The organism is Geothrix sp. 21YS21S-4, assembly GCF_030845995.1.
Taxonomy (GTDB): domain Bacteria; phylum Acidobacteriota; class Holophagae; order Holophagales; family Holophagaceae; genus Geothrix.
On record NZ_CP132719.1, the window covers coordinates 57,672 to 279,724 of the forward strand.

207 protein-coding genes, 5 tRNA genes, 3 rRNA genes, 1 pseudogene and 1 riboswitch (2 of these 217 cut by a window edge) are annotated in these 222,053 nt (G+C 68.5%); of the genes and pseudogenes, 124 read left to right on the plus strand and 92 right to left on the minus strand.

What is annotated here, in order from left to right; genetic code table 11:
- The 4 genes from RAH39_RS00280 to RAH39_RS00295 form a co-directional block, all read left to right on the plus strand.
- On the plus strand, positions 1-926 hold the 3' portion of the coding sequence (locus tag RAH39_RS00280) for an MMPL family transporter (protein ID WP_306590806.1). 1,639 nt of this gene lie to the left of the window's left edge; only the last 926 of its 2,565 coding nucleotides appear in the window; the start codon falls outside the window, past its left edge; its stop codon occupies positions 924-926.
- A 46-nt stretch (positions 927-972) separates the two neighbouring features.
- Positions 973-2,496 (plus strand): AAA family ATPase, encoded by a 1,524-nt coding sequence (locus RAH39_RS00285; RefSeq protein WP_306590807.1) that lies wholly within the window; start codon positions 973-975, stop codon positions 2,494-2,496.
- Positions 2,493-3,116: a hypothetical protein gene (locus RAH39_RS00290; RefSeq protein ID WP_306590808.1), complete on the plus strand. Its 624-nt coding sequence runs from the start codon at positions 2,493-2,495 to the stop codon at positions 3,114-3,116. The genes RAH39_RS00285 and RAH39_RS00290 overlap by 4 nt, the downstream gene beginning before the upstream one ends.
- Positions 3,117-3,177: 61 nt before the next feature.
- Positions 3,178-4,167 carry an SAM-dependent methyltransferase gene (locus RAH39_RS00295; RefSeq protein WP_306590809.1) on the plus strand — a complete coding sequence of 330 codons (990 nt, stop codon included), beginning with the start codon at positions 3,178-3,180 and terminating at the stop codon, positions 4,165-4,167.
- A 60-nt stretch (positions 4,168-4,227) separates the two neighbouring features.
- Here RAH39_RS00295 and RAH39_RS00300 read toward each other — a convergent pair whose 3' ends face one another.
- The gene (locus RAH39_RS00300) at positions 4,228-6,102 is read right to left on the minus strand and encodes a CocE/NonD family hydrolase (RefSeq protein ID WP_306590810.1); all 1,875 of its coding nucleotides are present in this window, start codon (positions 6,100-6,102) and stop codon (positions 4,228-4,230) included.
- 143 nt (positions 6,103-6,245) lie between these two features.
- Between RAH39_RS00300 and RAH39_RS00305 the strand changes: the two genes are divergently transcribed.
- From RAH39_RS00305 to RAH39_RS00315, 3 genes are all read left to right on the plus strand, one after another.
- A complete protein-coding gene (locus RAH39_RS00305; protein WP_306590811.1) occupies positions 6,246-7,271 on the plus strand; it encodes an agmatine deiminase family protein in 1,026 nt (341 codons plus the stop codon).
- The gene (gene aguB / locus RAH39_RS00310) at positions 7,268-8,122 is read left to right on the plus strand and encodes an N-carbamoylputrescine amidase (RefSeq protein WP_306590812.1); all 855 of its coding nucleotides are present in this window, start codon (positions 7,268-7,270) and stop codon (positions 8,120-8,122) included. The genes RAH39_RS00305 and aguB overlap by 4 nt, the downstream gene beginning before the upstream one ends.
- 69 nt (positions 8,123-8,191) lie before the next feature.
- Entirely contained in the window at positions 8,192-9,667 is a 1,476-nt protein-coding gene (locus RAH39_RS00315; RefSeq protein ID WP_306590813.1) for a PQQ-binding-like beta-propeller repeat protein, read from the plus strand.
- Positions 9,668-9,695: 28 nt separating this feature from the next.
- On the opposite strand, the gene RAH39_RS00320 is transcribed toward RAH39_RS00315, so the two are convergent.
- From RAH39_RS00320 to meaB, 3 genes are read right to left on the minus strand one after another with little or no spacing between them, the layout of a single operon-like run.
- Positions 9,696-10,880 (minus strand): methyl-accepting chemotaxis protein, encoded by a 1,185-nt coding sequence (locus RAH39_RS00320; protein ID WP_306590814.1) that lies wholly within the window; start codon positions 10,878-10,880, stop codon positions 9,696-9,698.
- Positions 10,881-10,935: 55 nt separating this feature from the next.
- Positions 10,936-12,126, minus strand: a complete 1,191-nt coding sequence (locus RAH39_RS00325) for a PleD family two-component system response regulator (RefSeq protein ID WP_306590815.1) — start codon at positions 12,124-12,126, stop codon at positions 10,936-10,938.
- A gap of 30 nt (positions 12,127-12,156) precedes the next feature.
- Complete coding sequence (gene meaB / locus RAH39_RS00330; protein ID WP_306590816.1) at positions 12,157-13,095, minus strand: methylmalonyl Co-A mutase-associated GTPase MeaB; 939 nt, start codon at positions 13,093-13,095, stop codon at positions 12,157-12,159.
- A 103-nt stretch (positions 13,096-13,198) separates the two neighbouring features.
- Between meaB and RAH39_RS00335 the strand changes: the two genes are divergently transcribed.
- From RAH39_RS00335 to RAH39_RS00345, 3 genes are all read left to right on the plus strand, one after another.
- Positions 13,199-13,603: a hypothetical protein gene (locus RAH39_RS00335; RefSeq protein ID WP_306590817.1), complete on the plus strand. Its 405-nt coding sequence runs from the start codon at positions 13,199-13,201 to the stop codon at positions 13,601-13,603.
- Between the two features lie 14 nt (positions 13,604-13,617).
- On the plus strand, positions 13,618-14,730 hold the full coding sequence (locus RAH39_RS00340; RefSeq protein ID WP_306590818.1) for a hypothetical protein: 1,113 nt from the start codon (positions 13,618-13,620) through the stop codon (positions 14,728-14,730).
- Positions 14,731-14,748: 18 nt separating this feature from the next.
- Positions 14,749-14,825 (plus strand) — tRNA-Pro (locus tag RAH39_RS00345).
- Positions 14,826-15,101: 276 nt separating this feature from the next.
- Here RAH39_RS00345 and RAH39_RS00350 read toward each other — a convergent pair.
- Both RAH39_RS00350 and RAH39_RS00355 read right to left on the minus strand, forming a co-directional pair.
- The gene (locus RAH39_RS00350) at positions 15,102-15,707 is read right to left on the minus strand and encodes a hypothetical protein (RefSeq protein WP_306590819.1); all 606 of its coding nucleotides are present in this window, start codon (positions 15,705-15,707) and stop codon (positions 15,102-15,104) included.
- A 24-nt stretch (positions 15,708-15,731) separates the two neighbouring features.
- Positions 15,732-16,478 (minus strand): hypothetical protein, encoded by a 747-nt coding sequence (locus tag RAH39_RS00355; RefSeq protein ID WP_306590820.1) that lies wholly within the window; start codon positions 16,476-16,478, stop codon positions 15,732-15,734.
- 379 nt (positions 16,479-16,857) lie between these two features.
- Here RAH39_RS00355 and RAH39_RS00360 point away from each other — a divergent pair, with 379 nt between their 5' ends.
- The 10 genes from RAH39_RS00360 to RAH39_RS00405 all read left to right on the plus strand — a co-directional run bounded on the left by RAH39_RS00360 (position 16,858) and on the right by RAH39_RS00405 (position 29,201).
- Positions 16,858-17,271: a bacteriohemerythrin gene (locus RAH39_RS00360; protein WP_306590821.1), complete on the plus strand. Its 414-nt coding sequence runs from the start codon at positions 16,858-16,860 to the stop codon at positions 17,269-17,271.
- A gap of 393 nt (positions 17,272-17,664) precedes the next feature.
- Positions 17,665-19,122 (plus strand): 4-hydroxyphenylacetate 3-hydroxylase family protein, encoded by a 1,458-nt coding sequence (locus tag RAH39_RS00365; protein WP_306590822.1) that lies wholly within the window; start codon positions 17,665-17,667, stop codon positions 19,120-19,122.
- A 71-nt stretch (positions 19,123-19,193) separates the two neighbouring features.
- Complete coding sequence (locus RAH39_RS00370; protein ID WP_306590823.1) at positions 19,194-20,507, plus strand: acetyl-CoA hydrolase/transferase family protein; 1,314 nt, start codon at positions 19,194-19,196, stop codon at positions 20,505-20,507.
- A gap of 1 nt (position 20,508) precedes the next feature.
- Complete coding sequence (locus RAH39_RS00375; protein ID WP_306590824.1) at positions 20,509-21,618, plus strand: 4-hydroxybutyrate dehydrogenase; 1,110 nt, start codon at positions 20,509-20,511, stop codon at positions 21,616-21,618.
- A gap of 3 nt (positions 21,619-21,621) precedes the next feature.
- Entirely contained in the window at positions 21,622-22,998 is a 1,377-nt protein-coding gene (locus RAH39_RS00380) for an aldehyde dehydrogenase family protein (RefSeq protein ID WP_306592120.1), read from the plus strand.
- 79 nt (positions 22,999-23,077) lie between these two features.
- A complete protein-coding gene (locus RAH39_RS00385) occupies positions 23,078-24,892 on the plus strand; it encodes an acyl-CoA dehydrogenase (protein ID WP_306590825.1) in 1,815 nt (604 codons plus the stop codon).
- A 24-nt stretch (positions 24,893-24,916) separates the two neighbouring features.
- Positions 24,917-26,953 (plus strand): (Fe-S)-binding protein, encoded by a 2,037-nt coding sequence (locus RAH39_RS00390; protein ID WP_306590826.1) that lies wholly within the window; start codon positions 24,917-24,919, stop codon positions 26,951-26,953.
- Positions 26,954-26,987: 34 nt separating this feature from the next.
- Positions 26,988-27,761 (plus strand): electron transfer flavoprotein subunit beta/FixA family protein, encoded by a 774-nt coding sequence (locus tag RAH39_RS00395; RefSeq protein WP_306590827.1) that lies wholly within the window; start codon positions 26,988-26,990, stop codon positions 27,759-27,761.
- Complete coding sequence (locus RAH39_RS00400) at positions 27,761-28,732, plus strand: electron transfer flavoprotein subunit alpha/FixB family protein (RefSeq protein WP_306590828.1); 972 nt, start codon at positions 27,761-27,763, stop codon at positions 28,730-28,732. The genes RAH39_RS00395 and RAH39_RS00400 overlap by 1 nt, the downstream gene beginning before the upstream one ends.
- A gap of 124 nt (positions 28,733-28,856) precedes the next feature.
- The gene (locus RAH39_RS00405) at positions 28,857-29,201 is read left to right on the plus strand and encodes a hypothetical protein (protein WP_306590829.1); all 345 of its coding nucleotides are present in this window, start codon (positions 28,857-28,859) and stop codon (positions 29,199-29,201) included.
- Between the two features lie 273 nt (positions 29,202-29,474).
- Here RAH39_RS00405 and RAH39_RS00410 read toward each other — a convergent pair.
- From RAH39_RS00410 to uraA, 4 genes are all read right to left on the minus strand, one after another.
- Positions 29,475-29,551: transfer RNA gene (locus RAH39_RS00410), tRNA-Arg, on the minus strand.
- Between the two features lie 22 nt (positions 29,552-29,573).
- On the minus strand, positions 29,574-30,407 hold the full coding sequence (locus RAH39_RS00415; RefSeq protein ID WP_306590830.1) for a hypothetical protein: 834 nt from the start codon (positions 30,405-30,407) through the stop codon (positions 29,574-29,576).
- Between the two features lie 296 nt (positions 30,408-30,703).
- Positions 30,704-32,122, minus strand: a complete 1,419-nt coding sequence (locus RAH39_RS00420) for an NCS2 family permease (RefSeq protein WP_306590831.1) — start codon at positions 32,120-32,122, stop codon at positions 30,704-30,706.
- Between the two features lie 28 nt (positions 32,123-32,150).
- Positions 32,151-33,434, minus strand: a complete 1,284-nt coding sequence (gene uraA / locus RAH39_RS00425; RefSeq protein WP_306590832.1) for a uracil permease — start codon at positions 33,432-33,434, stop codon at positions 32,151-32,153.
- A gap of 356 nt (positions 33,435-33,790) precedes the next feature.
- Between uraA and RAH39_RS00430 the strand changes: the two genes are divergently transcribed.
- From RAH39_RS00430 to RAH39_RS14015, 3 genes are all read left to right on the plus strand, one after another.
- On the plus strand, positions 33,791-34,645 hold the full coding sequence (locus RAH39_RS00430; RefSeq protein ID WP_306590833.1) for an NAD(P)H-binding protein: 855 nt from the start codon (positions 33,791-33,793) through the stop codon (positions 34,643-34,645).
- Between the two features lie 226 nt (positions 34,646-34,871).
- The gene (locus RAH39_RS00435) at positions 34,872-35,144 is read left to right on the plus strand and encodes a hypothetical protein (RefSeq protein ID WP_306590834.1); all 273 of its coding nucleotides are present in this window, start codon (positions 34,872-34,874) and stop codon (positions 35,142-35,144) included.
- Positions 35,145-35,206: 62 nt separating this feature from the next.
- On the plus strand, positions 35,207-35,455 hold the full coding sequence (locus RAH39_RS14015) for a helix-hairpin-helix domain-containing protein (RefSeq protein WP_373467369.1): 249 nt from the start codon (positions 35,207-35,209) through the stop codon (positions 35,453-35,455).
- Between the two features lie 92 nt (positions 35,456-35,547).
- On the opposite strand, the gene RAH39_RS00440 is transcribed toward RAH39_RS14015, so the two are convergent.
- A tRNA-His gene (locus tag RAH39_RS00440) sits at positions 35,548-35,624 on the minus strand.
- A gap of 108 nt (positions 35,625-35,732) precedes the next feature.
- Here RAH39_RS00440 and RAH39_RS00445 point away from each other — a divergent pair.
- From RAH39_RS00445 to RAH39_RS00460, 4 genes are all read left to right on the plus strand, one after another.
- Positions 35,733-37,238, plus strand: coding sequence for a trypsin-like peptidase domain-containing protein (locus tag RAH39_RS00445; RefSeq protein WP_306590835.1), 1,506 nt, complete (start codon positions 35,733-35,735; stop codon positions 37,236-37,238).
- Positions 37,239-37,328: 90 nt separating this feature from the next.
- Complete coding sequence (locus tag RAH39_RS00450) at positions 37,329-38,906, plus strand: response regulator (protein WP_306590836.1); 1,578 nt, start codon at positions 37,329-37,331, stop codon at positions 38,904-38,906.
- Positions 38,907-38,939: 33 nt separating this feature from the next.
- Positions 38,940-40,259, plus strand: a complete 1,320-nt coding sequence (locus RAH39_RS00455; protein WP_306590837.1) for a hemolysin family protein — start codon at positions 38,940-38,942, stop codon at positions 40,257-40,259.
- Complete coding sequence (locus RAH39_RS00460; RefSeq protein ID WP_306590838.1) at positions 40,252-41,082, plus strand: NTP transferase domain-containing protein; 831 nt, start codon at positions 40,252-40,254, stop codon at positions 41,080-41,082. The genes RAH39_RS00455 and RAH39_RS00460 overlap by 8 nt, the downstream gene beginning before the upstream one ends.
- A gap of 3 nt (positions 41,083-41,085) precedes the next feature.
- Here the strand turns inward: RAH39_RS00460 and RAH39_RS00465 are convergent, their stop codons facing one another.
- Positions 41,086-42,462, minus strand: coding sequence for a serine hydrolase domain-containing protein (locus tag RAH39_RS00465; protein WP_306590839.1), 1,377 nt, complete (start codon positions 42,460-42,462; stop codon positions 41,086-41,088).
- A gap of 122 nt (positions 42,463-42,584) precedes the next feature.
- On the opposite strand from RAH39_RS00465, the gene RAH39_RS00470 reads away from it, so the two are divergent.
- Together RAH39_RS00470 and RAH39_RS00475 are read left to right on the plus strand one after the other, a co-directional pair.
- Positions 42,585-43,568 (plus strand): phosphotransferase, encoded by a 984-nt coding sequence (locus RAH39_RS00470; RefSeq protein WP_306590840.1) that lies wholly within the window; start codon positions 42,585-42,587, stop codon positions 43,566-43,568.
- A gap of 370 nt (positions 43,569-43,938) precedes the next feature.
- Positions 43,939-44,310 (plus strand): hypothetical protein, encoded by a 372-nt coding sequence (locus RAH39_RS00475; protein WP_306590841.1) that lies wholly within the window; start codon positions 43,939-43,941, stop codon positions 44,308-44,310.
- A gap of 8 nt (positions 44,311-44,318) precedes the next feature.
- Here the strand turns inward: RAH39_RS00475 and cobB are convergent, their stop codons facing one another.
- From cobB to RAH39_RS00500, 5 genes are all read right to left on the minus strand, one after another.
- Entirely contained in the window at positions 44,319-45,011 is a 693-nt protein-coding gene (gene cobB / locus RAH39_RS00480; RefSeq protein ID WP_306590842.1) for a Sir2 family NAD+-dependent deacetylase, read from the minus strand.
- 5 nt (positions 45,012-45,016) lie between these two features.
- Positions 45,017-46,648: an alkaline phosphatase family protein gene (locus RAH39_RS00485; protein ID WP_306590843.1), complete on the minus strand. Its 1,632-nt coding sequence runs from the start codon at positions 46,646-46,648 to the stop codon at positions 45,017-45,019.
- Complete coding sequence (locus tag RAH39_RS00490; protein WP_306590844.1) at positions 46,648-47,289, minus strand: hypothetical protein; 642 nt, start codon at positions 47,287-47,289, stop codon at positions 46,648-46,650. The genes RAH39_RS00485 and RAH39_RS00490 overlap by 1 nt, the downstream gene beginning before the upstream one ends.
- A gap of 61 nt (positions 47,290-47,350) precedes the next feature.
- A complete protein-coding gene (locus RAH39_RS00495) occupies positions 47,351-47,941 on the minus strand; it encodes a thioredoxin family protein (protein WP_306590845.1) in 591 nt (196 codons plus the stop codon).
- A complete protein-coding gene (locus RAH39_RS00500) occupies positions 47,938-48,486 on the minus strand; it encodes a thioredoxin family protein (RefSeq protein WP_306590846.1) in 549 nt (182 codons plus the stop codon). Before RAH39_RS00500 ends, RAH39_RS00495 begins: the two co-directional genes overlap by 4 nt.
- Before the next feature lie 120 nt (positions 48,487-48,606).
- Here RAH39_RS00500 and RAH39_RS00505 point away from each other — a divergent pair, with 120 nt between their 5' ends.
- The 3 genes from RAH39_RS00505 to murI are packed head-to-tail and all read left to right on the plus strand — an operon-like array spanning position 48,607 to position 51,708.
- Positions 48,607-50,031, plus strand: coding sequence for a sigma-54 interaction domain-containing protein (locus tag RAH39_RS00505; protein WP_306590847.1), 1,425 nt, complete (start codon positions 48,607-48,609; stop codon positions 50,029-50,031).
- Positions 50,032-50,053: 22 nt separating this feature from the next.
- Positions 50,054-50,920 carry a 50S ribosomal protein L11 methyltransferase gene (locus tag RAH39_RS00510; protein ID WP_306590848.1) on the plus strand — a complete coding sequence of 289 codons (867 nt, stop codon included), beginning with the start codon at positions 50,054-50,056 and terminating at the stop codon, positions 50,918-50,920.
- Positions 50,917-51,708, plus strand: coding sequence for a glutamate racemase (gene murI, locus RAH39_RS00515; protein ID WP_306590849.1), 792 nt, complete (start codon positions 50,917-50,919; stop codon positions 51,706-51,708). Before RAH39_RS00510 ends, murI begins: the two co-directional genes overlap by 4 nt.
- Positions 51,709-51,713: 5 nt before the next feature.
- Here murI and RAH39_RS00520 read toward each other — a convergent pair whose 3' ends face one another.
- Positions 51,714-53,345, minus strand: a complete 1,632-nt coding sequence (locus tag RAH39_RS00520) for a sensor histidine kinase (protein WP_306590850.1) — start codon at positions 53,343-53,345, stop codon at positions 51,714-51,716.
- A complete protein-coding gene (locus tag RAH39_RS00525) occupies positions 53,342-54,253 on the minus strand; it encodes a CHAD domain-containing protein (RefSeq protein WP_306590851.1) in 912 nt (303 codons plus the stop codon). The genes RAH39_RS00520 and RAH39_RS00525 overlap by 4 nt, the downstream gene beginning before the upstream one ends.
- A 57-nt stretch (positions 54,254-54,310) precedes the next feature.
- On the opposite strand from RAH39_RS00525, the gene uvrA reads away from it, so the two are divergent.
- Positions 54,311-57,142, plus strand: coding sequence for an excinuclease ABC subunit UvrA (gene uvrA / locus RAH39_RS00530; RefSeq protein WP_306590852.1), 2,832 nt, complete (start codon positions 54,311-54,313; stop codon positions 57,140-57,142).
- A gap of 10 nt (positions 57,143-57,152) precedes the next feature.
- Here uvrA and RAH39_RS00535 read toward each other — a convergent pair whose 3' ends face one another.
- The 4 genes from RAH39_RS00535 to RAH39_RS00550 are packed head-to-tail and all read right to left on the minus strand — an operon-like array spanning position 57,153 to position 58,984.
- Positions 57,153-57,326, minus strand: a complete 174-nt coding sequence (locus tag RAH39_RS00535; RefSeq protein ID WP_306590853.1) for a YjfB family protein — start codon at positions 57,324-57,326, stop codon at positions 57,153-57,155.
- Positions 57,327-57,344: 18 nt separating this feature from the next.
- A complete protein-coding gene (csrA, locus tag RAH39_RS00540; protein WP_306590854.1) occupies positions 57,345-57,596 on the minus strand; it encodes a carbon storage regulator CsrA in 252 nt (83 codons plus the stop codon).
- Positions 57,597-57,608: 12 nt separating this feature from the next.
- A complete protein-coding gene (gene fliW / locus RAH39_RS00545; RefSeq protein ID WP_306590855.1) occupies positions 57,609-58,010 on the minus strand; it encodes a flagellar assembly protein FliW in 402 nt (133 codons plus the stop codon).
- Positions 58,007-58,984 (minus strand): ribonuclease D, encoded by a 978-nt coding sequence (locus tag RAH39_RS00550; RefSeq protein ID WP_306590856.1) that lies wholly within the window; start codon positions 58,982-58,984, stop codon positions 58,007-58,009. The genes fliW and RAH39_RS00550 overlap by 4 nt, the downstream gene beginning before the upstream one ends.
- A gap of 37 nt (positions 58,985-59,021) precedes the next feature.
- On the opposite strand from RAH39_RS00550, the gene RAH39_RS00555 reads away from it, so the two are divergent.
- Both RAH39_RS00555 and RAH39_RS00560 read left to right on the plus strand, forming a co-directional pair.
- Positions 59,022-59,291 (plus strand): TMEM165/GDT1 family protein, encoded by a 270-nt coding sequence (locus RAH39_RS00555; protein ID WP_306590857.1) that lies wholly within the window; start codon positions 59,022-59,024, stop codon positions 59,289-59,291.
- Positions 59,270-59,674: a thiol-disulfide oxidoreductase DCC family protein gene (locus tag RAH39_RS00560; protein WP_306590858.1), complete on the plus strand. Its 405-nt coding sequence runs from the start codon at positions 59,270-59,272 to the stop codon at positions 59,672-59,674. Before RAH39_RS00555 ends, RAH39_RS00560 begins: the two co-directional genes overlap by 22 nt.
- Here the strand turns inward: RAH39_RS00560 and RAH39_RS00565 are convergent.
- A complete protein-coding gene (locus tag RAH39_RS00565) occupies positions 59,671-60,855 on the minus strand; it encodes a metallophosphoesterase (RefSeq protein WP_306590859.1) in 1,185 nt (394 codons plus the stop codon). The two genes, RAH39_RS00560 and RAH39_RS00565, sit on opposite strands and share 4 nt — an antisense overlap.
- A gap of 20 nt (positions 60,856-60,875) precedes the next feature.
- The gene (locus RAH39_RS00570; RefSeq protein WP_306590860.1) at positions 60,876-63,437 is read right to left on the minus strand and encodes a TolB-like translocation protein; all 2,562 of its coding nucleotides are present in this window, start codon (positions 63,435-63,437) and stop codon (positions 60,876-60,878) included.
- 171 nt (positions 63,438-63,608) lie between these two features.
- Here RAH39_RS00570 and RAH39_RS00575 point away from each other — a divergent pair, with 171 nt between their 5' ends.
- The 3 genes from RAH39_RS00575 (at position 63,609) to mutL (ending at position 66,852) form a co-directional block, all read left to right on the plus strand.
- Positions 63,609-64,487 (plus strand): FAD:protein FMN transferase, encoded by an 879-nt coding sequence (locus RAH39_RS00575; protein WP_306590861.1) that lies wholly within the window; start codon positions 63,609-63,611, stop codon positions 64,485-64,487.
- A 154-nt stretch (positions 64,488-64,641) separates the two neighbouring features.
- A complete protein-coding gene (locus RAH39_RS00580) occupies positions 64,642-65,070 on the plus strand; it encodes a hypothetical protein (RefSeq protein ID WP_306590862.1) in 429 nt (142 codons plus the stop codon).
- Between the two features lie 3 nt (positions 65,071-65,073).
- Positions 65,074-66,852 (plus strand): DNA mismatch repair endonuclease MutL, encoded by a 1,779-nt coding sequence (mutL, locus tag RAH39_RS00585; RefSeq protein ID WP_306590863.1) that lies wholly within the window; start codon positions 65,074-65,076, stop codon positions 66,850-66,852.
- A 178-nt stretch (positions 66,853-67,030) separates the two neighbouring features.
- Here mutL and RAH39_RS00590 read toward each other — a convergent pair whose 3' ends face one another.
- Genes RAH39_RS00590 through RAH39_RS00615 form a run of 6 tightly spaced genes read right to left on the minus strand, consistent with a single transcriptional unit; the run spans position 67,031 to position 78,023 of the window.
- Positions 67,031-70,069: a sigma 54-interacting transcriptional regulator gene (locus tag RAH39_RS00590; RefSeq protein ID WP_306590864.1), complete on the minus strand. Its 3,039-nt coding sequence runs from the start codon at positions 70,067-70,069 to the stop codon at positions 67,031-67,033.
- A complete protein-coding gene (aroA, locus tag RAH39_RS00595; protein WP_306590865.1) occupies positions 70,063-71,334 on the minus strand; it encodes a 3-phosphoshikimate 1-carboxyvinyltransferase in 1,272 nt (423 codons plus the stop codon). The genes RAH39_RS00590 and aroA overlap by 7 nt, the downstream gene beginning before the upstream one ends.
- Positions 71,335-71,388: 54 nt before the next feature.
- Positions 71,389-71,778 (minus strand): hypothetical protein, encoded by a 390-nt coding sequence (locus tag RAH39_RS00600; protein WP_306590866.1) that lies wholly within the window; start codon positions 71,776-71,778, stop codon positions 71,389-71,391.
- Positions 71,779-71,788: 10 nt separating this feature from the next.
- Complete coding sequence (locus RAH39_RS00605) at positions 71,789-73,822, minus strand: peptidase associated/transthyretin-like domain-containing protein (protein WP_306590867.1); 2,034 nt, start codon at positions 73,820-73,822, stop codon at positions 71,789-71,791.
- Between the two features lies 1 nt (position 73,823).
- Entirely contained in the window at positions 73,824-75,293 is a 1,470-nt protein-coding gene (gene bamD, locus RAH39_RS00610; protein ID WP_306590868.1) for an outer membrane protein assembly factor BamD, read from the minus strand.
- A gap of 42 nt (positions 75,294-75,335) precedes the next feature.
- Positions 75,336-78,023, minus strand: a complete 2,688-nt coding sequence (locus tag RAH39_RS00615; RefSeq protein WP_306590869.1) for a HEAT repeat domain-containing protein — start codon at positions 78,021-78,023, stop codon at positions 75,336-75,338.
- 74 nt (positions 78,024-78,097) lie between these two features.
- On the opposite strand from RAH39_RS00615, the gene RAH39_RS00620 reads away from it, so the two are divergent.
- From RAH39_RS00620 to RAH39_RS00645, 6 genes are all read left to right on the plus strand, one after another.
- On the plus strand, positions 78,098-78,778 hold the full coding sequence (locus RAH39_RS00620) for a hypothetical protein (RefSeq protein WP_306590870.1): 681 nt from the start codon (positions 78,098-78,100) through the stop codon (positions 78,776-78,778).
- Entirely contained in the window at positions 78,778-79,461 is a 684-nt protein-coding gene (locus tag RAH39_RS00625) for a hypothetical protein (protein ID WP_306590871.1), read from the plus strand. The genes RAH39_RS00620 and RAH39_RS00625 overlap by 1 nt, the downstream gene beginning before the upstream one ends.
- Complete coding sequence (locus RAH39_RS00630) at positions 79,458-79,829, plus strand: DUF2752 domain-containing protein (protein ID WP_306590872.1); 372 nt, start codon at positions 79,458-79,460, stop codon at positions 79,827-79,829. Before RAH39_RS00625 ends, RAH39_RS00630 begins: the two co-directional genes overlap by 4 nt.
- A 39-nt stretch (positions 79,830-79,868) precedes the next feature.
- Positions 79,869-80,225 carry a roadblock/LC7 domain-containing protein gene (locus RAH39_RS00635; RefSeq protein ID WP_306590873.1) on the plus strand — a complete coding sequence of 119 codons (357 nt, stop codon included), beginning with the start codon at positions 79,869-79,871 and terminating at the stop codon, positions 80,223-80,225.
- A 22-nt stretch (positions 80,226-80,247) separates the two neighbouring features.
- Positions 80,248-81,609: a NupC/NupG family nucleoside CNT transporter gene (locus RAH39_RS00640; RefSeq protein ID WP_306590874.1), complete on the plus strand. Its 1,362-nt coding sequence runs from the start codon at positions 80,248-80,250 to the stop codon at positions 81,607-81,609.
- A 77-nt stretch (positions 81,610-81,686) separates the two neighbouring features.
- Positions 81,687-82,187 (plus strand): type 1 periplasmic-binding domain-containing protein, encoded by a 501-nt coding sequence (locus tag RAH39_RS00645; RefSeq protein ID WP_306590875.1) that lies wholly within the window; start codon positions 81,687-81,689, stop codon positions 82,185-82,187.
- Positions 82,188-82,206: 19 nt separating this feature from the next.
- Here RAH39_RS00645 and pssA read toward each other — a convergent pair whose 3' ends face one another.
- A complete protein-coding gene (gene pssA / locus RAH39_RS00650; RefSeq protein ID WP_306590876.1) occupies positions 82,207-83,046 on the minus strand; it encodes a CDP-diacylglycerol--serine O-phosphatidyltransferase in 840 nt (279 codons plus the stop codon).
- Between the two features lie 247 nt (positions 83,047-83,293).
- Between pssA and mnmG the strand changes: the two genes are divergently transcribed.
- From mnmG to RAH39_RS00670, 4 genes are all read left to right on the plus strand, one after another.
- Positions 83,294-85,177: a tRNA uridine-5-carboxymethylaminomethyl(34) synthesis enzyme MnmG gene (gene mnmG / locus RAH39_RS00655; protein ID WP_306590877.1), complete on the plus strand. Its 1,884-nt coding sequence runs from the start codon at positions 83,294-83,296 to the stop codon at positions 85,175-85,177.
- Positions 85,178-85,244: 67 nt separating this feature from the next.
- Positions 85,245-85,712, plus strand: a complete 468-nt coding sequence (locus RAH39_RS00660; RefSeq protein WP_306590878.1) for a MerR family transcriptional regulator — start codon at positions 85,245-85,247, stop codon at positions 85,710-85,712.
- Between the two features lie 128 nt (positions 85,713-85,840).
- On the plus strand, positions 85,841-86,047 hold the full coding sequence (locus RAH39_RS00665) for a heavy-metal-associated domain-containing protein (protein ID WP_306590879.1): 207 nt from the start codon (positions 85,841-85,843) through the stop codon (positions 86,045-86,047).
- A gap of 12 nt (positions 86,048-86,059) precedes the next feature.
- Complete coding sequence (locus RAH39_RS00670; protein ID WP_306590880.1) at positions 86,060-88,159, plus strand: heavy metal translocating P-type ATPase; 2,100 nt, start codon at positions 86,060-86,062, stop codon at positions 88,157-88,159.
- On the opposite strand, the gene galU is transcribed toward RAH39_RS00670, so the two are convergent.
- A complete protein-coding gene (gene galU / locus RAH39_RS00675; protein ID WP_306590881.1) occupies positions 88,156-89,028 on the minus strand; it encodes a UTP--glucose-1-phosphate uridylyltransferase GalU in 873 nt (290 codons plus the stop codon). The two genes, RAH39_RS00670 and galU, sit on opposite strands and share 4 nt — an antisense overlap.
- A gap of 81 nt (positions 89,029-89,109) precedes the next feature.
- Here galU and RAH39_RS00680 point away from each other — a divergent pair, with 81 nt between their 5' ends.
- The 17 genes from RAH39_RS00680 (at position 89,110) to RAH39_RS00760 (ending at position 108,208) form a co-directional block, all read left to right on the plus strand.
- Positions 89,110-90,219, plus strand: a complete 1,110-nt coding sequence (locus RAH39_RS00680) for a hypothetical protein (RefSeq protein WP_306590882.1) — start codon at positions 89,110-89,112, stop codon at positions 90,217-90,219.
- Positions 90,220-90,556: 337 nt separating this feature from the next.
- A 16S ribosomal RNA gene (locus tag RAH39_RS00685) occupies positions 90,557-92,094 on the plus strand.
- Positions 92,095-92,215: 121 nt separating this feature from the next.
- Positions 92,216-92,291, plus strand: a tRNA-Ala gene (locus tag RAH39_RS00690).
- Positions 92,292-92,359: 68 nt separating this feature from the next.
- Positions 92,360-92,437 (plus strand) — tRNA-Ile (locus RAH39_RS00695).
- Positions 92,438-92,676: 239 nt separating this feature from the next.
- Positions 92,677-95,614: ribosomal RNA gene (locus RAH39_RS00700) — 23S ribosomal RNA — on the plus strand.
- A gap of 115 nt (positions 95,615-95,729) precedes the next feature.
- Positions 95,730-95,845 (plus strand): 5S ribosomal RNA (gene rrf, locus RAH39_RS00705).
- Together the 16S, 23S and 5S rRNA genes with 2 tRNA genes alongside form the textbook arrangement of a ribosomal RNA operon.
- A gap of 80 nt (positions 95,846-95,925) precedes the next feature.
- Positions 95,926-97,839 (plus strand): threonine--tRNA ligase, encoded by a 1,914-nt coding sequence (gene thrS, locus RAH39_RS00710; protein WP_306590883.1) that lies wholly within the window; start codon positions 95,926-95,928, stop codon positions 97,837-97,839.
- Between the two features lie 95 nt (positions 97,840-97,934).
- On the plus strand, positions 97,935-98,495 hold the full coding sequence (gene infC / locus RAH39_RS00715) for a translation initiation factor IF-3 (protein ID WP_306592095.1): 561 nt from the start codon (positions 97,935-97,937) through the stop codon (positions 98,493-98,495).
- Between the two features lie 7 nt (positions 98,496-98,502).
- The gene (rpmI, locus tag RAH39_RS00720) at positions 98,503-98,703 is read left to right on the plus strand and encodes a 50S ribosomal protein L35 (protein WP_306590884.1); all 201 of its coding nucleotides are present in this window, start codon (positions 98,503-98,505) and stop codon (positions 98,701-98,703) included.
- A gap of 161 nt (positions 98,704-98,864) precedes the next feature.
- A complete protein-coding gene (gene rplT, locus RAH39_RS00725; protein ID WP_306590885.1) occupies positions 98,865-99,212 on the plus strand; it encodes a 50S ribosomal protein L20 in 348 nt (115 codons plus the stop codon).
- A gap of 84 nt (positions 99,213-99,296) precedes the next feature.
- The gene (gene pheS / locus RAH39_RS00730; protein WP_306590886.1) at positions 99,297-100,367 is read left to right on the plus strand and encodes a phenylalanine--tRNA ligase subunit alpha; all 1,071 of its coding nucleotides are present in this window, start codon (positions 99,297-99,299) and stop codon (positions 100,365-100,367) included.
- The gene (locus RAH39_RS00735; protein ID WP_306590887.1) at positions 100,367-102,289 is read left to right on the plus strand and encodes a phenylalanine--tRNA ligase subunit beta; all 1,923 of its coding nucleotides are present in this window, start codon (positions 100,367-100,369) and stop codon (positions 102,287-102,289) included. Before pheS ends, RAH39_RS00735 begins: the two co-directional genes overlap by 1 nt.
- A gap of 20 nt (positions 102,290-102,309) precedes the next feature.
- A complete protein-coding gene (gene zapB, locus RAH39_RS00740) occupies positions 102,310-102,546 on the plus strand; it encodes a cell division protein ZapB (RefSeq protein WP_306590888.1) in 237 nt (78 codons plus the stop codon).
- Positions 102,543-102,899, plus strand: a complete 357-nt coding sequence (locus tag RAH39_RS00745; RefSeq protein ID WP_306590889.1) for a cell division protein ZapA — start codon at positions 102,543-102,545, stop codon at positions 102,897-102,899. The genes zapB and RAH39_RS00745 overlap by 4 nt, the downstream gene beginning before the upstream one ends.
- A 217-nt stretch (positions 102,900-103,116) precedes the next feature.
- On the plus strand, positions 103,117-104,736 hold the full coding sequence (rny, locus tag RAH39_RS00750; RefSeq protein WP_306590890.1) for a ribonuclease Y: 1,620 nt from the start codon (positions 103,117-103,119) through the stop codon (positions 104,734-104,736).
- Between the two features lie 76 nt (positions 104,737-104,812).
- Positions 104,813-107,875: a hybrid sensor histidine kinase/response regulator gene (locus RAH39_RS00755; protein WP_306590891.1), complete on the plus strand. Its 3,063-nt coding sequence runs from the start codon at positions 104,813-104,815 to the stop codon at positions 107,873-107,875.
- A gap of 3 nt (positions 107,876-107,878) precedes the next feature.
- Complete coding sequence (locus RAH39_RS00760) at positions 107,879-108,208, plus strand: DMT family protein (protein ID WP_306590892.1); 330 nt, start codon at positions 107,879-107,881, stop codon at positions 108,206-108,208.
- Between the two features lie 3 nt (positions 108,209-108,211).
- On the opposite strand, the gene RAH39_RS00765 is transcribed toward RAH39_RS00760, so the two are convergent.
- From RAH39_RS00765 to purH, 5 genes are all read right to left on the minus strand, one after another.
- Positions 108,212-108,850 carry a response regulator gene (locus tag RAH39_RS00765; protein ID WP_306590893.1) on the minus strand — a complete coding sequence of 213 codons (639 nt, stop codon included), beginning with the start codon at positions 108,848-108,850 and terminating at the stop codon, positions 108,212-108,214.
- Entirely contained in the window at positions 108,847-111,798 is a 2,952-nt protein-coding gene (locus RAH39_RS00770; protein WP_306590894.1) for a sensor histidine kinase, read from the minus strand. The genes RAH39_RS00765 and RAH39_RS00770 overlap by 4 nt, the downstream gene beginning before the upstream one ends.
- 106 nt (positions 111,799-111,904) lie before the next feature.
- Positions 111,905-114,217: an ATP-binding protein gene (locus RAH39_RS00775; protein WP_306590895.1), complete on the minus strand. Its 2,313-nt coding sequence runs from the start codon at positions 114,215-114,217 to the stop codon at positions 111,905-111,907.
- A 72-nt stretch (positions 114,218-114,289) separates the two neighbouring features.
- Complete coding sequence (gene alaS / locus RAH39_RS00780) at positions 114,290-116,911, minus strand: alanine--tRNA ligase (protein ID WP_306590896.1); 2,622 nt, start codon at positions 116,909-116,911, stop codon at positions 114,290-114,292.
- Positions 116,912-117,009: 98 nt separating this feature from the next.
- Positions 117,010-118,554 (minus strand): bifunctional phosphoribosylaminoimidazolecarboxamide formyltransferase/IMP cyclohydrolase, encoded by a 1,545-nt coding sequence (gene purH, locus RAH39_RS00785; RefSeq protein ID WP_306590897.1) that lies wholly within the window; start codon positions 118,552-118,554, stop codon positions 117,010-117,012.
- A 385-nt stretch (positions 118,555-118,939) separates the two neighbouring features.
- Between purH and RAH39_RS00790 the strand changes: the two genes are divergently transcribed.
- Genes RAH39_RS00790 through RAH39_RS00800 form a run of 3 tightly spaced genes read left to right on the plus strand, consistent with a single transcriptional unit; the run spans position 118,940 to position 121,579 of the window.
- A complete protein-coding gene (locus RAH39_RS00790; RefSeq protein WP_306590898.1) occupies positions 118,940-119,278 on the plus strand; it encodes a hypothetical protein in 339 nt (112 codons plus the stop codon).
- 60 nt (positions 119,279-119,338) lie between these two features.
- Positions 119,339-120,787 carry an NADH-quinone oxidoreductase subunit G gene (locus tag RAH39_RS00795; protein WP_306590899.1) on the plus strand — a complete coding sequence of 483 codons (1,449 nt, stop codon included), beginning with the start codon at positions 119,339-119,341 and terminating at the stop codon, positions 120,785-120,787.
- Between the two features lie 15 nt (positions 120,788-120,802).
- Positions 120,803-121,579, plus strand: coding sequence for a C40 family peptidase (locus tag RAH39_RS00800; RefSeq protein WP_306590900.1), 777 nt, complete (start codon positions 120,803-120,805; stop codon positions 121,577-121,579).
- 10 nt (positions 121,580-121,589) lie between these two features.
- On the opposite strand, the gene RAH39_RS00805 is transcribed toward RAH39_RS00800, so the two are convergent.
- The 5 genes from RAH39_RS00805 to efp form a co-directional block, all read right to left on the minus strand.
- A complete protein-coding gene (locus RAH39_RS00805; RefSeq protein ID WP_306590901.1) occupies positions 121,590-122,372 on the minus strand; it encodes a hypothetical protein in 783 nt (260 codons plus the stop codon).
- A gap of 84 nt (positions 122,373-122,456) precedes the next feature.
- On the minus strand, positions 122,457-123,386 hold the full coding sequence (locus RAH39_RS00810; protein ID WP_306590902.1) for a lysophospholipid acyltransferase family protein: 930 nt from the start codon (positions 123,384-123,386) through the stop codon (positions 122,457-122,459).
- 14 nt (positions 123,387-123,400) lie between these two features.
- Positions 123,401-125,110 carry a sensor histidine kinase gene (locus RAH39_RS00815; RefSeq protein ID WP_306590903.1) on the minus strand — a complete coding sequence of 570 codons (1,710 nt, stop codon included), beginning with the start codon at positions 125,108-125,110 and terminating at the stop codon, positions 123,401-123,403.
- An 86-nt stretch (positions 125,111-125,196) separates the two neighbouring features.
- Complete coding sequence (gene rsgA / locus RAH39_RS00820; RefSeq protein WP_306590904.1) at positions 125,197-126,300, minus strand: ribosome small subunit-dependent GTPase A; 1,104 nt, start codon at positions 126,298-126,300, stop codon at positions 125,197-125,199.
- 10 nt (positions 126,301-126,310) lie between these two features.
- Positions 126,311-126,886 (minus strand): elongation factor P, encoded by a 576-nt coding sequence (gene efp, locus RAH39_RS00825; protein ID WP_306590905.1) that lies wholly within the window; start codon positions 126,884-126,886, stop codon positions 126,311-126,313.
- Between the two features lie 74 nt (positions 126,887-126,960).
- Here efp and RAH39_RS00830 point away from each other — a divergent pair, with 74 nt between their 5' ends.
- The gene (locus tag RAH39_RS00830) at positions 126,961-128,202 is read left to right on the plus strand and encodes a serine/threonine-protein kinase (RefSeq protein WP_306590906.1); all 1,242 of its coding nucleotides are present in this window, start codon (positions 126,961-126,963) and stop codon (positions 128,200-128,202) included.
- A gap of 146 nt (positions 128,203-128,348) precedes the next feature.
- On the opposite strand, the gene RAH39_RS00835 is transcribed toward RAH39_RS00830, so the two are convergent.
- On the minus strand, positions 128,349-129,671 hold the full coding sequence (locus RAH39_RS00835; protein ID WP_306590907.1) for a CPBP family intramembrane glutamic endopeptidase: 1,323 nt from the start codon (positions 129,669-129,671) through the stop codon (positions 128,349-128,351).
- A 65-nt stretch (positions 129,672-129,736) separates the two neighbouring features.
- Here RAH39_RS00835 and RAH39_RS00840 point away from each other — a divergent pair, with 65 nt between their 5' ends.
- The 3 genes from RAH39_RS00840 (at position 129,737) to RAH39_RS00850 (ending at position 131,309) form a co-directional block, all read left to right on the plus strand.
- The gene (locus RAH39_RS00840) at positions 129,737-130,132 is read left to right on the plus strand and encodes an acyl-CoA thioesterase (protein WP_306590908.1); all 396 of its coding nucleotides are present in this window, start codon (positions 129,737-129,739) and stop codon (positions 130,130-130,132) included.
- Positions 130,132-130,884 (plus strand): hypothetical protein, encoded by a 753-nt coding sequence (locus tag RAH39_RS00845; RefSeq protein ID WP_306590909.1) that lies wholly within the window; start codon positions 130,132-130,134, stop codon positions 130,882-130,884. Before RAH39_RS00840 ends, RAH39_RS00845 begins: the two co-directional genes overlap by 1 nt.
- A 194-nt stretch (positions 130,885-131,078) precedes the next feature.
- Positions 131,079-131,309: a hypothetical protein gene (locus RAH39_RS00850; protein ID WP_306590910.1), complete on the plus strand. Its 231-nt coding sequence runs from the start codon at positions 131,079-131,081 to the stop codon at positions 131,307-131,309.
- Between the two features lie 118 nt (positions 131,310-131,427).
- On the opposite strand, the gene RAH39_RS00855 is transcribed toward RAH39_RS00850, so the two are convergent.
- From RAH39_RS00855 to RAH39_RS00875, 5 genes are all read right to left on the minus strand, one after another.
- Complete coding sequence (locus RAH39_RS00855) at positions 131,428-132,831, minus strand: 3-deoxy-7-phosphoheptulonate synthase class II (protein ID WP_306590911.1); 1,404 nt, start codon at positions 132,829-132,831, stop codon at positions 131,428-131,430.
- A 17-nt stretch (positions 132,832-132,848) separates the two neighbouring features.
- On the minus strand, positions 132,849-133,544 hold the full coding sequence (locus RAH39_RS00860; protein ID WP_306590912.1) for a response regulator transcription factor: 696 nt from the start codon (positions 133,542-133,544) through the stop codon (positions 132,849-132,851).
- A 76-nt stretch (positions 133,545-133,620) separates the two neighbouring features.
- A complete protein-coding gene (locus tag RAH39_RS00865) occupies positions 133,621-135,192 on the minus strand; it encodes a sensor histidine kinase (protein WP_306590913.1) in 1,572 nt (523 codons plus the stop codon).
- Positions 135,193-135,245: 53 nt separating this feature from the next.
- The gene (nadA, locus tag RAH39_RS00870; protein WP_306590914.1) at positions 135,246-136,214 is read right to left on the minus strand and encodes a quinolinate synthase NadA; all 969 of its coding nucleotides are present in this window, start codon (positions 136,212-136,214) and stop codon (positions 135,246-135,248) included.
- A 12-nt stretch (positions 136,215-136,226) separates the two neighbouring features.
- On the minus strand, positions 136,227-136,403 hold the full coding sequence (locus tag RAH39_RS00875; RefSeq protein WP_306590915.1) for a hypothetical protein: 177 nt from the start codon (positions 136,401-136,403) through the stop codon (positions 136,227-136,229).
- Positions 136,404-136,538: 135 nt separating this feature from the next.
- Between RAH39_RS00875 and RAH39_RS00880 the strand changes: the two genes are divergently transcribed.
- The gene (locus tag RAH39_RS00880; protein WP_306590916.1) at positions 136,539-138,698 is read left to right on the plus strand and encodes a glutamine synthetase III family protein; all 2,160 of its coding nucleotides are present in this window, start codon (positions 136,539-136,541) and stop codon (positions 138,696-138,698) included.
- Between the two features lie 61 nt (positions 138,699-138,759).
- On the opposite strand, the gene RAH39_RS00885 is transcribed toward RAH39_RS00880, so the two are convergent.
- A complete protein-coding gene (locus RAH39_RS00885) occupies positions 138,760-139,350 on the minus strand; it encodes an outer membrane beta-barrel protein (protein ID WP_306590917.1) in 591 nt (196 codons plus the stop codon).
- Between the two features lie 82 nt (positions 139,351-139,432).
- Positions 139,433-139,864 (minus strand): annotated as a pseudogene (gene rfaE2 / locus RAH39_RS00890) (D-glycero-beta-D-manno-heptose 1-phosphate adenylyltransferase); the annotation flags it as partial.
- 114 nt (positions 139,865-139,978) lie between these two features.
- Here rfaE2 and RAH39_RS00895 point away from each other — a divergent pair.
- From RAH39_RS00895 to rplQ, 34 genes are all read left to right on the plus strand, one after another.
- Complete coding sequence (locus RAH39_RS00895) at positions 139,979-140,263, plus strand: FmdB family zinc ribbon protein (RefSeq protein ID WP_306590919.1); 285 nt, start codon at positions 139,979-139,981, stop codon at positions 140,261-140,263.
- Positions 140,264-140,448: 185 nt separating this feature from the next.
- Positions 140,449-140,847 carry a 30S ribosomal protein S12 gene (gene rpsL / locus RAH39_RS00900; protein ID WP_026852760.1) on the plus strand — a complete coding sequence of 133 codons (399 nt, stop codon included), beginning with the start codon at positions 140,449-140,451 and terminating at the stop codon, positions 140,845-140,847.
- A 12-nt stretch (positions 140,848-140,859) separates the two neighbouring features.
- Positions 140,860-141,330 carry a 30S ribosomal protein S7 gene (gene rpsG, locus RAH39_RS00905; RefSeq protein WP_306590920.1) on the plus strand — a complete coding sequence of 157 codons (471 nt, stop codon included), beginning with the start codon at positions 140,860-140,862 and terminating at the stop codon, positions 141,328-141,330.
- Positions 141,331-141,434: 104 nt separating this feature from the next.
- Complete coding sequence (fusA, locus tag RAH39_RS00910; RefSeq protein WP_306590921.1) at positions 141,435-143,543, plus strand: elongation factor G; 2,109 nt, start codon at positions 141,435-141,437, stop codon at positions 143,541-143,543.
- A 344-nt stretch (positions 143,544-143,887) separates the two neighbouring features.
- Positions 143,888-144,214 carry a 30S ribosomal protein S10 gene (rpsJ, locus tag RAH39_RS00915; protein WP_043483643.1) on the plus strand — a complete coding sequence of 109 codons (327 nt, stop codon included), beginning with the start codon at positions 143,888-143,890 and terminating at the stop codon, positions 144,212-144,214.
- 15 nt (positions 144,215-144,229) lie between these two features.
- Positions 144,230-144,856, plus strand: a complete 627-nt coding sequence (gene rplC / locus RAH39_RS00920; protein WP_306590922.1) for a 50S ribosomal protein L3 — start codon at positions 144,230-144,232, stop codon at positions 144,854-144,856.
- Between the two features lies 1 nt (position 144,857).
- On the plus strand, positions 144,858-145,493 hold the full coding sequence (gene rplD, locus RAH39_RS00925) for a 50S ribosomal protein L4 (protein ID WP_306590923.1): 636 nt from the start codon (positions 144,858-144,860) through the stop codon (positions 145,491-145,493).
- Positions 145,490-145,765 carry a 50S ribosomal protein L23 gene (locus RAH39_RS00930; RefSeq protein ID WP_306590924.1) on the plus strand — a complete coding sequence of 92 codons (276 nt, stop codon included), beginning with the start codon at positions 145,490-145,492 and terminating at the stop codon, positions 145,763-145,765. The genes rplD and RAH39_RS00930 overlap by 4 nt, the downstream gene beginning before the upstream one ends.
- Before the next feature lie 83 nt (positions 145,766-145,848).
- The gene (rplB, locus tag RAH39_RS00935) at positions 145,849-146,670 is read left to right on the plus strand and encodes a 50S ribosomal protein L2 (protein WP_306590925.1); all 822 of its coding nucleotides are present in this window, start codon (positions 145,849-145,851) and stop codon (positions 146,668-146,670) included.
- An 11-nt stretch (positions 146,671-146,681) separates the two neighbouring features.
- Positions 146,682-146,966 carry a 30S ribosomal protein S19 gene (gene rpsS, locus RAH39_RS00940; protein ID WP_026852752.1) on the plus strand — a complete coding sequence of 95 codons (285 nt, stop codon included), beginning with the start codon at positions 146,682-146,684 and terminating at the stop codon, positions 146,964-146,966.
- A gap of 2 nt (positions 146,967-146,968) precedes the next feature.
- Positions 146,969-147,322, plus strand: a complete 354-nt coding sequence (gene rplV, locus RAH39_RS00945) for a 50S ribosomal protein L22 (protein ID WP_306590926.1) — start codon at positions 146,969-146,971, stop codon at positions 147,320-147,322.
- A gap of 2 nt (positions 147,323-147,324) precedes the next feature.
- Entirely contained in the window at positions 147,325-147,972 is a 648-nt protein-coding gene (gene rpsC / locus RAH39_RS00950) for a 30S ribosomal protein S3 (protein WP_306590927.1), read from the plus strand.
- Between the two features lie 9 nt (positions 147,973-147,981).
- Complete coding sequence (gene rplP / locus RAH39_RS00955; RefSeq protein ID WP_285576787.1) at positions 147,982-148,401, plus strand: 50S ribosomal protein L16; 420 nt, start codon at positions 147,982-147,984, stop codon at positions 148,399-148,401.
- A gap of 5 nt (positions 148,402-148,406) precedes the next feature.
- Positions 148,407-148,607, plus strand: coding sequence for a 50S ribosomal protein L29 (gene rpmC / locus RAH39_RS00960; protein WP_306590928.1), 201 nt, complete (start codon positions 148,407-148,409; stop codon positions 148,605-148,607).
- An 8-nt stretch (positions 148,608-148,615) separates the two neighbouring features.
- Positions 148,616-148,873, plus strand: a complete 258-nt coding sequence (rpsQ, locus tag RAH39_RS00965; protein ID WP_306590929.1) for a 30S ribosomal protein S17 — start codon at positions 148,616-148,618, stop codon at positions 148,871-148,873.
- 9 nt (positions 148,874-148,882) lie between these two features.
- Positions 148,883-149,251, plus strand: coding sequence for a 50S ribosomal protein L14 (rplN, locus tag RAH39_RS00970; RefSeq protein ID WP_026852746.1), 369 nt, complete (start codon positions 148,883-148,885; stop codon positions 149,249-149,251).
- Positions 149,251-149,526 (plus strand): 50S ribosomal protein L24, encoded by a 276-nt coding sequence (gene rplX, locus RAH39_RS00975; RefSeq protein ID WP_306590930.1) that lies wholly within the window; start codon positions 149,251-149,253, stop codon positions 149,524-149,526. The genes rplN and rplX overlap by 1 nt, the downstream gene beginning before the upstream one ends.
- 281 nt (positions 149,527-149,807) lie before the next feature.
- A complete protein-coding gene (rplE, locus tag RAH39_RS00980; RefSeq protein ID WP_306590931.1) occupies positions 149,808-150,371 on the plus strand; it encodes a 50S ribosomal protein L5 in 564 nt (187 codons plus the stop codon).
- Positions 150,372-150,389: 18 nt separating this feature from the next.
- The gene (locus RAH39_RS00985; RefSeq protein ID WP_026852743.1) at positions 150,390-150,575 is read left to right on the plus strand and encodes a type Z 30S ribosomal protein S14; all 186 of its coding nucleotides are present in this window, start codon (positions 150,390-150,392) and stop codon (positions 150,573-150,575) included.
- 12 nt (positions 150,576-150,587) lie between these two features.
- Positions 150,588-150,983, plus strand: coding sequence for a 30S ribosomal protein S8 (rpsH, locus tag RAH39_RS00990; RefSeq protein WP_306590932.1), 396 nt, complete (start codon positions 150,588-150,590; stop codon positions 150,981-150,983).
- A gap of 49 nt (positions 150,984-151,032) precedes the next feature.
- Complete coding sequence (gene rplF, locus RAH39_RS00995; protein ID WP_306590933.1) at positions 151,033-151,569, plus strand: 50S ribosomal protein L6; 537 nt, start codon at positions 151,033-151,035, stop codon at positions 151,567-151,569.
- A 9-nt stretch (positions 151,570-151,578) separates the two neighbouring features.
- Positions 151,579-151,941, plus strand: coding sequence for a 50S ribosomal protein L18 (gene rplR / locus RAH39_RS01000; RefSeq protein ID WP_306590934.1), 363 nt, complete (start codon positions 151,579-151,581; stop codon positions 151,939-151,941).
- A 9-nt stretch (positions 151,942-151,950) separates the two neighbouring features.
- Positions 151,951-152,475, plus strand: a complete 525-nt coding sequence (gene rpsE, locus RAH39_RS01005) for a 30S ribosomal protein S5 (RefSeq protein WP_306590935.1) — start codon at positions 151,951-151,953, stop codon at positions 152,473-152,475.
- A 1-nt stretch (position 152,476) separates the two neighbouring features.
- Positions 152,477-152,674: a 50S ribosomal protein L30 gene (rpmD, locus tag RAH39_RS01010; RefSeq protein WP_306590936.1), complete on the plus strand. Its 198-nt coding sequence runs from the start codon at positions 152,477-152,479 to the stop codon at positions 152,672-152,674.
- Between the two features lie 3 nt (positions 152,675-152,677).
- Complete coding sequence (rplO, locus tag RAH39_RS01015; protein WP_306590937.1) at positions 152,678-153,154, plus strand: 50S ribosomal protein L15; 477 nt, start codon at positions 152,678-152,680, stop codon at positions 153,152-153,154.
- Positions 153,155-153,160: 6 nt separating this feature from the next.
- A complete protein-coding gene (gene secY, locus RAH39_RS01020) occupies positions 153,161-154,516 on the plus strand; it encodes a preprotein translocase subunit SecY (RefSeq protein ID WP_306590938.1) in 1,356 nt (451 codons plus the stop codon).
- Positions 154,513-155,172, plus strand: a complete 660-nt coding sequence (locus tag RAH39_RS01025; RefSeq protein ID WP_306590939.1) for an adenylate kinase — start codon at positions 154,513-154,515, stop codon at positions 155,170-155,172. The genes secY and RAH39_RS01025 overlap by 4 nt, the downstream gene beginning before the upstream one ends.
- Positions 155,169-155,387, plus strand: coding sequence for a translation initiation factor IF-1 (infA, locus tag RAH39_RS01030; protein ID WP_306590940.1), 219 nt, complete (start codon positions 155,169-155,171; stop codon positions 155,385-155,387). The genes RAH39_RS01025 and infA overlap by 4 nt, the downstream gene beginning before the upstream one ends.
- An 18-nt stretch (positions 155,388-155,405) precedes the next feature.
- Complete coding sequence (gene rpmJ / locus RAH39_RS01035; protein ID WP_243288424.1) at positions 155,406-155,522, plus strand: 50S ribosomal protein L36; 117 nt, start codon at positions 155,406-155,408, stop codon at positions 155,520-155,522.
- A 9-nt stretch (positions 155,523-155,531) separates the two neighbouring features.
- The gene (rpsM, locus tag RAH39_RS01040; protein ID WP_306590941.1) at positions 155,532-155,900 is read left to right on the plus strand and encodes a 30S ribosomal protein S13; all 369 of its coding nucleotides are present in this window, start codon (positions 155,532-155,534) and stop codon (positions 155,898-155,900) included.
- Positions 155,901-155,912: 12 nt separating this feature from the next.
- Positions 155,913-156,320, plus strand: coding sequence for a 30S ribosomal protein S11 (gene rpsK, locus RAH39_RS01045; protein WP_243303191.1), 408 nt, complete (start codon positions 155,913-155,915; stop codon positions 156,318-156,320).
- Between the two features lie 15 nt (positions 156,321-156,335).
- Positions 156,336-156,968, plus strand: a complete 633-nt coding sequence (gene rpsD / locus RAH39_RS01050; protein ID WP_306590942.1) for a 30S ribosomal protein S4 — start codon at positions 156,336-156,338, stop codon at positions 156,966-156,968.
- 9 nt (positions 156,969-156,977) lie between these two features.
- Positions 156,978-157,949 carry a DNA-directed RNA polymerase subunit alpha gene (locus tag RAH39_RS01055; protein ID WP_306590943.1) on the plus strand — a complete coding sequence of 324 codons (972 nt, stop codon included), beginning with the start codon at positions 156,978-156,980 and terminating at the stop codon, positions 157,947-157,949.
- Positions 157,950-157,958: 9 nt separating this feature from the next.
- The gene (gene rplQ, locus RAH39_RS01060; protein WP_306590944.1) at positions 157,959-158,351 is read left to right on the plus strand and encodes a 50S ribosomal protein L17; all 393 of its coding nucleotides are present in this window, start codon (positions 157,959-157,961) and stop codon (positions 158,349-158,351) included.
- Between the two features lie 54 nt (positions 158,352-158,405).
- Here rplQ and RAH39_RS01065 read toward each other — a convergent pair whose 3' ends face one another.
- On the minus strand, positions 158,406-159,860 hold the full coding sequence (locus RAH39_RS01065) for a serine/threonine protein kinase (protein WP_306590945.1): 1,455 nt from the start codon (positions 159,858-159,860) through the stop codon (positions 158,406-158,408).
- Between the two features lie 5 nt (positions 159,861-159,865).
- On the minus strand, positions 159,866-160,636 hold the full coding sequence (locus tag RAH39_RS01070) for a metallophosphoesterase family protein (RefSeq protein ID WP_306590946.1): 771 nt from the start codon (positions 160,634-160,636) through the stop codon (positions 159,866-159,868).
- A gap of 398 nt (positions 160,637-161,034) precedes the next feature.
- On the opposite strand from RAH39_RS01070, the gene RAH39_RS01075 reads away from it, so the two are divergent.
- Together RAH39_RS01075 and acs are read left to right on the plus strand one after the other, a co-directional pair.
- Positions 161,035-162,696 (plus strand): MFS transporter, encoded by a 1,662-nt coding sequence (locus tag RAH39_RS01075; RefSeq protein WP_306590947.1) that lies wholly within the window; start codon positions 161,035-161,037, stop codon positions 162,694-162,696.
- Positions 162,697-162,781: 85 nt separating this feature from the next.
- Entirely contained in the window at positions 162,782-164,734 is a 1,953-nt protein-coding gene (acs, locus tag RAH39_RS01080) for an acetate--CoA ligase (RefSeq protein WP_306590948.1), read from the plus strand.
- A gap of 69 nt (positions 164,735-164,803) precedes the next feature.
- Here acs and RAH39_RS01085 read toward each other — a convergent pair whose 3' ends face one another.
- The 8 genes from RAH39_RS01085 to RAH39_RS01120 all read right to left on the minus strand — a co-directional run bounded on the left by RAH39_RS01085 (position 164,804) and on the right by RAH39_RS01120 (position 173,593).
- A complete protein-coding gene (locus RAH39_RS01085) occupies positions 164,804-165,619 on the minus strand; it encodes a purine-nucleoside phosphorylase (RefSeq protein ID WP_306590949.1) in 816 nt (271 codons plus the stop codon).
- Between the two features lie 14 nt (positions 165,620-165,633).
- Positions 165,634-167,586 (minus strand): hypothetical protein, encoded by a 1,953-nt coding sequence (locus tag RAH39_RS01090; RefSeq protein WP_306590950.1) that lies wholly within the window; start codon positions 167,584-167,586, stop codon positions 165,634-165,636.
- A gap of 109 nt (positions 167,587-167,695) precedes the next feature.
- Positions 167,696-168,745 carry a LysM peptidoglycan-binding domain-containing M23 family metallopeptidase gene (locus RAH39_RS01095; RefSeq protein ID WP_306590951.1) on the minus strand — a complete coding sequence of 350 codons (1,050 nt, stop codon included), beginning with the start codon at positions 168,743-168,745 and terminating at the stop codon, positions 167,696-167,698.
- 157 nt (positions 168,746-168,902) lie between these two features.
- Positions 168,903-169,403, minus strand: a complete 501-nt coding sequence (gene moaC, locus RAH39_RS01100; protein ID WP_306590952.1) for a cyclic pyranopterin monophosphate synthase MoaC — start codon at positions 169,401-169,403, stop codon at positions 168,903-168,905.
- A gap of 1 nt (position 169,404) precedes the next feature.
- Complete coding sequence (locus tag RAH39_RS01105) at positions 169,405-170,055, minus strand: HAD family hydrolase (RefSeq protein WP_306590953.1); 651 nt, start codon at positions 170,053-170,055, stop codon at positions 169,405-169,407.
- Positions 170,056-170,102: 47 nt separating this feature from the next.
- A complete protein-coding gene (gene serA / locus RAH39_RS01110; protein ID WP_306590954.1) occupies positions 170,103-171,698 on the minus strand; it encodes a phosphoglycerate dehydrogenase in 1,596 nt (531 codons plus the stop codon).
- Positions 171,699-171,778: 80 nt separating this feature from the next.
- Positions 171,779-172,225 carry a cache domain-containing protein gene (locus RAH39_RS01115; protein WP_306590955.1) on the minus strand — a complete coding sequence of 149 codons (447 nt, stop codon included), beginning with the start codon at positions 172,223-172,225 and terminating at the stop codon, positions 171,779-171,781.
- A gap of 63 nt (positions 172,226-172,288) precedes the next feature.
- Positions 172,289-173,593 (minus strand): dicarboxylate/amino acid:cation symporter, encoded by a 1,305-nt coding sequence (locus tag RAH39_RS01120; RefSeq protein WP_306590956.1) that lies wholly within the window; start codon positions 173,591-173,593, stop codon positions 172,289-172,291.
- Between the two features lie 89 nt (positions 173,594-173,682).
- Between RAH39_RS01120 and RAH39_RS01125 the strand changes: the two genes are divergently transcribed.
- The 3 genes from RAH39_RS01125 to lpdA all read left to right on the plus strand — a co-directional run bounded on the left by RAH39_RS01125 (position 173,683) and on the right by lpdA (position 176,937).
- Positions 173,683-174,822, plus strand: coding sequence for an acyl-CoA desaturase (locus RAH39_RS01125; RefSeq protein WP_306590957.1), 1,140 nt, complete (start codon positions 173,683-173,685; stop codon positions 174,820-174,822).
- A 20-nt stretch (positions 174,823-174,842) separates the two neighbouring features.
- Positions 174,843-175,469, plus strand: a complete 627-nt coding sequence (locus RAH39_RS01130; protein WP_306590958.1) for a DinB family protein — start codon at positions 174,843-174,845, stop codon at positions 175,467-175,469.
- A gap of 64 nt (positions 175,470-175,533) precedes the next feature.
- Positions 175,534-176,937 carry a dihydrolipoyl dehydrogenase gene (gene lpdA / locus RAH39_RS01135; protein ID WP_306590959.1) on the plus strand — a complete coding sequence of 468 codons (1,404 nt, stop codon included), beginning with the start codon at positions 175,534-175,536 and terminating at the stop codon, positions 176,935-176,937.
- On the opposite strand, the gene RAH39_RS01140 is transcribed toward lpdA, so the two are convergent.
- Genes RAH39_RS01140 through RAH39_RS01155 form a run of 4 tightly spaced genes read right to left on the minus strand, consistent with a single transcriptional unit; the run spans position 176,927 to position 180,642 of the window.
- Entirely contained in the window at positions 176,927-178,039 is a 1,113-nt protein-coding gene (locus tag RAH39_RS01140) for an ROK family protein (protein ID WP_306590960.1), read from the minus strand. The two genes, lpdA and RAH39_RS01140, sit on opposite strands and share 11 nt — an antisense overlap.
- 1 nt (position 178,040) lies before the next feature.
- Positions 178,041-179,186: an MFS transporter gene (locus RAH39_RS01145; protein ID WP_306590961.1), complete on the minus strand. Its 1,146-nt coding sequence runs from the start codon at positions 179,184-179,186 to the stop codon at positions 178,041-178,043.
- Positions 179,187-179,227: 41 nt separating this feature from the next.
- Positions 179,228-180,028 (minus strand): hypothetical protein, encoded by an 801-nt coding sequence (locus tag RAH39_RS01150; RefSeq protein WP_306590962.1) that lies wholly within the window; start codon positions 180,026-180,028, stop codon positions 179,228-179,230.
- Positions 180,025-180,642 carry a DUF2238 domain-containing protein gene (locus RAH39_RS01155; RefSeq protein ID WP_306590963.1) on the minus strand — a complete coding sequence of 206 codons (618 nt, stop codon included), beginning with the start codon at positions 180,640-180,642 and terminating at the stop codon, positions 180,025-180,027. The genes RAH39_RS01150 and RAH39_RS01155 overlap by 4 nt, the downstream gene beginning before the upstream one ends.
- A gap of 73 nt (positions 180,643-180,715) precedes the next feature.
- Here RAH39_RS01155 and RAH39_RS01160 point away from each other — a divergent pair, with 73 nt between their 5' ends.
- Entirely contained in the window at positions 180,716-181,504 is a 789-nt protein-coding gene (locus RAH39_RS01160; RefSeq protein WP_306590964.1) for an SDR family oxidoreductase, read from the plus strand.
- On the opposite strand, the gene RAH39_RS01165 is transcribed toward RAH39_RS01160, so the two are convergent.
- The 10 genes from RAH39_RS01165 to RAH39_RS01210 all read right to left on the minus strand — a co-directional run bounded on the left by RAH39_RS01165 (position 181,501) and on the right by RAH39_RS01210 (position 193,517).
- Positions 181,501-182,853, minus strand: a complete 1,353-nt coding sequence (locus RAH39_RS01165) for a Fic family protein (RefSeq protein ID WP_306590966.1) — start codon at positions 182,851-182,853, stop codon at positions 181,501-181,503. The two genes, RAH39_RS01160 and RAH39_RS01165, sit on opposite strands and share 4 nt — an antisense overlap.
- Positions 182,854-183,041: 188 nt before the next feature.
- Positions 183,042-184,418, minus strand: a complete 1,377-nt coding sequence (locus RAH39_RS01170) for a M20/M25/M40 family metallo-hydrolase (RefSeq protein ID WP_306590967.1) — start codon at positions 184,416-184,418, stop codon at positions 183,042-183,044.
- Between the two features lie 80 nt (positions 184,419-184,498).
- Positions 184,499-185,494, minus strand: coding sequence for an N-acetyl-gamma-glutamyl-phosphate reductase (gene argC / locus RAH39_RS01175; RefSeq protein ID WP_306590968.1), 996 nt, complete (start codon positions 185,492-185,494; stop codon positions 184,499-184,501).
- A 120-nt stretch (positions 185,495-185,614) separates the two neighbouring features.
- Positions 185,615-186,667 (minus strand): P-loop NTPase family protein, encoded by a 1,053-nt coding sequence (locus RAH39_RS01180; protein ID WP_306590970.1) that lies wholly within the window; start codon positions 186,665-186,667, stop codon positions 185,615-185,617.
- Between the two features lie 89 nt (positions 186,668-186,756).
- Complete coding sequence (gene argG, locus RAH39_RS01185; protein ID WP_306590971.1) at positions 186,757-187,944, minus strand: argininosuccinate synthase; 1,188 nt, start codon at positions 187,942-187,944, stop codon at positions 186,757-186,759.
- Positions 187,945-187,990: 46 nt separating this feature from the next.
- Positions 187,991-189,349 (minus strand): argininosuccinate lyase, encoded by a 1,359-nt coding sequence (gene argH, locus RAH39_RS01190; protein ID WP_306590972.1) that lies wholly within the window; start codon positions 189,347-189,349, stop codon positions 187,991-187,993.
- Positions 189,346-190,416, minus strand: coding sequence for a M20/M25/M40 family metallo-hydrolase (locus RAH39_RS01195; RefSeq protein ID WP_306590973.1), 1,071 nt, complete (start codon positions 190,414-190,416; stop codon positions 189,346-189,348). The genes argH and RAH39_RS01195 overlap by 4 nt, the downstream gene beginning before the upstream one ends.
- Positions 190,413-191,348 carry an acetylglutamate kinase gene (gene argB, locus RAH39_RS01200; RefSeq protein ID WP_306590974.1) on the minus strand — a complete coding sequence of 312 codons (936 nt, stop codon included), beginning with the start codon at positions 191,346-191,348 and terminating at the stop codon, positions 190,413-190,415. The genes RAH39_RS01195 and argB overlap by 4 nt, the downstream gene beginning before the upstream one ends.
- Before the next feature lie 31 nt (positions 191,349-191,379).
- Positions 191,380-192,372: an N-acetylornithine carbamoyltransferase gene (locus tag RAH39_RS01205; protein ID WP_306590975.1), complete on the minus strand. Its 993-nt coding sequence runs from the start codon at positions 192,370-192,372 to the stop codon at positions 191,380-191,382.
- Positions 192,369-193,517 (minus strand): aspartate aminotransferase family protein, encoded by a 1,149-nt coding sequence (locus RAH39_RS01210; protein ID WP_306590977.1) that lies wholly within the window; start codon positions 193,515-193,517, stop codon positions 192,369-192,371. The genes RAH39_RS01205 and RAH39_RS01210 overlap by 4 nt, the downstream gene beginning before the upstream one ends.
- A gap of 159 nt (positions 193,518-193,676) precedes the next feature.
- Here RAH39_RS01210 and RAH39_RS01215 point away from each other — a divergent pair, with 159 nt between their 5' ends.
- From RAH39_RS01215 to RAH39_RS01235, 5 genes are all read left to right on the plus strand, one after another.
- Positions 193,677-194,078: an arginine repressor gene (locus tag RAH39_RS01215; protein ID WP_306590978.1), complete on the plus strand. Its 402-nt coding sequence runs from the start codon at positions 193,677-193,679 to the stop codon at positions 194,076-194,078.
- Between the two features lie 76 nt (positions 194,079-194,154).
- Complete coding sequence (locus RAH39_RS01220) at positions 194,155-194,385, plus strand: DUF433 domain-containing protein (RefSeq protein ID WP_306590979.1); 231 nt, start codon at positions 194,155-194,157, stop codon at positions 194,383-194,385.
- Complete coding sequence (locus tag RAH39_RS01225) at positions 194,382-194,714, plus strand: DUF5615 family PIN-like protein (protein WP_306590980.1); 333 nt, start codon at positions 194,382-194,384, stop codon at positions 194,712-194,714. Before RAH39_RS01220 ends, RAH39_RS01225 begins: the two co-directional genes overlap by 4 nt.
- Positions 194,715-194,771: 57 nt before the next feature.
- Entirely contained in the window at positions 194,772-195,515 is a 744-nt protein-coding gene (locus RAH39_RS01230; protein ID WP_306590981.1) for a hypothetical protein, read from the plus strand.
- A gap of 4 nt (positions 195,516-195,519) precedes the next feature.
- Positions 195,520-196,692, plus strand: a complete 1,173-nt coding sequence (locus RAH39_RS01235; protein ID WP_306590982.1) for a murein hydrolase activator EnvC family protein — start codon at positions 195,520-195,522, stop codon at positions 196,690-196,692.
- Between the two features lie 152 nt (positions 196,693-196,844).
- Here the strand turns inward: RAH39_RS01235 and RAH39_RS01240 are convergent, their stop codons facing one another.
- Complete coding sequence (locus RAH39_RS01240) at positions 196,845-198,032, minus strand: type II secretion system F family protein (protein ID WP_306590983.1); 1,188 nt, start codon at positions 198,030-198,032, stop codon at positions 196,845-196,847.
- Between the two features lie 80 nt (positions 198,033-198,112).
- Between RAH39_RS01240 and RAH39_RS01245 the strand changes: the two genes are divergently transcribed.
- From RAH39_RS01245 to RAH39_RS01260, 4 genes are all read left to right on the plus strand, one after another.
- The gene (locus RAH39_RS01245; protein ID WP_306590984.1) at positions 198,113-200,602 is read left to right on the plus strand and encodes a hypothetical protein; all 2,490 of its coding nucleotides are present in this window, start codon (positions 198,113-198,115) and stop codon (positions 200,600-200,602) included.
- A gap of 39 nt (positions 200,603-200,641) precedes the next feature.
- A riboswitch (cobalamin riboswitch) is annotated at positions 200,642-200,845 on the plus strand.
- A gap of 139 nt (positions 200,846-200,984) precedes the next feature.
- Positions 200,985-203,129: a ribonucleoside triphosphate reductase gene (locus tag RAH39_RS01250; protein ID WP_306590985.1), complete on the plus strand. Its 2,145-nt coding sequence runs from the start codon at positions 200,985-200,987 to the stop codon at positions 203,127-203,129.
- 270 nt (positions 203,130-203,399) lie between these two features.
- A complete protein-coding gene (locus RAH39_RS01255) occupies positions 203,400-204,008 on the plus strand; it encodes an anaerobic ribonucleoside-triphosphate reductase activating protein (protein ID WP_306590986.1) in 609 nt (202 codons plus the stop codon).
- A 9-nt stretch (positions 204,009-204,017) separates the two neighbouring features.
- The gene (locus tag RAH39_RS01260) at positions 204,018-205,760 is read left to right on the plus strand and encodes a glycosyltransferase family protein (protein ID WP_306590987.1); all 1,743 of its coding nucleotides are present in this window, start codon (positions 204,018-204,020) and stop codon (positions 205,758-205,760) included.
- A 64-nt stretch (positions 205,761-205,824) separates the two neighbouring features.
- Here RAH39_RS01260 and RAH39_RS01265 read toward each other — a convergent pair whose 3' ends face one another.
- The 12 genes from RAH39_RS01265 to RAH39_RS01320 all read right to left on the minus strand — a co-directional run bounded on the left by RAH39_RS01265 (position 205,825) and on the right by RAH39_RS01320 (position 217,800).
- Positions 205,825-207,399: a serine/threonine-protein kinase gene (locus tag RAH39_RS01265; RefSeq protein WP_306590988.1), complete on the minus strand. Its 1,575-nt coding sequence runs from the start codon at positions 207,397-207,399 to the stop codon at positions 205,825-205,827.
- Positions 207,399-208,796, minus strand: a complete 1,398-nt coding sequence (locus RAH39_RS01270) for an OmpP1/FadL family transporter (RefSeq protein WP_306590989.1) — start codon at positions 208,794-208,796, stop codon at positions 207,399-207,401. The genes RAH39_RS01265 and RAH39_RS01270 overlap by 1 nt, the downstream gene beginning before the upstream one ends.
- 30 nt (positions 208,797-208,826) lie before the next feature.
- Positions 208,827-210,080, minus strand: coding sequence for a Glu/Leu/Phe/Val family dehydrogenase (locus tag RAH39_RS01275; RefSeq protein WP_306590990.1), 1,254 nt, complete (start codon positions 210,078-210,080; stop codon positions 208,827-208,829).
- Between the two features lie 11 nt (positions 210,081-210,091).
- A complete protein-coding gene (rsfS, locus tag RAH39_RS01280; RefSeq protein ID WP_306590991.1) occupies positions 210,092-210,466 on the minus strand; it encodes a ribosome silencing factor in 375 nt (124 codons plus the stop codon).
- Positions 210,467-210,483: 17 nt separating this feature from the next.
- Positions 210,484-211,104 carry a nicotinate (nicotinamide) nucleotide adenylyltransferase gene (gene nadD, locus RAH39_RS01285; RefSeq protein WP_306590992.1) on the minus strand — a complete coding sequence of 207 codons (621 nt, stop codon included), beginning with the start codon at positions 211,102-211,104 and terminating at the stop codon, positions 210,484-210,486.
- The gene (obgE, locus tag RAH39_RS01290) at positions 211,101-212,141 is read right to left on the minus strand and encodes a GTPase ObgE (RefSeq protein ID WP_306590993.1); all 1,041 of its coding nucleotides are present in this window, start codon (positions 212,139-212,141) and stop codon (positions 211,101-211,103) included. The genes nadD and obgE overlap by 4 nt, the downstream gene beginning before the upstream one ends.
- A 131-nt stretch (positions 212,142-212,272) precedes the next feature.
- A complete protein-coding gene (rpmA, locus tag RAH39_RS01295; RefSeq protein WP_285576631.1) occupies positions 212,273-212,533 on the minus strand; it encodes a 50S ribosomal protein L27 in 261 nt (86 codons plus the stop codon).
- Positions 212,534-212,652: 119 nt separating this feature from the next.
- On the minus strand, positions 212,653-212,964 hold the full coding sequence (gene rplU / locus RAH39_RS01300; protein WP_306590994.1) for a 50S ribosomal protein L21: 312 nt from the start codon (positions 212,962-212,964) through the stop codon (positions 212,653-212,655).
- A gap of 146 nt (positions 212,965-213,110) precedes the next feature.
- Positions 213,111-215,249, minus strand: a complete 2,139-nt coding sequence (locus RAH39_RS01305; RefSeq protein WP_306590995.1) for a TonB-dependent receptor — start codon at positions 215,247-215,249, stop codon at positions 213,111-213,113.
- Positions 215,246-215,950, minus strand: coding sequence for a tetratricopeptide repeat protein (locus tag RAH39_RS01310; protein WP_306590996.1), 705 nt, complete (start codon positions 215,948-215,950; stop codon positions 215,246-215,248). Before RAH39_RS01310 ends, RAH39_RS01305 begins: the two co-directional genes overlap by 4 nt.
- Before the next feature lie 105 nt (positions 215,951-216,055).
- The gene (locus tag RAH39_RS01315; protein ID WP_306590997.1) at positions 216,056-216,811 is read right to left on the minus strand and encodes a LytR/AlgR family response regulator transcription factor; all 756 of its coding nucleotides are present in this window, start codon (positions 216,809-216,811) and stop codon (positions 216,056-216,058) included.
- Positions 216,811-217,800: a sensor histidine kinase gene (locus tag RAH39_RS01320; protein WP_306590998.1), complete on the minus strand. Its 990-nt coding sequence runs from the start codon at positions 217,798-217,800 to the stop codon at positions 216,811-216,813. Before RAH39_RS01320 ends, RAH39_RS01315 begins: the two co-directional genes overlap by 1 nt.
- A 144-nt stretch (positions 217,801-217,944) precedes the next feature.
- Between RAH39_RS01320 and RAH39_RS01325 the strand changes: the two genes are divergently transcribed.
- The gene (locus RAH39_RS01325) at positions 217,945-219,414 is read left to right on the plus strand and encodes a menaquinone biosynthesis decarboxylase (RefSeq protein WP_306591000.1); all 1,470 of its coding nucleotides are present in this window, start codon (positions 217,945-217,947) and stop codon (positions 219,412-219,414) included.
- On the opposite strand, the gene RAH39_RS01330 is transcribed toward RAH39_RS01325, so the two are convergent.
- Entirely contained in the window at positions 219,411-219,986 is a 576-nt protein-coding gene (locus RAH39_RS01330) for an outer membrane protein (RefSeq protein ID WP_306591001.1), read from the minus strand. The genes RAH39_RS01325 and RAH39_RS01330 overlap by 4 nt on opposite strands.
- A gap of 216 nt (positions 219,987-220,202) precedes the next feature.
- Here RAH39_RS01330 and RAH39_RS01335 point away from each other — a divergent pair, with 216 nt between their 5' ends.
- Positions 220,203-220,883, plus strand: a complete 681-nt coding sequence (locus tag RAH39_RS01335; RefSeq protein ID WP_306591002.1) for an acid phosphatase — start codon at positions 220,203-220,205, stop codon at positions 220,881-220,883.
- 18 nt (positions 220,884-220,901) lie between these two features.
- Here the strand turns inward: RAH39_RS01335 and RAH39_RS01340 are convergent, their stop codons facing one another.
- From RAH39_RS01340 to trmD, 3 genes are all read right to left on the minus strand, one after another.
- Positions 220,902-221,231, minus strand: coding sequence for a hypothetical protein (locus tag RAH39_RS01340; RefSeq protein WP_306591004.1), 330 nt, complete (start codon positions 221,229-221,231; stop codon positions 220,902-220,904).
- Between the two features lie 158 nt (positions 221,232-221,389).
- Positions 221,390-221,740 carry a 50S ribosomal protein L19 gene (rplS, locus tag RAH39_RS01345; protein ID WP_306591005.1) on the minus strand — a complete coding sequence of 117 codons (351 nt, stop codon included), beginning with the start codon at positions 221,738-221,740 and terminating at the stop codon, positions 221,390-221,392.
- A 106-nt stretch (positions 221,741-221,846) separates the two neighbouring features.
- Positions 221,847-222,053: the 3' end of a tRNA (guanosine(37)-N1)-methyltransferase TrmD gene (gene trmD / locus RAH39_RS01350; protein WP_306591006.1), read on the minus strand. Its footprint extends 585 nt past the window's final position; only the last 207 of its 792 coding nucleotides appear in the window; its start codon lies off the right edge, out of view — the gene reads right to left on this strand; the stop codon is at positions 221,847-221,849.

Below are 222,053 nucleotides of genomic sequence, written 5' to 3' on the forward strand. Positions count from 1 at the left end.
CGGATCGCCTGCCGGGGCGCTGGAACCGGCTGAGTCCCATCCTTCGCGAGGCGGGCCTGCCGGTGCCCGATTGGCAGACCCTGGATCCGGAGCTGCGCCACGCTCTGGGCTCCGAAACCTGGCGCCGCCAGGTACTGGAGGCGGCGGGCCGGGCGGGGCTGGATCCCGCGGGGCTCGAAGGACCCCTGTCGGCCCTGGCCGCGGCGGCCTCGGACCCCGCCCAGCCGGTCCACGCGCTCCAGGCCCTCCTTCCCCGAACCGGCGAGACCCGGGAACAGGCTCGGCCCTGGAACCTGTGGGACGGCCTGAGGCGGGGCCACCGCGCCCCGCCCCTGGCTCCCGCGCTGACGGTGCCCGTCCGGCTGGATGAAGCCGCCCTCGTCCGCCTCACGCCGGAGGTGGAAGCCGCCGGGGGCCGGTTCGTGGGCACCCAGCCCTTGTTCCGCGCCGTGAAGGCGATCGCCAAGGACGCGGTCCAGGAGGCCGTGCTCCTGGCGCTGGGCGGGATCTTCGCGGTGATCGCCCTGTTCGGCCGCAGCCTGCGTTTCGCCTGCTTCGCCATCGTCCCCCTCGCGGCCAGCCAAGTGGGCGCCCTGGGGGCCCTGGGCTGGGGCGGGGAACCCCTCACCTTCCTGTCCCTCATGGCCATTCCCATCGCGCTGGGCGTCAGCGTGGACACCGCCTTCAACCTGCTGCACCGCGCCCGGGGCGAAGCGGACGCCTCCCAGCGCGTGGCCCGGGTCAACGCCGTGTGCGCCGGGACCACCCTCGCCGGCTTCGGGGGGATGGTCTTCAGCGGCTACCGCGGGCTTCGGGGTCTCGGCCTCGCCTGCCTCGGGGGCGTCGCCCTCGCCCTGCTCCTCACCCAGTGGCTCCTGCCGGTGCTGCTGGAGAAATGGCCGCTGGAGAAAAAGGGAGTATCCTAGATCATTAAAGCGAAAGAGAATTTGCTCTTTATGAATCGAGGTGAAAATGTTAACACGATTAAAGGTCAATGGGTTTAAAAATTTAATCAATGTTGATGTGAGTTTTGGAGAATTTACGTGTATTGCAGGCCCGAATGGATCGGGCAAATCGAATTTATTTGATGCAATAATGTTTTTAAGCCACTTGGCGGACAAGTCATTACTGGAGGCTGCCCAGCTTGTAAGAGATCCCGACTGTAAAAATTCAGACATTCGATCCTTGTTTTTTAAAGCAGGTGATTCAATTCACGAAACAATGGAATTTGAAGTCGAAATGATTATTCCAAAATTTGGAATAGACGACCTTGGGCAAAAAGCAGAAGCAACTACAACTTTTCTCACATATAAAGTGGTCATTGGATTTAACAAAAGACCTTCTGCCTACGTGGCTCAACCCCTAATGATATTAGAGGAAAAATTAGATCATATTACTTTGGGGGCCGCTCGTCGTCATGTTTATTTTAAAAGGAACCCCGGTTTAATAAGCCTTTTAGGTGTCCAGAGAAGAACGAGTTCTTTTATTTCGACTGATCGAGAAAATAATATTATTAAAATTCATCAAGATACCAAATCAGATGTACATAAGGGTTCAGGGGGGCGGGCGCGGCAGGTTTCCTCTAGATTATTGCCTAGAACTGTAATTAGTACCGCTACAGCGGCTGAGGCCCCTACCGCTTTGCTTGCACGGCGAGAAATGCAATCGTGGCGGTTATTGCAATTAGAACCATCCGCAATGCGCGCTCCGGACCCTTATATTGCCCCGCAGGTAGTCGCTGAAAATGGAGCGCACTTACCGGCAACCATGGCAAGATTAACTGGAATAGCGAGGAGTAAGTTATATTCGGGAAGCACAAATGAACTATTTAGAACTGTAAGTGAGCAAAAGGCGAAATCTATTAAGCAAAAAATTGTAGAATCACTTTCTACTCTTATTGATGGAGTTGATGATGTATATGTGGATCAGGATGAAAAACGAGAATTATTTAGCCTTATAATTATTGATAACAATCAAACCAAGCATGAGGCTCGAAGCCTATCGGATGGCACACTGCGTTTTTTGGCACTCGCCTTAATTGCAAATGATCCGGATTCTTCTGGCCTCGTTTGCATGGAAGAACCGGAAAATGGGATTCATCCAACTCGCATCCCTTCTATTTTAACTTTACTAAAAGATGTTTCTAAAGCACAGAGAGCTTCGTCTAAATTAGGACCCATCTTAAGGCAAGTTATTATTAATACACATTCTCCAATTGTGGTGGCTCTTTTGAGTCCAGAAGATATCTTGTTTTCAAAACCTATCCAAGGAATATATAACAATAAAAGGATAGATCGAGCTGCATTTATTCCGTTAGAGAAAACTTGGCGCTCACGGCTTACTCCCGACAGCTTGGTTTCTTCTAAGGGAGAGGTTATAGAATATTTAAATGTTCTTGCAACTGCATTAAGCGAAGGGGGATTGTCTAATACGGCTACATATGTGGGATTGGTAGAATCTCTTCCGTTTGTGGAGCTCCAAGAGGAGCAAGAGTGATAAACTATCTTTTTCTTGCAGAAGGAACTTCCGACCAAGTTTTAATTCCAATTATTAATTCTCTTATATTTGAAACATTGAGGTTATCGGTTAATGTGGTGATCCCTAATTTTAATTCGGTGAGGCCACGGCCGACATCTTTAAATTCAAAGCTTAATGTTGTTAATAGGTTATATAAAAATATAGACTTTTTGGTTATTCATCGAGACGCCGATGCCGCAGGAGCTTCGTCTCGATTGATGGAAATGGAGCAGGCAACGGCTTGTTCCGTTCCTTCTATACCATGGGTTCCCGCTATCCCAGTGAAAATGACGGAAGCATGGTTGTTGACAGACCGTGCTGCTATATTTAAAGCAATAGGATGTAGAAGATCTGATAAAAAAATCACCTTTTGTCCGAATAAGCGTATCGAAGGGCTTGCGGATCCCAAGGATTACCTTTTTCAAAAAATATATGAAATTGCGGATTTACCTTATCGACGGCGAAAAGATTTAAATGTGAATTTGGTGAGAAGAAGGATTGGAGATTTTATTTCAGATTCACCTGAATTAAGACTCTTACCTTCATTCAGGGTTTTTGAAGGAAGGCTAAAAAAAGTTCTTCATGATCTTTATGATTAATAAACTTAAAGAGATTTTAGCAGAGCAACTTGGTGCCGGTTCTGTCCCCGCCGCCGAGGTCATGGCCCTAGGCCTCTACCATCCCGAGCACGGCTACTACCGCCGGGCGACGGGGCCCTGGGGGTTCGAGGGGAAGGACTACTACACCGCCCTCGACCTGGGGCCGCTCCTGGGGCAGACCCTGGCCCTGCGCCTGGAAGCCGCCTGGGAGCGCCTGGGCCGGCCGGCGCGGTTCACGGCGCTGGAGCCCGGCGCGGGGCGCGGCTGGCTGGGCCGGGACGTGCTCAACGCGGCCACGGGCGCCTTCGCCGAGGCCCTCGTCTACGTGCATCGCGACGACAATCCGGCGGCCAGGGCCGCGGCGGAAGCGGCCCTGGCCCCTTTCCTGGCATCCGGCCGGGCGCGGTTCGCCGCCGAGGGCGAGCCGCTGGAGCCCTTCGTCGGCGCCGTCTTCAGCAACGAACTGTTCGACGCCCTGCCGGCGCAGCCCTGGCGGTGGAGCGGGGCGCAGTGGACCCGCGAAGTCCTGACCGAGGCGGGCCCCCAGTGGCAGGCGGCGGAGCCCGGCGAGGCCGGAGCCTGGTTCGCCGCCCACACGGACGGGCTGGAGCCCCTCGACGGAAGCATCTGGTGTGAAGGGCTCCCCGCCGTGATCCGCGACCTCGCCGCGCCCCTGGAGGCCGGGCTGTTCCTGGCCGTGGACTACGGCGAACCCGCCGGCCGGCTGCTGGCCAAGGGCGCGGACCTGCGCCGGTTCAAGGCCCACACCGTGGACGGCAAGTGGCACGAGGACCTGGGCGAGTCGGATCTCACTGCGGACGTCGATTTCACCCGGCTGGCCCACCTGCTGGAAGAACAGGGGTTTGGAGAATTGTTCCACGTGGAATTGAGCAAGTGGATCCGGACCCACGCCCCCCTGGATCAATGGGGCGCCCAGTGGATGGCGCTTCCCCCCGCGGACCGGATGCAGCGGACGGAGAACCTCCTCCAGCTCACCCTCCCCAACATGATGGGGAGCCGCTTCCGGGTGCTCGAGGGATGGAAGGGTTAGCCACGGATGAACGCGGATGAAAGAGCATCTGGGTTCATCCGCGTTCATCTGGGGCTGGGTTCATTTCTCTGAATAAATCCCCACGCCCAGGCTGCTCGGCCGCGCGGCGTCGTGGAAGACCGTGTGGGTGGCTTTCCGGTAGTCCTCGGGCTGGGCTTCGTTGATGTTGGTGAAGACCTGGGGATTGCGGTCCATCAGGGGGAACCAGGTGCTCTGGAGCTGGACCATGACGCGGTGGCCCTTCCGGAAGGTGTGGAACACGTCGTTCATGCTCCAGGCGACGCGGGTCGGCTGCCCGGGGGTGAAGGGCGTGGGCTTTTCCAGGCTGTCGCGGTACTTGCCGCGCATGACCTCCCCGCGCACCAGCTGCTGGTAGCCGCCCATGGGGTTGGCCGTCCGGTACCAGGGGGAGCCAGGGTTGAAGCCCGGATTCGTGAATCCGTCGGGATAGACGTCGATCAGCTTCACCACCCAGTCCGCGTCGGTGCCCGTGACGGCTACGAACAGCTCGGGCCGGAGCGGCCCCGCCACGGTCAGGTCCGCCTCCAGGGGCACGGTCTGGAAGACGAGGACGTCGGGGCGGCGGCTCGCGAAGCGCTGGTCGGCGGTCATGTATTCGCGCGGCATCCCGATGGCCACCTCTTCGATGAAGGGCACGGGCTTGGCGGGATCCGACACGAAGGCGTCCGCGCCGCCGTCCTTCCCGGGCGGGGCGAAGCCGAGCCCGCCGCCGGGCTGAAAATAGAGCTTGGCTTCCTTCGCCTGGGGCGGCGGCCAGGCGTCGAACCGGCGCCAGCGGTTGGCGCCCGTCTCGAAGACCGTGGCTTTGGACAGGGCGGGATCCGGCGCGCCCTTGAGGTAGTGCATGAAGAAGGGGAACAGGATTTCCGCTTGGAACCAGTCGGAGGTGTCCGATCCGAATTGCACCAAGCCGAGGTGGTCGCCCTTGCTCCGCTCCCATCCGCCGTGGAACCAGGGGCCCATCACCAGCCGGCTGTCCGTGGCGGGGCTCTGGCGCCCCAGCGCCTGGAAGACCTGGAGGGAACCGAACAGGTTCTCGGCGTCGAACCAGCCGCCCACGGTGAGCACTGCGGGCTTCACGCCCTTCAGCCGGGGGCGCAGGTCCCGGGCCCGCCAGAAGGCGTCGTAGTCCGGGTGGTCCAGCATCTCGTTCCAGAAGGCGACGTCCTTCGCGTAGCCGCGGGTGGCGCCGGTGGAGCCCAGCCGCAGGAACCACGCGTAGCCGTCGGAGGTGCCGTGGTCCAGGGGCGTCGGCCACATCGGGGTGGGCGCGGGCCGGGGCTTGCCGAAGCTGATCATGAAATTGAAGGCGTGGGGCAGCCACAGCGCCCCGTTGCGGTGGAAGTCGTCCCCCTGGAACCAGTCCGCGACGGGCGCCTGGGGCGAGACGGCCTTGAGCGCCGGGTGGCCGGACAGGGCGCCCAGGGCGGTGTAGAAGCCGGGGTAGCTGATCCCCCATTGGCCCGCGCGGCCGTTGTGGCCGGGGACGTGGGCCAGCACCCACTCCAGGGTGTCGAAGGTGTCCGTGCCCTCGTCCGTCGCCGCGCCGCTGGCCGCGCGGTCGGGGCGCATGTTCTCGAAGCTCCCTTCGGACATCATCCGGCCCCGCACGTCCTGGTACACGAAGATGAAGCCCTCGTCCTCGAATCGGGACGACGGCCCCAGGTGGGAGGGAAACGCGTCGGGACCGTAGGGCCGCACGCCATAGGGCGTCCGCTCCATCAGGACGGGATAGGCGCGGGTCGCATCTTTGGGAGCGTAGATGGCGGTGAACAGCTTCACCCCGTCGCGCATGGGAATCAGGACCTCGCGCTTGGTGTAGTGGTCCTGGGGCGCGGCGCCCAGGTCCGTTCCCGCGGCGGCGAGCAGGCCCAGGGACAGGAACGCGACGCGCAGGGCGCGGCTCAACGTCATGACGAACTCCGGAGGAAGCCTCATGATACGCGGCATTCCTTCGAGGAGACCTCCGCCGGATTCGCGCTCGACGGGACGGAAGCCTTTTGATGAACTGGATGTTGGCTCGCTCCGGAGCCGCGCCTGCCTGGGGTTTCCGAACCATGTCCCGACCGTCTTTCCGCCAACCCGCCGAATGGGACCGCCACGCCGCCTGCTGGCTGGCCTGGCCCGGCCACGGCCACCTGTGGCAGGAGAACCTGGCGCCCGCCCAGGCGGAGTGGGCGGGCCTCGCCCGCGCCATCGCGGAGGACGGCGGGGAGACCCTGGAGATTCTCGTGGAGGGCGCCGGCGAGGAGGCCGCCGCCCGCGAGGCCCTGGGCGGGCTGGCCGGCGCGGCGCGGTTCCACCACGTTCCCGTCGGCGACATCTGGCTGCGGGACACGGCCCCGATCTTCGTTCGCGACGCGGCCGGGGCGCTGCACGCCGCCTGCTTCCTGTTCAACGGATGGGGCGGGAAGTACGTCCTCCCCAACGACGAGCACGTCGCGGATCGCGTGGCGACCCTCAGCGGCGCCCCGGCCGTGGATCGCGGGCTGATCCTCGAAGGCGGTTCCGTGGACGTGGACGGCGAAGGCACCGTCCTCACCACGCGGCAGTGCCTGCTGAATCCCAACCGCAATCCCGGCCTGGACCAGGCCCAGATCGAAACGGCCCTGCGCGAAGGACTGGGCGCGGAGAAGGTCCTGTGGCTCGACGAGGGCCTGCTCAACGACCACACGGACGGCCACATCGACACCCTGGCCCGGTTTGTGGCGCCCGGCGTGGTGGTGTGCATGGAGGCCCGCGATCCGGCGGATCCCAACGCCGCGGTCCTGGACCGCCTCGCGGCGGATCTGGCGGACTTTACCGACGCGCGCGGTCGGAAGCTCCAGGTGGTCCGCATCCCCTCTCCGGGCCTTGTGGCGGACGAGGATGGGAAGCCCATGCCCGCCAGCTACGTGAACTTCTACATCGGCAACTGGACCGTGGTCGTGCCCACCTACGGCACCCCCTGGGACGAGGCGGCTGTGGCCGCCCTGGCGCCGCTGTTTCCGGGCCGCCGCGTAGTGGGCCGCTCGGCCCGCGCCATCCTCAGCGGCGGCGGAGCCTTCCACTGCATCACCCAGCAGCAGCCGGAGGCCCGATGAGCGCAGCCCGAACCATCCGCATCGCCGCCACCCAGTGCGCCTTCACGGAAAACCTGGAGGAGAACGTCGCCCGCGTGGAGGCCCTCGTCCGCGACGCCGCGGCCCAGGGCGCGAATGTGATCCTGCCCTCCGAGCTGTTCGAAGGTCCCTACTTCTGCCGCGAGGAGAAGGACGAGTTCTTCGACTGGGCCAAGCCCGTCGACGGCCACCCCACGCTCGCGCGGTTCCAATCCCTGGCCAAGGAACTGGGCGTGGTGATCCCCGTCTCGTTCTTCGAGAAGGACGGTCCCCACCACTACAACAGCCTGGCGATGATGGATGCGGACGGCTCCCTGCTCGGCGTCTACCGCAAGAGCCACATCCCCGACGGGCCCGGCTACGAGGAGAAGTTCTACTTCCGGCCCGGCAACACCGGCTTCAAGGTGTGGGACACCCGGTTCGGAAAGATCGGCGTGGGCATCTGCTGGGACCAGTGGTACCCGGAATGCGCCCGGGCCATGATGCTGATGGGCGCCGAGATCCTGATGTATCCCACCGCCATCGGCAGCGAGCCCGAGAATCCCGGACTGGACACCAAGGACCTGTGGCAGCGCGCCATGATCGGACACGCCGTGTCCAACGTGGTCCCCGTGCTCGCGTCCAACCGGATCGGAACCGAAGGAGATCAGACCTTCTACGGCCACTCCTTCATCTCCGATCATCGCGGCGACAAGGTGGCCGAACTGGGACGGACCGACACCGGCGTGATCACCGCCGCCTTCGACCTGGAGGAGATCCGCCGCAACCGCGCCTCCTTCGGCTTCTTCCGCGATCGGCGGCCGGAGCTGTATTCGGAGTTGTGTTCGCGCTAGTGGACTCCGCAAGGGCAGAGATATGCTGAGGAGACCTCTGTCTCTTCGCCCGTTTCTTCGGAATCTGCCATGACGAATCTTTTGCGTTCTGCCTTCCTGTTGGCCGGGGGCCTTTGTCTGCTTCAGGCCCAGAATCCCGCCATGAACGGCAACATGGCGTGGCAAATGCAGCAACAGCAGATGCAGGCTCAGCAGATGTTCCAGATGCAGCAGCAGATGCAGCGAACCATGCAGCGACAACAGATGCAGATGCAACAGCAGCAACAGGCCAACCAGCAGATGGCCCAGATGGCTGCGCAGGCGAACGCCCAGCGCCTTAAGCGGGAAGCCCTGGCGGAATCCACCGCGCGCAAACAAGCGGGATCCCCGTCTTCTCTTCTGGAGCGGCCTTCCCGCGAAGCCTGGAAATTGGGGCTTGATGCTTCAAAGTCCTTCCCCGCCTTCGACGGCGTCCGACTGGCCTATTGCGTGAACGGCGGGCGGATTCTTCAAGTGTTGGAGGCCGCCACCGGCAAGGTTCTCTGCGAAGCGACCTTCCAGAAGCCCCCCGTCCTGGAGCCTCTATTCATCGGGGAAGACCTGGTCTATGGCACGCCGGAACGGGAACTGGTGGTGCTGGATCCGGCCTCCGGCAAGGAAAAGCACCGCTTGGCGCTGGATGCGCTGGGATCGTTCTTCCTCTCGGAGAAGAGCGCCCATCCCAAGATCCTGTATCCCGCCCAGGAGGGGAAAACGCTGGTGGTGGCGACCTACGGGAAGGAGCCGTCGAGCCCTCTGGGGGGAGCTACGGGATGGATCTATGCCATCGATCCTTCTTCCTGGACGATCCGCTGGAAACAGGCGTTCGAGGGTGGGCCGGACATGACTCCCCAGATTCAGGGGAATCGCGTTCTTGCGGGGGGCGCGGGTCGCATCGTCGCCTACGATCTGGCCACGGGCAAGCAGCTCTGGGAAAGCCGCGTGGCGAGAAGCGCGGAGATCAAGGATGGTCCCCTGCTTGGAGAACGGCTGGCCTTCGCGTGCGACGGCAAACTGGTTTCCGTGGATCTCGCGGATGGGAAGGTGTCGTGGACGCTCCCCTACAAGGGCTGGTTCATGCCGATGGGCGAGGGCGAAAGGATTCTGCTCGTCGAGGAGAGGGGATGGGTGATCCTCGATCAGTGGCTCGTCGCCGTGGATGCCGCCACCGGAAAGAAGGTGTGGGAGCAGAACCTGGGTGCCACGCGTCTGCCCTGGATCCAGAACGGCAAGGTGTTCTGCAATGGACGGGGAACGCTGTGGGCTCTCGACCTGTCCACGGGGAAGCAGCTCTGGTCCCATCCCTTCGGCGCCGCGCCCGCCATGCCAATCGTGGTATCGGGAGAAGGGCTCTATGCCGTTCACCGGGAGGGCGAGGGAAGCTGCTTGAGCGCCCTTCGCCTGAAGGACGGAACCACCGCCTGGGAATATGCCTATTCCCAGCGGCCGGAGGATGGCCTCCTCTTCTTCACGCCCGAGGGCTTTCTCGCTTTCGGGAGGCAGCCCGAGCTCCTCTTCCTTCGATAGCCCGCAAGGCTCTGGGCAAGGCTGTTCGCTAGACCTTGAACTGGCTCACCGCGTGGTGCTGGCTGTCGGCGATGCGGGCCAGTTCGCTGGCGGTGTTGGAGACTTCGGCGACGGTGCGGGCCATTTCACGGGTGGCGGTGGCGTTCTGGGCGATGCGGTCTAGGTTGGCGTCCACCTGCTCGGCGACCTCGGTGCTGGTGCGGGCCTGCTCGTCGGCGGCGGCGCCCACTTCCAGGATCACCGCGGCCAGGCCCTGGATGTTGGCTTCGATGGTGCCCAGGGCGCTGACGGTGGCGGCCACCATCTGCGCGCCCTGATCCACGGATGCATTGCTGCGCTCGATCAGCTCGCCGATCTCCCGGGCCGCGGCGCCGCTGCGCTCGGCCAGCTTGCGCACTTCCTCGGCGACCACGGCGAAGCCCTTGCCCATGGCGCCGGCCTTGGCGGCTTCGATGGCGGCGTTGAGGGACAGGAGGTTGGTCTGGCGGGCGATGTCCTGGATGAGGCGGACCGCGGCCACCATGCTGGAGGCGGCGCTGCGGATGTCCTCCATGGCGCTGGCGCTCTCCTGGCCCGCGTTCGCGCCCTGGTTCACGGCGGTCACCGCGGCTTCGGCTTCCCGCTGGGAGCGCCGGATGTTGCCCGAGACCTGCTCGATGGAGGCGGACAGCTGGGTGACGGCGGCGGCGACGCGCTCGAACGCGGCCCGCTGGCCTTCGGAATTCTCGGCGATGAGCCCGCTGCTGGAGGCCATCTGGACGCTGGAGGCGGAGAGCTGGGAAGCCCCGCTGGCCACGGATCCCGAGGTGCCCGCCAGCTGGGTGAAGATGGTCCGCAGGCGGCCGTTGTAGGTGTTGAAGGCCAGGGCGGCCTGGCCCACTTCATCCTGGCCGGTGATGGGCAACTGAAGCGTCAGGTCGCTCCGACGCAGGCCGTCGGCGAGTTCCTGGAGGGGCCGCGTGATGCTCACGCTGAGCCGGTAGACCACGACGAAGGTCACCATCCACACCACGAACGATACGGCGATGTTGAAGGTGAATGCGCGCCACAGCGGCTGGGAGAGGTCGAAGCCCTGGGCGGTGAGGCCCGCCGCGCGGATCTCCTGGAAGCTGCCCCAGGTGTCGCGGAGGTTGAAGAACGCGTAGCCCAGCATGGGCATCAGGACCATCAGCACCAGCTTGCCCCGCACGTTCAGGCGTTCAAACATCGACATGACGTCTCCGCAGACATATCCCTCCTTCTCGGGCAAAGCCCAAGCGGGCTCAAGTTCAAACGACGGGAGGGACGCTTGAGCTTCCGGCCCCCAGGGCCGCGTCGAGGGCGTGCAGAACGCCCAGGACATGGAAGGGTTCCACCGTCAGATGGTCCGTCGCGCCGGCGGCCAGGGCCCGGTTCCGTTTGTGATCTGCGTCCTCCCCGCTGCCGGCGAGGAGGACGGGCAGGGGACAGGCCTCGCGCTTGAGGAGCCGCCGGCACAGTTCCGCCGGCGTGCCGCCGCGGACCTGGGCGTAGATGATCACCAGTTTCACCCGTCCCCATCCGGTGTCGTCGGCGCCGAGGGACGTGAGGCAGGGCTTCACCAGCCCCGTGGGGCTGTCGAGCGCGGCCACGCCGTACTTGCGACCCACGCCTTCCGCCAGCCGCGCGGGGAAGGCTTCGCCTTCGGCCAGCACGAGGAGGAGAGGGTCCTTGTCCACCAGCACTCGCGGCGTCGCGGGGACCCGCGTCGGATCGGGCTTTCCCGGGATCCGGGAGGCCTCCAGCCCGCCGGGATTGAAGCGCGACCGGTCCTTCTGCTCCTGGTGGTGGCGGGCCTCCATCACCCATTGGCGGTAGCGCCCCACCAGCTTGGGATCGGCGTTGTCGAGGATCCGCAGGCCCCACACGCGCTCGCCGAAATAGGCCACGCGGACGGGCAGGGGAAGGGTCTCGCCGACGGCGGCGCGGAGATCCACGGTGGTGACGGCATTGAGCCGCAGCATGTCGCCGAGGATCCGCGTGCCCTCCGGCGGCGCCAGTTCGAGCCCATCCTCGCCGAAGGCCGTAGCCAGGCCGTCCCGCACGTTGTTCTGCTGGTCGCCGAAGGGGCAGGGGACGGGCCGATCCGGGGCGAAGTCCGCCAGGCGGTGGGTGTCCAGCGCCCTCAGCAGGCGCGGCATCGTGATGTGGCAGGCTTCGGCCCCGTGGATCCGGCCATGGCCCTGGAAATCCACCACCGCCTCGAAGGGAAGGCCGCGGTCCAGCAGGCGCAGGGTCAGGCGCGAGCCCATCTTCAGCCGCCACTGGCCCCGCTCCACCTCCGAGATGGCGAGGATGACCCGGTCGGCGGCCTCCGCCAGCACCCGGAACTCGCCGCGGAAGGCCCCGAACTGCAGCTCCACCTTGTCCTCGCCCTCGCACAGGCGCTGGAACACCATCCGGATGGCCTCGTGCGTGTCCTTGTTCAGACTGCGGCGCATGTCCGGCCTATCGGGCCGGGGGCGAAACACTCAAGAATGGTCGAGAATTTCCGCCACCGCCGAGTAGGGGTCAAGGGTTCGGGCGGCCACCGCCCCGATCGCGGCCTCGATCCGGGCCGCTCCGGCCGCCGCCCGCGCCCGCCGCAGGGCCTCCTCCGCCAGGAGGCTCTCCACCCGCAGTCGGGCGCGCTCCCGAGCCTTGAGGGCGAGGCCGTCCCCTTGGCGCAAGTATTGGCCGTGCTCGCGGATTCGCTCCAGGAGGGCGGACACGCCGGTGCCCTGCTGGGCCACCGTGCGGGCGACGGGAGGATCCCAGGCCCGCGGCGGGGACAGGGATTTCATGGCCTCGATCTCGCGCTCGACCTGGTCCGCGCCGTCCCGGTCGGCCTTGTTGATCACGAACAGGTCGGCCACTTCCATGATCCCGGCCTTGATGGCCTGGATCTCGTCGCCCATGCCCGGCACCAGCACCACGCAGCAGGTCTGGACGCAGGCCACCACGTCCACCTCGTCCTGGCCCACGCCCACGGTCTCCACGAGGATGGTGCCGAATCCGGCGGCGTCCAGCAGGTCGATGGCGTCCTGGGTGGCGCGGGCGAGGCCGCCCAGCGCCCCGCGGGTGGCCATGCTGCGAATGAAGATCCCCGGATCGCCGGCGACGCGGCCCATGCGGATGCGGTCGCCCAGGATCGCGCCCCCGGTGAAGGGGGACGTGGGATCCACCGCCAGGATGCCGACCTTCCGGCCCTCGGCCCGCAGCGCCCGGGCGAGCTGGTCCGTGAGCGTGCTCTTTCCCGCGCCGGGTGCGCCGGTGATGCCGATCACCTCGGCGCCTCCGAGAAACGGCCACAGTCCGGCCAGCAGTCCCCGCGCGGCGGGATGGCCGTTCTCCATCCAGGAGATGGCCCGGCCCAGGGCGCGGGGATCGCCGCGGCGGAGGGACGCCAGCAGGTCGGCGGGAGAGGGCATGGGCCCAGGATGCCAGCACCGCTTCGGGAGCGGAACTCGCGGATCGAGGCGGGATGCGGTACCCTGGATGTTCGGCCCCGGTGCCGCTGCTGGACCCAACGCGATGATCAAAGGGTTGAACCCCTCGAATGACCCCGATTCCGGGGAGGCGGCCGCCGAGGCCCCCCGGCCGAAGGTTCCGGTCCTGCTGACCAAGCGGGCGCCCGTGGCCCCGCCGGATCCCAAGGCTCCGCGGGAGAAGATCTGCTCCGAATGCGGCGTCCACTTCAAGGTGGAGACGGGGCAGAAGTTCTACCTCTGCCCGGACTGCTACCGCCGCTCCTTCGTCTACAAGCGGAAGGGCGGGAAGGAGGCCGCGCGGGTCCTGATCCACATCACCTGCTCCACCTGTGGGGCCCAGGAATACCTGCCCTTCGTGCCCGAGAATCCCGCCAAGGCCCTGTGCCGGACCTGCTTCGCCAAGGAGCGGCCGGAACCAAAGCCCGGCTCCGGGCATCCCCCTCGTTGATCTTGGAGTTCCCGATGCGCATCTCGATCCTGCCCCTTCTCTTCGCCGCCACCCTTCTTCCCGCGCAGGCCCCGGCCTCCGCGACGGCCAAGACGCCGCCGAAGGTCAACGCCGACGCCGAAGCGGCCCGCCAGGCCTTCCGCCAGGTGCTGGACGCGGTCGACGGCGGCTGGTTCGGGCAGCCCTACCAGGGCGTCACCTCCGTCCAGATGCAGGGCACCCTCGGCATCGCCCTCAGCGGCGCGGCCGTCAACCAGAAGGTGGATCAGCTCACCCAGGGCGCCGTGCAGGGCAACAGCACGGGCGGCCAGGCCAACCTCCGCGTCCGCGGGACCTACTTCGCCAACGGCGACTTCAAGACCGATCTGGCCGGCGACTTCGGGACGCTGCTCTACACCCGGCGCGGCAACCGCGGGTTCCTCTACAGCAAGGAGCAGAACGCCTACACCACCCGCGTGGACCTGCCTCCCTCCGACGCCCCCACCACCTATATGACCTGGTTCCGCCAGACCCTGAACGACATCCGCGCCGTCTACGTCGACGCGCCGACCTTCCGCGCCAGCCTCGGCGCCGAGGAGGCCAGCGGGGGCCGCACCCTGCAGCGGCTGGTGTTCCACGCCCCCACCCAGTCCTGGGACGCCAAGAAGCGCGAGCAGAGCGTGGCCCAGAGCCTGGGCTTCTGGAAGCGCGGCCGCCTGGAGGTGATGGTGGACAAGGCCACCAAGCTGCCCCAGCGCCTGGAGTTCCGCAACGACGAGCAGGGCGTCCAGACCCGCATGGATTTCAGCTACAACGCCGCCGGCAAGCTCCAGTCCGTCAACATCGGCAACAGCAGCCGCGGCTTCGAGGGCCCGGGCTGGCTGCGGCTCGGCTACGGCGGCGACGGCCTGATGTCCAACGTCGCGGGCGAGCTGTCCAGCCAGAGCAAGCGCGTGTCCTTCGCCATGGACCTGGCCTGGTCCAAGACCCGCACCGCCGCAGACATCACCGCCGTGCCTCCCGCCGGCGCCACCAAGCGCGGTCGTGAGGAGATGGAAACCCAGCTCCTGGTCGGCCTCGCCGGCCGGATCTTCGACCTCCAGCGCGCCGGCCTCAACCTCCGCAGCGTCGCGATCAGCGGCAAGTAGCGGTTACACTGGCCTCATCGGAGCGTGGCGCAGCCTGGTAGCGCATCTGCTTTGGGAGCAGAGGGTCGCGAGTTCGAATCTCGCCGCTCCGACCAATGGATTTCCCCTCGCCGACGAGGCGAGATTCGAACTCGCGAGTGGGATCGCGGAGACAGTGCGGGGCACTGCCGGGAGCGAGATCGGCGGTTTGTACAGTTAAGACACAGTTCAAACGCCCTCGCCCCGCCGACGAATGGGGTTCCATTTCGTCGACGGGTCGAATTTCGCAGCAGGGCGCATTACCTCGATCAAATCATCAACATCGACTACAACGCCCTGAGGAAGCGACCTGCCCGGGGGTACGACGCTTCCTCATTAGGTATTGAGGGTTGCTAGAACTCCCAAATGGGGATGGGGGTTCCATACATTGATATCAGCTCCTCAATGTAGCTCCCAGACTGGGGGCTTGGGTTCAATACTCCCGCACTGCCGGAAACATGCGGATCCCTGACCCGATAGGCCATAACGCAATGAGGGTTTCCATCATAAAGACGCAAAATGGTGCTGTTAGGATGGTCAACATTCCACGACCCATAGGAATTTGCTCCAAAGTCTGCCAAGGCATCCCGCACACAAAGGGGATACAATGTAGAATTGGCATCAAAAGTCCACAAATACATGAGATCTCGTTCGGATCCGGAGGGCTCATTAATGATTGGATTGCCGGCAATAAATGGGATTCCGTTTAAGGAAATTCCAATGCTCATGGGACCACTGCGAACTTTATCCACATGCAAGACGTGTTTCCATGTCATGCCACCGTTGGTGGAGCGCCACGCATTGAGATCCTGCTCGCGAGCAGTTCCTATTCCAGGTAATTGCTGGCCATCATCCCGCGCTGCAAATAGCAATGCACCATTGCCTTCCCTAACCAAACTGGGCTCATAGTAGTTGTGAGATCCCGCCTCGCTATAGGCAATTGGAATGAACGATGCCACTTGCCAGGAGCCGGAGGCATGACTCTAGCGACTGATTCCAGAGCATTCGTTCGCTCCATTCCATGCCCATACAGGGAGCAATAGATCCAATCCATCGGGAATTGCCATCGATATTCCTCCCGACAGGATGATCCATGGGCTATTCGGGACTCTTAAGGGATCTGTCTCGCTTTTTATGGAAGTGGATAGGACTCGAAAATCATCTCCTTGATAAGAAAACTGAAAAACCTGAACTTGCCGAGAAATAGGCGCAGAATCCCAAGAAAAGGTACCATCCGGGGCTACGGGAAAAATGAGTGCTTGTGATATCCCAAAGCCCGTTCCCGCATAAGGGTGGGTCACTGCGCTTCCCACTTTTGCGCCATAAGGAACAAAACCGCCAACGACAGGAAATTGGTTAAAATAATGAGAATTTCCGGCATCATCAGTGCTGGCTCCACTGCGATTCAAGTTAATTGTATTGATGGAATCAATTTCTTCAAGATTATCGAACAAAATTACATCATTGCCATCTTGGGAATCGTAATTCCAGTTGGCTGTGTACACTTCCCGATTGATGAATGCAGCTGCGGTGGTTGGACCAACCTGAAAAGGGAAAACCACGCCATAGCGAAGATTGTCATTATTCGGAGCTTTCTTTTCCGTAATGGGACCTAATCGCAAGGAGTTTGTTAACACACTGCTTAAGCGGGGAGATTCTTGCGCGCTCCCTGGGATGCTTAGCAAGATGGAGAATAGAGTGCTTATTAATCTGGAATGGGTTGAATTCATGAAAGGCCTCCTCCGGAACATGATTACAGAATCTAGACCTTGAAATCTATTTTCAAGTTTAACAGAGTTCTTGTGCCGAACTTCTACCATGGGTGGAATACAGTCTTTTCTCTCTCCTCGAAAGAAGACACAAAATGTAGTGCTTTCTGGAGGCGGGGCTTAGATCGAGGGGGCCTCGACCGGACACCTGATTGATCCTGCAAGGACGTTGGCGAGTGGCGTTGTCCCTTCAATGCACTCAAGTAGGAAATGGGAGGCTGTCCTCTGTCCCACCACTGGGATGAACTCCCATTCGGTGCTAATTGTCATGAGGAGATAATCAAATAGACAGAGGGATGCTCTGCGCCCATTAACTGACCCTGTGGTACGCTTCAAAATCATGGGAAATCCAAACACTTTTCTGCGTTGGCGCAGGCAGTTCGAGCTGGGGCTGGAGCCGATCGACGCTCAACACCGGGAGCTGGTCGATGCGTTGCAGCGGCTGGAAGGGCTGTTGGCGGGCGAGGGCGGCGCAGCGGTGGATGAGGAGCTGGCTTCCGTCGCGCGGCATCTGGTGCGGCATTGCCAGACGGAGGAGTCCCTGATGAAGGAGATGGGGTTCCCGGACCGCGTCGCCCATGCGGAAGAGCATCAGAGCCTGATCCGCGCGGTGCGCGACCTGCAGTACCGGCGATTGCGAGGTGCCGCGGTCGGGCGGGAGGAGATCGTCCTGCTCGGAGAGGCGCTGGACTGCCACATCTGCGAGTGGGACCGAGCCTACGCCGACCAACTGAAGGCGGTCCAGCACGTCTGAGTGCGAGGGTGTCCGGCCCGCGCCGTGACGAAACAATGATGATGCTGTGGTCATTTATGGTGATCTTCAGCACAACTACTGGAGGTCAAGGGGGAAGATATTCCCCCTTTATGGCCACGTAGACCCGCATGGATGCTTGATATCGATTTTAAAAAACATGCCATTCGTAATGCGATGTATCCCTCTGGGAGGGCAGAATCCCGGTTGACGCGTTGAGGGATGTGGCCTTTATTGTTTACCAGTCGGTAGAGATTTCCCGACCCCGACTTTTCGATCCATCAACGCCGGGTTGAAGAGGCATGGGAGGCAAGCCGCGGCACTGCGTCCGCGGTCAGGAGCGGTCTGCGTCGCCTTTCATTGAAAAACATCCGGCCCTTTCCGAACGGTGCTGACATGAACAAAGACCAGTACATCGAAAGCCTGCGGCGGCTGAACCTGAAGGTGTACCTCTTCGGGGAGCTGGTGGAGAATCCGGTGGATCACCCGATGATCCGGCCGTCCCTCAACTCCGTGGCGATGACGTACGAGCTGGCGGAGCAGGAGGAATACAAGGACCTGATGACGGCCACGTCGCAGCTGACCGGGAAGACGGTGAACCGGTTCTGCCACCTCCACGCGAGCACCGAGGACCTGGTGAAGAAGGTCAAGATGCAGCGCCTGCTGGGCCAGAAGACCGCGGCCTGCTTCCAGCGCTGCGTGGGGATGGACGCCTTCAATGCGATCTACTCGACCACGTTCGAGATCGACGCGAAGTGCGGCACGACCTATCACCAGCGCTTCGTCGAGTACATGAAGTTCGTCCAGGAGAACGACCTGACGGTGGACGGCGCCATGACCGATCCCAAGGGCGACCGCTCCCTGGCCCCCTCCAAGCAGGAGGACCCGGACCTCTACCTCCACATCGTCGAGGAGCGGCCCGACGGGATCGTGGTGCGCGGCGCCAAGGCGCACCAGACGGGGGCGCTGAACTCCCACGAGCACCTGATCATGCCCACCCAGGCCATGCGCGAAGAGGACAAGGACTACGCCGTGTCCTTCGCGGTGCCGTCGGATGCCGAGGGCGTCTTCATGATCTACGGCCGCCAGTCCTGCGACAGCCGCAAGCTGGAGCCGGGCGCGGACATCGACCTCGGCAATTCCGAGTTCGGCGGCCACGAGGCCCTGGTGGTCTTCGAGGACGTGTTCGTGCCCTGGGACCGGGTGTTCCTGTGCCGCGAGTGGGAGTTCGCCGGAATGATGGTGGAGCGCTTTGCGGGCTACCACCGGCAGTCCTACGGCGGGTGCAAGGTGGGTGTGGGCGACGTGCTGATCGGCGCCGCGGCCCTGGCCGCCGACTACAACGGCGCGGCCAAGGCGAACCACATCAAGGACAAGATCATTGAGATGACCCATCTCAACGAGACGCTGTACGCCTGCGGGATCGCCTGCTCGGCGGAGGGCTGCAAGACGAAGGCGGGCAACTACCAGATCGACCTGCTGCTGGCCAACGTCTGCAAGCAGAACGTCACGCGCTTCCCCTACGAGATCGCCCGCCTCGCCGAGGACATCGCCGGCGGCCTGATGGTGACCATGCCTTCCGAAGCGGACTACAAGCACCCCAAGGTCGGGCGCTACGTGAAGAAGTACCTCAAGGGCGCCGTGGGAATGGGTACCGAGAACCGGATGCGCATCCTCCGCCTCATCGAGAACCTCACCCTGGGCGCCGCGGCGGTGGGCTACCGCACGGAATCCATGCACGGCGCGGGGTCGCCCCAGGCCCAGCGGATCATGATCGCCCGCCAGGCCAACGTGGAAGCCAAGAAGGCCCTGGCTCGGAAGATCGCAAAGGTGAAAGACAGCGAGAACAAGTAGCGCGCGGCGCAACCAGGGGCCGGGCGCGAGCCCGGCGGAACGCGGCCGTCCTGGGGACGGGAGGAGAAGTCATGGATTGGCGAGACGACTACCGGCAGAAGCTGATGCCCGCGGACGCGGCCGTGACGGCCGTGCAGAGCGGCGACCGGGTGGTGGTGGGCCACGCGGCGGGCGTGCCCTCGGACCTGCTGAAGGCGATGGTCGCCCAGCGGGACCGGCTGCGGGACGTGGAGATGGTCCACATGCTGTGCCTGGGCGACGGCGGCTATCTGGACGAGGGGATGGAATCCCACTTCCGCTTCAACGGGATTTTCGTCGGGAGCAACGCCCGCAAGGCGGTGGAAGAGGGCCGCGGCGACTACACGCCCTGCTACTTCCACCAGTTCCCCGGGCTGTTCAAGGAGCAGCTCCCCGTGGACGTCGCGGTGATCCAGGTGACGCACCCCGATGCGGACGGCTTCTGCAGCTTCGGCGTCTCCTGCGACTACACCAAGCCCGCCGCCCACCTCGCCCGGACCGTCGTCGCCGAGGTCAACGATCGGATGCCGTGGGTCGGCGGCGACAACCTGATCCATGTGTCCGAACTGGACCGCGTGGTGGAGGTCTCCCATCCCCTCTTCGAGCTGCCTTTGCCGAAGATCGGCGAGACGGAGCGGCTGATCGGGGGCTACTGCGCGGACCTGGTGGAGGACGGCTCCACGCTCCAACTGGGCATCGGCGCCATCCCCGACGCCGTCCTCATGTTCCTCAAGGACAAGAAGGACCTGGGCATCCACTCGGAGATGTTCTCGGACGGCCTCATCGACCTGGTGAACCTGGGCGTGGTGAACGGCAGCCGCAAGTCCATCCACAAGGGCGAGCTGGTCTCCACGTTCCTCATGGGCAGCCAGCGGCTCTACGATTTCGTGGACCGCAACGCGCAGGTGAAGCTCTACCCGGTGGACTACGTGAACCATCCCACGGTCGTCATGCAGAACAGCCGGATGGTCTCCATCAACTCCTGCATCGAAGTGGACCTCATGGGCCAGGTGGGATCCGAATCCATCGGGCTCAAGCAGTTCAGCGGCGTGGGCGGCCAGGTGGACTTCGTGCGCGGGACGGCCATGGCGCAGGGCGGCCGGTCCATCATCGCCGTGCCCTCCACCGCCTCGGGCGGCAAGCTCTCCCGGATCGTCCCCTTCCTCGCGCAGGGCGCGGCGGTCTCCACGCCGCGCAACGATGTGGACTTCGTGGTCACTGAATTCGGGATCGCCCACCTGCGGGGCCGGACCCTCCGGCAGCGCGCCCAGAGCCTGATCGCCATCGCCCATCCCGCCTTCCGGGACGGCCTGGCGGAGGAATTCGACCGCCGCTTCGCTCCTTCCACCTGCGCCATCGGGGTCTGACATGCAGCTGTTCTCGCTCAAGACGCGCCTGAGCCGGTTCGATTCGTTCGCGGCCTTCGCCGAGGCCTTCCAGCTCTCCAGCCGGGACCTCGTCCTCACCCACGGCTTCCTCCATGAACCCTTCATGCGGGAGCTTCCCTGCCACTTCGTGATGCAGGAGCGCTACGGCGCCGGCGAGCCGTCCGACGTGATGATGAACCGCATCCTCCAGGACGTGAAAGGCCTCGCCTTCGACCGCGTGATCGCCGTGGGCGGAGGCACGGTCATCGATATCGCCAAGCTCTTCGTTCTGGAAGGCCTGGATGACGTGGTGGCGGCCTTCGAGCGGACCATCCCCATCGTCAAGGCCAAGCAGCTGGTCATCGTGCCCACCACCTGCGGGACCGGAAGCGAGGTCACCAACCTCTCCATCGCCGAGATCACGTCCAAGCACACCAAGATGGGCCTCGCGGACGACGCGATCCTCGCGGACGACGCGGTGATCATCCCCGAGCTGCTCCGCGGGCTGCCCTTCCAGTTCTACGCCACCAGCGCCATCGACGCGCTGATCCACGCGATGGAGTCCTACGTCTCCCCCAAGTCGAACCCCTACACGCGCCTCTACTGCAAAGCGGCCATCGAGCTGATCCTCGACGTGTTCACCCGGATCGTCGAGGAGGGGCCGAATTACCGTTTCCAGCGCCTGGAGGACATGCTGATGGCGAGCAATTTCGCCGGCATCGCCTTCGGCAACACCGGCGTGGGCGCGGTCCACGCCCTTTCCTATCCCCTGGGCGGGACCTATCACGTCCCCCACGGGGAAGCGAACTACCAGTTCCTTACGGCGGTGTTCCAGCGCTACCAGGCCAAGCAGCCCCAGGGGCGCATCGAGGAGCTCAACGCGCTGCTCGCGGGCCTGCTCCACACCGGGCCGTCCGCGGTGTACGACCGGCTGGACCTGCTCCTCGGCCAGCTCTGCGCCAAGAACAGGCTGCGTTCCTACGGCATGCAGCGCGTGGAAATCGAGGCCTTCGCCGACACCGTGATCCAGAAGCAGGGTCGGCTCCTGGCCAACAATTACGTCGCCCTCTCGAGGGACGAGATCCGCGACGTCTACCAATCCCTCTATTAATCCATCCCGCACCTCGAGGAGGTTGAATCCGTGGACATCAAGAGCATGGTCGCCAAGGCCCGCAAGGCGCAGGCGATTTTCGAGAAGAACTTCAGCCAGGAGCAGGTGGACGAGATGGTCCGCCTCGCCGGACAGACGGTCTACGACAACGCCCACATGCTGTCGAAGCTCGCCGTGGAAGAGACGGGCATGGGCGTCCTGGAGGACAAGATCGCCAAGTGCCAGGGCAAGTCGATGGGCGTGTGGCATGACCTCAAGGACAAGAAGTCCATGGGCGTCCTGCGCGTGGACGAGAAGACGAAGCTCATCGAGATCGGCAAGGCCATCGGCGTCATCGCCGGGATCACGCCGGTGACCAATCCCGTGGTCACGCCGATGTCCAAGATCATGTTCTCGCTCAAGACGAAGAACGCGATCATCATCGCCCCCCACCCCAAGGCCCGCATCTGCTCCGGTCTCACCGTGGACCTGATCCTCAAGGCCCTGGAGCCCCTGGGCCTGCCGGACGGGATGGTCCAGATCGTCACCGAGCCCTCCGTCGAGAAGACCCAGGAACTGATGAAGGCCTGCGACCTCGTGGTGGCCACGGGCGGGATGGCCATGGTCAAGGCCGCCTATTCGTCGGGCAAGCCCTCCTACGGCGTGGGCGCCGGCAACGTCCAGGTGATCCTGGACCGGGAGATCGACTTCGCCGACGCGGCCGGAAAGGTGATCGCCGGCCGGAAGTTCGACAACGGGATCATCTGCTCCGGCGAACAGTCCTTCATCTACCACCAGGACGACCGCGCGGAGGTGATGGCCGCCTTCGCCGCTCACGGCGCCTACCTGGTGCCGGAGGGCGAGCGCGAGCAGGTGGTGAAGGCGGTTTTCGAGAACGGCAACCTCGCCCGCGACACCGTGGGCCAGTCAGTGGCCTTCATCGCGCGGAAGGCGGGCATCTCCATTCCCGCGGGGACGAAGGTGCTGGTGCTGGAAGCCAAGGGCATCGGCGAGGAGGACATCATCTGCAAGGAGAAGATGTGCCCCGTGCTGGCGGCCTTCTCCTACGCTACGTTCGACGAGGCCATCCGCATCGCCACCGCCAACCTGCTGCTGGAAGGCACCGGCCACACGGCGGGGATCCACTCCAACAACCAGGAGCACATCGCCCAGGCCGGCACCCAGATCCCCGTATCGCGGGTGATCGTGAATGCCCCCTGCGCCACCACCGCCGGCGGTTCCGTGGAGGGCGGGCTGGCCTTCACCAACACCCTGGGCTGCGGGAGTTGGGGCGGCAATTCCATCTCCGAGAACTTCACCTACAAGCACCTTCTGAACATCACCCGCATCGCCTCCACCGCGAAGAAGAAGACCGCCGAGCGCGCCCCGGCCTTCGTCTAGACGGCAGTTCCCACCTCCGATCCCTTCCTGCGCGGGCCGGCCGGTCCGGCCCGCGCTCCGCACCTCTCAGGAGCCCTCCATGGCCCAGATCCTCGCCGACCGCCGGGACGTCGACTTCGTCCTCCACGAACAGCTGAAGGTCGAAGCGCTCGCCAAGCACGAGCGGTTCGCCGACTTCAACCGCAAGGCCGTGGACCTGATCGTGTCGGAGGCGAGGAACCTCGCCCTCAAGGAGATCCTGCCCACGCAGGTGGACGGCGACCGGATCGGCGCCCAGTTCGCTGGCGGCAAGGTCACCATGCCGCCCTCCTTCCACAAGGCCTGGAAGGCCCTGACCGACGGCGAGTGGCTGGCCATGAGCGACGATCCGGAATGGGGCGGCCAGGGGATGCCCCACACCGTGGCCAGCGCGGCGACGGACTACCTCATGGGCGCCAACTTCGCCTTCATGCTGACCGCCGGGCTCACCCACGGCGCAGGCAAGCTGGTGGAGCGCCTCGGCACGGACCAGCAGAAGGACCTCTACCTCAAGAAGCTCTACAGCGGCGAATGGACCGGCACCATGCTCCTCACGGAGGCCGAGGCCGGCTCCGATGTGGGCGCCCTCACCACCACGGCCACGCCCAATCCCGACGGCACCTACAGCATCACCGGGAACAAGATCTTCATCTCCGCCGGCGAGCATGATCTCGCTCCCAACATCGTCCATCCGGTCCTGGCCCGCCTGGAAGGGGCCCCCGCCGGCACCGGCGGCATCTCCATGTTCCTGGTGCCCAAGTACCGCGTGAACGACGACGGCAGCCTCGGCGCGTTCAACGACGTGGTCTGCACGGGCATCGAGGAGAAGATGGGCATCCACGGCAACGCCACCTGCTCCCTCGCGCTGGGCAGCAAGGGGCAGTGCGTGGGCACCCTCCTGGGCGAAGCCAACAAGGGCATGCGCGGGATGTTCATGATGATGAACGAGGCCCGCCTCATGGTCGGCAGCGAGGGCTTGGCCTGCGCCAGCGCGTCGTACCTGTACGCCGTGAACTACGCCCGCACCCGCGTCCAGAGCCGCCACCTGCTGAAGGGCGCGGACAAGAGCGCCCCGTCCGTGCCCATCATCCAGCACCCGGACGTGCGCCGGATGCTGGCGACCATGAAGGTCTACGTGGAGGGCCTCCGCAGCCTGGGCTATTTCGTCTCCTTCTGCATGGACCGCCAGGCGGTGGCTCCCGCGGGCGAGGACAAGGCCCGGACCCAGGCCCTGATCGACCTGCTGATCCCCATCGCCAAGGGCTACGCCACGGAGAAGGCCTTCGAGGTCTGCAGCCTCGGCGTCCAGGTCTACGGCGGCTACGGCTACATCCGCGAGTTTCCGGTGGAGCAGCTTCTCCGGGACGTCCGCATCACCGGCATCTACGAGGGCACCAACGGCATCCAGGCCATGGACCTGATCGGCCGCAAGCTCACCCAGAACAACGGCCAGGCCATCCAGGACCTGTTCGCGGAAATCCGGAAGACCCTCGGCGCCGCCGAGGCCCAGGGCCGCACCGCCCCCGCGGCGGCCCGCCTCGCGCCTGCCCTCGCGCGGCTGGAAGCGACCGCCGCCCACATGGCGACCACCGGCCAGGCGGATCCGATGACCGCGGCGGCCCACGCCTTCCCCTTCATGGAAGCGGTGGGGGACCTGGTCATGGGCTGGATGCTCCTGTGGCGCGCCCACACGGCGGCCCAGGCGCTCGAAGCGGGCGCCAAGGAGAAGGACGCCGCCTTCTACGAGGGCCAGATCCTGGGCGCGGACTTCTTCACCCGGAACCTGCTCCCCGTGACCCTGGGGCGGATGGAATCCATCCTCGCCGGCAGCTCCGTCGCCAACGACATCCCCGAAGACGCCTTCGGCGGGAAATAGTCCGCCCGTTTCCCGGAGATCGTCATGGTTTCGGTTCCCTTTTCCCCCGCCTCCGCGGTCCTGGCGGGCGTCCCGGCCCGGCTGCTGTTCCTCCTGATCCCGCTGGCGGGCCTGGCCTGCTTCGGCTGGATGATCGCCCGCCGGGTGGCGCCCCTTCTGAAGGCTGCGCCCGACCCGCGCTTCGGTGATCTGCCGAAGCGTGCGGTATTGGTTCTCAAGCTCTGGCTGGCCCAGTCCCGCCAGCCGCGCTACCTGGTGGCGGGCGTGCTGCACATCGTCCTGTTCTTCGGGTTCCTGGTGCTGGCGCTGCGCTCCTTCCAGCTGGTGTTCCTGGGCTTCATGGAGACCTTCGACCTGCCGGGACTGGGCGCCGTCTACACGGTGTGCAAGGACTACGCGGCCACGGCGGTGCTCCTCTCGGCGATCGTCCTGGCTGTCCGCCGCGGGATCGTGCGCCCCGCCCGGTACGCGGTGCCGGAAAAGCTGGGCAAGGACCACACGGGCGAGGCCCTGGCGGTCCTCGGGCTCATCGCCGTGCTCCTCCTGTCCGAGGGCGCCTTCGAGGGCAGCCTCCTGGCGGCCGGAGCCCACGGCGGCGCCGCGCCCCTCACCGTGGCCTGGGCCTTCCAGCACCTGCTGTCGGGCCTGTCCGTTCCGGCGCTGGCAAAGGTCAACCTGGCCAGCTACGCGATCCACGACGTCACGTTCTTCTACTTCCTGTGCCTGCTGCCCACGGGCAAGCACTTCCACGTGGTCACGTCGCTGTTCAACGTCTTCTTCATGCGGCTGAAGCCGGGGACCGTGAAGCCCGTGCGGCACGGCGTGGACGACAAGGGCCTCGACGGGCTGACCTCCTTCGGCGTGAAGAAGCTGGAGGACTTCACCTGGAAGCATGTCCTCGACTTCTACAGCTGCGCCGACTGCGGCCGCTGCTCCGACCAGTGCCCCGCCAACCGCGTGAAGCGGCCGCTGTCGCCGCGGTTCCTCAGCATCAAGGGGCGGGACCACGCCTACCGCCGGCATCCCCTCCTCGGGAAGGCGGAAGGGGAAGAGTCCCTCGTCGGCGGCGTCTATGGGGAGGACGAGATCTGGTCCTGCACCACCTGTGGCGCCTGCGAGGAGGAGTGCCCCATCGGGATCGAGTACATCGACAAGATCGTGGACCTGCGGCGCGGCATGGTGGAGGAGGGCCTGGTGCCTCAGTCCCTCCAGAAGCCGCTCAGCGCCCTGGAGAAGCGTGGGAACCCGTGGGGCAAGCTGGAGAAGAAGCGCGCGGAGTGGGTGGCGGGCACGGGCGAGGATTTCCCCGTGAAGCTGGTCGAGAAGGGCGAAACGGCGGACACCCTCTACTTCGTGGACAGCATGACGTCCTACGACGACCGGATGCAGAAGATCGCCCAGGCCACCGCCCGGATCCTGGTGCGGTCCGGCGCGGACGTGGCAGTGCTCGGCAAGGACGAGAAGGACAGCGGCCACGAGGTGCGCCGCTACGGCGAGGAGATGCTGTTCCAGAACCTGAAAGAGCAGAACACCGAGGCCATCCGGGAGTCCGGCGCGACGCGCATCGTCGCCAGCGATCCCCACGCCTACAACGCCCTCAAGAACGACTACGCCGGCCTGCCGCCCGTGGAGCACGTGAGCGAGGTCATCGCCACGGGCGTGGACAGCGGGAAGCTCGCGTTCAAGCCTGTGGACGATCCGTCCCGCGTCTACGCCTACCACGACCCCTGCTACCTGGGCCGCCACAACGGGCTGTACGACGCCCCGCGCCGGGCGCTGGACGCCATTCCCGGGCTCCGCCGGGTGGAGATGACCGCCTGCCGCGACCGGGCCTTCTGCTGCGGCGGGGGCGGGCTGGGCCTCTTCTACGAGCCGGAGGAGGAGCAGCGCATGGGCGTGGTGCGGGTGGGCATGGCGGAGGCGGCGGGCGCCAACGTCATCGTCACCGCCTGTCCCTTCTGCCTCACCAACGTCGAGGACGCCATCAAGGTGGCGGGCCTTGAAGGTCGGATGCAGGCCATCGACCTGTGCGAGCTGGTCGACGGCCAACTCCAGAACTGATCCCCAACCACGACCCCAATCACGGAGAGTGCCCATGGAAATCCTGGTGTGTGTGAAGCGCGTTCCCGATCCGGCGGAGAACGAGATCGGCGTGGCCGCCGGAGGCGCGGACATCGGCCGCGAGGACCTGGTGTACGCGGTCAATGAGTGGGACAACTACGCCGTGGAGGAAGCCCTCCAGATCGTCGAGCGGGAGGGCGGCAGCGTGACCGTCGTGTCCCTGGGCGACGCCGACATCGAGGAGGCGGTGCGCCGCGAAATGGCCATGGGGGCCGAGAAGGGCCTGATGGTGGTGGACGACCGCTTCACCGGCGCCGACGGACTGGGCGTCGCCTCCGTCCTGAAGGCCGTGGCGGAAAAGGACAGCTACGACCTCATCCTCACGGGGGCCCAGGCCGACGACGGCGCCGCCCAGGTGGGCGGGATGCTGGCGGCGCTGCTGGACCGGCCCTTCGCGTCCCTCGTCAACCGCATCGAGGTGAAGGGCGAAACCCTGCGCATCGGCCGCGAGATCGAAGGCGGCTGCCAGGAAGTCAGCGACATCGACACGCCGTGCGTCCTCTCGGTCCAGACGGGCATCAACGAGCCCCGCTACGTGGGCATCCGGGGCATCCGCAAGGTGGCCTCCGTGGAAATCCCCTGCCTGGACGCGGCCGCCCTGGCGATCGAACCGGCGGCTCCCAAGGTCCGCCGCGTGGACTACTTCGTGCCCGCCGCCGGAGCCGGCGCGGACATGCTGACGGGCAGCACCAAAGACGTGGCCGCCCAGCTGGTGGATCTCCTCAAGCTCAAGGGAGGGCTCAACTGATGGCCGCCGAAGTCTTCGCCCTCATCGCCCACGCCGAAGGCCGGCTGGACGATTCCGCCCTGGAACTGCTGGGCGCCGCCCGCGCCCTTTTCCCCGGCTGCGCCCCCACCGCCCTCGTCCTGGGAGCGGGTTCCTCCATGGCCGCCGTAGGCCAAGAGGCTGCCGCGGCTTTCGGCCGAGCCTGGACCTTCGACCAGGAGACTCTGGCCTATCCCAACGCCGAACTGATCCGCCCCCTCCTGGGGAAGGTCCTCCCTGCCGGCGCCATGGTCCTCCTTCCCCACAGCACCCTCGGCCTCGACCTGGGCCCGGGCCTCTCCGTGAAGCTGGGGGCCGCCTACCTTCCGGACGTGGTGGGCGGCGAGGGATGGGCGGGCGACTGCCTGCGCGTGGTGCGCCAGGAGTTCGCCGGTCAGGTGAGCGCCCACGTGGAGGGCGACGTGTCCCGGGGAGCCGTCGTCACGGTGCGCTCCGGCGCCTTCGCGCCCGCCGTTCCCGTGGGCTCGGGCGAGGTGGTGGATAAGTCCGCCGAAGCCGCGGGCCTGGTCGCCCGCCGCCGCTTCGTGGAGGTGATTCCCGCCGAAGCCGGCGACGTGGACATCACCCGGGAAGAGGTCCTGGTGGCCGTGGGCCGGGGCATCGGCGAGCAGGAGAACCTGTCGCTGGTGGAGGAACTGGCCGGCGCCATGGGGGCCACCATGTGCTGCTCCCGCCCCATCGTCGACGCCAAGTGGCTCGACAAGGGGCGCCAAGTCGGCACCTCGGGCCAGACGGTCAAGCCCAAGGTCTATCTGGCTCTGGGCATCAGCGGCGCGTTCCAGCACCTGGGCGGCCTGAAGGGGAGCCCCTTCATCGTCGCCGTGAACAAGAACCCCAAGGCGCCCATCTTCCAGTCCGCCCAGGTGGGCGTGGTGGCCGACCTGATGGACCTCCTCCCCGAACTCACGGCCCAGATCGAAAAGAACCGCTAGCGATCCGCTTTTCCCCTTTCGGAGGCCCGGGTTCGTCCCGGACCTCCGAAAAACGTATGGAATTTGAAGGCATGTCGGCGAGAGGAGCCTATATTTTGAAAGGCGTCTCCTTTTGGAGCCGGACATGCAAGTGGGAAGCGTTCAGAGCGGAGTGGTGGCCCAGGCGTTCAAGGCCTGGTCGTCCGCTTTCTACGATCCCAAGGACACCAACCAGGATGGGATCGTTTCCGTCTCGGAAGACTTGGCTTACATCCTGGAGCACCCGCTTCAGCAGGCGCTCGGGAGCCCCGCATCGGCGGAAGTCGCACAAAACACCTCCACGGGGAATGAAATCAGCGGAGGAACTCCCCTGGGCGTCGGCTACTACGATCCCGAGGATGCGAACCGGGATGGGCGGGTGTCCCCGAGCGAATCCAACCTCTATGCCCTGATGCATCCCAAGGAAAGCACGTTCGAGGTCTACGCCTGAGGGGGGTCTGGGTTTCGTTGGTTGGATGTGGCGAATTTTGCCGCTCGTTGATCGTAATCCTTGATACGGGCTGGCGGAGCAGGGACTCGAACGCGTCCGGCCTTGCCGTCCGCCGGTCCCGGTGCCGCTCCCGGCCCTCCCCCGGAGGGCCTCCGCGGTCCCACTCGCTGGTTCGAGTCCAGTCGAGTGGTGATGCAACCATGGACTCGAACCGCCACCTGATGGCCTACCGGGCCGCAGGTGTTTCTCGCCGATTCGAGTCCAGCCGGGCGCTGGTGCGCCCAGCTGGACTCGAACCAGCGACCTACGGCTTAGAAGGCCGTTGCTCTATCCGCCTGAGCTATGGGCGCGCGGATTCCAGTCTAGCGGGTCCTAGAAGTGGATCTGCAGCTGGGCCATGGGGGCGGTGACGCGCTTGTTGGTGAGGGGGGCGGGGCCGTCGTGGTTGGCGCCGCCGAACTTGTTGTTCCAGTACTCGAACCCGGCGCCAGCGTAGACTTTGCCCTTTCCGCCGAAGATCGGGGTGACGTCCACCAGGACCGACAGATTGGCCAGGGTCTCGGGTTTGGTGTCGACGCCGAAGCCGTCCTTGCCCTTGGCGCCGATGTAGTTGGCGTAGCCCTTGAACTCCGCGCCCACGGGGCCCATCTGGAAGGGGATGCCCCAGGCGGCGGCCACCATCCAGGTGGTCTTGAAGTCCACGGCCTGGCCCACGATGCCGTTGTAGTTCTGCTCGTGGGAGGCCCACAGGCCGAGGTCGAAGAACCCGGCGGGCACCTTGAAGTTCAGCGTGGGGCCCAGGACCAGGAGCCGCTTCCGGGAGGCGAAGGTGTTGTCCTTCGAGTTGAAGTCGAACCCGGCGGTCACGGAGACGTCGCGGACGGGGCCGAAGCTGAAGTCCTTCTTGTGGATCTTGCCCATGCTCAGGGAGCCGCGGTAGACGGCGTAGACCTCGTGGGCGCCGGTGGTTCCGTTGGCGGCGGGATCGTTGGGGGCGGACATCAGCATGTCCACGTTGAAGAAGTTGGAGCCGTAGGCCCAGCCGCTGGCGTGGGTGAGCTGCAGGATGTTCTTCTCCACCGTGCCGTCGATGCCGGGCTCCCGGAACTGGGTGCCGTAGCGGTAGCCGAGGTAGGTGTCGCTCCAGTCGGCGGCGGCGAGGGGCAGGGCCGCGGCGGCCAGGAGGGCGAGGGCGAGCTTGGTCATGGGGGCGTCTCCAGGAGGAAGGGGGCTAGGAGTGTGTCCAGGCAATGGGTGGGGGCTGCACAGAGGTGTCAGCCGAGGGAGGCAAGGAAAGCGACGAAGGCGATGGTGGGACCATTGACGAGGAGCTTGACGCGGCATCCCGACGGCTGCCGCCTCTGCCCGAAGGGTTGATGGCAAAGGGCATCCATGCGGCGTCATTGGTCTTGAACGGTGAACCCGCACCGCTCTGCGCCCACTTCCTTGCCTGAACGCCCTTTGCCATCAATGCAGCCCCTATCGATTGCCTGGACCCGCTCCTAGGCAGACAGGAACAGCAGCTTCAGCAGGAAGATTCCCGAGAGCGCGAGGATGATCGGGTTGATCTCCTTGAAGCGCCCCGTGGCGGCCTTCAGCACGGTGTAGGCGATCATTCCCAGGGCGATCCCGTTGACGATGGAAAAGGTGAACGGCATCACCACCACCGCGAGGTAAGCCGGGATGGCTTCGGTGATGTCGTCGAACCGGACTTCCTTGATTTCCGACAGCATGAAGAAGCCGATCATCATCAGCGCGGGCGCGGTGGCCTGGAGCGGCACCATCAGGAACAGGGGCGACAGGAACAGGGCCAGCGCCAGCCAGCCCGCCACGACCAGCGCCGTCAGGCCCGTGCGCCCGCCCTCGGCCACGCCCGAGGCGCTCTCGATGTAGGCGGTGACGGCCGTGGTGCCGAACATGGACGCGAAGGTGGTGCCCACGGCGTCGGCCATGAAGGCCTTCGACGCGCCGGGGAAGCGGCCCTCCTTGTCCAGCAGCTTGCCCTGGGCGCCGATGCCCATCAGGGTGCCGATGGTGTCGAACATGTCCACGAACAGCAGGGTGAACAGGATGATGAAGATGTTGATCATCCCGCCCAGGGACTTCGTCCAGCTCCAGTCGTACTGGAACAGCTTCGGCCAGCTGGGGATCTGGAACAGCGCGCCCTTGGGCAGGTGCGTGAATCCGCCGCCCAGGGAGATGGGCAGCAGGCCCGCCAGGGTGATGGCCAGGATCCCGAGCAGGATGGCGCCCTTGACGCGGCGGGCGACGAGGACGGCGATGAGGAACAGGCCCACCACGGACCAGAAGGCGGGCGTGAGGTGGCCGTGGTCCCAGAACTTCGCGATGAACAGGTTGTTCACGTCATGCAGCCCGAAGAGTGCCGAGGGATCGTTCTTCAGGACCGGGAAGATCGCGTCCGCATCGAACTTCAGGCCCACCTGGGTGACGCCGGAATCCACGAATCCGATGATGGCGATGAACAGCCCGATGCCCACGGAGATGCCCTTCTTCAGGGAGAAGGGGATGGCGTCCATGAAGGCTTCGCGCACCTTCATGGCGCTGAGGGCGATGAACACGAGGCCTTCCAGCAGCAGCGCCGTGAGGGCCACCTGGATGGTGTAGCCCATCCCGCCCTGGTTGGCCGGGGCGCAGACCGTGAACGCGAAGAAGGCCGACAGCCCGATGCCCGAGGCGAAGGCGATGGGCAGGTTGGCGTAGAGGGCGCCGATCAGGGTCGACAGGATGGCGCACACCACGAAGGCGGTGAACCCCACGTTCGGCGCGATGCCCGCCACTTTGAGGAAGGCGTTGGGGATCAGCGAGATCACGTACGCCATCGAGATGAAGGTGGTGGTGCCCGCGAGCACCTCCGTGGCCACCGTCGTGCCCTTCGCCTTCAGGTTGAAGATCCGTTCCATGCCGCCCCCTGGGAAAGAAAGTGGAAGTTCAGTGCTGGGAACCGCCGTCGTTGCTGAAGCCCAGGCGATCGAAGGCCCAGAAGAGGAGGCTCAGGACGATGGCCACCACCGTGCCGAGCGCCATCCCCCGCAGTTCCACCGCGCCCAGCCGGATGGCCGCGCCGCTGATTCCGCTGATGAGCACCACGCTGGTGAGGACCAGGTTGCGCGGCCGCGCGTAGTCCACCCGCTTCTCCACCAGCATCCGGATGCCCGCGGCGGCAATCACGCCGAACAGCAGGAGGCAGACGCCGCCCATGACCGGCACGGGGATGGCGCGGATGGCCGCCGCGGCCTTGCCCACGAAGCTCACGAGGATGGCGATGAGCGCCGCGCCGCCGATCACCTGCACGCTGTAGACCTTGGTGATGGCCATCACGCCGATGTTCTCGCCGTAGGTGGTGTTGGGCGTGGCGCCGGCGAAGCCCGACAGGATGTTGGACAACCCGTCCCCCAGCAGCGAGCGGTGCAGCCCGGGATCCTTCACCAGGTCGCGGTCCATGATGTTGCCCGTCACCACCAGGTGGCCGATGTGCTCCGCCAGGACCACGAGGGCCGCGGGCAGGATCATGAGGATGGCCTGCAGGTTGAAGGTGGGGCGGTAGAGCGCGGGCGTCTGGAACCAGGGCGCCGCTGCGATGGCGGCCAGATCCACCTTGCCGAGCAGGAGGGACAGCGCCGTTCCGCCCACCACGCCGAGCAGGATCGGAATCACGCCCCAGAAGCCGCGCAGGAGCACCGAGCAGAGGATGGTGAGTCCCAGGGTGAACAGGGAGACCGCCATCGCCGAGCCCGCCGTGAAGGGCGCAGAGGCCTTGCCCGTGAGCCCGGCCATGTCCGCAGCGACGGGGGCCAGCTCCAATCCGATGACCGCCACGATGGCGCCCATGGCCGCCGTGGGGAAGATGATGTCGATCCAGCGCGTGCCCGCCACCCGCACCACCTGGCTGATGAGCACGAAGAACAGGCCGAAGGCGATGAACCCGCCCTGGGCGGCGGCGTATCCACCCAGTTCCGGCCGGGCCAGCACCGCCAGGACCGGCGCGATGAAGGCGAAGCTCGATCCCAGGTAGGCGGGAATGCGCCCCTTGCAGATCCAGAGGTAGAGCAGGGTCCCCACGCCGTTCAGCAGCAGGCTGGTGGCCGGATTGACGTGGAGGAGAAAGGGCACCAGCACCGTCGCCCCGAACATGGCGAACAGGTGCTGGAGACTCAGGGGTGCGGCCTGCAGCAAGGGCAGGCGCTCGTCGACGTCGATGGGGCGGCGCAGCATGGGAGCCTCGGCGATGGACCCCGGCCGACGCTGCGAAAGCAGCACCGTCCCCTAGGCCGGAGGCGGCCGCGGGAAGCGGTAAGGAACAGGGCGCACCCCCATTCTTGCCGAAAACAAGCGATGCATGGGTCGTTTTATGCGTTGCCGGAAACGGCGGGGCCGGTTTTTGGGGTCATGCAACCAGGGCCTCATTGAGGGGCCCTGGCTTACTCTGGGGCGGCTGACCGGACTCGAACCGGCAACACCTGGAATCATAAAGATGTGGCTTTGTCGGATAACGGGTCTTTTAGATCAGTAGTTGACTACCAACCAGACCACTGGAAACCACCGACAGCCATTCTCTGTAAAATGGCGAGATGAAACAGATCCTCGTTACCGGGGCCACGGGTACCGTCGGAAGGGAAGTCGTCGCCCAACTCCTGCCCAAGGGCGCCAAGGTTAAAGCGCTTACGCGCAACCCGGAGTTGGCCGCCCTTCCCCCTGGGGTTGAAGTCGTGCGCGGTGACCTTACCGATGTCGCCTCGTTAGATGCCTGCCTGGAAGGCGTCGACACGGTGTTCCTGGTGTGGACGGCTTCGCCCGCCTCAGCGGCGGCAGCCGTCCAAAGGATCTCGCAGCAAGCCCGGCGGATCATCCTGCTGACCTCCCCCCACAAAACAGCCCACCCCTTCTTCCAGCAGCCCAACCCCATGAGGGGGGTGTTTGAGGGTATCGAGCGGTTGATCGAGGAATCGTCGGTTGAATGGACGTTCATTCGACCAGGGATGTTCGCGGCCAATGGCTTGTCTTGGTGGGGCCCGCAAGTCCGTGGTGGCGAGGTCGTGCGTTGGCCCTATGGTGCTGCTCCTACGGCGCCGATCCACGAGAAGGACATAGCGGCGGTGGCGGTCCACACCCTGATAGAGGATGGCCACCATGGGGCCGAATATGTGCTGACCGGGCCTGCGTCACTGAGCCAGTTCCAGCAGGTGGAGATCATCGGCGAAGTGCTAGGCAGGCCGCTGTTTTACGACGAAATGACCCCTGAGGAAGTGCGGCGAGAGTGGGCTGCACCTGCCCAGGTGGTGAATATGTTGCTCGATGCCTGGGCCGCCGCCATGGGGCAGCCAGCCTATCTCACCTCCACGGTCGCCGACCTAACAGGTCGGCCTGCGCGAACGTATCGTGAGTGGGTGACCGACCACATCGAAGCTTTTCACTTACGAGGGTAGTCAAGGCACAGGGCTCGATCGGAGTTAGGTGTGACGGAGGTGCCTCCACTCCACCCAACCGTGAGTTCTACCGCCTCGGGTCGATGGAAAACTGTTGGGGTCCTCCTGCTGTTACTTCTAGCCACTCCGACGGGTAGAGCCTAAGTAGGGCCTGGAGATCCGCCACCGGTGTAGCCGGGTCCAGCCACGTGGTCCAATCCGACGGGGCCAAGATCGCAGGCCGGGGATGGCGGGCTTCACCTACAAGCAGGCGGACAGGCTGCGGAAGGCCCTGGGGAAGAAAGACCACGCCGCCCGCGTGCCGGGCTACAAGACCGCGTTCATGGACGGCTGCCGAACCAACGGGATTCCCGAGAAGGGGGCCGAGGAGGTCTGGTCGATGATCGAGACCTTCATGGGCTACTCATTCTGCAAGCCGCACTCCGCCAGCTACGCCCGCGTGAGCTACGAGAGCGGTTGGACAAGGCCCATCACCCCGCGCCGTTCTACGCCTCGGTGATCAACAACCAAGGCGGGTTCTACCCGGCGATCGCCTACCGCGGGGACGCTCGACGCCACGGGGTGAAGGTCCTGGGCCCGGACGTGAATGAGAGCGACGCCGGGTATGCTCCGGACGGCGACCACGTCCTCCGCGTCGGCCTCAGCTTCATCAAGGGGCTCCCAAAGGCGGACCTGGAGAGGCTGCTGGCGCCCGAGTGGAGGGCGGCACCTACCAGGACCCCCAGCACCACCAGGGGTGGTGGGCCCTTGGAAGCCGTCCACTTCTTGTTACCGTTTGACCCCTCCAGTAGCTACTTTCGATGCTCTTGATGGCCGTTTTTGCCCTCAGACCCCCACCTCCGGGCCTGCGTCATCAAACTAAAGGAAAGCCCCGGAGCTAGTGGCTATCGGGGCTTTCGATCTGGGGCGGCTGACCGGACTCGAACCGGCGACACCTGGAATCACAATCCAGTACTCTAACCAACTGAGCTACAGCCGCCGTTGGACCATCCAGGGTATCCGGGGCGGCGCGGGAAGGCCAGCGGGAACCTTCGGGGAGCTGCGGTCATCACAAAAACGGCCGGGGATCCGGCTCATGAGGAGTTCCATGAATCGTCAGGTGAAGCAGGTTCTGGGGTTGTCGGTTTTCGCCGCCGGCTGCATGGCCCTGGGGATGGGGCTCAGCCACGGTTGGGTGGCCCGGGCTCAGGAAGAGCGGCCCGTGGTGGTGGATGCGAAGGGGCTGGACCGCCTCCCGCCCATCGCGGAGGTGGCGGAGAAGCTGAATCCCACCGTCGTCGCCATCACCAACACCAGTTTCGTGAAGAATCGCCGGTTCGAGCATCCCCAGGTCGGGGGCCAGGACTTCTTCGACTTCTTCTTCGGCCCCGGCGGACCCCAGCAGCGGCGGACGCCCCGGAACGGCGGCGACGACGAGCAGCGGGCGGTCTCCGGCGGGTCCGGCGTGATCATCAGCCCCCAGGGCGAAATCCTCACCAACTACCACGTCATCGCCAGCATGGGCGGCAGCGACAACTCCTTGGAGGTGAAGACCTCCGACAACAAGAGCTACAAGGCCACGGTCCTCGGGAAGGACAAGGAGCTGGACATCGCCCTCATCAAGATCGACGGCGCGCACCTGCCCTTCGCCAAGCTGGGCGATTCCGATTCCCTCAAGATCGGCGAGTGGGTGGTGGCCATCGGCAACCCCTTCGGGCTGGAGCACACCGTCACCCAGGGGATCATCAGCGCCAAGGGCCGCAAGCTCGACACGGGCGTCAGCTCCTTCCTCCAGACCGACGCCGCCATCAACCGCGGCAATTCCGGCGGGCCGCTGCTGAACCTCCGGGGCGAAGTGGTGGGCATCAACACCGCCATCAATCCCGCGGGCCAGAACATCGGCTTCGCCGTGCCCATCAGCCAGGTGAACCGCATCCTCAAGGACCTCCGCAGCGGCAAGCCCGTCAGCCGCGGCTACCTGGGCGTGACCCCCTTCGACCTCGACCAGGCCTACCAGGACGCCCTGGGCGTGAAGGAGGGCGTGGTGGTCAACAGCGTGGAGAAGGGCCAGGCCGCCGACAAGGCCGGCGTCCAGCGCCTCGACGTGATCACCTCCGTGGACGGCCAGCCGGTGCGCGGGCAGGACGAGCTGGTGAGCGCCATCTCCAGCCGCCGCGCGGGCGAGAGCGTGAAGCTCACCATCTGGCGCGACGGGAAGACCCTCACCCTCACCGTGACCCTCGGCGACCGGAAGGCCATCGAGGACCAGCGGCGCCGCGATTCGGGCGAGGAGTCCGAGGACGAGGACGGCGCCAAGGCCCCCGGCGACGCCAAGGGCGTGAATCTGGAGAAGGCCTACGGATTCTCCGTGGAAGCCGCCGACCCCAAGAACCGGCTGAAGGGCGTGGTGGTGACCTCCGTGGATCCCCGCTCCCCCGCCGCCGAGCGCGGCATGGCGCCCGGGATGATCATCAGCGAAGTGGGCCGCCAGCCCGTGAACAACCTGGCCGAGTTCAACGCCCAGGTGAAGAAGGCGGGCGGACGCACCCTCCTGCTGTTCGTCCAGTTCCCCAACGGGCCGCAGAAGGTCACCCTGGCCATTCCGCCCCGCTGATCGCCCGGATCCTCCGCCGAAGCCCCGGTCCGCCGGGGCTTCGCGCGTTCGGGTTAGACTGGAAGGCTCAACCCGGGCTAAGGATCGATCATGGGCCAGCGCCTTCTCCTCGTGGATAGCGATCGCGGCTTCCTGAAGGAGCAGCAGGTCAGCCTGGAGGCGGCCTTCGACCTGGAAGTGGCGCCCTCACCGGACGGAGTGGTGGCGCGGCTGCAGCGCGGCGGCTTCGCGGCCGTGCTCATCTGCGTCGAGGTGGCTGACAACAAGGGCTACGCTCTCTGCTCCGCCATCCGCAAGGACCCGCTGCTGGAGGATCTCAAGATCGCGCTGATCAGCGCCAAGGCGACGGAGGAGGAATACCGCCGCCACCAGAGCCTGCGTGGCCGCGCCGATTTGTACCTCCACAAGCCCATCACGCCCAGCACGCTGGTGGCCGCGCTGACGCCCCTGGTGCCCGGCCGAGTCCTCGATCCCGACAATCCGCTGGGCGAACTGGTGGACACGGAACTGGGCGACGACTGGCTGGACGGCCTGCGCGGCGCCCTGGAAGCGCCGGCGTCCGCCGCGCCTCCCATCGCCGTTCCGCCTCCCGTGGAAGCCCCGCGGGTGGCCGAGCTGGAGGCGCAGGTGGCCGCCCTCCAGGAAGAGTTGCGCGGGCGCGATCGACGGCTTCGGGACCTGGAGACGGACTACCAGCGCCACCTGGGCTCCGTGACCCTGAACCTCGACGAGGCGGGCCGGCGGGAGCAGGAGACGGGCATCCTCAAGACCCAGCTCAAGGAGGCCCTCGAAGAGCGGGCCGGGCTGATCGCCCAGGCCGAGAGCCTGCACCAGCAGGTGGGCGAGAAGGCCCAGCGCGTCATCGACCTCCTCAAGGAGCGGGATCGCCTTCTGCACGACACCCTGGACCTGGAGTCCTTCCGCACCAAGGTGCAGGGGTTGGAAGCGGCCCTGGTCGCCAAGGAGGAAGCCCTGGCTTCCATGGACGAGGCCCTGTGCGCCCGGGACGAGTCCATCGCCGAACTGGACGAGAGCCTGTTCGCCAAGCAGCAGGTGCTGGAATCCGCCTTGGAGGCCCAGGGACACTTGAACACCACCCTCGAAGGATTGGTGGCCCAGCAGGCTGCCCTGGAGAACGTCCACCAGGGGGCCCTCCTGGAAGTGACCAGCTACAAGGAAAAGGTCCACCTCCTCCAGCTCGAGACGGTGGGACTGGAGGCCACCATGCGCGGCCAGGCCCGCGATCTGGCCGAGCTGGGCGCGCGCGTCCAGAAGGCGGACGAGGATCTGGAAGCGGGACGTGCCGACATGCAGGCCCTGGAGCGGCAGTTGGAGGAGCAGCAGAAGGAACTGGAGGCCGCGCGGGGCGAGGCGCTCGAAGCCGGCAGCCAGATCGCGGAGCTGCGCCAGTCCCTGGGAGACGCGGCGGCCCAGCACGACGCCGAGCGGCTGGAGCTGATGAACGGCCTGGACCGGAAGGAGGCCGAACTGGGCCGCCTGACGCAGGCTCTGGACGAGCAGGCGCGCGCCCAGGAAGCCGCGGAAGCGGAGCGGGAGGCCCTCCGTACCGAGTTGGCCGCCGCGCGGACCCGCTTCGGATCCCTGGCGGCCCTGGTGCAGGAAGCGCAGGACGCGCTGGGCCGCGGCGCCGATCTGGCGAGGGACTGAGGTGTCTCTGATGCCCTCCGGAAGGCCCCGCCCGTGACCTTAGCCGCAGCTCTGATCTGCCTGGCCCTCATCCTCGTGAGCGCCTTCTTCGTGATGGCCGAGTTCGCCGCGGTCCGCGTGCGCCCGACCCAGCTGGAAGCCCTGGCGGAGGCCGATTCGCGGGCCGCCTCGGCTTTGGAAATCCATCGGAACCTGGGCCACCACCTCTCCTCCATCCAGGCGGGGATCGTCCTGTGCGCCCTGGCCCTCGGCGCCGTGGGCGAGGAGCTGTTCAGCCACGGATTCCGCGCAGTGTTCGGCCACCTGCCGTGGCCGCGGCTGGTGGGGCCGCTCAGTTCCGGCGTGGCGCTGCTGGTGATGACCACCCTTCACGTGGTGCTCGCCGAACTGGTGCCCCGCAGCCTGGCCATCCGGTCCGCCGTCCCCTGGGCTTTGCGAACCGCCGCGCCGCTCCTCGCCTGGTCCCGCTTCGCCCGCCCCCTCACCTGGGGCCTCACCCACCTCAGCCACCTGGTGCTGGGCCTGTTCGGCGTGCGCCCCGAGGCCGACGCGGAGGACCTGCTGCCTTCCGAAGCGGAGTTCCGACGGATGCTGGAGCGCAGCCAGGCGGAAGGTCGGTTGGAACTGGATCGGAAGGAGCTGATCGAGAATCTGTTCGATTTCAGCCGCCGCACCGTGAAGGAGATCGCCGTTCCCCGCGCCCGGGTGGTCTGCTTCGACCTTCACCACGCGCTGGAGGAGAACCTGGCCCTCGCCCGCACCACGGTCCACACCCGCATCCCGCTGGTGGAGGGGGACCTCGACCGGGTGGTGGGCGTGATTCACATGAAGGACCTGTTGTGGGCCCTGCAGGAGGCCGGTCCCGTGGACCTCCGCGCCCTGGCCCGCCCAGCCTTCTTCGTGCCGGAGATGAAGCTCATCCAGGGCCTGCTCCTCGAATTCCAGCAGCGGAAGCAGCACCTCGCGCTGGTGGTGAACGAGCACGGCGGGGTGGACGGGCTGGTGACCCTGGAGAACGTCCTGGAGGAACTGGTGGGCGAGATCCAGGACGAGTTCGACCGCGAGGCCATCCAGCTCCGGCGGACTCGGAGCGGCGGTTGGCTGGCCCAGGGCAACGTGATGCTGGAACAGCTCGTGGATCATCTGGACCTGGACCTCCAGGCCGAAGCGGGATCGGTCAGCCTGGGCGGCTTCTTCCAGGAGCGCCTGGGCCGCGTTCTTCGCCCCGGCGACGAGCTGCGCCTCCAGGGCTGGCGCATCCGGGTGCTGTCCATGCGGGGGCTCGCCCCCGGCCAGTTCCTCCTGAGGCCGCTCCCCACGGAAACCGCCTTCGCCGCGGATGATGATGCCTGAGCCCCTCGACGGCTTCCTGCTGGCGGCGGGGCTGGGCACGCGGATGGGCGCCCTCAGCGCCTGCCTGCCCAAGCCCGCCTGGACGCTGCGGGGGAAGCCCCTCCTCCAGTGGGGCGCGGAGGCTCTCCGCCGGAGCGGGGCGGCGCGCCTGGGCTGCAACGCCCACCTCCTGCCGGAGCGCCTGAGGGCCGTGGCGGGCGGGATCGAGGTCTTCGACGAACCGCGGCTTCTGGGCAGCGCGGGCGGGCTCCTGCATGTTCGGGGCCGCGTGGCGTCGGAACTGCTCGTGTGGAACGCCGACATCTGGGCGGAGGATCCGCCCTTCGACCTGCTCCGCGAGCGCCACCGCGAGGCCCGCGCCACCCTGACGTGGCTGCTGATTCCCCATCCCGGCGGCCCCTGGAATCCCGTGTGGATGGACCACGAGGGCCGCGTGCTTCCCAAGGGTGTGAGCGGCCCGTGGGGGCCCTACCACTTCACCGGCGCCGCCGCGTGGTCGCCCGAAGCCCTGGCGCTCCTTCCCGAGGGGCCCAGCGAGGTGAACGACCTCCGTCCCCGCCTGCCGTTCCATCACGGCGTCGTGGTGGAGCCCTTCCCCTGGCGGGAAGTCGGCACGCCCCAGGCGCTCCTCGAGGCCGCCGCCGATCTGGCGCCCGACGCGGAGGGATGCCTTCCCGGCTGCTACCTCCACCCCACCGCCCGGCCCGCGGGGCGCCTGGCGCGCTGCGTGCTCGGCCCCCGCGCCGCGCCTCCGTCCGCCGTCACCGACGCCGACGCCCTCTGGTTCGAGGAGGGCGGAAACCAGGTGCGGCTGGGGCTCTGACCGTCATTCCTCTTTCAGGTCGAAATCGGCGACGCGGCCTTGGGCGTCCAACGTGAAGGTCCAGGTCACCACCACGCTCGAATTGTGGAGGGCCCGGTAGGTGCGAACGCGGCGGCCGCCGTCGGGGCGCTCCCCGCGAAAGGTCACGCGCTGGAGCGCGCCATAGGGGAACAGCCGAAGGTCCAGCTCCCGCGCGGCTTCCGGCAGGGCCACGAGCGCCTCTCCGCTGAAGCCGGCTGCCTCTGCCCGGCCTCGGGCGAGAGCTTCCACCAGCGCGGCGTGGCGGGCGGTGAGCGCCGGATCGGGGTCCGCAGGCGCCGGTTCCGTCGCCAGGGGGCCGGGCTCCACCAATTGCGCGGCGATGGCGCGGGCCAGGGTCGGCGCGAGCCGCTGCTGGTTGGTGAGGACGATCACCCCCAGGCGCTCCTTGGGAAGGTAAATCACGTCCGCCAGCGCGGGCCCGCCGCTGTGGCCGGTGCAGGGCCATCCGGCGAGGGTGCCCACGGTCCAGGCGACGCCGAAATCCGCGGGCCGGCCGTCGTTCAGGCGGAAGGGCGTCCACAGGTCCGCTCGGGCCGCGCCGAGGAGCTTCCCCTGGTCCACCGCGAGCAGGAAGGCGGCCATGTCCCGCAGGCTGGCGAAGGCGCCGCCCGCCGCGTAGGTGTGGGGCGGGTACCGAAACCAGTGGAGGCGCTGGCGCTCGCCCTGCCACTGGTACACCCGCACCCGCCCGGGAATCACCTCCGCGGTGCGCGCGAGGCCGGTTTCCGAGGCGTCCTCGAATAGGCTCCCGGCTCTCCCCAGCGGCTTCCAGATCCGCTCCCTCAGCAGGTCCGGAAAGGGGCGGCCGCCGACCTTCTCCAGGATCAGGGCGAGCACCGAGAAGTCGTCGGACCCGTAGGCCGACACCGCGCCGGGCGCGCTGGCCAGGGGCTGCGCCAGGGTCGCTTTCACCGCCTGCGCCAGGCTCGGTTGGGCACCCTCCAGCATGGTCGGCTTCAGGCCCGAGGCATGGGCCGCCAGCTGGCGCACCGTGATGGAGCGCCAGGCGGATGGGACCTCGCCGAGGTACGCGGAGACCGGCGCGTTGAGCTTCATCTGGCCCGCCTCCACCAGCTGCATGAGGAGGACGCCGGTGAACAGCTTGGTGCTGGAAGCGATCTGGAACGGCGAATCCGGCGTGACGGGGCTCCCCGATTCCAGGCTGGCGGTGCCGTAGGCGGCCAGCTTGTCGATCCGTCCGTTCCGGAGGATCGCCACCGCCGCGCCGGGAATGTGGGCGTGGGCCATATGGCGGCGCACCAGCGCATCCACGGCGTCCTCCGGCGCTGCGGCCGTCAGGGGGAGAAGGCACGCGAGCAGACAGGCGAACAGGCGCATGAGGACTCCGGGCATGAAAGCACTACGAGGTTTATCGTAATTAGGATTAGACGCATCCCCTGCCCGCGGGAGCGGGCGAGGAACCCCGTGCCCCCCGCCCCCGGCGGGAGTACCCTGGTCAGATGGATCCCCGCCTGTCGCATGCCCTGGAGCGCTGGAATCTGTCCGATCCTCATCCCCTGGCGGGGGACGCGGGGGCGCGCCAGTACTACCGCGTGACCCACGGCCAGCTGGGCACCGCCATGGTCGTGCTCCACCCCCTGGATACGCCGGAGCGGACGGACGACAGCTACTTCGAGTTTCGGGCGCTCCAGGCCTACCTCGACCCCGTCCTGCGGGTGCCCACCATCCTCCAGTGCGACGATGGCGACCGCTGCCTCCTGGTGGAGGACTTGGGCGACACCTCCCTGGAGCAGCGCCTGGTGGAGCATCCCGAGGAGGAGGCCCAGTGGGCCGAACACGCGGGCTGGCTGCTGGCCACCCTGGCGGGGCCCCTCACCCTGGGCGCGCCGCCCCACGCCTTCTTCATGGCGCGGGCCTTCGACGGGGCCAAGTTCCAGTTCGAGTGGGACTACTGCCGCGCCAACTTCTTCCGGGATTTCCTCCAGAAGGACCCGCCCCGCTGGCTGGACCGGATGATGGAGGAGGCCCACGCCAGCCTGGAGACCCGGGCCCACTTCTTCGCCCACCGCGATTTCCACGTCCGCAACCTGATGGTCCGCGGCGACCGGCTGGTGGTGATCGATTTCCAGGACGCCCGCCGCGGCGCCGCCACCTACGACCTCGCCAGCATCCTCTACGACGGCTACTGGGACTGGTCCCGGGAAGCCGGCCGGCTGCTGACCCGCCCCCTCCAGGACGAGCTGGGCTGGAACCACGAGGCCCTCCTGGAGGAACTGAACCTCAGCGCCCTCCAGCGCAACCTCAAGGCCCTCGGTACCTTCGGCCACCAGATCGTCCACCGCCACAAGGCCCACTTCGCCCCCGCCATCCCCCGCACCCTCCGCCACCTCAAGGGCCACTTCCAGCGCATGAACCACCAGGACGGCGTCCTCGCGGCGGAACACCTGCTGAGGCTGGCCGAGGATCGGTTGCTGAAGGGGTAGCGTCCTTGAAATTGCGTCCGACCCCCTCCTCAAGCCTTTCCGTGGCGGCGGAAGCGGTTGGCCTCATTCATCAGGCAACCCCATGAAACGGGCCGTCACCGTCCTTTTCCATCTTTCGGGCACCGGCTTCGTGCTTTCGACGGGGCTTTGGGGCTACATCCGATATGTCCAAAGGGCCGTGCCTTTTCATCCCCTTGAGCCCGCCTGGGCCATTCGCGTCCTATCGACCCTGGTGGTGGTGTCGACGGTGCTTTCGATCCTGGCGACGCTCCTCAGCGCCGCATCGGGGTTCCGTTCATTCAGGCGGAAACCAGAGCGTGCCTAGACCGTTCTGGCAGACGAATCCTGCTCGTCTTTCCCCGGAGATCCCATGCGATGTCTTTCGTTCGTGATGACGGCGCTGCTGGTGGTGGCAGGCGGATCCACTCGCGCTGCAGAGGAAGGGCCTGGGCTGTCGGTGTCTGTGTCCGTGGAGCCCGCGCCTTCCAGGCCGGAGGCCTGCCTCTGCACAGCCGAAGTCAAGGATCTTGAAACCGGCCAGCTTCTCGCGGTGCCCCGACTGATGCTTCCGAAGGGCGAGGCGGGAAAGATGAGCGTCGGGGACCCGGCGGTTTTCGAGGTCCTTTTTGACATCACGATCGATCGAACGGGAGCCGCCGCGACGTATGTCGTGACGTGCCGCCGGAAAGGCCGGGTGATGGGGATCCAGAAAGGGAGCCTTTCCCTTCGTCCGCCGGCCTGAGGATCGAGTCAGCTCCTGCACAGCTCCGCCACGAAGGCGGGCACCAGCTCCGTGGCCCTTCCCACGCGGTGCTCCTGGAAGGCGTCCGCCACGCGGCTGGGCTCCAGGTTGAGTTCCAGGGTGCGGGCGCGGGGGCCGACGGCCTCGACGAAACCGGCGGCGGGGTAGACATGGCCGCTGGTGCCGATGGCGACGAACAGGTCGCAGCGCTCCAGGGTCCGGTAGATGCGCTCCATCTCCAGGGGCATCTCGCCGAACCACACGATGTGGGGCCGCAGCCGCCCATGCGTGCAGGCGGGGCACGGGCTGCGGTCGTCCAGATCCTCCGTCCAGTCGGAGACGGCGCGGCAGGCGAGGCACCGCGCCTTCAGCAGCTCGCCGTGCATGTGCAGCGGGTTCCGCGAACCGGCGCGCTCATGCAGGTCGTCCACATTCTGGGTCACCAGCAGGAACTCGCCGGCCCACGCCCGCTCCAGCTCGGCCAGGGCCAGGTGGGCGGGGTTGGGCCGCACGGCGCCGAGGCTCCGGCGCCGCTCGTTGTAGAACCGGTAGACCAGGGCGGGATTGCGGGCGAAGGCCTCGGGCGTGGCCACGTCCTCCACGCGGTGGTCCTCCCACAGCCCGTCCGCGGCGCGGAAGGTGCGGAGCCCGCTTTCCGCGGAAATGCCCGCGCCGGTGAGGATCACGAGGGACGGAGGCACGAGGGCTACCGCGCGGGTTCGAGGTCGAGGGCCTTGCCGTCCACGGTGCCGGGCTTGAGGCCCAGCTCGCGGGCGAGGGTGGGGGCGAGGTCCACGGTGCGGACGGGTTCGGGGCGGTCGCCGGCCTTCCAGGGGCCCCAGAAGATCAGGGGCACGCGGCGGTCGTAGGCGTAGGGGGTGCCGTGGCCGGTGGGCCACTCCGTGGGCGGCACGCCGAAGATGGTCCAGGGCTTGAAGGCCACGAGCACGTCGCCGCTGCGCCCGGGGTGGAAGCTGCGGGCCAGGAGCACGCGCAGGCTGCTGTTCCGGGGACTGCCGGTGGCGGCGGGATCGGTGGTGGCCAGTTCCTCGGCGGTGAAGGCATCCGCCACTTCGGGCCGAGCCCGCAGCCAGGCCTGGACCTTGGCGACGACGGCCTTCCGGTCGAGCCCCGCGGCTTTCACGGCGGCGTTGCGGACGTAGAGGTTGTTGGGCTCGGGGCTCTCCACGAGCAGATCCGCGTCCACCTTGAAGGCGGTCTTGAGGTGGGCGCGGAGCTCGCGCAGGAAGGCGGGCGAATCCACGCGCCGGGTGGCGAAGCCCTGGTCGGCCAGGGCCTCGGGCAGGTCCATTCCGCCGTGGTCGGCGCTGAGGACCACCCACGCGCCGGGATCGCGCTGCCGGATGAGGTCGAGCAGGCGGCTCAGCGTGCGGTCCAGGCGGTGGATCTGGTCACGCATCTCGGTGCCGAGGTTGCCGTAGCTGTGCCCGATGTAGTCCGTGGAGGAGAAGCTGACCGTCAGCAGGTCCGTAGTGGGCCCGCGGCCCAGGCGCTCCGCATCCAGGAGGGCCTCGGTCGCTTCCAGGGTGACGTCGTCCAGGAACGGCGATTTGCGGAAGCGGGTCTCGAAGCCCTTGTCGAGCGGCATTCCCGCGCCCTGGATCAGCCGCGGCAGGGCGCCGTTGCGGATCACCTGGCCAGGGAAGGTCCAGGTGGCCACGCGGCCTTCGGGCGTGGCGGGATCCTTCGTCCACAGCCAGCTGCGGGTGAGGAAGCGCTGGTTCAGGCCGGCGTCGAACCGCACCAGCCACTCGGGGAGGCGCTCCGCGTAGGTGGAGGAGCTGGTGAATCCCGCGGCGCCCGTAAACCAGTAGGCGGCGGTGGGCTTCCGCCCCGCCATCAGGATCGCCGCGCGGTCCTTGCCGGAGACGGAAAACGCGCGGCTGCCCGGCACCTGGGCCTGGAGCCAGTCGCCCAGCGTGTCGCCGAGGAAGCGGAGGTTGGAGGAACCGGCCTGCCCGGCCATGTGCAGCGCGCGGGCGCCGCCGTCCTCCACGCAGTAGACCAGACGGTCCGTGCCGCGGTCGTACCAGCGGTTCTCCACGATCCCCGTGTGGGCGGGAAAGCGGCCGGACAGCAGTACGGAATGGCCGGGGCCCGTCTCCGTGAAGCCGTGGTCGTGGTACGCCTCGGTGAAGTAGGCGCCTTCGCGCATCAGCCGCGCCAGGCCGCCGGTGAGCTCGGGGCCGAAGGTCTGCATCAGCTCGGCGGAGAGCTGGTCCACGGCGATGGCCACCACCAGCTTGGGCCGGGCCGCGGGGGCCTGGGCCTGGAGGAGGAGTGCGGCCGGAAGGAGGAGGAAGGGCAGGCGGCGCATCAGAACGTCACTCCCACGCCGAAGGTCCACATCCGCTCGAATTCCTGGCCGTTGCCCTGGGCCGCGAAGTAGGCGGCGAGGTCCGACGCGCTGCCGAGCTTCACGGGCCGGTCCTTGGTGACGGGCTGCTGGTAGCTGGCGGCCACGTAGGGGCGGATCAGCGGGGCGGGGAACCGCCAGCGGGCGCCGACGCGGAGCCAGGTGCGGCTGAGGTCCTTGGCGCTGGAGGCGCCGGCGGTGTCCACGGTGTAGCGCTGGAAGCGCTGGATCAGGCCGATCTCGCCCGCCAGGCCCACGAAGGGCACCCACACCTGGGCGTTGATTCCCACGCCCGCACCCTGCTGCTTGAGGGCGGTGGTCTGGACCGCGCCGCCCGCCGCGAAGCCGCCGTCCGCCTTGAGCTGGGAGTATTCCAGGCCGCCCTCGAACTTGAGCAGCGGTCCCACCTGGAAGATCTGGCGGTGGACGGAGGCGATGAAGCCCTTGCCGGTGTCGAAGTCGCCGCCCACCAACTGGCCGGTGCCGCTGATCAGCGTCTGGGGCAGGTTCTGGCCGCTGGGCCGGGGCAGCTCCAGCCGCAGGTCCCACTGGGCGCAGAGGGGCAGGGCCGCGAGGTTTACGGCGAGGACGGCAAGGCGCATCGGAAGCTCCGTCGAAACTTCCGATGATACGCCCGCCGCTGGGACTGGACCTCGTCCCGGTCTACTTCCACTTGATGCTGCACCCTCGGCTGGGTACCTGGTCGGCGGCCACGGGCCGACCCGCGAGGAGCGCGTCGGTGGCGGCTTCCAGGTCGCGGGCCTTCACCTGCGAGGCGTCCTTCCAGTTGTCGTCCATGCGGCCGCGGTAGGCCAGCTTGCGCTGGGCGTCGAACAGGAAGAAGTCCGGCGTGCAGACGGCGCCGAAGGTCCGGGCGGTGGTCTGCGGTTCGTCCTTCAGGTAGGGGAAGACGAAGCTCTGTCCTTGGGCCTGGGCCTTCATGTCGGCCAGGGATTCCTTGGCGTGGGTGTCCACGTCGTTGGCGTTGAGGGCGATCACCTGGACCTTCCCCTCGTAGTGCTTGGCGTAGGCGTTGATCCGCCCCTGGGTGGCCATCACGTAGGGGCATTCGGTGCTGAGGAAGACCACCAGCAACGGTTGCTTGCCGGGCTGGGGGGCGTGGGCCTTGCCGTCCGTGCCGGGAAGGCTGAAGGCGGGGCAGGGATCCCCGAGCTTCAGGCCGGCGGGCGCCTGGGCGACGAGGGCGCAGGCCGTGAAAGCGGAAAGGGCGAGGGAGCGGAACGGGCGGTTCATCGGGACCTCCACTTGATGCTGCAGCCCATGCTGGGATGCTGGGTTTCGAGGGGCGCCTCGTGGGCGAGGACGCGGTCGAGGGCCTCCTTCAGGTCGTGCCGCGTGACGTGGGCGGCGTCCTTCCAGTTGTCGTCCAGGCGGCCCCGGTAGGCCAGGCGGCGGTGGGAGTCGAACAGGAAGAAGTCGGGCGTGCACACGGCGCCGAGGGCCTGCACTACTGTTTGCTCCTCGTCCCACAGGTAGGGGAAGACGTAGCCCTTCGCGGCCGCCCGCCGGCGCATGGCCTCGAAGCTGTCGTCGGGGTGGGTCACGGCGTCGTTGGCGTTGATGGCCGCCACGCCGCAGCGGCCCTTGTAGGCCTTCGCCAAGTCGTTCAGGCGGTCGTCGACGGCGTGGACATAGGGACAGTGATTGCACATCACCACCACCAGCAGCGCGGGACAGTGGAAATCGTGCAGCGACCACAGGCGCCCGTCGACGCCGGGCAGGGTGAAGTCGGGGCAGGCGGCGCCGAGCGGGACCATGGTGGATTCCAGCAGTGCCATGGGACCTCCGGGGGAACGTGCTTCCATCGTACGCCCGGAAGCAAGGAAGGCCCCTCCGCCGTCATTTTTTTGACTTGACCCTCTCCTATGGTCCTCTAGGCTGAAATCAGTAAGGAGTTTATGAGCCAGCTGCCGCGCCTCCACTGGTCCACCCTCGGGGACGATACCGGGGGGCTGGAGCATCGGTGGGCGGCGCTGTGGGAGGTCACGGTGGACCGCGGCGCCTCGCCGGCCCTGGCGCCCCAGGACGCGGATCTGTGGGTCATCAGCGCCCGCAGCAGCGGACCGCCGCCGGAACTGGGACGACTGGTGGCCGAAGTGGCCGCCCTTCCCATTCTCGTGGGCCTGAAGCCGGATGCAGCGCCCTTGGCGCCCCGCGCCCTCGCCGACTGGGGTGCTCTGGGCAGCGTCCGCTGGGGCGTGCTGGGTCCCGAGCCGCCCATGCCCGGCCTGCGGCCGCGGTCGGGTCCCGCGGCGCAGCTCAGCGCATCCCAGGCCCTGGCGTTCGGTCTGGTCGGGGCCAGCGCGGCCATGCAGGAGGTCCTGAACCGCGCGCGGAACGCCGCCGCCACCCGCGCCACCGTCCTGCTGCTGGGCGAGAGCGGAACGGGCAAGGAGGTCATCGCCCGGGCCATCCACCGGATGAGCGCCGAGGCCGGAGAGCCCTTCGTGGCGGTCCACTGCGGCGCCATTCCCGAGAACCTGCTCGAATCCGAGCTGTTCGGCCATCACAAGGGGGCGTTCACGGACGCCCGCCGGGACGCGCCGGGCAAGTTCCGCGAGGCCCACGGCGGCACCATCTTCCTCGACGAAGTCGGGACCATGCCCCTCGGTGCCCAGGTGCGGCTGCTGCGGGTGCTCCAGGAACGGGAGGTCCAGCCCCTGGGCGGCGGCGCGCCGGTGAAGGTGGACGTGCGCGTGGTGGCGGCCTCCAATGCCGACCTGTGGAAGAAGGTCCAGGAAGGCACCTTCCGCGAGGATCTCTTCTACCGCCTGGAAGTGGTGCCCATCGCCCTTCCGCCCCTGCGGGCGCGGACCGAGGAAGTCCCCTTCCTGGCCCAGCACTTCCTCAACCGCAAGGCCCGCGAGCACGGCCTCTATCCCAAGGCGCTGCACCCCAGCGTGGATCCGCTGCTGATGGCGCTGCCCTGGCCGGGGAACGTCCGCCAATTGGAGAACGCCATCGAGCGCGCCATTGTCCTGTCGGGCCAGCGGCCCGTCCTGACGCGGGAGGACTTCGCGTTCCTGGCGGAGCGGATGGGCGAGGCGCCCGCGCTTCCTGCGGGTTCGGCCTCCCTTCCTGTCGCGCCGTTCGTTCCTCCGCCGCCCGCCGCCTTCGGCGTGGACCTTCCGCCGGAGGGACTGGACCTGAACCAGGTGGTCTCGGACATGGAAAAGACCCTGATGCTGCAGAGCCTCGCCATCACCCGCGGGAACAAGAAGCGGGCGGCGGATCTCCTGGGGCTGAAGCGCACCACCTTCCTGGAAAAAATGAAGCGGCTGGATCTGGAAGAAGGCGACGGCACCGAAGCCACGGAGGCCTGAGGCCGCCTGCTAATCTGGGACGATGACGGACGCGACGCATCTGAGGTGGCGGCTGGAGGTCCCGGACCCCCAGGAAGAGGGCCTGTGCGCCTGGCTGGAGACGGTGGGATCCTCCGCCTTCTACCGCGAAGCCGATCCGCCCCGGGCCTGCTACGCCTATTTCCCGCCCGACCAGGCGCCGCCCGAAATCGCGGGCCTGGCGGCCTTCCCCGGCGTGCGCCTGCTGGAGGCCGAGGCCTTCGGCGACGAGGATTGGCTGGCCAAGAGCCGCGAAGGTTTCGGCGCCTTCGACGTGGGCGCGCGGTTCCACGTCCGCCCGCTGTGGGATCCGGCGCCCGGCGCCACCGATCGCATGGACCTCGTGGTGAACCCGGGCCTCGCCTTCGGCACCGGCGGGCATGAGACCACGCGGCTGTGCATGGGCCTCCTGGAAGAGCTGGCGGCGGCGGATCGGCTCCAGGGGCCCATCCTCGACATCGGCGCCGGGACGGGCCTTCTGTCGCTGGCGGCCTTCCTACTCGGCGGGCGCGACATCACGGCCTTCGACATCGATCCCGACTGCGGCCCCGCCATGGACGAGCTGATCGAGCTGAACGCCCATCTGCTGGACGGGGCCCGGCCCTACGCCAGCTTCGTGGGCACGCTGGAGCATCCCGACGTGCGCGCTCCCTACGCGGGCCTGCTCGCCAACATCCTGCTGGAGACCATCCAGGAGCTGCTGCCCCGCATGGCGGAGATCGCCGCCCCCGGCGGTTGGCTCGTGGCCAGCGGCATCCTCGCCGAACGCACCGACGAGGCCCTTCTCAGCCTCGTGACCCACGGCTTCCGTCCCGAAAAGGTCGTGCGGGAGGGCGAGTGGATCGCGATTCTGGCGGTGCGGGAGCCATGACCCGCGCGGACCGGCCCATCGGGGTTTTCGACTCCGGCATCGGCGGGCTGACCGTCATCCATGCGCTGCGACAACTCCTGCCCCAGGAGGATCTGGTCTACCTCGGCGATACGGCGCGGCTGCCCTACGGCACCAAGAGCCACCGCACCATCGAGCGGTACACCCTCCAGATGGGGGAACTGCTCCAGCGCCACGATCCCAAGCTGCTGGTCATCGCCTGCAACACCGCCAGCGCCCACGGCCTGCCGGCCCTTCAGGCCGTGAGTCCCTGCCCCGTGATCGGCGTGATCGAGCCCGGCGCGGAGTCCGCCGCGGAAGCGCCCGGTCCGGTGGGGATCATGGGCACCCTGGCCACCGTGGGGAGCGCGGCCTACGAAGAGGCCATCCGCCGCCGCGACCCGGGCAAGGTCATCCACAGCGTGGCCTGCCCGCTGCTGGTTCCGCTGGCGGAGGAGGGCTGGTTCGACGATCCCGTCACCGACAGCATCTGCCGCCGCTACCTGAACGAACTGCCCTTCGAAGTGAAGACGGTGGTCCTGGGCTGCACGCACTATCCCACGCTGCTGGCCAGCCTCGAGCGCAGCCGCCCCGGCACCCGCTGGATCGACAGCGGCCGCGTCACCGCGAAGGCCGTGGATCGGCTGCTCCAAGGCAACCTCGGCTACCGCATCGCCGGCGCCCGCGGAGAGTTGCGGATCCTGCTCACCGATGCCAGCAGTCGCCTGAAGGAAGTGGGGAGTCGCTTCCTGGAGGAGCCGCTGGCGGACGTGGAGGTCGTGGAGATCTGATCCGCTCAGCAGGCCGCGGGATCGGCGCCGGGAAGCGTGAACTTGACGCAGGTGCCGTTCCCCTCGGCGCTGTCGATGCGGATCTCGCCGCCGTGGCCGCGCACGATCTCGCGGCAGATGCTGAGACCCAGGCCCGTGCCCTTGCCTTCCGGCTTGGTGGTGAACATGGGGCGGAACACCTGGCTGAGCAATTCGGCGGGGATGCCCTGGCCGGAATCCTGGAAGCGGATCTCCCACCAGGGGCCATCCGGCGTGCTGCCCTCGGCGGGTTGGACGGCGATGCGCACCGTGCCGCCCTCGGGCATGGCGTCCACGGCGTTGTTCATGAGGTTCAGGAACAGCTGCTCCATCTGCTTGCGGTCCACGTCGAGGCAGCATTCGGGAGGGGCGCCCGCGTCCACGGCCACGCCGTGGGCGGCGAGGGTGGGCGCCCACAGCAACTGGAGGTCGGCAAGGAGGGCGCTGAAGGGCTGGGGCTCGCGATGGAGCTGGGGGCGGCGGGTGAGGTCCAGCATCCGGCGGACGATGTCGCCCACGCGCCGGATCTGGCCCTGGATCACCCCCAGCCGTTCCCGGTGCTTGTCCGGCAGATCCTTCTGCCCGTCCAGGAGCTGGAGGTGGCCCGTCACCAGGTTCAGGGGCGTGCCCACCTCGTGGGCGAAGGTCGCCGTCAGTTGGCCCGCCACGGCCAATCGCTCTTGGGCGCCCAGCTCCTCCCGAAGAATCGCGTTCCGCTCCGCCATGGCGGCCAGCTCGGTGTTCTTGGTCTGGAGTTCCGACAGCGCGGAATCGATCCGGCTCTGGAGGTTGGCGTTGAGTCCCCGGATCTCGCGGATCAGGCCCTCCCGCTCCTCCCCCGCCCGCTGGAGTTGGATGGCCATGTCGTTGAACCGCGCGCCGATCAGGCCCAGCTCGTCGCTGCGCAGCACGGGGACACGGGCGTCGGATTCGCCCCGCTCCAGCCGCTGCATGGCGAGGACGATGCCCTCAATGGGATCGCTGATCAGCACGCGCAGGATCAGCCACAGCAAGATGAATTCTCCGAGGAGAACGCCGGGAAGCGTGCGGAGGGTGCGCTTGACGTTGTTGTCCCACACCACCTCCCACCGCTCCAGGTCGCAGTAGGCGCGGATCAGGCCGATGGGGGGCTGGCCCGGCCGGCGGCCTCGGATGGGGAGGTACACCTTCCAGGCCCGCCCTCCCGTGTTCAGGTCCACCAGTTCGGCTTGGGGCTGGGTCAGGGTCAGGTAGGAGCCGATCTCTGTGCCCCACTCGATGGTGTTCTCCTCGCCGGAGGAACGGACCAGTTCCACCTCCGTCCCGCGGCCCACCCGCTTGAACACGTCGATCTGGAAGATGCTGCGGTCCGGCCCCGCGATGCTCTCCAGCAACTGGTCCAGCTTGTCGCCGTCCTTGAAGGTGGGGTCGCGCTCCAGGATGTCGGTTTCCACGGTGCCCGCGGCTTCGATGGTCAGCTTGCGGGAGTAGCTCTCCAGTTCCCGCCGGCTGTTGCGGGTGATGGAGTAGGCCACCGCCACCGTGAGCAGGCTGGTCACCAGCCCGAGGAGGAGGAACAGCTTCGCGTGGAGGCTGGGCAGCCACGCCAAGGGGCGGATCCGCATGTGCGGGAACTTCATGGCCGGGGCGCCTCCTCAAGGGGAAGCCCCAGGGCGGGCCGGATCGTCCGGGCGAAGGCGGCCGGCGTCTGGACGTACAGCAGATCCGCGGCCCGGCCGAAGAGGGCGCGCCGGGATTCGGCCACTTCGCCCAGGAGGTCCAGGACCCCGGCGTGGAGGATCTTCCGGCCCCGCGCCCGGAGGCCTTCCTCCACCTCCCACAGATGGGCCTCCAGAACCGCCAGGTCGTGATGGTCGCCGAGGGCGGTCTGGAGGGCGCGCAGATCCTTGAGGAGCCCCTCCGGCACGTCGGCGAAGGCGGCTTCCAGGGCCTCCACGGCGTAGCGCAGCTTCTTGATCCGGACGCGGGCCTTGTGGAGGGCCGACGCGTCCTCCTGGATGGAGAGGGAGGCCAGGTCGCCCAGGGCGGCCTCGGCGCGGGTCGCGAGGCAGGCCCAGGCGCTCTCCTGGAGCGAGGCGTGCTGGAAGGGATGCGGAAGGGAAGGCACATCCAGGAGGCGGCGGAGGTCGGGAAGGCGCAGGTCCTCCAGCCCCCGGCGCATGGCGCGGCGGGCCTTGGCCCGAGCCCGTTCCAGGCCTTCCAGCAGGTGCTCCAGAACGGCGGCCTGGGTGGGCGTCTTCGCTTCGGCCAGCCTGGCTTCCAGCGTGGCTGCGTGGACGTCCAGTTCCCGCGGCAGCCCCAGCAGATCCACCAGGTTCTTGAGGGCCCGGCGCCGGCCCTTGAGGCCGGGATAGGCTTCGGGGTCCACCAGGTCGAGCACCGCCCCCAGGCGGCGGGCGGCGACGCGCACCTGATGGAGCGCTTCCGTCTCCGTGGCCCAGTCGTCGTCGGCCAGCAGCCCCTGCAGCTTCGCCAATCGCGCTTCAAGGGCGCGATGAAGGAGGATCGCCAGCTCGGCTGGATGCATCCCATGATTCTAGGCGCAGTTCGCAAAGGCGAAAAATTGACGTAACCTGGAAGGCCTATGGAAAACATCCACATCAAAGGTGCCCGCGAGCACAACCTCAAGAACCTCGACCTCTCCCTGCCGCGCAACCAGCTGGTGGTGATCACGGGGCTGTCGGGCTCGGGAAAATCCAGCTTGGCCTTCGATACGCTCTACGCGGAGGGCCAGCGGCGCTACGTGGAGAGCCTGTCGGCCTACGCGCGCCAGTTCCTGGATCAGATGGAAAAGCCCGACGTGGACAGCATCGAGGGGCTGTCGCCGGCGATCTCCATCGAGCAGAAGACCACCAGCAAGAACCCCCGCTCCACGGTGGCGACCGTGACGGAGATCTACGACTACCTGCGCCTGCTGTTCGCCCGCACGGGCAAACCAACGTGCGTGGCCTGCGGCCAGCCCATCGCCAGCCAGACCATCCAGGAGATGGCGGACCAGATCCTGGCGAGCCCCGAGGGTGCGAAGCTCCAGATCCTGGCGCCGGTGGTCCGGGGGCGGAAGGGCGAGTACAAGAAGCTGCTCCAGGACCTGATGAAGCGGGGCTACATCCGCGCCCGGGTGAACGGCAAGATGCTGGACCTGACCGAGGGCGTGCCGGACCTGGACAAGCAGAAGAAGCACAGCATCGACGTGGTCATCGACCGCCTGAAGGTGAGCGCCGCGATCCAGTCCCGGCTGGCGGACAGCCTCGAGATCGCCTGCGGCCTGGCGGAGGGCTCCGCGGTGGTGGACCTGGACGGGACCGAGCGGCTGTTCTCCAGCAAGCTGGCCTGCAACAACCCCTCTTGCGCCAAGTTCGGCCAGGGCCTGCCCGAATTGGAGCCCCGCTCCTTCTCCTTCAACAGCCCCTTCGGCGCGTGCTCCACCTGCGATGGGCTGGGCTTCAAGCGCCAGTTCGCGGAAGAGCTGATCATCCCCAACCCCGCGCTCTCCATCAACGAAGGCGCCCTCCAGGCCAGCGGCTGGAAGAGCGTCGGCGAGGACGGCTGGCGCTCTCAGCTCATGGAGCAGCTGGCCCGCAAGCTGAAGTTCAGCCTCGATACGCCGTGGAAGAAGCTGCCCGCGGAGGTGCGCCGCCTGGTGCTGCACGGCACCGAGAAGGAGATGCGCTTCACCTACGAGAGCAAGCGCAGCCGCTACGATTTCGTCCATCACTTCGAGGGCGTGATCGGCAACCTGGAGCGGCGCTACCGGGAGACCTCCAGCGAGGAGATCCAGGCGGAGCTGGAGGAATCCATGCGCGTCATCCCCTGCGAGGCCTGCGGGGGACAGCGGCTCAAGCCGGAGGTCCTGGCGGTCTTCGTGGGCGGGCTGAATGTGGCCCAGGTGGTGGCCCAGAGCGTGCGCGACGCCCGCAAGTGGTTCGCGGACCTGGCGCTCGAAGGCAAGGAGGCCGTCATCGCCGAAAAGGTGCTGAAGGAGATCCGCGAGCGCTTGGGCTTTCTGGACGACGTGGGCCTGGGCTATCTGACCCTGGATCGCAGCGCGGCGACGCTCTCCGGCGGCGAGGGCCAGCGCATCCGCCTGGCCACACAGATCGGCAGCAAGCTCCAGGGCGTGCTGTACGTCCTGGACGAGCCCAGCATCGGCCTCCACCAGCGCGACAACCTGCAGCTCATCCGCACCCTCCAGGAGATGCGCGACCTGGGCAACACGGTGCTGGTGGTGGAGCACGACCTGGAGACCATCCTCGCCGCGGATCATGTGGTGGACATGGGTCCCGGCGCCGGCGAGCACGGCGGCCAGGTGGTGGCCCAGGGCACGCCCGAGGAGATCCGGCGCACGCCGGGCTCCGTCACCGGCGATTTCCTGTCCGGCCGCGACAGCATCCCCGTGCCCCGGGTCCGCCGGAAAGCCAAGCGCGGCTACCTCTCCGTGACGGGCGCCGAGGAGAACAACCTCAAGAAGGTGGATGCCGACTTCCCCATCGGCCTGGTGACCTGCGTGACCGGAGTCAGCGGGTCGGGCAAGAGCACCCTGGTGAACGAGATCCTCTACAAGGCGCTCGCCAACCAGCTCCACCAGGGCGTCCACATCGTCGGGAAGCACAAGGCCATCAAGGGCCTGGAGGCCGTGGACAAGGTCATCGACATCGATCAGGCCCCCATCGGGCGGACTCCGCGGAGCAATCCCGCCACCTACACCGGCCTGTTCACGCCCCTCCGGGAGCTGTTCGCCCAGTTGCCCGAGAGCAAGGCCCGCGGCTACGCGCCCGGGCGCTACAGCTTCAACGTGAAGGGCGGGCGCTGCGAGAAGTGCGAGGGCGACGGCGTCCTCAAGATCGAGATGCACTTCCTCCCCGACGTCTACGTCACCTGCGAGCAGTGCAAGGGGAAGCGCTACAACCGCGAGACCATGGAGATCCACTACAAGGGCAAGAGCATCTCCGACGTCCTGAACATGACGGTGGAGGAGGCGCTGGAGCTGTTCGCGCCGATCCCCGTCCTGGCGAACAAGCTGCAGACGCTCGTGGACGTGGGCCTCGGCTACATCCGCCTGGGCCAGAGCGCCACCACGCTGTCCGGCGGCGAGGCCCAGCGCGTGAAGCTGGCGAAGGAGCTGAGCAAGCGGGCCACGGGCCGGACGGTCTACATCCTCGACGAGCCCACCACGGGCCTCCACCTCAAGGACATCCAGAAGCTGCTGGAGGTCATCACGCGGCTGGTGGAGACGGGCAACACCATCATCGTCATCGAGCACAACCTCGACGTCATCAAGACCGCCGACTGGATCCTGGACCTGGGCCCCGAGGGCGGCGGCGAAGGCGGCCGCCTCATCGCCGTGGGCACGCCCGAGGACATCGCCAAGCGGAAGGTCAGCGTGACGGGGAAGTTCCTGGCTCCCTACCTGAAATAGGCCGTCGCCTTCAGGCGAACAGATCCACGCGCTGCCCGACGCCGCCGGCCTCGGCCACCATCTTGGCCAGGTCGGCGCCCTGCTGGGCCTGGATGTCGATGGTCTTCTTCAGCACGCCCACGGCCACCTGGTCCTGGAGTTGGACCTGCTTTTGGGCGGCGACGCTGGCGGCGGTAAGTTCCACGGGACCCTCAGACCCGCTTCATCGGGGTCGGGGCTTGCGGACTTGAGCGGCCCGGAGGAGGGCGGCGGCGTCCTGCACAGGGACCTGGGCCGCTGTGGCCGCCTTGTTCTCGCTGGCGATCGCCTCGAAGACTTCCATCCGGTGGACTTGTACGCTCCGCGGGGCCTTGATCCCCAGGCGGACACCGTCCTTGGTGATGCCGAGGACGATGACCTCGACCTCATCCCCGATGACGATGGACTGGTCGGGCTTCCGCGTGATGACGAGCATGCCCGAAGGGTATCAGTCCTGCGAGAGGATCGGGAAACGCAGGGGATAGTTCTCGGCGTTGAGGGCGATCTGGTAGCCCATCCGGGTCTTCACGTTGATCACCAGGGGACCCGCGAGGTTGGTGGTCATCTTCCGCGGATCCTCCGGGATCACCACCAAGGTGAGGATCAGGGCGTCCGCTTCGGCTTCGAGGCCCAGGGCCTCGGCTTCCTCGTCGCCGAGGGGGACGGTGTAGTCCTCCTTCAGGCCCGCCGGATCGAGGCAGGTGAAGGAGACCTCGGGGGCCTCGACGGCCTGGAGGAACTTCAGGGGATACCCGTCCCGCGGTTCGAAGAGCCGGAAGGAGGTCAACTGGGGAAAGCCCAGGAGGCCCTTGGGGAAGCTTAGGAGGATGCCGTCGTCGGATGTCGTCATGGCCGTCCAGGGTTGTTCCAGATCAGCCCATCGGACGAATCTTCGGTTTCCTGAGTTTCATGCGCGCCTTCGCTGAAGACCGCCCACAGGTCGTCCAGCCGCTTGCGGCGGAAGCGGGGATTGGGGATGGTCCGCTCCAGGGCCTCCTTGGTGAGGGGAGGATGGGCCAAACGGGCCATGAGCCAGCGGTTGCCCAGCTCCATGACCGCGCCCACGTCGCCTTCGTTACCCCAGATCCAGCGGAGGGCGGTGAGCTTCCGGGCGCGTTCCACGGCCAGATCGCCCAGGTGCTTCACTTTCTCGACCACGGGATCGTGGCGGGGCGGTCCGTAGGCCCGGACCCGCTTGAGGAGGTGGCGGATTTCCTTGGGGAGGGCCGCCAGGCGCGGACCGATCTCGGGATGGTCGCGCTTCTCGTCGGCCTCCTCCGCCAGGGTGCGCAGGAGGGGCAGGAGCAGGGCCGCGTCGCGGCTGGCGTAGCTGATCTGGGTGTCGCGCAGGGGGCGCAGCATCCAGTTGGAATCCTGCTCCTCCTTGGGGATGTCGATCCCCAGCTTGAGCCGCGCCATGGTCTTGAGGCCGGGCTGGGGATAGCCCAGGGCCCGGGACAGCAGCATCGTGTCGAAGATGCTGGTGGGCACCACGTCGTACAGCCGCTTGAACACCACGCCGTCCCCGGAGAAGTCGTGGACGATCCACGGCACCTGCGCCATGGCCTCCAGGGCGGACCGCATCAGCCCCTGCAGCGGAATGGGATCCACCAGCCACGCGCGGTCGTGCGTGGCCACCTGCATGAGGGCGAGCACGCAGTGGTGGACGCCCGTGAGGCTGCATTCGATGTCCACCGCCAGCAGGCCCGCGGCGTGCCACAGGGGGAGCGCCTCCTGCAGGCTTTCGGGCGTGTCCACGTAGGTCGTGGGAAGGTCGAAGTGGTCGAGCGCCATCCGATCAGTGTGCCGCAGATGGCCGCCCATTACTCTGATGAAGGCCGCGGCCTTTCAAGGGAACGTCATGAACCGATCGCTCTTCTGGACCACCTTCGCCACGGTCTTCCTCGCGGAGGTGGGCGACAAGACCCAGCTCGCGGCCATGACGGCCACCGTGCGCAGCGGCCAGATCTGGACCGTCTTCCTCGCGGCCAGCGCGGCCCTGGTTTGCGCCACGGCCATCGGCGTGGCCGTGGGCGGCGTCCTGTTCCGCTACATCCCGGAGAGCGCCATCAAGTGGGCTGCGGGCTGCGCCTTCATCGCGGTGGGGCTGTGGGTGCTGGTGAAGGGCTGACGCGCCTGTTCTACGACGGCGGCTGCGGCCTGTGCCACGCCGCCGTGGCCTTCGTGGCCCGGCGCGACAGGAAAGGCCGCGTCCGATTCGCCCCCTTGGGAGGAATCACCTTCGAGCGGTTGGTCCATGGCCCGCTCCCGGACAGCCTGGCGGTTCTTACGCCCGACGGAAGGCTCCTCCTCCGCTCCGCCGCCGTTCTTCACGTCATCCGGCAACTCGGCGGCGTCTGGGCGCTGGTCGCCCTGTTCGGAGGAGTGGGGTCCCGCCCCCTGCTCGATCGCCTCTACGACTGGGTGGCCCGGCATCGCGCGCGCCTCTTTCCGCGGCCGGTCGGAACGTGTCCGGTGTTGCCCGCGGGGCTCCGGGAGCGGTTCGACCCCTAGCCGCGCCGCAGGGTGAGGATGACGATCTCCGGCGGGGCGCCGATGCGGATGGGGAGGCCCACCACGCCCAGGCCGCGGCTCACGTACAGGAAGTCGTTCCCCTCGCGGTAGAGGCCGCCCGTGCGGGGGCCGATCAGGTTGGCGCTGTTGAAGCCGGGGATGGGGTTGATCTGGCCGCCGTGGGTGTGGCCCGACAGGGTGAGGCGGGCGCCCGCCTCCAGGGCGCGCTCCCATTCGCTGGGGCGGTGGTTCATGCAGACGCGGAAGGCGTCGGCGGGCAGGTCCCGGGAGGCCTCCAGGGGCCGGGGACCGGGGCCGAAGGCCAGCCGCCGGAACCGCCCGTTTCGGGCCATGGGATCCTGCAGCCCCAGCAGGGCGAGGGTTCCGCCGTCGCGCCGGATCAGGGTGGAGGCGTTCTCCAGGCACCGGATTCCCGCCATTTCCAGGTCCCGCCAGATGGGGCGGGGATCGTCGAAGTAGTCGTGGTTGCCCAGGACGGCGAAGGTCCCCAGCGGCGCGGCGAACCCGTCGAAGGCGTCCAGCAGGGGCGCCAGTTCCTCCGGTCGGCTGTCCACCAGGTCGCCGGTGAACAGGAGGAGGTCCGGCCGCTCCCGCTCGGTGAAGTCGCGCCACCGCCGGAGGATGGCGGGCCCCACCAGGGGACCGGCGTGCAGATCGCTGAGTTGGGCGATGCGCAGGCCTTCCAGTCCCGCGGGGAAGTCCTGGAAGGCGAGCGTGAGGCGGGTGATTTCGGGATCGCCATAGGCTTCGCGGGTGCCGCCCGCGCCGAGACCCACGGCCGCGCCGCCGCTGGCGAGGGCCGCCGTGCGGAGAAAGGTCCGGCGGCCCGGATCCTCCACCTGGTCCCCGCCCGCTTCCCGGGCTTCCCTCCGCCGGCTCCGGAGCCGCGCCAGCCCATCGGCCACCATGCCCGCGATCAGGTGCATCACCGTGAAGGCCTGGAAATAGATGGCCCCCCGCGCCAGGGTGCGGAGGAACGTGGGCGACCCGTGGCTGGCCAGCCCCAGCACCCGCAATCCTGCGTAGATGATCAGGGGCACGTGCAGGATCGCCAGCGCCCAGGGCAGCCAGCGGCGCAGGGCGGGCAGCTCCAGGCGCAGCAGCCGCAGATGCAGCCACTGCACCAGGAAGATGAGGATGAGGGCGATCAGGAAGGGCATCCGTTACTCGAGCGGGAACCTCAGGGGCGCACGATCACGCTGAGGGTCCCCACAGTACGCTGCTTCATCGGGCCGTCCAAGGGGCGGTGGATCCCCAGGGTGAACCGCAGGTTGCCCGCGACCCGGCGGATCAGGTCCGCGGGAAGGCCCAGGCGGCGGCTGTCCAGCTCCAGGCCCACCACCCGCGTCGCCGCCGGGCGGGGCGTTCCGCCGTCCCACACGGCGGTGTGCTCCACATAGGCGGCGAAGAGACCCAGTTCGGCCTCGCCCCGCAGGCGGACCAGCCGATCGCCGAGGGCCGTGTAGGCCGGGAGCGCCGCCTGGCCCACGCGGTTGGCGTCCAGGGCTTCGGGCACCAGGGACGTGGGCAGGCCGCCGAGATGGAAGCGGTCGAGGCTCGTGGGGTCGCCTTCGACGCGGCCACCCTCCATCCGAACCCGAAGGGGGACGGCGGGGTTGATCCAACCGAGGGTGAGGGCCGCGCGGCCCAGGCTCCAGGAGCGACCGTCGGTGGTGCCGCTCCCGCCCCGGAAGCCCAGGCCCAGGGCGAAGGCCTGGTCGCCGAGGCCCCAGTGCTCGCCCCAGCCGGCTTCCAGTCCGCCGAAGGCGCGGTTTCGGATCTCGCCGCCTTCCGTGGCCTCCACCCGCTCGACGGCGGCGAAGGGGCGCAGCCGCGCCTGGGGACGGCCTTCGGCTTCCCAGGTGAAGGCCAGTTCCCCGCCGCGCCGCTCGCGGTCGAAGCCGGCCACCGGGGCGAACTCCTGGCGGGACGGCCGCTCCAGCGAGGAGAAGACCTGGAGCGACGGCGCCCACCGCCAGCCGCGCCAGGCCGCGCCAAGCTGGGCGCCCCGGGGGCCCGCCCCGTCGCCGAAGCCCGCCAGGGCCTGCCAGTTCAGGCGGCCCAGGATGTCGTTGCCGCCGGCGCCCAGCTGGAACGCGGTTCCCGACGGCGACAACCCATAGCCCGCGACGGCGAAGGTGTCGTGGGTCTCGGCCACGCGGTAGGGATGGGGCTCCGTCGGCACTGGCGGAGGGAGGGCGGGCGGCGCGTCGGCGGGAGGGAGCACCTGCCGCGTCAAGGGCAGGGTGGGATCGGCGGGCGGGGCCGCGGCTTCCAGGGGCGGCAGCGTGGCGTCCAGCCGCCGGATCTCCACGCCGGACGCGGCGAGCCGCGTGAAGTAGATCCACTTTCCGTCCGGCGTGGCCACGGGATTCCACGCCGCGGCCAGGGTCCGGGTCAGCGGGCGCCCTTGGGCGTCCACCACGTTCCAGATTCCGCCCATCTCTTTCCAGCTAGGTCCGCCGGAGGCCGCGGGCGGCGCCTGGTATTCGCCGGATCGCAGCCCCCGACCCAGGGACCAGCGGTAGGGATGGGGTTCCAGCACGCCTTCGCCATTGGGCAGGGGCAACTGGAATCCCACCTCGCGGGGGCCGATCCACACGGGGTTCCGGGGCAGCGCGCCGTGGACCCGGGGCAGCCGCCGGGCCGGAGGGAGCACCGGCACCTGCGGCGCCCGGTCCGGCGGCTCGCCGGGGAACGCGCGGGCGGCGGGGACGGGCGCCGTCAGGTCCCACACGTACAGGCCCGGCCACTTGCGGTCCAGGACGCGGGCCAGGAGCTGGGTTCCGTCGGGGCTGAGGGACAGGCCGCTCACCCAGCCGTCCACGCGGGTGACAACCTCGCCTTCCCGCAGGCCCTCCGCTTTGGCGCGCCGTTCCAGGTCGAGGGCGGCGTGGGTCAGTTCGGCGCAGAACCGCTGGTAGCCGTCGCGGGGCGCGTATCCGAAGGTGGCGATGAAGGCCGCGTCGAAATCCCGGCTGCCCGCAAGGCGCGTCCACAGCGTGCGGAAGATCGCCGGATCGCCGGCATTCGTCTCCAGCCACGCCAGGAAGGCGCTGCCCGCGAGATAGGCCTGGTTACCGGCGAGGAAGCCGCGGGTGCTGTTCAGCGATTCGTAGGGGGTCAGCTTCCCTTCGAGCGCCCACTGGCGCAGGACCGCGGCCCGGAAGGCGCTGTGGGGACGCCCGCTCCCCGTGAGTTGGCCCTCCAGCAGGGTGGCGTAGCCCTCCTTCACCCAGCGGGGCGTCTTCTCGGCCACGGGACCCAGGGCCGCCGTCCAGCGCTGCCAGAGGGTGGGCTTTCGCGCGGGCCGCAGCAGGTGGTGCATGTGGCCGAGCTCGTGGGCGATCAGCAGCTCGGCCCAGCCCCGGTGGTGGGCCAGTTCCGAGTCCGGCTCGGGCTCCGTCCGCCACAGGACGACCTGGGGCCGCTGGAGGAAGGGGATCGCCATGCCGTTGGATTCCATCCGCGGATCCAGGATCAGGACGTCGATGGGCCCCGGATGGACGTAGCCCACCAGCTCCAGGTAGCGGGCGTGCAGCCCCTCCACGCGGCCGGCCATGTCGCGTCCGAACGGTTCGAAGGCCCGGGGGCAGTGGATCCGGTAGTGGGCCGTGGTGAAGGTGATCCACGGCGCGTCGGGGGCCTGGGTCCGCGGAGACGCTTCCAAGCGAGGCGCCAGCGGGAGCGCCACGAGGGCCAGGGCCAGCGCGAAGAGCCGGGAACGCGTGCAGGAGGGCATGCCCCAGTGTGGCTTCGGGCCTGGCGGAGACCGGGGTGATGGGAGTCACGTCCGCGAGTCCTTCAAAAAAAGGCCTTGCCAGGCGGGTTGAGAAAGCTGAGACTCATTCTCATGTTGCTGTGTCCCCCTCCCGCCCTCGAAGCGTCGGCCGTTGCCGTCGCTCCGAGTCCGGTGCCCGCCCTTGACCGGACGGTGCTGTCGATGGGGACGGAGCTGCGTGTGCGCCTGGAAGGTCCCGGCGATCTGCTTCGGAAATCCGAGGCCGCCTTGGCCGAAGCCGCCCGCCTCGAAGCCGCGTGTTCGACCTGGAATCCCGCCTCCGCCTGGAGCCGCTTGAATGCCGCCGGGGGGCGGCCGGTGGCCCTGGACGCGGAATGGCTGGCCCTCCTCGCCGACATGAAGGCCTGGAGCGCGAAGACCGGAGGCGCGTTCGATCCGGCCCTGTTCCCCCTCATCCAGGCATGGGGCCTGCGCGAGGGCGGACGGACGCCGGAGCCCGCCGTCCTCGCCGAAGCTCGGCGGGCGGCGGGAGCCAAATGGCTGGAGCTGGACCCGCGGGCCGGCACAGCGCGATTTGTCCATCCCGCGGCTGGCGTGGAGGAGGGGGGCTTCCTCAAGGGCTATGCCCTGGACCGCATGCGTTCGGCTGCGGGCGCCGCCGTGGGTTTTTTGGACTTCGGGGGCCAGCTGCTGGCCTGGGGAAAGGCGGCACCCGTCTCCGTCGCCGATCCCCAGAACCGGCAGCGCCCCCGTCTTTGGTTCACGCTTGAGGACGCTTCCCTCTCGGGAAGCGGTACCTCCGAGCGGGGACGGCACATCCTGGATCCCAGGACGGGCGAACCCTGTCCCGCCTGGGGAAGCACCGCCGTGGTGACCTCCGACGCCCTGGTGGCGGATGTGCTGTCCACTGCCCTCTACGTGCTGGGTCCCGACGCGGGCCTGGCCTGGGCCGAGCGCCACGGGACGGCCGCGGCCTTCTTCCTGAACGACGGCACCATCCGAATGTCCGGGGCGTTCCGGGCCCTCCGCCCGACCGTCGAGCCCCGGTAGGGATCGCGAGGATCCGCGGTTGCCGGCCCCGCTTGCCGGAGGGCGGCGGGGGATGCGATCGTGGCCTTCCGTCCCTTCTTTTCGGAAGCCCGCCATGCCTCCCGTTGCGACCCGCCCCTTGCACCGCCGGTCCGGGCTCGTTCGAGACCGCGGGATGGGTCCCGCGGAGCGCTGGAGCTTTCACGCCGCGGCCCTCGCGACCGCGGGCAGCGGCTTGGCGAACGGCCTACTGCGCTGGTTCGGCGAGCGGGTGGGGCCCTTCGGTCCCGAGGCGCACCCCTGGCTTCCCTTCGTCCAGCGCGCACACGTCCTTGCCGCGCCGTTCCTGCTCTTCGCCCTGGGCGCCGCGGTCCGCGGGCACCTGCGGGTGCGCCTGAAGAAGGGGTCCGAAGGCCGCCGGACGGGCCTGTCGGCGGCCTTCCTCATCGCCCCCATGGCGCTTTCGGGCTACGCCGCGCAGGTGGCCGTGGATCCCGGTTGGCGGACGGGCCTGGGCTGGGCGCACGGGGCCTCCGCCGGGCTCTTCCTCCTGGCCTACTTGGGCCACCTCGCCGGCCATCTCCGGCGCGCGAGAGGAAACTGAGCCATGGCGAAGATCCGGATCCTGTCCGACCAGGTGGCCAACCAGATCGCCGCGGGCGAAGTGGTGGAGCGGCCCGCGTCCGTGCTGAAGGAGCTGGTGGAGAATGCGCTGGACGCCGGCGCTCGCCGGGTCGAGGTGGCCTGGGAAGAGGGCGGCAAGCGGCTGCTGGAAGTGGCGGACGACGGTTCGGGCATGGCCCGGGATGACCTCTACTTGGCCCTGGAGCGCCACGCCACCAGCAAGGTCCGGACGGCCGACGACCTGGGCCGGCTCGCCACCTTCGGCTTCCGGGGCGAAGCGCTGCCCAGCATCGCCAGCGTCACCCGGTTCGAGCTGACCAGCGCCGAATCCGATGGCGCGGGCCACCGCCTGCGCTCCGAGTTCGGGATCGTCAAGGAAGTGGTGCCCGCCCCGCGCAGCCGCGGGACCACCGTCACGGTGCGGGACCTCTTCGCCCAGCTGCCCGCCCGGAAGCGCTTCCTGAAGTCCACGGACACGGAGCACGCCCAGGTCTGGGGCGCCGTGGCGCGGCTGGCCCTCAGCTCGCCGGGCGTCCACTGGACCCTGCGGCCCGACCGCGGCGCGCCGCTGGTGCTGCCGCCCGTGGACGACGCCGGCCAGCGCTTGGCGCCGCTGCTCGGCGAGAAGTTGGGGCGCCTGGTACCCTTCGTGAACGGGGAACTCCCCTGGCGGATCCGGGGCTTCGTCTCCCCGCCGGACCTCAGCTTCCGCGATCGGAACCACCTCTACCTGTTCGTGAACGGCCGGGCCGTACGGGACCGCCTCCTATTGGCCGCCCTAGCCGAGGCCTGGTCAGGCACCTTCGCCAAGGGCTCATACCCGGCGGCCGTGCTGTTCCTTGAGCTGCCTCCCGAGGCGGTGGACGTGAACGTCCACCCCACCAAGGCGGAGGTCCGCTTCCGCGAGCCCCAGCGGATCTTCGCGTGGGTGCGCGCCGCGGCGGAAGAGGCCTGGTCCCAGCTTCGCGGCGGATTGGCCTCGGTATTGGAATTGCCGCCCAAGCCGGTGGACGCCGAGTTCGATCTGGATCCCTCCCGCCGCGCCGCCCCCCAGCATCCCCGCCTATGGGGCGAACCTTCCGCCGCCGGCGCCTATACGGCCCTGTCGGACGCCTTCGCCTCCCGTGCGGCGGAGCCGGCCTACGCCTACGACGCGCTGCCCCCGCAGGCTGCGGAGCCCGACGGCATCCGCTACCTGGGCGCCTTCCAGCGGACCTACCTGCTGGCGGAGATCGCCACGGCCAGTGGTCCGGAGCTGTGGATCGTGGACCAGCACGTGGCCCACGAGCGCGTGCTGTACGAGCGTCTCTTCCTCCGCCGCCACGCTCCCGCGATCCAGCCGCTGATGCCGCCCCGCGTCGTGCAGGTGGGACCGGAAGCGCTCGCCCGGCTCGCGCCCTTCCTCGCGGAGCTGGAGGCGGCCGGTGTGGAGGCCGACCCCTTCGGCGGGGACGCCCTGGTGGTGCGGGGCCTCCCCGATTTCCTGGCCGATCGCGATCCCCAGGCCCTGCTGGAGGACCTCCTCGCCCGCCTGGAGCGGGAGGGGCGCGTGGATCTCGACGCCTTCCGCCGGGACCTGAACGCGGAGCTGGCCTGCCGCGCCGCGATCAAGAAGCATCACGCCCTGCCGCCGGAGCTGGCCCTGGGACTCATCCGGGACCTCCTCGCCTGCGAGGTCCCCAACACCTGCCCCCACGGCCGGCCCATCCTGAAAAAACTCACCCTGGAGGACCTGGAGCGGAGCTTCGGGCGGCGGCTGTAGCGACTCATACAAGAGGCGAGCACGACCCAAGTATTTTCTTTTCATCACCAAGAAAAGCTCTACCCACTGGGGATGTGGTTTCTTGGTGGCCTTCTCGACATCCGCTTTGCGGATGCGCGAGACGAAGGCGCATTTCGCGTCTTGGTGGTGATCCTTATCTTTTGAATGCAAAGGGGTATCAGACGCCGGTGTCTTCGCCCCCCGCCGCCCGCTCGGCCACCAGATCCACCCCCAGCCGCTTGGCGGCGGCGTAGAGGGCGGGGCGGGCGAAGCCCAGGGTTTCGGCGGCCTCGGCCACGCGGAAGCGGGTGGCGCGGAGGGTGTCCAGGAGCAGGCGGCGCTGGAAGGCGCGGGTGGCGTCGTCCCAGGTGCGGGCCTGGAGAACGGGCATCTCCAATTCGGGAAAGTGGCGGGGCTTCAGCGTGTCGCCCTCGCAGCGCAGGACTGCGCGCTCCAGGGCGTGGAGCAGCTCCCGCACGTTGCCCGGCCACGGGCGGCGGGCCAGGGCCTCCGGCAGTCCCGGCGCCAGCAGCGGGATGGGGCGGCGGGCGGATTGGGCGGCGCGGGGCAGGAGCCGCGGGACGAGGAAGGGGAATTCGTGGCGCCGAAGCGAAAGGGGCGGCAGGTCGAGCACCGCGCCCTGGAGGCGGAACAGCAGGTCCCGGCGGAACGCGCCCGCGGCGGCCAGGTCGTCCATGGGGCGGTGCGTGGCCGCGGCAAATCTCACGTCCACCTTCACGGCGTGATCGGAGCCCACCCGGCGGATCTCGCGCTCCTGCAGGACGCGGAGCAGCAGCGACTGGAGCCGTGGCGACAGGTCCGCCACTTCGTCCAGGAACAGGGTCCCGCCTCGGGCGGCCTCGATGGCCCCGCGCCGGTCCCGGTCGGCTCCGGTGAACGCGCCCTTCACGTGGCCGAACAGCTCGGATTCCAGCAGGCCCTCGGCGAAGGCGGAGCAGTTCACGGCCACCAGCGGACCGGGGCGCCCCGAGCGGTGGTGGAGTTCGCGGACCGCCAGCTCCTTCCCGCTGCCCGTGGGGCCCAGGATCAGGACGGGCAGGTCCGACCCCGCGACGCGATCCAGCTCGCGCAGCACGCCGGCCATGGGCTCGCTGCCGTCCGTCAGGAGAAGTTCGCCTGCCACGGGGGGCTCCGGAGTCCGAGCGCCCCGCAGCCGCGCCACCCACGGGGCCAGCAGGAACGCCTCCGCGGGCGGTTCAGGCGGTGCGTCCGGTGGGTGCGCGAGGAGGATCGCGCCCACGGCCGCGCCTTCCCACAGGAGGGGATGGCCCCGCCAGATCCAGCGCCCGTTGGCGAACGCGGCGAGGAAGCCCTCCTGGGCGAGGCGGCCGAGGGCGCCCTCCGGTGGCGCTTCCCCGCGCCCCAGGCTGCGGACGCGGCCTTCCTCCTCCCAGGCGATCCACGCCGGGGCGGCGCGCTGGGCCAGCCACGCGTCCAGCAGCGCCCGGGGCGCGGGTTCCGCGGGGGCCTCCGCTTCGGGCCACAGGGCGGCCAGGCGCCGCTGATGCCGGGAAGACGTGGCCCGCTCGGCGATGGCCTGGAGGGCCAGGAGCGCGTCGGCGCGCCGGAGGTCGGGCCGGCGCTCAAGGATCCGCAGGCCCAGTTCCAGCCGCATCACCTGCGTGGGGCACGCCTCCCAGGCGGCCCAGAAGGCCTCCGGCGATCCGGTTCCTCGCAGCAGACGGTGGGCCTCCCAGCTCAGCCGCGTCTCGGGATCCGCCGTGGGGGGCGGCGGTTCCGCCATGGGTCCCAGGGCGGCCTCCAGGAAGCGGGCATAGGGGTGGTCGGGAGCGTGGAGAAGGGCGTCGCGCACCACGTCCCACTGCTCGCGATCCGCCGCGTGGCCGGCCAGGAGTCCCCAGGCCGGCGGGAAATCCGGATGGGCCGCCACCAGCCGCCGGATGCGGGCGAGGGCGGCGTCGGGCTCCAGCAGGACTTCCGCCACCTGGGCTTCCTCCAGGTCGCGCCAGGGCTGGGGCAGCGGACCGCGCAGGGCGACCCAGCGCCGATGGGCCGGCAGGTCCCCCCACTTGAGGGCGAGATGGGCGGCGTTGGAGGCGGCGCGCTCGGCCCAGTCCGCCGCCCCCAGGCGCAGGAAATGGGCGTGGGCGAGGGTGAAGGCCCGGAGGCTCCCCTCGGGATCGCAGCCCTCGTCCGCCCGCCGTCCCCGGGCCATCCAGTGGAAGGGATCGGCACAGGGATGGACGGGCTCATCCCAGCCCGGATAGCCCGGTACGGATTCCGGTGCCTCCCCGCCCCACCGCATCCGCAGGCGGTCCCAGGTGGGATGGCCCGAGGGCGGAGGAAGCGTGGGACGGCGGAGGTCCTCCCTCAGATCCGCCTCCACGGCGGCGGCCCACCCCGGGGGCGGTTCCACAGAGGCCTTCATCTGAAGCAGGTCTTCCAGCGACTTTTCCGGAGATGCGCCGCCCGCCAGCCCCGGCGCCGCGAGAGGGGCGAGCCCCGCGGGGGAGGCGCCGAACCCGCGGCCCCAGGCCCGAAGGCGCGGATCCACCATCCAGCCGCCACCGGGAAGCGCCGTGAGCCACGGTTCACCGCGGTGGGAAGCCAGATCGGCGGGCAGCGCCGCCAGAATCAGCGGACCCGCCTGGGCCTGGAGCGCCGGCCAGGGCAGGACGGGATCGAGCGCGCCTTCCGGAAGCAGCCGTCCCTCGGCGTCCTGGGCGCGGAGCAGAATCTCCCACCAGCCGGGCGGGAGCGTCCGCAGCGAATCGGGAACCAGGATCTCCAGGAAAGGGGGGAGGTGGAGCGTGCCTTCGGCATCCACCGCTCCCAGGGGCGCGATCCACCGCAGGCGCTGGGCGCGGTCCAGAAGGACGGATCCGGCCGCCATCCACGGGGTGCCGTCGCCGTCCAGAAGCGCTTCCCAGGCCCAGGCCCGGAGTTCGTCCTCCTTCGATCCGCGCTGGGCAGGGGGAACGCCTGGGCTCCCATGCCGGAGCAGGGCCACCCACGCGGGATCGGGACGCGGCTCGAAGATCTCGGACAGGCTTGCGACCTGGGGGCCGGCGGGGCGGCGGGCCACCTGGTTCAGCCGCGGCCACCGGCCTTCCCGGCCTCCGAGCATCCAGGCCTGGCTGAGGGCGGCCAGCGCCCAGGCGGGATCGCCCCACCGCCGCCCTCGGTCGAGCCCCCAGGGGGCCTTCCAGTGGCCCAGCCAGGCGGCCTTCAGCATCCCAGCATCCGGGTCCAGACCTCCCAAAAGCCGGGGAAGGTCTTCGCGACACAGCCGGGATCGAGCAGCTCTCCGCCGCGGCGGAGACCGCCCACGGCCGCCGCGAAGGCCATGCGGTGGTCGTTACGGGGATTGAAGAGCGGGCGGTCCCCTAGCGGGGCGCCGGGCGCGATCCGCAGGGTGTGGTCCCCGACGACTTCCGCGGTGCCGCCCAGCCAGCGCACCAGCTCCGCCGAAGCTTCCAGCCGGTCGCATTCCTTGAGAGGGAGGGTGTGGAGCCCGCGCAGTTCGGAGGAGCCGGGCGCCAGGGCCGCGAGGCCCGCCAGGACGGGGCCCAGGTCCGGGCAATCCGTCAGGTCCGCGTCGAAGCCCCGGAGGAGGGGACCGGTCACTTCCAGGTCCTGAGTTCCTTTCCAAACGACGACGCAGCCCGCGGTCCGCAGGATGTCCACCAGGGCGCGGTCCCCCTGGGCGTCCTCGGGATCCAGCGGCGCCACGCGCAGGGACCGGCCCGTGGCGGCGGCCGCGGCGAGGAAGGCCGCCGCCCCGCTCCAGTCGCCGGGCAGATCCAGATCCCGGGGCGCGAGGGCCCCGCCCGGGATGGTCCAGGCGCGCGGTTCCAGGTGGGCGCCGCAGCCGAAGCGATGGAGCCACTGGGTGGTGAGGGCCAGGTAGCTGGGGCTGGCGGCCTCGGTCCACCGCAGGACGCCCCCCTCCGGGAGCGCCGCGGCGGCCAGGGCCAGCCCCGTCAGGAACTGGCTGCTGAGCCGGGCGTCCACCGTGAGCTCCAGCCTCCGGGGAGGGGAATCCGCGGGGTGGAGCCGGGCGCCGTTGGAGCCGGGTTCCCACCGTGCGCCGAGGGCTTCCAGGGGCGCCAGCAGGGGGCCGAGGGGCCGCTCAAAGAGGCGGGGATCGCCTTCGAGCTGGATGGCCCCTTCGCCCCGCAGGGCCAGCCAGGGCAGGAGGAAGCGCAGGGTCGTGCCCGACGCGCCGAGCCACAGGGGCGCGGCGGCCTTGGGCCGGGCGCCGCCCGCGACGGTCCACGTTCCCTCCGCCTCGGTGACGGGGCATCCCAGCGCCCCGAGGGCCTGGCGCATCCACCGCGTGTCCTCGGCTTCGAGCCCCCCCCGCAGGCGGGTCGTTCCGGGCGCCAGGGCGGCGAGGATGAGGGCGCGGTTGGTGGCGGATTTCGAGCCCGGGATGGACGCGGGGCGAAGCGCCTCCGCCGGCGCGAGGTGGCGGTCATCGGGAAGACGCAGGGACATCCAGCGAGCGTGCCCGGTCGGCGGACGGGGCGCAAGCGCCCGATCCGGCGGGATTCAGCCCACGTTCTCGAACACGGGCTTGGAGATGCGCTTGTCCGTCGCCAGGGTCCACTGGTAGGCGCCGTAGAAGTCGATCACCCGCTTGTAGCGGAGGGTGATGGTGCAGGTCCCGCTCTCCCCGCTGGTGGTCTTGGTCACGCGCACGGCGTTCTTGTCCGCCAGGACTTCGGCGATCCCCAGTTCGCGGGCCTTGTCCTTGACCTCGCGCTCCACGGCTTCCGGGGATTTGCGGGACGCGCCGCTGGCGATGAAGTCGCAGGCGTCGGCCAGTTCGCTGTTGCTGTAGTACACCGGCCCCGCCTTGTAGGCGATGCCGCCGAGCAGGCCGAGGACGAGCAGGGAGAGGATGCAGCCGATCTTGCCTTCGCCGCGCTGGTGCCGCATGGTGCCTCCGCTACTTCAGGTCGTCGAGGGCCTGCCGCGCCAGGGGGGCGATCAGGGGACCGTCGGGGCCGAGAAGGGTTGCCTGAGGATACTTCAGGGCCTGCCGGAACGCCTGCGCCGCTTCGGCCTGATACGCGGGCCCGAGGTGGAGGAAGCAGACCCCCGTGTGGTAGTCGATCGTCCCCTGGCTCACCCCGGCGACGGTGCTCAGGCGGGCGTCCCGCAGCAGCTCGATGGCCCGGTCGAACTCGCGGAAGTGCATGTAAGCCAGCGCCAGGTTCAGGCGGACGAGGTTCGCCTCGTCGCCCTTCGCGCCGGCGTAATGAAGGCGCAGGCGGGCCAGGACGGCGGGATAGCACAGCTCCGGGGCGCGGATGGGAATCTCCAGGGCCTCCGCCTGGATCGGGAGAACCACCGGCGCGCCGTCCTGCACGAGGCTGAGGGTGGGTTTCCCGCCCGCCAGGAGCTGGCGCAGAGCCGCGGTGGAGGGGAGGGGCCGGCCTTCGGCCTGGACGATGGGCTTTCCGGGCCGGATCCCCGCCTTCTGCGCCGCGTCGGAGGCGGCCAGGACCCACGGTCCCGGTTCGCCGGGAACGTCCAGCAGCGTCAGGCCCAGGCCCGGCTCCCGGAGGGGCGGTTGGGCGTCGAGGCTGGCGGCGAGGGCGGCGAGCGGATCCTGCTCCAGGGGCTTCACCACGGCCTTCATGGACTCGCCCTCCGGCGTGGCCACGCGCAGCTCCAGCCGATGGACCACCGGATCGGCCACCGGCACCGCCGTCAGGAAGAGTTCCGCCTCCCGGGTCTCCTTCAGGCGCGCCAGGGCCTGGGCGGGCGTCTCGCCGGTGCGCACGGGCACGTAGGCCACCTCGCGGAGGCGCTCTCCGAAAGCCTCCAATTGGGCGAGGATGCGGGCCCGGCCCGTGAAGTCGGTCTCCCCTTCCAGCCCCAGGAAGGCCAGGCGGGGCTTGGGCCGGGCTTCCACGGCCAGGGATTTCCCGTCCTCCACGGTGACGCGCTGGGAGAACCCGCCGGCGGGGAAGCGCACCAGCAGGTCGTAGGCGCCGGAGCAGACGGGCAGTTGGGCGATGGGAAGCGGGCCCTGGCTCTGGCCCGACAGGAACAGCTCGCCGCCGTCCCAGGCGGAGCTCACGGACAGCGTGCCCTTGGAGGCCTCCAGGCGGATGGGTTCCAGGGTGTGGTCCGCCCAGGGCGTGGACAGGCCCTCGTCCATCTCCAGGACCCGGGTCCGGTAGCAGGGGGCTTTGACTTCCAGCCGGTGCTTGCCGGCGGCCAGCTCCGCGATCACGAAGGGCTCGGACAGGTCTTCGGGGCGCAGGCCGAGGGGCAGCGCCAGGGGCGCGGCCTCAGGACCGGCGTGGCCCTTGGTCCGCCCCAGGCTGCGCCCGTCCAGCAGGATCTCGGCGCCGCTGGGCTGGGTGTGGAGGGTGACGGCGGAGGAGACGCGCGTCAGCTTGAACTCCGCGTTGCGGGATTCCTTTCCGGCGAGATCCAGGGCGACCTCCGCCGGGGCGTAGCCGGGCCGGGCGTAGGCGAGCTTGTGGGGGCCGAAGGGGAGGAACTTGCGGGAGAGGGGCGCTCCGGGCCGGCCGTCCACGGTGAGCACCCCGCCCTCCGGCGCGTAGCTGAGCTTCACCACGGCGTACTTCTCGGCCTTCAGCTTGTCGAACAGGGCCGCCAGGCGCTGGGAGGTGATGGCGCGGTCCACCTCGAAATCGGGATTGAGGTCGATCAGCGCCTGGAGCCGGACCTGGGCCCGGGGCTTGTTCTGGGCGCTGCGGTCGTCCAGGACCGCCAGCCAGTTGTAGGCCTCGCCCAGCACCTGGAGCCACTCGGGATCGAGAGACGCGGCCCGGGGAGCCAGGACCTCGACCACCTTCTCGAAGCGGGCCGACGCCCCTTCGCGGTCGCCCTGGGTGGCCCACAGGGCCTTGGCCTGGAGGAAGGCGTCCTTGAGGGCGGGGTCCTGGGCCGCGAGGGCGGATCCCAGGAGAAGCGCGAGGGGAAGGAGGTTGCGAAGGCGCATGTCAGTTCAACCGGAGGAGGAGGTCGTTGCGGCGGTCGCAGAGGATGACGCCGCCCGTGCGGTCCAGGGCGAGGGAGGTGATCCGCCCCGTCACGCCCAGGGCCTTGAAGGTCGCCTGCCGCAGGACCGCCCCGTCGGGACCGAAGATCACGACGCCCTCGCCGAAATCTCCGCCGTCCACCAGCGCCGCCACTTGGCCCGCGCCGTCCGAGGCCAGCGCCGCGACGGTGCGGAAGGCGGCGGGAAGATCCTTGCCGTAGGGCACGACCACCGCCGGCTGGCCCTCGGCGTCCAGGAAGAGCAGCTTGCGGTCGGCGTCGGATGCCACGGCCATCCCGCCCGAGGGCAGGGGCGCCAGGGCATTGAGCGTGGGGGAAGCGACCGTCCGCGACGTGCCGTCCGCCGCGAACAGGCTCAGGGCCGAGGTCTTGGCGTCGGCCACCCACAGCGTGCCCCAGCAGTCCACGGCCGCGCCCGAGATGGCCGACAGCGTCCCCAACGCTTGGGGAGCGGGCGAATCCTCCCGCACGACGCCCCCCTTGGAGAGGAGCCACACGGCGTCTGAGGGAGAGGCCACCAGGGCGCGGGCCCCGGCAGCGGTGGGACCGGCGGGGACGAGCTCCCCGTTCCGGAGGCGGGAGGCGCGGTCCAGTTCGTTCTGGTACACGAGCAGGTCCCCGCCGGGCGTGGTGGCGAGGAGGGTGGGCGTCTTGAGCCACTTCGCCCGCCCACTGGGCCAGGGTCCTTCGTTCCGCAGCGGAGGCCGCTGAAGGCGGTGCTTCACCCGGAGCGCCAGCCGCCAGCCGGCCTCTTCGGCCTCGGGGCTCTGGGGCGCGTGCGTCCGCAGCCGCTGGAGCATCCGCAGGCAGCCGGGCAGGTCGTTCATCAGATCGAGGACTTCGGCGGCCTGGAGCATGGCCTGGGGCGCGATGGGCGCGTCGGGGCGCAGGCGGAAGGCCTCCACGAACTGCTGGAGGGCCCGGCCCCACTGGCCCTGGTCGCGCCAGGCCCGCCCGAGCTGGAACCGCGCGTCGGGGATCACGGCGGCATCGGGAAACAGGTCGAGGACGCGGTTGAACTCGGCCATGGCGTCCTTGAGGTCCGCAGGGCGGCGGGCTTCCCGGGCCAAGAGGATTCCCCGGAGCAGCAGGCCATCGGCGGCCTCGGGAGCCTGGATGTACTCGGCCTTCAGGCGATCCAGGTAGGGCAGGGCGGCTTCGGGCTTCTTCGCCACCTCCACCTGGTGCCGGGCCAGCCGCAGCAGGGCCTGGGGGGCCTCCGCGCTCCGGGGGGCGGTCTGCAGGAGCTGCGTCCAGGTCTCCAGCGCCTCCTTGTGGGAGCCCGCGGCGTAGGCCCGCTCGCCGCTCCGGTAGAGGCGCTCCGCGAGGGCCGCGTCGGGGGCCTGCGCGGCGAGGGGCAGGGCGCACAGCAGGGCGGCCGGGGCGGAGGGCCAGCGGAAGGAGGACGGCATGAAGGCCTCGAGTCGAAGGATGATCATAGCGGTCCGGTCCGCTCAGGCCTCCAGGGCCTTGAGGAGCTGTTCGGGCGGATAGGGCTTGTACAGGACGTCGAGGATCCAGGGCTCGCCGGGCGCCGTGTCCCGCGCCGCGGTGGACAGCAGGACGTGCCGGCAGTGGTGGGCTTCCCACTGCGCCTTCAGCCAGGGGCGGAGGTCGCCCGCGGGATCGGTCTGCTCGGAGATCAGCAGGTCCACCGGCTGCGCCTCCAGCAGGGGCGCGGCTTCGGTCCGGCTCCCCGCTTCCCGGATCTCCCAGGGGCGGTTCGGCTGGGGTCCCGCGCCGAGGGCCGCCAGGAGGCGCTTGCGGAAGAAGGCGCTGGGCTCCAGCAGGAGGATGGTGTGGATGGGCGCCCGGCGGGAGATGTCGGCCTCTTCCAGTCCCAGGGCGAGGAGGGCCAGCCGCGCGGCGCTCCGCAGGCCCAGGCCCGTGGCGCGTTGGAACAGCTCCTTGAGGGGCTCGATCAGGCTGGGCCAGCGGATGAGCCCCGCGAGCTCGCACACCCGGGCCAGTTCCCGCCAGTCCTGCTCCCGGCGCCCCAGCTCCGTCAGGACGAACGCCGCGAGTTCCTCGGCCAGCTCGGGACGGAGAATGAATTCCGGGTCCTGGAGGGCGTCGCGGAGCCCCAGCAGGGCGGGCGCCCGGGTGGGACCGCCCGCGGGTACGTTCTGGACCAGGGTCCGGATCCGCTCCTCCTTGCCCGCGATGTGGCCCAGGCTGGCGCTGCGCCGCCCCAGTTCCTTGACCACCGCCGCCACGCGGTCGTTGGTCTCGCGGTCCCACTCCGCCTTCGTGCGGAGCTCGAACAGGAAGTCGGAGAAGGCGTCCTTCAGGCGCAGGTAGATGGCCTGGTCGAAACAGTACAGGTTCTGCGTGGACAGGATGGCCTGGAGGCGGCGCCCTTCGCCCTCGCGGTCGTCGCAGCAGCGGGTGATGAGCTGCTCCAGGGCGGGCAGGTCGGCCGGCGGGAACGGGCGGCCGAAGCTGGGGAAGGCGGCCAGGGCCCCTTCCAGAGCCAGGAGCAGCACCTGAGGCAGCTTCAGGTGGACGGACTTGGCCAGCAGGCCCAGGCCCGCTTCCGGCGTGGCGAGGGCGGCCAGGGCCTCGGCGAGGGCCTCCTGGAGACGGGCCGGCTTGCCGTCGTGGAGCAGGTCCAGAAGGACCGGCGCGGCGGCGGTACTGCGGATGGCGCCGAGGGCCTCGACCCCTTCGATCAGCAGGTCGTCCCGCACGTCCGGCTTGACCAGGAACTCCATCAGGGGCTCGGCGGCGGCTTTGGTTCCGTTCTCCGCGAAGATCCGCAGGGCGGTCCGGATGTGGTCCATCTGCCCGGACCGGAACAGGTCCATCACGGCGGGGAAGCTGGAGGGCAGCTTGCCGAAATGGTGGATGGCCCGGTGGCCCACCTCCACGATCTCGTCGCCCATGGCCTGGAGGAAGAAGGGCACCAGGGCGTCCTCCTCCCTCGCGCCCAGGACGTCTAGGCAGAAGACGCGGCGCTTGGGATCGGGCACCTTCAGGATGGCGGCCAGCCCCGGCGCCCCGGCGGGCACCAGGCGGCAGAAGGCGTAGTCCAGGCAGCGGCTGTCCGGGAAGTGGCTGAAGGCCTCCTCCAGGACGGGCAAAACTTCCGCGAGCGGAAGGTGGCCGAGCCCCACCTGGCGGAGCAGGGCCTCGCAGATCTGGTTGAGGGTGGCGGAGCGGCTTTCCCACTGCTTCGCCGCGGTGTCCTGGGTCTCGGCCACCAGCGCGGTGAACCGGGCGACCTTGCCCTCCACAAGGATCGCGAGGGCCTCCACCAGGAACGTCTCGTAGGGACCGCGGGCCGCGTCGCGCAGCCGGTCCAGGGGCGGGCCGGGCTGGCCGGTCTCGCCCGCGGCGAGGGCGACTTGCAGGGCCTGGACCTCTTCGGGGGCGGCGCCTTCCATCCGGGCCGCCAGGGCCTGCATCAGTTCGGTGCGGGCGGCGGTCCGGGCGCCGCCCTGGATCCGCTGGGTGAGGGTCTCCAGGGCGCCCAGGTCCTCCAGCGTCCGCAGGGTCTCGCCGAACAGGTGGAGCAGGGCGGACCCGGGCGCGCCGCCCGGAAGTTCCGCGACGGCCCGCAGGAGCAGGCGGAAAGCCAGGGCATCCGCGCCGTCCACGGCCTCCCACAGTTCGGGGAAGTCCTCGGGCTCGGCGGCAGCCAGGCCCCGCGCGCCCTGGTGGGCGAGGCGGGGATTGCCCTCGCCTTCCAGCAGGCGGCCCAGGTAGAAGGTCACCGCCTGATGGGACTCGAAGGCGCCGAGTTCGCGGCGGAGGATGAGTTGGCGGTCGGGGTCCGTACGCTGAGCCGCGAGCTTCTCCAGGGCTTCGCGGGCGGGGCGGAGCTCCAGCCGGCCCAGGGCGGCGCAGCCCTCGTCGAAGACGCCGAGATCGGGCTCCTGCTGGAGGGCCTGCTGGATCCACGGGGTCCATTCCGGCCAGTCGAACCGGGCGGTGAGACCCAGGATGAGGCGCTTCAGGGGAATGCTGGAGGTGGGCTTGACCAGCCGCCCGCCCAGTTCAGGAAGGGCCAGTTGCCGGAGCTGCTGGAGGAGCTGGTGCAGACGCGCCTGGGACGTGGCGTCGCTTTCCGCCGAATTCGCGAGCCACCCGCGGAGTTCGTCCAGCGGCGTGACGGGCATGTGTCGAAGGGGGACGGCCATTGAAGAGCTCATCGGCCCAAAGGGCATGGGAGTGAAGAACCACCATACCCCGGACGGAGGTGCTAGCGTGTCGCATGCGCGCCGTGATCTTCGCCTCCCTGGCCGTTGTGGCCTCGGCTCAGCCGCCCGCTTTCCTGGCCCAGTTGCCGCCCGCCGCCCGGGCGGAAGCGCAGGACATCGTCGATCGCGCGGACTTCATTTTCGAGACGCGCACGGAACCCAAGCGCGTGCGCTTGACCACCATGGAAAAACTCTTCGACCACCCCCGGGTGAGTTCGGCGATGTGGCGGTCCTGCCAGTTCGTCCCCGGCTTCTACGCCTTCATCCATCCCGACGGCGCCTGGAGCATCGACGACGCCCGGGGCCTGAAGGGCACCCTCCGCCTCGTGTACCAGCGGCCGGGGCAGCGGGTGTACCTGGTGGAGGGGCTGGCGGAGGCCGGCCGGCTGCGGACGCCCTTCCCCGTGGGCGCGCGGATGCTGACCTCGTACCGCTACTGGGAGGGCAAGAACGGGTTCGAGACCCAGCTCCAGACCTGGACGGCCCTCAACTCCGCCGTCCTGGGCGTGATGGCCCGGCCCTTCCGCAGCTACATCCGCCACCGCCAGGACGAGTTCATCGCCTATATCAACGGCAACGTGGCCACCTTCGGGGAATTCGCCGACCGGAATCCCGCGGAGTTCCGCCCCGCCCTTCAGCGCGACGGCGATCCCATCGCCCTTCGCGAGTTCGACGCCCTCTTCCCGAAGAAGTGATGCGCGTCCCCTACGTGGCGTCGGTGCGGGCCCTTCTGGAACCGGGCCATGCCTTCGCGGGCGCTCCGCCGCGTCTCGGCCCTGCGGTGGGCTCGATGCTGGCGGCCTGGTTTCCTCCGGCCCTGCTGGATGCGGGCCTCACGCTGGCGGGAGGCCTCCGGATGTACGGCGCTCTGCGGAAGGAGGGGCCGCCCGAGTGGATGGCCGCCGCCCTGGGTACGGACCCCGCCGAGGTGAAGGCCCTGCTGGCCTCCCTTCCAGGGGCTCCGCCCTTCGCCCGGCTGGCGCCCTGGCTCCTGCTGGCGGTTCCGCTGCTCTTGTTGGGCACGTGGCTGCACCACGCGGCGTGGGATCACCTCGGACTGTGGATTCTTCGCGGGACGAAAGGCGGCCGGGGATTCCGCGTCACCCTGGGCGCCGAGGCCGAGGCGCTCCGGATCGGGGCCGTGGGCAGCGTGGCGGGGCTGCTGGCCTTCCTGCCCGGCGCCGGGCTTCTGTTGGGCCTCCCGCTGATGGTGCTGACGGGCTACCTGTGGATCTTCCGGGGCTGGGCCCTGGCCGCGCGCCACGGCTGCGAGCCCTGGCGGGGAATCGGGGCCACCGTCGTCCATGCGGTGCTGCTGGGCCTGTTCGGAGGCGCCTTCGCGCTCTTCGTCCTGGTTTTGCTGCGGGCGGGCGCATGAGGCGGGTGCCCTGGATGGCCGTGGCGACCTTGGCCCTCGCTTTGGGCCTGTGGGGCGCAACCTTCCTCGCCCCGTGGGCGGACCTCCTCCCGGCGTGTCCGTTCAAGCGGTTCACCGGCCTGCCCTGCGTCACGTGCGGGCTCACCCGGTGCGTCCTCGCCGCCGGCCAGGGGCGATGGGGCGAGGCGCTCCATTGGTATCCCGCGGCGGCGCTTCTGATCGCGCTCCCCGTGGCGGCCCTGTGGGACCTCCGCCGCGCCTGGCGGAACGACCCCTATCCGCCCCTTCCGAGGTCCCGGGGGACCCGCGCCGCCGCATGGGCCGCCCTTCTGACGGTGTGGGCCGTGCAGGTGGCGCGGAACATCTAGTCCGGTCATGCTTTGGAGCACGCATCACCGGAGTCCCCCATGTTCCAGCAAATCCTGGATCAGCTGATCGAGCGGGTGCCCGAATCCCTGGCGGCGACGTTCAACGACCGGGACGGGGAACCGGTGTGCTCGCGCACCCTCGAGGTCCCGAACGAGGGGCTGCAGCTCCTGGGGGCCTACCAGCACATCGTCAAGCGGCACCTCCAGCAGGCGGTGGAGGAGTTCGACCGGGGCGAAGTCCGGCAGGTGGCCTTCGCCACGGACCGGCACTGGATCCTGATGGTGGGCGCCGCGGAGCAGTGCACCCTCGTCCTCGTGATGCAGCGGGAGGGCCTGTTGGGCCGCGCGAGATTCCACATGGAGCAGGCCGTCGAGGCCCTGAATCGGGAACTTTAGGAGCTTCGCAATGGATCGCTTCATGGGTCTGGCTGGAATCGCGGCCTTCATCGCCGTCGCGTACGCGCTGTCGCATCGCCGCAGCGCCATTCATTGGCGGACGGTGGCCTGGGGGCTGGGCCTCCAGTGGATCTTCGCCGTCATCGTGCTCAAGGGCCCCGCCCTCTCCCGCCTGCTGTCCTTCCTGCCGTTCCCGGCGGGAACCGGCTGGGTGATCCTCGTCCTGATGTTCGCGCCCATGGCGCTGCGCCGGTTCGCGGGGGTGGAGAACAAGGGCCTGAACTGGACCCTCTTCGGGGTGATCGTCCTGGGGCTCCTTCGCGGGAACCTGGTGGGCTCGACCTTCGACAAGATGCGGATCGTCGTGGAGCACCTGATGGCCTACGCCCACGAGGGGGCCAGCTTCGTGTTCGGGTCCCTTTCGGACGGCCCCGGCGGGAAGGTGGGGATGGTCTTCGCCTTCGCGGTGCTGCCCACCATCATCTTCGTGGCCTCGATCTTCGCGGTGCTCTACTACATCGGCGTCATGCAGTGGGTGGTGGGCGCGTCGGCCCGGGCCATGGGCCGCTTCCTCAAGGTGTCCGGCGCGGAGAGCGTCAGCGTCGCCGCCAGCATCCTGATGGGCCAGACCGAGGCGCCCCTCACCATCCGGCCCTTCCTGGCGCGGATGACCCGCAGCGAGCTGATGGTGATCATGACCGCGGGGATGGCCCACGTGTCCGGCAGCATCATGGTGGCCTACGTCCAGGTGGCGCATGTGGACATCGTCCACCTGCTCACGGCGGTGATCATGACGGCCCCCGGCGCGGTGATGATGGCCAAGCTGCTGGAGCCCGAGACGGAGACGCCCGAGACCAGCGGGGAAGTGAAGGTGGACATCCCCAACCACGACGCCAACGTCCTGGACGCCGCGGCCCGCGGCGCCTTCGAGGGGGGCCAGCTGGCCTTCAACGTGGCCGTGATGCTGATCGCGTTCATCGCCCTCATCTACCTGGTCAACGGCCTGATGAAGGCCATCCATCCGGCGTTCAGCCTGGAGCTGGTTCTGGGCGCGGTCTTCAAGCCCTTCGCTTTCCTCATGGGCGTGCCCTGGGGCGAGGCGGGGCTGGTGGGATCCCTGCTGGGCAAGCGGATGGTGGTGAACGAGTTCGTGGCCTTCCTGGACCTGGGCGCCATGACGGGCCTGTCCGCCAAGGCCCGGCTGATCTCCACCTTCGCCCTGTGCGGCTTCGCCAACTTCAGCAGCATCGCCATCCAGGTGGGGGGCATCGGCGCCCTGGTGCCCGAGCGGCGGGGGGACCTGGCCCGCCTGGGCATCCGCGCCATGCTGGCCGGGACGCTGGCCAATTTCCTCAGCGCGTGCATCGCGGGGATCCTCAGTTAGAAAAAAGATTCAGGGGTCCCCATCCTCCAGCCCCGCCGGGATTCTGCCGATGGGGAGGGATGGTGGGAGGTCTTGTCATGGTTCGTTCGCGCTCACTCCTCGTGGTTCCCTTTCTCGCGGCGCTTCCCCTTTTCGCGGGGGACTATGACGCCCTGCTGGGAGCGATGAAGAAGGCCTGGCCGCAGGTGGAGACCGTCGCGGTGGTCTGCGACTCGAATTCCAGCAAGGGCGCGCTCTCCTCCCTGACCTCGGCGGCCGGCGGCTTCAAGGTGCTGGTGATCGACGTGAAGGGCCCCCAGGACATGGGCAAGGCCATCGGCGCCCTGTCGGGCCGCAAGCCGGACGCGGTGATCCTCCTGGCGGGCGACAAGGTGGCCGGGGACGGCTCCTCCGCCGCGAGCTTCCTGATCCAGCGGATGGCGGCTCTCAAGGTGCCCACGGCGGCCACCACCGAGGCCGGCGTCAAGCAGGGCGCGGCCCTCGGCATCGGGCCCGGGACCGGCGGCAAGCTGCTGGCCAACGCCAAGGTGGCGGGCGTGGCCGGCGTCGCGGTTCCCGCGGGCGCCACCGCGCTGTAAGGCTGGAGCGCGTCGGGATCTAGTGGACGGTGTCCGGCGCATCGGGCCGGTCGTGGGGCGGTTCCATGCCCCGCCAGCCCGCCTTCCACGCGATGTTGAGGATCAACGTGAAGGCGATGTAGGCGGAAAAGAAGCCCACGAAGAACCGCTGTTGGAAGAGGCTGAGCAGGGCGAACAGGATCACGATCCCGAAGCTGGTCAGCATCGCCGCTTTGGGGCTGCCCGCCCGCTTCTTGAAGCTGGGGAACCGGACGGTGGACACCATCAGGAAGCCCACCAGGAACAGCACGGCCGCGAACGCGTAGGCCTGGAAAGCCGCGGCGGGCGGCGTGGGGCGCCACAGGATGATGGACGCGACGCAAGCCGCGCCCGCCGGGATGGGCATCCCCACGAAGTAGCGGGGATCCACTTCGCCCACCTGGACGTTGAACCGCGCGAGCCGGAGGGCCCCGCAGGCGGTGAACACGAAGCAGGCGGCCCAGCCCGCGGCCCGCAGGTGGGAATCGTGGATCCCCAACTGGAAGAACCCGTAGCGGTAGGCGAGGATGGCCGGCGCCATTCCGAAGCTGACCACGTCGGCGAGACTGTCCAGCTGGACGCCGAATTCCGTGGCCGTATTCGTGGCGCGGGCGACCCGGCCGTCCAGTCCGTCGAACACCCCTGCGAGGACCAGCAGGCCGGCGGCCCACAGGAAGTAGCGCTCCGGGGTGGCGCCCGCGGCGTTGATGGACATCACCACGCTGGAGAACCCGCAGAAGATCGACGCCATGGTGATGCTCGAAGGCAGCACGAACATCGACCGCCGCATGGCGCGCTGGCGGCGGACTCGGCGTTCCTCGGGGCTCAGACGGGGTCGCATGGGCCCAGTCTCTCACAATCCCGCGGCACCGAAGATGACGGGACGGTTGCTTTGCCAACAACGAAATCCCGCACAATGGACCTGGGAGGAACGGCTTGAAGCACGCGGTGATCGGCGGAGGACATGTCGGGATCGTCCCGGCTCCGCGGCTCCGCAGAGCGGAACGCGGAAGCAGGCGACGGGATGTCGCCTGCGATAGGAGGGAGGCCTCGATCCCCGGAGGGGGACAGGAACCAAGGGTGATGCGATGAAACAGGTGGTGGTGATCGGCGGCGGGCACGCCGGGATCGAGGCTGCGCACATCGCGGCCCGCACGGGCCTGTCCACGACCCTACTCACCATGAACCTGGACCAGATCGGCCAGATGAGCTGCAACCCCAGCATCGGCGGGGTGGGCAAGGGCCACATGGTGCGGGAGCTGGATGCCCTGGGTGGCGCCATGGGCCGCCTGATCGACGCCACGGGGATCCACTTCCGGATTCTCAACGAGAGCCGTGGCGTGGCCGTGCGTGGCCCCCGCGCCCAGGCGGACAAGGTGAAGTACCGGATCGCCGCCCGCCGCCTGTTGGAGCGGACGCCGAACCTGCGCCTCCGCCAGGGGACGGCCGCGGCTCTCGTTTGGGAAGCGGGCACCAGCCGCTTGCGGGGCGTCGAGCTGCTGGACGGCTCCGTCCTTCCCTGCGACGCGGTGGTGGTCACCAGCGGAACGTTCCTCAACGGCCGGATCCTGATCGGGGAGCGCCGCCTGGAGGCGGGCCGCGCGGGCGAGCCCGCCAGCACCCACCTCGCGGACCAGCTCCGGGCCCTGGGTCTGCGCCATCGGCGCCTCAAGACCGGTACCAGCCCCCGGCTGGCGAAGGCCTCCATCGACTTCGGACGGCTGGAGGTGCAGCCCGGCGACGATCCGCCGCGCCCCTTCAGCTTCTTCAGCGCGGGCATTCCCCAGCCCCAGGTGCCCTGCCACATCGTCCACACCACGCCGGAGACGGAGGCCGTCGTTCGGGAGAACCTGCCGAAATCGAGCCTCTACGGCGGCCACATCGAGGGCGTGGGGCCCCGCTACTGCCCCTCCATCGAGGACAAGTTCGTGAAGTTCCCCGACAAGGGGCGGCACCAGATCTTCGTCGAACCCGAGAGCCTGGAGACCGAGGAGATCTACCTGGCGGGCCTGTCCACGTCGATGCCCCCGGACGTGCAGCTCCGCATGGTGCGGAGCCTCCCCGGTTTCGAGGCGGCGGAGATCCTGCGGCCCGGCTACGCCATCGAGTACGACAGCTTCGACCCCCTTCAGTTGCGGCGGGACCTGTCCGTGGACGGGCTGGAGGGCGTGTGGTTCGCCGGCCAGATCAATGGGACCACCGGCTACGAGGAGGCTGCGGGCCAGGGCCTTTTGGCGGGCCTCAACGCCGCGCGCTGGCTGGAGGAGAGAGAGCCCGTCATCCTGGGCCGCGACCAGGCCTACCTGGGCGTGATGGTCGACGATCTGGTGACCAAGGGCACCGATGAGCCCTACCGGATGCTCACGGCCCGCGCCGAACACCGCCTCGGCTTGGCCTGCGACGTGGCCGACGCCCGCCTCCTGGAGGTGGCCCGCGAGGTTGGGGCCCTCACAACGGAGGAATTGGATTTGGTTGAAGCCAAAGTGGCGCGGCGGGAGCGGCTGCGCGGCCAGTGCGACGCCGCGTGGGTCACGCAGACGAGCCCCTTCGGCCCCGTCGCGGCCGAGGTCGGGCTCCGGTTGGACGCGGGCCTGAGCCTCTCCGACTTCCTGCGGCGCCAGCACCTGGGCCCAGCGGAGGCGGACGCCTGCCTCGCCCATCTGGAGGGGTGGGGCGTGCCCCAGCCCGGCTGGGACACCGCCCGGGAGCGCGACCTGCTGCTGTTCGACCTGCGCTACGCCCCCTACCGGGAGCGGGAGGCGCGGCTGCTGGATGGTCACCGCGCCTGGGACCACGTCCGGATCCCCGCGGATTTTCGCCTGGAGCACGTCCACGGTCTTTCCAAGGAAGTGCTGGAGAAGCTGAGGCTGCACCGTCCGGAGACTCTCGGCCAGGCCAGCCGGATCCCGGGGATCACGCCGGCCGCCGTCACCCTCCTCCACCTGGTGATGCGCCGGGCTCCGCACGGCTGAATATTTGGCCTTGAGCTTCCAGTCGGCTGGAACCCTACCCTGGAGGGGTCCCCTTGCGGGAGGTTCCATGCAGACCCTCGATAACCCCGTTTCCGCCGCTCGTCCGCGGCTGCTCAAGATCGGCGAACTGGCCGCCCGGTCGGGGCTGACCCCGCGGAACCTGCGCTTCTACGCCGATGCCGGCGTCTTCGGCGAGCTGCCCCGCTCCGCCAAGGGCTACCGGCTTTTCCCGGCGGAGGCTTTGCAGTGGGTGCGCCTCCTCCAGGCTTCCCAGGCCGCCGGATTCTCCCTGGAGGAGATCGGGGAGCTGCTGCGGACCCTCCGCCAGGACGCGCCGCCCTGCGGCCAGGTGCGGGAGGCCCTGGGCGGCCGGCTCGCGGGCCTGGAGGCGAAATTGGCGGAGATCCACGCGCTGGTGGACATCCTGCGCGCGGCTTTGGGTACCCCCGACGGCCGCAGGGGCGCCGTCGGCTGCAGCCTGCTGGAGACCCTGCTGGCCGAAACCCAGCGTCTGCCCCTGCGGACCCACCCCTGAAGGAGATCGCGATGTCCACCCAGACCTATCGAGTCCACGGCATGACCTGCGGCGGCTGCGTCCGCCATGACCCTGCTGGCCGAAACCCAGCGCCTGCCCCTGCGGACCCACCCCTGAAGGAGATCGCGATGTCCACCCAGACCTATCGAGTCCACGGCATGACCTGCGGCGGCTGCGTCCGCCATGTCGAAAAGGCCCTGCGCGGCGCGCCGGGAGTGGAGACGGCCGCCGTGGATCTGGCCGCGGGCATCGCCACCGTGACGGGAACGGCGGCGTTCGAAGGGCTTGCCGCCCGGGTGGCCCACGCGGGCTACCGGCTGGAGCGGACGGCCTAGGCCGGCGGACCCATGGCCACCCGCACCTATGCCGTCACGGGGATGACCTGCGCCTCCTGCGTCCGCCACGTGGAGCGGGCGCTCGCGGGCACGCCGGGCGTCCGGAGCGCGTCCGTCAACCTGGCCACCGCGTCCGCCACCGTGGAGGGCGAAGCGCCCTTCGAGGCGCTGGCGGCGGAGGTCGAGGAGGCGGGCTACGGCCTGAAGGAGGCTGCCGCCTCCTCAGCGGAAGAGGATCCGGGCCCTGCCCGGCGGCTGGCGGTGGCCTGGGTGCTGACGGCGCCGCTGCTGCTGTCCATGGTCCCCGGCGCGGGATTGCATCTTCCGGGCTGGCTCCAGGCCGCGCTGTCGGCGCCGGTGGTCTTCGGCGCGGGGTGGGGCTTCTTCCGCCGCGCCGCCCGGCAGGCCCGGCACGGTCAGGCATCCATGGATTCCCTGATCGCCCTGGGCGCGGGCGTGGCCTGGGGGTTCGCGGTGGTGGAGTGGCTGAACGGCGCCCACCACCTCAGCTTCGAGACCGCCGCGGCCCTGGTGGCCTTCCTGCTCACCGGGAAGTATCTCGAGGCCCGGGCCAAGTCCAAGGCTACGGACGCCCTTAAGGAACTGCTGGCCCTGGCGCCTCCCACGGCGCTGCGCTTGGCGGCGGACGGATCCGCGGAGGAGGTGCCCGTGGCCGCCCTCCGGCCTGGGGATCGCGTGCGGATCCTGCCCGGCCACGCCGTTCCCGCCGACGGGCGGATCCTGGCGGGCCGGGCCGAAGTGGACGAATCCATGCTCACCGGCGAGCCCCTGCCCGTGCCGAAAGGTGTCGGCGAGGCGCTGGTGGCGGGCACGGTCGTCCATGGTTCCGCCCTCGAACAGGAGGTCCTGGCTGTGGGTGCGGAGACCCAGCTGGCCCGCATGGCCGCGCTGGTGGCCGAAGCCCAGGGGTCGAAGGCGCCAGCCCAGGATCTGGCGGACCGGATCAGCGCCGTCTTCGTGCCGGCCATCCTCCTGCTCGCGCTCCTGACCCTGACGGGATGGTGGATCGCCACGGGCAGCCTGACCCAAGCCTGGCGCCCCCCCGTGACCCTGCTCGTGATCGCGTGCCCCTGCGCTCTGGGCCTCGCCACGCCCGTGGCAGTGATGGTGGGGATCGGCGCGGCGGCCCGCCGGGGCGTGCTCGTGCGGGACGCCGCGGCGTTGGAAGCCCTGGGTCAGGCCACGGATCTCGCCTTCGACAAGACGGGCACCCTCACGGAGGGGCGGCCCCGCTTGCGGCGGATCCTTGCTCTGTCGGATCGATCGGAGGCCAGTCTGCTGGAAGTGGCCGCCCGCCTGGAGCGGGATTCGGAGCATCCTATCGCCCGCGGGCTGGTGGCGGCGCACGGCGGAACTTTGAAGCCGGTGGCGGACTTCCGCGTGCACCCCAGCGGCGGCGTCAGCGGCGTCGTGGATGGTACCGCCTGGCAGCTGGGCAGCGCGGCGTTCCTGGAGACGGACTTCCCCCAGGTGGATGCGGACGGCATCGCCGTGGGGCTGGCGGAGGCCTCCGGCTTGAAGGGCGTGCTCGTCCTCGGCGACCGACTGCGCCCCGAGACCCCGGCGGTGGTGGCGGAACTCGCGCGGCAGGGGCTGAAGCTGCATCTCCTCACGGGAGACCGGCCCCAGGGCGCCCAGGCCATGGCCGATGCGGCCGGGATCGGCTCCGTGGCCGCTGGCCTGCGGCCCGAGGACAAGCTGGCGCGCATCCGCGATCTTCAGGCGAAGGGTGCCGTCGTGGGCTTCGTAGGTGATGGCGTGAACGACGCGCCGGCGTTGGCCCAGGCGGACTGCGGGATCGCGATGGGCTCCGGCGCGGGCGAACAGGGTACGGGCGCCGCCATGGCCGCCGCCGCGCTGGTCCTGCTGCGGCCGGGGCTGGAGCCTGTTCTGGCCTCCCGGCGGCTGGCGCTCCGCACCCATCGGGTGATCCGCCAGAACCTGGGCTGGGCCTTTGGCTACAACCTCGTTCTGGTTCCCCTGGCTGCCTTCGGCTGGCTGGAGCGCTTCGGCGGACCGATGCTCGCGGGCGTGGCCATGGGGCTCAGCTCGCTCACGGTCGTTTTGAACGCCCTACGGCTGCGGCGCTAGAGATCCTGGGCCAGCGCCTTGAGGTAGGCGCCGAAGTCCGCGCGCAGGTCGTCGCGCTTGAGGGCGAATTCCACGTTGGCCTTGAGGTAGTCCAGCTTGTTGCCAGTGTCGAAGCGCTTGGCGGGGATGGGCGCGGCCACCAGCCGGCCTTCGCGGGCGAGGATCGCCAGGGCATCCGTCAGCTGGTACTCGCCGCCCACGCCGGGTTCCAGCGCGGCGAGATGCTCGAAGATCCGCGGTTCCAAAACGTAGCGGCCCACCACCGCCCAGCGGCTGGGCGCATCTGCGGGCTTGGGCTTTTCGACAATGGCTGTCACATCCCAGGCGTCGCTCCCATCTTGGGGAGCGCTGACGATCCCATACCGGGAGACGTGCTCCAGCGGGACTTCCTGGACTCCCACCACGGACTTCCCGGTGGCGTGATAGGCGGCGATGAGGGCGTCCAGCGCCGAGTCGCGCTCGTCGAACACGTCGTCCCCCAGCAGCAGGGCGAAGGGCTCGTTACCCACGGCGTGGCGGGCGCAGAGGACGGCGTGGCCCAGTCCCAGGGGTTCGCCCTGGCGGACGTAGGCGAACTGGGCCAGGTGCGTGATGTCGCGGACCAGGTTCAGGTCCTCCTGCTTGCCCCGACGGCGGAGGGTGTCCTCCAGTTCATAGGCCACGTCGAAGTGGTTCTCGATGGCGCCCTTCCCCCGGCCGGTGACGAGGACGATGCTGTCGATCCCGGCGCGGATGGCCTCTTCCACCACGTACTGGATCACCGGCGTGTCCACGAGGGGCAGCATTTCCTTGGGCTGGGCCTTGGTCGCGGGAAGGAAGCGGGTTCCCAGCCCCGCGACGGGAACGACGGCCTTGCGAAGGGGGTTCATGGCAGCTCCGAAGGCCCATGATGGCCTAAGATGGCTGGAAATGCAGGAGTGCGGATGGAACCGAAGGAGATGTGGTCGAGGATGGTCAGCCATCCGATGTCGGGATGGCGGGCCGTGCAGGATATGGACCTCCCTCCTTCATTGGGGCCGGGCCGCCTGCTGTGGTGCGGCATCGGCGGCTCCCTCCTCCCCGCGGACGCTCTGATCCAGGCCCTGGCTGGCGCGTCGCTCCGCCACCGTTGGCAGCCGCTGGCCTCGCCGGAGCCGAATGGCCTGCGTTTGGAGCCCGAGGATCAATTGGTGTTCGCCTCCAAGAGCGGACGCACCCTGGAGTTGTGGACGTGGATCGGTCGCCTGCGGGCCCAGGCCGCCTGGGGCAAGGGCCGCCACGCGCCCATCGCCATCACCCAGGACGACGCGAATCCCCTGGCCCAGCTGGCGCGCGCGGAGGGCTGGCGGATCCTCCCCATTCTGGAGCAGGTGGGAGGGCGCTACTCGGCCTTCACCGCCATCGGCACGCTGCCCCTCCACTGGGCGGGGCTCGACGCCTCGCGCTTCCTGGCGGGTGCCCGGGAGGTGGTGGCCCAGACCGAGGCGCAGCGCGGTCCTTGGGGGGCGCGCGTATGGGAGATGGTCCGCGCCTTTCGGGCGGGCTTCCTCCGCGGAACGGATCAGTGGGTGCTGCTGCCCTACGCCACGCGGCTGGAGACGGTGGGCGCCTGGTGGGTGCAATTGGTGGCTGAAAGCCTTGGGAAGCAGGCACAGGACGGCAGCCGTCGCGGCCTGACGCCCATCCGCGCCATCGGCCCCCAGGATCAGCACGCTCAGCTGCAGCGCTGGCTGGATGGTCCTCGCAACGTGGGTGTGGTGCTGGTGACCACCGGCCACGACCACACGGCGGAGCCTTCGGATCCCCCATCCCAGTGCCCCTTTCCGGGACTGGGGCGCTGGGGCGGGCCGGACATTCTGAGGGCCCAGGCCGAAGGCACGCGGGAAGCCTTGGAAGGCGCGGGGATCTCCGTGGTTCATTGGCACCTGGACGCTTTGGACGAGGGGTCCCTTGGGGCCTTCCTCATGGCCTGGCAATTGGTGGTGGGCCTCAGCGGCGCGGCGCTGGAAGTGGATCCCTTCGATCAGCCGGCGGTGGAATCGGGCAAACGGCGCACCCTGCAGAAATTGGGTATCTCCTAGGTGCGGGAAGGGAATTCCGCCGGAGATGCAACGCCGGTGGAACCTTCCTGAAAAATTCCGCTTGCGTCTTCGCGCCTCGGTGTTAGTCTAAATCTCCTGGGCAGTTGAGGCTGCGAGGAGCTGAGGGAAGAGCCGAGGGGGCGGAAGCCGCTGAGGAGCTTTCAGGGCGCGGAAGCACGAGGGTGTGGAAGCGTGGGCGTCTTTGAAAACCGGATAGAAGATAGGAAGCCTTTGAGGGTTTCGTGGGACGTTCTAGGACGGGCTGCGAAATTCAGAGAAATACGACCAGAACATTGGCCTGAGGACGAGAGTTCTTGGGTTTGAGGGTTCAGGAATGAAACTTGAGAGTTTGATCCTGGCTCAGAATGAACGCTGGCGGCGTGCCTAACACATGCAAGTCGGATGTGCCGCAAGGTGCATGGCAGACGGGTGAGTAACGCGTGGGGAATCTACCTTTTAGTGGGGAATAACGCTCCGAAAGGAGTGGTAATACCGCATGAGACCTTTGGCTGGGATGCTGGAGGTGAAACCTGGGGACCGCAAGGCCTGGGGCTAGAAGAGGATCCTGCGTCTGATTAGCTAGTTGGCGGGGTAATGGCCCACCAAGGCGACGATCAGTAGCCGGCCTGAGAGGGTGATCGGCCACACTGGAACTGAGACACGGTCCAGACTCCTACGGGAGGCAGCAGTGGGGAATTTTGCGCAATGGACGAGAGTCTGACGCAGCAACGCCGCGTGGGTGATGAAGGTCTTCGGACTGTAAAACCCTGTCGTCAGGGACGAAGGCAGCAGTGTTAATAGCATTGTTGCTTGACGGTACCTGGAGAGGAAGCCCCGGCTAACTCTGTGCCAGCAGCCGCGGTAATACAGAGGGGGCAAGCGTTATTCGGAATTATTGGGCGTAAAGGGCGCGTAGGCGGTTTTTTAAGTCAGATGTGTAATCCCCGAGCTCAACTTGGGAACTGCATCTGAGACTGGAAGGCTAGAGTACTGGAGAGGGTGGTGGAATTCCTCGTGTAGCGGTGAAATGCGTAGAGATGAGGAGGAACACCAGTGGCGAAGGCGGCCACCTGGACAGTAACTGACGCTGAGGCGCGAAAGTGTGGGTAGCAAACAGGATTAGATACCCTGGTAGTCCACGCTGTAAACGATGAACACTTGGTGTGGAGGGAGTTGACCCCTTCCGTGCCGGAGCTAACGCGTTAAGTGTTCCGCCTGGGGAGTACGGTCGCAAGGCTGAAACTCAAAGGAATTGACGGGGGCCCGCACAAGCGGTGGAGCATGTGGTTTAATTCGACGCAACGCGAAGAACCTTACCTGGGCTTGAACTGCAGTGGACCGGTCTAGAGATGGGCCTTTTCGCAAGAACTGCTGCAGAGGTGCTGCATGGCTGTCGTCAGCTCGTGTCGTGAGATGTTGGGTTAAGTCCCGCAACGAGCGCAACCCTTACCCGTAGTTGCCAGCGCGTCATGGCGGGAACTCTACGGGGACTGCCCGGGTTAACCGGGAGGAAGGTGGGGATGATGTCAAGTCCTCATGGCCCTTATGTCCAGGGCTACACACGTGCTACAATGGGCGATACAAACCGTTGCAAAGTCGCGAGATGGAGCTAATCGGAGAAAGTCGTCCTCAGTTCGGATTGTAGTCTGCAACTCGACTACATGAAGGTGGAATCGCTAGTAATCGTGTATCAGAATGATACGGTGAATACGTTCCCGGGCCTTGTACACACCGCCCGTCACATCACGAAAGCCGGGAGCACTTGAAGAGGGTGAGGTAACCGAAAGGGGCCAGCTCTCAATGGTGAACTTGGTGATTGGGGTGAAGTCGTAACAAGGTAGCTGTAGGAGAACCTGTGGCTGGATCACCTCCTTTCTAAGGAGAGCCGTTCGAACGAATGGCATAGGTCAACGCTTCCGATCGAAATTCTATCCGGTTTTTAAAGACGCTCGAGCAGATCAGCGAGTCTTTGACGAGCGTGCTTGGGCGTGAGTAAGGGCCCGTAGCTCAGCTGGGAGAGCGCCTGGTTTGCATCCAGGAGGTCGTCGGTTCGATCCCGGTCGGGTCCACCAACGCCTGCTGGGGCACGAGTAGGAGGCCAAGCAGGAGCCTCGGGGCCCTCCCGTGTGTGAACGCACGAGGGCCTATAGCTCAGTCTGGTTAGAGCGCACGCCTGATAAGCGTGAGGTCGGTGGTTCGAATCCACCTAGGCCCACCACCACGAGCCAGGAATGGCGAAGAGGGAATTGAGTTGAGTTGAGACCCTGCGGGGTTTGAATCCAGCTCAAGACCGGCTTGAGGGCCGGTGGTCGCAAGGCAGAGCTGTTTGACAATCAAATAGAAGGAATAGAGAAGGGTGATCCATGGCGTTGAAGTGACGCTGTGGGCTTAAGGCGAGGCAAGTTTAGCGAATCAACACTCTCGTGGGTCTGAAGTCAATGTGATTCATTGATGGAAGGCCAAGTTACAAAGGGTTGACGGTGGATGCCTTGGCAGATGACAGCGATGAAGGACGTGGTAAGCTGCGAAAAGTCTCGGGGAGTTGCACGCGAACGGTGATCCGGGAATGTCCGAATGGGGAAACCCGTCTGGGTGAAAGCTCAGTCATCCCGAAGCTGAATCCATAGGCTTCGGGAAGCGAACGTGGGGAAGTGAACCATCTCAGTACCCACAGGAACAGAAAACAACAGTGATTCCGGGAGTAGCGGCGAGCGAAACCGGAAGAGCCCAAACCTCTTACGTGTAAGCGGCAGGCGTTGCGTAAGGGGGGTCGTGGGACCCACAGGCTGGAGCTGCCCTCCAGCACAGAGTTACAAAACCGACGGTTAGCGGAACGGCATGGAAAGGCCGGCGATACAGGGTGATAGCCCCTTATGCGAAAGCCGATCGGACTCTGAGAGGTGTTCCCAAGTATGTCGGGGCACGAGAAACCTTGACAGAATTTGCCGCGACCATGCGGTAAGGCTAAATATGTTCATCTGACCGATAGTGAACCAGTACCGTGAGGGAAAGGCGAAAAGAACCCCGATGAGGGGAGTGAAATAGAACCTGAAACCGTCAATCTACAAGCAGTGGAACCCCTATGGTTTTAACCAGGGGAACCGCGTGCCTTTTGCATAATGAGCCGGCTAGTTATTTTTAGTGGCGAGGCGAAGCCGAAGAGGCGAAGCCGCAGGGAAACCGAGTCTGAATAGGGCGACAGTCGCTGGAAATAGACGCGAAACGGGATGATCTATCCTTGACCAGGATGAAGTCCGGGTGACACCGGATGGAGGTCCGAACCAGTGTGGGTTGAAAACCGCTTGGATGAGTTGAGGATAGGGGTGAAAGGCCAATCAAATTCCGTGATAGCTCGTTCTCCCCGAAATAGCTTTAGGGCTAGCGTCGGATGTTTCGTCGTGCAGGTAGAGACCTGAATGGACTAGGGGGCTTACCAGCTTACTGAATCCAACCAATCTTCGAATGGCACGCCGTGAAGTCCGGCAGTCAGACTGCGGGTGATAAGATCCGTAGTCGAGAGGGAAAGAACCCAGATCGCCAGCTAAGGTCCCAAAATACATGCTAAGTGGAAAAGGATGTGGATGTGCTTAGACAGCCAGGAGGTTAGCTTAGAAGCAGCTATCCTTTAAAGAAAGCGTAATAGCTCACTGGTCAAGCGGGTCTGTGCCGACAATTCAACGGGGCTCAAGCATGTTACCGAAGCTGCGAACGTAAGTGGTAGGGGAGCATTCCCTACGTCTGTGAAGGTTGACCGTAAGGACAGCTGGAGACATGGGAAGAGACTCTGTCGGCATAAGTAGCGTAAAGACGGGCGAGAACCCCGTCCGCCGTAAGACTAAGGTTTCCAACGCAAGGTCAATCCGCGTTGGGTTAGTCGGACCCTAAGCTGAGGCCGAAAGGCGTAGGCGATGGAAAGCTGGTTAATATTCCAGCACCATGAGCATCTCGTTTGCACGATGCAGGGACGCAGGAAGGTAGGGACGCAGGGCTATGGAATGTCCTGCGAAAGGATCCAAGGGTGGCGCTTAGGGAAGTCCGGGCGCCGCGAGCCCAAGGTTTCTGACGAAAAGTTCTGATCCTACACTGCCGAGAAAAGCTGCTAAGGAGAGATGTTTGTGTCCGTACCGCAAACCGACACAGGTAGTCGAGGAGAGAATCCTCAGGCGTTTGAGAGAACTCTGCTGAAGGAACTCGGCAAATTAACCCCGTAACTTCGGGAGAAGGGGTACCCCGGTAGGGTTCATAGCCCGAGGGGGTGGCACATAAATGTCCCAGGCGACTGTTTAACAAAAACACAGGTCTCTGCAAACTCCAAAGAGGAGGTATAGGGGCTGACGCCTGCCCGGTGCCGGAAGGTCAAGAGGAGCGGTCAGCGCAAGCGAAGCTGCGAATTTAAGCCCCGGTGAACGGCGGCCGTAACTATAACGGTCCTAAGGTAGCGAAATTCCTTGTCGGGTAAGTTCCGACCTGCACGAATGGCGTAACGATCTGGGAACTGTCTCCAGCAGAGACTCAGCGAACTTGTAGCACCGGTGAAGATGCCGGTTACCCGCACTTAGACGGAAAGACCCCGTGCACCTTTACTACACCTTGACATTGAGGTTGGCGTTGGACTGTGCAGGATAGGTGGGAGGCTATGAAACTGGCTCGTTAGGGTCGGTGGAGCCGACGTTGAGATACCACCCTGTTTAACGCTGATCTCTAACTCGCACCCGTGATCCGGGTGGAAGACAATGTCAGGCGGGTAGTTTGACTGGGGCGGTCGCCTCCTAAAGCGTAACGGAGGCGTACGAAGGTTCCCTCAGGCTGTTTGGAAATCAGCCGCAGAGCGCAATAGTATAAGGGAGCTTGACTGCGAGTCAGACACGACGAGCAGGTGCGAAAGCAGGTTATAGTGATCCGGTGGTCCCGAATGGAAGGGCCATCGCTCAACGGATAAAAGGTACGCCGGGGATAACAGGCTGATCTTGCCCAAGAGTTCATATCGACGGCAAGGTTTGGCACCTCGATGTCGACTCATCACATCCTGGGGCTGAAGCAGGTCCCAAGGGTTCGGCTGTTCGCCGATCAATAGTGGTACGTGAGTTGGGTTCAGAACGTCGCGAGACAGTTCGGTCCCTATCTAGTGTGGGCGCAGGAGATTTGAGAGGACCTGTCCTTAGTACGAGAGGACCGGGATGGACTGACCTCTGGTGTTCCAGTTGTGCCTCCAGGTGCAATGCTGGGTAGCTATGTCGGGAAGTGAGAAGCGCTGAAAGCATCTAAGCGCGAAACACCCCTCAAGATGAGATCTCCCTATGAGACCCGTGGTAGACCACCACGTTGATAGGCCGCATGTGCAAGTCCGGTGACGGATTCAGCTGAGCGGTACTAATCGGTCCATCGACTTGACCTTTCATCAATCAATCACACCCCTGCAGTTTTGAGCTCCGCTCAACCTGCAACGACGTCATACCCACGAACGCTCGACAGAGCCTTCGCCTTAAACCCTTCTCAACCCTTCTACCCTTCGTCGTGGCTTTTCCCCAGGGGTCACACCCGTTCCCATCCCGAACACGGCCGTTAAGACCTGGAGGGCCGATGATACTGCTCCCCACAGGAGTGGAAAAGTAGGTCGCTGCGACGTTAAATCCCCTCCGGGCCATCATCATTGATGGCCCGGAGTTGTTTTTATCGATAAAATTCTCTTTCTATTTCGAGGAATCCATGTCCATCGAGATCCGCCTTCCAGACGACTCCCTCCGGCAGCTCGCCGAGGGCGCCACTGGAGCCGATCTGGCGGGTGGCATCGGAGCCCGACTGCTGGACGCGGCCTTGGCCGTGAAAATCGACGGCCGCCTGGCGGATCTGAAGGCGCCTCTGATCAACGGCGCCAAAGTCGAGATCGTCACCAGCAAAAACCCCGAGAGCGTGGAGCTGATCCGGCACTCCACCGCGCACCTGCTGGCGCACGCCGTGAAGCGCCTTCATCCGGAGGCGCGCGTCGGCATCGGGCCCGTCATCGAGGACGGCTTCTACTACGACTTCTGGGTGGAGAAGCCCTTCACGCCCGAGGATCTGCCGGTCATCGAGGCCGAGATGCGGAAGATCGTCGCCGAAGGCATCGAGGTGGAGCGCGAGGATCTGGAGCGGGACGCCGCCGTGGCGCGGTTCGAGGCCATGGGCGAGCCCCTCAAAGTCGAAGTCGTCTCCAGCATCCCCTCGGGAGAGATCATCAGCGGGTATAAGCAGGGCGACTTCTACGACCTGTGTCGCGGACCCCACGTGCCGAGCACCGCCAAGTTGAAGGCCTTCAAGCTGCTGAGCATCGCCGGCGCCTACTGGAAGGGCGACGAGAAGAATCCCATGCTCAGCCGCATCTACGGCACGGCCTTCCACACCCAGAAGGAGCTGGACGAGCACCTCAAGCGGCTGGAGGAGGCCAAGGCCCGCGACCACCGCAAGCTGGGCAAGGAGCTGGAGCTCTACTCCTTCCATCCCGAAGCTCCGGCTTCGCCGTTCTTCCATCCCAAGGGAACGGTGGTCTACAACGAGCTGGTGGCCTACATCCGCGAGCTGTACTTCAAGTACGGCTACAGCGAAGTCATCACGCCGCAGATCATGGACGTGGCCCTGTGGAAGACCAGCGGCCACTACGACAATTACGCCGAGAACATGTACTTCACCACCGCCGAGGAGCGGGAGTACGCGGTGAAGCCCATGAACTGCCCGGGCCACTGCATCCTGTTCGGCAGCCAGAAGCACAGCTACCGCGACCTGCCGATCCGCTACGCGGACTTCGGCCGGCTGCACCGCTACGAGCGCAGCGGCGTGACGCACGGCCTGACCCGTGTGCGGACCTTCTGCCAGGACGACGCCCACATCTACTGCACCACCGACCAGATCAAGGCCGAGATGGCGGATTTCCTCGCGCTTCTGACGGAGGTCTACGACACCTTCGGTTTCGAGGGGATGCGGGTGGCCCTTTCCACCCGGCCCGAAAAGCGGCTCGGGTCGGACGAGACCTGGGACGCCGCGGAGCGGGCGCTGAGTGAGGCCCTGGACGAGGCGGGCACGCCCTACACCCTGAATCCCGGAGAGGGCGCGTTCTACGGGCCTAAGATTGAGTTCCAGATCCTCGACGCCCTCAAGCGGCCCTGGCAGCTCGGGACCTTGCAGGTGGACTACATGCTCCCCGAGCGGTTCGACCTGACCTACACCCGCGCCGACGGCGGCGAGGGCCGCCCGGTCATGCTGCACCGGGCCATCCTGGGCAGCCTCGAGCGGTTCATGGGGATTCTGGTCGAGCACACCGCGGGCGCCTTCCCGGCGTGGGTGGCGCCGGTGCAGGTGGCGGTGCTTCCCATCACGGACCGCGCCCACGCCTTCGCCACCGACGCTGCGGCCCGGGCCAAGGCGCTGGGGTTCCGGAGCGAACTGGACCTGCGGAACGAGAGCCTCAAGGCCAAGATCCGCGGGGCGCAGCTAGCCAAGGTTCCCTACATGCTCGTGATCGGCGATCGCGAAGCGGAGGCGGGCACGGTGTCGGTGCGCCACCGCCATCGCGGCGATCTCGGCGTTCAGCCCCTCGACGGCTTCCTGGAATCCCTGGGCGCCGAAGTGCGGGGCCGACAGCGCTGATCCTGTTTTCCGTGCTTGGCGCGCTCCGGGTGGAGTGGTAGACTTTTTGTCCTTGTGCAACTAGGGGAGGAACCATTCGTCCGAACGAGACCCGCATCAATGACGGCATCCGGGCCCAAGAGGTCCGCGTCATCTCCGAAGATGGCGAACAGCTCGGCTTGATGCCCCCCCACCAGGCCATCCGGATCGCGGAAGAGCGCGGTCTCGATTTGGTGGAAGTGGCCGGGAACGCCAATCCGCCCGTCTGCCGGATCATGGACTACGGCAAGTACAAGTTCATGGAAGCGAAGCGGGAGCACGCGGCCCGAGCGAAGCAGAAGAACATCGTGGTCAAGGAAGTGAAGTTTCGCCCCAAGACCGACGATCACGATTTCGATTTCAAGGTGAAGCACATCCTGCGGTTCCTGGAGGACGAGGACAAAGTCAAAGTGGTGGTCATGTTCCGCGGACGCGAAGTGGTCCACCGCGACATCGGCTACCGGATCATCGAGGAAGTCATCCAGCGGGTCGGCGAGAAGGCCATCGTCGAGAAGCCCGCCGGTATTGATGGGCGCGACATGCACGCCATCCTCGCCCCTCGGATCATCGAGGTCCCCAAGGCCCCGAAGAAGCCGAAATCGGCCGATACCCCTGCAACCGAAGCCCAGCTCCCGTGAGGAACCCATGAGCTACAAGATCAAGACCCACAAGGGCGCCGCCAAGCGGTTCAAGAAGACTGCCGGCGGGAAGTTCAAGCGCGGGTGCTCGCACCAGCGCCACATCCTGACCAAGAAGACCGCGAAGCGGAAGCGCCAGCTGGACATGGGTGGGATGGTCGCGAAGGCCGACCAGAAGGCCGTTGCCGCGATGCTGCCCTACGCCTGATGTTCTTTGGAGGTTCCGCGCGCCGCGCAGGCCCAGCCCGCACGACGCTTGGATTGCTCCCCTGGCGGTTCTAGAATCGTCAGTTCAACCCGGCGGCCCTGGCCGCCCCCGATGAGGCTTTCAAACGCTCTTTCGAGCTGCCTCGAGGAAAGGAAAACGACATGACTCGTGTAAAGCGCGGTTTTAAGCGGGCCCAGCGCCGCAAGCGGATGATGAAGTTCGCGAAGGGCTTCTACGGCGCCAAGTCCCGGCTGTACCGTTCCGCGAAGGAAGCCGTCGAGAAGGCCCTCGGCTACGGCTACCGCGACCGCAAGGTCAAGAAGCGCGACTTCCGCCGCCTGTGGGTCGTGCGCATCAGCGCCGCCTGCTCCCAGAACGGCACCAGCTACTCCAAGTTTATGGGCGGCCTGAAGAAGGCTTCCGTGGATCTGGACCGCAAGGTCCTGGCGGATCTCGCCGTCCGCAATCCCGAGGCGTTTACCAAGCTCGTGGCCGTGGCCAAGGGCTGATCGCGACGCACCCATCGCAGACACCCGAAAGGCCGCGCGAGCGGCCTTTCCCTGTTTTTAGAGACGCCTGTGTCGAGGGAACCCATGGACCACCTGCTTCCAGCGGAGATCGTCGAGGCCGGCCGGGCCTTTCCCGGGGCCCTCGCCGCCTGCGGCGACCTCGACGCGCTCCTGCGCCTGAAGGGCGCCTATGTGGGCCGTGAAGGCAGCCACGCCGCGCGGCTGATGGAGCTGCTCAAGGCCGCGCCCAAGGAACAGAAGCGCGAGCTGGGCGCCGCCATCAACGGCCTCAAGCAGCAGTGGGAAGAAGGCCTCAAGGCCCGCCAGGCTGACCTGGAGGCCGCGAAGGCGCGCCTCGGCGTCCTGGCCGACCAGTGGGATCCGGCTCTTCCGCCACCGGTTCCGCCCCGCGGCGCGCTGCATCCCCTCAATCGGCTGATGGACCGCCTGGTGGAGGTGTTCCGGCCCCTGGGCTTCCACGTCGAAGAAGGGCCTGAGGTCGAGACCGAGGCCCACAACTTCGACGGGCTGAACATTCCCGAGGATCATCCCGCCAAGGCCAGCTCGGACACCTTCTACCTCGCGGCTCATCCCGAACTGCTGCTCCGCACCCACACGAGCCCCGTTCAGGTGCGCACGCTCCTGCGCGTGGCGCCGGACCTGGCGAAGCTCGGCGGCGTCCGCTTTCTGGCGCCGGGCCGGGTCTACCGCAAGGACGAGATCGATCCCACCCACAGTCCCATGTTCCACCAGGTGGAGGGCATGCTGGTGGGCCACGGAATCGGAATGCAGCACCTCAAGGGCACGCTGGAATACGCGCTCCGCGCGCTGTTCGGGCCCGACACGGAGATTCGCCTGCGGCCCTCGTACTTCCCGTTCGTGGAGCCGGGCTGCGAAGTGGACGTGAGCTGTCCCCTCTGCGGCGCCAAGGGCTGCCGCGTGTGCAAGGGCTCGGGTTGGGTGGAGATCTTGGGCGCGGGCCTGATCCATCCGAACGTCCTGGCCTACGCGGGTATCGATCCCACGGAATGGTCCGGCTGGGCCTTCGGGATGGGCGTGGAGCGGATGGCCATGATGCTGAGCCAGACACCCGATCTGCGGCTGTTCTTCGAGAACGACCAGCGCTTCCTCGCGGCCATGGGAGGGCTCGACTGATGTGGATCGAACGCAACGCCCTCGCCGCGGAAGTGCCCGCCGCCGCGACGCTGGAAACTCGCCAGCTCTGCGAACTCCTCGCCTCGCTCGGCTTTCCCGTGGACGGCGTGGCCGCGCGGGAGGGCGTCGACGTGCTGGACGTCGACATCACCGCCAACCGCGGCGACGCCATGTCCCATCGCGGTTTGGCGCGGGAGGTGGCCGCCAAGCTCCGCCAGCCCCTCGTTCCCGTGGCTCCTCCAGGAGTGGCCGAAGGCGCGCCCAAGGTCGAGGTGCGCCTGGAGAGCCCGGCCTGTCCCATCTATGCCACGGCGCTGTTGACGCTGGGCGAGGGGGGCACTCCGCCAGAGGCGCAGGCCTTTCTCCGCGCACTGGAGGCCTCTCCCAAGGGCCTGTCCGCCGTGGACGCGTCCAATGAGCTGCTCCATCGCTACGGCCACCCCACCCACGCCTTCGACGCCGACCGCATCCGGGGCGCCGTGACCGTGCGTTGGGCCCGCCCGGGGGAGACCCTGGTGACCTTGGACGGGGTCACCCGCACGCTGGTGGCGGCGGACCTGGTCATCGCCGACGAGGACGGTCCCATCGCCCTGGCGGGGGTCATGGGCGGCGACGGCACCAAGGTGACCGGAACCACCCGCCGGGTGCTTCTCGAAAGCGCCTGGTTCGATCCCAAGACCGTGCGCGCCACGGCCCGCCGCCACAGCCTGCACACGGATGCCTCCCATCGCTTCGGGCGGGGCGCCGATCCGGCCATGGCCCCCGTTGCGCGGGATCTCCTGGTGGACCGCCTCCGGACCTGGGCGGGCGCCGTTTTGGAAGGCGCTTGGACAGCCGGAACGCTTCCGGCGTCTGCCGCGCCTGTGGCACTGCCCGAAGCTCTGCTGACGCGGGTGGCCGGAGAAGGCCTGCCCCTCACGGAAGCGGCCGAGGTGCTGCGCTCCTTGGGATGCGGGGTGGAGATCGGGGCCGACGGCCTCTCGGTCCGTCCCCCTTCTTGGCGCCACGATCTGGCCCTTCCGGAGGATCTGACCGAAGAAGTGCTGCGCCTCCGCGGGTACGAGCGCATTCCCTCGGTGCTGCCTCCGCTGGAGGGACCGCCGGTCCCGCTCCACGAGGGCTACCGTCAGCGGCAGGCCCTGGCCCGGCGGCTGGCCCACCTGGGCTTCCATCAGACCGTCACCTACGGGTTCATCAGCCCCGACGCGGACGCCGCGTTCGCCGGACCGGACAACCTCGCGGAGGGCCGGACCCTGTCCAATCCCCTGGGCCAGGAATACTCGGTCCTGCGGGGCACCCTTCTCTCCAGCCTCCGGGCCGCCGCCCTCCAGAACCTGCGGCAGGGCGCCCGGGAGGTCCGGCTGTTCGAAGTCGCGCCGACCTACGTCACGGGTCCGCAGGGCCCGTCCGAGCGCTTCACCCTGGGGTTGGCCTGGGGGGGGATCCAGGGCGGGGAGGACCACCTGACGCCCGCCCGGCCGGTGAAGGAAGCCGATCTGAGGGGGATCGCGGCCGGCCTGGGCCTGGATCGCCTGCCCGTCATCCGAACCCTGGGTGAAGGCCTGTTCGGCTTCGAGATTCCCGTGGCCGACCTCCCCCGGCCCGGCGCGCGGATCATTCCCGGCTTCCAGCCCTTCAGCCGGTTCCCCTCCGTGGAGCGGGACCTGTCCCTCCTGGTGGATCTGGGCCAGTCCTATGAGGCCCTGGTCGGCGCCATGCGGAAGATCCTTCCGGCGGAAGCCCTGCAGGATCTGCGCTGCGTGGACGTGTTCCGTCACCGAAGCCTTCCCGAGGGTCGCCAGGCGTGGCTGATGCGCCTGCGCTTCCAGGCGGACCGGACCCTCGTGGGCGAGGACGTGGACGGCTGGATGGCCGCCGCCCTGGCCGCGGCCGAGTCGCTCGGGGCGAAGCTCCGGGCGTAAACTACCCTTTCGAGGCACCCATGGACCTTCTCAAACAGCTCGAATCGAAGATGCAGGCCCTGGTCCAGCAGCGCAACCAGTTGAAGGATGAACTGGATGCGCTCAAGGCGGCCGGTGCGGTGGGCGACCGGGAACTCCAGTCCCTCCGGACCCGGCTGGAGGATGCCCTGGCCGAGAAGAGCATCCTGGAGAAGGATCGGGAGGCCGTGAAGGAGCAGGTCGCCTCGATCCTCCGTGCCCTGGAGGCGCTGGGATGACGGGGCGCCCCCTGCCGGGCGTCCGGGCCGTCCCCGTGTCGGTCCTGGGGCGGGAGCTCCAGGTCCAGACGGAGCGGCCGGAGAGCCTGGCGGCGGCCGTGCGAATCCTCGAAGACACCTTTCGCGACATGGATTCCCAATGCCAGGTAAGATGGGGCAGCGTTCCGAAGGGCCTGGACACCCCGTCCTGGTACCTCCTGGGCGCCCTGAACCTGGCGCACCGAGTGGCGCGTCTGGAGCAGGAAGCCAACCAGCACACCCAGAACCTGGAACTGACTCTTTCCAAGCTACTGAACGATGTTCCGGACGAACCTTCCGCTCCCGTGCCCCTGCTGGACGAGGACGGAGACTGATATTCCCTGCGAGGCCCGTGATCATGGCCAAGCGCTTGTTCCGTAAGTCGACCTGGGAGACCTTCCCCCTGTCCTGTGCGTTCCGCGCGTCGGCGCGCCTTAGCCAGGGTTTCTGGTTTCCCCCCTACCAGCTAGGGAACTCGGCAAGCCTCCACGACTGAGCGGGGATTCTCAATTTGGTGCTGGTGGCCCCTGGACCTTTTTCCCGGAGTCGCCAATGACCTTGATCGCTTGGATTTTTCTCTGTCTTGCCATCGCTTCGGGGGGCGTCGCCCTCCTGATGGCCATGAAGGCCCAGAAGGCCACGCAGGAGGGCTCCCAGGCCCTCGCCAAGGCCGAGGCCGACACCAAGGCCCAGCGCCAGAAGCTGCTGGAGGAGGCCAAGTCCGACGCCCAGCGCCTGCGCGAGCGGGGGGAGCAGGAGGCGGAAGCCCTCCGTAAGGAAGCCGAGCTGAAGGTCAAGGAGCAGGCGCTCCAGGCCCGGCAGGAAGCCGAGAAGCTGATGGCGGAGCGCCACAAGAACCTGGAGAAACAGGAGCAGCGCCTCCAGTCCAAGGAGGAGGGGCTGGACAAGAAGCTCCAGCAGGTGGACCTGAAGACCAAGGATCTCGACGGCCTGCAGGAGAAGCGCAAGGCCGAGCTGGAAAAGCTGGAGACCAAGCAGGCCGAAGCCCGGCAGCTGGTGGAAGCCCAGGCCCAGCGGCTGGAGGAGATCGCCGGCCTCACCCGGGACGACGCCAAGAAGGAGCTGACCGCCCAATTGGAGTACTCCGCCAAGATGGATGCCGCCAAGCTGGTGCGCCGCATCGAGGAGGAGGCCCAGGAAGAGGCCGCCAAGAAGGCCCGGTGGACCATCGGCGCGGCCATCCAGCGGGTGGCCTCGGATGTGGTGGCCGAGCAGGCCGTGAGTTCCGTCCAGCTTCCCAGCGATGACCTGAAGGGCCGGATCATCGGCCGCGAAGGCCGCAACATCCGCGCCCTCGAGAAGGCCACCGGCTGCGACCTGATCGTGGACGACACGCCGGAGAGCATCGTCGTCTCCAGCTTCGACCCCATCCGCCGCGAAGTCGCGCGGCAGGCCATCCTCAAGCTGCTGGCCGACGGCCGGATCCATCCCGCCCGCATCGAGGAGGTGGTGGAGAAGGTCAAGGTCGACATGGACCAGCACCTCAAGGAGATCGGCGAGGCCGCCTGCATCGAACTGGGCTTCCCGGACGTCCATCCCAAGCTGCACAAGCTGGTGGGCCGCCTGAACTACCGCACCTCCTACGGCCAGAACGTCCTGGAGCACACCAAGGAAGTGGCCCGCATCGCCGAGTACATGGCCGGCGAGATGGGGGCGGACGCCCGGCTGGCGCGGCGCGCGGGGCTGTTCCACGACATCGGCAAGGCCATCGATCGCGAGGTGGAGGGCACCCACATCGAGATCGGGATGCAGCTGATGCAGCGCTACGGCGAGAAGGAAGAGGTCGTCCACGCCATGAGCTGCCACCACGGGGACTTCGAGCCCCGCACGGTGGAGGCCATGCTGATCACCGCCGCGGACGCCCTCAGCGCCGCCCGCCCCGGGGCCCGCCGCGAGATGCTGGAGACCTACGTCAAGCGCCTGGAGAAGCTGGAGGAGATCGCCGGCAGCTACAAGGGCGTGCAGAAGAGCTACGCCATGCAGGCGGGCCGCGAGATCCGCATCCTGGTGGACGCCGGCTCCGTGAACGACGATCAGGCCTACTGGATCGCCAAGGACGTCAGCCGCCGGATCGAATCCGAGATGCAGTACCCGGGTCAGATCAAGGTCACGGTCATGCGCGAGCTGCGGGCGGTGGAAATCGCCCGCTAGGTTCCGCTTTCAAAATGAAGCGCCACGGGACCCCGGCGGCTCGCATCCGCTCTAAAAACAGGCCCTAGTCCCCGCCGTGTCTGCTGATACAGTCCAGACAGCCTCTCTTCTCCGGTCGGTATCAGCTTTGGACGCGTCACCCATCCCTCCTCCCCCGGCCGGCCGTCTCGGCTCGCTCGCGGAAAGGGCCCTCCGGGGCCTCTTTCAACGGGCCTCGATGGCCTTTCTGATCCTGGATCGGGAAGGGCGGATCCTGCACGCCAATCCCCGCGCATTGCTGATGCTCGGCGCCGGAGAGGACGATCTCCCCCGCCTCGGATTCGAGCAGCTCCGCCACGACCTGCCGCCGGCGCAGGCCCGGGCGTGGTTCGAGGGGATCTCCCGCGCGGGAACGGATCGGCCCGACGTGGCGAGCTGGCTGCGTCTCGACGGAGAGGCCCTGCCCGTGCGGCTCACCGCCCTGGGGCTCGGCGCCGAGGGGGACGAGCACGTCTTCGTGTGGGGGCGCGACCAGTCCGAGGAACAGTTGGCCAACGGGAGGCTCGCGGAGAGCGCCGGGCTCCAGCGCCATCTGGCGGAGGGCATCTACGCCCTGAGCCTCGCGCGCAGCCAGGAGGAGGTTCACCGGGTGCTCCTGGCCCGCGCCGCGGCCATCCTGACGGGTCCTCACTGGTTCCTGGGGCGGTACGAACTTGCGGGGGACCGGCGCCGGCTCCAGGTGGTGGCTTCCGCGCCCTCGCTCGCCTCCCGGATGGGGGCCCTGGTGGAGGGCCTCGCGTTCCCGCTCCAGGACACGGGCTTCGCCCGGGAAGTCTACGAGCACCGGCGGATGTGCTTCGTGGAGGACGCCGCGGCCTCGCCGTCCATGATCCAGCCCGACCTGGTGGAAACCTCGGGCCTGCGCAGCCTCCTGGGCGTGCCCCTGGTCTTCGAGGGGCGTCTGACGGGCGTCCTGTTCGCCGCCACGTTCCAGGACGAGTCGCCCACGCCCCTGCGGGAGAGCCTGTTCCCCGTCCTCCAGAGCCTGGCGCGGATCGCGGCCCTCGCGCTGGAGCGGCTGGGAGGCGAGGATCGGCTGGAGGAGGCCGCCAGCCTGTCGCGGGAACTGGCGCAGGGCGTGCGGGAACTCTCCGAGGCCGGCGACGAGGACACGCTGATCGCGGGACTGTTCCGGTGGGCGGCGCGGCTGGCGCCCCTGCCCGAGTGGTGGTTCAACCGCTACGACGCGGCCGTGGACGGGAGCGTCACCACCCATTGGACCCCGGGACTCGATGCCTTCGGCTCCCCCGAGGAGATCCGCGAGCCCGTGCGCGTCGCGGGCAATGCGTTTCTGGAGGAGATCCACCTCCGCCAGCGGGCGGTGTTCATCCCGCACTGCGAAGACGTGCCGGAGCTGTTCGATCTGGCGACGTGGCCTTTCCGATCGGTGGTGGGCCTGCCCCTGGCCCACGAGGGCAGCGTCGTCGGCATCCTTCACGGCGGCGCGTTCGGGCCGCAGGGGCCGGTGGCGCTGTCCCAGGAGCGCTTCGAGGCCCTCAAGAGCCTGACGGAGGCCGCGGGCCTGGTGATGAAGCGGGTCCACGCCCGGCAGGCGCTGGAGGCGCAGGAAGCCCGCTTCCGGATGCTGTTCGAGCAGACGCCGGATCCCATCGTGCTGCTGTCGGGCGCCGCCATCGCCGACGCCAACCCGGCCGCCTGGCGGCTGTTCGGTCTCGGCGCGGACGAATTGCTGGGCCGGCCCATTCTCGACCTCTGCCCCGAGCACCAGCCGGACGGATCGCCCAGCAGCGACCTGGGGCGGTGCCACATGGAAGCCGCCCGGCGGGGTACCTCCGGCCAATTCGAGTGGACCTTCCTCTGCGAGGGCGGTCGGGAGGCGATCTGCCAGGTGAACCTCACCCGGCTGGATTACGGGGACCGGCCCATCTTCCACGCCATCGTCCGGGACCTGACGGCCCAGAAGCGGGCGGAATCCGAGCGCGCGGCCCTGGAGCGCCAGCTGTTCCAGGCCCAGAAGATGGAGAGCCTGGGCGTCCTCGCGGGCGGCATCGCCCACGACTTCAACAATCTGCTGATGGGCGTCCTCGGCCATGCCGGACTGGCGCTGGAGCAGCTGAATCCGCTCCATCCCGTGCGGCGCAATCTGGAGGCCATCCAGAAGGCGGGCCACCGGGCCGCGGACCTCACGCGCCAGATGCTGGCCTATTCGGGGCGCGGGCAGTTCGTGGTGCGCCACCTGGATCTCACCGCCCAGGTGGAGGAGATGCTCCACCTCCTGGAGGTGAGCCTGCCCAAGACCGTGGTCCTCAACCTGGGCCTGAAGCGCGGCCTGCCGGCCGTTTCCGCGGACGCGTCGCAGATCCAGCAGGTGATCATGAACCTGGTGATCAACGCGGCGGAGGCCATCGGAGAAGTCTCCGGCGCCATCACCCTCGCCACCGGCGTCCAGCGGCTGGAGGAGACCGCCATCCGCACCATGCTCGTGGGGCAGGACGCGGCGCCGGGAACCTACGTCTACCTGGAAGTGACGGACACCGGCTGCGGCATGGACGCCGACACCATGGCGCGGATCTTCGAGCCCTTCTTCACCACCAAGTTCACGGGCCGGGGTCTCGGCCTCTCCGCCATCATGGGCATCGTCCGCGGGCACAAGGGCGCGCTGCGGGTCTATTCGGAAGTGGGGCGCGGAACCACGTTCAAGGTCCTGTTTCCCGCCCAGGAGGAAGCGCTGGCGCCCGCGGCCCAGGCGAGCCGCGAAGCCCCCTGGCAGGGAAGCGGGCTGATCCTGGTGGTGGACGACGACGAGACCGTCCGCGCCGTCGCCCGGCAGGCCCTGGAGCTGCGGGGATTCCAGGTCATCGAGGCCCCCGACGGGCGGGCGGCGGTGGATCTGGTGCAGGAGCAGGGCGCCACCGTGGGCCTCGTCCTCCTGGACATGACCATGCCCCACATGGGCGGGGAGGAGGCCTACCGCGAGATGCGGCGCCTCCAGCCCGACCTGCGCGTGATCCTCAGCTCCGGCTACAGCGAGGCCGAGGCCATGAGCCGCTTCCTGGGCAAGGGCCTGAAGGGGTTCCTCCAGAAACCCTATGGACCGAAGGACCTGCTGGCCAAGGTCCAAGCGGTGCTGGAGCCCTGATCGATGCGGACGGTGCTGCTGCTCATCCTCAGCAACATATTCATGACCTTCGCGTGGTACGGCCACCTGAAGCACCACCGCGACAGCCCGCTGTGGCTCGCGATCCTGGCCAGTTGGGGCATCGCCTTTTTCGAGTACTGCCTGATGGTCCCCGCGAACCGGGCCGGCTACGGCCGGTTCTCCCTGCCCCAGCTCAAGGTGATCCAGGAAGTGGTCACGCTTCTCGTGTTCGCGGTCTTCACCGCGACGTGGATGCGGGAGCGCCTGCACCTCAACCACCTGTGGGCGGGGCTCTGCCTCGTGGGCGCGGTGTTCTTCACGTTCCGGCGCTGACGCTCAGGACTTGAGGTGGACCAGCCCGCGGCGGAGGGCCACCACGGCGGCTTCCGTCCGGTCCTTCACCTGGAGCTTGCGCAGCAGGTTGTTCACGTGGATCTTCACCGTGGGTTCGGCCAGCCCCAGCGTCTCGGCGATCTCGCGGTTGCGCTGGCCCTCGGCCACGAGCCGGAGGACGTCCAGTTCCCGGGCGGTCAGCTTCTCGGCCTCCATCGCCTCCACCAGCCGGGCGGCGGTGGCGGGCGGAAGGTAGCGCTGCCCCGAGGCCACCGCGCGCACCGCCTCGATCAGGATGGCCCGGCGGACGCTCTTCAGGAGGTAGCCTCGCGCGCCCGCCTCCAGGGCCCGCTGGATGTCGGCGTCCCCGTCGAAGGTGGTGAGCACCAGGATGGAAGCCGTGGGATCCTCCCGCCGGATGGCGGTGATGGCCTCCACCCCGGACTGGCCCGGGAGCTGGAGATCCATGATCGTCACCGTGGGCCGGAGGGTGCGCCAGGCGTTGACCGCTTCGCGGCCGTCGCCGGCCTCGCCGACCACTTCCAGGTCGGGCTCGCCCTGGTGGAGGATGGCCACGAGACCGTCCCGCACCACGGGATGGTCGTCCACGATCAGCAGGCGGATGGGGGAAGGCTGGGTCATGATCGCCACCTCGGGATGGGAAGGGTGATGGTGATGCGGGTGCCGAGGCCGGGGCCGCTGTCCACGTCGATGCGCCCCCGCCACTGGCGGACGCTCTCCCGGATGCTCCGCATCCCGTAGCCGGCGGCGTTCGCGGAAGGGTCGAAGCCCTGGCCGTCGTCCTCCATGTGGAGGCGGACCTGGCGCCCCTCATACTGGAGGACCACGCGGACCCAGCGGGCATGGCCGTGGCGGAGTGCGTTGGTCAGAGCCTCCTGGGCCATGCGGAGCAGTTCCTCCTCCAGGCGCGGGCCCAGAGGGCGCGGCTCGCCGGTCTGGGCCAGTTCCACCTGGATCTCCGTTCCCGCGAGCAGCCGGTCCGACAGGGACCGCAGCGCCCCCAGCAGGTCCATGCCCTCGGGCCGCCGCGGCTGGAGCGTCATCACCGAGCGGCGGGCCTCCTGGAGGCTGGCGACGGCCAGTTGTCGCGCGTGGTCCAGGCGGGTGAGGACGGGTTCGGGATCGCCGGCCAGCCGGCCCAGCTTGGCCTCCGCGGCCTCCAACTGAAGGAGGACGCCGGTGAAACCTTGGGCCAGGTGATCGTGGATCTCCCGGGCCATCCGGTTGCGCTCCGCCAGGACCGCCGTGCGCGCCTCCGCCTGCTGGATCCGCAGCCGCACCAGCCACGCGGCGAAGGCCGCCAGCAGCAGCGCGCACAGGCCCCAGAAGGCGGCGCGCTGGTAGAAGAGGGGCAGCACCACCACATCCACAGACTGCTCCGCAGGCTCGCCCCGTTCGTCCCCGCGCCAGCCTTGGAGCACGAACCGGTAGGAGCCCGCCGGCAGGTTGGAATAGGTCGCGAAGCGGCGGTCGCCGACCTCGTTCCACGCCCGCTCCCAGCCCTCCAGGCGATAGCGGAACCGCACCTTGTCCGCGCGGAGGAGCGAGGGCGCCGTGTAGTGCAGCTCGAACCGGTGGGTGCCCGCCGGGACGCGGAGCAAGGGACCGGCGGGCAGGAGGGCGTCGTCGCCTTCGGCCTTCAGGAGCTGGATCCTCAATGCGGGTTCCGGGGAGAGGTCCGTCTTCGGCGCCAGGCGGGCCAGCCCCCGGCTGGTGGAGAGATACAGCTCGCCCTCGCGGGTGATCCAGCTGGTGGGCTGCGGCTCCGGTTGGGCTTCCCGCGAAGGCAGCCCGTCGTGGTGGTCGTAGAGTGCCGCCGCCAAGGGGCCTTCGCCTTCCGGCGGGAGGATGCGGAAGACGCCGCGGGGCGTGCCCGCCCACAGCCGGTGTTCCGCGTCCTCCCCGAGCGCGTGGATGGGCAGGGCCGCGGGACCGCCTTGGCCTTCGAAGGCCTGGAAGGCGCCATTCCGATAGCGGCGGAGGCCGTCCGCCGTGCCGACCCACAGCGTCCCGTCACCGTCCAGGTGGAGGCAGCGGACCCCGCTGGAGCCCAGGCCCTCCGCCCGCCCCAGCCACCGCGTCCGTCCGGATTCCAGGATGCCCAGCCCCCGGTTGGGATCGGCCAGGAACAGGGGACCGGGGCCCCCTCCTGCGAAGGCCTGGACCCCCTGGATGGCGGGATGGATCACCGGGGAGCCGTCGGGTGGGAGCCGCACCAGCCCCTGCCGGGCGCTCGCCACCCACAGGACGCGGTTGGGATCCTCGTACAGCGCCACGATGGCGTCCGGCTGGGTGCCGTCGGGCCAGTGGAAGGGCCGGGTGCGGCCTTCCTCCAGGATGTTCAGCCCGCCAAGGGACGTCCCCACCCACACGCCACCGGCCGCGCGGGGCCACAGGGCGCTGGGGACACCGCCAAGAGACGGAGCCGGGCGGAGGCGCTCCACCCGGCCGCCCCGGATCTGGGCGAGGGCATGGTCCCGCGTGAGTCCCCACACGTCTCCGCGCACGTCCTGGCAGACCATCAGGACCGTCTCTTCCGCCTCGCTCCCCGCCACGGGGAGGCTGTGGAAAGGAACGGGGTAGAGGGCGCTCAGGCCGCGGGTTTCGCTGCCCGTCCACAGCGCGCCGGCGCGGTCTTCGAGAAGGCACAGGGGCGTGGCCCGGGAGCCGCCCGCTGCCGGAACCGCCTCCAGCCGGCCTTCCACGGTCCGCCGGAACAGGCCGCCCTGCTCGAATCCCACCCACAGGCTGCCCCGGCGATCCACCCGCAGGAGGCTGACGGCTTTCGATGGCAGGCCCCGGGCCCAGGGAACGGGCTCCAGCCGGCCCGCCTCCAGCTTGAAGATGCCTCCCGAGGTGGTGCCGGCCCACACTTCGCCCTGCCCGCCCGCGCTCACGGCGGTGAGTTCCGCGGAACCTACCGCGGCCATGAGGAGCCGGTCCTGCTGCAGGCGCCACAGGCCCGTTCCGGCGACCGCCCATATCGCGCCCGTCTCGTCCTCGGCCAGGGCGCGGATCCGCAGCTGGGCGGCGTCGCAGGGGACGGGCCGGAAGGCGGTCCCGTCGAACCGCAGGAGGGGGCCTTCCGTCGGCGCGGCCCACAGCGTTCCGGCGCGGTCCTTCAGCAGGCGCCGGATGGGGCGGTCGGGCAGTCCCTCGGCGGCGCCAAATGCGCGGAGCGCGCCCCGGTCCAGCAGGTAGAGTCCGGGCTCGGAGGTTCCGATCCACACCGCGTCGCCGGGGCCCTCGGCGAGGCACTTGACGGCGTTGGAGGAAAAGCCGGGGACATTGAGGCGCGAATAGGGCTCGAAGGCGGCCCCGTCGAACCGCACCAGGCCCGCTCCCGTGCCGATCCACAGGAAGCCGTCCTCGGTTTCGGCGAGGGCTTCCACCGTGTCCTGGAGCAGGCCGTCCTCGCTGCGCCAGGCGCGCTGAGCGCAGGTGGCGAGGGGACGCGCGGGATCCAGCGCCAGGGCTGCCCCGCCGATCCACAGCCACGGCAGCAGCCACACCAGCCAGCGCGCGGCGCGCCGGAGCGAGAGGCGAGTTCCTGCGGTGCGCGGGCCCATGGAAGCTGCAGGTTAGGGCATGGAGAGAAGGCGGGCAACGGAAAAACGTCTAGATCGAAGGGTCTAACGCTAAGAATATATTCAAGATAACGACGACCTCCTTCCGCTATTCGAGCGCGTGGCCCGCCAGCAGTTCGTCCATCAGCGCCAGCAGGCGGGGCATTTCGAAGGGCTTGGGAAGCAGGCGGACGCGGGGATCCTGGGCCAGCGTTGCTTCCATTCCTTCGAGGCCCTGGCCGCTGATCAGGATGAACGGCGTGTCCGAGCCTGCGGCGCGGATCCGCTCCAGCAGCTCGAGCCCCGTGCAGTCCGGCATCCGGTGGTCGCTGAGGACCAAGTCGAAGGAGGCCGCCTGCCAGGCCTGCCACGCCACCGCGCCGTCGGGGGCAGCGGCCACCTGGGCCCGGGCGAGGGTGAGGGCGTCCGCCAGCATGTCGCGGAGCAGCGCCTCGTCCTCCACCACCAGGATCTTCACGCCGGCGAGGCGGGTCTCGGCCCGGAGCGGTTCCTTGGGATGGGGCTGCGGATCGTCCTCTCCGTCCGCCGCGGGAAAGGTGATCCGGAAGCGGGCGCCTCCTTCGGGGCGGTTGCTCGCCTGGATGGTGCCCTGGTGGGCCTTGACGATCCCGAAGGCCATGGCGAGGCCCAGGCCGGTGCCCTTCCCCAGCTCCTTGGTGGTGTAGAACGGCTCGAAGATGTGCGACAGGGCCGCGGGGGCGATGCCCTGGCCGGAATCGAGCACCTCCACGGAGGCGAGGCCCGGCGGAGCCGCCGCCGTGCGAAGTTCCAGGGTGCCGCCGTTGGGCATGGCGTCCCGCGCGTTCACCGCGAGGTTCATCAGGACCTGCTCCAGCTGGACCGCGTCGCCCCGGACCCGCGGCAGGGCGGGATCCAGGTCGAGCACCAGGCGGATCCGGCCCCCCAGCAGGCGGTCCAGGATGGTGGCGGTCTCGCCCACCAGGAGGTTCAGGTCCAGGCGCTTCAGCTCCGGGCGCGACTGGTGGCTGAAGGACAGCAGGGCCTTGGTGGTCTGGGCGCAGCGCCGGGTGGCTTCCTCGGCGCGGAGGATCCGGTTGAGGACGGGATGGCCCTCCGGCAGCAGTTCCCGGCTGAGGTGGAGCTGGCCCAGGATCGCCGCCAGCTGATTGTTCACGTCGTGGGCGATGCCTCCGGCCAGAGTTCCCACGGTCTCCATGCGCTGGCTGTGCTCCAACTGGCGCTGGAGCCGGGCGCGGTCCGCCAGGGTCTCGCCCGCCTTGCGAAGGGCGTGGTCCAGGCTGCGGATTTCCTGGATCTCCGACGTGGTGGCTGGCGGCGGCTCGCCCTGGCCCAGGGCCTCCGCGAGGGCGCTCAGTTCCGCGATGGGCTCCGCCACGTACCGGGCGATCCGCCGGATCCGCCAGGCCGCGAGCCCCAGGGCGAGCACCGCCAGGCCCAGCATGCTCCCCACCCGGAAGTGGGCGGGGCCGAGAAGATCCTCCTCGGGGACCACCAGCAGAAGCCGCCAGTGGAGGCCCGCCAGCCCCTCGAAGGGAAGGGCCAAGCCGAAGGCCGGCGCCGTTCCCAGGGTGATGTGCTGGGCGTCCTTCGCGGAGCCCCTCGGTCCCGTCCAGCCGCCCAGGATCTCCCGCGGCAGGGGCTTGAGAAAGGCCCGCCGCCGGCTCCCCACGGTTTCGAAGGCGGCATCGCGGGGGAGGATCAGGGCGCGGCCTTCCAGATCCGTCACCAGGCAGCGGCTCCGCGGCGAGGGCTGCGCGGCCCACACGGCCTCGGTGAGGTCGTCCAGCAGGAAGTCCAGGGCCGCGACGCCCTGCAGGCCCGCCCCGTCCCGGATGGGCAGGGTGAAGGTGACCCCCGGATCCTGGGTGGTGTAGAACACGTAGGGATCGGTCCAGACGGGCGTGGCGGCCAGCGCGCCGGTCTGGTACCAGGGCCGGGTGCGGGGATCGTAGTCCATGGGCGTCCAGGGGCCGCTGGACAGGATCCGGCCCGTGGGATCCAGGCGGTGCCAGCGCACCCGCGCCCGAGGGCCGGCGTCTTGCAGTTCCCGGTAGGACCACGCGCCGCCGATGCGCAGGAAGAGCAGGGAGGCGCCGTCGGTCCGCGCGAGGTTGAGGCTGGTGATGCTGTGCTGGGCGCTGAGCACGGGCATGACGATCCGGGCCGTCTGATCGGGCCGGGCGAGGTCGAGGATGCCCTCCACCCACCAGTCGCGGATCACGCCGCCGATGGATTCCGAGGCCTCCAGGTCCCGCCGCAGGCTCGTGTCCAGATGCTCCAGGGCCGTCCGCGCCCGGGCGCTGGCCTGGTGTTCCAGGGCCTGCTGCTGGCTCCACCACGCCAGCCCCAGCAGGAGCGCGGACACGCCGGCCATGAGGACCAGCAGGTCCCGCAGCAGCAGGCGGCGGATCGGGAGCATGGGCAGACCTTTGGGGAAGGTTCTCCCCATTTTGTCGGCCGCCTTTCGCGGAAATCTGATCCTGGTGCGGTTCTACAGCGCCGCGCGCAACGCCGCGAAGGCTTCGGGCAGGCCGGCGGGACGGGTGCCGCCCCCCTGGGCGAGATCCTTTTTCCCACCGCCCCGTCCGTTCAGCGCGGGCAGCATGGCCTTGAAGAGGGCGCCCGCATCGTAGGGCAGGTCGGAAGAGACCGACACGAGCGCGGCGACCTTGTCCTCGGCGGCCTTGGAGGCCAGGACGATGACGGCGCTGCGGTGGCGGGTCCGGACTTGGTCCATGAATTCGCGCAGGGCGTTGCCTTCAAGGCCCTCAACGGAGGCGGTGACGAGGGTCACGCCCTGGATCTGTTCCACCTGCTCGGCGCTGCCGCCGCCGCTGGCGGCCCTCAGCTTGGCCTCCTTCAGATCGCGCTCCAGCTGGAGGATGCGCTGCTCGCGAGCGGTCAGCAGGTCGGGTAGGGCCTCGCGGGCGGCGTTGGCCTGTCGCGACAGCCCCAGGATCATGGTCTCGTCCGCCTGGAGCAGCTCCAGGGCGGTCTCCCCGGCCACGGCTTCGATCCGGCGGACGCCCGCCGCCACCGCGCTTTCCGACACGATCTTCACGACGCCGATCTCGCCGGTGTTCGCCACGTGGGTTCCGCCGCAGAGTTCCGTGGAGAAGCCGGGGACCTGCACGACGCGCACGACATCGCCGTACTTCTCGCCGAACAGCGCCATGGCGCCCGAGGCCAGGGCCTCGTCGATCTCCATCTCCCGCACCTTCGTGGGCAGCGCCTTCAGCGCTTCCCGGGAGGCCAGGCGCTCGATCTCGGCGATCTGCTCCGGCTCCAGGGGCGCGAAATGGGTGAAGTCGAAGCGGAGCCGGCTGGCGTCCACGACGCTGCCCGCCTGCTTGACGTGGGTGCCCAGGACTTCTCGCAGGGCGGCGTGGAGCAGGTGGGTGGCCGTGTGGTGCGCGCGGACGCGGCGTCGGCGGATGTTGTGGACCATCGCGTTGACCGGCATGTTCTCCCCGAGGGAGCCGGTCACCACCACCTTGTGGAGGTGGCGCTTGGGCGCGGGGGCCGTGCAGTCCACCACTTCCGCGTGGCCGCCCTCGAAGCGCAGCTGGCCGGTGTCGCCCACCTGGCCGCCGGACTGGGCGTAGAAGGGCGTGCGGTCGAGGAGCGCGTAGCCCTCGCCCGTGAGCTGCTTCACGCGGCGGTTCTCCGCGTCGAACAGGGCCACCACGTGGGCCTGGCTCTCGAGGTGGTCGTAGCCCGTGAAGCGGGTGGGGGGCAGTTCCGCCAGGATCGCGAGATCGCCCGCCAGCCGGAGGTCGTGGGCCTTCATGGCGGCGCGGGCGCGGGCGCGCTGCGTGGCCAGTTCCTGCTGGAAGCCGGGGAGGTCGGCGGTCACGCCGCGTTCCCGGCACCAGTCCTCCACCAGGTCCACGGGAAACCCGTAGGTGTCGTAGAGGCGGAAGATGTCGGCGCCGCCGAGGGTGCCCGTGGAAACGTCGCTGGCCTCCAGGAGCTTCAGGCCCGTGGAGAGGGTCTGGCTGAACTGGCGCTCCTCGTGCCGCAGGGACTTCTGGATGCGGGCCATCTCGCTCAGCAGCTCGGGATACTGATCCCCCATGGCCTCGAACACCGCCGGGGCCAGCTCCGCGAAGAAGAGCCCCTCGATCCCCAGCTTCCGCCCGAAGCGCAGGGCCCGGCGCACGATCTTGCGGAGGACGTAGCCGCGGCCCTCGTTGCTGGGCACCACCCCGTCGAAGCACATGAACGTGGCGGCGCGGATGTGGTCCGCGATCACCTGGGAGGCCGTACGGTAGGGATGCTCGCCGCGCTCCTCGGGCTTGACCTTCGCCGCCTTCCAGATGGCCCGGAAGATGGGGGCGAACAGGTCGATCTCGTAGTTGGTGTCCACGCCCTGGAGGATGCTGGCCGTCCGCTCCAGGCCCATGCCCGTGTCGATGCTCGGCTTGGGCAGGGGCGACAGGACGCCCTGGGCGTCCCGCTCGTACTGCATGAAGACCAGGTTCCAGATCTCCATCACGCGGTCGCCGTCGCCGTTGGGCGTGGCATCGCCGGGGATGTGGGCGCCGCGGTCGAAGTGCATCTCCGAGCAGGGGCCGCAGGGGCCGGTGTCGCCCATCTGCCAGAAATTGTCCTTCTTGCCGAAGCGCATGATGCGGTCCGGCAGGACGCCGGCGGCCCGCCACAGGTCCTCGGCCTCGGTGTCGGCCGGGACGCCGTCCGCGCCCTCGAACACCGTGATCCACAGGCGCGTCGGATCCAACCCCAGGCAGCCCTGGTCCACGGGCCCCGTGAGGAACTCCCAGGCGAAGCGGATGGCGTCGGCCTTGAAGTAGTCGCCGAAGCTGAAGTTCCCGAGCATCTCGAAGAACGTGTGGTGGCGGGCCGTGAACCCCACCTGGTCCAGGTCGTTGTGCTTCCCGCCCGCGCGCAGGCACTTCTGGCTGGTGGTGGCCCGGCTGTAGTCGCGCCGCTCCTTGCCCAGGAACACGTCCTTGAACTGGATCATCCCCGAGTTGGTCCACATCACCGTCGGATCGTCCGCCGGTCCGATCACCGCGCTGGACGCCACCCGGCGGTGGCCCTGGCGTTCGAAGTACTGGAGGAATCGCTGGCGGAGTTCGGAGGTCTTCATGGGGTACCTGAAAAGATAAAGCCAACCACCAAGGCACCAAGACACCAAGAAAAACCAAGCAGTCCTTGGTGTCTTGGTGCCTTGGTGGTGAATCGGTTTTAGTGCCTGAAGTGTCTCATGCCGGTGAAGAACAGCCAGACGCCCAGCTTCTGGGCGGCGGCGATGACTTCGCTGTCGCGGAGGCTGCCGCCGGGCTCGACGAAGGCGCAGACGCCCTGACGGGCGGCCACTTCGAGGCCGTCGGCGAAGGGGAAGAACGCGTCGCTGCCTAGGACGGCGCCGCGGGCGCGCTCTCCCGCCTTGCGGCAGGCGATCTCCACGGAGTCCACCCGGCTCATCTGGCCCGCGCCGATGCCCACGGTGGCGCCGTCCTTCACCAGAACGATGGCGTTGGATTTCACGGCCTTGGCCACCCGCTGGGCCAGCACGAGATCCTCGGTCCGCGGCTTGGGGCCGGAGCCGCTGGCCTTCACCTCCCAGGTCTCGTAGGGCGCGAAGGCGTCGTCGGCCCGCTGCACCAGGTAGCCGCCCCCGATGGAGCGGGCGTCCAGCCCTTCGGCGCTCAGGGGCCAGTGGTCGGGCGTCTGGAGGATGCGGAGCTGCTTCTTGGCGGCGAAGACCTCCAGGGCCTCGCCGGTGAAGGCGGGCGCCAGGATCACTTCCCAGAAGTTCTGGGCCATGACGTGGGCCACTTCGACGCCCACGGGGCGGTTGAAGGCCACGATCCCGCCGAAGGCGCTGACGGGATCGCCGGCCTGGGCGCGCATGAAGGCTTCCAGCGCATGCGGCCCCTGGCCCACGCCGCAGGGGTTGTTGTGCTTCACGATCACGCAGGCGGGAGCGGGGAACTGCCACACCAGCCGGGCGCAGGCGTCGGCGTCCAGCAGGTTGTTGAAGCTCAGCTCCTTGCCCTGGTGCTGCTGGCAGGCCGCCATCCCCTCGGCCTTCCGGCCCGGCTCCACGTAGAAGGCCGCGGGCTGGTGGGGATTCTCTCCGTAGCGGAGGCCCTGCTTCTGGACGAGGTTCAGCGCCAGATTGTGGGGCAGGTCCGCGACCTTGCGGGGGGCCAGGTCGCGCGCCATCCAGCCCGCGATGGCGGCGTCGTAGGCGGCGGTCCGGCGGAAGGCCTCCAGGGCGCAGCGGCGGCGGTCCTCCAGGCTCCAGGAGCCGGCATGCAGCTTCTCGAGGAAAGGGGCGTACTGGTCGGGATCCGTGAGCACCGTGACGGAGGCGTGGTTCTTGGAGGCGCTGCGGATCATGCTGGGGCCGCCGATGTCGATCTGCTCGATGGCCTCGGCGGCGGTCACGCCCTCCCGGGCGATGGTGGCCTCGAAGGGGTAGAGGTTGATCACCACCAGATCGATGGGATCGATGCCCTGGGCCTTGGCGTCGGCCACGTGGGCGGGCAGGTCCCGCCGGTAGAGCAGGCCGCCGTGGATCCGGGGATGCAGGGTCTTCACCCGGCCGTCGAAGCATTCCGGCGCGCCGGTGTAGGCCGCCACTTCCTGGGCCTCGAGCTTCGATTCCTGGAGGGTGCGGAGGGTTCCCCCCGTCGCCAGCAGGCGCCAGCCCTGGGCCAGCAGCCCTTCCGCCAGGGGGATGAGCCCCGTCTTGTCGTACACCGAGATCAATGCCGTCGGCATGCCCGCCCCCTGAACCCTCGATTTTCCCATGGTTAGGGCGGGTTTTCAAAGTGGAGTGCGGCCGCGCAAGGGGCGCCACCCAAGCGAGGCAAGGAAAGCGACGAAGGCGATAGGGGCACTATCGCCGAGGGGCTTGACGCAGGATCGCGCCGGGTGTCGCCCCTTGCCCGACGGGACGTCGCCCAGCCGCACCCCTGACTGCGTTAGGGGCCTCGAACGATGTCCCGCATCGCCTTTCGGCCCCTGCCTTGCCATGGGCGCGGCTGGGCGACGTCGCGGCTCACATCCACTTTGAAAACCCGCCCTGAGGCCCATTCGGAAGGGTTCCGAACCCAGGCTTGGGTTCCCGGGACGGGGGCCGAAAAGGAGGCGAAAGGAGGACCCCATGGAAACCCAGGTCGAAGTTCAGTTCACCGTCCAGCACACCGTGGAGCAGCTGAAGGAAGCCTTCGTCAAACGGGGGCACATTCCCGACTGGCACACGGTGGAGGGCGGAGGGGCGCCGGACCTGTTCTTCGAGACCAAGGTGGTGAGCCTGGGATTGTCCTCGGAGAAGGATCGCCAGGCCTGGTTCGTGTTCTCGCTGGAGGCCACGGGCGAGCTGCGGAAGCGGGTGGTCATCCCGAATGTGATCCCCGCCACAGTGAACCTCGACATCCCGGATCTGGAGGATTTCCTGGATTTCTGCCGCCGCTGCATGGTCGGCGCGGTCGGGGTGCGCTGAGCCCCGCCTCCTTTACCTGCCGGTCGTCAAGCCCCATCCTGGAAGCCCTGGAGTGGGCCCATGCCGACGATCAAGATCAACGATGTTGAACTGAGCGTGGCTCCCGGCACCTTGGTGCTGGACGCCTGTCGCACCGTCGGCATCGACATTCCGCACTACTGCTACCACCCGGCGCTGACGCCCGTGGCGACCTGCCGCATGTGCCTCGTGGAGATCAAGGGCCAGCCCAAGCTCGCCACCAGCTGCACCACGCCGGTTCCGCCCGCGCCCAAGGACAACCCCGACGCGGTCGTGATGGAGGTCCTCACCAACTCGCCGGCGGTGGCCGACGCGCGGGCCGGGGTGATGGAGTTCCTGCTCATCAACCACCCGCTGGACTGCCCCATCTGCGACCAGGCGGGCGAGTGCAAGCTCCAGGACTACTCCTACGACTACGGCAGCGGCGACTCGCGCATGGCCGAGGTGAAGCGCCGCTACCGCTACGAGGACCTGGGCGCCAAGATCGTCATCGACAAGAACCGCTGCATCCACTGCACCCGCTGCGTCCGCTTCACCCGCGAGATCAGCGGCGGCGGCGAGCTGATCGTCGCCCAGCGCGGCGCCGGGCTGGAAGTCACCACCTACACCGGGAAGACCCTGGACCAGAACCCCTACGCGGGGAACGTGGTGGACCTGTGCCCCGTGGGCGCCCTCACCAGCCGCGACTTCCGCTTCCGCAAGCGGGTCTGGTACCTCAAGAGCACGCCGTCCATCAGCCGCCATTCGGCCCTGGGCAGCCCCATCTGGATCGACCACGAGGGCAACCGGGTCTACCGCCTCCGTCCGCGGCCCCTGGAAGGCAAGGAGACCACGCACTTCATCAGCGACGAGGAGCGCTACGCCTACGGCCACTACAACCGCGCCGACGCCGCGCCCCTGCCGATGCTGAAGGGCGCGCCGACCTCCTTCGACGACGTGCGGGCCGCGCTGCAGGCCGCCGGTTCCGTCGCCGTCATCGGGCAGGGAACGTTCGGATGCGACGCCGCCCAGCGCCTGGGCGACGTCGCCGCCTCCCCCGAGCTCCGCTACGGCAGCGGGGACCGCACCATTCCCGTGGTCCTGCCGAAGTACCAGACCAGCGCCGACGGCATCCTGAACCGCCGCGGCTTCACCGAGCGCGGATTCCGCTTCGGGGCGCTGGAGGAGCTGCTGGGCAAGGTCCAGGCCGGCGAGGTCAAAGCCGTGGTCCTGCTGCACGACGCGGCCTTCACCAGCGCGAAGGAGACGGAGCTGCTCGGCCGCATCCTCCAGGCGGCCTCCTTCAGCCTGGCGCTCGAAGTGACGCCCTCGGACCTGGGCCGATCGGCCACGGCCTGGCTGCCGATCGCGAGCTACGTGGAGGAGAGCGACTTTATCGTCAACCACGACGGCGAGCTGCGGCGCTACCAGAAGGCGATCCAGCCGCCGCAGGGCGTCCGCCCCGTGGCCGCCCTGGCGCGGGACCTGGCCGCCGTCCCCGCGGCGGTCTGAGGCACGGGAGGGACCATGTTCCTCCACGACGCCCTCACCCGCGCCCTGGTGCGCTACCTCACCGCCGAGCTCCCCACCTACCAGCGGCGGGTGCCCAACGACCTGGACCACCTGCGGGCCGAGCTGCGGCCCGGCGACGTGGTGCTGGTGGAGGGCATGTCCCGCATCAGCCGGATGATCATGATGCTCACCCAGAGCTCGTGGAGCCACGCCGGGATGTACATCGGCGACGCCCTGCTCCGCTGGGGCGGCCCCCACGCCGACGAGGCGCTGGAGCGGTTCGGGCCGGAAGCCTTCCACCTCCTGCTGGAGAGCGACATGGCGGATGGCGTCCAGGCCAAGCCCGTGGCGTGGTACGGGGACTACAACCTCCGCGTCTGCCGGCCCACGGGGCTGGCCACGGAGGACCTGGAACAGGTGGTGGCGGAGATGCTGCGCCACCTGGGGCTGCGCTACGACCAGCGCAACATCTTCGACCTGGGGCGCTACCTCACGCCCTTCAACCTGCTGCCGGCCCGGTGGCGGCGGCGGCCTCTGTACCTGGGCAGCTCCACCAGCCGCGAGGTCATCTGCTCGGCCCTCATCGCCCGGGCCTTCTACCAGGTGGGCTTCCCCGTCCATCCGTTGGTGAGCCAGGGAGAAGGGGAGCGCGCCCGGTCCGTGATCGCGCGCCATCCGAGCTACATCATGCCGAGGGATTTCGACCTGAGCGCCAACTTCGAGGTGCTCAAGATCAATCTGGCCCCTACGCGAGGACGGGCGTCCGAAGACGCCCGTCCGCTGAAAGCCTGAGGAAGAAGAACTACTTCTTCACCACCTTCGCGTCCTCGACGATGGCCGCGTAGGTGTAGCCCGCGCCGAAATCCTTGTCCAGGCGGAGGGTGCCGCGGAGGGTGACGGTGTCGCCCTTGGCCACCTGGTCGGCGGAGGTGAAGGTGATGTCGTGGGTGCCCTTGGCGGCGTCGCCGGTGCCGTCCTGGAGGTGGATCCAGTTGCGGCCCATCACACCGGCGTTGTACTTCACGACCTTGCCGCGCACGGTGACGGTCTTCTCCTTGAGGCCCGTCTTCTGGGCCCACAGCTCGGCCACGGTGCGCGCGTCGGCGCCGGCGGCCTTCTCCACCTTGCCCACTTCCACGGGCGCGGTCTGGCCCGCCTGGCCGTGGGGGTTGGCGTTGCCCATGCCCGCGGGGGCGGCGTCCATCCCACCGGCCATGGGGGCGGGCGCGGCCGCCGGGGCTCCGCCCGCGGGGGCGAGGGTGCCGAAGTAGATCTCGGCGAAGGTCCGCTTCATGGTCTTGGACTCGAAGTCCCGCATCAGCATGGGATTCGCGATGGTGACGTCGGCGCCCTTCTCGAGCTTGGTCTCGGGAACGGCCGCCCAGATCTCGCCCTGGGGCGTCTGGAGCTTCAGGTAGCTGTACGGCGAGGCCTCGATGCGCTCCAGCAGCTTGCCGGCGATCACCGGGCCCGCCGCCGGGGCGCTCTGGCCCTGGGTGGGGGCGGCCACCACGGGCGCGCCGCTCTTGTTGTTGCAAGCCAGCGTGGCCGCGGCCACGAGAGACATGGTGAGAATGGCACGCATGGGAAAGACTCCTGTGGGGACCGGGGAATCCCGGCTGCCGAAAAGCTTAAGTCTAAACCCCTATGACGGGCGACACGGCCCGGGTCAGGCCTCCAGCGGGTCGTCCCAGAAGGGGTAGAAGCAGTACCACTGGCTCGGATGCCGCCGGATCAGGGCCTCCAGGTCGGCCACGTAGGCGCGCATTCCGGCTTCGATCTCGGCCATCCGTTCTCCGCGTCCCCCGCGGATGTGGATGGGCTCGCCGAACCGCGCGTGGAAGCGCCCCCGCTCGTCCGCGAAGAAGAAGGTGGTGACGATGGGCGCGCCGGTCATGGCCGCCAGTTCCCAGGGACCCCGGGGAAAGCGGGCCTCCCGCCCGAAGAAGGGGATGGGAAGGCCGTTCCGGCTGAAGTCGCGGTCCCCCTGCATCCCCACCAGCGCGCCTTCGCGGAGCAGCTTGATGAGGGGAAGGGTGGAGAATCCCACGCCGTCCACCGGGACGCCCGCCACGCCGCCCTGGGCGCGCATCCGCTCGCGCAGGCGCTCCACGGCCTCGAAGCGATCGGGCTTGTAGACCGCGTGGATCTTCTGGTTCCGGCTGCGGAGCAGCGTGCCGCCCAACTCGAAATTGCCCGCATGGGCCGTGAGCAGGATGACGCCCTTCCCTTGGGCGACGGCTCCGTCCAGGCGAGCTAGGCCCTCCAGCTCCGCGAACTGGGCGAGGGCCTCTTCGGGCGGGCGCTGCCCGTAGAAGAAGAAATCCACCCAGGCCCGGGCGTGCTGGCGCACCATGTCGCGGGCCGTGCGCTCTACCGCCGGATGGGTGGGACGAAGCCCCAGCACCCGGGCGGTGTTCCCGAGGATCGCGTCGAGGTACTTGGGCCGCAGGGCGAGGAAGGCGCCCGCCACCAGGTCGGCGATCTCGTGGCCCTGCTCCCGGCGGCTGAAGGTGCGGGCCAGGACGTGGAACAGGGGAAAGAGCGTGCCGAAGACGGCGCCGTAGGCCAGCCCCAGGATCCGCGAATCGCTCTGCATCCGGTCCTGCATGATCAGGCCAGCAGCCGTTCCGGAGCCGGAAGCTCGATGTGGAACGCAGTGCCCTGGCCCGATTGGCTCTCGATCCGGATGGTGCCGCGGTTCTGGATCACGAGGTTGCGGACGGTGGCGAGGCCGAGGCCGGTGCCGTTGGGCTTGGTGGTGAAGAACGGCTCGAACATCCGCGTCTTGTGCTCGGCGGGGATGCCGGGGCCGTCGTCCCGGATCTCCAGCCTCACCGTTCCCGATCCGGGCTGGGCGCGGATGGTGAGGGTGCCCTCGGGGCCCATGGCATCGCGGGCGTTGGTCACCAGGTTCTGGAAGACCTGCTCCAGGGACTGGGGATCGGCGAACAGGTGCAGGTCCGGCGCCACCTCCACCGTCTGGCGCTGGCCGGGGCGGAGGAGCGCCTGGAACAGGGCGTTGTGGGCTTCGATCCAGGCCGTGAAGTCGAAGGGCGTGGGCGCCAGTTCCTGTACCCGGCTGGAGGCGAGGATCCGCCGTGTCATGACCGACGCCCGGTCGGTGACTTCGCACAGGACCTTCAGGTCCCCCTGTTGGGAGGGAACGGCCTTGTCCGCCAGCAGGTTCACCCGCAGGCGCACGATGCCCAGGATGTTGTTCAGGTCGTGGGCGAGTCCCGCCGCCAGGCCCGCCATCATCCGCATCCGGAGATCGCTCATGGCTTCGTTGTGGTGGGCCTCCAGCTTGCGCGTGCGCGCCTGGACCCGGGCCTCCAGTTCCGCGGACAGCCGCTCCAGGTCGAGGATCAGCAGCCCGTGCCGGAGCACCATGATGCCCACCAGTCCGACGCTGAGGGCCATCAGGGTGCGCTCGGGCTCGACGTGGGGCTGGAACAGCTGGAACGCGGCGAGGAACAGCACGCCCAGCGAAATGCCGGAAGGAATGAGCGCCCGCAGGGGCGAGGAAAGGGCGGGCGCCGGGTCGGACGGCGGGGCCGCGGCGGGACTGAGGGCCGCCAGGGCCAGCAGGACCGTCGCCACCTGGTGGAGCACTTCCGCCGCATGGCCCAGGTAGCCGGGGGCGTAGAGGCCCGTGGTACGGAGGACGACCGCCAGGATGCTGTGGGCCAGGAGGGTGAGGAGGGCGAGCCGCACGAACCGCTTGGCGTGGATCTGCTTGGGCAGCCCCAGGCGCGTCTCCTGAAGGAGCCACAGCGCCAGCACGCCCAGGCAGGCGCTGACCTGGAGCGTGTAGACCAGCATCATGCCCCGCGGCACGCGGCCCACGTCGTTCATGGAACCCATGCCCACCCACGCGGCCAGGAAGAGCGACAGGCCCAGGGCCACCCCGTCGAGGATGGTGCGCGTCCGGTCCCGGGGCATCCGGGTCCGCTGCGGCCACAGCAGGAAGCCGAGGCCCAGGGTGAGCAGCCCCAGGATGGAGATGGCGGGACCCAGGAAGCCGGCGTAGGGAAGGTGCAGAAGGGTCGGCGCGTAGTGGAGGCCGCCCAGGGCGACGCCCAGGCCCAGCAGCCGGAAGGAGGAGGGCCCTTCCCGGTGGGCGCGGCGCCACGCCAGGACCGCGGTCCACAGGGACAGGACGAAGACCCCGACGTAGTCCAGGATCCAGGCCCAGCGCTGCCCCTCCATCAGCGGCAGCAGGATGTTCCCCCCCAGGAGGAGCGCCATTCCCGTCAGAACGCCCGCGTGCGCCCGCACGAAGGCGAACGGAGGCTCGGGGGCGAGATCCGAAGCGGGCATCCCTACGAGTGTCCCTGGGCCGCCGGATGGTGGCAATCCGCGCCGCGCTTGGGTTCTGGGGATGTAATGGGGGTCACAGCCGCCGCCTAGCGCCAGACGTTCTGGTTGGGGTTGCGGTCTTCCATCTCCTGCCACAGCCGCTGGAGGCTCTGGAGGCGCTCGGGATAATCCAGATCCAGTTCCTCCAGCACCGCCTCGTCCTCGGGGTTGAAGGCGAGGGGATCCTCCAGGACTTTGGATGAAAATTCGGGAAACACCCGCTCCAAAAGGCCGCGATCGAAGCCCCGGACGCTGAGGGTGCGGATCCCGGGCGTGTCCACCAGCGTTCCGCCGGAGGCAAGGGGGAACCAGCGGGCCGCGGTGGTGGTCTGCTTGCCGGTGCCGAACCGGGTCAGCCCGCCGGTGCGGAGATCCACGTCGGGATGGAGGGCGTTCACGAGGGTGCTCTTTCCTACGCCGCTGTGGCCCACGAGGACCACCACCCGGTCCTGCAGCAGCACCCGCAGCGCGTCCACGCCCTCCCCCTTCAGGGCCGAGGTCTCGTGGATGGGGGTGTCCTGGCCTCGGAGCGCGTCGAGTTCCGGCAGCGTGTCCTGCTTGGAGGCGCGGTCCCGCTTGGTGACGATCACCCGGAAGCCCAGGCCCGCGGCCAGGGCGAGCACCTGGGCCCGCTCCAGCAGGCCGGGCCGGAGGGGCGGATCCACCACCGCCGCGCAGATCCACAGCTCGTGGGCGTTGGCGCAGATGAGCTGCCAGGGCTCCCGGTCATCGCTCCCGCCCCGCTTGAGCAGGGTCCGGCGGGGCATGACGGCCACCACCTGGGCCTGGGGAAGCCGGGGATCCGCGGCCTCCACGGGCGTCGGGGAGTAACGAACCCGGTCGCCGCAGACCAGGCGGACACCCTTGAGCTTGCCCCCGAGGGTGGCGCGGAGCAGGGCGCCGCTTCCCACTTCCAGGTCCACCCACTGGCTGTACCGCTGGACCAGCGTGGCCTCGGGCAGGTGCATCCAGGGCCCGGGGTCGGGCAGGCGCAGCAGCGCCTCGGCGTCGTGGGATTCGATCCCCGTCTCCAGGCGCTCGGCCTGCCGCTGGCGCCGCTTGCTGTCCGCCGCCCGCTCGCCGGAATAGGATTCGCGGTGGTCCAGATCCTGGGCCTCCCGGCTCTGGCCGAGGCGGAACTTGCGGCTCACGCGGCGGCCGTCATGCCCGGCCCGCGAACTCGCCGGTCTCGGTACTGATCTTCACCTTCTCGCCCTCTTTGATGAAGAGGGGGACCTTGATCTCGATGCCGGTCTCCAGGCGCGCGGGCTTGGTGACGTTGCCGCTGGCCGTGTCCCCGCGGGCGCCGGGCTCCGTGTAGGTGACCGCCAGTTCCACGTGGCCGGGGAGCTGGAGGCCGATGGGGTTCCCGTTGAACTTCTGGATCTGGACGATCAGCCCTTCGGTCAGGTAGTCCAGGGCGTCGCCCAGGAGGTCCGGCCCCAGTGCGTGGGTCTCGTAGGTCTCCTGGTCCATGAAGTGGGAGCCTTCCCCGTCGCTGTAGAGGTAGCTGGCGGGGCTGAGGACGAGGTCTGGCTCCTTGAACTTGTCGCCGGCCTTGAAGGTCTTGTCGAAGACGGCGCGGGTGAGCAGGTTCCGCATCTTGATGCGCACCAGCGTCTGGCCGCCGCGGGCGGTGGGGGTGGAGATGTCCACGTCCAGGCAGTGGAAGGGCGTGTCCTCGTGCTCGAAGAACATCTTCCGCTTGATGGCAATGGCTTCGAGAAGGGCGGCCATGGGAACTCCAGGGGTCCAAACCTCCATTCTACCCCGCCTTGGAGAAGAGATCCCGCGGTTAGAATGGCCGTTCCATGGCGGATCCACGAACCATCGGTCGGTACCAGATCCTCCGGCCCATTGGCCAGGGGGGGATGGGGACCGTCTACCTGGCGGAGGATCCTCTCCTCAAGCGGCGGGTCGCCATCAAGGTGGTGCGGGTCGGCGGGACCGCCCGGCAGCAGGCCATGCTCCGGTTCCGGCGGGAAGCGGAGATCAGCGCCCAGCTGAATCACCCCAACCTGGTGACCGTGTTCGACGTGGGCGTGGAGGAGGATCTCGGCCCCTTCCTGGCCATGGAATACGTCGAAGGCAAGAGCCTGGGGCGGCACATCAAGGACCGGGACCTGGATTCCGAGGCCAGCGCCCGCGTCCTGATCCAGGCCATGCGCGCCCTCCGCGCCGCCCATCGCCGGGCCATCGTCCACCGGGACGTCAAGCCCGACAACATCCTGCTCAGCGAGGAGGGCCGGGCCAAGCTGATGGACTTCGGAATCGCGCGGTCCCTGGGCCACATGAGCGTGCTGCCGGAGACGCCTTTGGACGAGCCGCTCCTGCTGACGGAAGGCCCCACGACCCAGGCCCAGACCCTGGCCCTGCGGCTCACCGCCAGCGGGGATTTCCTGGGGTCGCCGGCCTACGCGCCTCCCGAAGTGCTGAAGGGCGGCGAAGGCACCCCCGCCTCCGACCGCTACAGCTTCGCCGCCACCGCCTTCGAGCTGCTCACCGGCCAACTGCCCCATCCCGGCGAGGGCCTGACGGCCATCATCCTGCACATCCTGCAGGAGCCCCCGGCCCTTCCGCCGGACATGCCGCCGCGCTTGGGCGCCGCGTTCCAGCGCGCGCTCGCGTCGGATCCCGACGACCGCCACACCAGCCTTCCGGAGTTCATGGAGGAGCTGATCGACGCCCTGCCGGGGCCCGCCAGCATGCGGGCGCGGCTGTTCGCCCTCCTGGCCCACGAGGAGGACGGCAATCCCGGCCTGTCCACGGCCCGGTTCCGCATTCCCGAGGCCGACCGCGCCGAGGAGGCCGTTGCCGGAACCCAGACCACCCAGGGCTTTTCGCGGCAGACCCAGGCCCAACCCGCGCGGATCACCCTCGCGGAGGATCCGGTCGAGACCTACCTCGCCGCCCGCCCGCCGGTTCAGGCGACCCCTCCGCCGCCCCGCACCGACTGGTTCCGCATCCTGAAGTGGGTCGCCCTGGTCTTCATCCTGCTCCAGCTCTTCTGGTGGCTTGCGCCGGCCTTGGCGCGGCTGAACCTCAAGGGCTGAGGCCACTTTGCATTCAAAAGATTTAAGGATCACCACCAAGGCACCAAGGGCGCTGAGAACCGCATCCGCAGTGGATAGCGCTTTTCTTGGCGCCTTGGTGGTGAAAAGAAAATCTTGGGCCTTGATCACCTAATTGGTATGAGTTCTCAGGCCAGCGCCCGCATCACGCAAAAGAGGGTCCCGTTCCAGCAGGCGTGGATCAGGATCGCGGGCCACAGGCTGCCCGTGCGCCAGAAGGCGAGGCCGAGGACGAAGCCCAGGGTCCCCAGCGCGGGCAGGCCCGCGGGCTGGAGGTGGATGGCGGCGAAGAGGAGGGCCGATCCGACCAGCGCGAGCCCCAGGCCGCCCCGCCGCGCCACCACGGGCAGGATGAACCCCCGGAAGAAGAACTCCTCGAAGACCGGCGCCAGCCCCGCCACCACCGCGAACATGGCGAGCGTCGGCGCCCAGCCCGACAGCCCCCGCAGCAGTTCCTGCAACTCCCGCTGGGGGTTCTGCTCGGGCGGGAGGATCAGCGACGCGAGGAGGGCCGCCGCCGTCACCAGGGCCACCGCCAGGGCGAGCCCGGCCGCGCCCCAGCTAAGATCCTTGGCCGTGGGCGCGGGCGCCACCCGGCGCCACAGCTCGCCGAAGGACGCGCCTTCGGCCCGCGCCAGCAGGGCGATCCCGACCACGGCATGGGCGAGGGAGGCCAGGGGCAGGACCACCCAGCGGAGGGAGGGCCACGGCGCCAGAAGGAGGACCGCCAGGTTTCCCGAGGCGAAGAAGGCGAGGAACCAGAGGAGGAAGATCAGGGCCGCGGCCCGCTCCGACAGGTGCCAGGCGGGCAGGGGGCGGAGAGGCGGCCGCTTGCGGGTGACCCACAGGTGGATGCCGGCGGCGACGCCTCCCAGCGTGAGGACCGTCAGCAACGACCCCAGCGCCGCGAATCCCGCGAACCGAGCGCGCAGGGCCTTCCGGGCTGCCGTGCGCCGCGCCTCGCCGGAGCCCTCCCGATCCTCCAGGCGGGCCTCCAGCAGGTTCGCGGCATAGCCGTTCCCCAGGCGCCGCTGGACCTCCTGCCGGACCCCGCGCCCCGGCAGCGGCGCGCCGTCGTAGGCCGCGGCGAAGGCCCTCCGGTACCAATCCCCGATCGCTCCTTTCGGCACCTGGGCCAGCCTCCGGGCGCTTTCCCGGTCGCCGCCTTCGGCCATCAGGACCGCCAGCACCGCCTGATCCCAGGGTTCGGTGGCCTGGGTTTCCGCGGTCCGCCAGGGAACCGGCGTCTTTCCCAGCGCCTGGGCGCCTCCCACGGCCATTTCTACCAGCCGCCCCTGGAGGCTCGCATGGTCCAGGGGCGCGGCCTGGACCTGGTGGCGTCCCCGCAGGACCAGCAGGGACGCGAGCAGGGCCGCGAGGCCGAGGAACGTGATGAGCGGATCCGCCCAGCGGCGGTCGGGATCCCAGGGGCCGGGTCGGACGGACGTCATGGGGACAGGCTACGCGAAGGAGGGACGCCCCGATCGGGGTATGGTGGGGAGATCGGAGGCCCGGCATGCCCTTCTCCCATCCCATCGAAGTGCGATTCAGCGACCTGGATGCCATGGGTCACGTGAACAACGCCGTGGTGGTGAGCTTCATGGAGCAGGCGCGGTTCCAGTGGTGGCGCGCCTTCCTCGGCGGGCGGAAGTTCCAGGAGGAGGGCTTTCTCATCGCGCGGGCCGAAGTGGACTACCGGATGCCCATCCTCCTCGGCGACGACGTGCGGGTGGAGCTGCACTGCACGAAGGTGGGGAACAGCTCCTTCGAACTGACCTACCGCCTGACCAAGGGCCTGGGCGGCGACCTGTTCGCCGAGGGGAAGACCGTCCAGGTGATGCTGGACTTCGCCACCCAGCGGCCCAAGCCCCTCGCGCCCACGACCCGGGCCTGGCTGGAAGCCCAGGACTGATGCTCCTCGGCACCGCCGTCTGGCCCGAAGGGCCCGGGGAGCGCCGCGCCCTCGTGGCGCGCCTGGCCTCCGGCCGCGTGGCCGACCTCAACCGGATCGAAGCCATCCGTCTGCGAAAGCTGGGCGAGGGCGACCCCGACCGCCTGGCCGAGGCCCTCGTGCCCCCCAGCCTGCGCCGCGTCCTGGAAAGGGGACCCCGCGCCCTCGCCCGCGCCCGCCAAGCCGCCGCCTACGCCGAAAAATGGGACCGCCGCGGCACCTTGCCCGACAGCTTGGCGCCCCAGGAAGATCAGATCCACCTCCTGCCCTGCCTCCCCCGCCCCGCCGCCCTGACGAGCTTCGACGGCCGCAGCCTCGACCGTTTCGTCGTCCGCGGGCCGGGCGCCGAATTGAGCCAGCTTCCGCAACCGAGCCTGGCGGCCCTCGGTCTTGCCGGAGGTAGTCCTGGGGGCTTCTGTTTGGCGCTGGAAGATGGCGGCGGCGCGGTCCTGGGCGCCTGGATGATCGACGCTTGGCCAGAGGGCAGCTTGGAACTGAAGGTGGGTTCGATCCGTCGCACCGCGCCTTTGGGTACGTGGAGAGGGCTGGAACTCATCCCCGCTCTCCGGGCGGGTGAAGTGAGGTTTCTGCCTTTGCCGCGATTCAAGCCACTTCAGGAACTGCTGCCTGGGGCGGAAATTTGTATCGCCACTCCATTCGAGGTGTTGGGGCTGAATGCGGGAGCAGAGGGGATTCACCCCACGGTGCATTAGGAGCAAACCCAAGCCTGACTGCGCCCTGCTCGTTGGATGGAAAGCCGGTGGTGTTCCTTGTGCTTAGGTCGTGATTTTTGGATGCTTTGGAGACAATCTCCGCAAAGCCCCGGCAAAAAGCCTCTTGTCGAATCAAGCAGTGGGCGAGAATGGTAAAACATTGGCTCACCCATTTCAAAATTTAGGCCACAGTCATGATTCCAGTGATTTCCGTTCTGGCCGCCATCGCATCCGCCGTGGGGATCTACCTTTTCTTTTTTGATGACCCCAAGGAACTCATCGAGCAATTCATCGTCTCGACCATAGGCGGCGGCCGTGACTATAGGGTGTTCATCCTTGTCTCGGTGCCAGTGGTGACAGGACTGCTGACGTACCTTTTTCTTCTGCGCCTCATGGGTAAACCTCTGTCCATTCCTTTTCTCTGACTCATGGCTGTTTGATTTCAATTCAGGCTCAGCGGCTCATTCACTGGTTCGCTGTCGTTGTTTATTGGCTTTTCATCGCCAAATCGCCTGACGAGAGCGTCGACCTGATCGTCAGCGCTCACCCCCGCATCATCTCCGCAATCAAAAACGCCATCTCCAAACTCTGCGTTCCATTCAGCCTCGGATCGCACCCCGTTTCGTAGGCTTTGGCGAGGTCGGCTTCGGAGAGGTTTTCGCTGCCGCCTGTGCATTCGGTGACGGGTTCGCCGGTGAGTTCGATGTGGACGCCGCCCAGGTGGGAGCGGTGGGCGCGGTGGATCTCGAAGGCCTGGCGCAGTTCGGACAGGATGGCGCCGAAGTCGCGGGTCTTCACCTCGCGCATCGTGCGCGAGGCCCTTTGGGCCACGCCTTTGGCGCGGTGGCCCTCCGCCTCCTGCTCCGGGCTGAGCCCCACCTGGACGCTGACGCCGTTGCCGTGCATGGGGTCGCAGCTCCACAGGACGGGGTGGCCGGTGGCCTGGACGGCCTTCAGCAGGGGCGGAAGGGCTTCCTGAATCTTCGCGGCGCCAAAGCGGGTGATGAGCGTGAGGCGGCCGGGTTCGCGGTCAGGGTCGAGCTTCGCCAGCAGGTCGGCGAGGTGTTCCGGCGTGGCGCTGGGGCCGACTTTCACGCCGAGGGGGTTGCGGATGCCGCGCAAGTACTCGACGTGGGCGCCGTCCAACTGCCGCGTGCGCTCACCGATCCACAGGGTGTGGGCGCCCAGGTTGTAGTAGGCGGACGCCCCGCCCACCCAGCGGGTGAGGGCCTCTTCGTAGGGCAGGAGCAGGGCTTCGTGGCTGGTGAAGAAGTCGATGCGCTCCAGAGCCTCTCGCTGGACGCCGCCCAGGGCCTCCAGGAAATCCAGGGATTCGCGCACTTGGTCGAGGGTTCGGCGGTAGGCGGGGACGCTTCCCGTTTCGCCGGGCAGCTCCCAGCGCTCGGGGTGGTGCAGGTCCGCGAACCCGCCCGCGGCGAGGGCGCGCAGGTGGTTGAGGGTGGCCGAGGCGTGGAAGTAGGCCTCCAGCAGCCGGCCGGGATCCGCCCGCCGCGCGGCCTCGCTGGCCTCCAACCCGTTGACCAGATCGCCGCGGTAGCTGGGGAGTTCCCGTCCCTGGACCGTTTCCGTGGGCTTGCTGCGGGGCTTGGCGAACTGGCCGGCGATGCGCCCGATCCGCACCACGGGCCGGCGGCCGCCGTGGGCGAGGACCACGGACATCTGGAGCAGGACGCGGAGCTTGCCCTCGATGGCTTCCGGCGTGCAGTCCTTGAACTGCTCGGCGCAGTCCCCGCCCTGGAGCAGGAAGCGCCGGCCCGAGGCGGCGTCCGCCAGCAGGCCGCGCAGCCGCTCCACCTCCTCGGGCACCACCAGGGGTGGCAGCCGGCGGAGCCGCGCCAGGGCGGCCTCCAGCTCGGAGGGATCGTCGTAGGCCGGCTGCTGCTGGGCCGGGAAGCGCTGCCAGCTGTGGGGGTTCCAGGGCGTCATGCCCCATTCTGCCCGACTCAGACGGGCTGGATCTCCACGGGCGCGACCCAGCGGTAGCCCTCGCCGCCCACGGTGGCGATCCACGACGCGCCCTGGTCCTCGCCCAGCTTGCGGCGGAGGTTGGCGATGTGGACGTCCACGGTGCGGGCGGTGGGCCGCGCGTCGGCCTCCCACGCGAGCTGGAGCAGTTCCTTCCGGCTGTGCGTGCGGCCCGCGTGGGTGATGAGGATCTCCAGCAGGCGGAATTCCCGGGGCGTGAGGTCCAGGGCGCGCTCCTCCCGCCGGGCCTCCAGCCGCGGCAGGTCGAAGCGGAAGGGACCGGACCGCAGCAGGGGCGGGCGGTCCACGGGGCGCGTACGGCGGAGGATGGCCTTCACGCGGGCCATCAGTTCGAGCACCGAGAACGGCTTCACCAGGTAGTCGTCCGCGCCCAAGCTCAGGCCTTGCACGCGATCCGCTTCCTCGCCGCGGGCGGTGAGCAGCAGGACCGGCACCTCGTCCCGGCGCTCCCGCAGGGCGCGAAGCACCGCGAATCCGTCGAGCTGGGGCAGCATCAGGTCGAGGACGATCAGGTCGGCCGGATGCGCCGCCTGCGCCGCCAGGGCGGGCAGACCGTCCCCCACCGCCTCCACGGAATAGCCTTCAAAGCCCAGGTTGTTGACGAGGAGCTGGCAGAGGGAGGGTTCGTCCTCTACCACGAGGATGTGGGTCACGGCGTCACTCAAGGATCAGTGATTTCAAGATCCCGCTCTTTTCTTGGGAAGACAAGATGATTGAAGACCCCGAGGTTCACGCGGCGGGAATCTCCAGGAGGGCGCTGAAACCCTCGCCCGGGCCGGAGGCGAAAGTGAGGCCCCAGCCCTCCTGTCCGGCCACCTGGACCAGGAGGCTCAGCCCCAGGCCCTGGCCCTCGCGCAGGAAGCCCTCCTTGCCCCGGTTTCGGAGGCGCTGGAAGGGGCGGCCCAAGGCTTTCACCTGGTGGGGCTCCAGCCCGTCCCCCTCGTCGGTGACCTGGATGCACAGGCGGCGGCGGACCCGCCAGGTCTCCAGCGTGACCCGCCCTTTGCCGTGGGCGAGGGCGTTCTCCACCAGGGTGAAGACGGCGGAGCGCAGGGAGGGCAGGGGCGCGTGGCCGGCGTCCGCGGCGAGGTGCAGGTCCAGCGGGCGATTCTCCAGGTCGAAGGCCGGTTGCAGGTCCTCCGCCACTTCCTCGAACCAGGCCTGGGTGGCCTGGCCCCGCGGCCCAGACGCCCCGCCTCCCCGGATGACCCGCAGGCCGGTCTCGATGAGGGTGGTGAGGTGGTCCACTTCCTCGCCGATCTTCAGCAGCTCCTCGTCGGCGCGGTCAGGGCTCAGGCGGCCCAGGCGGAGGGAATCGCACCGGAACTTGAGGATGGCCAGCGGCGTCTTGAGGCTGTGGGTCATGGAGGCCATCCGGTCCGCGTCCAGGACGGCCTTGCGGCGGGTCCGATGCCGCAGCCACAGGCCCAGGAGAAGGGCCGCGCCGAGCAGGGCGGCGACGCCCCAGGCGGTCCAGTACTGGTGCCGCAGGGCCGTGCGGAAGTCCCGCTGCTGGGCGTCGAACCCGACGCCGCCCAGGTTCCAGCCGTCGCCAAAGGCGTTGGTCTTGGTGGTGGTGCCCAGCGGCAGGTAGGCGATGCTGCGCGGATCGGCCTGGAGGTTGGGCTCGGCGCCCCAGGCCTGGGGGCGGAGGTTGTCCCGCTCCAGGTCCGTTTCCCGCACCAGCCCCATGCGGAGGGCGCGGTTGGGGGCGAGGGCGATGTTCAGTTCCCGCTCCACCTCGGGCGACCCGGGCCGCCACCGCTTGAGCACCAGCCAGCGATCGGAAAGGAGCACCACCGTGGCCACCTTGCCGAACTCGGGATCCTGCTCCTTCGACGGATTCCACTCGAAGCGCTGGGCCGTCTCCGCGTGGGTCATCCACCCTAGGTAGCGCTGGGCCCGGTCGGGATCGCGCGGGCTCACCAGCCGATCTCCCTCGCGGATCCACAGGTGGCGGCCCTCGAAGCGGTCCAGCAGGGCCGTCACCAGCGGCTGGTCCGCCAAAAACCGGCGGACATCGGGCTCGTCGCCGCGCTTCACCGTCTGGAGCACCGGCAGGCTCTTCCAGTGGCGCTCCACGGCCTCGAAGTCCACCCAGTGGGCTTCCATGTAGGCCTGCCGCCCGTTGTTGAGCTGGTCCAGCCGGTAGTAGCCCGGCGCGGAAGCGAGCAGCAGCGCAGTGGCCAGCCCCGCCAGCGCCAGCAGCAGGATTCCGCTGCGCTGCTGGAGGCGCTGCCAGCGCGAAGGGCCGACTCCGGGATGGAGGGCGCGGTAGCGGGAGGTGCGGTGGCGATACATGGGCGCTCGGCGGGGGATTCCGCCAGCTTAGCGGCGTTGGCCCCGCGGCGCGATCAGCCCAGCGCCAGCATCCGTTCCAGGGGCTTCAGGGCCTTCCGGCGGATGGTCTCGTCCAACTGGATCTCCGGCTGCAGGTCCCGCAGGCAGAGGTAGAGCTTCTCCAGGGTGTTGAGCTTCATGTAGGGGCACAGGCTGCAGTTGCACCCGCTGTCCGCCGGGGCGGGAATCAGTTCGGCCCCGGGCCGCCGCTGACGCATCTGGTGGAGGATGCCCGCCTCCGTGGCGACGATGAAAGACGTCGCTTCGTCCTGGGCCACGAAGTTGAGCAGGGCCGCGGTGGAGCCCACGAAATCCGCCAGCTGGCTCACGGTGGCGTCGCACTCGGGGTGGGCGATGAGCTTGGCGCCGGGGTGCTGGGCCTTCAGCACCGCCAGCCGCTTGGCGGTGAACTGCTCATGGACGATGCAAAAGCCCGGGAACAGGACCATGTCCCGCCCGGTCTGCTTCATGACCCACTTGCCGAGGTGGCGGTCGGGGGCGAAGACGAGCTTGCGGTCGCGCGGGAGGCTCTCGACGACGCGCACGGCGTTGCTGCTGGTGCAGATGATGGTGCTCAGCGCCTTCACGCCCGCGGAGCAGTTGATGTAGCTCACCACGTCGTGATCGGGGTACTGCTCCAGCCACCGCTCGAAGACCTCCGCCGAACAGCGGTCCGCGAGGCTGCACCCCGCGTCCATGTCGGGGATCACCACCGTCTTGCCGGGATTGAGGATCTTGGCGGTCTCCGCCATGAAGTGCACGCCGCAGAAGGCGATGACGTCGGCGTCGGCCTTGGCGGCCTGCTGGCTCAGCTGGAGGCTGTCGCCCACGAAGTCCGCCAGATCCTGGATCTCGGGCTCCTGGTAGTAGTGGGCCAGCAGAACCGCGCGGCGCTCGGCCTTCAGGCGGCGGATCTCCGCGGGCAGGTCGAGGCCGGCGGGGATGCTTTCGAGGTCGGGGACGTAGGGGGCGGTCAGGTCCATGGCTCTTCCATTCTAGGCCTTCCCCAGGAAGCGGCGGATGCGCTCCCCGGGCTCGGGGCGATCGAAGACTTCGGCGAAGGCGGCGCGTTCCCACGCGAGGGCGGCGAGGCGGGGAAGGCCGTCTTGCCGGACCTGAAGGTCGTCAAGACGGGAAATCGCCGTGGGGGACGTATTAAACCCTGTCGCCACAAGGGCGTTGGGGCTATCCTGGGGGTGGATCGCAGGGTCCAGGTGGATGTGGGAATCCGATGGCCGCCCCCCGGGGACGGGCATCGGTCCAGGTCTAGGTGGATTCATGCCTCATCGTCCAAGGGGGGGACACACATGGCCAAGGCGCAGGCGCTCGAGCACTCCAGCATCTCACGGCTGGACCAGACCAAGATCAGCCAGTACTTCGGCTGCAACACGTTCAGCGAAAGCACCATGCGCGAACGGCTGCAGAAGGACGTCTACAAGGCCTACCGCCTGGCGCTGAAGCGCGGCGAGGCCCTGTCGCCGGAGGTGGCGAAGAGCGTGGCGCTCGCCATGAAGGAGTGGGCCCTCGAGCGGGGCTGCACCCACTTCACCCACTGGTTCCTGCCCATGACCGGCGCCACCGCCGAGAAGCACGATGCCTTCATCACCTGGGACGAGCCGGGCCAGGTCGTCGAGCGCTTCAGCGGCAGCCAGCTCATCCAGGGCGAGCCCGACGCCAGTTCCTTCCCCAGCGGCGGTCTCCGCGCCACCTTCGAGGCCCGCGGCTACACCGCCTGGGATCCGGCGAGCCCGGCCTTCCTGATGGAAGGGCCCCTCGGCAAGACCCTGTGCATCCCCACCGCCTTCGTCGGGTACCACGGCGAGGCGCTGGACCACAAAGTGCCCCTTCTCCGCTCCATGGAGGCGATCTCCCGCCGCGCGGTGGAGGCCCTCTCCCTCCTAGGCGCCAAGGCGGATTCCGTCGTGGCCCAGTGCGGTCCCGAGCAGGAGTACTTCGCGGTGGACCTGGAGCTGGCCCAGCAGCGGCCCGACCTGATGTTCGCCAACCGCACCCTCCAGGGCGCCAAGCCGCCCAAGGGCCAGGAGCTGGAGGACCACTACTTCGGCAGCATCAAGGAGCGCGTCCTGGGCTTCATGCAGGAAGTCGAGCTGGAGTGCTTCAAGCTCGGCATCCCCGCCAAGACCCGCCACAACGAAGTGGCCCCCAACCAGTTCGAGATCGCGCCCATCTATGAGGCGGCCAACCTCGCCAGCGACCACAACCAGCTCCTGATGGAGATCCTCAAGTCCGTGGGCGAGCGCCACGGCCTGGCGATCCTGCTGCACGAGAAGCCCTTCGCCGGCGTCAACGGCAGCGGCAAGCACGTCAACTGGAGCCTGGCCACCGACGAGGGCCAGAACCTGCTGGAGCCGGGCCAGACCCCCGAGGAGAACCTGCAGTTCCTGTACTTCCTGAGCGCCACCCTCAAGGCCATCCACACCCACGGCGGCCTGCTCCGCGCCGCCATCGCCAGCGCCGGCAACGACCACCGCCTGGGCGCCAACGAGGCGCCGCCGGCCATCATGTCGGCCTTCCTCGGCGCGCAGCTCAGCCACATCCTCGACGCCATCGAGAAGGGCGACGCGGCGGACGCCTCCATCCAGCGGATCCTCGACCTGGGAATCGGCAACCTGCCCCGCATCGAGAAGGACGCCACGGACCGCAACCGCACCAGCCCCTTCGCGTTCACGGGCAACAAGTTCGAGTTCCGCGCCGTGGGTTCCAGCCAGCCCATCGCCCTCCCGCTCACGGTGATCAACGCCGCCGTGGCCGAGGCGCTGGAAGTCCTGAACGGTCGCCTGGAGACCGAGATCGCGGCCGGCAAGGAGCACAAGGCGGCGGTGATGGTCGTGGTGCGCCAGACGATCATCGAGACCAAGGCCATCCGCTTCGAGGGCAACGGGTATGCGGACGAGTGGAAGGCCGAGGCCGAGCGCCGCGGGCTGCCCCACGCCAAGGACACCGTGGCCGCCCTTCCCATCTGGGAGGAGGAGGCCTCCAAGACCGTGTTCTCCCGCGGCGGCATCCTGTCCGTGGGCGAACTGGAGTCCCGCCTCCACATCCGCCACGAGCAGTACCAGAAGGCCATCGCCATCGAGACCCAGGTCCTGCGCGAGATGGCGGAAACGCAGATCCTGCCTTCCATCACGGCGGACCTCGGCGCTCGCGCCGAGAGCCTGGCCAAGCTGGCGGCCGCGGGCATCACCGTGCCCGAGACCCTGAAGGCCGCCCTGCAGGTCCAGGCCACGCTGGCCGGGGAAGCGCAGTCCCGCCTGCTGGAGATGAAGGCGGCCCTCGCGGAGGCGGAGGGGCTGGAAGACCTCCACGCCCGCACCGGCGCCTTCGGCGCGAAGGTGAACGAAGCGAAGCACGCCCTCCGCGAAGTCTTGGATCGCCTCGAAGAGGCCTGCGACGCCGACCTGTGGCCCCTGCCGAAGTACTGGCAGCTCCTGTCTCCCCTGGTCTAGTCCGCGGGAAGCGAAAAGAAAAGGGCCGCATCCGCGGCCCTTTTCTTTGGTCGCTGTTCGGCTACCGCCCGAACCGGAACACGGCGCTCGCCTGGAGCCAGGTGGCCGTGTCGAAGTTGAACCCGTCGCCGCCGTGCTTGTCCACGAAGACCTGGTTCAGCGTTCCTTCCACCGAGAAGTTGCGATTGAAGATGTAGCCCGCGCCGCCGCGCGCGCCCAGCTTTCCGCTCTGGCTGTAGCTGCCGCCGCGGCGGATCCCCGCGCCGTCGGTGTACTCCCAGTCGTTCTTGACGCTGTTGAGGCTGGCGCCGGCGAGGGCGTACCAGCCCAGGTTCGGGCTGCGGAAGCGGTAGACCCAGTCGGCGCCGGCCTGCAGGATCTTGAAGTCGTTCTGGGCGTTCTCGAACCCGCCCCAGCCCGAGCCGGGGAACGACTGGTAGGTGAGGTGCGCGCGGATCTCCTGGCGGGGCGCGATGGGGAATTCGAGGTGTCCGCCGACGTGGACGCCGAAGAACTGGTTGGTGCCCCATCCGGACTTGTCCTTCAGGTCGCCGCCGGGAAGGGAGAGGCCGGTGTAGAGACCGCCGGTGATGTCCTGGGCCGCCAGGGGCAGCGCCAGGAAGGCTAGGGTGAGGACAGCGCGGTGACGCATGGAACCTCCGACGAAAGCGGCCCAGAACGGGTCAGGGGGCCAGCCTACCCGGACTCCGATTTTCCCGCGTCATCCGAAGGGTCTATTCGATCGTCACGCCGCGGCCGGTGCGGATCCGCTGTTCGATGCGGGAGGTGCTGTGCCCGGGCAGGAAGGGGATGAGGACCAGCCGCCCTCCGCGGCCCTCCACCACGTCGCGTCCCACCACTGTCTCCGGCGTGTAGTCCCCGCCCTTGACCAGGACGTCGGGCTGGAGCGCCGCGATGAGCGCGAGGGGCGTGTCCTCGTCGAAGCGGACCACGGCGTCCACGCTCCGCAGGCCGAGGAGGACGGCGGCGCGCGCCGCCTCGTCCTGCAGGGGCCGGCCGGTTCCCTTCAGCCGCGCCACGGAGGCGTCGCTGTTCAGGCCCACCACCAGGAAGTCGCCCAGGGCGCGGGCGTCGGCGAGGTACTGGACGTGGCCGGGATGGATGAGGTCGAAGCACCCGTTGGTGAAGCACAGCGTCTTCGGGCGGGGGAGGGCCGCGAGAAAGGCTTCGGGAGTCTGGAAGAAACGGGTGGGTGACGGCATCGAAAGGGTCGGGATACCATGAAGGATTCGGGAAAAGGGTCCCGGGAGAAGTGTGCCATGCCGCTCTATGAATACCGTTGCGAAGCTTGCGGCCAGCCCGAGGAGCGGCTGGAGACGCTGTCCGCGCCCCTCTTCCACGCGTGCCCGGTCTGCGGCGCCGCCGAGGGGATGAAGCGCCAGGCCTCGGTTTCCGCCTTCGCCCTGGCGGGGGACGGTTGGTACAAGGGGTCGGCTTCCGAGCCGGCGGCGGCTTCTCCGGCGGCCAAGGCCGACGCTCCCAAGGAAACGTCCAAGGGCCACGGGTGCGCCGCGGGCGGCTGCGGATGTCCGCTGGCGGGTTGACGCGGGGCGGTGATGTCCGTCCCATTTCGACCTGATGCGTTGACTTCCGGGCTCTTTCCGTTAGCCTAGATGGTTCCGGCCCCGTGGGCCGGCGCAGGTTTTTCATCCGTCCGACGTTCCCCGGTCTCCGCAGGAACCTCTCGGGCCCAGGCCCGGATCCACCGGTGCCTTCCTTGGAGGATGGTGTGCCTACCATCAATCAGCTGATCCGCCTCGGGCGGAAGACGTTCCAGAACAAGACCAAGAGCCCCGCGCTCGACGCCTGCCCGCAGAAGCGCGGCGTGTGCACCCGCGTGTTCACCACCACCCCCAAGAAGCCGAATTCCGCGCTTCGCAAGGTGGCCCGCGTGCGCCTCACCAACGGCATCGAGTGCACCACCTACATCCCCGGCGTGGGCCACAACCTGCAGGAGCACAGCATCGTGCTCATCCGCGGCGGCCGCGTGAAGGATCTGCCGGGCGTGCGCTACCACGTGGTGCGCGGCACCCTCGACGCCACCGGTGTCGCGGGCCGCAACCAGTCCCGCTCCAAGTACGGCGCCAAGCGCCCCAAGGCTGGCGCCGCGCCGGCCAAGAAGAAGTAGGGGAGGTAAACCATGGCTCGCCGTTCCGCACCCGCCAAGCGTGAGATCCTCCCGGATCCCGTCTACAACAGCCTCACCGTCTCCAAGTTCGTCAACATCCTGATGGAGCGCGGCAAGAAGGCCACCGCCGAGCGCATCCTCTACGGAGCGCTGGAAATCGTCGCCAAGAAGTCCGGCGAAGAGGCCCTCGAGGCTTTCCAGAAGGCCCTGAACAACATCAAGCCCACGGTGGAAGTCAAGTCCCGCCGCGTGGGCGGCGCCACCTACCAGGTGCCCGTGGAGGTTCCCCAGAACCGCCGCCAGTCCCTGGCCATGCGCTGGCTGAAGACCTACTCCGCCTCCCGCGGCGAGCGCACCATGCGCGACAAGCTGGCGGGCGAGATTCTGGACGCCATGAACTTCCGCGGCGCCGCGATCAAGAAGAAGGACGACGTCCACAAGATGGCCGAAGCCAACAAGGCCTTCGCCCACTTCCGCTGGTAGCAGCCCGTCCGACGGAAAGGGCCGCCGCTCCGCGGCGGCCCCTTTCTTGACGACCGATCCCTTTCGATCCTTTCCGCACCGAATCCCCTATTCAGGAGGCCGACGTGGCCCGCCAGACCCCCCTCGAGCGCTACCGGAACATCGGCATCATGGCGCACATCGATGCCGGCAAGACCACCACGACGGAGCGCATCCTCTACTACACCGGCAAGATCCACAAGATCGGCGAGGTGCATGAGGGCGCGGCTACCACCGACTGGATGGTGCAGGAGCAGGAGCGCGGGATCACCATCACGTCCGCCGCCATCACCGCCGCCTGGACCCCCCAGACGGGCCAGCTGAAGGGCGTGGAGCACCGCATCAACATCATCGACACCCCCGGCCACGTGGACTTCACCGCCGAGGTGGAGCGCTCCCTGCGCGTCCTCGACGGTGCCTGCGCCGTGTTCTGCGCCGTGGGCGGCGTCGAGCCCCAGTCCGAGACCGTGTGGCGCCAGGCCGACAAGTACGGCGTGCCCCGCATGGCCTTCGTGAACAAGATGGACCGCCCCGGCGCGAACTTCTTCCGGGTGGTGGAGATGATGCAGAGCCGCCTGAAGGCGCGCCCCATGCCCATCCAGATCCCCATCGGCGCCGAGGACGAGTTCAAGGGCGTGGTCGATCTCGTGATGATGAAGGCCCTCACCTTCGACGAGGCCGACAAGGGCTTCAAGGTCCTCTACGGTGAGATCCCCGCCGATCTGGTGGAGACCGCCAAGGAGTGGCGCGAGAAGATGATCGAAATGGTCGCCGAGACCGACGACACCCTGATGGACAAGTACCTGGGCGGCGAAGAGCTGACCGAGGACGAGGTCCGCACGGGCATCCGCAAGGGCTGCATCAACCTGACCTTCACGCCGATGATGTGCGGCTCCGCCTTCAAGAACAAGGGCGTCCAGCCCATGCTCGACGCGGTGGTGAGCTACATGCCTTCGCCCCTCGACATCGCGGCCATCAAGGGCGTGGACGAGGATGGCAACGAGGCCGAGCGCAAGGCTGACGACAGCGAGCCTTTCAGCGCCCTCATCTTCAAGATCATGGCCGATCCCTTCGTGGGTTCGCTGGCCTTCCTGCGCGTCTATTCGGGCGTGCTGGCCGCCGGTTCCGGCGTCTACAACCCCGCCAAGGGCCGCCGCGAGCGCATCGGGCGCCTCCTCCAGATGCACGCGAACAAGCGCGAGGACATCGAGGAAGTCCGCACCGGCGACATCGGCGCTGCCGTGGGCCTCAAGGATGTCCTCACCGGGCAGACCATCTGCGACGAGAACCACCCCGTGATCCTGGAGTCCATGGACTTCCCCGATCCCGTGATCCAGGTGGCCATCGAGCCCAAGACCAAGGCCGACCAGGAGAAGATGGGCGTCGCCCTCAGCCGCCTGGCCCAGGAGGATCCCACTTTCAAGGTGAAGACCGATCCCGAGACCAACCAGACGATCATCGCCGGGATGGGCGAGCTCCACCTCGAGATCATCGTCGACCGCATGATGCGCGAGTTCAAGGTCGAGGCCAACGTGGGCAAGCCGATGGTGGCCTACCGCGAGACGATTCGGAAGCGGGTCGAAGCCGAAGGCAAGTTCGTGCGTCAGTCCGGCGGTCGCGGCCAGTACGGCCACGTCAAGCTCATCATCGAGCCCAACGAGGCCGGCAAGGGCTACGAGTTCGTCAACGACATCAAGGGCGGCGTGGTTCCCAAGGAATACATCAAGCCCACCGACCAGGGCATCCAGGAAGCCATGCAGTCCGGCGTCCTCGCGGGCTACCCCTGCGTCGACATCAAGGTCACCATCTTCGACGGCAGCTACCACGACGTGGACTCCAACGAAATGGCGTTCAAGATCGCCGGCTCCATGGGCTTCAAGGCGGGCTGCGAGAAGGCCTCCCCCGTGATCCTCGAGCCGATCATGGCCGTCGAGGTCGTGGTCCCCGAGGATTACATGGGCGACGTCATCGGCAACCTGAACAGCCGCCGCGGCCGCATCGAGAACATGGAGGACCGCGCGGGCTCCAAGGTGGTCACCGCCAAGGTGCCCCTCGCCGAGATGTTCGCCTACTCCACCACCCTGCGCGGCATGACCCAGGGCCGCGGCAACTACACCATGCAGTTCTCGCACTACGAGGAAGCGCCCCGCAACGTGGCCGAAGAGATCGTGGCCAAGGTCAAGGGCGCCAAGTAATCGGCGGGGGTTCCACGCTCCGCTGACGCTGCGCGAACACCCCCGCACCCCCGCATCTCGGTCTGGCAAAGCCGGTCCCTCGATGCTGACAACTTCAAGCATTCTTGTTTTACCTGCAGTTCTAGCCCCTCTCGGGGTGAGGCCGTTCTTCGAACCTTCGGGTTGCCGGGCCTCCTGATCCACCGCTTCCTCCTCCGGGAGGTCGTGCGTTCTTCTAAAAAGCCGTTGAATTTACAGCGGCTTTTGTTATGCTGATCAGCCCTGTCCCCGTTTCCGGGATGGATCCACTTGGGCGGTCAACGCCCCACGTCTATGGACGGGTCTGCCGTCCCAATGGAGTGAGCATGAAAGACAACATCCGCATCCGTTTGCGTGCCTTCGATCACCGTCTGCTCGACCAGAGCACCCGCGAGATCGTGGACACGGCCAAGCGCACGGGCGCCCAGGTGGCCGGGCCCATTCCCCTGCCCACCCGGACGAACAAGTACACCGTGAACCGTTCCCCCCACGTGGACAAGAAGAGCCGCGATCAGTTCGAGATCCGCACGCACAAGCGGCTGCTCGACATCCTGAATCCGACTCAGAACACCGTGGACACCTTGATGCGCCTCGACCTCCCCGCGGGTGTCGACGTCGAGATCAAGGTCTTCAGCCGCCAGGGCAACCGGTAAGGGAGGGGAGAAGACATGTCCAAAGGAATCATCGGCAAGAAGCTGGGAATGACCCAGATCTTCAATGAGCAGGGGCAGATCGTCCCGGTGACCGTCATCCAGGCCGGTCCCTGCGTCATCGTTCAGCGCAAGACGTCCGCCAAGGACGGCTACGAGGCCGTGCAGATCGGCTTCGTGGACCCCAACGGCGGCAAGCGCGCCTCCAAGGCTGAGAAGGGCCACTGCGAGAAGCTGGGCATCGCCCCGCTTCGCGTCATCCGCGAGATCAAGGTGGATGCCTCCAGTGCCGCCCAGCCCGGCGATAGCGTCCTGGCGAGCGCCTTCGAGGCGAAGACCAAGGTGAACGTCACCGGCATCAGCAAGGGCAAGGGCTTCGCCGGCGTCATCAAGCGGCACCACTTCGCCGGCGGCCGCGCGACCCACGGCTCCATGTTCCACCGCGCTCCCGGCTCCATCGGCGGATCCAGCTACCCCAGCCGCGTGTTCCCCGGAATGCGCATGGCCGGCCACATGGGCGATGCCCAGGTGACCGTCCGCAACCTGGAGATCGCCAAGGTGGACGTCGAGAACAACCTGCTGCTCATCAAGGGCGCCGTCCCCGGCCCCAAGGGTGGGTACATCGTCATCAAGCAGGAGGCCTAGGATGGCAGCGTTCCAGCACCCCGTCGTCAACTTCGACAACCAGTCGGTCGGCACTGTCGATCTCCTGCCCGAGGTGTTCAAGCTCGAGGACCTGAACCAGCACCTGATCTGGGAAGCGGTCCGCCACTTCCTGGCGAAGCGCCGCGCCGGCACCGCCAAGACCAAGGACAAGTGGGAAGTCAGCGGCTCCGGCAAGAAGCTGTGGAAGCAGAAGGGCACCGGCCGCGCCCGCATGGGCTCCATCCGCAGCCCGCTGTGGAAGGGCGGCGCCACCGTCCATGGTCCCCACCCCCGTTCCTACGACTACGCCTTCCCCAAGAAGGCCCGCCGCGCGGCCCTGCGCAACGCGCTGTCCGCCAAGCTGGCGAGCGGCCAGGTGACGGTGGTCGAGAACTGGGACATCGCGTCCCACAAGACCAAGGCCTTCATTCAGACCCTCGGCAAGCTCGGCATCACCGGTTCCGCCCTCCTGGTGGGCACCGAGGCCAGCGAGAAGCTCTCCATGGCCGCCGGCAACAACCCCAAGCTGCAGACCATCGAGAGCCTGGGCGTCAACGTCTATGAGCTCCTCAAGTACGACCAGGTGATCTTCTCCAAGGAAGCCGTCCTGGCCCTCCAGGAAGTGGTGAAGCCATGACCAAGATCTTCGACGTGATCCGCAAGCCCCTCCTCACGGAGAAGGGCCAGATCCTGCGGGAAAAGAACATCCAGGTGTTCGAAGTCGCCACCTGGGCCACCAAGCACCAGATCCAGGAAGCCGTGGAGCTCCTGCTCCAGTCCAAGGTGAAGGCCATCCGCACCGTGCGGATCCCCAGCCGGACCAAGCGCCTGGGCCGCTTCGTGGGGACCTCCGGCCCCCGGAAGAAGGCCTACGTCGAGCTCGCCGAAGGCGCCCCCGCGGCCGAGTAGGCGACGACGCATCTCCTATGGCGGACGGACAAGCTTTGCCCACTATCGCCCGCCCTTTTCAACCCTGAGGCAAGAGGACAACCATGAGCATCAAGCAGCTCAAGCCCACGACCCCCGGTCAGCGCGGCATGTCCAAGTTCGGCTTCGAGGAGATCACCACGGACGCCCCCGAGCGCTCCCTGATCGCCAAGAAGAACCGCACTGGCGGCCGTTCCAACACCGGCCGGATCACCACCCGCCACATCGGCGGGGGCCACAAGCGCCAGTACCGCATCATCGACTTCAAGCGCAACAAGCTCGAAGTGCCCGCCAAGGTGGCCACCATCGAGTACGACCCCAACCGCACCGCCCGCATCGCCCTGCTGGTCTACGCGGACGGCGAGAAGCGCTACATCCTGGCCCCCGACGGCCTCGAAGTGGGCCGCACCGTGGTGGCCGGCAAGAACGCCGACATCCTGGTGGGCAACGCGCTCCCCCTGCGCAACATCCCGGTCGGCAACACCGTGCACAACATCGAGATGAAGCCGGGCAAGGGCGGCCAGATCGCCCGCGCCGCCGGCACCTTCGCCCAGCTCGTGGCGAAGGAAGACGACTACGCCCAGCTCCGCATGCCCTCCGGCGAGATCCGCAAGATCCACCTGGAGTGCTACGCGACCATCGGGACCGTCGGCAACCTCCAGCACGAGAACGTGCAGCTCGGCAAGGCCGGCCGCACCCGCTGGAAGGGCATCCGCCCGACCGTCCGAGGCGTGGTGATGAACCCCGTCGACCACCCGCACGGCGGCGGCGAAGGCCGCACCTCCGGCGGACGCCACCCCGTGACCCCTTGGGGTCAGCCGACGCGCGGTTACAAGACCCGCGGCAACCGGCGCACGGACAAGTTCATCGTCAAGCGGATCAACTAGGAGGCCCGACAATGGCACGTTCCCTGAAAAAAGGCCCGTTCATTGACGCCCACCTCCAGAAGAAGGTGGAAGTCGCCCAGGCGGCCAACGACAAGCGCGTGATCAAGACCTGGTCCCGCCGTTCGACGGTCGTTCCGCAGATGATCGGACTGACCCTCGCCGTTCACAACGGCAACAAGTTCATTCCTGTGTATGTCACCGAGAACATGATCGGCCACAAGCTGGGCGAATTCGCCCTGACCCGCACCTTCAAGGGGCACGCGGGCAAGGCTGACACCAAGGCGAAGGGGAAGTGACGATGGCTGAGATCGTTTCCACCGCCACCGTTCGCCACCTGCGCGGCTCGGCCCAGAAGGCCCGCCTCGTGGTGGACATGATTCGCGGCAAGCAGGTCGGCGAGGCCCAGTGGGTTCTCACCCAGGCCAAGAAGTACGCCGCCGCCCCCATCCGCAAGCTCCTGGATTCCGCCGTGGCCAACGCCATCGACAAGAATCCCTCCGTCAACCCCGACGCCCTGATGGTGAAGACCGCCTTCGTGGACGAGGGCTTCCGCATGAAGCGCGTCCGCCCTGCGCCCATGGGCCGGGCCTACCGGGTCCAGAAGCGCACCTGCCACATCACCATCCAGCTCGCCGCGGCCGGGGAGGAGTAGTCATGGGTCAGAAGGTCCACCCGTACGGGTTCCGCCTCGTCCATCAGAAGAACTGGCACAGCAAGTGGTTCTCCAAGCGCGAGTACTCCGCGCTGCTGCACGAGGATCTCAAGCTGCGCCGCGAACTGAAGAAACAGCTGCACAGCCTCAACGCGATGATCTCGAAGATCGACATCGAGCGCGCCGCGGACAAGGTCACCGTGCGCATCTTCACCGCCCGCCCCGGCATCGTGATCGGCCGCAAGGGCGCCGAGATCGACAAGCTGCGCGAAGACCTCCAGAAGCGCCTGAACCGCCCCGTGTCCGTCGACATCCAGGAGATCAAGAAGCCTGAAGTCGATGCCCAGCTCGTGGCCGAGGGCGTGGCCCAGCAGCTCGAGCGCCGCATCGCCTTCCGCCGCGCGATGCGCAAGGCTGAGGAAGCCGCGATCCGCTTCGGCGCCAAGGGCTTCAAGATCAAGGTCTCCGGCCGCCTGAACGGCGCCGAGATCGCCCGGACCGAGGACTACCTCTCCGGCCAGATGCCCCTGCAGACCATCCGCGCGGGCGTTGACTACGGTTTCGCCGAGGCCCGCACGACCTACGGGATCATCGGCATCAAGGTTTGGGTGAACCTGGGCGACCAGGTTGCCGAGACCGTGAAGCGCTGAGGTGACCCTATGCTGATGCCCAAGAAGGTCAAGAACCGCAAAACCCAGAAGGGCCGCACGCGCGGCGTCGCCACCCGCGGCAATGATCTCGCCTTCGGCGATTTCGGCCTCAAGGCGATGGAGCACTGCTGGCTCACGAACCGCGAGATCGAAGCCGCCCGTATCGCCATGACCCGCCACATCAAGCGCGGCGGCAAGATCTGGATCCGCATCTTCCCCGATCGGCCCACCACGTCGAAGCCCGCGGAAACCCGCATGGGTTCCGGCAAGGGAGCTCCGGACGGCTGGGTGGCGGTGATCCGCCCCGGTCGCATCCTCTTCGAAATGGAAGGGGTCACCGAGGAAATCGCGCGCGAAGCCCTGCGGCTCGCCCAGATGAAGTTGTCCGTGGCGTCCGAATTCGTCAGCCGCACGCCGCCGGAGGAGTGAGAGCCATGTCCAAGAAGAATCCCTTTTCCGAATTGACCGGCAAGAGCGTCGAGGAGCTCGCGCAGCTGGAGGCCGAACTGGCCGCCAAGCGCTTCACCCTCCGCTTCCAGCACGCCGTGGGCCAGGTCGAGAACACCGCCGAGATCCGCAAGACTCGCCGGGAACTCGCCCGCGTCAAAACCGCCCTGGCTACCAAGCTGGCCTAGGAGATCCCATGAGCCTCGAAAACAAGATGATCCGCAACGGCGTCGTGGTCTCCAACAAGGCCGACAAGACCGTGGTGGTGAAGGTGGAGCGCAAGTTCCAGCACCCGCTCTACCACCGCACGGTCAAGCAGACCGCCAAGTTCATGGCTCACGACGAGACCAACGCCTGCGCCATCGGCGATACGGTCAAGATCGTGGAGACCCGCCCCCTTTCCAAGCGCAAGCGCTGGATGGTCCTCGAGATCGTCCAGAAGGCCGGCGAGTAAGGAGCTCACATGATCCAGATGGGAACCATGCTCACCGTCGCCGACAATTCCGGCGCCAAGAAGATCTGCTGCATCCTGCCCCTGGGCGGGGGCGTCGGCAAGATCGCCCAGCTCGGCGACGTGATCACCGCCTCCGTCAAGGAAGCGATCCCCGGCGGCACCGTCAAGAAGAAGGCCGTGGTGCAGGCGGTGATCGTCCGCCAGCGCAAGGCCTACCGCCGCAAGGACGGCTCCTACATCCGCTTCGACGAGAACGCCGCCGTCATCATCAAGAAGGATGGCGAGCCCGTCGGGACCCGCGTCTTCGGCCCCGTGGCCCGCGAGCTCCGCGAGCGGAAGTACATGAAGATCGTCTCCCTCGCCCCTGAGGTGCTGTAATGGAAGTCACCACCACCAAGATGAAGCTCAAGAAGGGCGACCAGGTCGTCGTCATCGCCGGCAAGGAAAAGGGCAAGACCGGAACCATCACCAAGGTCAGCCCCTCCACCAACCGGGTGGTCGTGGCCGGGCTCAACGTGATCAAGAAGGCCACCAAGCCCAATCCCCAGACCGGCGAGGGCGGCGGAATCGTGGAGAAGGAATCCCCCATCCACGCCTCCAACGTCATGCTGCTCGACCCCACGACCGGCAAGGGCACCCGCAAGCGGGCGTAATGTTCTCCGGGGGGTTGCGCTATGCGCACGCCCCCGGACCCCCGGGTTCGGAACGGGCTGAGCCCGCTCCGAACTCACTGTTTTCCTGGGAATTTGATTTCTGCGGAAACGGCTTCTGTGCAAGAATGTTCATTCTGTCCCGTGCGCGGGGCGGAGTTTCCAGGGCGCATCCCGCGCCATGACAACTGAGGTTGGGGGGAAACGGGCCGGACCGCCGTCCCAAGCCCCCTCGCTCTCCCGAACCCCTGGGGCATAGCCGCCCCACGGAAATGGAGGAATCCATGACTGCCACGCAAGGCCACGCGGAGCCCCGCGTCAAGGCTCGCTACCACCAGGAGGTGGTGTCGAAGCTCACGGAGGAATTCGCATTCTCCTCCGCCATGCAGGTTCCCCGCCTGCAGAAGATCGTCATCAACATGGGCGTCGGCGACGCCATCCAGAACATCAAGGTCCTGGATGTGGCCGTGGACGAGCTGACCGCCATCGCCGGCCAGAAGGCCGTCGTGCGCAAGGCCAAGAAGAGCGTCGCGCAGTTCAAGCTGCGCGCCGGGATGCCCATCGCCTGCATGGTGACCCTGCGCGGTCCCCGCATGTGGGAGTTCTTCGACCGCCTCGTCAGCCTTTCCCTTCCCCGCGTCCGCGACTTCCGCGGCGTGCCCACCAAGTCCTTCGACGGCCGCGGCAACTACACCCTCGGCCTCAAGGACCAGTTGATCTTCCAGGAGATCGACTACTCCAAGGTGGACAAGATGAAGGGCATGAACATCACGTTCGTGACCACCGCCGCCAACGACGCCGAAGCGCGGGCCCTGCTCGCCCACCTCGGTATGCCCTTCCGCAAATAGGCTAAGGAGATCATACCGATGGCCAAGATTTCCAAGATCGTCAAGGATTCGCGCAAGCCGAAGTTCTCGACCCAGCACCGCAACCGCTGCAAGTGCTGCGGCCGGCCTCGGGGCTTCATGCGCAAGTTTGAACTCTGCCGTCTGTGCTTCCGCAAGTTCGCCCTCAACGGCGAGCTGCCGGGCGTCCAGAAGTCCAGCTGGTAAGGAGAGGGGACCATGCATACCGATCCCATCGCTGACTACCTCACGCGCATTCGCAACGGCATCATGGCCGGTCACGATGCCGTCGTCGTCCCCGCGTCCAAGATCAAGGCCGGCCTCTGCGGCATCCTGAAGCAGGAGGGCTACATCCACTCCTACAAGCAGGTGGAGCACGAGGGCCGCGAGTACCTGATCCTCAACCTGAAGTACGTGAAGGACAAGGAGAACGTGATCCACGGCCTGCGCCGCGTGTCCCGTCCCGGCCTTCGCATCTACTCCGGCGCGCAGGAGATCCCCGACGTGAACGGGGGCCTCGGCATCGCCATCGTGTCCACCCCGAAGGGTCTCCTGACGGGCAAGGACGCCAAGAAGCAGAACGTCGGCGGCGAAGTCCTCGCCCACGTCTGGTAACCCAATCCTGAAATGGGCGGAACCTCCGCCCTCATCTAAGGAATCCACCATGTCTCGAATCGGAAAGAAGCCCGTGACACTGCCCAAGGGCGTGAAGGTCACCGTCACCGGGTCCGAGGCCGTCGTCGAGGGCGCCAAGGGCAAGCTCACCTGCCCGATCCCCGCGGGGATCACGCTCGACGTCCAGGCCGACTCCGTGAACCTCACCCGCGCCAATGACGAAGCCCAGACCCGGGCCTACCACGGCCTCACCCGCGCCCTGCTCGGCAACGCCGTCATCGGCGTGACCGACGGCTGGAAGAAGGAACTGGACATCGTCGGCGTCGGCTACAAGGCCGCCATGGACGGGGCCAAGCTCAACCTCGAGCTGGGCTACAGCCACCCCATCAAGTACGAGGCGCCCGCCGGCATCCAGATGGCCGTCGAGAAGACCACCCACATCGTCGTGACCGGCATCGACCGGCAGCTGGTGGGCCAGGTCGCCGCCGACATCCGGAAGTTCCGCAAGCCCGAGCCGTACAAGGGCAAGGGCGTCATGTACACCGGCGAAGTCATCCGCCGCAAGGCCGGCAAGACCGGGAAGTAAGGGGAACCCATGGCGAACGACATCAACATTCGACGTGACAAGACCAAGGCCCGCATCCGCGGCCGCGTGAGCGGCACCCCGGAGCGTCCCCGCCTCACCATCTACAAGAGCCTGAAGCGGATCTACGTGCAGGCGGTGGATGACACCAAGGGCATCACCCTGGCTTCCGCCAGCAGCCTGGAGAAGGATCTCCGCGGCTCGCTCAAGAACGGCGCCAACATCGAGGCCGCCAAGGCCGTCGGTGCGAGCATTGCCGCCCGCCTGAAGGAGAAGGGCATCACCTCCGTGGTGTTCGACCGGAACGGCTACGTCTACCACGGCCGCGTCAAGGCGCTGGCTGACAGCGCCCGCGAAGCCGGGCTCCAGTTCTAGGGGATCACCATGGCGACTGCAGAGCTCAAGGACAACAAAGAAACCCGCAACTCCGAAGCCGGGGAATTCAAGGACCAGGTCATCTACGTGGGCCGCGTCACCAAGGTGGTAAAGGGGGGCAAGAACTTCTCCTTCTCCGCGCTGGTGGTCGTGGGCGACGGCAACGGCAAGGTCGGCTTCGGCCTCGGCAAGGCCCTCGAAGTGCCCTCCGCCATCAAGAAGGGCATCGAGAGCGCCAAGCGCAACATGATCAGGGTTCCCCTCACCCCGAACGGCAGCCTGCCGCACCCGGTGACGGGCATCTTCGGCTCCGGCAGCGTGCTGCTGAAGCCGGCCCCCGAGGGCACCGGCATCATCGCCGGCGCCGCGGTGCGCGCCATCATGGAGGCCGCCGGCGTCCACAACGTGATGACGAAGAGCCTGGGCTCCTCCAATCCCCACAACGTGGTTCGCGCCACGTTCGAGGGGCTGAAGGGCCTCATGGATCCCTACACGGTCCTGACCAACCGGGGCCTGGACCAGGCGGAGGTTTAACATGTCGCAGTTCATCGGCAAGCAGGTGGTGCTGACCCTCAAGCGCTCCATCATCTGCACCACTCCCAAGCACCGCGCCTTCATGCAGACCCTCGGTCTGAAGCGGCCCGGCGATACCCGCGAATGCGAATACACCCCCAACGTCCACGGGATGGTCAAGCTCGTTCCTCATCTCATCGACGTTAAGGTGAAGGGGTAGGTCATGAAGCTCAACGAACTCAAGCCCGCTGAGGGCGCCACCAAGACTCGGAAGCGCCTCGGGCGCGGCAAGGGCTCCGGCCTGGGCAAGACCTCCGGCCGCGGCGAAAAGGGCCAGAAGTCCCGCTCCGGCTACCGCAGCAAGCGCGGTTTCGAGGGCGGCCAGATGCCCCTCGTCCGTCGCCTGCCCAAGCGCGGCTTCACCAACATCTTCGCTCCCGAGACCAAGGAGATCACCCTCAGCCTCATCTCCATCCACTTCAAGGATGGGGAGACGGTCACCCTCGAGGCGCTCCGCGCCAAGAAGCTGGTGAACTCCCGCGTCGAGAAGATCGTGGTGCTGGCCAGCGGCGAACTCACCACCAAGGTGAACGTCGTGGCCGACCGGATTACCAAGGGCGCCCGTGAAGCCATCCTGGCCAAGGGCGGCACCATTCAGGAACCCCGCGCCCAGGAGTCCAGCGCGAAGTCGGCCGAGTAACGGACGATGAGTCGCCTCAAGAACCTCTTCGCCATTCCGGAGCTGCGCAAGCGGCTCCTCTTCACCCTGATCCTCCTGGCCATCTACCGGCTGGGCGTGCACGTCAGCGTGCCCGGGGTGAACGCCGAGAACCTGCAGGCGGCCCTCCGCCGCGGGGGCGGCGGGCTGTTCGACGTCGTCGATCTGTTCTCCGGCGGCGCGTTCAAGAAGTTCTCGGTCTTCGCCCTCGGCATCGCCCCCTACATCACGGCCAGCATCGTGCTGCAGTTGATGGGGGCGGTGGTGCCCTATCTGGAGAACCTCCAGAAGAAGGAAGGCGAGGCCGGCCGGCAGAAGATCAACCAGTGGACCCGCTACCTCACCGTGCTCCTGGCCTTCGTCCAGGGCCTTGGCATCGCGTCCCTGGCCCAGAGCCAGAACGCGCCTGGCCTCGAGGTGGTGACCAGTTCCCTCTCTCCGACGGGGTTCCGCCTCCTGGCGGCCTTCACCCTGTCCGTGGGCACGCTGTTCGTCATGTGGATCGGCGAGCAGATCACGGAACGGGGCATCGGGAACGGGATCTCCCTGCTGATCTTCGCGGGCATCGTGGCGGGCCTGCCCCAGGGCGTGACCACGCTGAGCGTGATGATCGCCCAGTCGCTCAGGAACGCCCCGAACGTTCCGCCTCCGGGCATCTTCATCCTGCTCATCGCGGCGATGATCGTGGTCCTGCTGGCGGTGGTGATGGTGGAGAACGCCTACCGGCGGATCCCCATCCACTACGCCCGCCGGGCGGATTCGGCCGGGATGTCCAGCCAGCGAAGCAGCTACATGCCCCTGAAGCTGAACACCGCCGGCGTGATGCCCGTCATCTTCGCCAGCTCGGTGATCTTCTTCCCGGCCACCATCGCCCAGTTCACGCGGTGGGAATGGCTGGCCAAGGCGGCCGCCTACGTGAGCCCCCAGACGCATTTCTGGGTCTACACGCCGGTCTTCGTGAGCGTGGTGATCTTCTTCGCCTTCTTCTACACCAGCATCGTGTTCAACCCCGATGAGACCGCCGAGAACATGAAGCGGTCCGGGGGCTACATTCCCGGCATCCGGCCGGGCAAGGAAACCAGCGTCTTCATGGACGGGATCCTGTCCAAGCTGACCTTCGTGGGCGCGATCTACCTCGCCCTGGTTTCCCTCGTGCCCCTGCTCATCACCAACAACATCCAGGGCCTCAACTTCTACTTCGGCGGCACCAGCCTGCTGATCGTGGTGGGCGTGGCCATGGACAGCGCGGCCCAGCTGGAAAGCCTGCTGGTCATGCGCCGCTACGACGGGTTCCTCGAGAAGGGCCGCATCCGCGGCCGCTCGGCCCGCGGAGGGGCGGCATGAGCCTCACGGCGCACATCCTGCTCGGAGCCCCCGGCTCCGGCAAGGGCACCCAGGCCAAGCGCCTGGTGGAAACATTCTCTTTGACTCACCTGTCTACCGGTGACATTCTGAGAGATGCCGTCTCGAAAGGGACGGAGATCGGCCTGAGGGCGAAAGCCATCATGGCCGAGGGCAAACTGGTGGACGACGACACCGTCAACGGCCTGGTCTTCGCGCGGCTGCTGGACGAAAGCTCTGACGTGTTGTTCGACGGCTATCCCCGCACCCTGCAGCAAGCTCAGGCCCTGGAAGACTTCCTCTCCTCCAAGGGCATGAAGGTGGGTCACGTGGTGCTGGTCGAAGTCCCCCAGGAGGTGCTGGAAGCCCGCGTGGTGGGCCGGCGCGTCTGCAGCAGCAATGCCTGCGGCGCCATCTACCACCTGGAATCCAAGCCCCCCAGGCAGGCCGGTGTCTGCGACGTGTGCGGAAGTCCCCTGAAGCACCGTTCCGACGACACCTCCGAGGCCTTCCGGAGCCGGATGGGCGAGTTCAACTCGACCTTCCAGCCGCTCCTCGGCTTCTACAAGCATCGGCCGACCTTCCGGAGCGTGGATGGCAATCGCGCCCCGGAGCTGGTGTTTGAATCGCTGCGTCACGTCTTCGGAGAACGCGCTTGAGCAAAGAAGAAGCCATTGAGCTCGAAGCCACAGTGGTCGAGGCCTTGCCCAACGCCGTCTTCCGGGTCGAACTGGAGAACAAGCACCAGGTGCTGGCGCACATCAGCGGAAAGATGCGCAAGAACTTCATCCGCATCCTTCCCGGTGACCGGGTCCTCGTGGAAGTCACGCCCTACGACCTGTCCCGTGGCCGCATCATCTACCGATTCAAGTAAACGAAACGAGAGGACACCATGAAAGTTCGGCCCTCCATCAAGAAGCTGTGCGAGCACTGCAAAGTGGTCCGGCGCGAAGGCATCAACCGGATCATCTGCAAGAAGAACCCCAAGCACAAGCAGCGTCAGGGTTAAGGAGACACGATGGCACGCATTTCAGGCATTGATCTGCCCATCGGCAAGCGCATCGAGATCGCGCTCACCTACATTTTCGGCATCGGCCGCGCCAAGGCGCACAGCATCCTGACCCGCGCGAAGGTTGACTTCGGCACCAAGGTTCGGGATCTGACCGAGGACGAAGTCGGCCGCATCCGCCGCGTCATCACCGCGGAAGAGACGGTGGAGGGCGACCTCCGCAAGAACATCGCGCTCGACATCAAGCGGCTCATGGACATCGGGTGCTACCGGGGCCTGCGCCACCGGAAGGGCCTGCCCGTCCGCGGTCAGCGCACGCATACCAACGCCCGCACCCGCAAGGGCAAGCGGCGCACCGTGGCCGGCAAGAAGAAGTAAGGCGAGGAGCACATGGCCAAGACCCAGACCCGGACCGCCGGCAAGAAGGTGGTCAAGAAGAAGGAAAAGAAGAACGTCCCCCACGGCGTGGCTCACGTCCAGGCGTCCTTCAACAACACGATCATCTCCATCTCTGATCCGATGGGGAACATGCTCTGCTGGGCTTCCAGCGGCAACCAGAACTTCCGCGGCACCCGCAAGGGCACGCCCTTCGCAGCCCAGGTGGCCGCCGGCATCGCCGCCGAAGCCGCCAAGGAGCAGGGCGTCCGCTCGGTCGACGTTCGCGTCAAGGGCCCCGGAGCCGGCCGTGAGAGCGCGATCCGCGCCCTCAACGCCGCCGGCATCCAGGTGACCAGTATCCGCGACGTCACCCCCATCCCCCACAACGGCTGCCGGCCGCCCAAGCGGCGCCGGGTTTAAGAGAGGAGGAGAGACATGGCACGTTACACAGACGCCGTTTGCCGCCTCTGCCGCCGCGAGGGCATGAAGCTCTACCTCAAGGGCGAGCGCTGCTACAAGGAAAAGTGCTCGTTCGAGACCCGCAAGGGCAAGATCCCCGGCCAGCACGGCGCCGGCAAGATCAAGAAGCCCACGGGCTACGCCCTCCAGCTCCGCGAGAAGCAGAAGGTCAAGCGCATCTACGGTGTGCTTGAGAAGCAGTTCCGCCACTACTTCGAGAAGGCCGACGCCAAGAAGGGCGTCACCGGCCACAACCTGCTCGGGTTCCTCGAGTGCCGCCTGGACAACGTGGTCTACCGCCTGGGCTTCGCGTCCAGCCGCGCCACGGCCCGCCAGATGGTCATGCACGGCCACGTGCAGATCAACGGCAAGCGAGTGGACATCCCCTCCTTCCAGGTCAAGCCTGGGCAGGCGGTGGAGCTGGGTCGGCGCGCCCGCGAGAACGACGGGGTCAAGTCCTCCGTCGAGACCTCCGCCGGACGCGGCATTCCCAAGTGGCTTTCCCTGGACGCCGCCGCCTTCAAGGGTCAGGTGCTCGCCACCCCGACCCGCGAAGACATCACTCTGGACATCAACGAGCAGCTGATCGTTGAACTGTATTCCAAGTAAGGGGGCAGGATGCTGAACCTCAGCGATTTCCAGAGGCCGCGATTCGCGGAGGTGACCCCCGGGTCCCTCACGGACTCCTACGGAGAGTTCGTGGCCTACCCCTTCGAGCGTGGCTTCGCCACGACCGTCGGGCACAGCCTGCGCCGGGTGCTGCTCAGCAGCATCCAGGGCGCGGCTGTCACGAACGTCCGGATCAAGGGCGTCATGCACGAGTTCACGACCCTTCCCGGGGTCTGGGAGGACATCACCCACGTCCTCCTGAACCTCAAGGAAGTGCCCTTCAAGCTGCACAGCAGCGAGCCCCAGACGGTGACCATCTCCGCCAAGGGCGAGGGCGCGGTGACTTCCGCCGCCATCCGCTGCAACCAGAACGTGGAGGTCGTGGATCCCAACATCCACATCGCCACGCTCGGCGAAGAGGGCGAGCTGGAAGTCGAGATGGTGGTCCGCATGGGCCGCGGTTTCGTCACCGCGGACCGCAACCATGACGAGAGCCTGGGCATCGGCTTCATCCCCATGGACGCCAACCACAGCCCCATCGTCCGCGTGAACTACATCGTGGAGCCCGCCCGCGTGGGTCAGAGCACCGACTACGAGAAGCTCACGCTCCAGGTGTGGACCAACGGCGCCGTCAATCCCAAGGAAGCCGTCTCTGACGCGGCCCTCATCCTGCGCGACCACTTCCTCGTGTTCGCCCGCCAGGACGAGGACTTCACTGAGATGGAAATGGGCGGGGCGACCCTCGGCAGCGAGGCCGCCAACACCTGGCTCGGCAAGTCCGTCGAGGAGCTTGAGCTCTCCGTGCGGGCGAACAACTGCCTCCGCAACGCGAACATCACCACCATCGGCGAGCTGGTCCAGCGGACCGAGGCCGAGTTGATGAAAACCAAGAACTTCGGCAAGAAGTCGCTCCAGGAGATCAAGGACGAGCTCGCTCGCATCGGTCTCTCCCTCGGAATGCGGCTCGAGCAGGAAGTGTAAGGAGCCCCCATGCGTCACAACGTTTCCGGCAAGCGCCTGGGCCGCACCACCAACCAGCGCAAGGCCCTCATGAAGAACCTGGCGACCGCCCTGATCCAGAGCGAGCGCATCGAGACCACCCTGGTGAAGGCCAAGGAGCTTCGCGGCTTCGTGGAACCCTTCATCACCCTCGCGAAGACCGACAGCGTGGCCAATCGCCGCCTGGCGATGGCCCGCCTGGGAAGCAAGGACGCCGTCCAGAAGCTCTTCGGCGCCGACTTCCGCAAGCGCTTCGAAAACCGCCCCGGCGGCTACACCCGCATCCTCAAGATGGGCCACCGCCTCGGCGACGCGGCCGACATGGCCCTCATCGAGTTCGTGGACTACACCCTCCCCGAGCCCAAGGCCGAGGACGCGGAGTAGCATTCCGCCGCATCAGGGAACCGCCCCGGCTTGCCGGGGCGGTTTCGCGTACGCTCAGCCCACGGTCCACGGCGCGTCCGATTCCTCCGCTTCCTTTTCCGGGAGTGGCGTCCGGCCCTGGGGACGGGAGCGCACCACCGTCACCGTGCAGCTCGCCTGGGCGGCCACCTGGCTGGAGACGCTGCCCAGGAGCGTCCGGCGGAGGGAGCTGGCCCGGGCCCCGATCACGATGTGGTCCACGTGGTTGGCGCTGGCGTACTGCAAGATGGCGGCGGCGGGATCGGGGGATTCCAGGACATGGAAGCTGATGCGGCCCTCCTCCAGGCCCAGACCCACTCCCCAGGCCTTCAGCTCCAGCAGGCGCTGGAGGTGGATGTTCCGTCCCTGGGCGTCAAGGGTCGGGTCCAGGCTGATCCGCCCCTGCTTCAGGACGTTGAGGCAGGCCACCCGCGCGCCCGGAAGGGCCGGGAGCATGCGGGCGACCATGGCGCGGAGCTGCTCCGCGATGGGCGCTCCTTCCGCCGACAGGTCGACGGCCACCGCCAGGATCGGGGCGTCGCCATCGGAGCGGGCCGGCGCGCTCGCTGCGCTCACGAAGTGCTGCGGATCCGCGAACCGGCGGCGCAGGACCGCGGTGAAGGGATCCTGCCGGAGCTTCTCCGACCGGGCGGTGAGCGTCACCTGCCCGGGTTCCGCCAATGCCAGGGCGAGCTGGGCGGCGGTGGGATAGCGCCAGGCGGGATGGACTTCCAGGCAGCGGAGGATCGCCTCCTGCAGCCAGGGTGGGCAGTCCGGCCGGAGGCGGCGGGGCGGGACCGGATCCCGCCACAGGCGGCGCTTGAGCCCGCGGAGCCGCTGGGGATCGCCGAAGGGGCGCCGGCCCGTGAGGAAGAAATACATCAGGACGCCGGCGGCGAACTGGTCGCTGCGCGGATCCTTGCGGTGGCCGAGGATCTGCTCCGGCGCCATGTAGGGCGCGGTGCCGTAGGGCAGGCGGAACTCCTCGCCCATCAGGTCCGGGAGCTGGGCGTGGCGGGCTAGCCCGAAGTCCACCAGGACGATCTCCCCCGTGGGCCGCTGGAGAAGGTTGGAAGGCTTCACGTCGAAGTGGATGACGTGCTGGCGATGCAGCGCGTCCAGCGCGACGGCCAGGCGGGCCCCCAACGCGGCGACGTCGGCCGCGGGCCAGGGGAGGTTCCGCAGGGCGGGCAGGAGGGACGGACCGGGAATCCGCTCCATCACCAGGTGGGGGCGGTCTCCGGCTTCACCCTGGGCGACGAAACGGGGGACGTGCGGGCCCTCCAGCCGCGGCAGGATCATCTGCTCCATCTCGAAGCCGACGATGGCCGCGGGATCCACGCCCTCGCACAGGACGGGCAGTTTCATCAGGAGGGGCAGGTCCAGGTCCGATCGCGACACGGCCCACAACTCCGCCATCCCCCCGCGGTGGATGCGTTCCTCCAGGAGGAACCCATCCAGGAGAAGGCCCGGTCGGAGCCGCTCGGGCACCACCGTCAGCCCCCCTTCCGTAGCCGCTCCGCCAGGGCGGGGGGCAGACCGGCTTCCAGCACGGCGGCGGCGGCGGCTTCGACATCGTAGGGGACGCGCATGTGGGTGATCTCGGCGCGGGCCGTGTCCAGCAGCGCGTAGGCGGCGGCGGGATTGCCGTCCCGGGATTGGCCGACGGCGCCCACCACCGTCAGCCAGCGCCGATGGCGAGGGAGGGGGATGGGAACGCCGGGCACGGGATCGAAGGAGACCAGCTGCCCCGTGGCGGTGATCCCGTGGAGCGCGGGCACGTGAGTGTGGCCACAGTAGATGGTCTGGGCCCGGCTGGCCTCCAGCGCCCTCCGCGCATCCCGCCCCTCGCGGATGTAGATCCAGGGAGGGTAGGTCTGGGGGCTGGCGTGGACGTACAGCCGATCGCCGTCCTCGAAGCGGAGGGGCAGGCTCTCCAGGAAATCCCGGGCGGCGGGCCCCAACTGGCCTCGCGTCCAGGCCATGGCGGTCTCCGCATCGGGGGTCATGACGTCGCGCAGGTCGGCCACGGCCCGATCGTGGTTTCCCGCGATGGCGATGGCTCCCCGGGCGGACTCCTCCATCAGCCGGTCCACCACCGCCGCGGGTTCCGCCCCGTAGCCCACGTAGTCTCCGAGGAACACCAGCCGCTCCGCTCCGGCGTTCCGCGCGTGGGCCAGGCACGCCTCCAGCGCGCGCCGGTTGGCGTGGATGTCGGCCAGAAGGGCGAGGCGCATGGGCGTTCCGGGGAAGGGGACCTGGTCCATGATAGGGATCCTCCGGCCGGACGGGCGCGGATAAAAGACGATCTGAAGGTCGACAGGATCCAGGTGGGATGCGGCTTTCCGCCTTCCCTAAAAGATAAAGAAACTTGCCGGAAGAGACTTGACCCGCTCCCCGCGAAGGCGTTAGCTAGGGGCAGTCCACCTTTCTCCAGCCTCCTGATCTTTCCGCGTGATGGCGGTTTCATCGCGAAATCCCGTGCCGTAACCCCGTTTCGTCCGGCCTGGCCTCTCCAGGCGCCCCATTCCATCGTTCCGGCCCCGCCGCCGGCCATCCGTAAAGGGGGATCCCCACATTCCGCACTCCCGGGTCGCGCGGCCCGACCCCGGCACCATTCCTTGAATTCCGGTCAACGAAAGGACTTTCGCGGAGGCAACCCGATATGGCAATCGCAACCGAACAAGTGGCAATCAAGGCCCCGATCAGCAAGGAAGAGCGGCTGGTGATCGTCGCGTCCTCCGTGGGGACGGTCTTCGAGTGGTACGACTTCTACCTCTACGCCACGCTGGCGCCGTTTTTCGCGGCCCTGTTCTTCCCCAAGGGCAACGAGACGGCGGCCCTGCTGTCGGCCTTCGCGGCCTATGCGGCAGGCTTCCTCGTCCGCCCCTTCGGCGCCCTCGTGTTCGGGCGCATCGGCGACCTGATCGGCCGCAAGTACACGTTCCTCGTCACCATCCTGGTCATGGGCCTGTCGACGTTCGGCGTGGGCCTTCTGCCGACCTTCGAGTCCATCGGCTGGGTGGCGCCCATCATCATGGTGACCCTGCGCCTCCTCCAGGGCCTGGCGCTGGGCGGCGAGTACGGCGGAGCGGCCACCTACGTGGCGGAGCACTCCGCCCACGACCGCCGCGGCTACAACACCAGTTGGATCCAGACCACCGCCACGGTGGGCTTCTTCCTCGCCCTCGCCATCATCGGCGCCTGCCGGGTGGGCATGGACACCAAGGCCTTCAGCACCTGGGGCTGGCGCATCCCGTTCTGGGTCTCCATCGCGCTGCTCGGCGTGTCCATCTGGATCCGCCTGAAGCTGCACGAGTCGCCGGTCTTCCAGAAGATGAAGGCCGAAGGGAAGACCTCCAAGGCCCCTCTGTCGGACAGCTTCCTGAAGTACCCGAACAACAAGTACGCGCTGCTGGCCCTTCTGGGCGCCACCGCGGGGCAGGGCGTGGTGTGGTACACCGGCCAGTTCTACGCCCTCTTCTTCCTCCAGATCACGCTGAAGCTGGACTTCCTGACCACCTACATGCTGGTGGGATCGGCGCTCCTGCTGGGCACCCCTTTCTTCATCTTCTTCGGGTGGCTGTCCGACAAGATCGGCCGCCTGAAGATCATTCTGGCGGGCTGCCTGATCGCCGCGCTGACCTACTTCCCGCTGTTCAAGGCCCTCACCCACTACGTGAATCCCGCGCTGGAGACCTTCCAGAACAGCACCATCATCCAGGTGGCCGCGGATCCCAAGGAAGAGAATTTCGTCCTGTTCGTGATGCCCACCACCAAGTTCAGCCAGGTGGATCGGGTGAACGACTTCTTCGCGAAGCAGGGCCTCAACGTCCGGAAGATCGCGCCGGAGCCCGGAAAGCCGGTGGTGGCGACGCTCATCGGCCGCAACGCCGCCACGGGCGAGATGACCACGACCCGCGTCGAGGGTTGGAGTCCGGCTTCCGAAGCGGCCCTGAAGAAGGCCCTGACGGATCTGGGTTATCCCAAGGAGGCCGACAAGGCCCGCATCAACTACGGCATGACTCTCCTGATCCTGTTCGCGTTCCTCATCTACGTGACGATGGTCTACGGGCCCATCGCGGCGTTCCTGGTGGAGCTGTTCCCCACGAACATCCGCTACACCTCCATGTCGCTGCCCTACCACATCGGCAACGGCTGGTTCGGCGGGATGCTGCCGCTCTTCGCCACGGCCATCGTGGCCCTGAAGGGGAACATCTACTACGGCCTCTGGTATCCCGTGATCGTGGCCCTCGTGACGTTCGTGATCGGAGGCCTCTTCCTCAAGGAAACCAAGGACCGGGACATCTCCACCTACGAGCACTGAACCGCTTCCGGAAGGCGCGCCGCGCGGGGCTTCTCCCGCTCGGCGCGCCGCCGTCCTTTCACGCCTTCCTGGCACGGAGCCGCGCATGTCCGAAGACCTCTTTCCCGTGAAACCCGCCATCCGGGACCGGGCCCACATCAAGACCATGGAGGAGTACCAGCGGCTGTACCGCCTGTCCCTGGACAACCCCGAGTGGTTCTGGGGGGAGCAGGCCAAGACGCTCACCTGGTTCCATCCCTGGCAATCGGTCTTCGACGCGGACTACAAGGAAGTGGACTTCTCCTGGTTTTCGGGCGGGCGCCTCAACGCCTCGTTCAACTGCGTGGACCGGCACCTGCCGCACCTCGGGGACAAGACGGCCATCATCTGGGCCCAGGACGAGCCGGGCGTCTACACCCACATCACCTACCGCGAGCTCAAGCACAATGTCGCGCGGGTGGCCAACGTCCTGCTGCACAACGGCGTGAAGAAGGGCGATCGTGTCTGCCTCTACCTCACGATGATGCCGGAGCTGATCTACACCATGCTCGCCTGCGCCCGGATCGGGGCGGTGCATTCCGTGGTCTTCGGGGGCTTCTCCGCGGAGGCGCTCCGCGACCGCATCGTGGACGCCCGCTGCAAAGTGGTGGTCACGGCCAACGAGGGCCTCCGCGGCGGAAAGAAGGTTCCTCTCAAGCGGACCGTGGACCGGGCCGTGGAGGGCATGTCGCTGGTGGAATGCGTCCTCGTGGCCCGGCGGACGGATGCGGAAGTCCCCATGCAGCCCGGCCGCGACCTGTGGCTGGACGAGGAGACCGCCCGCCAGCGCTCCACCTGCACCAACGAATGGATGGGCGCGGAGGATCCGCTGTTCATCCTCTACACCTCCGGCAGCACCGGCAAACCCAAGGGGCTCCTCCACACCACCGGCGGGTACCTCACCTACGCGGCGTTCACCCACGAGATGGTCTTCGACTACCACGCGGACGACATCTACTTCTGCGCCGCCGACATCGGCTGGGTGACGGGGCACAGCTACATCGTGTACGGCCCGCTGGCGAACGGCGCCACCACGGTGATCTTCGAATCCACCCCGCTCCATCCGGATCCGGGCCGCTACTGGCGGATCATCGACGATCTGGGCGTGACCATCTTCTACACCGCCCCCACGGCGCTCCGGGCCCTGGCCCAGGCCGGCGACGAGTGGATCAAGAAGTACAGCCGGAAGTCCCTGCGGATCCTCGGCACGGTGGGCGAGCCGATCAACCCGGAAGTCTGGCGCTGGTACCACGACGTGGTGGGCGAAGGCCGCTGCGCGGTGGTGGACACCTGGTGGCAGACGGAGACCGGCGGAATCCTGATCACGCCCCTGCCGGGAGCCACGCCCACCAAGCCGGGTTCGGCGACCCTCCCATTCTTCGGGGTGAAGCCGGTGATCGTGGATCCCGCCACGGGCTCGGTCCTGGAAGGAAACGGCGTCTCGGGCGCCCTCTGCCTCGCCGCCCCCTGGCCCGGCCAAGCGCGGACGGTTCATGGGGACCACAAGCGCTTCCGCGAGACCTACTTCACCCAGTACCCCGGCTACTACTTCACCGGCGACGGGGCGCGGCGCGACGAGGACGGCTACTACTGGATCACCGGCCGCATCGACGACGTCATCAACGTCTCCGGCCACCGGCTGGGCACGGCGGAGGTGGAGAGCGCCCTGGTGGCGCACGAGGCCGTGGCCGAGGCGGCGGTGGTGGGTTACCCCCATCCCATCAAGGGCCAGGGGATCTACTGCTACGTGCTGCTCAACTCGGGCTACGCGGAGGGAAACCGCGACCAGCTCGTCGGGGCCCTCAAGGAGCAGGTGCGCCAGGCCATCGGCGCCTTCGCCGCGCCGGACGTCATCCACATCGCCCCGGGCCTGCCGAAGACCCGCAGCGGCAAGATCATGCGCCGCATCCTGCGGAAGATCGCCTCCGCCGAATACGACGGCATGGGAGACATCTCCACCCTCGCCGAGCCGGAAGTGGTCAACAAGCTCATCGAGGAACACCAGGCCGAGCACCGCTGAGGGAGCTCGGATCTGCAAAGAAGCCCGGCTTGGCCGGGCTTCTTTGCGTGTGCCCTCATTCTGAGGGAGCTAGAGGGAGAGGTCGCGGACGAAGGTCCGGACGAGGGCCTCGAAGCGGCCCGCAGCGGCGGCGCCCGCTTCCAGGACTTCCTGGTGGGTGAGCGCCTGGGGCAGGATCCCCGCGGCCATGTTGCACAGGCAGGAGATCCCCGCCACGCGCATCCCCTCGTGACGGGCCACGATGGCTTCGGGAACGGTGCTCATCCCCACCGCGTCGGCGCCCATGACGCGGAAGGCCCGGATTTCGGCGGGGGTCTCATAGCTGGGCCCCGTCAGGCCCAGGTAGACGCCCTGACGGAGGGGCTGTCCCAGGGCGCTCGCGCAGGTCGCCAGCCGCTCGCGGAAGGCCGGATCGTAGACCGCCGTCATGTCGGGAAAGCGGGGGCCCGGCTCGACGTTGGCGCCGATGAGCGGGTTGGTCCCGAAGAAGTTGATGTGGTCCGTGAGGGCCATGAGGTCGCCCACGGCGAAAGCCGGGTTCAGAGCGCCGGCGGCGTTGGTGAGCAGGACGGCCTTCGTTCCCAGGCGGCCGTAGAGGCGCATGGGCGTGACCACGAGGGGCATGGGGTGTCCCTCGTAGAAGTGGAAGCGGCCCGCCTGAAGCGCCACCTTCCGGCCTTCGAACTCACAGAAGACCAGCTTTCCGCCGTGTCCCGCCACGGTGGGCGCGGGAAATCCCGGAAGATCCGTGAAGGGGATGGTCACCCCGGCCCGGGCTTCGGGGCTGTCGGCCAGGGCTCCCAGGCCGGAGCCCAGGACGATCGCCAGGTCGGGAACGAAGGGCGCGCGGGCCCGGAGGGCCTCAAGGGCAGGGAACGCGGTCATGGCGGCTCCGAAGGCTACAGGCTCGGCGTGAAGCCGAGGGTCACGGCCACGTCCGGCTGCACGGCGGAGGGACTCTTGAGGCGCACGCGAACCGCGTGATAGAAGGGCGCGGTGTTGTTCACCGGAAGGTTCAGGGCGCCCGTCGAGCCGCCCGAACCCGTGAAGGTGAAGCTCCGACCCAGCTGGGGAAGGGCCACCTCCACTTCCGCGCCCGCGGCCAGTGCCGGGGTGATGGTCGCCTGGAGGACGTACCGCTTGTCCGCGCTGAGGCTGAAGCCGGCGTAGAAGACTTCGCCCTGGGAAAGGTTGGGATAGACCCCGTGGACCTGGACCGCCTTCGCCATGCTGAGCACCACAGGGGCCAGCGGCGCGGTGATGCTGTTGGGATCGGTGCCCCAATCCGCCACGAACGAAGCATAGGCGCCGGTGGTGGGCCGGGGCCAGGGGATCCCGAAGGGCGCGGTGAGGGTCGTCAGGGTGGCGTCCGTGAAGATCGTCGCCAGGTCCACGGCATCCGCGGTGGTCTTGCCTTCCTTGAGCCGGATGAGCTGGCTGTAGATGTTGAGGGGTTCCGTGTCCCGCGCCGTGGCGTCGGTCGCGCCGTTGGTGAGGCTGCCGGAGGCGTGGAAGAAGCGGGCGGCGGCGGCCACGTTGATGTTGGCCCAAGTGGTGGCGGTCCCCGGACTGGTGAGACTGTTGGACTTGAGGATCAGTTCCCAGGCGAAGGCCCGGATGGCGGGTGCGGAATAGGGGGAGAGCTGGGCCGTTCCCAGACCGCTGAGGTCCCGGATGTCCTGGACGGGAGTGGCGAGGCCGGTCCCATGAGTGTCCGCCAAGTAGGGGGACTTGAGCAGGTTGGCCGCCATGGCGTCCGCGAGGCCTTCGATCCGAGCCTGACCGGGAGTGAGGTCCGTCAGGAGGGCGCTGGCGGGAGCGAGGGGGTTCAAAGGAATGGAATAGGTCCGGTCGGCCGTGCCGTAGTACAGGTCGCCGGCGTACAGGTGGTTCCGCGCCAGGAGGGGCAGGATCACGCCCTCGTCCCAGGCGTCGTCGTTGTCGGCGCCGCCCCGCAGGGATCCGAAGTAGTGGAGCTTGCTGGTGGTGGGGTCCAGGGCCTGGGGAAAGAGCGACCGGTCGTACTCGATGTAGGAGCCCTTGGGCTCCGATCGACCCGGCCAATAGTGGAGGTCCACATTGGTTCCGGGGGTGGCGGCGCCGTAGGCGGTCACGAAGGTGGCGAGGGTATCGCCGATGCCCAGGATCCGGCTGCCGCTGCCCTGACCCACGGTTCGGCCGGAGATGCTGGTTTCCAGGACGGCCTGGGTGACCGCCGGGGCTTCCTTGGTGCTGAGCCGGTAGGAGGAATCCACCAGCCACCAGGTGTCGTTCAATCCGATGTCGAAGTTGACCACGGCACTGGTGGTGACCACTGAACTGGGCGCATTGGTCGTGGCCGGGGCGGTCCCATCGGCCGCCTTGCGCATGGCGTAGCGCAACCGGTCGAGGACGGGCGTGGTGCTGTTGATCCCGGCGGGTTCCGCCACGAGGTTGAACAGGATGTTGTCCCCGCCGTTGAACGAACTCAGGACCTCCACCATCGTCGGGTTGCCCTTGGCGACGGTGAAGGAATACTGGCCGTTGCTGTCCGTGCTGGTCTTGGTCACCCAAGTCCATACGAGGGCCTTGGTCCCGTCCGCCTGGGTCTGCTCCAGTTGCTGGTAGACCTGGACCGCCACCCCCCGTGCCGGGAGGGTCTTGAGGTTGGCCGCCACGCTGGCGTCCACCAGGCCGATGGGCACGCCGTTGGCGTCCGTGGCAAGAGGAACCCGCTGGTAGGTCACGGTTCCGGCCAGGGTGGCGCTGGTGGCGGTTTCTCCCGTGTCCTTGTTCTTTCCTCCGCAGGCCAGCGTCATGGCCGCAAGGCCTACGGCCCCCAGGGCCTGGAGGAAAGCTCGGTACAGGGGCATGACCACCTCGGAACGGCGAAAGGATCAAGTCTAGCATGGCGCCCACGCCCAATCCCGCGTCGGGATGGGGACGGACGCTTCATTCCAATGCCGCGGGCGGAGCCGAAGTTCAGCGGCGGGCGCCGTTCCCCAGCAGAGCATTCTGGGCGGCCAGTTCGGCCGGGATCTCTTCCTCGTCGTTGAGGGCGGGCAGGGGATTCTTCTGCTGGCCGTCGACCCTCAATTCGAAATGAAGGTGGGGACCCGTGGCGTTGCCCGTGCGGCCCACTTCGGCGATCTTCTGTCCGCGGCGGACGATGTCGCCCTCCTGGACCAGGTTCAGCTTGTGGTGGGCATAGAGCGTGGCCACGCCGTTGCCGTGGTCGACCAGCACGTAGTTGCCGTACTGCTTGTGCTTTCCGACCACCAGCACCTGCCCGTCCAGGGCGGCGAACACCGACGTGCCGATGGGAGCGGTCAGGTCCACGCCCTTGTGCCGGCCGCGATAGCGGACCTTCTTCTTGCGCTGGTTCTTCACGCGCACCGTCTTGGTGCGCATCCGGGGACCCCAGGCGGAACTGATGGTCCGGGTCTCCACGGGCCACAGGAGGTCCAGGTGGTCCGGGTCGGCGGGAACGTAGGTGGGGAGCAGGGCCTTCAGCTCGGCCTCGCTCACGGGAGGCAGGACCGGCTGCATCCGCGCCAGGAGTTCGCCGGGGGTCCCGGGGATCTGGTGGGGATCCAGGGAGGCGGAGGAGGCCGGACCGGAACCGGGAGCGGCGCTGCGCACTTGATAGGGAAGCAGCCGTTCCAGGTGGGGCATGGGCGTTGCGGGGATGGCCGCAGGAGTCGGCAGGGCCGTCAGAGCGGGCCGATCGGAAGTGTCGGAAGCCGGCGAAAGGGCGGCGACCGCCTGCTGCGACCCCGTGCGCACCTTGAGGCGGGTTCCGGGGGAGAGGCGGGCCAGGTTCCGGCCGGGATTCAGGGCGCCGAGCTCGGCCAGGGTCATCCCCTGAGCGCGGGCCACCGCCGCCGCGGTTTCTCCCTTCCGCATGATGTGGACCTCTGCGCCAGCCGGGATGGTCGTCCGGTGAGGGGTCTTCTTGGAGGGTCGCTTCGGGGCGGCCTGGAGGCCGAGGCTGAAGGACGCGAGGACAAGGGTCAGGGCGGCAAGACGCATGGAGAAACTCCCGGCTGGAACGGAAAAGCCTGCTTCGCTAGGCCTCCAATAGGGGGTCTGAGCCCCGGATTCACATGGAATGGAACAGTCCAACCCCCATCCTACCGGCTGAGGAGGGCGTTGAAAATGCAAATGTTTTCCAAGTGGAACCCCATCCTCAGGGCGTCCAGGGGCATTCCGGCCAGGGCAGCGTGATCGTCCCCCGGCGCCCGCCCTCTTTCCGCAGCAGGCGGACGGGACCGATGGCCATTCCCGGGCTCGCCGCCTTCAGCATGTCGTAGAGGACGAGCAGCCCCACGGTCACGCCCGCCAGCGCCTCCATTTCGATTCCGGTCCGCCCCTCGCATCCCACCCGCACCCGGAGCCAGGCCCGGCGGGCGGCGGGATCCCAGTGGTGGTCCACGTCGATGGCGTCGACGGGGAGGGGATGGGCGAGAGGAATCAGGTCCGCCGTCCGCTTGACCCCGCCCACCGCCCCGAGCCTGGCGACAGTCCAGGGATCCCCCTTGGGGCCGCCGCCCCGGGAAAGGGCCTCGACGGAGGCAGCGTCCAGGTCCAGGTAACCCGCGGCCACGGCCACCCGGCGGGTGACGGGCTTGGCCGAAATGTCCACCATCCGCGGCCGTCCCTCCGGATCCAGGTGGGTGAGCTCGGCCACGTCAGGCCGACCAGGCGAGCAGGATGTCCCGGAGAGCCGCCGTGTCCGGGGCGTAGGCGCGGGGGCCGCAGGCGGCCAGGGCGGCCTCGGGATAGAAGCCGTGGCCCACGGCCAGGCTGGGCACCCCCGCGGCCCGGGCCATGTCCAGGTCGAAAGGGGTGTCGCCCACCATCAGGATCTCCCCCGCGGCGAGACCGGTCTGGGCCTGCATCAGTTCCAGGGATTCAGGGTGGGGCTTGCCGTGGGTGACCTCGTCGGGGGTGACGATGGGGTCGAACCAGCCGTCCCACCCGAAGCGGGCCATCTGGCGGAGGAGGGGAACCCGCCGCTTGGAGGTGGCCACCCCCATCCGCTGCCCGCGGGCGCGCAGGTCGACCAGGAGGTCGTGGATTCCTTCAAAGGGACGGAGGAGATGCTCGTGCTCCAGGTGCCCGAAGCTGCGGTAGGCCTTCAGCACGGTGTCGCCTTCGAGGCCCAGCGGCGAGAAGGTATTCGTGATTCCCGCCTCGACCGGCAGGCCCACGTACTTCAGCCATTCCTCCATCACGGACCGGGGCTGGCCCAGGGCGTCCAGGGCGTGGGCCATCCCCGCCTCGATGAGGGGGCGGCTGTCCACCAGCGTGCCGTCGAAGTCCCAGGCGATGAGTTTCAAGGAGGCCTCCTGCCTCCATGATGCCAGCCGGCGGGCCGAAGGCCGATTCAGGCCGAAGGCAGGTGCAGGGCCCGGATGAAGGTGGCCTCGGTGGCGCGGCGGAGTTCTTCCACCACCGGCGGAGGGACGGGGGAATCCACGGACAGGATCACCATGGCCTCGCCCTTCCGCTCCCGCCGGCCCAGGTTCATGCAGGCGATGTTGATCTCGTGCTGCCCGAGCACCGTTCCGATCCGGCCGATCATCCCGGGGCGGTCGGCGTAGCTGAGGAGCAGCATGTGGGGCTCGGGCATGAAGTCCATGGCGTAGTCCCGCAGGCGGACGATCCGGGGCGTGCCCTCGAACAGGGTGCCCGCCAGGGTCCGGGATTGGCCCCCGCCTTCCAGGGAGAGGGTCACCAGGTTGGAGAAGGGCCCGGCGGCGCTGGACTTCCGCTCCTCCACCACCAGTCCCATCCGCTCCGCCACCAGCCCGGCGTTGACCATGTTCACGGGCTGGTCCACCGCCCGATCCAGCAGAGCCGCCAGGCCGCTCACGGCCAAGGGCGAGCAGTCGTGCTGGGCGAGGCCGCCGTCGAACCCGAACACCACCCGGTCCACGCTACCTTCCACCAGCTGGTGGCCGAATTCCGCGAGGACGGCCATCAGCTTGAAGTAGGGGCGCATCTGGTCCATCACCGCCGGGTCGAACCGGGGCAGGTTCACCGCGTTCTCCAGGGGGATCCGGTCCAGGTAGTTGAGGATCTCCCGGGAGACGTCCACGGCCACGTTGACCTGGGCCTCCTGGGTGTTGGCCCCCAGATGGGGCGTCACCACCAGCCGCTCCTGGGCGAGCAGGGCCTTCAGCGTCTCGGAGACCGGGGGCTCCTCGGAAAACACGTCCACGGCGGCCAGCCCCACCTTTCCGGACTGCAGGGCGGCCAGAAGGCCCGCCTCGTCCAGGATGCCGCCCCGGGCCACGTTCAGGAGGATGACGCCGGGCTTCATGAGGGCGAACTGGGCCGGGCCGATCAGGCCTCGGGTCTCGTCATTGAGGGGCGTGTGGACCGTGAGGATGTCGCAGGTGCGGCACAATTCGTCCAGGGAAGCCAGGCGCACGCCGAGGTCCTGGCCCCGCTTGGCGCCGATGTAGGGATCGCAGCCCAGGACCTCGCACTCGAAGGCTTTGAGGCGGGCCGCCACCCGGCCGCCCACCTTGCCGAGCCCGATGACGCCCACGGTCTTGCCCTTCAGCTCGACGCCGATGAACTTCGCCCGCTTCCATTCCCCGGCCTTGAGGCTGGCGTTCGCGGCGGGGACGTGGCGGCAGGCGGACAGCAGCAGGGCCAGGGTGTGCTCGGCGGCGCTGTTGGTGTTGCCGAAGGGGGCGTTCACCACCACCACGCCCCGGGCGCTGGCGTAGTCCACGTCCACGTTGTCGATGCCCACGCCGGCCCGCGCGACGATCTTGAGGTGGGCCGCGGCGTCCAGCAGGGCCTTGTCCACCGTCGTCCCGCTGCGGGTGATGATGGCGTCGTACCCGCCGATGCAGGCGAGCAGCGCCTCCTTGGACAATCCCAGCCGCTCGTCGAGGGTGATGCGGGAGTCCTGCCGGAGGAGGGCTAGACCTTCGCCGGTCACCTCGTCGGTCACGATGATCTTCATGGGTCCCCCGGGGATCCGGCTCGATAGCGGGAATCCCCCACCTTAGCGGCGGAACCTCCGTGGGGACAAGGTTGTCCCCTCTACTTCTTGTAGATTCCGGCCCCGAAGATCAGCCCGTCCCACAGCTCGATGTAGCTGGTCTTGGGCTCCTTCTGGCCCGTCTTGGGGTTCAGGTACTTATAGTCGTGCCAGCCCTTGCCCTTGGTTTTCGCCAGGCGGACGCGGTCCTCGACGAAGGCCACGCCATCGGGATCCTTGGCCTTGATCTGGTTGACGCCCACCTTGGAGGCGCCCTGTCCGTGGGCCAGGACCTTGCCGTCCAGGTCGTAGACGAAGACGTACAGCTCGCCGCCGTACCGGTGGAATCGGCCCCCGAGCTTGGTGATCTCCTTGAACGCGGCCTCCTTGCCGTTCGTCTTGGCGAAGGCGATGGCCTCCTTCACCAGGGATTCCACCTCCGCCGGGGTGGCGTCCTGGGCGGCCAGGTTCAGGCACAGGGCGGGAACGAGGAGAAGAAGGCGACGCATGGAGGCTCCTTGGACGGATCCGATCCTCTTCGGTTCCCGCCGCGGGATCTTGACTCCTGCCACTTACCCTTCCTGGTCGGGCAGGGGTTCGGGGTCGGTGCCGAAGACGCCCTCCCACCGGGCGACCACCACGCTGGCCAGGCCGTTGCCGATGACGTTCACCATGGTGCGGCCCATGTCCATGATCTCGTCCACGGCCAGGAGCATGGCGATTCCCGCCTCGCCCGGCAGGCCGAAGCTCCCGCAGGTGCCGGCGATGATCACCAGGGTCGCCCGCGGAACGCCCGCCACGCCCTTGCTGGTGAGCATGAAGGTGAAGACCATCAGCAACTGGTGGCCCAGGCTGAGGTGGATGCCCGCCGCCTGGGCGATGGCGAGGCTCGCCAGGACCAGGTAGAGGGTGGAGCCGTCCAGGTTGAAGCTGTAGCCGGTGGGGATCACGAAGCTGGCCACGCGCCGCGGCACGCCGAAGCGGACCACTTCCTCCAGCAGCTTGGGCAGGGCGGCCTCGCTGCTGGCCGTGCTGAAGGCGGTGAGGGCCGGGTCCTTGATGGCCTTCACGAAGCCCAGGATCCGCACTCCCGCCAGCCACGCCACGGGGATGAAGACCAGGACGAACAGCAGGCCCAGCGCCAGGTAGAGGCTGCCGACGAGGAGGCTGTACTGCTTGAGCAGGTGGAGGACCGCGGGCCAGCCCTTCAGCAGGACGCCGTTCACGGTATGTCCGGCGGCCATGTGGCTGACGTTGTAGGCCATCGCCCCGAAGACGCCCAGGGGCGTGAGGGTCATGACGAAGTCGGTGTACTTGAACATCGTCTGCGCCACGCCGTCGAAGAAGGCCAGGACGGGCTTCCCGCGCTCCCCCACCTTGGTGAGGGCGACGCCGAACAGCGACGCGAAGATGACCACCGGCAGGATGTCCCCCTCCGCCGCGTGCTGGATGAGGTTGGACGGGAACAGGTGGAGCGCGATCTCCCAGCCGGTCTTTGCCTTGGCGGTCGCCACCGCCGCGTGGGCGCCCATATCCAACGGCAGGTGCGCGCCCGGCTTGAGCCAATTGGCGACGGCCAGCCCGATGAACAGGGCCAGGGTGGTGACGATCTCGAAGTAGAGCAGCGCCTTCCCGCCCATGCGGCCCACGGCCTTGATGTCCCCGGTCTGGGCGATGCCCACGATGATGGTGGACAGCAGCAGGGGGACGATGAGCCCCTTGATCAGGCTGATGAAGGCCTTGGACAGGAACCGGAAGGCGTCGTAGGCCCAGGGGTACTGGTTCTGGGGGAGAAATCCGCCCAGGAGCACGCCCAGGACGAGCCCCGTGAAAATCCAGAGGGTGCTGGAGCGATACCAGGGTCGCGGGGGCGTCACGGGAACCTCGTGTGGGAAGGAACAAGTTTCCCATGGAGGCTGCCGATAGAGGGGTGCGGTAGAATTAAACTCTTTTTTGGAGTCAATGAATGTCCCAGCCACGGCGATGGAACCTGCTCAACACGCTCTTCCTGACGGGGACCTTGGCCCTCGCCCTGGGGCTGGTGCCCTGGCGGCTGGTCGTGGCGGGTCTCCGGTGGAGCGAGGTGCTGGTTTTCCTGGCGATGACCATGGCCGTGGGCACCGCCATCAGCGGGGGCTACCACCGCCTGTTCAGCCACCGCGCCTACCGGGCGTCGTGGCCCGTGCGCTTCCTGTTCCTCTGTTTCGGGGCGGCCGCCTTCGAGAACTCGGCCCTGAAATGGTCCAGCGACCACCGGGTTCACCACCGCCACGTGGACACCGATGGCGATCCCTACAGCATCGGGAAGGGCTTCTGGTACGCCCACTGGACCTGGGCGATGGAAGCCAAGGACCTGCCCCTGGCGGGCGTGGCCGACCTGGAGAAGGATCCCCTTGTGCGCTGGCAGCACCGCCACTTCTTCCTGATCGGCGCCGTGGTGGCCGCGTTGCCGCCCCTGATCGTCGGGCTCGCCACGGGGAACGTCCTCGGCCAGCTCGTGTTCGGCGTGCTGCTGCGGATCGTGGCCACCCACCACACGACCTTCTTCATCAACAGCGCCGCCCACAGGTTCGGCAGCCGTCCCTACACGGACGCCAACACGGCCCGCGACAACTGGTTCCTCGCGCCCCTCACCTACGGCGAGGGCTACCACAACTTCCACCACCTCTGGCAGTGGGACTACCGCAACGGGGCGCTGTGGTACCAGTGGGATTCCACCAAGTGGCTGCTGAACGTCCTGGCCTGGTTCGGGCTCGTGGGCGGGTTCCGGCGGGTGTCCCGCGCGGCCATGACCCGGGCCCGTCTCCACATGGAGGAGAAGCGCCTCCGCGAGCGACTGGCCTCGGCCAGCCCGTTGCATGACCGCCTGGCCACCGCCCGCCACCAGTTGGAGACGGCGCTCGCCGCTCTGCACGACCGCCACGAGGCCTGGGGCCGGAAGAAGGTCGAATGGCGGGAGAAGGGCCAGGCCCGCGCCGAAGCCTGGCGCGAGGGCCGGAAGGAATGGAAGGCCTCCGCGGCGACCCACCGCCGCGAGTTGAAGACCGCCTGGGCCGAATGGAAGGCCGCGCGCCTGGAAGTCCGCACCGCCCTCGTCCACGCCTGATCCCGCCCCGGAGGCCTCCCATGCGCGCCCTTCCGCTGTTCCTTGTCCCGGCGGTGGTCGCCGCCCAGGCGCCCGCCCCCCTCCCGGAAGCGCCCCTGTCCGCGGGCGAGCGGGAGCAGGCCCAGCGGTTGCTGGCGGAATCGCGCCAGGCCCTGCTCAAGGCCACGGATGGCCTGACCCCGGCCCAGTGGACCTTCAAACCCGCGCCGGACCGCTGGTCGATCCAGGAATGCGCCCAGCACATCGCCCTGGTGGAGCAGGTAATCCAGAGCCAGGTGATCGCCAAGGGGCTGGCGGGGCCGCGGGAGCCGCTGCGGCGCGCGGACGTGACGTTCACGGACGCCTTCCTGATCGCGGCCCTGCCCGATCGCAGCCACCGGTTCCAGGCGCCGGAGCGGCTCCGGCCCGCCGGCGGAACGGCGACCCCGGAGGCGGTTCTCGGCGCCTTCGAAGCCACGCGCAAGCTGCTGGACGCCGACGTGAAGGCCAGCGCCGCCGATTGGCGCGCCCGCTTCGGCGTGCATCCGGCCCTGGGCACCCTGGACCTGTATCAATGGGTGCTGCTGGCCGCGGGCCACACCACCCGCCACGTCCAGCAGATCGAGGAAGTGAAGCGGGCGCCCGGATTCCCGGCGGCGTCCCGCTGATTCCCGGCCTGCCGCCGGTCGCCGCGCCCGTGGGATACTCGTCCGTTCGACGTCTGGAGGCTCCATGGCCCAGTTCGACCTCATCGTCATCGGCTCCGGCCCCGGCGGGTACATCGCCGCCATCCGCGGCGCCCAGCTCGGCCTGGCCACCGCGCTGGTGGAGAAGGATGCAGCCTTGGGCGGGACCTGCCTCCACCGCGGCTGCATCCCGGCCAAGACCTGGCTGGAGAGCGCCCACCGGTTCGAGCAGATGCAGGTCGCGGGCGACTATGGGATCGACGGCGTGGACGCCAAGGCGCTGAAGCCCAACCTCGCCACCATCGTGAAGCGCAAGGGCCGGATCGTCCTGAAGAACGCCAAGGGCATCGAGTTCCTGATGAAGAAGAACAAGGTGACCGTCCTGAAGGGCCTCGGAAAGCTGCTGGGCGGCGGCAAGGTCGAGGTGGAGGGCGAGGTCCACGAGGCCAAGCGGATCATCCTGGCCACGGGCTCCGCGCCCAAGGACATCCCCGGGCTGGAGACGGACGGGCAGCGCGTCCTGAACAGCGACCACATCCTGGAGCTGACGGAGCTGCCCGAGCACCTGGTGATCCTCGGCGCCGGCGCCATCGGCGTGGAGTTCGCCTCCGTGTTCAGCCGCCTGGGCTCCAAGGTGACCCTGGTGGAGTTCATGGACACGATCCTGCCGCTGGAGGACGAGGACATCGGCCTCGAGCTGACCAAGATCTTCAAGAAGTCCTACAAGATCGACGTGCGCACCAAGACCAAGATCACGCGCATCGAGAAGGGCCCCCACGGCGTGGTGTGCCACCTGGAGGGCGAAGCGCCCGGCCAGGTCGCCGGCAGCCACCTGCTGGTGGCCGTGGGCCGCGCGCCCCGCGTGGAGGGCATCGGCCTGGAGAAGACGAAGGCCCAGGTGGACCGCGGCTGCGTGGCCATCGACAAGTTCATGCAGACCGGCGAGGCCGGCCTGTACGCCATCGGCGACATCGTGCGCACCCCGTGGCTGGCCCACGTCGCCAGCGACGAGGGCATCGTGGCCGCGGAGCACGCCGCCCAGAGCCTGGGGAAGGACGTCCATCCCCATCCCGTGCGCTACGACCGCTTCCCCGCCTGCACCTACTGCGACCCGGAAGTGGGCGCCGTGGGCCTCAGCGAGAAGGCTGCCAAGGCCAAGGGCTACGACGTCCAGGTGGGCACCTTCCCCTTCGCGCCCATGGCGAAGGCCAACATCGTGGGCGAGCCCCACGGGTTCATCAAGATCGTGGCGGACAAGAAGTACGGCGAGATCCTCGGCATCCACATCCTGGGGCCCAAGGCCACGGAACTGGTGGCGTCCAGCGTGGCGCTCCTCGGCGGCGAGTACACCGTGGACGAGCTGATCCAGACCATGTATCCCCACCCCAGCCTGAACGAGGTGTTCCCCGAGGCGGCCCGCGCCGTCTACGGCCGCGCCCTCAACATGTAGGGTTGGAATCCAGTCGGAACAGGGCGTAGGCGTAGGCCCCCAGGGCCGTCGCCTCGCTGGTGCCCAGGCGGGACAGGCCCACGCCGGTCCGCTTCAGGGCATCGTAGGGCACCGTCCGGTCCGTTCCCGGAACCAGCAGGTGCCGCACGTCGCCTTTGAGGAAAGCCCCGCGGTCCGCCGCATCCTCCAGGTTGAAGGTGCGGACCTCCGTCCGGGGAATGGGATGACCGTCCAGGGCGCGGAGGGGCGCGTTCATCTCGGCCACCAGGCTGGGGAGGAACAGCGGCGCCGCGCCGCTGAGCCCGCCACCGACCACCACCAGGGCATCCACCAGAGTGACGGCCTCGGCCAGGGCGTTGCCCGCTTCCTCGCCCAGGCGGCGGAAGGCCTCCCGCGCCGCGACCGCGTCACCGGGCCGGCGACCCTCGGCGATCTCGAAGATGGCCTTGGGATCGGGCGCGGCGGCGGGATCCAGCCCGGCGGCCTCCGCGTAGACCCGGCGCACAGCGCGGATGGCCACGCCCTCTTCGGCGAAGGCGGCGGGATGCAGCTTGCTGCGGGTGGTCCAGATCTCCGCGCCCGCGGCGTTGTCGCCCAGGAACAGCCGCCCGTCCACCACCAGCCCGCCGCCGAAGCCCGTGCCCAGCGTGGCGCCGAACAGGTGGCGGTAGCGCTTGGGACTGCCGGCGGCGGCCAGCGCTGCGTTCACCTCCGGCAGGAGACCGCCGAGGGCCTCGCCATAGGCGAACAGGTCGCCGTCGTTGTTGAGGAACGCCGGGACGCCGAACCGCGCCTCCAGCAGCGGGCCGAGGGGCACGCCGCCGCGGAATCCCGGCAGGTTGGCTAGGTCGCCGATGACGCCGTGGGGATAGTCCGCCGGTCCGGGGAAGGCGAAGCTGAGGGCCGCTGCGCCTCCGCACCGCTCCCAGGCCTCCTGGAACCCCGCTTCGATGTTCCGGAGGCAGGCCGTCAGGTCGTGGCCCTCGGAGGGCCGGACGACGGGCGGGAGGATGGGCTTCCCGCCGCGCATGGCGCCGAAGACGAAGGTGGTGCCGCCGGCGTCGAGGGTGAGGACCGTGCGGGAATCGCCGTGGAGGTCCATGTCACGCCTCCGCGCGGACGGCGGGGCGGAACGCGAGTCCGGCCAGGAACAGGAAGCAGGCGGCGGGTACGGCAAAGGCCAGGCCGCCGAAGCCCAGGTCCGACAGGCGGCCCATGAGGAGGGGCACCCCCGCGCCGCCGCTGATGGCCATACACATCAGGCCGCTCAGTTCGGAGGCCCGCTCCGGCCGCCGCTCCACGGTGAGGGCGAACAGCATGGGCCAGATGTTGGCGAAGCCCAGGCCGCCGAGGATCACCCCCGCGAGGCTCAGGCGCGGGGTGCCGGCCATCAGGCACAGGGCGCCGATGAGTCCCAGTCCGGCCGACAGCCGGAACCAGGCCCGCGCCGAGAACGGCAAAAGGCCCGCCGCCAGCCGTCCCACGGTGAGCAGCGCGAAGAACAGGGTGGGTCCCAGAAGGGCGGCGCGGTCCTCCGACCACCCGAAACCCGCCAGAGCGGGCTTGAGGAAGCGGGCCATGCACACCTCGGCCCCGACGTACAGGAAGATGCCCAGGACCGCGAACAGGAAGGCGGGATCCTTCAACAGGGCCAGGCTGCTGGCGAGGCTCGGCGGCACTTCGGCCTGGGATTCCTCCACCTTCAGCCCCGCCATCAGGACGAGCGCCAGGGCCATCAGGACGAAGAACACGGGAAAGACCCCGCGCCAGCCCAGGATGGAAAAGACGGGCAGGATCGCCACCAGCCCCACCAGGTAGGCCGACGACGCGGAGCCCAGGCCCTTGATCCCCTGCGCCAGCGCCAGGTTCCGGGGGTAGGCGCCGGGGGCGCTGACGTCGCGCATGATGGGATTGCCCGCCACCTGGAGGAAGGTGGTGCCCGCGCCCAATACGAAGATGCAGCCCAGCAGCACGCCGAAGCTGGGCAGGGCGAGGATCGGCACCAGGATGGCGGCGGCGTTCATGCCCAGTCCGAGCACCAGCATCCGCTTCCGCCCGATCCGCGCCGCCAGCAGGCCCGCGGGCACGCTGAAGGCCGCGAAGGCGATGAACACCGAGAACGTGAGCAGGGTGGCCGCGGCATGGCTGAGGTGGTACTGGGCGCGGACGCCGTCGGCCATCGGTCCCATGGCGTCCGCGATGCCCATGACGAGGAAGGCGAGAAATACGGGGAAAGTGCGAAGGCGCATCGAAGCTCCGGGATCCGGAGGTCATCTTTGCAGAGGGAGCCTCAGCACCGCCCGCAGAAATGCGCCGGCGCCGGCAGCGACGCCAGCTTCGCGAAGGCCAGCTCCCAGGCCCGCGTCGGGCCGCGGAAGGCCGTGCCTTCCAAGGTGAGTGCCCGCAGGGCGTGGAGGGGTCCGGGGTCTCCGGGCAGAGGCAGGAAGGGGACGGGCTGGCCCGTCGCTTCGCGCAGCGCCGCGCGGAGGGCGTCCGTCAGGGACGTGGCCTCCGGCAGCGCCAGGGGAGCCGCCCGCACCTCCGCGCCTTGCGGGACGGGCACGCCGGGCCACAGGTCCGCTTCGAATCCTCCGCCTTCCGGCGTTTCCCGCCATTCCGGACGGCGGAAGACGCGCTTGCGCCGCTCCTTGTCCCAGTCCGCCAGAAAGGCCTTCAGTTCGGCCTTTTCGAGGGGACCCATGGGCGCCTTCGTCAACGCGAGGGGTGCGTCACAGCGCAGCCGCCCCGGCAGCCGCCGGGCGAGCATGGGCTTTCCCGCCAGCCAGGGCAGGCCCGTGTCCAGGGCGCAGACCAGCGCTCCCAGCCGCTGCCGGTGGGTCGCGAGGGCCGTTTCCAGGTCGCAGTCGGCGAGGGGAAGCACGGCCAGGACGTTGAGGGGGAGGCCCGCCGCGTGAACCGTTCCGGCGGCTTCCAGCGCTGCCGCCAGATCCTCTTTTCCCCTTCCCAGGATGAGCACCTGGGGCAGGCCATGGCCCGCCAAGCGCTCCACCAGGAGCAGCCCGCCGCCGGCGCCCCCGAGCAGGGTGCCGCCCAGTTCCGCGGCCAGAGAAAGCGCGACCGGATCGATCATCGGAGGGCCAAGGCGGCCATGGCCCGGTCCTGCCGCCGGGAGAGCGCGGCCAGCGCTGCGATCGCGCCGATCAGGGCGCAGGCCATGTCCCACTGCGTATCCCAGGGGTCGCCCTGGGTTCCGAGGAAGGCATCGGCGGCGGTGCCGGTCCACACGGCCGTCTGCCATTCCAGCAGTTCGTAGGCGGCGCTGAGTCCCAGGGCCATCAGCAGGAGCACCGCCACGGACCAGGCGCCGGGCTTGAGGACGCCCTTCCGGAGCAGCACTTCGCGGAACAGGAGGACGGGCATGAAGCCCTGGAAGAGGTGGCCCAGCCGGTCGTAGGGGTTGCGGGCGAGGTGCAGCCAGCCCTTCACCCAGTGGCCCGCGGGCACGTCGGCGTAGGTCCAGTGGCCTCCCACCATCAGCACCAGGGCGTGGAGGGCGAGCAGGCCGTACAGCAGGTTCGTCAGCGGAAAGCGGCGGTGGGTCGCCACCAGGAGGGGCGCCCCCACGATCACCGGCAGGTTCTCCATGAACCAGGTGAAGCGGTCCGCCCGGGGCGCCCAGCCCAGCAGCAGAAACGCCGCGCCCACGCCCACGAGGGCCCCGAGGGGGAAGCGGCGAACGGCCATGGACGGCTCCAGGAAGGTGCCCGTCGAGCATACCAACCGGCGGATCCTCCTATCCTGGGGGCCGGAGGGCGACATGGATCTGGGCATTCGGGGCAAGGTGGCGATGGTGGCCGCGGGCACCAAGGGGATCGGGAAGGCCGGGGCCCTGGCCCTGGCGGCGGAGGGCTGCGCGGTGTCGGTCTGCGGGCGGAGCGCCGAGTCGCTGGCGGCGGCCAAGGCGGAGCTGGAGCGCCTCGGCGTACCGGCCCTGGCCGTGGCCGCGGACGTCTCCAGCGCCGCGGATCTGGCCCGCTGGCACGACGAGACCGTGGCGGCGCTGGGTCCCGTGGACATCCTGATCACCAACACCGGCGGTCCCAAGGCGGCGACCTTCGGGGACCTGTCCGACGCGGACTGGGCCGACGGCGTGGAATCCACCTTGATGAACGTGGTGCGCCTGTCGCGCCTCGTCCTGCCGGGGATGCGGGCGCGGAAGTGGGGCCGCATCGTCCACATCACCAGCCTCGTGGCGAAGCAGCCCTACCCGCTGCTCACCATCAGCTCCACGCTGCGCGCGGGGCTGTCCGGGCTCACGCGCACCCTGGCGATGGAAGCCGCCGCCGACGGCGTCACCGTCAACGCCCTGCTGCCGGGCCACATCATGACCGATCGCCAGCACCACCTCGCCGAAGTGAAGGCCGCCGCGGAGGGCATCACCGTGGAGGCCCACTTCGCCCGTCAGGCCGCCGCGATTCCCGCGAAGCGCATCGGCGACCCGGCCGAAGCCGGCGCCGTCCTCGCCTTCCTGTGCAGCGCCCCCGCCTCCTACCTCACCGGCCAGAGCCTGCTGGTGGATGGGGGGCTGGTGCAGGGGACGTTCTAGGGGATCCGCCCCCCGACATGGGAGATGTGGTCGGCCAGGTCGTCGAGCGCGACGAAGACGAAGGCCCGCCCTTCCCGGATCTTCTCCAGCAGTCCCAGTTCCGCCAGCTGGAGGAGATCCGTCCGGGCCGTCTGGTAGACCACCGCGTGGGTCCGCTGGTGGTCCTCGATGCGGTAGCCCGTGCCGGGATGCTTGAGGGCATGGGTGAGAAGCGCCTTCTGGCGATGGTTGAGCCGGGCGCGCAGCACGGGGGATTCCGCCAGGAGGCGCTCCATGCTTCGCTGCTCTTTCGCCTTGCGGGCGAGGTGGTCGTGGAGGCTCTGGATGGCCTTCCGCATGGTGGTCAGCTGGTGGATGAGGAAGTAAGTGGTGTCCCCTCCGTCGGTCTCGGTGAAGAGGTAGGCCCGTCCGTACTGGGCCGGCGCCTTGCGGAGAATGTGCGAGATGGAAATGAACTCGGCCAGCCAATAGCCGCTTCGAAGCATGGACCAGTAGAAGAGCGCCCGGGCCGTTCGGCCGTTTCCATCCGCGAAGGGATGGTCGTAACCGACCATGAAATGCAGAAGGATGGCGCGAAGGACCGGATGCACGAAGGGGCGCTGGTGTTCGTCGCCATTGGCGAAGGCGCATAGCCGTTCCAGGCGCTGCGGGAGTTCGCGGTGATCGGGGGGTTGATGGAGGATGGTCCCGTCGTCGTTGTTCACCACGCGGATGTCGTTCGACTGGCGGAACCTGCCCACATCCCCAGGGTCGTCCAGCGTGTGCTCCGAAATCATGCGGTGGATCTCCAGCAGCCGGCCTGGGGTCATCGACTCGTTCTTGAAGTCTCGGATGGCTTGCATCGCCAGGAAGTTGTTGAAGATCATCCGCTCGCTGCGGTCTTTCGGAGGCCTTCCGGACCTGAGCATCTCGGCGGCGACCTTTCGAGTGGTGGAAGCGCCTTCCAGCTGACTGGAGGTGATGGCCTCCTCAATGACCGATTTCAGAAGGTACCGATCCCGGCTCGCGGGGGTGGTTTCGGTGGCGGATTGGATCTCGCCGGCCGCATCCTGGTCGATGTGGTGCAGGTCGATCTGCACTGGATCCGGGGAGCCGAAGAAGAAAGGTTGCCCCTTCTTGTCCAGCAGAGGGAGCGGCTTCAGGAGAGCCTGCCGGGCCAGCCGGAGGCCCAGCCACCAGGTTTCGTGATCCAGGCCGGAAGGGGGTTCCCGGTGCCTGAGTTCGTCCCAGTGGAGGTAGGCCTCGTGGACGAGGGGGCCGGACTGGCTCTCCAGGATCTTCGGTAAATCTCCCGGTCCAATGGATGAAAGGAGGTCGGATAGGGGAGGCGGAGAGTGGGGGAGTTTCATGCATACCTACTAATTGATAATCCGATTAGGGGATGGTTAGTAGGTTAGGGCGCAGGGGGACGGGCGTCCACAAAAACTAAAATTAAGATAAATTAGTAATTTCTTAACACCTGATACAAATCCATTGGTTCAATTGATATAGGAGCGCCGGCCAGGGGCCGGCGCTCCGCAGGGGGAGGGGGGGCTTCCTACTTCTTGAACCCGCTCACCGTCTGGAAGTAGTGGGCGAAGGCGGCCATGCCGCCGCTGGCCTGCTCCCAGTCGTAGTTCTCGTTGGGGGCATGGTAGCCGTGGCTGGGGAGGCTGAGGCCGAGGAAATAGACCTCGCAGCCCAGGATGTCCTCCATGGTCTTCACGGCGCCGATGCTGCCGCCCTCGCGGGTGAAGGAGCAGGGCGCCCGGAAGGCGAACTCGTAGGCGTCCTTGATGGCTTCGGCGTAGGGTCCCGTGACGTGGCCCTTGAACGGCGCGAGGCCGTGCTCCTCGTGGAACTGGACGTCGGGGAAGTGTTCGTTCACGAAGGCGCGGATGCGGGCGATGGTCTTGTGCTCGTCCATGTCCGGCACCAGGCGGCAGCTCATCTTCACTTCCGCCCGCGGGGGCACGGCGCTCTTGATTCCGGGGCCCGTGTAGCCGCCGACCACGCCGTGGACTTCCATGGTGGGCCGGCCCCACACGCGCTTCATGACCTTGACGGGATCCTCGGTGCGCATCCCCGTGATCATGTGGTCCTTCTTGAAGGTGTCCACGCTGAAGCCCGCGGCGGCCCACTCCTCCAGTTCCTGCTTGGAGGGCTTCACCACCTCGTCGTAGAAGCCGGGGACCTTCACCTTGCCGGTCTCGCCGTCCATCATCGCGGCGACCACCTTGATCAGCTCCGCCAGGGGATTGCGCGCCGCGCCGCCCACCACGCCGCTGTGCAGGTCGTGGTCCGCGGTCTCCAGCGTCAGGCGGAAGCCCTTAAGGCCGCGCAGTCCGGCGGGCGTGCTGGGCTTGCCGCGGGTGATCCACACCGTGTCGCTCACCACGATGGCGTCGGTCTTGAGGCGGGCCTTGTGGCGGTTGAGGCCGCCCTCGAAGCTGGGCGATCCGATCTCCTCCTCCAGTTCCCACAGGAAGTGGATGTTGAGGGGGACGCCCGCGCGCCGGGCCGCCAGGGCGCCGAAGAAGGCCGTGACCGCCGGGCCCTTGTCGTCCGTGCTTCCGCGGCCGCGGTAGGTGTCGCCGTCCACCACGAACGTGAAGGGATCGGCCTTCCACTCGGGCTCGTTGGCGGGCTGCACGTCCATGTGGTTGTAGACGGTGATGGTGGGCAGGCTGGGATCCTCGCCGAACCACCCGTGGATGAAGGGATTGCCGCTGGTCTCCAGCAGCTCGGCCTTGCCGCCGTGCCGCTCGAACAGGGAACGCGCCGCCTCCGCGCAGCGCCGCACGTCGGCCAGCGCCGCCGGATCGGCGCTGATGGAGGGAATCTCCACGAGGGTCTTCAGCTCCGCCTCGAACGCCCCGCGGCTGTCCGCCGCGAACTGGGCCAGGGCCTCGCGGGTAAGAAGGGAAGGATTCATGGGGACTCCGGGGAAGGGACCCCATCATCCCATAGCCCGAAGTGCTGTCTATAAAAGGACCTACGGGTCAGAGAAGAATATCAGCCCGGCCAGCTTCCCGCCGCCTTGAGCCCCGTCCATTCCGGCAGGCCCAGGGCGAGGTTGAGGTTCTGGACCGCCTGGGCGGCCATGCCCTTCCCCAGGTTGTCCAGGGCGACCATCACCGCCCCGTGGCCTCCCCGCGCCGCCACCGCGATATCCGCGAAGGCGCTGCCGGTGGTGGCCGCCACCCGGGGGCTGCCGTCCACGATCCGCACGAAGAAGCGATCCGCGTAGGCCGCCTCATAGCGGGCGCGCAGGGCCGCCGCGTCGATGCCCGCCGGCAGCGGAAACTGCGCGGTGGCGAAGATTCCCCGCACCATGGGCGCGCTCTGGGGGACGAAGCTCAGCGGAGCCTCCCAGCCCTCCGAAGCGAGGGTGCGGAGCACCTCCGCCTCGTGCTGGTGGCCGAGGACCTTGTAGGCGCGGAAGTCCGCCGCCCGCGTGGGGTGGTGGGTGGTGTCCGACGGCGCCGCGCCCGAGCCTGACGAGCCCGTGGCGGCGGTAACGGCGATGAAGGCGGGGCGCCACTCCGCCAGGGGCAATAGCGCCAGATGGAGGGCCGTGGCGAAGCAGCCGGGGTTGGCGATGCGGGTCGCCCCCTTCATGCGCTCGGGCTTCCAGTCCACCAGGCCGTAGATCCAGGCCGGATCCAGGCGGAAATCCGCGGACAGGTCGATGATCGTGAGGCGTTCCGCCAAGCCCGCCGGCCACGCCGCCTCCAGTTCCGGCCACAGCTTCCCGAATTCCCCGTGGGGCAGGGCGGAAAACAGGACCGGCCGTTCGCTCGCGGCCAGAGCCTCCCAGTCCGGCGTCGCTTCGAAGGTTCCCTCCACCAGCCCGCGGAGATGGGGATGCTGGGCGTGGAAGGGTTTGCCCGCATGGCTGCGCGCCGTCCCGCGGAGCGACGCGACGGCCGGATGCATGGATAGCCACCGCAGTAGTTCGCCCCCGCCGTAGCCCGAGGCGCCGAGAATGAGGACATCGACTGAGGTCATGGACATCTCGAAGAAAGAACGGAAGGTTTAACCGCAGATGACGCAGAGGGCGCAGATAAAAAATTCCCTTGGCTTTTCATCTGCGCAATCTGCGTCATCTGCAGTTTCAAAACAAAGTCCCTAGACCTTGGCCGAGATCTTGGGCTCGACCAGGCCCAGCACGAACTTGCCGAGGGCTTCGGCATCGGCGCGGGCGTTGCGGGCGGGGAGGCCGAGGGTGGCGACGAAGCGCTCGCCCACGCGGTTGTCCGTGGCGGGGCCGGCCACCAGATCGGTCTGGATGCCGAAGGCGGTCTTGAGGTGGGCCACGCCGCCGGAGGCGCCCACGGGGTCGTTGGCGCACAGGATGAACGCGCCGCCCAGGGCCCGCAGCTCGGCGTCGGCGAGGATGGCCTGGACGCCGTACTCGCCCATGATCCCGTCGCCAGTCTCGGCCACGATGACGTCCACGCCGTGGGCCGCCAGCTCGGAGAAGATGATCCGCGACACGCCCGCGGCGCTGCCGGCGTCCGTGCAGACGATCCCGGCGTCGGTGAAGTCCAGCGCCACCTCCGCCCCGTAGTCCCGCATGGCCAGCGCGTCGCGCATGAGCGAGACGCCCGTCAGCTTGCAGGCGCCCACGCGGTAGCCCGCGCGGCTGAGCTGGCGGACCACGGCGCAGGCGGCGGCGGTCTTGCCCGCGTTCATGCAGGTGCCCGCGATGTAGATGACGGGACAGTGGGCGGACAGGCCCGTGCCCTTGAGCGCGCCCATGCGGACGTGCGCGGGCTGGCCGGCGCGGGACTGGAATTCCGGGAAGACCTGCACCTGGCCCAGGACTTCCAGCTCGAAGGGTTTGCCGACGTCGGGGTTGTGGGACAGGCAGGTCCCGAGCACGCCGCCCATGTTGAGCAGGTTCACGGTGTCGCCGGGCTTCAGCGAGGCCGGCATGACGCCCTCGTAGCCCTGCAGCGCGTTGCGATGCCCCAGCGCACCCACCACGATGTCGCCGTCGTGCAGGGTGCTCATCCGGCCGTGGGGATCCTCCAGCTGGTTGTAGGTGCTCTTCTCGCCGCGAATCCGGCCGGCGATGACCGAGCCCTCCTCCAGCAGGATCTCCGACCCGAGCGTGAGCGTCCGCCCCAGCCGCAGGTTGCGGGTGACGGAGGCGAGCTTGTCCACGTGAATGCGCATAGAAACCTCGAAAGGATTCACCACCAAGGCACCAAGTAAGAACTAAAGATCTTTTGCAGTTCTTGGCGCCCTTGGCGTCTTGGTGGTGATCAGTTGTTTTTTGCTTTGAGCGTCAACACCTGCTGCACCCCGAAGACCTTCGCGAAGCCGGCCGCTTCGGCGCCGGTCCACAGCTTGTTGGCTTCGCCGTAGGTGGCGATGCGGGGGTCCATGAGGGAGTGCGGTGACTGGACGCCCTCCACCACGAAGGCGCGGGGGTGCAGGGTGAGGCGGACTTCGCCGGTGACGCAGGCCTGGCTGGATTCTAGGAAGGCCTCCAGATCGCGGGCCAGGGGATCGAAGAAGTGGCCTTCGTGCAGCAGCGATCCGTAGAGGTTGCCGAGGCTCTCCTTCCAGAAGAGCTGCTTGCCGCTAAGCACCAGCTTTTCCAGCTCCCGGTGGGCGCCGATCAGCAGGTGCGCGGCGGGGGCCTCGAAGCCCACGCGGCCCTTGATGCCGAGGATGGTGTCGCCCAGATGCACGCCGCGGCCGATGCCGTAGGGCCGGCCGAGGTCGTTGAGCCGGTGCACCAGCGCCACAGGATCCAGTGCCTCGCCGTCCAGGGACACGGGCACGCCCTTGTCGAACCCGATCACCAGTCCCTTGGGGGGCAGGCTGCCGAGGGCGCCGCCGGGAAAGGCCGCCTCGGGCAGGGTCGTCCAGGGGTCGAGCGTCTCCCGACCGCCCACGCTGGTGCCCCACATGCCCTCGTTGATGGAGTAGTCCTTCGTCTTCTCGGGAAAGATCACGCCGCGCTCGGCGCAGTAGGCCATCTCCTCGGCGCGGGACAGCGCCAGGTCGCGGATGGGGGTGAGGATCTCCAGCTCCGGCGCCAGGGCGCGGAAGGCCACGTCGAAGCGCACCTGGTCGTTGCCGGCGCCCGTGGACCCGTGGGCGATGGCGGCGGCGTCCAGTCCCTTCGCCAGCTCGGCGACGGCCCGGGCCTGGCACACGCGCTCGGCGGACACGGACAGCGGGTACATCTGCCCGCGCAGGACGTTCCCGTAGACGAGGTAGCGCAGGTAGCCCTGGAAGAGCCCTGCGCGGGCGTCCACGGTGGTGTGGGAGACCGCGCCCAGCTTGGGCGAGGCCGCCTCGATCCGGGCCAGCTCCTCCGGCGAGAACCCGCCGGTGTTCACGGTGACCGTGGCCACGTCGTAGCCCTGCTCCTTGAGGTAGAGCACGCAGAACGACGTGTCGAGGCCGCCCGAAAAGGCGAGAACGGCGAGCTTGGTCATGGGAGGCCTTTCATCAACGAGGGAGAAGGGATTTGAACCTTCCTGTTCAGTTCGCCCACAGGGCCTCTTCCGCCTGGGCGTGGGTCCGCTGCCTGGCTTCGATCCACCCGCGGGCGGCGGCGAGGTCGGCGGCGAGGTCATCCAGGGCCAGGTTCCCCGCGCCGCCCAGGTGAGTGGCCGTGAGGGCCTTGCGGTCGGGGGCGAAGGTGCCCTCCTGGAGCTGCTGCGCGACCTTGCGGTAGGCCTCGCGGAAGGGCAGGCCCTCCTGGACGAGGACGTAGGCCTGGTGAGCCGCGTAGAGGTCGTCGCTGGAGGCGGCCGCGGCGGCCTCCGCCTTCACCACCAGCGCGGGCACCAGCGGCTTCAGGACGGCGAACAGGTCGTCGGCGCTGCGGAGCGCGGTGATGAGGGGCTTCTTCAGCAGCTGGAAGTCCCGGTGGTAGCTGGAGGGCAGGCCCGTCGCGACCTGCTCGACGAGGCCCGCGGCCCCGCGCAGCTCTCGGCAGCGGCCCCGGGCCAGCTCCACCACGTCGGGATTCTTCTTCTGGGGCATGATGCTCGATCCCGTGGTGAAGGCGTCGGGCAGCCCGAGGAAGCCGAACTCCTCGGTGCTGTAGAGCGACACGTCCCACAGGAACTTCTCCAGCACGCCGCCCGTGGAGGCTGCCCACTGGAGCACCGCGGCCTCGTGGCGGCCCCGGCTGTTCTGCACGTCGATGGGGCTGCGCTGGACCTTCGAGAAGCCCAGCAGGCTGGCGGTCAGCCCGCGGTCGATGGGCAGCGGCACGCCGAAGCCCGCCGCGGAGCCCAGAGGGCACCGGTCCAGGCGGCCGTAGACGCCCTGGAGCGCCTCCAGTTCCTCCAGCAACCCCTCGGCGAAGGCCGCGGCCCACAGGCCGAAGGTGCTGGGCATGGCGCGGCGAAGGTGGGTGTAGCCCGGCAGGGGCGTGTCGCGATGGGTCTGCGCGAAGGCGAGGAAGGCCTCGGCCAGCTCCGCCGTCCGCAGGCCCAGGCGGACCAGCTTGTCCCGGAGGTAGAGGCGCAGGGCGAGGATCACCTGGTCGTTCCGCGACCGGCCCAGGTGGATCCGGCCGCCGACGGGCCCCAGGTTGCGGGTGAGGTCGGCCTCGATGGCGGTGTGGCCGTCCTCCAGGTGGGGCGGGATGGGGAAGGCGCCCTGCTTGGCGAGGTTGGCGATGCGGCGCAAGCCCCGCAGCAGCGAGGTGGCGTCCGCTTCGGGAATCAGCCCCGCGGCTCCCAGCATGCGGGCGTGGGCGGCGCTGCCCAGGGCGTCCCAGGCCAGCAGCGCCAGGTCCGTCTCCGGATCCTCGCCCACGGTGAAGCGGTGGATGGCCGCGTCCAGGGGCACATCCTTGGCCCACAGCGTGGTGGCTTCGGGTCTCATCGGGCCTCCGCGGCGGCGCGCAGCTTGAAGAACGCGGGGACGAGGGCGGCGTAGAAGGCCGCGCCCGCGTCGAGTTCGGGCAGGGTCAGGTACTCGTCGGGACGGTGGCTGCGGAAGGTGTCGCCGGGGCCGGCCTTCACCGCCGGCAGGTCGCCCAGGAAGGCCCAATCCGAGGTGGTGCCGGAGCCCACCGGACCCGCCTTGCCCGCGGCCTGCAGCGCGGCGCGGACGATGGGGTGGGCGGGATCGGTGCCCTTGGGGAGGTAGCGGCCGGAGTGGACCACGACCTCGCTCTCCAGCAGGCCGCGGAAGTCGGCGGCCAGGGCGTCGTGGTCCTGGTCGGGGCCGGTGCGGAGGTCCACGAAGAACTCGCAGGCGTCGGGCACCTGGTTGCGCCGGAGGCCGCCGCTGATCTGGGTGACCTGCGCCTTCTGGGCGCCCAGCAGCGGGTGCGGCGCGAAGTCCATGGCCGCCACCCGGGCGATGTCGCGGGCGGCCTTGTGGATGGCGTTCTCGGCGCCCAGCATCTGGGCGTTGGCGACGTGGCCGCTCTGGCCCCGGGCCGTGCACTTCAGCAGGAGCATCCCCCGCTGAGCCGCGCAGATCCGCAATCCCGTGGGCTCGCCCACCACGGCCGCGTCCAGCGGGCCGAGCTGGTCCAGGATGGTGGCGATGCCCTGGCCGCCGGTCTCCTCTTCCGCGGTGAGGGCCACCACGACTTCCCCGGGCAGGTCCTGTCCCGCGAGGTCGAAGGCGGCGAGCAGGATGGCGGCGGCGCAGCCCTTGGCGTCGTTGGCGCCCAGGCCCTGGAGCCGCGTCCCGTGCCACACGGGGGTGAACGGATCGCTGCCCCAGCCGGCGCAGGGCGGCACGGTGTCGAGGTGCGAGTTGAGAAGCAGGCGAGCGCCGCCCTTGCTCCCGAAGCTGAACCAGAGGTTGTGTCCCTGGCGGTGGACGTCGAATCCGCGCGACGCGGCGAGGTTCTGGACGAAGTCCGCGATGGGGCCCTCTTCGCCGGAGACGCTGGGCGTTCCCACGAGCCGCGTGAGCAGGTCGGCGGGCGTCATGACTGGACTCCCGCGGCGGCGGGCGTTCCGGCGCCGATCCCCGCACCAATCATGGTGCCGCTGCCCTCGTTGGTGAAGATCTCCGCCAGCAGGGCGTCCGGCGCGAGGCCGCTCACCAGGTGGGCGCTGGGCACGCCGCTCTGGAGCGCGGTCTTGACGGCCGTGAGTTTGGGCCGCATCCCGCCGGTGATGGCGCCCTTGGCCTCCAGGGCGGCGAGATCCTCCAGCGTGGCGTGGGGAATGAGGGACGAGGGCTTCGCGACGTCCTTCAGGAGGCCCGGGACGGAGAGCAGGAAGAACAGCTTCTCGGCGCCCAGGGCCGAGGCCAGGCTGGCGGCGATGGTGTCGGCGTTGGTGTTGTAGATCGCGCCGTCCTCGCCGCCGGAGAGGGGCGCCACCACGGGCACGAATCCGCCCTCCAGCAGGTGGGCGAGGACGTGGGGGTCCACGCTGTCGATGTCGCCCACCAGCCCGAAATCCACCAGCTGGGGCTCGGTGGCGCCGTCCGGCACCACGGGCACCGGCGGGCGGCGGGTAGCCTTCAGCAGGCCCGCATCCACGCCCGTGAGGCCCACGGCCGGGACGCCCGCCGCCTGCAGATCGGCGAGGAGGTCCATGTGGACCTGTCCCGCGAAGACCATCTTGGCGGCGTCCAGCACCTCGGGGCTCGTGATGCGGCGGCCCGCCACCTTCTGCACAGGGATGCCCATGGACTGGCAGACGGCGTCCAGCTCCGCGCCGCCGCCGTGCACCACCACCACGCGGATGGAGAAGGACCACAGCAGCGCGATCTGCTCGCAGAGGGCCTTCCGGATCTTGGGCTCGGAGATCACCTCGCCGCCCACCTTCACCACGAACGTCTTGCCGCGGAACAGGCGGACGTAGCGGGAGGCTTCCTTGAGCGCGGCGTAGGGATTGGGGGACAGGGGCATGGGAACCTCGGACGGAGCGGAAGGCGGAAGGTCAGAGCTGGGAGAGCAGGTCGTGGATCGTGGCCCGCTGCACGTGGAAGCGGTTCTCGGCCTCGTCCACCACGCGGCTCCAGGGGCCGTCGAGGACGCTGTCGTGGACCTCGAGGTTGCGGCGCACGGGCAGGCAGTGGAGGAAGACGGCTTCCTTGGCGGCCTTGGCCATGTGCGCGGCGGTGGGCATCCAGCCGCCGAAGTCCGACATGGGCGCGGCCTCGATTCCGGAGGCGGTGGACGGGCCCCAGGCTTTGGCGTAGACGGCGGCGCTGCCCTCCAGCGCGGCGTCCTGGTCGTTCGTGTAGATGATCTTCCCGCCCGTGGCGGCGGCGTAGGCCTCGGCTTCCGCGCGGACCTCGGGCGCCAGCTCGTAGCCCTTGGGATGGGCCACGCGGATCTCGGCGCCGCAGGCGGCGGCGGTCAGCAGGAAGGAGTTGGGCACGGCCTTGGGCAGGGGCTTGATGTGCGGCGCCCAGGTGAGGGTGACGGGCACCTTCGTGGTGCCGTGGGTCTCCTGCACGGTGAGCAGGTCCGCCAGGCCCTGGTGGGGGTGCTCCCGGGCGCTCTCCATGCTGAGGACGGGCACCGTGGAGAATCGGCGGAAGGCGCTGATCACGGGATCGATCTCATCGACCGCGTCGCCCTGGCCGCCGCTGAAGGTCCGCACGGCGAGCAGGTCCGCGTAGCGGCCCAGGACGGGCACGCCTTCGCGCACGTGCTCGGCGCGGTCCTGGTCCATCACGGCGCCGTCCCGGTCCTCCAGCTTCCAGGTTCCGGCGCCCACTTCCAGGACGATGGCGTGGCCGCCGTGGCGGAGCATCGCCGCCTCGAAGCTGGTGCGGGTGCGGAGGCTGGGGTTGAAGAAGACCATGCCGAGGATGCGGTCGCGGAAGATGGGGCCGGGCCGCTCCTGCTTCCAGGCCGCGGCCTGCGCCAGGATCCGCCGGACGCCGTCGGGGCCGAGGTCGGAGATGCGGGTGAAGTGCTTCATTTCGACTCCGGGGCGAAGGCGCGGATGGCGGCGATCAGGGCGGCGAGGGCTTCGTCGCTGATGTTGAGGGGCGGCATCAGGCGCAGCACCGTGGGATCGCCCGACCCGCCCACCAGGAAGCGGCGCGCGAGCAGGTGCTTTTTGAGGGCGGGGGCGTCGGCGCAGCGCAGGCCCAGCAGCAGGCCTTCGCCGAGGACTTCCGTCACCGCGGAGCCCGCCAGTTCCCGGCGGAGGCGCGTGGCCGCGGCGGCGGCGTTCGCGGGAAGGCCTTCGGCTTCAAGGACGTCCACGGTGGCCAGCAGCGCGGCACAGGCCAGGGGACCGCCGCCGAAGGTGCTGCCCAGATCGCCGCCCTTCAGCTTCGCGGCCACCGCCGCGGTCATCAGGAGCGCCCCCATGGGCACGCCGGACGCGAGGCCCTTGGCGGAGGTGATCACGTCGGGCCGCACGCCGTAGAACTGGGCGGCGAAGGGCGTGCCCATCCGGCCCATGCCCGTCTGGATCTCGTCGAAGATCAGCAGCGTGCCGCTGGCGTCGCACTTGGCGCGCAGGGCCTGGAACCACTCGCGCGAGGCCGTCTTGATCCCGGCCATGCTCTGGATGGGCTCCAGGATGACGCCCGCCACGTCCGAGAAATCGGCGGCGGCGAGGGCGGCCAGATCGCCGAAGGGCAGGCGCAGGCAGGGCGTGAGGTGGGCCGCGAAGGGCGCGGTGATCTTGGGGTCGTCCGTGACCGACAGGGCCAGCAGCGTCCGGCCGTGCCAGCCGCCGTCGAAGGCCGCCAGCTTCCCGCGGCCCGTGAGCAGGAGCGCCACCTTCAGGGCGTTCTCGTTGGTCTCGGCGCCGCTGTTGCAGAAGAAGACGGAATCCATGCCGGCGAAGGCGGTGATCCGCGCGGCGGCGGCGTCCCGGACCGGGAGCGCGGCGGCGGCGGAGTAGAACAGCAGGGACGCGGCCTGGTCCGCCACGGCCTTCACCACGGCGGGATGGCTGTGGCCGGTGGCGCAGACGCAGTGCCCGCCGTAGAAGTCCCACCAGGCCTGGCCCTGGTCGTCGAACACCCGGTCGCCCTCGCCCCGGACCAGGGGAAAGGGATAGGGCGCGTAGGTGGGCAGCAGGGCGGGAACGGGCAGGAGGGCGGTCATCGGAGTCCTGGGATGGCGTGCATGAGGATGCATATTTGTACAAACGGAATGCATAATATGCGCGTGCTGCATCCCCGAATCAAGCGATAATTTCGGATATTGCGTGAAACATTCCGGCGACCGATTGCGCATGCATGCGTTTTCATGCAGCATGTATGCATGGACCTGGATCCGCTCATCCTCCGCCTGCTGGAGGCCCATCCCATCGCCGACCAGACGGACCTCTTGGCGCGGCTGGCCGCCGAGGGCCACGACCTGACCCAGTCCACGCTGTCCCGCCGATTGAAGCGCCTGGGCGTCCAGAAGGTACAAGGCCGCTACCGCCGCGTGGAGATGGCGCCGGTGCTTCGGGACGTCGCCGTCGCCGAAGCCCCCCCCAACCTCCTCGTGCTCCGCACCGCCCCCGGCTTCGCCCAGGCCCTCGGTCTCCGCCTCGACGCGGAGCCCGTCCCCGGCCAGGTGGGCACCCTCGCCGGCGACGACACCGTGTTCATCGCCGTCCTGCCCGATCGCCTGGCCGAGGTGAAGGCCCACGTGGAGCGGCTGCTGGGGGGGCGGTAGAGTCCTCCCTTTTTGAGTTGGTAAGATTGGCGCCCCGAAAACGCTTGGCCTACTCTGAAAGTTCAGGAGAGAGGCCGTGGATCGGAGCCTGCTGGAGCGCATCACGCTGGAGCCCGGAAAGCGGGGAGGAAAGCCTTGCATCCGCGGCCTCCGGATCACCGTCTACGACGTGCTGTCCTACCTGTCTTCCGGAATGAGTACAGCCGACCTGCTGTCCGATTTTCCGGAGCTGACTGAGGAGGATGTCCGGGCCTCCCTTGCCCTCGCCGCGGATCGCGAGCGGCAGCAGTTCCAACTGGGCGCATGAACCTGCTGCTGGACCAGAATCTGTCCTCCCGCCTTTCGGGGCGCTTGAAGGATTTTTTTCCCGGAATCCGCCACGTCGCCGATCTGGGCCTGTCGAGCGCCTCCGACGGAGAGATATGGGAGGCCGCCCGGCAGATGGAGTGCATGATCGTCACCAAGGACTCGGATTTCGTGGATCTCCAGGTTCTGCGCGGGTTTCATCTCAAGGCCCTCTGGCTGCGGCTGGGGAACTGCACGACGGCCCACCTGGAGGCCGCGCTCCGGGCGCATGTTTCGGACATCGCTCGTTTCATCGCCGATGAAGAGATGGGGTTGCTGGCGCTCGGCTGACCGGTGTTCCCGGCTTTCCAGCCTGTACACTGGTCCCTCATCCGTCTGGAGCTCCCCATGGACCGTTTCGGAAGTTCGAAGCTGCGCATCGGCTGGACGTTGGCCTGCCTGTTCCTGACGGGGCTCATCGTCATGGGCGTCCGCGGGCAGCAGGGCGAGGACGGATCGCAGCTCATCGTGTTCGGGACGATGGTCCCCCTCGGCGCCGACTCGCTGCGGGCCTACGCCCTCGGCAACCTCCAGAGCGCGATGTACTGGGTCGTGTCCCTGGTAGTTCTGCTGGGCGCCTACATTCCGGTGAGCCAGTGGACGGCGGCCGCGGCCCGGGGCGAGCGGCTGAAGGGCTTCTTCGCGGGCACGGGATTGGGTTTCGCGCACGGCCTGTTCATGTCGCAGGTGGCGCTCATTCCCGTGTGGGCCCTGAGCTGGCGGCTGCTGGGCCAGGCGTGGCCGGCGGAGCTGCTCCGCGCCGATCTGCATGGACTGCTGCTGGGCCTCCAGATGCTCCTGTGGGCGGTGCTCCTCTCGCGGCTGCTGAAGTCCAGCGCGGGCCTGGCGCTGCTGCTCACGCTCCTCCTCCGCGAACTGGGGCCGCGCCTCAGCTTTTTCCTGGATTTCGGCCAGGACCTCGGCTGGAGCGCGGGCCAGGTGAAGGCCCTCGAAGTGCTGGTGCGCCTGCTGCCCATGGCGCAGCTCCCGTCGGATCCCTTCTCGCCGCTGGCGCTGCCGCTGTCCATCGGAGGCCCGCTGGTGCTGGGCGCCCTCGCCATGCTGCTTCCCGCGGGCGGGCGACGGAAATAGGCCCATGCGGCGCGGCTTCGGCCTCCTTCTCCCGGCGCTCCTCCCTACGCTCGTCGTGGCGCAGGGCGCCCAGGATCCGGCGGGGTCCCGCCAGGACCCCGCCGAGCTGCGGCGGCAGCTGGCGGCCCTTCAGGGACGGCTGGGCCAGGTGGACCAGCAGCTCGAAGCGCTGAAGAAGCGCCGCAAGGGCGTCCTGGTGGAGATGCAGGGCATCTCGCTCCAGCGGGACCGCGCCAAGGCCCAGGTGGAAGGGGCGCGGCTGCGGCGGGACCAGGCCCAGAGCGAGGTCCAGGTCATCAGCCGGGAGCAGACCCGCATCCAGGGCGAGGTGCTCCAGCTCCAGGGCGACCTCCGCAAGCAGGTGCGGTGGCTCCAGGCCCTCGGCCCCTGGGGGGAGCTGGGCTTCTACGCCTCGTTCCATGATCTCGAAGCGTGGCTGGTGCGGGGCCGAATGCTCGCCTGGGGGCGCCTTCAGGAGCGCCGGCGGCTGGAGCGCATCCACCGCCTCCAGGGCGACCTCAGCGTCAAGGAGAAGGCCCTGAAGGAAGTCCTGGCCCGCCTGGCGGGCGAGGAGCGGGAGGCCGCCCAGCTCCAGGCGGCGCTGAAGGTCCAGGAGGACAAGCTCAGCGGATTCCTCGACGGCCTCCAGAAGGACGAAGCGGCCCAGAAGCAGGCCCAGGCCGAGCTGGCCGAAGAAGCCGTACAGCTGGAGCGGCTGCTGGCGGGCCTTCTCGGGAAGCCCAAGGGCGAGGCCTTCGAAGCGGCCGTGGCCTTCGCGGACCTCCGCGGCGACCTGCCCCAGCCCGTGGAGGGCACCCTGGCGCAGAGCTTCGGCGAGCACCTCCACCCGCGCTTCCGCACGCGCACGGTCCAGAGCGGCCTGCTGGTGGCGGCGGAGGCGGGCGCTCCGGTGGCGGCCGTGGCCGACGGCAAGGTGGCCTTCGCCGACTACTACCAGAGCTACGGCCCCGTCGTGATCCTCGACCACGGCGGCGGCTGGTTCACCCTCTACACGCACCTCCTGGGCCTGGAGGTGGCGAAGGGCCAAATTCTGCGGGCCGGCGATCCCCTCGGCGCCGTGGGCGGGACCATGGACGGCCCCCGCCTGGGCTTCGAGATCCGCCATCAGGCCCAGCCCCAGGATCCGCAGAAGTGGCTGAAGCGGAAATACCGGTAGCGATCCGGGCGTGGCCCCACTTCGCATTCAAAGAATAAGGATCACCACCAAGACACAAAGGCACTAAGAAAAGCTCTTTTGAAGTTCTTGGTGCCTTGGTGGTGAAAAGAAAAATCTTGGGTCTTGATCGCCTGTTGGTAGGGATCGCCCCCCTACTTCACCGCGCTGCTGGCGTTGAACAGCGGCACGTAGATGGCGAGAAGGAGCGTCAGGACGACGACGCCCATGAACAGGATCAGCACGGGGCCGATGAGGCTGGTCACGGCGGTGGTGGCCTTTTCCACTTCCTGGTCGAAGAAGTCGGCGACGTGGTCGAGCATCTCGGGGAGGGCACTGCTCTGCTCGCCCACGCGCACCATCTCGACGGCGAGGGGATCCAGAAGCTTGGCCTGTTCCAGCGCCAGGTGCAGGCTGCTGCCCGCGCGGACCTTGTCGGTGACGGTGAGCAGCCCGGCCTTCATCCGCTCACTGGGACTGGTGCGCTGCACCACTTCCAGGGCCTGCACGGCGGGCAGGCCGCCCGAGAGGAGCACGCCCAGTGTCCGGGAGAAGACGCTGGAATGGTACATGCGGTAGAGGGTGCCGATCTTGGGGAGGGTCAGGAGAAGGCGTTCCCCCATTTTGCGGCCCGCTTCGGAGGCCACCATCCACCGGGCGAGGACCGCCAGGCCGACGAGGACGAGCCCCTGCAGCCACAGGGTGGAATTGACCACCTTGCCGATGCCCAGCAGGACCTGCGTGAACATGGGCATCTCCACGTTTCCGCCGGCGTAGAACTCCGCGAAGCGCGGCAGCACCACATTGAAGATCACGCCCAGGGCCAGCACGAGCACCAGCACGAGGAAGGCCGGGTAGAACAGGGCTTCGAGGATGCGGCGGCGGCTCACCTGGGCGAACTTCTGGAAGGACAGCCAGCGGCCCAGGACGTCCGGCAGGGTACCGCTCCGCTCGCCGGCCACCACGTTGCTGCGGTAGACGGGCGGGAAGGAGCCCGCCTGCTCCAGGGCATCCGAAAAGGACATGCCCTCGCGAACCAGATCCACCACCTGCGTGAGGGCGCGGCGGAGCTGGGGATCCTTGCCGTGGCCCACCAGCAGCTCCAGGGACTGGAGCAGGGGGATGCCGGCCTTCAGCAGGGCGAGCAGCTCCTGGTTGAAGAGGACCAGGGATTCGGTCTTGAGCTGGGCGCGGCTGCGGAAGGCCGTGTCCGTGCGCGTGATCTCCAGGGGAAAGCTGCCCTCTCCCAGAACCCGCGCCCGGAGCGCCTCCGCGTTCTCCGCCTCGAAGTCCCGCACGAGGACTTCGCCGTTGGACTGGGTGAGCCGGACCGTGAATCGCATGGGCACCTGGAAGCTCTGAGGATAGCGGAAAGCGGCCGGAGGGCCGGAGACGGTAGCCTGGAGCATCTTCCGGAGACCGCGTGCCGCGTCGCCCGTTTGCTTCGATTCCCGTCCTCGCCCTCAGTTTGGCCGCGCAGTCCCCGGCGCCCGCTCCCCTGCGGACCGGCGTGCCCCAGCCCCTGACCCTCGACCTGCGGCAGGCGGACAGCGCGGCGCTGCTGCCGAAGGACGCCCGCGACGCGGGCCAGGTGGAAGCCGTCCGGCAGCGGTGGACGCCGCTGGTGGCGGGGCTGAAGGACGCGCCGTCGGTGCGGATCCTCCTCCCCTCCGGCGACGGTCGCCTTCCGCTGCTGCTGGCGGCGTCCCAGGCGCTGAAGGCGCAGGCCCCGAGCCAGCGGCTCTACGTGGGCTTCGACGCCCAGGCCGCGCCCCTGCTGGACGAGACGGCCTGGGGCGCCGTGGACGGCGGGGCGCTGGTGCCGTCGGACCTGAACCTGGATCCGGGCCGCTGGCGGGAGCAGCTCACCCGGGCCCAGGACAGCTTTCCGGGCCGGCCGTGGACGCTGTGGCTGCCCTCCGATCCCGGCGCGCTGGTGTCGGTGCTCCTCGGCGACGGCGGGCGCGTGGTGGTGCCCGCGGGCGGCCCCGGCGCGCGGCTGGCGGCGGAATTGCCGCAGGGATTCGAGGACGTCGAGGGAGGCCCCGCGGACCTGACCCTGCGGAATCCGGCCGGCGAGGCCCGGCGCTGGACGTTCGCCCAGGGCGCGTGGTCCTCCGCGACTCTGCCCAAGACCCGCCACGAAGTGACGGTGACGGCGGCGGAGACCTACGACGTGGGCGCCCTGCTGGCCAAGGTCCGGGCGGCCCAGCTCCGGGGACGGGCCGCGGTGCGGACGGTGCAGGCCAAGGCCGACCTCGACCTCCACATCCAGGGCACCCGCGGGGCGGGCGGGGACCTGGGCTTCACCTTCGGCTATTTCGAGCGGGCGGGCGAATGGCCCGAGCTGCTGCAGAAGGAGGTCCGGCTCAACGGCGTCACCGCCAAGCTGGACGGCGAGGTGCAGCTTCCGCTCATCGAGAGCCGCCAGTCCATGGCGCTGCCCGTGGCTCTGGGGCTGACGGAGCGCTACCGCTACCGCGACGGCGGATCCGCCGGGCCCGGTCGGCGCCTGCTGCGGTTCGAGCCTGCGGGCGTGGATCCCCTCCTGTACCGCGGCGAGCTGGAGGTGGACGAGGCCACCGGCCGGATCCTGGTGGAGCGGCGTGAGCGCGTGGACCTGCCGGGCACCGTCAAGAGCGAGCGCGAGATCCTCACCTACGGCGAAGCCGTGCCCGGCGTGTGGCGGCCCGTGGCGGTTCAGACCTTCGAGCGGTGGGTGAGCGCCGGCGGCATGGTGCAGGTGCAGCGGCGGTTCACCTACCGCGACTTCGAGGTGAACGGCGGGGGCTTCGACGCGGCCCGGTCCGCGGCCCGGGAGTCCGGCGCCACCATGCTCAAGGTGACGCCCGGGGGCGCCCGCTACTTCACGCGCCAGCCGGACGGCACCCGCAAGATCGAAGAGAAGCCCAAGAGCAACGGCCGCGCCGCCGCGGGGCTGGTCCTGGTGGATCCGGGGCTGGAGCCGCCCGTGATCCCCCTGGCGGGGTTGGTCTACTTCGACTACAACGCCTTCGGCAAGGGCATCCAGCTGAACGCCCTCACCGCAGCCGTGTTCAACACCGCCAGCCTCGCCATTCCGCGCGGCCTGGGCGGGTTCGACGTGAGTGCCAACGCCTCCGCCCTGCTGCTGAAGGGGACGGAGCGGCCCGTGGTGAACGGCAAGCTGGCGGATCGGGACGGCGTGGGCCATCGCTTCGGCTCGCTGGGCGTGGAGCTGGGGCGCGACCTGGGCCTGGGCTTCCGGCTGGAGGGCCGCGGGGACTTCGTGTACGACGACTACAGCCTGGGCGATTCCAAGTACCGCACGCCGGATTACGCCCTTCCTCCTTCGGGGCTGACGAAGATGGGCACCCTCCAGGGCTCGTGGCTGTTCCGCGGCTTCCAGGTGCAGGCCTTCCACGGCTGGGGCCGGCGGCCCGACGGCATCTACGGCACCCCGGCGGATCCCCAGGCCGTGCCGGACGGCGGAGGTTTCCGCCGCTGGGGCGCGAGCCTCGGCCTGGACCGCGAGGTGAGGCCGGGCGTCTGGTTCCACGGCGAAGCGGGCTGGGCCTCGGGCGAGGGCTTCGACCGCTTCAAGGGGCTGGACGTGGGCGCCGTGGGGGGCGCCGCCCGGGTGGCGGGCATCCGCGCCAACGCGCTGGTGTCGGATCGCCAGACCTACGTCAAGACCGCCCTCGCCATTCCCACGGGGCCGAACCTCCGCCTCTCCGTCAGCCTGGAGCACGCCCGGGCGCGCAGCCTGGACGACGGCCGGACCTACGGGATGACGGGCGTGGGGTTCACGGGCGACCTGCCGGGCTTCTGGATCTTCACGGCGGTCCGGATGGACCTGGGCGTGGGCGTCCAGAGCGACATCGCGGGCGTGAAGGGCGTGAACGGGTTCCTGGCCCTGCTGCGGGTGTTCTGATCCCAGATTTAGGGTTGACCATCGACGGCATCCACTACATCTTGGGGTCTACTCCATGGTGAGCCCGGGTCTCCCGGGTTTCCAAAAGGGAAGCCGGTGCGAATCCGGCGCTGCCCCGCAGCGGTAAGGGGGAACGAGGATCCATAAGCACTGGCCCCGCGCGGGCTGGGAAGCGGGATCCGAGGAACCTGGCTACCAGAGCGCCCCCCAGCCCGAAGACCTGCCATGGATCCGCCCTCCGGCGGCGCTCGTCGTTTCGAGGGAAAACGGCGGCGGCGAAATCCCAGTTCCATCCGTTCGGCCCATCCGCCGCCTTCGCGGCCGGCGGGTCCCGTTCCCATCTCCCATCGATTGTCCGCGCCGCCGCGGACCAGGAGGTTCCATGTCCCCGTCCACCCTTCCGGAGGACCGCCCGTCCAGCGTGCTGGAGCCCGCCGCGCCCGTGTTCGTGCGGAAGAGGGACGGGCGGACGGCGCCCTTCGACGCGGCCCGGATCCTGTCCGCGCTCCAGCGGGCGGGCGCCGCCTGCGGCGAGTTCGGCGCCGAGGAGGCCCGCCTGCTCGCGGCCCAGGCGGTGAAGGTGCTGTCCCATCGGCGCGCGGCGGAGGCCCCGGGGGTGGAGCAGATCCAGGACGTGGTGGAGCAGGCCCTGATCACCGCCAACCACTTCCGCACCGCCCGCGCCTACGCCGTCTACCGCGAGCAGCGGGCCCGGGCGCGGCAGGACAAGCGGACGGTGGTGGAGGTGGCCTCGTCCGTGAACGAGTACCTGGACCGCCTGGACTGGCGGGTGAGCGCCAACGCCAACCAGAGCTATTCCCTGGGCGGGCTGATCCTCAACGTGTCGGGGAAGGTGGTGGCGAACTACTGGCTGAACCACATCTACCCGCCGGAAGTGGGCCAGGCCCACCGGAACGCGGACCTCCACGTCCACGACCTGGACATGCTGGCCGGCTACTGCGCGGGCTGGTCCCTGCGGACCCTGCTGGACGAGGGCCTGAACGGGATCCCCGACAAGGTGGAGGCGGGGCCGCCGCGGCACCTGTCCAGCGCCGTGGGCCAGATCGTGAACTTCCTCGGCACCCTCCAGAACGAGTGGGCCGGCGCCCAGGCCTTCAGCTCCTTCGACACCTTCCTGGCGCCCTACGTCCGGAAGGACAACCTGGGCTACGGCGAAGTCCGGCAGTGCATCCAGGAGCTGATCTACAACCTGAACGTGCCGTCGCGGTGGGGCACCCAGACGCCCTTCACCAACCTCACCTTCGACTGGACCTGTCCCGAGGATCTGGCGGCGCAGGTGCCGCGCATCGGCGGCAAGGAGATGCCCTTCACCTACGGCGACCTCCAGGCGGAGATGGACCTCATCAACCGCGCCTACCTCGAAGTGATGATGGCGGGCGACCTCAAGGGCCGCGCGTTCACGTTCCCCATCCCCACCTACAACATCACCAAGGACTTCCCCTGGGAGTCCCCCAACGTGGACCTGCTGTTCGAGATGGCCGGGAAGTACGGCCTGCCCTACTTCCAGAACTTCCTGAACTCGGACCTGGAGCCGCGGATGGTGCGCTCCATGTGCTGCCGGCTGCAGCTGGACCTGCGGGAGCTGCTGAAGCGGGGCAACGGCCTGTTCGGCAGCGCGGAGCAGACGGGCTCCGTGGGCGTGGTGACCCTCAACTGCGCCCGGCTGGGCTTCCTGTTCCCCGGCGACGAGGCGGCGCTGCTGCGGCGGGCGGACGAACTGCTGGACTTGGCGAGGACGTCGCTGGAGATCAAGCGCAAGGAGATCCAGCGCCTGATGGACGGTGGCCTCTTCCCCTACACGCGCCGCTATCTGGGGACGCTGCGGAATCACTTCTCGACCATCGGCGTGAATGGCCTGCACGAGATGATCCGCAACTTCAGCGGCGACGTGGAGGGCATCGAGGGCGATTGGGGCAAGGCCTTCGCCCTGCGGTTCCTGGACCACGTCCGCGCCCGGATGACGGCGTTCCAGGAGGAGACCGGCCACCTCTACAACCTGGAGGCGACGCCCGCGGAAGGCGCCACCTACCGCTTCGCCAAGGAGGATCGCGTGCGCCACGCGGGCATCCTCCAGGCGGGGACGGACGAGCAGCCCTACTACACCAACTCCTCCCAGCTGCCCGTGGGCCACACGGACGATCCGTTCGAAGCCCTGGAGCACCAGGAGGCCCTCCAGCGGAAGTACACGGGCGGGACCGTGCTCCACCTCTACATGGGCGAGCGGCTCTCCAGCGCCGAGGCGTGCAAGCGCCTGGTGCGCAAGGCCCTCAGCCGCTTCGCCGTCCCCTACCTCACCGTGACGCCCACCTTCTCCATCTGCCCAACCCACGGCTACCTGTCGGGCGAGCGGGAAACCTGCCCCACCTGCGAAGGCGAAGGCCGGCGCCAGCCCTGCGAAGTCTGGACCCGCGTCATGGGCTACCACCGCCCCAAGTCCACCTTCAATCCCGGGAAGCAGGGCGAGTACGCCGAGCGCCAGTGCTTCGCGGAGCCGGCCGCCGTCTGAGGGCCAGGGCGATCAGGGACTGGCGAAGCCCCGCCAACCACGATCTTCCGAACATCGAGAAAAGCCACATCCAAAGCGGAGGAGCGCCGAGCGGCCAAGGAAAGCGGATGAATGTCTCTCCGATCTCCTCCGTCCCTCAGCTCTCCTCAGCTTTCATTCCTTCCGGACACGGCACTCTCCACCCCAAGAACTTCATCAACGTTGAAGAAAGCTCTTCTTGGTGCCTTGGTGGTGATCCTTGATCCTTTCGATTACAAGCGGTGTGAATCCATGGGAACCCTCGCCGTCGGCGGCTTCGTGCCCTTCACCACCGTGGATTTCCCCGGGCGCCACGCCGCTGTCGTCTTCTGCCGCGGATGCCCCTGGAGGTGCGGCTATTGCCACAACGCGCACCTCCAGGGACCGGACTCCGATCTGGACTCCGGTCCTGACTGGACCGCCGTCCTCGCCCTCCTGGAAAAGCGGCGGGGGCTGCTGGAGGGCGTCGTGTTCTCCGGGGGCGAGCCGCTCCTCCAGCCCGCCCTTCCGGAAGCCGTGGCGCGGGTCCGGGGCCTCGGCTACGCGGTGGGCCTGCACACGGGCGGCAGCGATCCGGAGGCCTTCCGGCGCGTTCTTCCCGACCTCGCGTGGGTGGGCTTCGACGTCAAGGCGCCCTGGGAGCGCTACGACGCGCTGACGGGCGCCCCGGGCAGCGGCAAGGCCGCGCGGCGGAGCCTGGAGCACCTGCTCGCGGAGGGAATCCCCTTCCAGGTCCGCACCACCGTGGATCCGACCTTCCTGCAGGAGCCGGACCTCCAGCGGATGCGCGCCGCCCTGACGGAACTGGGAATCCGGGACTGGACGCTCCAGCCCGCGCGGCCGATCCCCGCGAGACCCTAGACTGGAGCGATGCTCCGCACTCCTTTCCACGTCCACGCCATGGCGACGCTCAAGGTGAGCGGGCGCCGCATCCTGGGCTGGCGGACGCTGGCGTGGACCCTCGCGGCGGCGCTGCTGCTGTCCGGCCTGGGGCTGGGGAACCACGAGCTGTGGGACTACCACGAGCCCTACGTCGGCGGGATCGTCCGCGAGATGGCCAGCAGCGGCGATTGGATCGTGCCCACCCTCAACGGCCAGCCGTACCTGGAGAAGCCGCCGCTGTTCTACGCCCTGGGCGCCCTGGTGTGCCGCGCGACGGGCAGCTTCGATCCCTGGGCCCTCCGCCTGCCCTCGGCCCTGCTGGCCCTGGCGACGGTGGCGTGGAGCAGCTTCCTGGGCTGGCGCCTCAGCTCCGCGCGGGCCGGCGGCTGGGCGGGGTTCATGGTGGGCACGGGCGTCCTGTTCTTCCAGGTGGGCCACATGGCCGTGGTGGACATGGCGCTCACGGCGGCGGTGAGCTTCAGCCTGGGCCTGGCCTTTCTCGCCCTGGTGGAGCCGGCCTACCGCGCCCGCTGGGTGCCCTGGTTCTGGGCCAGCCTGGGCCTGGCCTTCCTGGCGAAGGGGCTGGTGGGTCCCGTCCTGGTGGCCCTCCCCGTGGCGGCGACCCTGCTCATCGAGCGGAATCCGGAACTGCTGCGGGCCTTCCTCCGCCCCAACGCGGGCATGGCGGCGGCGGTGCTGCTGGCCCTGGGCTGGGCGGTGCCCCTGGGCCTCCGGGGCGGGCGGGAGTTCCTGACGGAAGTGTTCGTGCGGAACACCGTGGGCCGCTTCCTGGCGGACCCGAACCTGGTGCCCCGCACGGGGCGGCTGGGGGAACATGTCGAGCCCTTCCTGTTCTACGTCCAGCGCGTGCCGGGGAACCTGCTCCCCTGGCTGGGGATCTGGGTCGCGGCCCTCGGCTCGGCCCTCCCCCGCCGCCGGCGGCACCACCTCTCGCCGCGCAGCTACTTCCTGCCGCTGGCCTTCGGGCTGATCCTGCTGCTCCTCTCCTTCTCTGCGGAGAAGCGGATGGTCTACATCCTCCCCGTGTTCCCCATCTCCTTCGTCCACGCCGCCCTGTGGCTGGACACGCGCGTCCCCCGGGCCCGGCGGCGGGTGGATCGCACCCTGATGGCGGTGCTGGGGCTCACCTTCCTGCTGGTCGGGATCCTGGGCGTCGGCTTCCCCTGGGTGGTGATGGACCGGGCCGGCCTGCCGTGGCCCGCGGCGCTGACCATGGCGGCGGCCTCCCTGGTGCTGAGCGTCCTGTCGCTGCGCCTCCTGTGGCGGCGGGATTTCCCCGGCGCCCTGGACCTGGCGATGGCCCAATGGACCGGCTTCCTCGTGGTGTTCCTGGTGTTCGCCGTGCCCCAGTGGGACCGGGAGAACTGGGCGCCCCTGGCGGATCCCTATGCCGCCGCACTCCGGCTGGAGCGGGCGGGGACGCGGGTGGTGGGGGGCCGGCTGTCCGAGACCCAGCTGGGCTTCGCCAGCCTGCGGCTGCGCCATCCCCTTCCCATGGCGGACGACGCCGCGACCCTCGGCCGGGAACTGGCCTCGGACCGCCCCGTGGCGGCGCTGGTGGAACCCCAGTGGTGGACGGCCGAACTTGCGGCGGCCGCGCCGGGAACCGTGCGCCCCACCGCCGCCTCGATCCTCCGTCCCTCCCTGCGGAGTCGGGCGCCAGTGTTGGTGCTCAACCCCGCGGCGCTGCGGCGGGCGGAGGGGCGCTGATACCGCTTTGCATTCAAAGCTAAAGATCACCCCCAAGACGCTAAGGGCACCAAGAAACGCAGCCTCAGTGGGGAAAGCTGTTCTTGGTGCCTTGGTGTCGTGGTGGTGAAAAAAAGCCTGGGTCTTGATCGCTCATGGGTACGAGCCCTTCGGAAACCTCGGCCAGGACACGCAGGATCTCGCCGTCCTCCGGCCGCTGGTCCGGCTCCTTGTCGAGCAGGCGAGCCACCAGCCGCGCCAGGGCCGGGGGAACGTCGGGGCGCCGCTCCGCGAGATCCGGCGGCGGGGCGTGGCGGTGGCGCTCCAGGATCTGGAATGGCGTGTTTCCCTCGAAGGGCGGAGCGCCGGCGAGCATGTGGAACAGGATCACGCCGAAGCTGTAGCGGTCCGCGGCCGGTCCCACGTGCGTGCGGACCTGGGCCTCCGGCGCGGCGTAGAGCGGCGTTCCCAGGAAGGCGTAGGTGGTGGTCACCGTGGCCGCGTCCATCACCCGGGCGATGCCCAGGTCCATCACGCGGGGGCCTTCGGCGGCGAGCATGACGTTGCCCGGCTTGAGGTCGCGGTGGACGACGCCGTGGGCATGGGCGTGGGCCATGGCGCCGGCCACGCCGAGCGCGATGTCCACGGCTTCCGCGAGGGGAAGGGGCCCGTCCCCCAGCCGCGCCTCCAGGGTGCGGCCCGGGAGGTATTCCATCGCCAGGTAGGGTGGGTCGTCGGGCCGCCCCGGATCGAGGATGCGGACGAGGTTGGGATGGTCGAGGCGCGCGCCGAGCTGGGCCTCCTGGTGGAACCGCGCCCGGAAGGCCGGATCCTGCGCCCGGTGCGGATGGGGCACCTTCAGGGCCACGGCTCCGCCCGTCCGGCGGTGGCGGGCGAAATAGGTGTCGGCGAAGCCGCCGCTCCCCAGCAGCCGCTCCAGGCGGTAGGGCCCCAGGTCCGCGGGCAGATGGCGGAGGGAGGCGAAGGGCGCTGGGCGGTTCCGCAGGCGCCGGCGCATCCAGAGCCACGCGGTCGCGGCGATCGCGGCGCCGCCCAGGCCCAGCGCCGTCCAGGGAAGGGGGCGGGCGGGCTCCTGGGGCGGCGCCGGAAGGGCGCGTTCCGGCGCGGGCCCGGGGCCTTCCGCGCGGGGCGCCTCATGGGGAGGCGAGGCCGGGAGGGAAGGCGTCGACGGGCCGGGCTCGGGGACGGAGCGGGGCGCGTCGGTGGAGACGGACGGCAGCGGCGGCTCTGTGGCGGGGGCCGGCTGGGGAACGGGTGGGGGCTCCGCACGGACGGGGGCGGCCGGCGAACTGCGGGGCCGCAGGTCATTGAGGCGCTGGACCAGCGCCTCCCGGGCCGCCCGGGGCTCGGCGCCCGCCTGTTTCAGCTCAGCCTCAGCGGCGTCCAGGTCCCGCAGCTCGATCAGGCAGCGGGCGAGATGGGTGCGGGGAAAGTAGCCCACCAGCAGGTGGTTCCCATAGGTGACGACCCGTTCCGCCGGCTCGGGGCGGAGGAGGATGGCGCGACGGAACGCGGCGGCGGCCTCCGCCCAGCGTCCCGCCTGCTCGGCCTCCAGCCCGTCCTGCCAGGCGGCGTAGAAGGTGGGCTGCTGCTGGGCGAGGAGGGGCGCGGCCACCAGGAACCACCGCAGCGGACGCATCAATCGCCCACGAACAGGTAGCGCAGCGCCCGGTCCACGGGGCCCCGGTCGAAGGTGTGGATGAACGAGACGTCCAGGCGGTGCTCGCGGATGCGCTCCATGCCCACGGAGGTGGGCGGGGTGCGGGACAGGAGCTGGTCCACCTCCAGGAACTGCGAGGCGCGGCGGGTGGACCAGCCGTAGCGGTAGGCCAGGTCCACGCCGGTCCGGCCCCGCTTGAACCCGCTGCCCAGGGAGGCGCGGTAGATCACGCGCTGCTCGCCGGTGATGGTGTCCACCAGGGGCTGGGGCTCGCGGCTGAGGCCCGCGCGCAGGGGAACGATGGCGTTCCCGCCGGTGATCCACAGGTGCTCCACGCCCACGTGGGCGGTGGTGACGTTCGGGGTGCGGGTCTCCCGGTCCAGGTCGAAGAAGCTGAGCCCGTTCAGGCCCGGCGAAGCGGACATGTAGCGGGCGCTGGCCCACAGGGTGTGCGTGACGTCCGCGGTGACCAGCCACCGCTCCGCGGGCCGGAGGGCCAGTCCCGCGCCCGTGGCCGCGGGCCAGTGGAGCCCCGTCCGGATGGGGGGCGTGGCGACGTCCAGGCCGGGCAGGTTGGCGGTCACCTGGGTGGCGAAGGTGTAGTCGGCGTGGAAGCCCGTCCGCCTCACCAGGCCCACGCTCCAGGTGGGCCAGCGCCAGATGAGCCCCACGTTGAAGTTGTCGCCGTCGAGGGCGCTGGACTGGTGGAAGTCCACGGCGGTTTCCCGGGCGGGAGAGGTGCGAAGGCTGGCGGAGGAGACGTCCCACCGGCCGCGCCACTGGTTGTAGCCCACGCCGAAGAGCACGCGCTGGGACAGTTCGTAGGCCACGGCGACGGAGTAGAGGTCGATCTGGCCGGACTGGTTGATGCCCTGGGTGAGCCGCGCGGGAAGGCTGCCGCTGTCGGCCTCCGGGGTCTCCTGGAGGGTGCGGTCGTCGTGTTCACCGAGGGCGATGGCGCGCTGGACGGAGAGCTGGACCACCAGGTTCCGCCCCGCCACCCGCACCGGCGCCGTGGCCGAGACGAACAGGGGGTCGAAGCGCGTGCTGCTCGCCAGGGCGTCGGACACGGCGAGCGCCCGCCGGCGGCCGCGGGTCTCGAAGTCCTCGTAGGACACGTTCCGCTGGAGGCCCCGGGCCACGAAGCTCACTTCGGGATCCAGGAGCTGGGCCAGCCCGGCGGGATTGAACGACACCGCCGTCGCGTCGTCCGCCACGGCGATGAAGGCGCCGCCCAGGCCCATGGCCCGCGCCCCGGCGCCCTCCACCGTGAAGGCGCTCCGGGACTGCTCGGCGATCAGCGAGCCGATGGGCGTCTGCGCCGACAGGGCCGCGGCGAACAGGGCGGCCGGAACGAGGCGGGCGGAAAGGGGCATGGGCTGCGCGGGAGTCCCGCCCTCCAATGGCTAGGCGTAGAACCCGCGGTACTTCATGGCCTGGGCCACGCGGTCGAGCGCGAGGATGTAGGCGCCGATGCGGGGGTTGGTCTGGTACTTGTCGGTGGTGGCGAAGGTGGCCTGGAACGCGTGGGTCATGTAGTCCACCAGCCGCTCGTTCACTTCGCGCTCGCGCCAGTAGAAGCCCTGGCGGTTCTGCACCCACTCGAAGTAGCTGACGGTGACGCCGCCCGCGTTGGCCAGGATGTCCGGCACCACCAGGACGCCGTGCTCCAGCAGGATGGGATCGGCCTCGGGCGTGGTGGGGCCGTTGGCGCCTTCGACGATGACCTTGGCCCGCACCTGGGCGGCATTGGCTTCGGTGATCTGGTTCTCGGAGGCGGCGGGCACGAGGATGTCCACCGGATGGGTGAGGAGGCTGGAGGCGTCCATGGGCTCCGCGCCCTTGAACCCGGCCACGGTGCGCGCTTCCATCGCGTACCGGAGGAGGGCGTGGATGTCCAGGCCGCGGTCGTTCTTGACGGCGCCGTTGATGTCGCTGACGGCCACCACGCGGGCGCCGGCCTCGTGCAGGAGGCGCGCGGCCTGGCTGCCGACGTTCCCGAAGCCCTGCACGGCCACCGTGGCGCCGGCGAGGGGCTTGCCTAGCCGCTGCATGGCCTCGCGGGCGGTGATGAGGATCCCGCGGCCCGTGGCTTCCGTGCGTCCCAGGCTGCCGCCCAAGCCCAGGGGCTTGCCCGTGACCACCGCGTTCTCCGTGCGGCGGACGTGCATGGAATAGGTGTCGAGCACCCAGGCCATGGTCTGCGCGTCGGTGCCCATGTCCGGCGCCGGCACATCGCGGTCGGGGCCGATGATGTCCATGATCTCGGCGATGTAGCGGCGGGTGAGCCGCTCCTTCTCGCCGAGGCTGAGGCGCGTGGGATCGCAGACGATCCCGCCCTTGCCGCCGCCGAAGGGGACGTCCACCACGGCGGTCTTCCAGGTCATCCACGCGCTGAGGGCCTTGACCTCGTCGAGGGTGACGTTGAGGTCGTAGCGGATGCCGCCCTTGGCGGGGCCCCGGGCCACGTTGTGCTGCACGCGGTAGCCGGTGAACACCTCCCACTGCCCGTTGTCCATGAGCACCGGCAGGCTCACGATCATCGAGCGGCTGGGGGCCATGAACACCTTGAAGAGCGCGTCGTCCAGCCCGTAGAGCTGGGAAGCGACCCGCAGGCGGGCCTGCATGGCCTCGAAAGCGTTGGGCTGGGCGGTGGACATGGAGGTCTCCCCTAGGGGCGGGCGTCGGACGCGGGGTGGGTCTCGGCGGGCAGCTCCAGATCGCGGCCGGCGCTCCAGAGGCCCTCCAGGTTGTAATGGCGGCGGGTCTCCTCGTCCATGACGTGGACGACGAGGTTGCCGTAATCGAGCAGAACCCAGTTGCCGTTGGTCTCCCCCTCGCGGGAGATGGGGCGTTCCCCCGTGAGTTTGAGCGCGTCCTCCACCGCCTCCGCGATGGCGCGGTTCTGGCGGTCGCTGCCTCCGCTCATGAAGGCGAAGACGTCGGTGAAGCTGGCGATGTCCCTCACGTCCAGGAGGCGGATGCGGAAGGCTTTCTTGGACCGGGCGGCCTCGACGACGGTCGCGAGCCGGGAATCAAGGGTCATGCGGGCTCCAGAGCAGGCTAACGATACAGGTTTTCGGCGCGGATGGCAGTCATAACTTGGGACGGAATGCCTTCCGGATCATGGGCGGGATCCTGCGCCAGGCGCAGGCGGAGATCGCTCGACGCGAGGTCCAGCTCCGTGGCGGGAAGGGGGACGAGTTCGCCGGGGGCGCCGGACCACGCCGCGACGGGATGGAGTCCGGCGATCGCGGGCAGGGCGGGGGTGTCCGCGCCGGGGCGGAGGGCCACGGCGACGGAGGCCAGCTCGAAGATCCGCTCGGCCCGCCGCCAGGCGGAAAGGCCGGGCAGCTGGTCGCTGCCCATCACGAGGATCCACGCCGCGTCCCGCTCGCGGGCGGTGAGGGCCTCCAGGGTGTCCACGGTGTAGCTGGTACCGCCCCGCTCCAGTTCCAGGGTCTCCACCCGGCAGGCGGGATCGAAGGCGCGCAGGGCCTCGTCCAGGAGGCGCAGCCGGGCCTGGAGGTCCGGGCCGCCCGGATCGGGCTTGTGGGGGCTGACGGCGGTGGGCACGAAGCGCAGTTCGTCGAGGCCGAGGTGCGCCAGCGCCAGGCGCGCCAACTTGAGGTGGCCTTCGTGCGGGGGATTGAACGCCCCTCCGAGCAGGCCGATGCGTCTCACCGGTCCTCTTCGTCGACGGCGAAGCCGGAGCCGCCCTTGAGAAGCCCGTCCACCCCGAAGGCCAGTTCGCGCAGGCCCTCGCCGGTGACGCCGGAGATGAAGATGGGCTTCTGGCCGCGCGCCGCGCACAGGGCCTCGAAGGCCTCGCGCCGGGCGTCGTCCTGGAGCGCGTCCAGCTTGGTGCCCACCAGCCACCGGGGCTTGGCGGCGAGGACGGGGCTGAAGGTCTCCACCTCGCCTTCGATGATCCGGATCGCGTCGACGGGCTCCGTCACCGGATCCGACAGGTCCACCAGGTGCAGCAGCACCCGGGTCCGCTCGACGTGGCGGAGGAACTGGATGCCCAGGCCCGCGCCGCCCGCCGCGCCCTCGATGAGGCCGGGGATGTCGGCGATGACCCAGCTGTCGAGCACGTCGCCGCCGAAGCGGTCGAGGCTCACCACGCCGAGCTGGGGCTCCAGGGTGGTGAAGGGATAGTCGGCGATCTTGGGCCGGGCCGCGCTCAGGCGGCTCACCAGGGTGCTCTTTCCCGCGTTGGGGAACCCCACCAGGCCCACGTCCGCGATCAGCTTCAGCTCCAGGTCGAGCGCGCGGGCCTCGCCCTCTTCGCCCGGCTGGTGGTGGCGGGGCGTGCGGTTGGTGGAACTCTTGAAGTGGGTGTTGCCCAGACCGCCGCGGCCGCCGCGGGCCACGCACACGTCCTGCCCGTGCTCCAGCAGCTCCGCCAGGACCTCGCCCGTGTCCCCGTCCTTCACCAGGGTGCCCAGGGGGACTTCCAGCAGGATGTCCACGCCGTCCTTCCCGTGGCGCAGGGAGCCTTCGCCCTGGCGCCCACGGTCGGCGGCGAACTCGCGCTTGTGGCGGTAGGGGTTGAGGGTGTTGAGCGCCCGGTTGGCCCGGAGGAACACGGAACCGCCCTTGCCCCCGTCGCCGCCGTCGGGCCCGCCCTCGGGGGCGAACTTCTCGCGGCGGAAGCTCATGGCGCCGGACCCGCCGTGACCGGCGGCGACGCGGAGCTGAACGTGATCAAGGAACATGGGAAGGCCTAGGGGAGCGATGAGCGGAGAAGGGCGGATCGACTAGGGAATGCACACAGGCCGGGCTCTGCCCGGCCTGTGTGCGGGGGCTCCGGGGGTGTGCGCGCAAGCGCGGAACCCCCGGACGACATTCACCCCTCGATGGGATCGATGTGGATGAAGCGGCCGGACTGGCCCTTGTCCTGGAAACGGACCTTGCCGTCGATGAGGGCGAACAGCGTGTGGTCCTTGCCCATGCCGACGTTGATGCCGGCCTTGAACTTGGTGCCGCGCTGGCGGACCAGGATGGAACCGCCGGTGACCTGCTCACCGCCGAATTCCTTCACGCCGAGGCGCTGGGAGTGGGAATCGCGACCGTTGCGGCTGGAACCTACGCCTTTTTTGTGAGCCATGGAAGTACCTCATTTAGATGCGGAATCGTGGACTGGGAGAGGATGCGAGCGCGGGTTTTACCCGGGCGAGCATCGGGGGCTCCGGGGGTGTGCGCGCAGCGCGGAACCCCCGGACAGCATCAGCCCTTGATGGCCTTGATGCGGACCTCGGTGAAGTTCTGGCGGTGGCCCTGGGTGCGCTGGTAGGTGGTGGTGCGCTTCTTCTTGAAGATGATCACCTTCTTGGCGCGGTCATGGGTGATGACCTCGGCCTCGACCGTGGCGCCGGCCAGAGTGGGCTTGCCCACCTTCAGGTCGCCGTCGTTGTCGATGAGGAGCACCTGATCGAAGGTGACGGCCTGCTTGGGCTCCTGCTCCAGCGTTTCCACGCGGAGAACGTCGCCTTCGGTGACGCGGTACTGCTTCCCGCCGGTCTTGATGATTGCGTACATGAAAACCTCTTTGATTGGGGCGCATGGGCGGCAGTCCATCGGACGCGCTTGGGGGCCCATGGCCAGGGCAAGGTCGATCAGTATGCGGGAAAAAGCCTGTCAGCTCAAAGAAAAATCCTGAATCGGGCGCGTTTCGGCCGCCCGCTTCACCAGCTCAGGGTGAGCCCCGCCACGAGGATGCGCCGGCTGAAGTAGCTTTCGCTGACGCGCCGTTCGCTGAAGTCGGGGGTGTAGACGTAGGCGGCGGCGTTGTGGCGGGCCAGCAGGTTCATGACCTCGCCGAAGACCACGCCGTTGAGGCCCCGAAGGCTGAACAGGTGGGTCAGGCGGACGTCCACCCGGCGATAGACCGGCAGGCGATCGGAGTACTGGGCACCTTCGATGGGATCCCACCCGCCGCCGGGATTGGGGGTGGCGCCCAGGATGGGCGTCACCGGGGACCCGCTGGCGTAGCGGAAGGTCCCCGCCAGCTCCCAGCCGGGGGCCAATGTATGGCTGGAGACGGCCGTGAGGTTGTGGGGGACGCTGGTGGGGGCCGGGCCCACGGCGAGCTGCTTGTCTTCCTTCCGTTCGGTGTCCAGGTAGCCGTAGCCGATCCACCCCCGCCAGCCGGGCAGGGCGGCCTTCATCAGCAGGTCGGCGCCCTGGGCGTAGCCCCGGCCGGTGGACAGGTAGCGCGCCACCGGATCCTCCACCACGAGGCGGTCGTAGTCCTTGCGGTAGAGCTCCAGCCTCAGGTTCCAGGCCGCGGCGCCCTGCCAGGCCGCGTCCAGCGAGGCCAGGGCATGGGTGGCGCGCATGATCCGCAGGTCGGGGTTGCCGGCGTGGGGGTCGATCTGGGAGGCCGGGGGAGCCTGATGGAAGCTGCCCCCGGCCAGGCGGAAGGTGATGCCTTCGGCGATCAGGCAGGACAGGGTGCCGCGGAAGTCGTGGGTGGTCTCCCCTTCCAGGCCGTAGCGGTCCTGGCGTCCTCCCAGCGACAGTCCCCATTTCGGGGAGAGCCGGAAGCGGGCCGTGAGGTAGGTTCCCGTGCGGGTGGTGTCGAAGCCGTAGGCGAAGCTGCGGGCGGCGGCGACCGGGTTCCAGTTGGCCAGGTCGAAGGGGACCTCGCCTTCGGGATCCACGTGGCCGCGATCCAGATCCAGTCCGCCTTCCAGGGTCAACCGCTCGCCGAAGGGCACGGTCAGTTCGGCCCGGGCCGAACGGCTGCGCTCTTCCTGGTCGATGCCCCAGTGGTTGAAGCTCCAGACGATGTGGGTGCGCCCTTCGGAGGCGGAGAGGGAGAGCCCCGCGCGGTCGCCCAGCGTGCCGTTCCACTGCAGGGCGCCGAAGTGGGTTTCGCTCCGGTTGCGGTAGCTGTCCCGGAGGTTGGCGATGGTGACGTCCGTGGCCAGGTGGTCCTGGGAGAAGAGGCCGGTGGCCACCAGCCGTCCGCTGCCCAGGGGCTGCTGCCAGTTGAGCTGCGCATCGTGGGAGAGGGGCGATTCCTCGAAGGAGGAAGCCAGGCCGTACCACTTGTCCAGCAGCACGGGATCCGACCGGCGCACGGACGCCCGCAGCAGCCCCTCGCCCACGGGCCGTTCGGCGGAGAACCCCTGGGTGGGAAGGGTGAGCAGAAGGGTGCGGGTGGTCGCCGGCGTGGGCTGGTCCGTGGAGATGTCGAGCACGGCGGAGAGGGCGTCCCCGTAGCGGGCGGAGAAGGCGCCGGGAATGAAGTCCACGCGGGTCACCAGGGCCGTGTCCACGGCGGAGAAGATGCCGCCCTGGGTGTTCGGGTGGTGGAAGGGGCGGGTCAGGTGGCCCCCGTTGAGCCAGATGCCCACCTCCTCCGGCTTGCCGCCCCGGACGAAGAGTTCGGCGCCTTCGCTGGCGTTGCTCACGCCGGGCAGGCCCTTGGCAGCCTGCATGACATCGGCCGCGGCGCCGGGCGTGGTGTAGATCTCCAGGCGGGACAGGGTGGACGTCGCGCCCTCCTGGCTGCTGTAGCCGCTGCCCTCCACCACCTCGACCACGGCGCCCTGCGGCGCGGGCACCAGGAGCACGAGCAAAGGCTCGCCGGGCTGGCCCATGCGCGTCTGGCTGTCCATGCCGGGGGCGCTGATGCGGGCTTCCACCGGGCCGGGCGCGTCGAGGGGCAGGGTGAAGCGGCCCTTGGCGTCCGTCTGGGCCTGACGGGTGCCCACCATCACGGCGGCGCCCGCCAGGGGCTTGCCCCCGGGGCCGAGGACCACCCCGCTGAGTTCCAGGGCGGCTTGAAGGAGCGCGGGAAGGATCGCCACGGTCATTTGCCCTCCAGCCGGGGCAGGACCATGCGGGCCACGAAGCCGTTGCCGGGATCCAGGGCCAGGGCGCGGTTCGCGGTCCCCCTGGCGGCGGCGACCTGTCCGTCCTGGGCCTGGGCGAAGGCCAGCCAGCCGAGGCTTTCGATGCGGCCCCAGGCGGGAGCCCAGGGATCCCGGGGAGCCGGCTCCTTCTCGGCCAGGGCCACGGCGGCCTCCAGCAGGGGGAGGGCGACCTTCGCGCCGCCCCCCGCGAAGGCCGGGGTATGCAGGAGGTGGACGGCCCTCAATAGCGCCACGCGGGGACTCCCGGGCGCCTTGGCCGCGGCGTCGTTGAAGATCCCCATGGCCTTGGGGGCCAGGGTGATGGCCGACGCGGGAGAGGCGCTGATCTTGAGGCCGAGGAGGGCGCCCACGAGGGCGCGGCATTCGGGATCCTGGGAGGGCTCGAAGGCCTTCAGCGTGCGCTCCACCAGCTCCTTGCTTCCCTTGGGATCCTCCTGGCGCGTGCGGCTGGCCAGCACGTAGGCCAGGTGCAGCTCGTGATAGGCCTTCTTGGCCGCCGGGGCGGGATCCAGGGCCAGCTTCGCCTGGAGCGACCGCACCTGCTCCGTCGGCAGGCCCTCGATGCGGGCCAATTGCGCGGGAAGATCGGCTTCCTGGGCGGCGCAGACCAGGGCGGGAAGGGCGGCGAGCGCATGTCGCATGAAGGCTCCGGTGGGCGCGAGAGCGCCTGGAGCCACGATGGGAAGCTGGACAGGGCGGGGCCCGCGCCAGCGGACGAGGGGCGGGAATTCCCGGACGGACCGGGTTCAGGCGTGCCCGAGCCGGGCGCGCAGGTCGGACATCCGGTCGCGGCTCACGGGGACGCGCGCCCCATCCTGGAGGCGGAGTTCCCCGGTGCCGCCGGGATCCGGCACCAGCTCCTGAATGGCCTCCAGCGCCACCATGGCCGAGCGGTGGGTGCGAAAGAAGCGGGGCGCCAGCAGGCCCTCGAGCTCGTCGAGGCTGCGGTCCAGCACGAAGCGGCCCTGGGGCGTATGAACGAAGAGCAGGCGGTTCTCCGTGCGGAGGTGGCTCACCTGGGACCAGGCCAGCACGAGAATCCGGCCCTTCACGAGCACGGTGAAGCGCTCGGGCATGTCCTTGCGGCGGGCGGCTTCCAGGGCCTGCATGAGCACGCCGAGATCCAGCCCCGTCGCGCGGGGCCGGGTGCGGGCCAGCGTTTCCGCCAAGCGCTTCCGCTCCACGGGCTTCAGCAGGTAGTCGCAGGCGGCCCACCGGAAGGCCTCCAGGGCATGCTGGTCGAAGGCGGTGACGAAGGCGATGGGCGGCAGGACGAGCCCCAGGTCGCGTGCCTTCCGAAGCAGACCGAAGGCGCCGTCCGGCGGGAATTCGATGTCCAGGAAGAGCAGGTCGGAGGGCGTGCTCTGCAGAAGCGCCAATCCGGCCACGCCGTCGGCGGCCTCGCCCGCGCACTCGGCGGTGGGATCCAGCTCCGCCACCAGGCGCTTGAGGCGGGACCGGGCGGGGGGTTCGTCCTCGATGAGGAGGTAGCGGAGGGGCATCACAGCCTCACTTCCACAGCGCATCCCGCTGCGGCCGGCGGCCAGTGGAGCGATCCGCCCGCCGCCTGCAGGCGCTCCCGCACCGTGCGCAGCCCAAGGCCTTCGGGGGCTTGGGGCGCGCGGCCCACGCCGTCGTCCTCGATGCGGATTTTTCCGTCGGCAGCCACCACGCTCAGGCGGCAGGGTCCCACTTTGGGGCGGAAGCCGTGCTTGAGCGCGTTCTCCACCAGCGGCAGCAGCAGGAGCGGCTGGACGGGGCGCGCTTCCATGGCGGGATCCAGCCGCAGGTCGAAGCTCAGGCGGTCGCCGAAGCGCAATTTCTCCAGGCCCAGGAGCTGCTCCAGCAGTTGGAACTCCTCCCGCAGGCTCCACGCGGGATGCTCCAGGGCCCCGAGGATCCGACGGAGGAAGGAGGACAGCCGCTCCGTGGCCTCTTCGGCGCGGCGGGGATCCTCGGGAATCAGCGCCGCGATGGTGTTGAGGGCGTTGAAGAGGGTGTGGGGCTGAAGCTGGGCCTGCAGGCTCAGGAAGCTGGCGCGGGCCTCGGCTTGGGCCAGGTCGCGCTTGGCCTGGACGTGGTGCTCCACGGTCTCCTTGGTGGCGACGACCGCCGAGATGGCCAGGCCGACCAGGAAGTTGGAGACGAGGGTGAACCGGGAGCCCATGAGGTTGACGCCGGTGGCCAGGCGCACCAGTCCGAAGGTGATCGCCAGCAGCGCGACGTACAGCAGCACCATCCAAAGGACGGCGAAGAAGCCCACCCTCGAGACGCTCCAATGGGAGGGCAGCCATTCCTGGGGCCGGGGCGCGAGGTCGAAACCGGCCCACATCACCGTGCTGAAGATGGCGCCGATGGTCATGGACTGGCGGATGTCCCACAGGCGGCTCCCCAGGGCCAGCGCCAGGATGAGGCCGATGGCGGACCCCAACAGGAGGGCCTGGAGGAGCCAGAGAACGGGCCTCGCCCGGACGTAGCTGGGATGCGCCATGCCCCCAGGATCAACCCGGACTTTGAGGGGGATCCAGGGTTTTCGACCAACGGTGGGTCCGTGGGGACGAAGGGGGGCCTTGCCGCCCCCGGAGGCCGAACGGGAGCGAGGCCGGGTAGGATCAAGGTTCCCCGGGGGATGGCGATGGGCCTTGATTTCCAGACTTTCCTGAAGCGGCTCGAGGCCACTGGCGAGCTGGCGCGGATCGGGGTCGAGGTGGACCCGAACCTGGAGATGGGCGCCATTGCGGACCGGGTTTCCAAGCAGCCGGGCGGGGGCAAGGCCCTCCTGTTCGAGAAGCCCGCCGGCCACCGGATGCCCGTCGCGATGAACGCCTTCGGCAGCCTCAAGCGGATGGAGATGGCCCTGGGCGTGGACAAGGAGCCGCGGGGCCTGGACGCCGTGGCTGACCGCATCGAGAAGCTGGTGCAGGAGGCCATGCCCAAGCCGGGGACGGGCTTCTTCGAGAAGCTGGCCAAGCTGCCGGTGCTGGCGGAGGTGTCCAACTGGATGCCCAAGACCGTGCGCAAAGGCATTTGCCAGGAGGTGGTCCTCAAGGGCGACCAGGTGAAGCTCTCCGACCTGCCGGTGCTCACCACCTGGCCCGAGGACGGCGGCCCCTTCATCACCCTGGGGATGAGCCACACCCGCAACAAGCAGACGGGCCACCGGAACGCGGGCCTCTACCGCCTGCAGGTCTACGACGACCGCACCCTGGGTTTCCACACGCAGCTTCACCACGACGGCGCCCGGAACCGCCACGGCTACGGCCGGGACGAGCGGATGCCCGTGGCCGTGAGCTTCGGCGGCGACCCCGCCCTGACCTACGCCGCCACCGCCCCCCTGCCGCCCTTCCTCAGCGAAGTGATGTTCGCGGGCTTCCTGCGCGGCGAGGGCATGGAGATGGTGCCCTGCGTGACGAACGATCTGGAGGTCCCCGCCGACAGCGAGATCGTGATCGAGGGCTACGTGAATCCCGGCGAGCTGCGCCGGGAGGGCCCCTTCGGCGACCACACCGGCTACTACTCGCTGGCGGACGACTACCCCATGCTGCACGTCGAAGCCATCACCATGCGGAAGAATCCCGTGTTCCCCGCCACCATCGTGGGCCGTCCGCCGCAGGAGGACGCCTACCTGGGCCTGGCCACGGAGCGGATCTTCCTCCCGCTCCTGCGGATGGTGCTCCCCGAGATCCGCGACATGCACCTGCCGGCGGCGGGGGCCTTCCACAACCTGGTGATCCTCTCCATGCGGAAGGAGTATCCCGGCCACGCCCAGAAGGTGATGAACGCCATCTGGGGCACGGGCCAGATCATGTTCACCAAGGGCATCGTCGTGGTGGACGAGGACATCGATCCCCACGACCTGACGGAGGTCTTGTTCCGCCTCACCAGCAACGTGGATCCCAAGCGGGACATGCTGTTCACGGAAGGCCCGCTGGACGTGCTGGACCACAGCGCCGACCGCTTCGCCTTCGGCAGCAAAGTGGGCATTGATGCCACGCGCAAGAACCGCCCCTGGGACGGCTTTCCGCGGGAATGGCCGCGCGACCTCGCGTTTCCGGATGACCTTCTGGACAAGGTCGCGCGGCGCTGGACGGAGTACGGGCTCTAGAACCGCCAGCCCAGGCTTACCTGCACGGTGTTGGCGTCGAAGGTCTTCTGGATGCCGCTGACCACGTAGCGGGCCTCAAGGGTCAGCTGCCTCGCCATCTGGACGCCGACGCCGGCGGTGACGGCGAGTTTCGTGGTCGTCAGGTTGGAGGAAAAGGCGGGAGCCTTCTGTTCGAGCGTCCAGCGCGCGCCGCCGAGGCCGCCCACGAGGTACAGGCGGGCGGGTCCTTCGCTCACGCGGAAGAGGTGGTCGAAGCTGAGCGCCACGTTCTTGGCGTAGGTGGTGGTCGCCGTGGGCCCCACGGGCTGGCTTTCAGGGAAGACGTTGAATTCCAGACGCGTGCGGCTGGCATGGGCGGCCCCGTGGTCGTGCGTCCACTGCAGGCCGAGGCCGAACCCCGTCCGATGGTCCAGGCTGTCCTGCAGTTCGCGGAGGGGCAGGTCGGCCTGGACGCTCATCCCGAAGGTGTTGGCATGGGAGGCCTGGGGCGCTTTCCCGTCGGTGTCCCCGGCGGCGAGGGAGAGGCCCGCGAGGACCAGCGGAAGCAGGTACAGACGTCGGTTGAGGGGCATGGCGGCTCCTGGGTGCGAGGCTCGGGAAGTCGAGCGTTGAGAGGCCCGTGCAGAGGCCGTGCCGAGATGGGAACCCCTTTGCGGCACGGAATTGGGGCCAGTTTCCAGGGCCTCCTGTGGCGAACTGCCACGCATGGTGCAAGGTGTTCACAGAACCTTCCCGGTCGAGCGGGAGGCGTTCGGAGCACACTGTCCCAATTCCGCTCGGAGCCCGTCATGAAACGCGTCCTCCTCAGCCTCCTTCTGGTTCTGCCGCTGGTCCGGCCCGGGTTCGCGCAGGCTCCCGTTGCGATTGCGCCGGACCAGCCCTGGGCCGAATTTCTCGGTCCCTTCCCCAAGGCGGATTCCGACGACGGCAAGGCGGACCTGGCCATCGTCCTGTGGCACCAGCGAACGAGAACGGCGCCCGAAGTCGAGCGCGCCCTTTCGGAAGTCAAACTTGGCCTGGGGGCCTATTCGACAGCCCTGGGGCGGGCGGGGGACGGGGCCCGTTTCCCCAGGACGGCCGCGCTCCTCGACCTGGCGGGGAAGGACGTCAAGGCCGTGACCGATGAGCTGAAGCAGCACTTCCAGCGGCCGCGGCCCTACGCGGCGGACCCGCGGGTGCAGCCGGCCGTCGAGCGCGAGACGAGTCCCTCCTACCCCAGCGGCCACGCGACGCGGGGGCTGGTCTACGCGCTGGTCCTGGCGGAGCTGGCGCCGGAGCGCCGCGACGCGCTGTTGGTCCGGGGGCGCCAGGTGGGGGTGGATCGCGTCATCGGCGGCGTCCACTATCCTTCGGACATCGAAGCGGGGCAGCGCTTGGCCCTCAAGCTCGCCAGCGAATGGCTGGCCAAGCCCCAGAACCGAGCTCTGCTCGAAGCCGTGAGGGCCGCCGAATGGTCTTCCAAGCCTTGACGGCCCCCAGCGCGAGATTCAGAAGCGGAGGGTGATTCCCGCCTGGACGGCGTCGGCGGAGGCGGTCTGGACCGTGGTGCCGTGGAGGTAGCGGATCTCGGCGCCCAGCGTGGCGCTCCACTGGTAGCCCACGCCGGCGGCGGCGCTGGGCTTGGTGCTGTGGCGGGTAAGTTTTCCCGCGCCTTGGTCCTGATCGAAGGACCAGTAGGCCATGGCGACGCCCAGGGTGAAGTAGAACCGTTCGGGTTTTTCCGCGATGAAGTAGAGGTAATCGCAGCCGAGGGAGAGCGTGGAAGCGTTGGTTCGGAGGAGGGAGACCTGGCGTTCCTCGTACCTCGCGTCATCCATGCGCGGGCGGAGCATACGGAGGTTTACCAGACTCTGTGCACGCCCCAGGGAGGCGCTCCGGCGCGGAGGGACAGGGTGGCCGATCCCTCCCATGGAAGCGGAGCCTCCCTACGCGAAAAGGCGCCCCTCGGGGCGCCTTTCGAAACGATGGCTGCGGCCTACTCGGCGCGGCGCTCCTTGAGGCGGCCGGCCTTGCCGAGCTTCTCGCGCAGGAAGTAGAGCTTGGCGCGGCGGACCTTGCCGTGGCGGACCACTTCCAGCTTGTCGATGGTGGGGCTGTTGAGGGGGAAGATGCGCTCCACGCCCACGCCGCTCGCAACCTTGCGGACGGTGAAGGAGGTGCGCATGCCGCCGCCCTTGATGCCGATGATGATCCCCTGGAAGAGCTGGATGCGCTCCTTCTCGCCTTCCTTCACCTTGACGTGCACCTTGACGGTGTCGCCGGGCTGGATGCGGGGCAGGTCGGACCGAAGCAGGCTGGCTTCGAGCTGGTCGATGATGTGGCTCATGTGGGCTCCTGGGCCAGCGGTCCCAAGCCGAATCGGGGGACATGGCACGATGGTCCCCGAACGGGGAGTCCACCAGTCTATCGGAATGGTGGGAAAAAGAAAGGGCTCAATGGGAACGCCAGCCCTTCCACCCCTTGGGCTTCGGCCGATCCCAGTCCCCGGGATGCTCCACCTGCCAGGCGCACCACTGGGCCGGACGGTCCAGGGCGGGAAGGCGTTCCTCCAGATAGCGGGTCCAGAGGTCGGGGCGGAGGCGCTTCGTGCGGGCCATGGCCTCGCGCAGGCGCCACAGCCGGATCGCGCCGTGGTCGCC

Excerpts from the sequence above, each read along its gene's own strand:
- RAH39_RS00625 (WP_306590871.1), top strand. The coding sequence starts at position 78,778 with ATGCGCGTCCCCTACGTGGCGTCGGTGCGGGCCCTTCTGGAACCGGGC.
- RAH39_RS00790 (WP_306590898.1), top strand. The coding sequence starts at position 118,940 with ATGGAAACCCAGGTCGAAGTTCAGTTCACCGTCCAGCACACCGTGGAG.
- RAH39_RS00885 (WP_306590917.1), bottom strand. The coding sequence starts at position 139,350 with ATGCGTCACCGCGCTGTCCTCACCCTAGCCTTCCTGGCGCTGCCCCTG.
- RAH39_RS00375 (WP_306590824.1), top strand. The coding sequence starts at position 20,509 with ATGCAGCTGTTCTCGCTCAAGACGCGCCTGAGCCGGTTCGATTCGTTC.
- RAH39_RS00285 (WP_306590807.1), top strand. The coding sequence starts at position 973 with ATGTTAACACGATTAAAGGTCAATGGGTTTAAAAATTTAATCAATGTT.
- RAH39_RS00630 (WP_306590872.1), top strand. The coding sequence starts at position 79,458 with ATGAGGCGGGTGCCCTGGATGGCCGTGGCGACCTTGGCCCTCGCTTTG.
- RAH39_RS00930 (WP_306590924.1), top strand. The coding sequence starts at position 145,490 with ATGACCAAGATCTTCGACGTGATCCGCAAGCCCCTCCTCACGGAGAAG.
- efp (WP_306590905.1), bottom strand. The coding sequence starts at position 126,886 with ATGGCCGCCCTTCTCGAAGCCATTGCCATCAAGCGGAAGATGTTCTTC.
- RAH39_RS01140 (WP_306590960.1), bottom strand. The coding sequence starts at position 178,039 with ATGGACCTCCACGGCGATTCCCGCACGGTCCTCACCCTCGACGCCGGC.
- rpmI (WP_306590884.1), top strand. The coding sequence starts at position 98,503 with ATGAGCTACAAGATCAAGACCCACAAGGGCGCCGCCAAGCGGTTCAAG.
- RAH39_RS01260 (WP_306590987.1), top strand. The coding sequence starts at position 204,018 with ATGCTCCGCACTCCTTTCCACGTCCACGCCATGGCGACGCTCAAGGTG.
- RAH39_RS01155 (WP_306590963.1), bottom strand. The coding sequence starts at position 180,642 with ATGGCCGTTCGCCGCTTCCCCCTCGGGGCCCTCGTGGGCGTGGGCGCG.
- rplC (WP_306590922.1), top strand. The coding sequence starts at position 144,230 with ATGTCCAAAGGAATCATCGGCAAGAAGCTGGGAATGACCCAGATCTTC.
- rplD (WP_306590923.1), top strand. The coding sequence starts at position 144,858 with ATGGCAGCGTTCCAGCACCCCGTCGTCAACTTCGACAACCAGTCGGTC.
- RAH39_RS01275 (WP_306590990.1), bottom strand. The coding sequence starts at position 210,080 with ATGTCCACCGCCCAGCCCAACGCTTTCGAGGCCATGCAGGCCCGCCTG.
- RAH39_RS00670 (WP_306590880.1), top strand. The coding sequence starts at position 86,060 with ATGGCCACCCGCACCTATGCCGTCACGGGGATGACCTGCGCCTCCTGC.
- RAH39_RS00660 (WP_306590878.1), top strand. The coding sequence starts at position 85,245 with ATGCAGACCCTCGATAACCCCGTTTCCGCCGCTCGTCCGCGGCTGCTC.
- RAH39_RS00505 (WP_306590847.1), top strand. The coding sequence starts at position 48,607 with ATGAGCCAGCTGCCGCGCCTCCACTGGTCCACCCTCGGGGACGATACC.
- RAH39_RS01210 (WP_306590977.1), bottom strand. The coding sequence starts at position 193,517 with ATGACCGCCCTCCTGCCCGTTCCCGCCCTGCTGCCCACCTACGCGCCC.
- RAH39_RS01340 (WP_306591004.1), bottom strand. The coding sequence starts at position 221,231 with ATGGATGACGCGAGGTACGAGGAACGCCAGGTCTCCCTCCTCCGAACC.
- RAH39_RS00365 (WP_306590822.1), top strand. The coding sequence starts at position 17,665 with ATGAACAAAGACCAGTACATCGAAAGCCTGCGGCGGCTGAACCTGAAG.
- RAH39_RS01165 (WP_306590966.1), bottom strand. The coding sequence starts at position 182,853 with ATGAAACTCCCCCACTCTCCGCCTCCCCTATCCGACCTCCTTTCATCC.
- RAH39_RS01090 (WP_306590950.1), bottom strand. The coding sequence starts at position 167,586 with ATGCCCCTGTACCGAGCTTTCCTCCAGGCCCTGGGGGCCGTAGGCCTT.
- lpdA (WP_306590959.1), top strand. The coding sequence starts at position 175,534 with ATGGCCCAGTTCGACCTCATCGTCATCGGCTCCGGCCCCGGCGGGTAC.
- RAH39_RS00335 (WP_306590817.1), top strand. The coding sequence starts at position 13,199 with ATGATCAAAGGGTTGAACCCCTCGAATGACCCCGATTCCGGGGAGGCG.
- RAH39_RS00680 (WP_306590882.1), top strand. The coding sequence starts at position 89,110 with ATGGTCAGCCATCCGATGTCGGGATGGCGGGCCGTGCAGGATATGGAC.
- RAH39_RS00635 (WP_306590873.1), top strand. The coding sequence starts at position 79,869 with ATGTTCCAGCAAATCCTGGATCAGCTGATCGAGCGGGTGCCCGAATCC.
- RAH39_RS00370 (WP_306590823.1), top strand. The coding sequence starts at position 19,194 with ATGGATTGGCGAGACGACTACCGGCAGAAGCTGATGCCCGCGGACGCG.
- RAH39_RS01330 (WP_306591001.1), bottom strand. The coding sequence starts at position 219,986 with ATGCCCCTCAACCGACGTCTGTACCTGCTTCCGCTGGTCCTCGCGGGC.
- RAH39_RS01095 (WP_306590951.1), bottom strand. The coding sequence starts at position 168,745 with ATGCGTCTTGCCGCCCTGACCCTTGTCCTCGCGTCCTTCAGCCTCGGC.
- thrS (WP_306590883.1), top strand. The coding sequence starts at position 95,926 with ATGTCCATCGAGATCCGCCTTCCAGACGACTCCCTCCGGCAGCTCGCC.
- rplU (WP_306590994.1), bottom strand. The coding sequence starts at position 212,964 with ATGTACGCAATCATCAAGACCGGCGGGAAGCAGTACCGCGTCACCGAA.
- RAH39_RS00295 (WP_306590809.1), top strand. The coding sequence starts at position 3,178 with ATGGCCCTAGGCCTCTACCATCCCGAGCACGGCTACTACCGCCGGGCG.
- rpsE (WP_306590935.1), top strand. The coding sequence starts at position 151,951 with ATGGCGACTGCAGAGCTCAAGGACAACAAAGAAACCCGCAACTCCGAA.
- RAH39_RS00615 (WP_306590869.1), bottom strand. The coding sequence starts at position 78,023 with ATGGCCGTCCCCCTTCGACACATGCCCGTCACGCCGCTGGACGAACTC.
- rsfS (WP_306590991.1), bottom strand. The coding sequence starts at position 210,466 with ATGACCCTTGATTCCCGGCTCGCGACCGTCGTCGAGGCCGCCCGGTCC.
- RAH39_RS00475 (WP_306590841.1), top strand. The coding sequence starts at position 43,939 with ATGCGATGTCTTTCGTTCGTGATGACGGCGCTGCTGGTGGTGGCAGGC.
- RAH39_RS01145 (WP_306590961.1), bottom strand. The coding sequence starts at position 179,186 with ATGCGCCTTCGCACTTTCCCCGTATTTCTCGCCTTCCTCGTCATGGGC.
- argH (WP_306590972.1), bottom strand. The coding sequence starts at position 189,349 with ATGAGACCCGAAGCCACCACGCTGTGGGCCAAGGATGTGCCCCTGGAC.
- purH (WP_306590897.1), bottom strand. The coding sequence starts at position 118,554 with ATGCCGACGGCATTGATCTCGGTGTACGACAAGACGGGGCTCATCCCC.
- RAH39_RS00580 (WP_306590862.1), top strand. The coding sequence starts at position 64,642 with ATGGGTCCCGCGGAGCGCTGGAGCTTTCACGCCGCGGCCCTCGCGACC.
- RAH39_RS00305 (WP_306590811.1), top strand. The coding sequence starts at position 6,246 with ATGTCCCGACCGTCTTTCCGCCAACCCGCCGAATGGGACCGCCACGCC.
- RAH39_RS00800 (WP_306590900.1), top strand. The coding sequence starts at position 120,803 with ATGTTCCTCCACGACGCCCTCACCCGCGCCCTGGTGCGCTACCTCACC.
- RAH39_RS01115 (WP_306590955.1), bottom strand. The coding sequence starts at position 172,225 with ATGCGTCGCCTTCTTCTCCTCGTTCCCGCCCTGTGCCTGAACCTGGCC.
- RAH39_RS01215 (WP_306590978.1), top strand. The coding sequence starts at position 193,677 with ATGGACCTGGATCCGCTCATCCTCCGCCTGCTGGAGGCCCATCCCATC.
- RAH39_RS01310 (WP_306590996.1), bottom strand. The coding sequence starts at position 215,950 with ATGCGACATGCGCTCGCCGCCCTTCCCGCCCTGGTCTGCGCCGCCCAG.
- RAH39_RS00465 (WP_306590839.1), bottom strand. The coding sequence starts at position 42,462 with ATGCGCCTGTTCGCCTGTCTGCTCGCGTGCCTTCTCCCCCTGACGGCC.
- aroA (WP_306590865.1), bottom strand. The coding sequence starts at position 71,334 with ATGTCCCTGCGTCTTCCCGATGACCGCCACCTCGCGCCGGCGGAGGCG.
- RAH39_RS00605 (WP_306590867.1), bottom strand. The coding sequence starts at position 73,822 with ATGCGCCTTCGCAACCTCCTTCCCCTCGCGCTTCTCCTGGGATCCGCC.
- RAH39_RS00600 (WP_306590866.1), bottom strand. The coding sequence starts at position 71,778 with ATGCGGCACCAGCGCGGCGAAGGCAAGATCGGCTGCATCCTCTCCCTG.
- rpsG (WP_306590920.1), top strand. The coding sequence starts at position 140,860 with ATGGCTCGCCGTTCCGCACCCGCCAAGCGTGAGATCCTCCCGGATCCC.
- rplP (WP_285576787.1), top strand. The coding sequence starts at position 147,982 with ATGCTGATGCCCAAGAAGGTCAAGAACCGCAAAACCCAGAAGGGCCGC.
- RAH39_RS01255 (WP_306590986.1), top strand. The coding sequence starts at position 203,400 with ATGGGAACCCTCGCCGTCGGCGGCTTCGTGCCCTTCACCACCGTGGAT.
- rpsQ (WP_306590929.1), top strand. The coding sequence starts at position 148,616 with ATGAGCCTCGAAAACAAGATGATCCGCAACGGCGTCGTGGTCTCCAAC.
- RAH39_RS00510 (WP_306590848.1), top strand. The coding sequence starts at position 50,054 with ATGACGGACGCGACGCATCTGAGGTGGCGGCTGGAGGTCCCGGACCCC.
- RAH39_RS00765 (WP_306590893.1), bottom strand. The coding sequence starts at position 108,850 with ATGACCCAGCCTTCCCCCATCCGCCTGCTGATCGTGGACGACCATCCC.
- RAH39_RS00415 (WP_306590830.1), bottom strand. The coding sequence starts at position 30,407 with ATGACCAAGCTCGCCCTCGCCCTCCTGGCCGCCGCGGCCCTGCCCCTC.
- RAH39_RS01160 (WP_306590964.1), top strand. The coding sequence starts at position 180,716 with ATGGATCTGGGCATTCGGGGCAAGGTGGCGATGGTGGCCGCGGGCACC.
- RAH39_RS00745 (WP_306590889.1), top strand. The coding sequence starts at position 102,543 with ATGACGGGGCGCCCCCTGCCGGGCGTCCGGGCCGTCCCCGTGTCGGTC.
- RAH39_RS00495 (WP_306590845.1), bottom strand. The coding sequence starts at position 47,941 with ATGAACCGCCCGTTCCGCTCCCTCGCCCTTTCCGCTTTCACGGCCTGC.
- murI (WP_306590849.1), top strand. The coding sequence starts at position 50,917 with ATGACCCGCGCGGACCGGCCCATCGGGGTTTTCGACTCCGGCATCGGC.
- RAH39_RS01235 (WP_306590982.1), top strand. The coding sequence starts at position 195,520 with ATGCGGCGCGGCTTCGGCCTCCTTCTCCCGGCGCTCCTCCCTACGCTC.
- RAH39_RS00665 (WP_306590879.1), top strand. The coding sequence starts at position 85,841 with ATGTCCACCCAGACCTATCGAGTCCACGGCATGACCTGCGGCGGCTGC.
- rplR (WP_306590934.1), top strand. The coding sequence starts at position 151,579 with ATGGCGAACGACATCAACATTCGACGTGACAAGACCAAGGCCCGCATC.
- RAH39_RS00895 (WP_306590919.1), top strand. The coding sequence starts at position 139,979 with ATGCCGCTCTATGAATACCGTTGCGAAGCTTGCGGCCAGCCCGAGGAG.
- RAH39_RS01025 (WP_306590939.1), top strand. The coding sequence starts at position 154,513 with ATGAGCCTCACGGCGCACATCCTGCTCGGAGCCCCCGGCTCCGGCAAG.
- RAH39_RS00500 (WP_306590846.1), bottom strand. The coding sequence starts at position 48,486 with ATGGCACTGCTGGAATCCACCATGGTCCCGCTCGGCGCCGCCTGCCCC.
- RAH39_RS00760 (WP_306590892.1), top strand. The coding sequence starts at position 107,879 with ATGCGGACGGTGCTGCTGCTCATCCTCAGCAACATATTCATGACCTTC.
- rny (WP_306590890.1), top strand. The coding sequence starts at position 103,117 with ATGACCTTGATCGCTTGGATTTTTCTCTGTCTTGCCATCGCTTCGGGG.
- rplE (WP_306590931.1), top strand. The coding sequence starts at position 149,808 with ATGACTGCCACGCAAGGCCACGCGGAGCCCCGCGTCAAGGCTCGCTAC.
- RAH39_RS00830 (WP_306590906.1), top strand. The coding sequence starts at position 126,961 with ATGGCGGATCCACGAACCATCGGTCGGTACCAGATCCTCCGGCCCATT.
- RAH39_RS00815 (WP_306590903.1), bottom strand. The coding sequence starts at position 125,110 with ATGCCCGCTTCGGATCTCGCCCCCGAGCCTCCGTTCGCCTTCGTGCGG.
- RAH39_RS00775 (WP_306590895.1), bottom strand. The coding sequence starts at position 114,217 with ATGCTCCCGATCCGCCGCCTGCTGCTGCGGGACCTGCTGGTCCTCATG.
- pssA (WP_306590876.1), bottom strand. The coding sequence starts at position 83,046 with ATGCGACCCCGTCTGAGCCCCGAGGAACGCCGAGTCCGCCGCCAGCGC.
- RAH39_RS00795 (WP_306590899.1), top strand. The coding sequence starts at position 119,339 with ATGCCGACGATCAAGATCAACGATGTTGAACTGAGCGTGGCTCCCGGC.
- RAH39_RS01130 (WP_306590958.1), top strand. The coding sequence starts at position 174,843 with ATGCGCGCCCTTCCGCTGTTCCTTGTCCCGGCGGTGGTCGCCGCCCAG.
- serA (WP_306590954.1), bottom strand. The coding sequence starts at position 171,698 with ATGAAGATCATCGTGACCGACGAGGTGACCGGCGAAGGTCTAGCCCTC.
- RAH39_RS01250 (WP_306590985.1), top strand. The coding sequence starts at position 200,985 with ATGTCCCCGTCCACCCTTCCGGAGGACCGCCCGTCCAGCGTGCTGGAG.
- RAH39_RS00445 (WP_306590835.1), top strand. The coding sequence starts at position 35,733 with ATGAATCGTCAGGTGAAGCAGGTTCTGGGGTTGTCGGTTTTCGCCGCC.
- RAH39_RS00805 (WP_306590901.1), bottom strand. The coding sequence starts at position 122,372 with ATGCGTGCCATTCTCACCATGTCTCTCGTGGCCGCGGCCACGCTGGCT.
- rplT (WP_306590885.1), top strand. The coding sequence starts at position 98,865 with ATGACTCGTGTAAAGCGCGGTTTTAAGCGGGCCCAGCGCCGCAAGCGG.
- RAH39_RS00320 (WP_306590814.1), bottom strand. The coding sequence starts at position 10,880 with ATGTCGATGTTTGAACGCCTGAACGTGCGGGGCAAGCTGGTGCTGATG.
- RAH39_RS00315 (WP_306590813.1), top strand. The coding sequence starts at position 8,192 with ATGACGAATCTTTTGCGTTCTGCCTTCCTGTTGGCCGGGGGCCTTTGT.
- RAH39_RS01125 (WP_306590957.1), top strand. The coding sequence starts at position 173,683 with ATGTCCCAGCCACGGCGATGGAACCTGCTCAACACGCTCTTCCTGACG.
- uraA (WP_306590832.1), bottom strand. The coding sequence starts at position 33,434 with ATGCTGCGCCGCCCCATCGACGTCGACGAGCGCCTGCCCTTGCTGCAG.
- RAH39_RS01230 (WP_306590981.1), top strand. The coding sequence starts at position 194,772 with ATGGACCGTTTCGGAAGTTCGAAGCTGCGCATCGGCTGGACGTTGGCC.
- meaB (WP_306590816.1), bottom strand. The coding sequence starts at position 13,095 with ATGCCCTCTCCCGCCGACCTGCTGGCGTCCCTCCGCCGCGGCGATCCC.
- RAH39_RS00855 (WP_306590911.1), bottom strand. The coding sequence starts at position 132,831 with ATGACGCCCTGGAACCCCCACAGCTGGCAGCGCTTCCCGGCCCAGCAG.
- rpsS (WP_026852752.1), top strand. The coding sequence starts at position 146,682 with ATGGCACGTTCCCTGAAAAAAGGCCCGTTCATTGACGCCCACCTCCAG.
- RAH39_RS00590 (WP_306590864.1), bottom strand. The coding sequence starts at position 70,069 with ATGCTGAAGGCCGCCTGGCTGGGCCACTGGAAGGCCCCCTGGGGGCTC.
- rpsJ (WP_043483643.1), top strand. The coding sequence starts at position 143,888 with ATGAAAGACAACATCCGCATCCGTTTGCGTGCCTTCGATCACCGTCTG.
- RAH39_RS01070 (WP_306590946.1), bottom strand. The coding sequence starts at position 160,636 with ATGGACCAGGTCCCCTTCCCCGGAACGCCCATGCGCCTCGCCCTTCTG.
- RAH39_RS00565 (WP_306590859.1), bottom strand. The coding sequence starts at position 60,855 with ATGCCCTTCCTGATCGCCCTCATCCTCATCTTCCTGGTGCAGTGGCTG.
- RAH39_RS00395 (WP_306590827.1), top strand. The coding sequence starts at position 26,988 with ATGGAAATCCTGGTGTGTGTGAAGCGCGTTCCCGATCCGGCGGAGAAC.
- zapB (WP_306590888.1), top strand. The coding sequence starts at position 102,310 with ATGGACCTTCTCAAACAGCTCGAATCGAAGATGCAGGCCCTGGTCCAG.
- RAH39_RS00810 (WP_306590902.1), bottom strand. The coding sequence starts at position 123,386 with ATGCAGAGCGATTCGCGGATCCTGGGGCTGGCCTACGGCGCCGTCTTC.
- argC (WP_306590968.1), bottom strand. The coding sequence starts at position 185,494 with ATGACCTCAGTCGATGTCCTCATTCTCGGCGCCTCGGGCTACGGCGGG.
- RAH39_RS00325 (WP_306590815.1), bottom strand. The coding sequence starts at position 12,126 with ATGCGCCGCAGTCTGAACAAGGACACGCACGAGGCCATCCGGATGGTG.
- RAH39_RS00985 (WP_026852743.1), top strand. The coding sequence starts at position 150,390 with ATGGCCAAGATTTCCAAGATCGTCAAGGATTCGCGCAAGCCGAAGTTC.
- rplF (WP_306590933.1), top strand. The coding sequence starts at position 151,033 with ATGTCTCGAATCGGAAAGAAGCCCGTGACACTGCCCAAGGGCGTGAAG.
- RAH39_RS01170 (WP_306590967.1), bottom strand. The coding sequence starts at position 184,418 with ATGAATCCTTCCCTTCTTACCCGCGAGGCCCTGGCCCAGTTCGCGGCG.
- RAH39_RS00840 (WP_306590908.1), top strand. The coding sequence starts at position 129,737 with ATGCCCTTCTCCCATCCCATCGAAGTGCGATTCAGCGACCTGGATGCC.
- rpsC (WP_306590927.1), top strand. The coding sequence starts at position 147,325 with ATGGGTCAGAAGGTCCACCCGTACGGGTTCCGCCTCGTCCATCAGAAG.
- rplB (WP_306590925.1), top strand. The coding sequence starts at position 145,849 with ATGAGCATCAAGCAGCTCAAGCCCACGACCCCCGGTCAGCGCGGCATG.
- csrA (WP_306590854.1), bottom strand. The coding sequence starts at position 57,596 with ATGCTCGTCATCACGCGGAAGCCCGACCAGTCCATCGTCATCGGGGAT.
- rplV (WP_306590926.1), top strand. The coding sequence starts at position 146,969 with ATGGCTGAGATCGTTTCCACCGCCACCGTTCGCCACCTGCGCGGCTCG.
- RAH39_RS00525 (WP_306590851.1), bottom strand. The coding sequence starts at position 54,253 with ATGCATCCAGCCGAGCTGGCGATCCTCCTTCATCGCGCCCTTGAAGCG.
- RAH39_RS00420 (WP_306590831.1), bottom strand. The coding sequence starts at position 32,122 with ATGGAACGGATCTTCAACCTGAAGGCGAAGGGCACGACGGTGGCCACG.
- argG (WP_306590971.1), bottom strand. The coding sequence starts at position 187,944 with ATGACCAAGCTCGCCGTTCTCGCCTTTTCGGGCGGCCTCGACACGTCG.
- RAH39_RS00555 (WP_306590857.1), top strand. The coding sequence starts at position 59,022 with ATGAACCGATCGCTCTTCTGGACCACCTTCGCCACGGTCTTCCTCGCG.
- RAH39_RS01150 (WP_306590962.1), bottom strand. The coding sequence starts at position 180,028 with ATGATCGATCCGGTCGCGCTTTCTCTGGCCGCGGAACTGGGCGGCACC.
- RAH39_RS01325 (WP_306591000.1), top strand. The coding sequence starts at position 217,945 with ATGGGCCTTGATTTCCAGACTTTCCTGAAGCGGCTCGAGGCCACTGGC.
- RAH39_RS00385 (WP_306590825.1), top strand. The coding sequence starts at position 23,078 with ATGGCCCAGATCCTCGCCGACCGCCGGGACGTCGACTTCGTCCTCCAC.
- RAH39_RS00645 (WP_306590875.1), top strand. The coding sequence starts at position 81,687 with ATGGTTCGTTCGCGCTCACTCCTCGTGGTTCCCTTTCTCGCGGCGCTT.
- rplQ (WP_306590944.1), top strand. The coding sequence starts at position 157,959 with ATGCGTCACAACGTTTCCGGCAAGCGCCTGGGCCGCACCACCAACCAG.
- bamD (WP_306590868.1), bottom strand. The coding sequence starts at position 75,293 with ATGCCGTCCTCCTTCCGCTGGCCCTCCGCCCCGGCCGCCCTGCTGTGC.
- RAH39_RS00735 (WP_306590887.1), top strand. The coding sequence starts at position 100,367 with ATGTGGATCGAACGCAACGCCCTCGCCGCGGAAGTGCCCGCCGCCGCG.
- RAH39_RS00880 (WP_306590916.1), top strand. The coding sequence starts at position 136,539 with ATGGCCAAGGCGCAGGCGCTCGAGCACTCCAGCATCTCACGGCTGGAC.
- aguB (WP_306590812.1), top strand. The coding sequence starts at position 7,268 with ATGAGCGCAGCCCGAACCATCCGCATCGCCGCCACCCAGTGCGCCTTC.
- RAH39_RS00300 (WP_306590810.1), bottom strand. The coding sequence starts at position 6,102 with ATGACGTTGAGCCGCGCCCTGCGCGTCGCGTTCCTGTCCCTGGGCCTG.
- rpmC (WP_306590928.1), top strand. The coding sequence starts at position 148,407 with ATGTCCAAGAAGAATCCCTTTTCCGAATTGACCGGCAAGAGCGTCGAG.
- rpsK (WP_243303191.1), top strand. The coding sequence starts at position 155,913 with ATGGCCAAGACCCAGACCCGGACCGCCGGCAAGAAGGTGGTCAAGAAG.
- pheS (WP_306590886.1), top strand. The coding sequence starts at position 99,297 with ATGGACCACCTGCTTCCAGCGGAGATCGTCGAGGCCGGCCGGGCCTTT.
- RAH39_RS00770 (WP_306590894.1), bottom strand. The coding sequence starts at position 111,798 with ATGGGCCCGCGCACCGCAGGAACTCGCCTCTCGCTCCGGCGCGCCGCG.
- RAH39_RS01270 (WP_306590989.1), bottom strand. The coding sequence starts at position 208,796 with ATGCCCCTTTCCGCCCGCCTCGTTCCGGCCGCCCTGTTCGCCGCGGCC.
- RAH39_RS00550 (WP_306590856.1), bottom strand. The coding sequence starts at position 58,984 with ATGGGCGGCCATCTGCGGCACACTGATCGGATGGCGCTCGACCACTTC.
- mutL (WP_306590863.1), top strand. The coding sequence starts at position 65,074 with ATGGCGAAGATCCGGATCCTGTCCGACCAGGTGGCCAACCAGATCGCC.
- RAH39_RS01075 (WP_306590947.1), top strand. The coding sequence starts at position 161,035 with ATGGCAATCGCAACCGAACAAGTGGCAATCAAGGCCCCGATCAGCAAG.
- rpmD (WP_306590936.1), top strand. The coding sequence starts at position 152,477 with ATGTCGCAGTTCATCGGCAAGCAGGTGGTGCTGACCCTCAAGCGCTCC.
- RAH39_RS00845 (WP_306590909.1), top strand. The coding sequence starts at position 130,132 with ATGCTCCTCGGCACCGCCGTCTGGCCCGAAGGGCCCGGGGAGCGCCGC.
- rpsH (WP_306590932.1), top strand. The coding sequence starts at position 150,588 with ATGCATACCGATCCCATCGCTGACTACCTCACGCGCATTCGCAACGGC.
- rplN (WP_026852746.1), top strand. The coding sequence starts at position 148,883 with ATGATCCAGATGGGAACCATGCTCACCGTCGCCGACAATTCCGGCGCC.
- rpsD (WP_306590942.1), top strand. The coding sequence starts at position 156,336 with ATGGCACGTTACACAGACGCCGTTTGCCGCCTCTGCCGCCGCGAGGGC.
- RAH39_RS00865 (WP_306590913.1), bottom strand. The coding sequence starts at position 135,192 with ATGTATCGCCACCGCACCTCCCGCTACCGCGCCCTCCATCCCGGAGTC.
- RAH39_RS01320 (WP_306590998.1), bottom strand. The coding sequence starts at position 217,800 with ATGGCGCATCCCAGCTACGTCCGGGCGAGGCCCGTTCTCTGGCTCCTC.
- RAH39_RS01180 (WP_306590970.1), bottom strand. The coding sequence starts at position 186,667 with ATGCGCATTCACGTGGACAAGCTCGCCTCCGTCACCCGCAACCTGCGG.
- mnmG (WP_306590877.1), top strand. The coding sequence starts at position 83,294 with ATGAAACAGGTGGTGGTGATCGGCGGCGGGCACGCCGGGATCGAGGCT.
- RAH39_RS00620 (WP_306590870.1), top strand. The coding sequence starts at position 78,098 with ATGCGCGCCGTGATCTTCGCCTCCCTGGCCGTTGTGGCCTCGGCTCAG.
- RAH39_RS00435 (WP_306590834.1), top strand. The coding sequence starts at position 34,872 with ATGGCGGGCTTCACCTACAAGCAGGCGGACAGGCTGCGGAAGGCCCTG.
- RAH39_RS01195 (WP_306590973.1), bottom strand. The coding sequence starts at position 190,416 with ATGACGCCCGCCGACCTGCTCACGCGGCTCGTGGGAACGCCCAGCGTC.
- rplO (WP_306590937.1), top strand. The coding sequence starts at position 152,678 with ATGAAGCTCAACGAACTCAAGCCCGCTGAGGGCGCCACCAAGACTCGG.
- RAH39_RS01265 (WP_306590988.1), bottom strand. The coding sequence starts at position 207,399 with ATGCGTCCGCTGCGGTGGTTCCTGGTGGCCGCGCCCCTCCTCGCCCAG.
- fliW (WP_306590855.1), bottom strand. The coding sequence starts at position 58,010 with ATGACGACATCCGACGACGGCATCCTCCTAAGCTTCCCCAAGGGCCTC.
- RAH39_RS00340 (WP_306590818.1), top strand. The coding sequence starts at position 13,618 with ATGCGCATCTCGATCCTGCCCCTTCTCTTCGCCGCCACCCTTCTTCCC.
- obgE (WP_306590993.1), bottom strand. The coding sequence starts at position 212,141 with ATGTTCCTTGATCACGTTCAGCTCCGCGTCGCCGCCGGTCACGGCGGG.
- RAH39_RS01055 (WP_306590943.1), top strand. The coding sequence starts at position 156,978 with ATGCTGAACCTCAGCGATTTCCAGAGGCCGCGATTCGCGGAGGTGACC.
- RAH39_RS00405 (WP_306590829.1), top strand. The coding sequence starts at position 28,857 with ATGCAAGTGGGAAGCGTTCAGAGCGGAGTGGTGGCCCAGGCGTTCAAG.
- RAH39_RS00355 (WP_306590820.1), bottom strand. The coding sequence starts at position 16,478 with ATGAATTCAACCCATTCCAGATTAATAAGCACTCTATTCTCCATCTTG.
- RAH39_RS01315 (WP_306590997.1), bottom strand. The coding sequence starts at position 216,811 with ATGCCCCTCCGCTACCTCCTCATCGAGGACGAACCCCCCGCCCGGTCC.
- RAH39_RS01205 (WP_306590975.1), bottom strand. The coding sequence starts at position 192,372 with ATGAAGCACTTCACCCGCATCTCCGACCTCGGCCCCGACGGCGTCCGG.
- secY (WP_306590938.1), top strand. The coding sequence starts at position 153,161 with ATGAGTCGCCTCAAGAACCTCTTCGCCATTCCGGAGCTGCGCAAGCGG.
- alaS (WP_306590896.1), bottom strand. The coding sequence starts at position 116,911 with ATGAAGACCTCCGAACTCCGCCAGCGATTCCTCCAGTACTTCGAACGC.
- RAH39_RS00460 (WP_306590838.1), top strand. The coding sequence starts at position 40,252 with ATGCCTGAGCCCCTCGACGGCTTCCTGCTGGCGGCGGGGCTGGGCACG.
- RAH39_RS00400 (WP_306590828.1), top strand. The coding sequence starts at position 27,761 with ATGGCCGCCGAAGTCTTCGCCCTCATCGCCCACGCCGAAGGCCGGCTG.
- galU (WP_306590881.1), bottom strand. The coding sequence starts at position 89,028 with ATGAACCCCCTTCGCAAGGCCGTCGTTCCCGTCGCGGGGCTGGGAACC.
- RAH39_RS00360 (WP_306590821.1), top strand. The coding sequence starts at position 16,858 with ATGGGAAATCCAAACACTTTTCTGCGTTGGCGCAGGCAGTTCGAGCTG.
- argB (WP_306590974.1), bottom strand. The coding sequence starts at position 191,348 with ATGCCCCTGTCCCCCAATCCCTACGCCGCGCTCAAGGAAGCCTCCCGC.
- rplS (WP_306591005.1), bottom strand. The coding sequence starts at position 221,740 with ATGAGCCACATCATCGACCAGCTCGAAGCCAGCCTGCTTCGGTCCGAC.
- acs (WP_306590948.1), top strand. The coding sequence starts at position 162,782 with ATGTCCGAAGACCTCTTTCCCGTGAAACCCGCCATCCGGGACCGGGCC.
- RAH39_RS00520 (WP_306590850.1), bottom strand. The coding sequence starts at position 53,345 with ATGAAGTTCCCGCACATGCGGATCCGCCCCTTGGCGTGGCTGCCCAGC.
- rpmJ (WP_243288424.1), top strand. The coding sequence starts at position 155,406 with ATGAAAGTTCGGCCCTCCATCAAGAAGCTGTGCGAGCACTGCAAAGTG.
- rpmA (WP_285576631.1), bottom strand. The coding sequence starts at position 212,533 with ATGGCTCACAAAAAAGGCGTAGGTTCCAGCCGCAACGGTCGCGATTCC.
- RAH39_RS00485 (WP_306590843.1), bottom strand. The coding sequence starts at position 46,648 with ATGCGCCGCCTGCCCTTCCTCCTCCTTCCGGCCGCACTCCTCCTCCAG.
- RAH39_RS00450 (WP_306590836.1), top strand. The coding sequence starts at position 37,329 with ATGGGCCAGCGCCTTCTCCTCGTGGATAGCGATCGCGGCTTCCTGAAG.
- RAH39_RS01085 (WP_306590949.1), bottom strand. The coding sequence starts at position 165,619 with ATGACCGCGTTCCCTGCCCTTGAGGCCCTCCGGGCCCGCGCGCCCTTC.
- rpsM (WP_306590941.1), top strand. The coding sequence starts at position 155,532 with ATGGCACGCATTTCAGGCATTGATCTGCCCATCGGCAAGCGCATCGAG.
- RAH39_RS00850 (WP_306590910.1), top strand. The coding sequence starts at position 131,079 with ATGATTCCAGTGATTTCCGTTCTGGCCGCCATCGCATCCGCCGTGGGG.
- RAH39_RS00490 (WP_306590844.1), bottom strand. The coding sequence starts at position 47,289 with ATGCGCCTTGCCGTCCTCGCCGTAAACCTCGCGGCCCTGCCCCTCTGC.
- RAH39_RS01225 (WP_306590980.1), top strand. The coding sequence starts at position 194,382 with ATGAACCTGCTGCTGGACCAGAATCTGTCCTCCCGCCTTTCGGGGCGC.
- RAH39_RS01305 (WP_306590995.1), bottom strand. The coding sequence starts at position 215,249 with ATGACCGTGGCGATCCTTCCCGCGCTCCTTCAAGCCGCCCTGGAACTC.
- RAH39_RS00640 (WP_306590874.1), top strand. The coding sequence starts at position 80,248 with ATGGGTCTGGCTGGAATCGCGGCCTTCATCGCCGTCGCGTACGCGCTG.
- RAH39_RS00430 (WP_306590833.1), top strand. The coding sequence starts at position 33,791 with ATGAAACAGATCCTCGTTACCGGGGCCACGGGTACCGTCGGAAGGGAA.
- RAH39_RS00835 (WP_306590907.1), bottom strand. The coding sequence starts at position 129,671 with ATGACGTCCGTCCGACCCGGCCCCTGGGATCCCGACCGCCGCTGGGCG.
- uvrA (WP_306590852.1), top strand. The coding sequence starts at position 54,311 with ATGGAAAACATCCACATCAAAGGTGCCCGCGAGCACAACCTCAAGAAC.
- nadA (WP_306590914.1), bottom strand. The coding sequence starts at position 136,214 with ATGGACCTGACCGCCCCCTACGTCCCCGACCTCGAAAGCATCCCCGCC.
- RAH39_RS00390 (WP_306590826.1), top strand. The coding sequence starts at position 24,917 with ATGGTTTCGGTTCCCTTTTCCCCCGCCTCCGCGGTCCTGGCGGGCGTC.
- RAH39_RS00570 (WP_306590860.1), bottom strand. The coding sequence starts at position 63,437 with ATGCCCTCCTGCACGCGTTCCCGGCTCTTCGCGCTGGCCCTGGCCCTC.
- RAH39_RS01240 (WP_306590983.1), bottom strand. The coding sequence starts at position 198,032 with ATGCGATTCACGGTCCGGCTCACCCAGTCCAACGGCGAAGTCCTCGTG.
- RAH39_RS00470 (WP_306590840.1), top strand. The coding sequence starts at position 42,585 with ATGGATCCCCGCCTGTCGCATGCCCTGGAGCGCTGGAATCTGTCCGAT.
- rplX (WP_306590930.1), top strand. The coding sequence starts at position 149,251 with ATGGAAGTCACCACCACCAAGATGAAGCTCAAGAAGGGCGACCAGGTC.
- RAH39_RS01335 (WP_306591002.1), top strand. The coding sequence starts at position 220,203 with ATGAAACGCGTCCTCCTCAGCCTCCTTCTGGTTCTGCCGCTGGTCCGG.